This window comes from Chryseobacterium sp. L12 (genome assembly GCF_056133985.1).
The window spans coordinates 1-226,656 of record NZ_JBVYOF010000017.1; the positions used below are offsets into that span (position 1 = coordinate 1).

The following is a 226,656-nucleotide window of genomic DNA, read 5'->3' on the forward strand; positions in this document are numbered from 1 at the left end:
TAATTACGGATATTCAAAAATTAATTCATATAAAACTATATCTATAACTTTTAATACTTATTCATGAAGATATTTTGAACAAAAAAAAGACAGAACCGAATTAACGATCCTGTCTTTAGAAAAATAGAAAATATTAAATTTTTTCTGAAATAGCAGATTATTTTACGATCAGTTTTTTGGTTTCAGTCTGTCCGCCGTAAGTAATTTTTACAAGGTAATTTCCTGCTGTAAGGTGAGATAAGTTTAAATCCTGCTTATAAAACCCTTCCCGATTTGTAAGTTCAGATTGATAAACCCTTTTACCCGAAAGATCAAAAACCTCAACACTGCCTTTATTTTCAGCTTTTTCTTTCACATCAAATAAAACAGTCACTTTTTTATCTGCTGTAGTAGGATTAGGATAAATCCCGAATGCTGCTTTTTTACCAATTTCTTTTACTCCTAAAGTGGAAGTAATATTCTTATATTTAAAATACATATTTCCTGTAGAAGTTCCTTCATTGGTAATAAAATACATTCTGTAATAATCTGATCCCTGCTTCACATAATATACTACATCTGCCAAAGGAGCTCCGGACGTTGGCTTCCACGAATGACCTACTGCTGTAATGGTGCTGGAAAAAGCTGATGAAGCCGGCAGATTTACCGTGGATGTCGCCTGTGTTTCTGGCTGTACTCTTGCAACGGTAACATTCGGATTTTGAATGACACCTGCCATTTTATACATCATAGCGCCTCCAGGATACACATAATTAGTGTAATATCTGGTAAACATCAGATCCCAATTGGCTTTAGGCGGTTCCATATTATTTACTTTTTCGCCTGTTGTGAAAGAAAAATAGTTAAAAAATGCATCATCAGATCCGTTGGTCAAAATTTTAGACTGAGTAGGATTCCAGGAGGTTCCGTTCCATTGAGCATATTTGAAGCTGTAACCTGCAGAAAATTCGTTGATAAAAAATTTATAATAATTATCGTTGCCATAATCAAGAACAAAAACTACCTGCCCCTGTACTTTATGAGTGGCAATATTGTAATTACCCCATCCGAAATTAAACGGACCAGAAGGAAGCAATGTTGCAGAATCGAAGGCTCCGTCCTGAATTCTCGTTGTCTGATCTGGATTATAGATCGGATTTCCCCATGTCGCTTTCTGAGAAGGAAGCACAGCATCAAAATCTGAAGGATTAGCTGAAATCTGGTAAACAGTAATATTTTTAGCATCATTTACCTTGATACCTTTATCCATTGCGCTGTTTCTGTAAAAAGCAATATCCCAAGTATCTGCTGCCTGCGAAATACTGGTATTGGAAGAGAAATCAAAAAAAACTCTGTTCTGATAAGAATTTCCCATCGACATATTTACGGTTGTGTATCCATTAGAATCAACCTGAGCAAAATTCATTTGCTGAATTCCTAAACTGATCATTGAGGCTAAAAGTAGCTTTGCTTTCATAATTTTTTATTGTTTAAAATTTATTATTTAGAATTATTCCACAAAAGTAATAATTAATTTTTATTCATTCTAAATAAAATTATATATTTGCTGAAAATTATTGGAGTAATGAACAAGAAGGTTTTATCTGTCGGTCTTTTATCAGCTGTAATTTGGGCTAATGCACAGACTCAAGACTCTTTACAATTATCAAAAATTGACGAGGTGGTAATTACCGGTCAGTACAAACAGCAGTCGATCAATAAGTCAATCTATAAAGTTGAGGTAATTGATGCACAGCAGATTAAAAACATGGCAGCAACTACAGCTTCGGAAGTTTTGAATCAGGACCTGAACATATTAATTGAGCCAAATAGCGGAAACGGCGATTCTAATGTCAGAATTATGGGATTGGGGGGCGCTTACACCAAAATTCTAATTGATAATATTCCTGTTGTAAGTGATCAGGGAATGGGGAATCAGGTAGATTTAAGCAAAATCAATGTTAATAATATTGAAAGAATAGAAATCGTAAAAGGTGCTATGGGCGTTGAATACGGAAATAATGCGGTTGCGGGTGTCATTAATATCATTACCAAAAAAAATTATGCTAAAAAATTAACGGCATTATTGTCATTACAGGAAGAAACAGTCGGAAAAGATTACGACTGGTACAAAAAAGGAAACGGCCGTCATGTGCAGAACCTGAATCTTGGATATAAAATTTCAGAAAACTGGAGTCTAACAGCTGATTTTAACCGCAATGATTTTCAGGGATATAAAGGCAATCTGGAAGGTTACAAATATTTCAATGAAAATAATGATAAAAAAAGAGGTTACGACTGGCTTCCGAAAGATCAGATCACTGCTAATGCTGCCTTACGATATGCAAAAAACAATACGTCTTTATTCTTTAAATCTAATTTTCTGACCGAAACTGTTAATTTCTACAATCCGGTTATAGAAGATCTTCCTTTAGGAAACGGAAACCGTACCTACATCGGAAACGACAGAAACTATTTTACCACACGATGGATCCATCAGTTTAATATTCAGACAAAAATAGGATCAAGAATCAACTATCTCGGAGATTTTTCTTACCAGACACAGGATAGGAAATCGCAGGATGTTACTTATGATATTCCCAACAGAAAAACGCTTACAGAAAATGAAAAAAAATCTTTTTATGAATCTAAAGTTTTTTATTCAAGAGGGATGTTCAGCAACTTTCTGGATAGTGACAAAATTAACTTTCAGCTAGGATACGAATTAGACCGCACCAGCGGTTTTGCAGGATCAGAAACTTTTGAATTTAATAACAACGGAATCAACATCAGCAGATCAATTTTCAATTATGCCAACTTTCTGTCTGCTGAATGGAAAATCAACCATCAATTATCTTTTCGTCCCGGTGTAAGACTTGCGTTGAGTGACAGGTTTGATTCTCAGTATAATTATTCTTTTACGGCAAGGTTCAATCCTACAGAAAAATCAGATTTCAGAGCCGTTTTTGGATCATCTAACAGATTTCCAACTTACGAAGAGCTTTACACTTTCGTTGTTGATAACAACCATGACATCAGAGGAAACGAAAATCTCAATCCCGAAACAGGTTATTCTTTAGGATTGTCTTATGATTTTACCAACTCGCAGAATAATTTATGGAAAATGAATCTCAGTTTTTCTGCAATGTACCTTGATGTAAAAGACAGAATAGAAAGCATAATTGTAAGCAACAGTCCTTTGAAATACACCTTTCTGAATGTAGACAGCTATAAATCTCTGCTTTTTGGAGGAGGTTTCAGCCTGAAAAAAGAAAATATTTCATTCAACGGCGGTGTTTCGGTGCTGGGAATTTCACAAAATCTAAACACCGGAAATATGACTTCTCCTGACGATTACAATTTCAATGCAGAAGCCAATTTTGCAGCAAACTATACCCTTCCGAAACTGAACACCCTTTTTGCATTATACTATAAATACACCGGACTGCAAAAAAGATTCACACAGAAAGCATCCCAGAATCCGGGTGAAAATCCGCAATATGTTTTAGGAGAAATCAGTGCATTCAATATGATGAATTTTACTGTAAGTCAGCCCTTTTTCAACAATCATCTGGAGATCAGTCTGGGTGTAAAGAATATTTTTGACGTTTCCGATGTAAGAAATACCGTACTATCGGGCGGTGCTCACAATTCAGCTGCAGGTTCTCAGAATTTATTCTACGGAAGAAGCTATTTCGCCAGACTCAATTATCAGTTTTAATATTTGAATAAAAATATCAGCACATGAAAAAAATACTTATCGCTTTCATTTTCAGCAGCGCATTTATTACCCAGTCATGCATTAATGACAATGAAGATCCGGTAGCAGTAGCCCCTATTCAGGGGTCTATTGTAAACCCAAATGTTGGTGGAGCTACACAGCCCAATCAGGTTTGGTTTGATTTAAGCAAAGGAAAAGAAGTGTATACAAAACGTACCAATTGGGATATTGCATTGTATACAGGAAATGAATTTAAGGTTATTTTAAATTCTTCTATCATGATGGCTGCTACAAAAATTCCTAATGCAGTTAATATTGACCTGGTTACCCAATCTGATGTTGCCGGACTGATGAATCTGGTTCAGGTAGGAACTTTTACACCCGATAATGAAGCATTTATTGATGATGTGAACGGAAATTTTCCTTCAGGATATACCGCAATAGAATCGGTAAAAGAAAATGATTCTCAAAATGCTGTCTATCTTGTCAATATGGGAAGAGAAATCTACAGCGGAAATGTTGCTGTAGGTTCGGTTGCAACAGGCGGAGACTTAAGAGGCTGGATGAAAATCCAGATAACCAGAAATTCATCAGGTTATAAAATTAAATATGCGAAGATTAACGAAACTTCCCATAGAGAATTAGTTATAGAAAAAAATACTGCTTACAACTATAATTTCGTCAGCCTTACGCAGGGAAAAGAAGTTTATATACAGCCTGAAAAAAAAGACTGGGATCTGTGTTTCACCGTATTTACCAATACCATTACCGGAGCAGGGAGTTATGTTTTCGCAGATTTTGTCCTCAATAATAATGTAGGAGGTGTTGGCGCTTATGAAGTAAAAGTTCCTGCACAGACTTCGGGAACCGAAGCGTATAATAATTTCAAATCTGAAAATATCGACCCTTCAAAGCTGGTGTATAGTGACCACCGCATTATTGGCGGAAACTGGAGAAATCCTGTGGGAACCAACGGTCTTGAAGTCTATGGTGACCGTTTTTACATCATTAAAGATGCAGACGGATATTACTTCAAACTGAAATTTACCCGTCTTACCAATACTTCCGGAGAACGCGGTTTCCCTCAATTTGAATACAAACCTTTATAAAAATAATATAAAATGAAAAAACTTATTCTTACGGTATCTTTTCTTGCAATGGTATATTCATGCAAAAAAGAAGTTCAGAAACCTGTAGAAAACGAAATTTCTGTTTCTTCTGAAACACCGAAATCCAATCAGAAAATTGTTTCTCTAAGCGGTGGAATTACAGAAATTGTAAGCGCTCTTGGTCATGAAAACGAAATTGTAGGCACAGATGTAACAAGTACATATCCTGAAACGCTTAAATCAACAGCAAAAGATTTAGGTCACGTAAGATCAATGACCATTGAGCCTATAATGGCAGTAAATCCCACTTTGATTTTAGCTTCAGATAAAGATATCAATCCCGAACTTTTAGGAAAAATAAAATCTTCAGGAATAAAAACAGAGCTTTTCAGTCAGGAATATTCTGTAAACGGAACCAAAAAACTGATTGAGCAGGTTGCAAAAGCTTTAGGAAATCCTGACTTTCAGAAACTTAATGATAAAATTGATGCAGACTTACAGCAGATTCAGCCGATTGCCAAAAAACCTAAAGTATTATTCATCTACGCAAGAGGAAATATGATGATGGTTTCCGGTAAAAATACACCAATGGCTTCTTTGATTGAAATTGCAGGCGGAGAAAATGCCGTGAACGATTTTGAAGATTTCAAGCCTCTGACTCCTGAAGGTGTAGTAAAAGCCAATCCAGATGTTTTATTCTTCTTTTCATCCGGTCTGCAGGGAGCAGGTGGAAATGAAGGAGTGCTGAAAATGCCGGGAGTTTCGCAGACCAATGCAGGCAAAAACAAAAAAATTATCGCAATGGAAGGAGGCTTGGTATCTTCTTTCGGACCAAGATTAGGAGAAGCAGCTGTTGCATTAAATAAACTTTTAGTTGAAAACACAAAATAAATTATATATTCACATTTTTATAAGTGCCCTTTTGCTGGTTTTACTGGCAATCGGGTCGCTTCATGTCGGAGTTTATGACTTCGGCGGAAATTCACCATTCATCATTCTGAAAGATATAATTCTTGGCAATTCCGAGGTTTCTCTCAGCGATCGTTATGTGATTTGGGAAGTGAGAAGTGCAAGGATCATAATGGCAATTTTGGTGGGAAGCCTGCTTGCTGTTTCAGGAACGAGTCTTCAGGGAATGTTCAAAAATCCTCTGGCAACAGGCGATCTTATCGGGCTAACGTCAGGCGCAACTTTACTGGCTGCCATTGCGATTGTTTTGGGAGGACATTTTAAAGAATACCTTCCTGAAGCCATTCAGTTTTCATTGGTTGGAATTTTCGCTTTTATCGGAGCTTTATTAGCCATGATTCTGGTTTACAGAATATCCACAAGCAGCGGAAAAACAAATGTCGTGATGATGCTGTTGAGTGGAGTTGCCATAACTGCTATCGGGTTTTCCATCACCGGGTTTTTAATTTATATTTCTAAAGATGAGCAGCTCAGAGATCTCACTTTCTGGAATATGGGGAGTCTTGCCGCAGCAACCTGGACGAAAAATCTGATTCTGACTGTTGTTTTAATCATCTCCTACTCCATTTTGCTACCAAAAGGCAAAGCTCTGAATGCCATGATGCTGGGCGAAAAAGATGCAGAACATTTGGGAATCAATGTAGAAAAGCTGAAGAAGCAAATTGTTATCACCACCGCACTCATGATAGGAACCTGCGTTGCTTTTTCCGGTACAATAGGATTTGTGGGATTAATTGTTCCTTATATATTAAGACTATTATTCAAATCCAATTACGTTTTTATTCTTCCGTTGTCTGCGGTGATGGGAAGCATACTTCTTTTATCCGCAGATACCATCAGCAGAAGCATTGTAGCTCCGTCGGAATTGCCTATCGGGATTTTAACTGCACTGATGGGAGGTCCTGTCTTCATTGCCATTTTAGTTAAATTCAAAAAGACACTCTAATGATTAAAGCACATCACATTAATTATAAATTTAAAGATTTTCATATTCTGGATGCAGTAAATGTGTCTGTAGAATATGGCGAGTTCTTAGCTATAGTGGGACCGAATGGTGCAGGAAAATCAAGCTTGTTGAGCATTCTGGCTAATGAAGTAAAAACTGAAAAGGAAAAAATTCTGTTTAAAAACACACCAATTTCAGATTGGAATGTAAGGGAACTTTCTAAACATAAATCTAAATTTTCACAGCACAATGCCGTAGAGATTCCTTTGCCGGTAAAAGATGTAGTGATGATGGGAAGATATCCTTACTTTGATGCACAGCCACATCAGGAAGATTATGAAGCGACAAAACTATTAATGCAGGAAACAGAAATTTCTCACCTTCAGGAAAGAGATTATAATTCTCTTTCAGGAGGCGAAAAGCAGAGAGTACATATTTCCAGGGTTATGGCACAGCTTAAAAACGAGATTAAGCATAAACTGGTTTTTTTGGATGAGCCACTTAATAATCTGGATATTAAATATCAGTATAAAACTTTGGAAATCATTAAAAAATTTACGCAAAAAGCCAATTCAGCCATTGTTGTTCTTCACGATCTGAATCTTGCCGCTCAGTTTGCTGACAAAATTTTACTGATGAAATCCGGAAAAGTAGCAAAATACGGAACTCCCAAAGAAGTTTTCACCTCGGAAAATATTTCCTATGCCTATAATTTTCCATGTACTATATGTCCGCACCCTGTCAATGCAAACCCGATGATTATTTTTGGATAATGGAAGAGAATGAATTAAAAATATTAGCCCTAAACCTTGCCAATCCGCAAGGAGAAAAAGGAATTGAGATTGGCGAAATGATGAATGCAACCAATATCGGAATGACCCTGGAAAGTATTAAAGCTCTCGTTATAGAAGATCATGATTCGATTTTAGAAATTGGTCATGGAAATGCAGGACATCTTCAAAATATTTTAAATAGAGCTAAGAAAGTAAAATATACCGGAATCGACATTTCTGAAACGATGAATAAAGAAGCCAGAAAAATAAATGCTGAATTTTCGGATCAGACTGAATTTATTTTGTACGAAGGAAAAAAGCTGCCGTTCGAGGATAAGGTTTTTGACAAAATATTTACTGTTAATACGGTTTATTTCTGGGAAAATCCTGTTGATTACCTCAATGAAATCTACAGAGTCCTGAAAGATAACGGAATCTTTGTTCTCACTTTCGGGCAAAAAGAGTTTATGAAAAATCTGCCTTTCACGGCTTATCATTTTACGCTCTACAGCAACGAAGATTTAGCAGAACTGGTTTCTAAAAGCCATTTTAAACGGATGAAAATATCTGAAAAACAAGAAGAAATAAAAAGCAAAACCGGAAACGGATTAATCAAAAGAATATACACAGTTTTAACCATAAAAAAATAAAAATGAATACACTAATCAACGACCTAAAAGAAAAATGGGAAGCTCTGCAGACAGAAAATCCACACATAAGAATACGCAATGCAGCTCATCAGCTTGGAGTAAGTGAGGCAGAATTGCTTTTGACCAATGTTAATGAAGGTGTTACTATTTTAAAACCCGATTTCTCCAACATTCTTTCCGAAGTTGAAAAACTGGGGAAAGTAATGGCTCTTACCAGAAATGATGAGTGCGTACACGAACGAAAAGGTATTTACCATAACGGTGACTTCAGCAGTCCGCATGCACAGCTTTTCGTAGGTGAAGATATTGACCTTAGAATTTTTCTTAATCATTGGAAATTTGCTTTTGCAGTTGTAGAAGGAGATAAAAAGAGCTTTCAGTTCTTCGGAAAAGACGGTTTGGCCTTACACAAAATTTATCTTACAAAAGACAGCAATCCGGAAGCATTTGATCATTTGGTTGAGAAATTTGCTGCCGAAGATCAGGATGCAGCACCTGATTTTGAAAATACTGCTCCAAAAGCAGCCGAAAAACAGGATGAAGATATTGATGTGGAAGGATTCAAAAAAGCATGGACTGATCTGAAAGACACCCACGATTTCTTTATGATGACCAGAAAATTCGGAGTAAGCAGAACACAGGCTTTGAGGCTTGCTCCTGAAGGTTTTGCCAAAAAGATTGATCCATCTAAAGTCGTAAATGTATTGGAAGATGCTTCTGAAAAACAGATTCCGATCATGATTTTTGTCGGAAACAGAGGAATTATTCAGATTCATACAGGAAATGTAAAAAAGACATTGTGGCATCAGCAATGGTTTAATGTAATGGATCCTGACTTCAATCTTCATCTTGACGTTACAAAAATTGCAGAAGCGTGGATTGTAAAAAAGCCTACCGAAGACGGCGAAGTGACTGCCATTGAAATATTCAACAAAGACGGCGAATTTATCGTACAGTTTTTCGGAAAAAGAAAACCCGGAATTCCAGAGCTTCAGGAATGGAAAAATCTTGTAGCAGCATTAGAAAAATAAGATTAAATATTGTGCAAAGACCGTTTTGTAAGTAATGCAAAGCGGTCTTTTATTTTGACTGATTATCCGTAATACCATAATTAAAGTAACGGAGATTCAATTTTAATTTATTTTACAAATTTTAAATGATATTTAGCTTTAATTTTTCAGCTTGCCTGTGATTGGTTACTATTAATTACCCGGCAAACTTCAATTAAATTAACATTAAAAGAATTTCAACTAAAAAATCTTCGGATTGAAAAAAAACTTCACGAACTTTACAACCATTAAACAATCAAAATATTCAATGAAAAATATTCTTGTTGCCGTCTTTGTATTAGGATTTTCTCTTCTAAAATCACAAAATTTCAAGCCGTATCAGTTTTACGACAAAAAAGGAAAAGCCGTAAAGACAGAAAAAATGATCAAAGATCTGGCAGATTATGATGTTGTCTTTTTTGGCGAATTTCACAACAATTCTATCATTCACTGGCTTCAGCTTAAAGTTACTGCAGCCTTGTATGAAAAAAAGAACAAAGAAATTACTTTAGGCGCAGAAATGTTTGAAAGAGACAATCAGCCGCAGCTGAATCAGTATTTAGCCGGAAAAATTGACACCAAAAACCTTAAAGATTCTGTTCGTTTGTGGAATAACTACACAACCGATTACCAGCCATTACTTGATTTTGCGAAAGATAAAAACCTGAATTTCATTGCTACCAATGTTCCGAGAAAATATGCTTCACAAACAGCAAAAGAAGGTATTGAATCTCTCAGTAAAATTTCAGAAAAAGAAAAATCTTATATCGCAGAATTGCCTATAGAAGTTACACTGGACACTCCTGGTTATCCGGAAATAAAAAAAATGATGGGCGACCATGCGGAAGGCACCAAAGTGATGAATTTTATTTCTGCACAGGCAATAAAAGATGCTACAATGGCAGAATCTATTTTAAGAAATCTACAGCCGGGAAAAACATTTATTCACTACAACGGAAATTTTCACACCAAAGAATTTGGCGGAATTTACTGGTATCTGAAAAAGAAAAATCCCAATTTGAAAATGGCGGTCATTTCGGTTTTTGAAACTGAAGATTCCGAATTGAAAATTCCTGAAAAAGATTACTTTCCTACAGATTATAATCTGATTATTCCGAGCGATATGACCAAAACATATTAAAAAAATGAAAAAACTTTCTCTATTTTTAGTTCTGTTCATCGGCATTATCAATGCGCAAAAACTTTCAGAACCTGAAATTGCGCTCATCAATCAGGGTAATATTAATTCAGCTTTGCCAATTTATCAGACAACGGATAAACAGCAGCACAATACTTTACTGGCTGTTTCGCAAGATATTGATCCGCTTGATAAAAATACTGCAACTTTAGTTAAGAGAATGAAAAAATCTCTGCTGTCTACAGATGGCGGTGTAGGAATTGCAGCACCGCAAGTCGGAATCAACAGAAAAATTATCTGGGTACAGCGTTTTGATAAACCAAACGAGCCACTCGAATATTTTATAAACCCAGTCATTACCTGGAAGTCTGAACTTCAGAATCTCGGTCCGGAAGGAGATTTGTCTATTCCTGAATTCAGGGATCAGTTTTATAGAAGTAAAGCCATTCAGCTGGAATATGTGGATTTAAAAGGACAAAAATATACCGAAATTGTTGAAGGTTTCACAGCAGTTATTTTTCAGCATGAAATCGACCATCTTTTCGGGATTTTAATCTCTGATAAAAAGAAAAAAGAATCGGGTGATGAGTACTATAAAGTAGATGCTTTTAAGAAAAGTGATGCAGTAGGAAGATAAGTAATATCGTAAAATCACAAAACATATTCTGTGATAAGTTATTATAGACTTTTAAATCATCTTTGCTGATTTAAATATAATTTTTAGCTACAGTCGATTTCGGTATTTCTTAAAAAAACACGACATTTGTACACGCAAAATTCAGAGGTATGCAGTGTTATAAAAAAGTAATGAATATACCCTCTGAAGATTAAATTTTTAAAATTTTACCAATGAAAATATCAGGTAACTGGCTGAAAGACTACATCAAAACAGATTTAAAAACCGAAAAAATCGGAGAATTTCTTACAGATATAGGTCTTGAAGTAGAAGGAATTGAAGCATTTGAAAGTGTAAAAGGAAGTCTGGAAGGTATTGTTGTAGGAAAAGTTCTGACCTGCGAAAAGCATCCGAATGCAGATAAGCTGAATAAGACTACCGTAGATATCGGAAACGGAAAAATCCTGAACATCGTTTGCGGAGCTCCCAATGTTGCTGCCGGACAAACGGTTCCTGTAGCCGTTGTAGGAACTAAAATATATGCAAAAGACGGAAGTTTTTTTGAAATTAAAGAAGCCAAAATAAGAGGTGAAGTTTCTCAGGGAATGATTTGTGCAGAAGACGAACTGGGATTGAGCGATGATCACGGCGGAATTATGGTTCTGGACGAAACTCAATATGAAATCGGGAAGAATTTTGCCGATTATTTTGAACTGACGAATGACGAAGTTTTCGAAATTGGTTTAACACCCAACAGAACAGATGCGATGTCGCATTACGGCGTAGCAAGAGATCTTCATGCTTACCTGTCTACGAATCAGCAAAAATCTGAATTTGAAAAAATTTCAAGTGTTGCTTTAAATAATGAGGGTTTGCACAGTTTCAAGCTTGAGGTAGAAGACAGCGAGCTTACCCCAAGATACATTGGAGCCGTTATCAGTAATGTAAAAGTTACAGATTCTCCCGACTGGCTGAAAAACAGGCTGAAAGCGATCGGACTAAGCCCCATCAATAATATTGTAGATATTACCAATTATATCCTTCACGGTTACGGACAACCGCTTCACGCTTTTGATGCAGATAAAATTGCAGATCAGAAAGTAAAAGTGGGAACTGTGGCAGAAGGAACAAAATTTACTACTTTAGATGGTGTAGAAAGAACATTAAACGGTTCCGAAATCATCATTAAAGACGGTAAAGACAACCCAATGTGCATTGCAGGAGTTTTTGGAGGGCTTCATTCAGGAGTTTCTGCTGAGACAAAAAATATTTTTCTGGAAAGTGCATATTTTAATCCTGTTGCAGTAAGAAAAGCGGCAAAATTTCATGGTCTGAATACGGATGCTTCTTTCAGATTTGAAAGAGGTGTGGATCCTAATATCACAAGAACCGTCGTTACCCATGCTATTAAAATGATTGAAGATCTTGCAGAAGGGAAGCTTACGGGAGAATTGCTTGAAGAATATCCTAAGAAAATTGAAGATCAGTATATCATTTTAAGATTTTCTAAAATTGAACAGATTTTAGGAACAAAGATTCACAGGGAAAAAGTAAAAGAAATTCTGAAGGCTCTGGAGATTCAGGTATTGAACGAAATTCAGAATGGTTTTGAAATTTCGGTTCCTGCATACAGAGCAGATGTGACAAGAGAAATAGATGTGATTGAGGAAATTCTAAGAATTTACGGATACAATAAAATTGATGCGCCTCAGAAAATATCTTTCACTCCTGTAAAACTGAGCGCCAATGATCAGGACGAACTGGAAAATTCCTGGGCAAGAACATTGCAGAGCTTAGGCTTCAATGAAGTGATGAATAATTCTCTTACTTCCGTAAAAGATGAAACGGATGCAGTAAAACTCCTGAATCCTTTAAGCGGAGATTTGGCTTTTATGAGAAAATCTTTACTGGAAGGTCTTTTGCAGAATGCGGTGTACAACATCAACAGAAAAAATCAGGACATCAAGTTTTTTGAGTTTGGAAAAATTTATCATAAAAAAGAAAAGTACGAAGAAAGAAAGCAGCTTGCTATCTTAGTTTCCGGAAGAAATGTTGCCGAAAACTGGCTGCAGCCAAAATCTGCTACCGATTTTTATAATCTGAAATCTTTTGTAAAAGTTCTTTTGGAGAGACTTGCAATCAATTATCAGGAGGTTGCTTTAGCGGACGACAGATTTTCTGATGCTATTGCTTATGAAGCTGACGGTAAAACGTTGGTAAGAATCGGAAAAGTAGCGCCACAGTTGATGAAAGATGCAGATATTGACCAGGACTGTTTCTACGCAGAAATTGAACTTGAACTGGCTCAAAAGCTGCGTGTTGCCAATCAGCTTAAATTTTATGACATTCCAAAATTCAACAAGATCAGAAGAGATTTGGCATTGCTGATTGATAAGAACATTACATATCAGGAATTGTATCAGTCTGCAAGAAAAAACAAATCTCCTTTCATCAAAAACATCAATCTTTTTGATGTATATGAAGGAAAAAATCTTCCCGAAGGCAAAAAATCATACGCAATGAGCTTTGAACTTTTAAATGAAGAAAAAACTTTGGAAGAAAAAGAAATCACTCAGGTAATGGATTCTCTGATCAAAACATTCAAGAAAGAATTCAATGCTGAATTAAGATAAAACAATACATCTTGATGATACAGAAACGGGCTTTTGTCCGTTTTTTTTCTTTTTTTGAAGAGACAGCAACAGGAATAAATATTGCTATATTTGCTTACTTATGAAAAACGAACAGCTATTTCCGCTCATCCAAAAAGCAATAGATAAGGATCAGAAAGCACAGACACAGCTCATTAATATATTTTGGGTGGATGTTTTTTCTTTTGTAATGAAAAAAGTGCAGGACGAAAATGACGCTGATGAAATCACGGTGAATGTTTTTTCTAAGGTCTTATCAAAACTGGATATGTATGATCCTAATTTTCAGTTTAAAACATGGATATTAACCATCGCACAAAACACGATTATTGATTTCTGGAGAAGAAAATCAAGAGAAAATCAGGATCCTACGGAAAATCTCGAAGAAGTAAAAAATCAGTTTGCAAAATCTCCTGAAGAACTGATGATTTCAGAAGAAGAACAGAAGAAAATCATCAAAACCATAGAATCTCTTGACGCCAATTATCAGGACATCATCCGGCTGAGATTTTTCGAGGAAAAAAGCATTAAAGAAATTGCTGAAGAACTCGGCATTTCGGTTGCCAATACAAAAGTCCGTGTGATGCGCGCCAAAAAAGTACTTGCAGAACTTCTGAAAAATAACGGATTGGGAGATCACAGCTGATCAATCAACCAAATCCAGAAGCGTCTTTTCTTCTAAAATTTTTAGCGAAGCATCTCTTACTTCAATTAAAACATCATGAAGACCGCAGTGATCTTCGGTACAATTTTCACACTTTTCATAAAAATTAAGACTTACACAGGGCAGTAACGCTATAGGTCCGTTCACCAGTCTGATGATTCTTGCGAGATTCACTTTCTCAGGACCTTCCCTGAAGAAATAACCGCCGCCTTTTCCTTTTTTGCTTTCCAGGATATCTGCTTTTTTCAGCTGAAGAAGGATGTTTTCTAAAAACTTAAGCGGAATTTTTTTGGCATCAGCTATTTCAGAAATAAGAATGGGACCTTCATTTCTCTTTTCTACAAGATATGAAAGGGCTTTGAATGCGTATTGTGATTTTTTTGAAAGCATTACAGCAAAAATAATAAAAAGTTGGGATATAAAGGATAGATAATGATGATGGGTGACGTTTTATATCCAATGCTATAAATCAAAAAACTTATCTTTGTATCATGTTTAGCAAACAGGAAGCCCAACAATTAAAAAAAGAATTCTGGATCGCCTTTGGAAAATCATTTCCAAGAAAATGGATTTTGTATGATACGAAAATAAAAGATTTTTCGTTCAAATTTTACGCAGATAAAAAGAAAGCCGAAGTTTCTATAGACATTGAAATGAAGGATGAAATTTTCCGGAATGCGTATTACGAAAAAATCTGGTCTCTGGAAGATATTCTGAAAGATTTTGTGGGTGAATTCTCAAAAGATGAATATTACACGCTCGAAAACGGAAAAATAATAAGTAGAATCTGGGTTGAAAAGCACAATGTCTCTGTCTTTAATAAAAATACATGGCAGGAAATTTTTGAATTTTTTGTTGAAAAAATGGATGGCTTTGAAAGATTTTACTATGAGTATGAGGATTTTATAAAAGATGTATAAATAATATGATTCTCGAAATAATAGCAGAAATTTTATTTGAATTAATTTTTTTTAAACTTCCCGTTTTTATTTATCGGAAAGTAAAAATGCTATTTTTGAAGAAAAATAAAATTCGTCCCTGATGCTTAGCTAAACTCTTAAGTATCAAAATATTTACCGTAAAGCTTGCAACATTCGTGTAAGATTCAAAAGAAACTATTTATAAAATCCAAAATAAAACACAATGAAAAAAATAATTTTGATTTTTTACCTATTCATTTCTCAGTGCATATTTTGTCAAAATGTATTCAAATCTCAAAAGAAAATTTATTTAGCCGAATATTACATTCATCTAAAAAATGATCAAAAAGCCCTTGATTATTATCTTGAAGCAGTACATCTTAATCCTAAGACCAATAGCTACGATTATCTTAAAGCGGCTTCTCTTGCATTTAAACTTAAGAAAAACGAAACTGCCAAAGAGCTTATTACCAAAAGTATCACTAAACAACTGGCTCCTTTAGATTTTATCCGGGATTTTAAAAGTCTTCGGCCTTTCAAAGATTTTAAAGAAATGAAAGATGTATTGTCAGATTACGATTCTTTAGAAAACCAATACTATAGAGAACTTAAAAATCCGGCTGCTTATATGGAAATTCAGAGGCTTATTGCGAAAGACCAGTTAATAAGACAGGAAAATAAAGTTTTCGGTGAATTAGCTAAAAAAATTGATTCTGCAAACATTACAAGATTGATTGAGCTTACCGGAAAATACGGTTGGGAAGATCGGGCATGGCTGTTACTTTGGCATCATAGAGGTCGTTCACAAGACAATGAATTTGTTTGGAATTTTTTTATACCTTTCATCAAAAAAGAGATTGAAAAAGATAATGTAAATAAAGATTTCTTTGTAGAATTTGAAGAATTTGATAATGCAACAGAAAATTTGCCAAATAAATCAAACAAAGGCGCAATTTATACTATCGGTGGGTTGGGAAGTGTTGGATATAATCATTATATAGATATTCAAAATCTTGATAAAAGAAGAAAATTAGTAGGTTTGCCACCACTCTATTTTGAGCATCTCATGTATGGTACGGAATTGCCGAAAGATTATGAGTACGATCTTAGAAATCTGCTTTCAGATCTTGAAAATTTATAACATTTTTACATTTTTTGAATAATGAAAAAGACATCCGCAAAAACGAATGTCTTTTTTATATTTGAAGAAAAAATTTATTTTTTATCAGCTTTTACATCAATATTGATCTCAATATCTTTGCTGATCATCCATTCTGCAGGATCTGTTTCATCCGTTCCGAATTTTATTCCCCAATCTGAACGGTTTACAGTAAACATCGCCTTGATAGCGGCAGAGTTTTCCATTACTTCTACTTTAGCAGGGAAAGTTACATTCATAGTTTTACCCAAAAGTGTAAGATTTCCGCTGATGGTTTTATTAGCTCCTTCAATAGCATTGGTTGCACCTGCAGCCAGTTCTTCGACTTTAGTAATTTTAAAATCTGCGGTAGGGAATTTTTCTACATCAAAGAAATCTGCATTTTTAAGGTGCCCTTCAAGATCCGTATATTTTTTATCTTTTTCCGTTACCGAAGCAGGATCTACTTTCAGAGATTTCATATCAATCACAAATTCCCCTGAAGCAAGATTGTTTTCAGCTACGGTAAGCTCACCTGTACTTACATTAAGAGTTCCCCAACGTGGAGCAAAACCTCCTTTGTGGAAAGCTTTCCAGTTTACTTTTGAAGCCGCTGTATCTACTGCGAAAACATCACCGCTTTTTTCAGCTACGGTTTGCTCCTGAGAAGTTGCTGCATTATCAGCTTTTTTATCACCGCAAGATGCTAAAAGCAATCCTAATCCAGCCAAAGCAATTACACCAAATTTTTTCATTTCTTTAAGTTTTAATTATTGTTGAATCTTTTTTTGTTAATATTTGACTTTGCAAACCTCGTAAAAATTATGATTGAAATCATTAACATAGGATAAGAAAACGTAAATAATTTTATTTGTGAGCTGGTAATTTATTTTATATTTGATTGATGAATAAAAACTTGCTAACATACATAAACTGGAAGACAATGCGTGAATTAAAGGTGTATATATAATAGTAAAACGACAATGAAACAGACAATTTTAATATCAGCTTTTATTATGACTACATCTTTATTTTTTGGACAAGAACAACATTTGGAGCCTGCAAAGGACTTTAAACAATACGAAGGTGTTTTAAAGGAATATTATGATAACATTTTTCTACGATTGTATAAAGGATATTCTGAAAAACCTATTGCGAGATATACATCAATGCCATCTTTCTCCAATGAATACTCCTATTCGGTAGAAACATTAGATGGTAAAAATTATGTAGTAAGTAATAAACTGTCTGAAAGTTATTGGTATTCAAAAAATAAAAATAAGGTTAAACTAATTTCAAACAAGACAGAATTAACAAATGACTTGTATCTTAAAATTGTTGCTTTATTCCAATTATTAGAAGAACAGACAAAAAAGCCAGAACATGAATCAATGGGACTTGACGGAATAACATACTATTTTGCAACAACCGACAAAAACGGTGAGTTAAAAATTGGTGAAACCTGGTCTCCTGCTGAGAAATCTTTACTCGGAAGACTTGTTAAGATTTGTGACAATATCTACTCGTTGGGAATTGGTAATAATTTATCTCAATCAGACATTCTAAAAGAAATTGAAAAATTAGTAATCGACTTAAAACACTAAAGTATTATGCATACCAACAGTTTGTAAATGACGGGTTATAGAAATCCCTACAAAGTTCAACAGCAGCAATCCTATTGATCTTTTTTGCCAGAATAAGCCATATCAAAGCCTTAAAAGAATTTTGTTTAATTAAAAATTGAACTGAATAATAATTTGAAATTTATGAAAATTGAAATCTCCGAATTAAGTAATAAAAATTACATTTTACAAGACAAACTAAAACACTCTGAACTACATAAATTCTTAAATGAAAAACTAAAATTGAATAAAAAATGGTTTTTCAATATTTATATGATTATATTGATAAGTCCTTTATGTATAATTTCATATACAATTACAAAAAATCTAATTACTAAAGAATTAACCATTGTTAATTCTTTAGTATATATTTTTCTGGGCATCATTATTTCTATTCTCTTTATTCCTATACACGAGTTAATACACTACTTTGCTTATAAAATTACTGGAGCTAAATCTGTTTCTTTCTTTTTAAATTTTAAAAAATTCTATTTTGCCACAATAGCAGACAAGTTTGTTACCAATTTATCTGAATTTACATTTATAGCCATTCTACCCTTTACTTTAGTATTAATTGGAACTTTAATATCATTTCCGTTTTTATCGGTAGAATTTCAATTAACAGCAGTGATTTTTTTATTTATTCATAATATTTTTTGCAGTGGTGATTTTACATTATTAAATTATTTAGCCTCGAATAAAGAAATGGTTACCTATGATGACAAAGAAAAAGGTGAAACATATTTTTATAAAAAACAGGATAAGAAGAATGAACAGAACTAAAAATATATTGACAACCATAACTTTTGGAGTCTTAGTTCAACTGCTAACTTCTTGTAATGATAATCCAAAAACAACAATTCAGCAAGATGACAAAAAAACTATCACAGAAAAAACAAATCCTGTTGTATATTTTGAAATTCCGGTGACGGATATTGATCGAGCAATCGGCTTCTATAAGAATGTATTTGGCTTCAAATTCAAGAGAGAAAATATTGACAATAATGAAATGGCATTATTTCCATTGGTGGAAGAAAATTCAGGCATTTCAGGTGCATTAGCAAAAGGGGAAATTTACAAACCTACAATAAACGGAGTTGTGATTTACTTCAATACAAAAAATATTGATGAAACACTTAAATTGGTTACATCAAATGGTGGAAAAATTTTATATCCCAAAACAGATAACGGAATTGGGCTTGTTGCAGAATTTGAAGATACAGAAGGAAACAGAATAGCATTATATCAGTCTAAAAAATGATAAGAATTATTGTAAGCAATATCAGATAAAAACAAGAACATCAATTAGCATCAAAATTTACAACGTTAACACAAAAATGAGTGAAATACTGAAACAGCAAATAGAAAAAAACATATTATTGGCAGACAAAAAATTTGGCTACATAAAGAAATTACTGTAAAATTGAAAAATATAGTATATAGAATCGTACATCTAACTAAATATATGAAGATATGAAATTTATTTTTTTAACTTTATTTTTTGCTTTTCCAACTTCATTTTTTAAATGTCAAGGTTCTTACACACCTTCCAAAATGAATAAAGTTCTACCGACACTCACAAAATCAAATTTTGTTTTGCAAAGTGAAATCCCAGACTTAATTTCATCTGAAAAATGCAAATACATAACCAAAGGAAGAAGTTACGCCGCTCCGGTAGGATTATTTGCAAAAAATGACTTGAAAAATGCTGCAAAAGGTATTGACGAATGGGTTGAACTTGATAAAGGAAATACATTTGTTCTTACAAATTACAAATGGATACCAATGGGTAATACGGGGTCAACACAATTATATGTAGATTTTGACACTTTAATTTGCAAAGAAAAACCTTAATAAATCACTTGCTAATATTTGCTTTACGATAAACATAATGCATTAGCTTAAACCTAAAAAATGGCAGTATATCAATATTATTTAGGAGTAGTTCCAAAACAAGGAATTAAAAAAAAGCATGGCTCTATTCCAGATCAAATTGGTGTTAGTATGGAAACAGAATATTTTGAATCTGATGCTGAAATCTACTGGGAAGAAGTCGAAATGAAAGCGGACGATTTTATTACGAAAATTGATTTAATTGTTAAAAGAGCAAAGTGGGGAAACGACAATACAAGCTATAATTGGAAAACCTACTCAGAGGATGTTGACAATGATGCCTATATGAATTTGGATGAAAAATCTTTAACAATTAGAGAGTTTTCTTTCCGAGCTGATTTAAGAGAAAAAAAACTATTTTTTTTGAAAAATATGATAGAGTTAGCTATAGAAAATGAATGGTTATTCTTTGACAGAAAAGGAAAACTTATGAAACCAGACTTCGAAGAAATCAAAAATAGTATAAAGAACTCAAATGCATACCGTTTTTTGGAAGATCCTATTAAATTTTTAGAAAATATTAAAAAAACAAATTAAGCTTAAGCAGAAAAATGCTTTGTCAAAATGGTTATTAATGATAAATTGAATACTCATAGTTATAACGATACCAAGCAATATACAACTAAATTTCATCTACCAAGATCTGCTATTATGATTACGAAATTTCATAAATATTGAAGAAAATTTGGATAGCATGAAAATATGCTTAAATTATTAATGTGACAAAAAACAATAATAACTAAATGATAGATTACCGAGAATTTGCAGACTTTGAATTAAAAAATCTGATTTCTTTTCAACAAGAATTTAAAGAACAATATAAAATTGATTCCTTTACAAATTGGTTTTATGATAGTGATCTGGAAATTCTGAGATTATATAATGATGCCGGAGATGAAATTTACTTTAAATATATTCCCATCGGAACATTTTCCTTAAACACAAAAATATGGATGTGGAGTTGGTTTAATAACCATCTCAATGAAAAAAGTAAAACTGAAACGCTGAAAATCAAGAATTTTGGATTTGAAAATGAGTACAAAAAATTGTCTGAAGAGACATTTCAAAGTGATGAATATGATGGTTGGGAATTTCTTGCAATCAGTTTTAAACTCTTAAATGGAATTGGTGTTTATAATCTTCAAACTGAAAATCTTAATTATTATTTGCTGTTAACAGAAAAAATTGAACCTCAAAATCATCCTGAAATTAAATTGTTAAAACAACGAACCTTAGACTGTGACAATCACGGATTTCAAAGACCAGCTTTTGTATGTCAGCATTTAAACATAAAAACTGCTCTGGGATTTGAAGAAGCTTTTGAAACTTATCCGGGTATGGAATTAGATAATGATGAAGATTTACAAGCTTGGTGCAATGAATGTGAAAAAGTAAGACAGAAATACGGAGAATGGAACGCAGAATCAGAAAAATTTGCACAGATAAAATTAATTTGTGAAAACTGCTATTTCGAAATTAAAAGGCTAAATCAAAACTAAAAACTACACCTTTAGACAATAGCTTCTGATTCAATTTTACAAATAATGATATCAATAGGAATCATATATCCTGAATTTAAAATTCTCTCCAAAGTAGAGAACGTTTTTGGGCTTGAGCAAAAAATCTCTACATTTAATCGTTCAAAAATTATAGAGCTGGAAAAAGTAGAAAACCCTGAACTCTTAATTTCTGCATTTGAAGAAAGTATTCTCAACGATCAGTCTGACTTTGGAATAATTTTAACAAATAGTTTAAATAATAATAAAGCATATTTTATAAATTTTCTGGAATTAATATCAATCTCTGAGAATAATTTACACATAAGAGTCTTTTCGTTTGGAGCTTCTAAAGGGGTTATTAGGGCATGGAATGATTTTTACTCTAAAGGAGTTGATAGACCTAGATTATGGAAAGAACTAAAACCTTCCGAACGACAAGGATGGCTTGAACTTGCAATATCCTTTCAAAATGTAAAAAAATCAGGTTCAGTAGAAGAAGCGCTGATTGATGGAAAATATATCCATCATATTGACGATTTTTTTTGTGAGCTTGGCGAATCTATCAATGGATATGGCGGATATTTTGGAAGAAATTTTAATGCGCTTATTGATTGTATCATAAGTCCTGAATTCGGAGGAAATAATCTCAAGAGAATAATATGGAAAAATCATAAAAGAAATATATGGAAACTTAAAAAAAATTTTAAAGTAATTCAGGATATTTTTTGGGAGTATAATATTGAATTAATCCTGCAATAAATAATCAGTATTATTAACTAAATTACTTTTCTTCATTCATCTGACATCTTTTACTCAGGTTCTTTTAGACATCTAAATTAAAATAAAAAAGAGAAACCTCAACAGTTTCTCTTTTCTTTTTATCCGAACTTTTTCTTTCTTAACCAGAAGAACAATCCTCCTAATAATGCAATAATCGCTAAAGGTAAAATTAAATTCAGGTATTGCCATTTTGAGCGCTCTTCACTGATTCTGTGACGATCCAAAAGACGTTCTTCAATATTCCGGTTTCTGAGATCCATAATATTGCTGTCATCCAGAAGATAATCTAACGCATTTCTGAGGAATTGTTCGTTTCCAAACTGCTCATCAGTCAGCATATCAACTCCCAAAGGCAAAGGCTGACCTTTAATGACCTTATTTCTTCCCACATCACCGTCTGCAATGACGATCATTTTGTTCTCAGGACTTGTAGCCTTAAAGCCGGGATATGATTTTCTTTCTATTCTTGAAGCATATGCAGAACTGAATTTTCCTTCCAGAGCAACAGCGAAAATTTTTGGTGTACTCGGTTTTTCCATTTGTCCAAGGCTGTCTACACTTGCAATTTCTTTCAGCTCCACATAGTTCGGAACCTGCTTCAGCAAAGTTCTTTCACTAGATTCAAACAGTACATGGGTTTTAAATTTCTTTCCGCCCAAAGTATCAATGGAAGTCGGAAATTCCAGTTTTACCGGATTGATATTTTTGGTGACCGGATGCTCCTGCTCTGCAATTCCCAAAGGAAAATACGGCCATGGAAGACTTGTATATTGTGCATTCCCTCCTACTTCACCGGTTACGAGTTTGAGGAGTGCATATTTCTTTACATCTTTTACCAGCGCAGAATTGATTCTAAGACCATAATTGAAGAAAAAATCGGTCATATTAATATCAATCGGAAACGGCATTACTTTTTTAGATCTTGTTAAAGTATCCATTTCAGCATTCACAGCGTCAATCATCCAAAGTGTTTTCCCACCATTCATGATGTATTGATCCAGAATTACTTTTTCATTGTCAGTAAAAGCTTTTCTGGGTTTTGCGATCACCAGTGCGCTCATTTTTTTCAGCAAAGGAAGATCTGCCATCGTCAGCTCAACATTATTCTGCGGAACTACAGGACCGGCGTCATAATTTTCCAGAGCAAGCTGCATAAATCCTTCAAATTCTCGAGGACCCAGCTCATCCTGATTTACCAGAATACCTACTTTTTTTCTTTTATCTTCCGCAACAGATTTGATATTGGAAACCAAGTTATATTCAAGATTCTCAATAGATTTCCTAAGCTGTTCATCAGCATTGATGTTTGCCTGCTCTACCACCAAAGGAATAGAAACGCCTCTCTGGTTGTATTTTACTACGGCATAAGGAAACAAACGGATCTGAGTCACTTTCCCGTCTTTCACATCCGGAAGAATGGAAGGCTGCATTCCCATTGCCATCAAAGTATCCTGAGACATTTTGGTTTTAATAGGATCAATAAATTTGAAATCTATTTTAGGATTTATTTTTCTGAATTCTTCCAGCATAAATTTGGTTTCGTTCTGCAGCTGCTTGAAGCTTGCAGGGAAATCTCCCTCCAGATATACCTCAACAGTTAAAGGTTTTTTTATAGATTCCAGAACTTTTACGGTGCTTTCAGAAAGCGTGTATCTTTTTTCTTTGGTTAAATCTAAACGGATTCCGGAAAACATCATGATTACTACCAATGGTAAAATAATGATAAGCAAAATTCCGAATGGAGATTTTAGGTTGATCTTCTTCATATTCTTACTTCTTTTTGGTGATAAAATGATTAGATAATGCTAAACTCAAACCGATGACGAAAATAAAATAGGCAACATCTCTGAAGTCTATCAATCCTCTGGTAAATCCTAAGAAATGCTGATAAAAACCTAAATTCTGTAAAATAAAATCTGCTCCTCCCAACAATTTATAACTCGCCAACTGCTCAATTCCGAAATACATGATAAAGCACATAAAAACGCCTAATAAATAAGCCATAATCTGATTTTGTGAAAGCGACGATGCCAAAATACCTACTCCTGCAAATGCCGCAATGAGTATAATGAGACCGAAGTAACTGCCAAAAGTCATTCCCATATCAATATTTCCTTCCGGAACGCCCAGAACAAAAACAGTATAAAAATAGATAAGTGATGGAATAAGACAAAGGATTCCGACAATCCAAACAGAAAAAAACTTACCAAATACCAGATCAGACACTTTCATAGGTTGTGAAAAAAGCCAGTTTAAAGTTCCTGTCTGCTGCTCTTCAGCAAAGGTTTTCATAGACAATGCCGGAATAATAAACATCAAAAGCCACGGAACCAAAACGAAATAGCTTTGCAGTGAAGCAAGTCCGATGTCAAAAATATTAGAGTCATTTTCGAAAAAAAACAAAAACAATGTTGTGATGAGACTGAATGCCGCAATGATTACCCATGCGCTCCAGTTCCCGAAGTAACTCCAAAGTTCTTTTTTAAGTATTGCAATCATAGTTTTTAATTTGCAGTAAGAATATGCTATAAGCAGCAGGCAAAGCTTATTTTTTATTACCTTTAGCCTAAAGCTATTATTATTTTTTCTTTTTCTTGTTCACAAGCTTCACGGTCATCATGATCAAAAATACCAGAACGAAAAAACCGGTAATTAATTGCCACCAATATTCAATAACTGAAGATTTTAATATGACCGTAAAAACAACAAGGAATAAAATAAATGTAGCAATTTCATTCGCCTGTCTTAGTTTCAGATTAGCTGTTTCCAGAGTATTTCCGTTGAGTTTTACCAGCTGCTTTACTTTTTGCCAGCACCAGTAATGATAAGCGGCAAGCCCGATTAAAAAGGTGAGCTTGAGATGGAACCATGGAGTTTTCATCAATCCGATATTGAGAAAAATCAAAATTAATCCGCAGACTGCCATGATAACCCCTGCAGGAACCGTGATAATGTTCCAAAGTCTTCGAGCCATAAAAGTATACTGCTCTCTTAGGATCTGTTTTTTTTCATCATGGAAGGCATCGGTATCTTTATAATACACAAAAATTCTCACGAGGTAAAAAATCCCCGCAAAATAGCTTACCATAAAAATAATGTGCAATGCTTTGATGATGGTATACAGCATCCTTTTAATTTGTCTGCAAAGATAATGATTTTGCAGATGATGTATTCAAAAATTACCGTTTAATAGCGACGCTGTCTGTTTTTTTACCATTATCATATTTCTTAATAGTTTCCAGCTTTCCGTTTTCATCATAACATTTCCAGTCACCGTAGTAATATCAGTTGTTTTCCGTTTTCTTTAACATCCAGCCGGAACTGACTTTTTTTCCATTATTCTGCCATAAGGATGAAATATTTTGGTCTTGGTGACTCCGTTTTTGGTTTTATCCTTCTAATAAAGCTGATTCAAGATTAAGATAACAATATTATTTTTCATCGTAAATATTTAGATAAATATAAATACAATAAACATATTCTACAAATGTAGAACAATAAAGTTTTAAAAAAACAGCAGTTATTTTAAAACTACTGAATATTATGTGTTGCAATATTATTTGATTTCTAAGCTGAAAGTATTAACTAGCTTAGCCTACTTTTCAATAAAAAACTTTACATTTTCTATAGGTCTTCCAAGCATAGCTACAGAACCTTTGATGATTATAGGTCGCTGAATAAGAGACGGGTTTTCACATAAAATCTTCAGCCATTCTTCTTCCGAAATATTTTTACCTGCAAATTTTTCAAGATAAAGCTTCTCTTCTTTTCTGATAATATGGGAGATAGGCTGATTGAGTTTCTTCAAAACTGTTTTGAGTTCCAAAACGCTTAGAGGATCTTCCATAATATTAATGATTTCAAACTGAACACCATTTTCATCCAGATATTCTAAAATAGCGTTGGATTTTGAACAGCTTCCGTTATGCAAGACCTTTATCATGTTAAATTTTTACTGATTAGAATAAACCGTTGAGTTCCGCATCAATTTTTTCAAGAATAAATCCAAAATCCTCAGGTTTTTCTACAAAATCCAGATCATCTACTTCAATTACCAGAAGTTTTCCTTCTGTATAACCGTCGATCCATTTTTCGTATTTCTGATTTAGCTTAGATAAATATTCTATGCTGATGGAGGCTTCGTACTCTCTTCCTCTTTTGTAAATTTTCTTTACGAGATTAGGAACATCAGACTTTAAATAAATAAGCAAATCGGGTGCCGAAACAAAAGTTTTCATCAGATCAAAAAGCGAAGCATAATTTTTGAAATCTCTGTCTGAAAGAAGTTTCATATCATTAAGATTTTCCGCAAAAATGTGAGCATCCTCATAAATCGTACGATCCTGAATAATATTTTTGCCGCTTTCTCTTATTTCTTTTACCTGACGAAATCTGCTTCCAAGAAAATAAATCTGAAGTGCAAAACTCCACTTGCTCATATCGGCATAAAAGTCTTCCAGATAAGGATTATGATCTACATCTTCGAACTGCGCATCCCAGCCGTAATGTTTGGCAAGCATAGTTGTAAGTGTCGTTTTTCCGGCTCCGATGTTTCCTGTGACAGCAATGTGCATATTGTATATGAGAGTTTGTGTTTAAATACCAAAAGATTCTACGTTGGAAATTTCTTCGATGATTTTTAAAATATCACCTTTTTCAGTCTTCTCCTTTTCCAGTTTTTCTATCTCTTCTTCAAGTTCCTGTTTAGTTTTTTCAAGTTCTTCCAAAGATTTCTGAGGCTTTGCTTTACGTAAATTTTCAAGGCTGTAAAGATACAGTTTGTTGCCTTTTATTTCAAAATATGCCAGTGAGTTTTTATCCACAATCTGTGTTTCGGGATCTTCAAATAATTTTAAAAGCTCTTTGTTCTGAATATATTTGAAAACCGCAGTTTTTGTGACAATCAGAATATTTTCATTTTCACGGCGAAATCTCTTGGCATTTTCTACCGGAGCTTCAAAAAGCTTATCAAATTTCAGATTAAAAACCCTGAATGTATTTTTAGATAAAATGTAGAGTCTATTTTCAAAAACAAGCAGATCAATGATCTCATCCATATTTACCGTGTAAGGGTAAGAATTGATGGTAATATCATTCCTGAAATTATACTGAAGCAGCCTTTTACTGCTTTCGTCAATCAGCCAGACCTGCTGCAGATCTTCCGCATAGGCTTGTTTGATAAAGCCAAACTTTTGCTTGAAATCAAGCCTTTGAATCTCATTGAGATTCTGATCTACAAATTTCATTTCCTGAGCATTTTCCGAAAACAAAGCTATACTCAGGGGATTTTGCACTCCCTGAACCTTAAACGGAACGGTGAGCATCATTTTGCCCAGCTGCCTTCCTAAAGAATCATATTTAGTAAAGCTGAAATCTTTGTTTTTGTATAGATACAGATTTCCGTAGTCATCAGCAAACATATCTCTGGTTTCCTTAAGTTTTAAACTGTCAAAAGGAAGTACTTTCTGCGCCGATACGGTACAGAACAGAATAACGAACAAAAATTGTAATAATCTCAAATCTTCTTTACTAAGATAGCGTTCCTAAGGAACGCTACCAATTTACATTATTTTTACTTTATTGCAGAAAAAATTATGATGATGTTTTCAACTATTTAATGATTACTTCATAAATTTTCGACCAGTTTTTCCCGGTAATCAGCATATTATCTCCTTTAAAGGCAATCCCATTCAAAACATGCTCACTATTGCCATCTGTATAAGGCTGTGCAATTTTAGAAAAATCAAATCTTCCGACAACTTCTCCGTTGGCGGGATTGATTTTTAAGATAATCGGTTTGTGCCAAACATTGGCGTAAATATGTCCTTTGTAGTATTCAAGCTCGTTAAGCTGATCATAAACGCTTGTATTTCCTGCTACTGAAATATATCTTACCATTTTGGAAGGATCGTTTACATCAAGAAAATAAAGGTTTTTGGTTCCGTCTGAAGCAATAAGGTTTTTCCCGTCATACGTAAGACCCCAACCCTGATTCATCATACTTGTATAAGGAAATTCGGACTTCAGGCTCAATGAATTTTTATCATATACTAAACCTTTCTTGTTTTCCCAGGTTAACTGAAAGATTTTGTCGCCGGCAATTGTACTTCCTTCCGAAAAAACATCATCCGGCTGTTTTGTTTGTTTTACAGGAATTGTATCGCCCAGTTTATAGGCAATTAATCTGGAAGATCCGTACTGCCCTTCACTTTCATAGATTAAACTTCCGTCATATTGAAATCCCTGAACAAAATTAGCAGGATCATGAGGATACTCAGCAACAATTTCATAATTGATAGCCTTTTCAGGAGTTTTGCTGTAAACATTAATGGTCGCATCCTGATATAAAGTTTCTCCGCCTTTGGTTTTGATGTTAAAAGTTACCGCATTATCACCTAATGTAAAATATTTAGGATCTATGATAAGACTGTTTGATTCTTTTTCGCCAAAACTTATGGTAATGCTTTCTGCATTTTCCAGAACTTCATCAGGAAGATTGAGCTTATCACCAAAATGATAACCTTTCTGTTCCATTCCATTGTTGTAATCTGCAAGAGACGACAGCATTTTATCATTATTATTACATGAAACAATCAGTAATAATGCTGCAAACCCCGCTATTATTTTATTTTTCATTATGATTCCTAAAATTTTTTCAAAAATAGCAAAATTTATAACGCTTTGCTAATTGTTTCTATTGTTTGATCTATACTACACTATAAAACAATACTGTTTTGTGGCGTAATAGGCGGCGGAAGATTGTCTTCATCAAGCATATCTCGCATGTCAATTTCTATAGTTCTGCTGATCTGCGTAATCGGAACATCATTCGGACTTCCTTCAAACGGATTTACAGAAGCCTCTCCTACGCTGTCTAAAGTATGAAAACACCATGTAACCAATAGTGAAAACGGAATATTAAACCAGAGTGTATAATTTTCCAGTAAAGTTCCATCTCCCATTTTATCAAATTCTTTTACCAATCCGTAAGGTACAAATATGATAAAGAGATGCAGAAGATAAGTGGTTATGGATGAGAAATTCCTTGGATAGGGGAAATTTTTTATTCTTTCTGCCTTTCCCTGATTATCCGTAAATTTCACCAGTTGCTGATTGATCTGTGTCCACTGAAAATCATTGATTTCTCCCCTGGAATAAGCCTCGGAAAGCTCTCTGCTCTGAATTGCCATCAACTGTGTTGCACGGTTTTTTTTACTTAAAACGTACTCCAGCTCTTTTTCAGAAAGATATTTCCTAAGCTCATTTTCTACTTTAAACTTTTTTTCCTCAACTTCATATTTTTTTGCATATTCTTCAAACTGTGCCAAATTCACTTTTTCCCAATCCCTATGTTCTCTCAGCTGAAAACGAAGTGCTGTAAGCCATGCATAATGCCGCTCAAACATCATTTTTACTTTAGCCGGATTTTTTCCGGACACTGCGTCTCTTAAGATATAGCCGAAACTTCTGCTATCATTGATGATTGATCCGTAAATCTGCCTTGCTTCCCAGAGCCTGCTGTAGCTTGCATTATTTTTAAAGCCAACGATAAAAGCTACCGCAGTTCCCATAATTGCAATCGGCTGCCACGGAAATGACAGAAAAGTAAGTCCCAAATAATAAAGTATCGTAGGAACTGCCGCCCAAAGCGAAAGAACAAAAATGCTTCTCTTCGTCCAGACAATAAATTCTGTCGCACTAAATTTTTTTCCTGAATGCATATACTATTAATTAATTCTTTGTGAAAGGAATATTGTTGTAAAATCCTATCTGTATCTGTCCCCGGTTTCTATTTTCCTGGATCTGATTCATATATCCTGCCTCAATCCGCATATTTTTGTTGATAACAAATCCTACAGCTCCATAGACACGGTTTCTGTCAAAAACAGGGTTGTCAAAATGAAGAAAAATCTCATTGTAAGCGGAAGCATACCATGTTTTTGGAAGCATTTCTTTATTATTGATCGGAATATTTAATCCTAAAAAATACCGGAAACGCATTCTGAAATCATCCTGTAAAAAACGCTCTTCCAGGCGGTAACGGTGCTGAACGAAAAATCTGCCGAATTTTTGTCTTGTAATATACTGCTGGAAGATTCTGTGTTCAATATTTTCAGATTTCTCACCTCTAATATAAGGCTGACTTAAAATAAAACCATAACCCAGTAAGATATTATTGTTGTTTTCTGTAAGATCATAGCCAATCCCGGTTCTGATGAGCAATTGTTCCAAATCTGCCCCTGCATCAAAATTCCTGTACTGGATTTCGTTATGAAAATTAAACTTTTCACTGATTTTATTGTTTCCGAAATACATATACCAAGCTCCTAAATCACTATTTTGAGCAATAGCAGTAACTCCCAGAGCGCACATCAACACCAATATCGACTTCTTAAAAAATATCATAGTTTATTATTTATATTACCTATCAATCAGCACAAATCTAATTATAATTACCTATCAAACAAAATAATGCTCTGCATTCATTCAATAAAAAAACGGCAGAACAAATCTGCCGGCTTTATTGCTAAGGATGTTGCTGCTTTTCAGGATCGTCATAATTTACCATCCAGTTTATTCCAAATTTATCGGTTAACATTCCGAAATAAGCTCCCCAAAATGTATCTGCCATTGGCATTGTAATATTTCCGCCATTTGAAAGACCATTGAATAACTTATCTGCTTCATCTCTTGTGTCTGCATTTATTGAAATTGCGTAATTATTACCTTCTTTAAACTGAGAAGCCCATTCTCCGCCTGTATCACTTCCCATTAACATTGTTTCATTAGAAATAGGGAGGCAAACATGCATAACTTTATTTTTTTCTTCTTCCGGCATTTCTTTACCTTCCACAGGCGGCATATCGCCAAAGGTCCCCATGTAAGGAATTTTTCCTCCAAAAACTGACTGATAAAATTCGAAAGCCTGTCTGCAATTTCCGTTAAATGTAAGATATACGTTTACTGTTGCCATAATTGTCTGATATAGGTTTTTATTGATGATTATTAATTATTATTACTATTCTTTATCATTTGATTAGCCATTACAAAAAGATTTATCTGTGCTGATCAATAAGAATCATATTTCCGTCCGGATCTTTAAGATAGATATGTTCGGGACCTGATGAATTTTCATCGGCTTCTTTTTCCAGCTCAACATTATGATGCTTTAAATGCTTCTGAATTTCTCTGACATCGTCAAATGATTCCAAGTTCTGAGCGTTATGATCCCATCCCGGGTTGAAAGTCAGCATATTTCCATCAAACATCGCCTGAAATAGACCAATTAAGGTATTTTCATTTTTCATGATAAGATAATTATCCTCCATACTGCCGCCCATAGCATTAAAGCCTAGTTTTTCGTAAAATTCTTTGGATTTAGCCAAATCTTTTACACTTAAACTGATAGAGAAAGCTCCTAATTTCATTGCTTTATTTTTAATTGATTTTCAGTTATTAATTATATTGAAATTTGACAGAAAATACGCAAAGATTTTTACGAATAACAGTTTTGCGGTTTTAAAAAAGGTAATCAAAAATTTTTAAGTTTTGTTTTAAAATCTAAACTTCCGTCATAGCTTCTCCAGTCGCCTGTCAATTCAATAGAATGGTTTTCAATTTTTTCTGTCTTTTTATTCCATTTAAAATGATAAATAAATTTACCCGAAAAAATACCGGAATGTTTCCCTTTACTTTCTTCAGCTAATTCATAATCGCCATATACCGCTCCGTCTTTCTTACCATCTTTGTATTTAATAATGGTAAATTTCCCTTCAAACTTTGTATAATTGTTATCAACAAGAGAATATCCCGAAACAAAATATTCCTGGTCATTTTTCTTATTTTGCTCAGAAACATTTATTTTAAGCTTAATTTTCTCATTCTCATTGCCTATCGTCCCGATATAAGGGTTGGAATTATTGAGCCAGACTTTGGAAATATCCGGCATCTGCGAAAGCAGAAAAAAAGTATAAACGCCAAAACTAAACGCAAAAATTGTCAGAACAAAATGTAAAGAAAAAAAACACGCATACGTGATGTTTAAAGACTTTTTAAATTAGTTTTAAAAGGTCTTTAAAACTAATTATAGAAACTTCATCAGATGAAAATCTGTCGATCTTGTAATAAATTATAAAAATCTTTAATCTTTGATCTAAACTGTCGAAATTCTTCTATTTTTTCCGGAGCAATTGTATTAATTTTTTGCTTTGGATTATAAATATCTAAACCATAAATGTAATCTGAAATATCGGCAACTGTATTTTTACTTAACAAAATATTATCAATTTCGATTATAAATTCGGTTGTTTGCTTAAATAGTTTGTTTTTATAAGTGAAAATAATCCATTCTGTATTATTATCTTTTATTAAACCTAAAATTTTTATTTCTTCGAGATCTAAATCTTGATCTATATAGTTAGCAATATTAATTTGCTTTAAGACAGACTTTGTAATTTTTTGATTATTTAATTTTACAATAGTAATATCTACAGTTGTTCGTTCTGAAAAGAAGTCATTTAAATTCATTATAGTACATTAAAAACGTGATAAATTTATGACTAAATCTATTAACACAAGAAGTATTTTAAAGGCTTTTAAAATGTATGTTTATTATTTTTTCAATTTCCTTTTTATCATCATCTGAAATATCTGACTTATCAATACTTTTAAATTCTATATCAGTGTTATATAATGGCGTGTGAACGGTCAATTTGTAAGTGATTCGTTTACTAATTTCGTAGTTATTAAATATCGTAAAGAAAGTTTTAAAAGTTCCTTTTTTACCTGAAAATTTCATTCTAATTTGTTTAAAGTTTGTTTTTCAAAATTATCAGATAACACTAATTTAAAAAAACGGTTTACCGTAATATTTTAAAAAATTATTTTTTAACAGTGGTTTTCTGACTATCTTAGTTGTATTAAAATTTTTAAATATGCAGCTAAAAATTACAAACGAAAGTAAAGAGATTATTATTGAATTTGAAGACAGTGAAAAAAGAGTAATAGAGGAACAAATAGGGCTTTGTTTAGATGGAAGCTATAATTATGTGAACATGAAAGACAAAGCAGGAAATACACACTTTCTGTCATTAGGTTTTCTAAAAAACAGTTATATAACAGTTATAGAAAAGATTAAAAACCCATACGAAAACGACACTTTATAAAAAAGAATGGCGCAATTAGAAAATTGCGCCATTCTTTTTTATAAGTAATTAGCTTTAACCCGCTGTTATTGCACTAGATGTAACTCTTAATAGTTCGTCTAAAATTTCTTCTCCAGCTTTCTTTGCTGCTTCTAAATTGGATCCACTAAATTGTTTTATACCGTTCATTTCGTGGATGTCAATTTTAATGTAATTATGTTTAGTCCCACCTGTAGCAATACTTTCAGCAGTCTTTTTTCCTTTGCTTTTTGCATTATCAGAAATAGAAGAAGCCCCGTTACTTACACCTGCAGGATTAGTTCCAGGAATGGCAACTGGTGGAGCAATGCCGGATATTGCAGTATTTTTTTTATTTGCTCCTAAGCTTTTAGTGTATGCAGCAGAATTTTTATCTCCCAAAGCCATTGCACCATTCCAACCACTTTTCAAATGATTATATGCTTTTCCTGCCGACTTAGTTCCCATAAGATCCTGTGTTGCTTTCGTTCCAAGTTCCCAAGCTTTTTTCCAATCTCCTCTAAAAAACGCCATTAAAGTTGCGCCTATTCCGGTTATTCCGGAAACCATATCTTTAATTCGATTTACTACAAAATCTTTTATAACAGTTCCAAATAACTTCAATGCTTCCCAACCTTTAAAAACTACTGTTCTAAAGCCTTCAAACTTATTCCAACAAACCGCAATACCAGCTACAAGGGCAGCAATTCCCACTACTACAAGTCCAATTGGATTTGCTGTCATTGCAGCATTCCAAAGCCACTGCGCTCCAGTAACTATCTTTGTCCAAAGTGCCTGCATTTTCTGTGTATTGGTTAAAAATTGTATAGCAGAAGTTACACCGGAAAAAATTGGAGTAAGATTAGCAACATCACGGCTAACATCTCCTATTACAGAAGCATAGCCCATGAGTCCGTTACTCGCATTGAATATGGTTATTTTAAAATCATCTACCTGCGCCTTTAATCTCGCATTTTTTTCAGATGCATTTTCCATGATTATTGCAGCCTGTTCGTATGCTGTTTGCGTTCCTCCGACTGCTTTGGTTAATCTGTCAACTTCTGATATTTGCGAAATTAATGCCATTGCAGCATTAGAATTTTCTTTTCCAAAAGTTGCAGACATTAAAGCAGAATCATTAAGTAAAGGTTTTAGAAGACTGAGACGCTGTGTCAATGATTTTGTAGGATCATTCAGACCATTAATATTTATATGAAGTCTTGCAAATTCTTCCTGAACTGTTTTGGGCAAAAATCTACCCTGTCCTAGTGTTGCAAGAACATTTCGCAACGCTACACCGCCTTCACTTCCTTTTTTTCCTGCTTTATCTAAAACCTGAATAGCTGCATTTGTTTCCTCAAAAGAAACATTTGCCGATTTCGCAGCCATACCCGATTGCTCTAAAGCTTGTTTGATCTGCGGAAGTTCTGCCGAACCTTCTCCAGCCGCTGCTGCCATAACGTTCATCATTGAAGCCATGATCTTCGAAGCCTGTATAGGGTTTTTAAGAGATATTCCGTACTGATTCATCGCTGTTGTAAGAACCTCCGTTGCAGCTGTTGTATTACCGCCCATTAATTTAGAAGTATAACCGACTGTTTCGCCCATACTTCTTAATGCTTTTGGAACTTTTGCAATTTCAGGAGAAAGTTGCCCGAGAATAAGTTTATAGGATTCTACACCTTGAGCTGCTGAACCTCCAAAGGTTTTAGCCGAGTTCCTTGCATATCCCTCAACTTCTTTCAATTTTTGTCCTGTTAATCCTGCCATTGCCTGAAGGTCTGACATGGATGAAGACAAAGCCAATCCCGGAGCATTTACACTGGTAACAGCATCAGCAACCCTGTTAACCTGATCTATTACAGCTGAAAGTCTGATTGTGGATATTTGCCGTTGAATATTATTGACCATACTGGTCGTTTGTTGTTGAACAGAGTTTATAGAACTAAGGACTTGCTGTTGTCCTTGCATTCGCAAAACTATGTTATATAATAAATCGTTTGTCATGGTTATTAGTTAGTTTTTAGTTTTTTTTTCAAATTAATATTAAATCCGAAAAATAGTATTCATCATTATCATTTGCTGTTTCAATTATCGAAATTTTCTTGTTTTGCTCTTCTGCCTTTTCAATCAATTCGTAAAACTTATCTATTTCATTATTACCCGATAGATGAAAAAAAATAGTTATCAGAAGCTGAGCATATATGTCTGTATCTGTTCCAGAGTAGTCTCTTTGACTTAATTTTAAGTATAGATTTTCACCTTTCATCAGTCGAAAATTTTAGTAATTCCCTATCTATTTGAGTATTTAAAATAGTGTTCAAAGTAGTTCGGCTAATTGCAAATATTGGATAGATATATTTGCGTAAAATAACGGTGTCCGGTATATCTTCTGTTTTATGTTGTAAATAAATATCCCGTATATTTTTGTAACGGACAAGTGTGTTTTTTTGAAATTTTGATGCCATCAGTTTTATCAGCTTTTATATTCTTCAATTTAATGTATTTATAAATATGAAAAAAGATAATTATTTGTGTAATTTCAACCTTTCAACCAGTATCCCAAATGATTTGTAAAAAGTAAGAACATAAAAAAAGCAGTAATCTATATAGGATTACTGCTTTATTATTCCATCTTTTCTACAATCGTCAATCAATTTATTTAGAAATAAATAAATCGTTCTTCGTGAGTCATTAATACTTATTTTATTTCTTAATGCAAGATTTTTAAAGCTGGGCATGTAAATTGAAAAATAATCTTTAAAAGCATCTATATTTTGCCAATCTCTGTAGACTTTAAAAAAATCTCTCTGTTCTAAAACGAAACTTAATGACATTCTGTAATTAAATACATCTCTGACATTAATTTTCTCATTCGTACATGTGTAAAACTTAATTATTTCAATTACCAAAGATTCTGAAGGTTTAAAAACATTATCAAGTTTAGTAACATATTCAATATTTTCAATTTTAAAGTTTTGTTCATTTTTATCAATAAAATTTATTCGTCCGGGTTTTATTTTAATTCCCTTAAAAGTTTCAAGCATTAATTTAGGAAGATTGATTGGTTTACCTAAATGCGTAAAATAACCTCTTTTTGAAACTTTTAATATTCTACTTTTTATGGTATTTTTAACAGAACCTGACTTACTTAAACAAATACCTGTTATTGAAGTTTTATAAAAATTAATTTTAGTTTCCACTTAATTTAATGCTTGGTGTTACAGTTCTTTTTCCTCCGTTTTCACTAAAATTTGTAGTTACTGATTCACAATAAAATAAATCATCTTTTTCAGGAAAATCTTCATCATCAATTCCGATTGTATAACCAGGTTCGACATAGGGTATTAACCAGGTGTCAAAAGAACCAACATAACTGGAAGACATTCTATTTTTATATTCTACATCAGCAATCACTTTAATTGCTGATTTTGACATTCTTCCTACTTTCTTTATAATTCTTTCGCCGCCTGTTGTTCCGGTGGTATAATTTATTGTTTTTCCATCAGTTCCAACGCTTTCAACTGTCATTTCTATTTTACGGTCTTCTGCTGTTTTGTATTCTAAAGAACTGGTTTCAATATTTTTTTGTAAACTATAAAATGCTTCTCCTGTCTTATACATGTATGCACCATGAATATGCAATTCTTTTTTTCCTGTATCAAAAAATACATCTGCAGAAGTTTCTTCCTGAATTTTCTGTAATACATCTATCGCATCAGCTTTATGAATTGTGAATTTTTCATATCCGATATTATAGTCACAAACAAGCTTGAAAGACGGATCAATATTTTTTATCAAGTAGTTTGCTATCTCTACAATACTTGTGTTTTTAAAAACTTTATTAGGAACAGGTTTTCTAAAAAGAAATAAGCCGTCTTCACATTCAATAGACATTCCTTCATTATCTGTTTTCACTTCTTTAATGTAACCTGAAAATTCAAGTTTCAATTTATCATTGTAGCCTAAGAAAATTTCGATTTTCTGACCTCTTCTATACAATTTAAAAAGCTTATTTTCACTATTTCCACCATCATCAAAAGAATCTTTTATTATGATATGTCGATTGAAATTAAAGATTACACAATTTAATGAAGCTGTATCAGATAAGTTTTTTGAACTTTTCACAATATTTATTTCAACCACTAAAGGACTTGGTATAAAATTACCGGATGTATCAGTTATTTGAACTGAATGACTCATATTAAAGAACATAATTAGAATTTTTATTTACAGTATCTCCAAACAGTTGTATTGCTAATCTTTAAAATCTCTGAAATTCTTTTAATAGAAAATCCTGACTGCTTTAGATCTTTTGCTTTTAATTTTACATTATCAATTTTTTTACAATCAACCCAATTTCCTTTCCTCTGCCATTTCTGTAAAGTTCGCAAAGGAATATCCATCAGTTTTGATATTTCCGCCAGTGTAAGACCTAAAAGATAATATCTTAATGCATTGTTATGGTCATTATCATTGTATCGTTTCTTTTTCTGCATATTTTAAATGATATTTAAATCTATTTTAAAGGTTGTTTAAGTTAAAAAAGTAACTCTGTTTTTGACAGAGTTACTCAACCTAATAATTATAAAATAAAAATTTAGAAAGCATTTACTACACTTCTTAATATCGGCTCATATATTCTGTCTGCCCCAACTCCTGAAGCTCTAAACAAGTCTTCTAATGGTGTATTTTCGTTTGAAATCTTTAGCGCAAATAAGGCGTTTAATTTTGGTGTTATCTCATTAAGAAGGGTTAAAGCTGCATGTTGATTATCCGTTTCTATATAGAAAGAATACAATTCGATTTGTTCATCTACATAAGATTGTCTTGGTACTATATTGCCATCTAAAAAATCCATGTATTTGATACGTCCTAAATAAATTTCCCTCCAGGACTTACTATTGCTATTTGCATTACTACTTAATGCTTCTAATTCTGAAACAAGTTTATCCAGTCCAGCAGGACGATCCATCATATCGTAGACTTTTTCAGAATTTAAACTGAGTTTACCAATTGTAAAAACTTCGCCTTCTAAAAGTTTTTCAACAAAAAAAGTTCGGGGATTGAAAAATAGGTTTACTAAATCTGCTGTTACCAGTTCCGGCAATAACGGAATGTTTTTGTACTTATCTATAAAAATTTGAGCATTGTCCGCCGTCCATTTTAAATTGGTTGTCATTTGCTCAATTGCCTGATCATTTTTATACGCTAATATTTTTGCCATAATTTTTTAAATTTTTTTTGTAATATTTTGTTAGTTAAAATCGACTGCTTTAAATTCACCTGGAAAATTTTCTTTAAAAAAATCCTGTTGAGATTTGTCAAGATTTTCAAAATCTGTTTTTGTCCTAATATTTAGATATTCGGGATTGTAATTCTTTAAAAATTCATTAAATTTATTTACTGTGCTTTTAAAGTACGGTTCTGATCTTTCATAGTTTACGGTTTCAGCTCCTGTTAAAATTTTATATAGCAATTTATCTTCTGAAACTATTTTGAAACGTGTTTCAGGATGAAACTTTACAAATAGATCTTTAGCATCGGTAAGATCTTTATTTCGTTTTTCTGCTATTCTTCTGAAAGTTTCTGCCTGTTCCTGTTGTTCAGGTGTCATGTATGGTTTTTGCTCCATTTTGATTTAGATATTTAAGTTTGTTTTTGACTTTTGAAAATTTGAATAAAAATGAAAAATTTAGTCTTTTATAATTCCCATAATACGACCATATTCACCTGGGAAATTCTTTTTAAAATCCAATTGAGCATTTAAAGAAAGGGTTTCAAGATCTCTGATTGATTTTATTTCTAAATACTTTGGATCATAATCTTTCAGAAAGGCAGATAGTGCAGAAGTATCTACAAAAACATTTTCTTTGAAAAGCATATTATAGATTTCCGGCTTATCATTTTTGATCATCATCTGAGTATCAATAGATAATTTCTGGAACAGATTATTTGCATCTACTATACTTGCAGGAACCTTACTAAATTTAGTATTTTTAAAACCTTCAGCTATTTCAGCTGATAGATTAACATTTTCTGAGTCGCTGTTAATCGATGATTTATGAGCCTCTATAAATGGTTCTAAGTAGTAAGTGTTGGGAATTGCATCATCACCATATATTGCATGATAAAGATCCGGTTGCTGTCTTTTAATTTCCAGTTGTTTTTCTAATGGCAAAGACTGATAAATATATCTTGCCGTTTCTAATTTTTGTTGTGGTTCGTTCATTGTTAATGATTTAAATTGTTTTTATCTGTGAAAATATCTTGTATAACTTCGAGTATTTTTTTTGTCTCGTAAAAATTGTAAACATCCATTTCATCAATTAAAATTTCACCTTCCTTTGTGCAACTTTGCATAAAAAGGTAAAATATCTTATCTATGGATTTTGAATGTCGATCAAAGTCTGAACCTTGACCACCTTTAAGTTTTTTTAGTTTTTCTAAGTTTTCACTGCTAATATTTAGCCCTTGAAAATTTTCTGTAATTTGACCTTTCATATTTTGGGAAGTATTAAAAAGTTAATTAGATGTTTAAATTGCTTTTAAAAGTTTGTTAACGACCATTTCAAACTGTACCGTAACTTTATTGATTTCCTGCTGTGTGTGGTCGTTCAGTTGTTTGTGATATTTGCCGTATTTAATAAGCCATTCATTTAAATGTTCCGTGTCAACTACATTTTTATTCTTTTCTGCATCAAACTTTTTCCAGCCGTACAAATGGCATAAATGAAAAAGTTTTTTCACATTCAGTTCCGGAGTTTTCTTTTTTGGCTCTTCACCTGCCAAAAGGCTTATAAAGGAAATTATTTCATGTGTCGATAACTCGGAGCTGTTGTTGGTTCGTCCGTTTGTGAAATTAAAAACCAAATCCCGACGGTCTTCTGTTAAACCTTTTTCTTTATAAAGGCTATACAGTTTTTTGTGTAATTGTGCTGAATGCTTCATTTTCAATTTGTTTTAAGGTTGTAGAAAAAGGGCGAAAATCTTTAAAGGATCTTTCTATAATTTTGTTTTGGTTAATACATGATTCGCACAGTTCTGCCATTTCTATTTTAAACCAGTTCCAAAATGTTTTTGAGTAGGAAAAACTTTCCGGATAACCGTTATTCTCAATCCATAACAAACCCTGCTTAAACTCATTTTCACAATATTGTAGATCTGTACAATCAAAATGTTTACAGAATCTTTCTTTTACATCTTTCAAATAGTTTTCCTGCTTTTGAACCTGCGTTAATCTGTTTTTCATCCTGTAAGCTTTTTTTTGTTAAATTCTTTGAATAGAGTTTTGAGTGAGCGGTTTTTTAACTCAAATACAATCCCATCGACTGAATTAAAAACTTCTGTGAAATAATCATCCTTCATCATTCTGAACTCTGCTATTTCCTTTGTCGTCATTGTCCGGGATATTATTCCGTCAGGATTAATCCAAAGTTTTGGCGTTTCGGCTTCATCACTGTTTAATCTGAAATCATCATCCTGTAAGGTTCTGAAATCTTCTGAAAGTGCCAATATTTCATATTCTACATTTTGATAATATTTTGCTTTTGTCAGATAGCTGTAACTTTTCATCACACTGAAACAGATCCCTGTTCTGATTAGTTTTTTTATAATCATTTTACTATGCGCTAATTTTTATTAAGGTGTCTAAATGTCTTAGGGTGGTATTTTTGTCTAAACATTGCTTTACAAGATTTTCTACCGGAACAGTTCCTGAATGATTAGCCTTTGCAACCTGTTTTAACAATTCGTATCTGAAAGCTTTTTTATCAGAAGTTCCAACGGGTGTAAGTCTTATAAATTCATCAGAAAAACGACTGAATATTTCGGCAAAACCAACTTTTTTAGAATTGATTCCCTTTTCAATTTTAGACTGCAAACCATCTGCACCCATCATAAACCAACCGCAAAAACCGTCTGTAGCGTTCCAAAGTTCTTTTAACTCTAAAAATGCTGTATATTCAAGATCTCCGGCTTCATCCAAAATAATTACCGGACTATCCAATTCGTTCAGATAGTATTTTAAATTTGCTTTTACATCTGCATATTTGCCTTTATTGTCAAGACCTATTGTTTTAGCCAAAAGCTTAATAAATAACTGTTTACTTTTAGCCTGCGAGCAATCCACGTAAAAAGCATTTTTAAGCGTTTTTACAACGTTCTTTGCACTGAAAGTTTTTCCTATTCCGCAATCATCAACCAAAACCATAGAAGCCCCGAACCCCTGGCAGAACTTTATACTGTCTTCAATCTCTGTGTAAACTTTTGTTCTTACTACTTTCCAATTTGAAGTTTTAGAACTGATCTGTAATTCACGTCCGATTTGGATCCAAAGACTATCAGATATAATTCTTTCAGTTTCACCGTTTGAAAGTCTGCTGTAAATTGCACCGGACAAACCGTAAATCTTTGCGAATTGTGCGTTTGTTCCGCCAAAGTTTGTGCGACGGCTTAAAAGGGTGGTTCTTACGGTTTCTCTATATTCTGCTGTGATCATAATTGCGGTTTTAATTGGTTGATGAATGGATAATTTATACTGCGGTTTCGGGAATTTGATAGATGCTATATTTTCCTGTTTTCTTCAAAAAGATGATACTGTAATCCTCCATATAATTGTTAGTATAGTGCAATTCTATATTGAAATGAAATTTAATATTCTCAATCATCTTTACAGTCAAAGTCAATTTGCCGTTTTCAATTTTTGCTATTGTAGAACGGCTTACTCCAAGTTTTTCAGCTAATTGAGTTTGAGTAAGTTTATTGTTTATTCTAAGCTTTTGTAATCCCTTATTTGCCATAATAATTATTTAAAAAATGAGTTTTTCCAACTTGGCGATGATGATGGCAGAACCGGAAAGGAATCGCCATCCGGAATATCTACAGTTTCCACAGTTTCCGAATCTGACGGTACAAAAGTTTTGCGATTCATTCCAGGAATAAAAAAGCCGTTTTGAGGTTTCGGTTTTGGTTTGTGAACAATATTGATCTTTTGCAGTGATTTTTCTTGCTGTCTGATAAATCCTTCAACACTTGCAACGTATGAACTCTGAATTTGTCTTGCTTTTCTACAATTTTCAGTCTGTTCAATCGTAGCCCTGTTATATTTGGGCATTTCTTGAACCTCACAGATAAAACGATCCTTGTAAAAAGCCATAGCTTTTAAAACCTGCCCTTGGTTATCATCCAACCAATAAACAGTAATATCTTTTCCTTCAATGGCTTTCATTATATTAATCAGATTTTCGCCTAAAGAAATTTCACCGTTCATTGCTATTGCTCTTTTTTTGCCTTGTAGATTAATATATCCTACATTGCAAGATGTTTCCTGCTTATATCCTAAATAAGGAAGTATTTTCTGCCAGTTGGTGGGTTGTAATTCAGGATTTTGATTTTCTATAAAATATTCCCATCGTGTTTTATCCTCGTTATCCATGTGAGCAGAATTGTTAAGCTCGAAAATATCTTCAATCGCATTATCAATGATCTGATCATAAGGAATTGCCGGAACTTCTTCTGAACCTTTCTGATTGCTTTCAGATTTTGCAGTCGGTCGGGCAATCCATCCAATACGTTTTTTTTCAATTCCGTATCTCAATATCCCGTTATCTCTTTCAATTCGCTTTCCACGTGCGTTATTTGCTTCTATTCTCACTTCCGGAAATAAATATCCTTCCTGTAAAAATGTTTTGGTAAATGGCATGTTCAATGAGCTTTCCGCTTCAAGTTCATAGGGCAGATTAAAGCCCCATTCTGTATAATTTCGGATCATCTGACGGTAAAACTTTAAAATGATTTCTTCTTTAGTTTTTCCGTACACAAAAACGGTAATACATCCGGATGCGACATCTAAACCGTTGTAGAACCAAACTCTTTTGCCTGTAAGATCCTTAAACGGTGGTTGTCTGTCATCAATTGAAAATATAGATCCTGCAAATGTTGGTCGTTCTAATTGATGATGTGGTTTAAATTGTGACATATACTGCTGACGGTCGCCCGATCTTTTTTTGTAAGTAGCTGCTTTGTTTTCCCATTTGGACAAATAGAACTTAACTGTAGATTCCGAAATTTTGGGAAATTCTTTTGGGTTATAGATTTCGCCTGTAACTTCGTTATACACTTCTGCGTATCCACTTAAAAAAGCTTCATAAGAACCGTGTATTTCCGTTGCGGTCGGTTTATGTGACTGAGAGGCAAAAAGACCATTTAAGATATTTAAAACGCTTTCATCAACCTTTAAAGAATTTACTTTTCTTTTTCCGTCAACATCTTTTACGATTGCGAGATAATTGTAAGGGAATAATTTTCCATTATAATTAAATTCAGTTTCAAAGCTGTTTAAAGCTTCTTTAAACCTTGTTGGGTGGGTTGGCAGATTATGTGTAGGCATTTTTCTTCTTTCCAAATACTCGTTAAATGTGTTGCTTTCATTACATAAAAATGACATAAGACCTTTTAATGACAATCCGAGTTTAATCCGTTCAGTAATGTGCTTTTCTCGTAATTGTAAAACTGCAATAAGAACACTGGCGTTTGTAATGTATCGTTGCTGTTCTACTGGCAGTAAGGAATTGCCATCCGGACGGCGAAACATTGTGTAAAAATCAACCGCTACAGAATCTGTTCTGTACCAATTCTGTAAATTGTGGTCAATTTTACGTGGATCTCCTAAAGCTTCTTGAACGTGTAAAGGCAAAGAATCAAAATCAATGATTAGTTTTCTGTTCCTGCATCCACGTTGTAACGCTTTTACACCGTATTGCGAATTTCTGTTTCTGCTAATATCCTTTGAAAGTACGTTTTGACTACTCCAAAACTCCGGAACCAGTTCATTAACCATCACAGCTATTTTATTTGTATTGTTCCAAAATTTTGGCATCGTTATGCAGTTTCGTTTCTGTACACTCTTTTTGTTGTAAATGACAACAAACCCCAAAACAAAAAATGATTTGTTCTTTCTTCTATCAGATCACTATACAATCTGAAATACGTTCCTGTAACTGTTGTGTAAAATGTTTTCATATTATAAGCTTGTTTATTTTGATTTACCTTCAGTAAGTTCTTTATATTCTGAAATAATCTTATTTCCTTCTGTAATAACCTTTTCCATATTTTTCATTCTACAAGGCTTACCTTTGAGAATATTATTGATTGTTATTCCAGATAATTTTGTACGTTCAATAAGTTTATTGATCCCACCTAATGGAAGATTATTTTTAATCTCAATAATTTTGTTATTTTGCATTAGCTTATGTTTTAACTATGCAACAAATTTATAGTAAATAATCTAATAACTTACAATAAAAATAGTAAATAATCTAATTTTAACATATTTATGATAGATAGGATTCTTCAAATAATTGATTATAAAGGCATTACAAAAAGCAAATTTTATAAAGATACTGGTCTTTCTAATGGATTTTTAGACAAAGTAAAAGATATTGGTGTGTCAAAGTTAGATTATATACTCAAAGCCTACCCGGATATTAATATAAAATGGTTAATATCTGGTGATGGAGATATGCTAAATAAAAGTATTCAGGAAATTGATCAAAGAAATTCAAATACAGCAGATTTCACCCAAATAAAGCTTTTCTCTGTAACAACTGCACTTTTGAACAATCTGAAAATCATTAATTTTCTTGTTAGTTTGGCAGATAAAGAAAACTGCTCACTAAATACTAAAGAATTATCAAGCTTAGAATTTTATAGAGGTTTAGAGAAATTTGTTTATGATTTAAAAACAGGTAAAATATTATCAAATGAAGAAAATTTTGAATATTTAAATAGGATTATTTCCGATAGTTACGGTTTTATAAATCATTTGATTTTAAAAAGTTCAAAACATTTAAATATTGAGATTGTCGATGAATATCAATAAATAGTTTTTAGAAATATTCACATTGTTATACAGATATGCAGAACACTAACAGCCGTACAGTAATAACTAACTGACGGCTGTTTTCTTTTGTAGCAAAAACAAGGAATGTAAGCGTAAATACAGCATTACACATATCTTTTCAAATAAATCTTTTCAAAATATAATTATAAAACATTGTTTATCAATGTTTTAAATACACGATTGAATAAAATCTATTTGTAATTAACGATAGTTTGAACGTTGTTTTATGCTGTTTGAGTGTTTTTTTTGATAATCTAATGTCGTTTCAAGGCTTTAAAAAACTGCCTTTTGGTAATCCATTTGGTAATCCATTCAAAAAAAGAGGTATTTTCAGCAGAATATTTTCAGCATTAAAGTTTTAGATTTTTCATCAAAATTAAACCAATAGTAAAGCCTTAAAACATCGTTCTAAGGCTTTTAATAGTATTATTTGGCGTTTCGGTTGTATTATATCTTACAATTGGTTTAAATGGCTTCTTTATCCGCTTTTTAACGGTAGTATAACTGTAGTTAATGGAACAATATTTACATTTTGATTCATCCATTCAAAAAGCTTAAAACATCAAAAACCTTTAATTTTAGGGCTTTTTTGAGCCTTTTTCTATTCTTATATTATTTTACAATTAGCTATCCCCTTAATAAAAGGCATGAATAATAAGAAGAATAAAAAATTTTTCATAGGGTTTTGTTTTATTCAATGAAACCGGATATTAAACTCCGAACTGGCTCAAATGATGGTTAAGATGTTTAGCAAACATATTATTCCATTCCTGGGAAGTAAGTTTTCCGAAAGAAAAAGATTCTTTGCCATCAAAAGCCGAAGCTCCCAATTGCTGAGTTTTCTGAATAAAACCAATCAGTCTCCTTTTTTCTTCATCAAAATTTTTTCTTTCTTTTATCAAAAATTGTGGTGCAGTGGGAGAATCTTTAGGATAAGATTTCTCTCCAACAACTTTGGGTTTCACAAATGTTTTGAGGATAAACTTGGCTATTGCGCCCGGCTTTTTATGTTTTTCAGGCTCATAAACCATTTCGTAGGTTACAGAGCAGTGAGCCAGCATTTGGTCGACCGTCATTCTACCCCACAAACCATGGGTATCTTCTACCAAATTATTGATTCTGTTAATATAATTCTGAGCATCTTTCGGGTCAAATACATTTTCCATAATGGTTTATTCTTTTAAACAAATATATCAGTTTTTTTTGTGGTGTGAAATATCAGCATAAAATACGGCAATCAGTCGAATACAAAAACAGAGCAGAATAATTTCTGCTCTGTTTATTTAAACTATTATTTAAAGATTATTTTTTAATCGCCTTAATGGTTTGCTTAGTACCATCGTTCATATTAAGAACAACAAGATAAACTCCCGCATTCAATTCTCTTAAATGAAGAATATTACTTGGTTTTTCAAATGATTTAACCAGTCTTCCGGCAATATCTATGACAGAAATAGATTTTACATTTTTAATGTCTGAAATATTTAAGACATCAACAAACGGATTCGGATATGCCTGAACTTTATTTCTATCTAATGAATTCTCTACGGTTGATAATGTAGAAGTTATTGAGAAGTTATCAATAAAGAAATCGTTATCTGCGGTATCATTAACAGTTCCAGAGCTACCATAGAATGCAAACTTTGTCTGAGCTGTTGCCCCTGTTATAGTATACGTAAATGTAGTAGAGACATTCGGAATATTGGTAGACTCATTCCAAGACTGAATAGAAGTCCAAGTAGCACCATTGTCTGTTGACATAAGAACCTCAATTTTATCATCAGAACCAAGACTACCTGCATTAGTTGAACTATATTCTGTCATTGCATAATCAAAAGAAATTGTATAAACTCCACCTGCTAAATTGAATGTAGGAGTCATCAACCATCCTGTGATATTGGTACTGTACAAGTTGATTTTTGCTGCCCCAGTACTTCCTACGTTTGCAAACCCATCAGCATACCAGTAAGTTGAGTTTCCTGAAGGTCCTGTTGCAACAGATCCTCCAGATCCTTGATTCCAGCAAGCTGTATTGACTGATGAGAAATTGTTGGTATAAGTTGGAGTAATAGCATCACATTGTGTGGTAAAACTTCTCACTAAACAATTGCTGGAAATTGATCCGGCATTGTATGCATTAATAGTGTAATAATATGTGGTATTATAAGCTAACGGAGTACCAAATGTATAAGTTGTCATATTACCCAAATCTGCATTATTTACAACATCTGATCCTCCTGAAGTAGTTCCTACCGTAATTTTATATCCTGTAGCTCCGCTCATAGCATCCCATGTGATTGTTGGTGTAAGTGATGTTCCGCTTACTCCGTTTGCAGGACTAGTGACTGTAGGACAAAAGTTTTCTGTGGTAAAAGTAGCAATGCTTGACCAAGAACTCTTGTCTGTCGTACTACACAAAGATCTCACCCAAATATAGTATTGTGTAGATGACATTAGTGATGAAAGATTTACAGTTGTTGATGTTGCTGTACCTGTTGCAGTTGTAGCTGCTGTAGGTGCAGTATTGCTGGTGGATAAATAATATTCATATCCGTTTGCAGGAGCTGAAGCAGGAGCAGCCCAAGAAACTGTAGCCGTAAATGGCGTAATGGCACTTGATGTAAGAGCATTAGGCTCAATACAAGTAGGATTTACTTCTACGATAATATCATCTACATATAGATTAAACATATTTGCATCAGAGTAAACATTAAACCCGAAGTAATAAACTCCGGTAGATGCTGGAGTAAATGTATAAAAATCCGTTTGAGGCGTCAGTACATTAACGATACTAGGATAATCATGTATAATGGTGTTTTGTGAAGCCGCATTAGCTGATGTACCATAGGTAACTTTCATTTTTTCTACATATACATCACTATTGTTACCATAAGTATATTTAATTCTGTACACTGTACCTGCCGTAAGATTAATTCCGTTAGTAAAAAACCATGCATCAGCATTATTCTGCCAACTGTATTTATAGGTGAGTGTTTTATTTGTAAATCCGTTCCCCGGATTATTTTGAATAATCCAGTCATTACCAGATCCTACATTTACTGCCGATGTGCAGTTTGGCATTGCAGGAGCTGCTGCACTTTCAAAATCCTGAAGATAAGGTACATTCGCAGCAACACAATTGGTAGCAACACAAACATTCACCCAGTTACTTGCTTCTGTAGCTGTACATTTAGATCGAATCCAAATACAATAATTGCTACCAGGCATAAGTGCAGTAATAGTGATTGTAGTACTTGCAGTATTTAAAAGGGGGGCAGTAGAAGCTGTTGGAACAACACCAGTATTTGAATAAAACACATCATATCCTGATGAAGGAGCTGATGAAGGAGCTGTCCAAGAAACAGTAACACTGGTCGCTGTAATGCCCGATGTAGTAAGCGAAGTAGGAGCAATACAAGAAGGTGGTGCAGTTACGGTAAGTTTATAATCATGTACCTCACCATAACCTGATGTATCGCAAGATGTAGGAGCGGTATTCCATCTGTCTGCTACTCTCATTCGATAATTTCCGGGAGTAACTGTTGAAGGAATATTGATTGTTCCGTTTGTAATCATGGTTGTTCCGCTATTGCCTGAACCAATCAATTCTGAAGTTTCATCAAAAGTTCCGTCATTATTAAAGTCTGCGTAAATTCTGACATACTGCTCCGCATAATCATGCATTACTTCAAAACCGTATGGAATTACTGGCGATAAGGTTATTGTTTGCGTTGCAAAAAAATCACCATACGTCCCTGCTGAACATCCTGTTCCCAAATGACTATAACCTGCGGTAGGAATTTTAAAATCATTAATTTGATCTCCGCCGTCACAGCCACTTGCATAGTTGGGCGTACAATAAGTTTGTGCACTCATCCAGATGGCAGAAAAAAGCACAAACAAAAGATAAGTTTTCTTCATGTTTACAAGTTTTTAATTTAATAGTTAAAAATAAAAAATAAATACAACATCAACAAGCAATATGATATATTTTTAAGTAATAAATAAATAATACAGAATATCTAGAGAGAATACAAAACAAAGAAGGTGGTCAAAAAGACCACCTTCTCAATTGATTTAAAAATTAAAAAATTATTTTTTTATAGCTTTTAAAGTTTGTTTAGTACCATCATTCATATTAAGTACCACTAAATACATTCCTGAATTTAATTCACTTAACTGAAGAGTATTAGAAGGCTTATCAAAAGATTTAACCACTCTACCTGCAAGATCAATAACAGAGATTGATTTCACATTTTTGATATCTGAAATGTTTAATACATCAGAGAAAGGGTTTGGATAAGCTTTGACTTCATTCTTAGTTATTACAGCCTCTGACGTTGATAAACTTGCATCATATGCTGAAACTTGGAAAGCTCCGTTGTTAGTAGAACTATAATTCCAAACACCAATTAATAAAGTCTGTCCTGGAGTAATACCGTTAGCCGAAGTTAGACTTAGCATTGAGAAATTACCATCACCGTCATCATCATTACATCCTACAGAAGTTAAAGCACCACAAGATCCTGTATAAACACCTAAAACTGTATCTGTGACAGCTGAACCAGTTGCTGATTTAGTTTCGATAGTAATGCTTCCACTTGCTGGTACAACTACTGAATACCAAGTATCTGCAAATCTTGTTAACTGACATGCGGTTGTAGCTGTTGTATCATTTGTAAGAGTAGCTCCAATTGTCGTTCCTGTCACAGGGTTTTGTGCAAAAGTCGCCCCTGGTGTTAATAAAACCGCACCAGAACAGTCATCATTTGCAGGCGGTGTAGCAAGCGTAGTAAAACTACCTGAAACCCAAGTGCTCGTAGAACCACCACAATTAGATCTTACCCAATAGTAGTATGTTGTTGACGGGCTTAATGTAGATAAAGGAACTGAAGTTGCTGTTGTCGATGTTCCACTACCTGTAGGAGCAGTATTTGTTGTTGAATACACATACTCATAACCATTTGCAGGTGCTACAGAAGGAGCTGTCCAAGAAATTGTTGCTCCAGTTGAAGCGACAGAAGATGAAGCCAAACCAGACGGAGGTAAACATGATGGCGCAACAGTTACATTTACTGTATAATCTTCAAAAGTACCATAAGTACCGTTATAACAAGGTGTAACAGGTCCAACATCCTGACCTCCAACTCTCATCCTGTAAGTTCCTAGAGGTGTTGAAGCAGGAATTGTGATACTCGCAGCCAAAGTTGTTGGATTAGTGCTTGTTGAAGTACCAGTATAAAGAGCTTCAGCATCTTCAAAAACCAAATTATTATTTAAATCTACCCAAATTTTAGTATCATAAGTATACCCTGTTTCATAAGTAACAGAAACTTGAGAAGTTACACCGGCAGGAAGGTCTCCAATCATTGTTGAATAATTTCCATAATTTCCAGTTTCAGCAACAGTAGTATTGTTAACAACATTAGGCGAATTACCAAAAGTGACATTAGTAATACCATTTCCATCTACACTACTTGGTGCAGGAGTACAATATCCGGTATAAAAATTTAATGATGATGACCATGAGCTTGTAGAACCAGATCCACAATTTGATCTTACCCAAACATAATAAGTAGTATTTGCTGTAAGCCCAGAAATTGTTGCCGTATTAGTAGTACTAGTAACTGAGTTTGTAGCATCCAATACCGTTGTTGCAGTAGGAGCTGTATTTATAGCACTGTAGTACACTTGGTATCCGTTAGAAGGAGCCGTAGAAGGAGCCGTCCATGATATATTTGCTGATGAACTCGTCACAGAAACTATAGTAGGATTTTGCGGAACAAAACATACAGGAGCTTCTTTTACTTCAACATTATCCAATAAAATATCATCATAAAAATATGGATTTGTTCCAACATTTTTATCTACAGTAAATCTTAGTTGAACAGTTGCACCAATGTATGATGATGCAAGGGCAATACCTTCTGTTCTCCATGCTTGAGCATTTGTAGTATTCGTAAAAATTGTTACCCAGCCATTTCCATCATTTATATCTACAGTTAATTTGTTATCATCATAAGTTGAAGGAGAAACAGTTGTTGAAGTTGAAGTTGAATGATTTTTAAACCACTCAAAAGAAACATAAGGAGCAGCCAAACCAGTCAAATTGATTTGTGGAGTTAAAAGTTCTACATTTTTTATTCCTGCATAAGGAGAACTTGCATCAACCCATGCGTAAGTACCACTCGCTCTCCCATTATTTGCTAAATTAGCTCCATAATCCGCATTTCCAGTAAATTTCCAGCGAACATTTGCGCTTGTGTCTGTAGATGTAGGATTTTGACTAACCCAACAAGATGGTAAAACTCCTCCGCTGAAAGTTTCAGAAAACGGAACAGATACCGCTGCGCATGATCCTATCAACACAGAAGTAGTAAAAGAGTCTGTAGAAGAATTAGTACATGTGACTTTACATCTATAATAAATAGCAGTTCCCGTATAAGCTGGAGGTGTATATGTTGTGGTCGTAGCTCCAGTTCCGCCAACGACGTTAGACCAAGTGTTATTATCACTAGATTGCTCCCATTGGAAAGTTAAACCTGCAACACCTGAACTAAAACCAGAAAGTACTAAATTAGCAGGTGTTTGTCCAGGCATTAGCGACTGTGATGCTGGTGAAACAGCACCTGCAATAGGCGCACCAGTACAAGCCATTGGAGGAGTCCAGATAAATTTCAACCCACTTGCCGGAACAATTTCTCCGCCTGTAGCAGCCGTCCCCTGAAAAGCAATTGTCGAGTTATTTGCGGTACCTGAAGTTGACGCTGACCACGCAGTTACTCCTGTACCTAATCTATTATTAAAATCTGTATTAGAAGCACCTTTTAAGCCTACTTGTACTGCTGATGCTGTAGTAACTTGTGTAGAAGCTATAGCATCATATATTACTTCTATAACATTAGTTCCTTCATACAGTTTAATTTGGAAATTTAATTTATCTCCACTACCAGACCATCTTTGAACATTTTTCCATTGTACAGTAAGAACCTGCGACCCTGGGGTTCCCGAAGTTTGGTAAGAAATATTATCTGGTTCTACAAAAAAAGCAGTTGCAAAAGTAGAACTTGAAGTAGCATTTGCAGACATGGTAATATTGTTTCCAGAGATAGCCGTCACAGTAGCTCCTGCAGGTATACCTGACCCAAGAATTCTCATTCCAACAGCAACATTCGGAGCTAAAACAGTACTGGTTCCTGTAAGGGTAAAGGTAGGAGATCCGGAAGTACGTGTTGCAGAAGCAGCTCTTAAACTACCCGATAAATCGGCTCCGAAAGCAGATATCAAATTAATAGCCGTACTCGTTGTAGAACTTATAGGCACAGAAGCTCCTAAAGAACCTATAGCACTTGGTGTAGTAGAAGCCAACCTAAGAGCTCCATCGGTACTCATATAGAAACCATCATATACGATACCGTTGTAATTAAAATTGAAGCCAATTGGAAATGCTGCAAAACTCCCAGCACTTGTTGTTCCATTCGTACCGTTTGCACCGTTGTGAAAAAATTCAGAATCCCAACCGGCAGTAGCAGTAGGTGACAGTACCATATTATTTCCTCCAGTAATTGGAATATAGGTTCCGCTTGATTGCGAAAAACTATAATTAGAAACGAACTGAGCTTTTAAGCTCGTAAAAGAAGCCAACAAAAATCCAGATAAGAATAAAATCCTACTGTTTCTTTTTAGCTTTTCTTTCACAAAAGAAAGTTTTTTCATATTCAGTATAATTAAAATTAGGGAGTAAAATTAATAAATATTAACATTAAATATACATATAACAGAGTATTTTTTTTATTAAATATTTAATATATACTTAATAAAAATAAGAATAATTAAACATACATTTAATTGAATATATTCATACTTAAAATAAAAAACAAATAACATGATTATAATCAGTAAGTTAATTTATTTTTTCACCATTACATTTAACAATAAATTCGACTCACGAAATAAACAAAATAGTCAATTATTGAGTACATAAAAAAATCGCACTTCAGACAAAGTACGATCAAAGAAATCTTAACGCATAAAGATTTAGTTCAGATAAAACTCATATTTATTTAACAGCTGAATTTCCTTTATCAGTTCTCCGTTAAGATTTACTGATTGTTTCATAGACTGCAATTCAATTTGTGAGTCATCTTCAATATTCTTAATGTAAAATCTGATTTTTTGCGATCCCTGATTTTTTTCTAAAACTCTACGGAAAAAATTGAGATCTTCAGGACGGAAATCCATTACATCCATTACCAAAGAAATACTTTTTGCATAACGCTCAAATGCTTCCTGAAGTTCTATCACATCCACCACATTTACAAATACCCTTCCGTCTTTTACCTGAGCAAATTTTATTTTTAAAATCACAAAACGCTGTATTTCGAGTTTTTCTTTCAATTTCATATAATCCCGGTCTCCCAGCCTGAAAGAATATGATCCTGAGTAATCCTCCAAAGTAAGAAATGCTACTTTTTCTCCACTTCGAAAGCCGTCTTTTACAACATATTCTGTAATCAAACCTGCCACAGTATATTCTTTTCCTCCGCCACCATTTTCCCTCTCTTTTTGTATGGTTTTCCAGTCTTTTTTCTTTTCCTCAAACAATTCCTCCTGCTTATTGGCAAAAGCCTGTTCCTTGTATGCATCTACTTCATCAAGATTCAGAAAACCAAACACTCCTTTAGGCTCAGCTTTTTTCACGATTTCTTCAACAATTTCCTCTTCACCTGTCAAGACTTCATCTGAAACTATTTCTATTAGATCAGCTACATCTTCCGGTGCTTCCTGTTCAAGAATCGGCACTTCATCAATGACTGCTTTTACATCATCCCCTTTTTCGAGTACTGCTTTTTTTGAAAGCTCTCCCTGTATAAACTGAAACTGAAATTTAAATTCATCCAGCGGATGTGCAGAAAGATAAAATCCGATAATTTCCTTTTCTTTATTTAGTTTATGCATATTTGGCCATTCAGGGCAAGGCAGCAACTTAGGCTGTTCGATCTGAACTTCTTCAGCAAAATCAGCAAATAGAGAATTTTCCATTTCATTCTTACTCTCCTGAAAGCTCTGTCCATAACGGATCAGTCTTTCAAGATTTGTTCTTCCCGACATATCAATATCAAAATACTGTCCTCGATGATAAGAATCCAATTCATCAAAGGCACCTGCCAAAACCAAACTTTCAGCTACTCTTTTATTCATCTGAGACGGCAGAATTCTTTCAAAAAAATCATAAATATTTTTAAATCTTCCATTTTCTCTTTCTTTCGTAATCGCTTCACTCGGGCCTTCGCCAATTCCCTTAATCGCACCCAGACCAAAACGAATCTGTCCTTTTTCGTTTACTGAAAATTTATACTGAGATTCATTTACATCCGGTCCTAAAACATCTACACCAATACTTTTACAATCTTCCATGAACATGGTAATAGAATCTGTATTGTTGATGTTGTTACTCATCACACTCGCCATATATTCCGCAGGATAATTGGCTTTAAGATATGCTGTCTGATAGGCAATCAATGCATAACAGGTAGAGTGAGATTTATTAAAGGCATATTCGGCAAATGCTTTCCAGTCATTCCAGATTTTTTCTAATCTTTCTTCATTAAGGTTATTTTTTCTTCCGCCTTCTATAAATTTAGGGTACATTTTATTAAGAACGTCAATCTGCTTTTTACCCATTGCTTTTCTAAGCGTATCAGCTTCACCTTTGGTGAAATTTGCCAGTTTTTGGGATAAAAGCATTACCTGCTCCTGATAAACAGTAATTCCGTAAGTTTCCTTTAAATATTCTTCAGTTTCTGGTAAATCATAGACAATCTCCTCAATACCGTGTTTTCTGTTAATAAAATTAGGAATGTATTTAATAGGACCAGGGCGATATAATGCATTCATGGCAATAAGATCGGCAAAAACCGTAGGCTTAAGCTCCCTCATGTATTTTTGCATTCCGGGACTTTCATATTGGAAAATTCCGACTGTTCTTCCTTCTTTGAATAACTGATACGTTTTTGTGTCATCCAACGGGATTTCATCCGGATTAATATCAATCCCATGTCTGGCTTTTACAAGTTTTAATGCATCTTTTATAATGGTTAAAGTTCGCAACCCCAAAAAGTCCATTTTCAGAAGACCGGCACTTTCCGCTACTGAGTTATCAAACTGAGAAACCAGAATATCTGCATCTTTTGCGGCAATTGTGACCGGAACAAGATTACTTACATCTTCCGGTGTGATAATTACTCCACATGCGTGGATTCCGGTATTTCTGATGCAGCCTTCCATTTTTTTCGCACTTGCCAAAACATCATGACGGGGATCGTGAGGACTGTCTAAAACAAGTCTCATTTCATCCACGAGCTGCTGCTCTTCTGGTTTCAGCTTATCATATTTTGATAAAGCCTTGGCGATATTCATTCCCGGACTCGGAGGAATCAGCTTTGCAATATTGTTCGTATCTGGAATTGGTACATCCAGTACTCTTCCTGCATCTTTTATCGCAGACTTTCCTCCCAATACAGAATAAGTTATAATCTGTGCTACCTGACTTTGTCCGTATTTATCAATTACCCATTTGATGATTCTGTCTCTACCTTCGTCATCAAAGTCAATATCAATATCGGGCATGGAAACCCTTTCAGGATTTAGAAATCTCTCGAAAAGGAGATCATATTTAATAGGGTCTACATTGGTAATTCCAATACAGTAAGCTACCGCAGAACCTGCTGCAGAACCACGACCAGGACCAACCCAAACGCCCATATTTCTAGCTTCGTTACAAAAATCCTGAACAATCAGGAAGTAACCCGGATAACCTGTATTGGCAATAACTTCGAGCTCAAAATCCAGACGCTCTTTTATTTCATCTGTAATTCCGGTTTCAACATATCTTTTTCTGGCTCCTTCGTAGGTTAAATGGGTTAAATAAGCCATCTCACCTCGTTTTCCGCCGTCTATCTCATCTTCAGGATGAACAAATTCCTGTGGAATATCAAATTTCGGAAGAAGAACATCTCTTTTTAAAGTATAAGGTTTAAATTTCGATGTAAATTCTTCGTAAGCATCAAATGCATCAGGATAAGCCAGAAAAGCTTCTTTTATTTCATCTGCATTTTTGATATAATATTCTCCTGTTGCCAATCCTCTTCTTTTTCCAAAACCTTTTCCAACAGGTGTTGTCAGTTTTTCACCATCTTTAATGCAGCTTACAATATCCTGAATATTGGCATCGTCTTTATTGGTGTAAAAAGTTTCGTTCTGAGCTAATATTTTAACATTATATTTATCTGCAAAATGCAGCAAAACATCATTCAAATGCTCTTCTTCGGGCAGCTTATGATTCTGGATCTGAACATAAAAATCATCACCAAAAGTATCTTTCCACCATCTGAAAAGCTCCTCCCCTTTCTGTTCACCGGTATTTAAAATCGCATCAGGAATATCTCCGTTAATTCCCGACGTTAATGCGATTATTCCTTCTTTATATTCAGCAATTAATTCACGGCTGATACGCGGAACACCGAAGTAAAAACCCTTTAAAAATCCTATACTGGAAAGTTTTGCCAGATTTTTATATCCGTTAAAATCTTTTGCCAGCAAAACAACCTGTGTTCTGCGGTCAGGATCGTCTTTGGTAAATTGTTTTTGCTCATAACGGTCTGAAATATAGAACTCGCAGCCTACTACCGGAATTAAAGGTTCAGAAACTGGTTCAGGTTCATTAAACTCAATTCCGTTTTCTTCTGCTTCCTGCTTTTTGGCTAAATATTCTTTATGTTTTTTTGCTCTGTCGCCATTTGCGGCTTCTACTGCCGAAACAAATTTAAAAGCTCCCATCATATTTCCCAGATCGACCATTCCGACCGCAGGAAACTGATCATCTGTAGCTTTTTTGATCAAATCATTAATACTAGAAGTCGCCGATAAAGTGGAAAAAACACTGTGATTATCAAAGTTGAAATATTTTCCGAGATCAATCTCATCAATACTTCCGAAATCTTTCTGTTTTTTCTTATTATTAAAATCTGCAACCTGCCTTCTGATAACAATATTAAAAGGCTTGACCGGATCCGGATGAAGTGCTTTAAAATAAGAAAGCTGATCTTCAGAAATCTTTAAAACTTCAGCAGGAATCACGCCGATTCTCATCATTTCAAAGAAAACCTGTGCTGTAGCATTTACGTCGGCTGCTGCATTGTGGGCTTCATCAAATTTATGACCGTATAACTTTTCGTATAATTCTTCCAGTTTTGGAGATTTGTACCTTCCGCCTTTTCCGCCTCCAAGCTTACAATATTCTGTTCCCAGAATCATGGTATCTGCTTTTGGCTTATCCTGAAGATTGTCTTTTATATTCTTGCGGAAAAATTCTGCTCCTACAATATTGTAATCAAACTCCACATTATGTCCGGAGACCACTCTTACTTTCTGAAGAACTTCTGCAAACTCATTCAGAACTTCCTCAAGATCACGACCTTCTTCATTGGCAATTTTCGTGGTAATCCCGTGAATTCTGGCAGCGTTGAAGGGAATATCGTACCCTTCCGGTTTTATAATATAATCCTGATTTTCAACTAAAGTTCCGTCGTCATCATGCAGCTGCCATGCAATCTGAACCATTCTGGGCCAGTTATCTGAATCTGAAAGCGGTGCGTTGAAATTCTTAGGTAATCCTGTTGTTTCGGTATCAAAAACTAAATACATGTAATTTTCTTAGCTTTTTAATTAAAAAAAATTGTAAAGTTAGGGTATTTTTTTAGTTATAACAAGATATGACCTACCAGTTATTAGTTAAAATTAAGGCAAAAAAAATCCTCTTACCAAAAGGAAAGAGGATGATATTTCAATTAAAATAATTCTATGCTTTTTTAGTTGCAAAAGAATATATTTTTTTTCCCGTTGAGATGATCAATAAAGCAATTAAGCCACCCGCTAAACCGAAAATAACTTGCTTCAGCATTTCATTCCAAGTTGGCAATGCATGATGCAGATAATCAATGTTATGGTCAAAGATTCCGCCCGCAACCAAAATCAGCGCAATAGTACCAATTACTCCCAAAGCTTTAATAACCCAAGGAAGTGCTTTTACAAGCAAATGCCCTAATTTTGCAAAAAAGCCTTTATCATTACTTTTTTTAATTAATTTAAAACCTGCATCATCCATCCTCACAATTAATGCTACAATACCATAAACACCTACTGTTGCAATAATTGAAACCACAGAAACAGTAACAATTTCTACCAGCAAAGGATCAAATTGTGATTTCAAAGCATCATATCCATCTTTGGCAGCTGCAAGAGCAATAATCACAATCTCCAGTGAGAGAATAAAATCAGTGGTTACCGCAGATTTTACTTTAGCTTTTTCTGCCACTTCGCCTTCTTCAACAATATCATCAGATTCCTCAATTACCTCATGCCCTTTTTTTTGTCTGTGAAATAAAAATTCCACAATTTTCTCTACACCTTCATAAGCTAGATAAAATCCACCTATGATCAAAATAATATTAATCGCCGGAGAATACAACCACTCCAAAAGAAAAACAAAAGGAACAATAATAAGCTTATTGATGAAGGAGCCTTTCATAATTTTCATCAACACCGGAATTTCTCTGGATGAAAGAAAACCTGTTGCTTTCTCTGCGTTTACAGCCAGATCATCTCCCAATATTCCTGCTGTTTTTTGAGTCGCAATTTTACTTGTAACGGCTACATCATCCATCAAAGCAGCAATATCATCTAAAATCGCAAAAAAACCTGATGCCATATTTTAATAAATTTTTAATCTTTGTTAAGTGATGCAAAAGTATATATTTTTCGGTATATAAATATATGACGGGATAGATTTATTTTCCGGAAAACTATTTTGCAGATCACAATAGATTCATATTTCTCCTTACCTTTACTGTATGAAAAAACTAATCCCGAAATACCCTATTTTTGTTCTTGGATTTATTGGTTTTATTCTTAATTCTTGTAACACTAAATTCCGGGTTTGGGTGGGAAACGATAGTCAGAAAATTTACAATTTGAAATACGGCGAACATAAACGCCAGAAAATGGATGTTTTTTTGCCCGCAGAATATCCGAAGGATTCTCCGGTGGTACTTATGGTGCATGGTGGTGCATGGAAATACGGAAGAAAAGAACACATGATTAAAATTCAGAAGCTCCTTTTTGAAAACAATATCCCAAGTATCAATATAAATTACAGGCTTGTTGCAAAAAGCATTACTTACCGACAGCAGCTCGAAGATATACAGTCAGCCATTGAAAAATTTAATTCGCTATCTGAAAAAGCAGAACTCAATCCTGATAACTACATTATTCTAGGAGAAAGTGCAGGCGGACATCTGGCTTTGCTCTATGGTTATAAAAACCCCGAAAGAATAAAAAAAATCATCTCACTCAGCGGTCCAACAGATTTTTATACAGACGAATATCTCAACTCTTTTTATTCCCGGTACACATCCGGAACTGTACAGAAAATGGTGGGAACAAAATTTAACCGAAAAAATCTTTCTGAAGAATTTAAAACAGCCAGTCCGATTGCAAATGTAAGTAATGTTCCTACATTGCTGTTTCAGGGTAATCGGGATTTTCTGGTTAATTACAGACAAGGTTTAGCATTAGATTCTGTACTTACTGAAAAAAATATTTCGCACCAATTGGTTTTTATGGATAAAACGGGACACGCTCCAAGATTTTTCAACCGTAAAAAGAGAGACAGCATCATTTATCCTGCAATTTTGGAATGGATAAAAAAATAACCTGCAAATGCAGGCTATTAAATTATATTAATCTTCTTTATCAATCAATTCATCCAATCTTTCATCTTCCAGTTTAGGATTTCCTTTTGGTGCTCCAAATACAAATTTAAGAACTACCGGAACAGTAGTAATTAATACGATTACAATAATAATAAATTCAAGTTTATCTTTCAGATCAATTCCAAATTGTGCTCTAAACAGCTCATTCAGGTAGTGCCCTGCAAAAATCAGAATAAAAGACCATAAGATACCTCCAATCACATTATCTCTTACAAATTGCCTTCTGTCCATCTGTACAATTCCCGCAACAATCGGCATAAAAGTTCTTACGACCGGTAAAAATCTTGCCATGATAATTGCTAAAGCTCCGTTTTTCTCAAAGAAATCATGCGCCTGATACAAATATTTTTTCTTGAAAAGCATGGTATCTTTCTTATTATACAAAGCAGGACCTGTTTTGCGCCCAAACCAATATCCTACCTGATTCCCGACAATGGCAGCAATTGCAACGGCTGTTGCCAGTAATGTAGTATCTAAAAAATCACTACCGGTAGAACCGAAAGTCTCTCTGATGATTTCTACCGCATAAATTCCTGAAACAAAAAGCAGTGAATCTCCGGGGAGGAAAAACCCTACAAACAAGCCTGTTTCAGCAAAAACAATAAATAAAATCAGCCAAAACCCACCCATTTTAATGTAGAGTTCCGGGTTTAATAAATCTTTCCAGCTATTGATATCTTCCATATGTAATGATAAGTAGCAAAAATAAGCTTAATCCTTTTGAAAAGGAAATATATTAGCACTTTTTAACGAAAATTCTGACATGAAGTTTATAAGTCTAAATCATTATCTGAAACTGCTGTTCCATCTGCCATTAAAAATGCTTTCAGAAACGGAGTCAGATTACCGTTCATCACTGCATCTACATCTGAAGTTTCATATCCTGAGCGCACATCTTTTACCAATTTATAAGGATGCATTACGTAATTTCTTATCTGGCTTCCCCATTCTATTTTCATTTTGTTGGCTTCTATTTCATTTCGTGCTTTCATTCTTTCTTCCAGTTCCATTTCGTATAATCTGGAGCGAAGCAACTGCATTGCTTTTTCTTTATTCTGAAGCTGAGAACGGGACTCGGAATTTTCAATAATAATTCCTGTTGGGGCATGACGAAGGCGAACCGCTGTTTCCACCTTGTTTACATTCTGTCCTCCTGCTCCGGAACTTCGCATGGTTTCAAAAGAAATATCTGCAGGATTGATATTAATTTCTATCGTATCATCTACCAAAGGATAAACATATACGGAAACAAAACTTGTGTGACGTTTTGCATTAGAATCAAACGGTGAAATTCTTACCAAACGATGTACACCATTTTCACCTCTTAGATATCCGAAAGCAAACTCACCTTCTATTTCGAGTGTCACCGTTTTTACTCCGGCGACATCGCCTTCCTGAAAGTTGAGTTCCCGAATTTTATACCCCTGTTTTTCTGCCCACATTGTATACATTCTCATCAGCATTGAAGCCCAGTCACAGCTTTCGGTTCCTCCGGCTCCTGCTGTAATTTGCAGAACTGCCGAAAGCTCATCGCCTTCATTAGAAAGCATATTTTTAAACTCAAGATCTTCGATTTTTTCCAAAAGTTTTGGAAAAGTTTCGTCAAGCTCTTTTTCAGAATCAGGATCTTCTTTAGCGAATTCCATCAAAACCTGAAGATCCTCAAACTGTGTATTGATTTCTTCATAGTCTTCCACCCACTTTTTCTTAGAGCGAAGCTGTTTTAAGAAAACTTCGGCAGTCTTGGGATTGTCCCAAAATTCCGGAGCAGCAGTTTTTTCATCATCATTTGAGATTTCTATCTTTTTTTTGTCAATCTGCAAATACCTATGAAGGTCTTCAATTCTTGACTGTACTTCTTTTATCTGGTCGTTATTAATCACGATTCTATAATTTTTGCAAAAATACGGATAATTTAAGAGTGAAAACAGATGACTGCAAGGTATTTTACTTAAGTTTTCCGTTTATACTTTTGGAATAAAAAAACATAAAAGACTAATTAACAAATAATAAAACCCATCACAAATGCAATGGGCTTGATTTTGTATAAGATAATTTTAATGCTATTAAGCGACTATTTTAAAAAATTTATCTCAAACATTCGTAAACAATATTTCCTGCAAACGATGCGCCTTCAAATCTAACCGTAAAAGGTCTGTTTGTACCAGAAAGTATAACTCTAAAAATACCATTTCCTAAGTTATACGTCCAAGTACCCGCAGTAGATGTATCAGCAGTAGTTGTACCACCATTAAACCTCAAGTTATGCAACTCCTGAACACCCGTATTGGCTCCCGTTGTAACTAGAAGTTCAAGGTACAATCCATTATTAAGACCATCTAAATTAGAAAACACTCTAATTAAAGTAACATTTTTATTTGCTGCTGAAGTATTACATGGTGTAATAGTAGTGCTTACCCCATTTGCAGAACTTACCCGGCCTGCTCCATTTCCAAGTGTATTAACATCTGGTGACCAAACAGGCGGACTATCTGAACCTGTACTTTTTAGGATCTGAAAATTTGTTCCAGGATCATTATTAGGCATTAAGGCACCAGAAAATTTGATGTTCCCGTTAACATCTAATTTTTCAGAAGGAGAAACAACACCTACACCGAGATTTCCTGTAGATCGAAGCACCAAAGATGGTGTAGTGAGAATACCGCTATTGTAAAATTCATATCCTGTAAGATTAGTAGTTCCGTTTCCTTCATAAGTAGAGAGTATTGTGCTAAGTGTGGCAACAGCTCCATTTCTTCTCCCATTAAAATTAATTCTGCCTATTTCATCATTTGCAGCAAGATTTACTCCTCCATTGCTTCTTGTTAGAACCAATCTAGAAGGTGTAGAATCTGTTGAGTTAACCACCACTCCCGCATTTGCATTTTCTACATTTATATTTCCTCTTACATCTAAAGCTTGCGTAGGAGCAGCAGTCCCTATCCCGATCCTATTTGCATCTGCATCTACAGAAAAAGTAGTGCCGTCAACCGAAAAAGCATTGATACCAGTACCAGTAAATTTCATTGTATTGGTTGCAGAAAGATTAGAAACCGTTGTAGTTCTGGTTAAATCACCACCTAGTTCTACGAAGTTGCTTGGGGTTTTTGTGAGTCCGTTTTGAGCATCAACAATGCTACTGGCTGCCGGATTGGTAATTTTTTTTGCAGTTCCATTTGATGATAGAACCAAAAATTCATCGCCAGTTGCTAAGGCAGTTGCTGTAGGTACGCTTCTGAATCTTACATTACCATTTACGTCTAATAATTCTGAAGGTATAGTAACCCCTATGCCCATTCTGCCATCAGCGCCAATTCTTGCTTTTTCTGTGCCTAATGCACCAGATCCCGAGCTCGTCAAGAAACGAAGTGGAACAGGGTTAGTAGTTGCGTTTGAACCCACATCTAATGTGGAAGCATCCAATCCTGCAAATACTTGTGCATTGGATTCTGGAAAAGACTGCAAACTAAGTCTAGAGACTGTTCCATTACTATTTCTATCGGGAGAAGTAATAATGATGTTAGCCAATCCAGTGGTTGAGCTAGCTAGAGCTTCTTGTGAAATTCCTGCATTAGGAGAAAAAACTGTTCTTTGGTTGGTTCCTGTTATGGCAAGGCTATTTCCATTCTGTGTTACCGTTCTGTTATTAGTAAGAGTGCCATCATCTTTGTAAAGATTAATTTCTGGAGCAGGAGATCCTGCTCCTATTTTCACCCAAACCGATCCATTAAAATAGTAATAACCGGATGTAGTCATGTTAATTCTTTGTCCTGAAGCTGTACCTGCTGTAACATCTGTAATATAAACTAAAGCGCCACTTTGATCTGTTCCGTAGAGCAGTTCTCCTTTGTTGGTTAATTCTTCTCTTGTTAATCTTGGTGCTTGCAGACCCGTAATGTCTGTTGCTAAGGAAACTCCTAAGGCATTTGTTTTGCCTCGTACATCCATTGTAGTTTTGGGATCTGTGGTATTAACACCTACTCTGCCTTCTTGTCCCAAACATAAAGCAGATACTAATGACATAATTGAAAATAAAACTTTTTTCATTTTTCTCAAATTTTTAATTAGACGTATCATTACAATTCAAAATAATTGAATAAGAAATACTATACAGACTAATAAAAATTTTAGAAAAAAGATTAAATTTTTATTTATGCAAACAGCTATATAGGTCATTCTTATTTCTTCTACCGAATAAATTCATATTATTAACCTATTTGTTTATATATATGTCTTAATAATAAAAACATATAATCATTATAATTTAGATGTAAAATTAGCAATATAATTTTTAAAAAACAAAAAATAAATACCACATATTACAAAATATACACTTAAATTAATACAAATAATTAAAATATAAATAAAAATTAATTATACATATTTTCTCAACTGTCCCTACAATACCGACTGCAGGAACAGCGTTATTTAATTTTTGATTTATGGCATTCTATACGTTTGGAAAGTTCCTTTAAAAAATGCTTGATGATTTTTATTAGCTAATCCTGTAGTAGTATTTTTTGCCCAATAATGAACATTGATGGTTCTGGTTATTGGAGAACCGCTTGTATTATTGATTTCGATAACGTGGTTCAATGTAGTAGCATTACCTGTAGACTGCCAATGAGTAGGATTTAACTCGGTTATTTTCTGTGTTGAAAATCCTGTACCTACAGTTGCTACAGTAGACCCATTAACTCTAAGTTGAAATTGCCCACTTCCATAGGTAAAGTTTGGCGCTTGAGGATCATTAACCTTTACTGGGTGTTGCACTACAGCATTTCCTGAAACTACTACTTTATAAGTTGTATTTGCAGGTACTGTTACATTAATTTGTGCGCCATCAATTAGATTGGTTACCCCTTCTGCTACAACTCTTTCTCCTTCTATATTCCCTGCATTGATAAATATAGGTTCACTGTTAAGAATTTCGTTAACAGCTACGCTTTTCACGTTTCCATCGGTAGCTATTGCAAGGACTCTGTCTCCATTATTTACATCACCCTCAATCATATTTTCTATCCTTATATTACCATCAATATGTAATTTTCTAGTAGGGTTATTAGTTCCTATACCGATATTTCCGTTCTCTTGTATCGTAAATCTTTCTGTATTATTAGACGAATAAACTCGCATAATAGCTCTATCAGCATTTTGGTTCACCACCTGTAAACCACCAGAATAATTTGTTAGGTCTCCAATACTTAAAGCACCTCCTTGAATATTGAATTTAGATAATGGATTGTTAGTACCAACCCCAATTTTTCCTTGTGCACCAGTAAAATTTAAGCTCTTATCATTTAGCTCAATAGAAGTATCTTTTAGCAGATTACCACCAAGCTGCACAGTAGTACCATCTTTGCTAAGACCGTTGTTAGCCGGGTTATCTACTCCACTGCTTGCGGCAGGTAAAGTAACTGTACTAGTAACACCATTTACGGTACTGGTAAGTGTAATTCCTGCGATAGTAAGCAAATTGGTAGTAGGACCATTTACTTGCTTCCAAGTACCACCATTGGTTGTTGTAGACTTGTTTTCATAAAACCAAAAACCCGGCTTTAATTCGCCTTCAGTAGCACCTACCCCTGCTTTACCACCGTCTTTAATGTTATAGACAATCAATCCGTCATAACGAGTAGGATAAGAGTTTCCAATTCCTATAGGCGCACCCCCAAAAGAAGTAAATCTAGATAAATCTGTTCTGGGAAAAAGCATACCTTTTCCAATGTTTGGAGTTTCATTTAGAGTAAAATTGGATGAAGCATCAATAAAAGCAGAACTATTAACTGCTTCTTGAAGTGTAGTAGTATTTACAATTCTAACTTGTGCATACGACAAACTTGCTGTGGCAAGAATAAGACCTGAAACTAAAAATTTTATTTTAATATAATTATTTTTCATTTTTTTATGTTGTTAATTGAATGATTATCAATAGAATTAGTAACCTGAAGCACGAATCCAAGAGCCATCTCCCGTACCTCCTATGTAAATATAAGTACCCCCTGAACTACCATCTAAATTTGCATGACTTCCTTCTCTTACAAGCGGCTTAATAGTAACTGTCGCACTGCCTTTTTGTGATATATACACAACTTTACCAACAGCAATACCGTTAGCAGATGTTGGTAAAGTAACTGTTTGAGTTGGGACATTTATATCTAATAATAAAACATCGTAAGTTGCTGAAACAGGTGTTGCACTACCTGCTGTAATTACAGGAGATATATTTAAGCTTGTTGATGGTGATGGCAGTGATAATAACTTAGCTGTGCCGTCAGAAGCCAACACCATCATTTTGTCTCCTGCTGTTTCTGTACCAGAAGGCACTTGTCTAAAACGTACATTTCCACCCACATCTAAAGATTCTGTTGGGCGAGTTGTTCCAGAGGTCTGAATCCAACTGTTTGGCGCAGCAATCCCTACTTTACCATCATCTGTTACCTCAAATTTTCTTAAAGGGAGTCCTGTATTTATTGAAGCATTAGAATTTGTTCCTGTTAGTACCAAAATGGGCTCAGAAGATTTCTCATTTCTGATATGCGCAGCAGCAACTGTAAGAGAGGTAGAACCTCCTACAGTAAGCTTATCAGTTCTGGTCATACCATCTACATCTAATCTTAGCTTTTCGGTTGGTGCACCTACACCTCCCGTTCCTGTAGGTGCAGAAGTTCCGACAAGAATACTTCCGTTGTTTGTGGCTGTTTCAGTAAAATTAAGTTTAAAATTACCTAACGCAACATCTGTATTTTTCAATAGTGTACCTCCTAATTGCGCATTGTTCGTGGTAGACATCGTAAGACCATTATCAGCCGTTACACTAGCTGTTCCAGAACCAGAGCTTATTTTTATCCATTCTGATCCATCAAAGTAGTAATATCCTACAGAGGTTACGTTTTTTCTTGGAGAAGAAGCATCTGCGTTTCCTCCTGTAATATCTGTAATGTATATTAATGCACCTTTTTGGTCGTTACCATATATGTTTGCTTTATTGGTCAATTCTTCTCTGGTTAATCTTGGTGCTTGCAAACCCGTAAGTTCAGTTGAAGCAGATTTACCATCGGAACCCACTTTGCCTCTCACATCAAGTGTAGTTTTAGGGTCAGTGGTATTGATACCCACTCTGCCCTCTTGCGCATAAAAAAGACTTGTAGCAAGAATTGCTACTGTTAATAATTGTTTTTTCATTGTGTTAAATTTTAAAAAGATTATGTTTATTGTTTTTTTGCAATGTTTATACTGTCTTTTCTTAGTTCTAGAGCATTTCCTTTGCCTAGTAATTCGTAACCGTTACCGGTATATCTAATTCCTGAAGCTGTTTGCTGACCTTTAAGCTCAACATGAGCTCCTTCATAAAATATTGAAACCGTATTGGTAGCATTATTGAAAACTATATTCACAAGATACCCTTTGTTGGTGGTTAAAGTATCGTGTTTTAAATCATCAGGAATAATATTTCCAGATGAAATCATATTAGTATTTCTGGAAATTTCTAATGATTTTGATTGCTCGTTACGTTTGCAGGATAACAGCAAGATGCTTATTGCAATTATTGATAACTTCTTCATTTGTGTTCAGTATTTTAGCAATTCTTTAGAGTATAAATTAATAACCCATTTTTGAAATAAAAGCCAAGTCTAACTATTATTGTAGATCTATGAAAAATAATTTAACAATAGACAACAGTTGACTGTGCTTATTTTTTAATAAAAAAGCCTTGCAATGATTTACAAATATGTAAAAAGTGCATTAACTGGGAAGATATATGCACCATAAAAGAAATTATGAAAATGGCGGAGGTCTTACTGAAAAACTCGAGCGATGGTTTACTGAAGCAAAATTATTTTGATACTTCAGATAATGCAATACAGAGTAGCCGGAAAAATGAATAAAAAGCTTGCTATAATTATTTAGAGTACCTGATTGGTATCTCTTTAATTGGTCTGTTACGCATCCTTTTTCTGATAATGAAAGATATACAAACGAAAAGTCACTATTCGTTTTAGACGGTAGTATAGTATAATTGCTTGTTTGCTTTTTGATAGATTGAGAAACCTCGTTTATCTTATCCTTTTTTGTAATATTGGCTAATTTTCTTAGCAATCTTTTCTTTGGATCATTGGTTTTCCAATAAACCTTTTTTATTTGTACTTCAGCATAAGTATCAACTATTGGGCTTTGAATTGAATCAGCATTGATTATTGTGATATTGTTTTCGCCGTGCACCAAAGTATGACCTGTAACATACAAAACTTGCCCAAAAAAATTATTCCCAATTAACAATAATAAAACAGCAATAAGTATCCTATACTTACTGTTACTATTTATTCTTATAACAAAAGCTATTTTATTAATCATTGTTTTATATATCTTCTATGAAGTCTTTTTTAACTCTCTAATTGATCACGGAAATCTTTCATAAACTTTTCCCTGAGCATCAACAATTGTATTTTCGTTGATTTTTTTAAAGTAAAAAGTAAAATCTTCTTGATTCTGAAAGTTTGAGTTTGGCATATTATGAGAGCCAATTGTACCGTTTACAATGTTTCCTCTGAAAGAAAAAGCATATTCAGTATCAGATTTAGTTTTCAGAAAAAATCTACCTCTTGTAAGATAGCTGGAAAAACTATAATCTTTTCCGTTGCTATCTATCGTAATAAAATCGTTATTGGTAAAGCGGTATCTTATAAAACTCTTTTCTGCCAAGTTTCCAAGAATCCAAACAGGCGGATCTATAGTCTGCGTTTCATCTTCTGAGGCGCAAGAAAACGAAAAAATAATGATAAGAATACAAAAAAAACTTTTGATTTTTAAATTATCCATTTTAATTCTAAATATTACACAAGAAACAAATTCTCTCATTATCAAATATTGGCATTGTTTCTTTGTTTTTGTTTTGTATTTGTGAGAAACTAAATCATGCAGCTCACCTTTAAATTATATCGTATTTGGGAACATAAATATTCTGACAGCAAAGAAACAGTAATAGCTGTATAAACAAAAAAAATCAACTACTCAACGAGTACTTGATTTATTAAACAATTGATAATCAAATAATTAATCAGAATCAATATGTTTTCTGATCCATACAGTAAAATCCTCATCTTTGGAAAAGTCTAATTTTTTACGGAGATTGTAACGGTTGTTTTCTATTGTTCTTAAAGATCTGAAAGTATATTCTGCAATCTCTTTATTAGAAAACCCTAAATAGATATAAGCACACAAAACTAGCTCAGAAACTTTTAGTTTAGAATTTAAAACAAGCATTTTATTTAAAAAATTAGGATACAACTCTTGGAATCTTGCCCAAAAAAGAGGATCATTATTTTTTGCATATTCCACAACCTCAGAAAAAGATACATTTGCTTTCACCTGTAACTCTTCTACTTCATTATATTTTTCAGTAAGGTGGTTCTTCAATTTGCTTTGTTTGAGTTTCAATTTTCTAATAAAAAAAGTAACGGCAATCGTAATAATCAAAAGTAAAAATATTGCAGGCCACATGATGTTTTTAAGTAATTGAGTGTCTTTCTTTTTCTGATCATTCAATGTCATTTCTAATACCAAATCAACATTTCTATCCTTAATAGCCTTTTCTCTTTGCTGATAATAAACATATTTTTTGAGATACTGGTTTTGTTTCGCTTTATTTCCAAGTTCTTCATAAAGCTTTGAAACATCATGGTACGGTTCTGAAAAACCAGCCTGAATATTATATTTTTCCATCGCATTTATTGATTTTAAGTAGAAATTCAGGGCTTTTTCTTTATCTATTGAAGCGTAGTATTTGCCCATACCGTGGTAATAGATATATAAAGACTTATCATCATATTTCATGCATATATCATAACTGCTATTTAAGGATTGTAACGCTTCTGATCTTCTATTAAAATTCAAAGCTCTTAGAACCCTTAGATAATGAGAGTTTACATGAAGATCTGCAAACGTATTTATTGGAAGTTTATCAATAAGGCTACGTTCTTTAGAATCATATAGCTTTATAGAATCTATATTATTCATTTTTTCATGAACCACTATAAGATGTTGATAATTTCTAATCTCACTAGACGTTTTCAAATAATCATCTTTAGTATTTCTTAAAATAGCAATTGCTTTGTGTAAACTTTTTAATGATTGATTAAACATTCCTAAATCATAATATGTAGCACCTTCGATATTATATAATAAAGATTTGCGAAAATAATCTTCATCATTACAATTTAGCAATCCAATTTTCGTGTATTTTAGGGTGAGACTGTATAAATTTAAATTTACACTGCTGGAAGCCATATATATACAACTTTCTGCAGTATATTTTTTATTATTTTTCGCCAGATTATAAGCTTCATAAGCTTTAGCAAAGCATTTATAATCATCAAAATTGTCTAAATAGTATTCGGCTTCTGCAAGATTTTTCTTTATAACTGAGTCTTTCTTTGATTGTGAAAACGAAGAAAAACCAGCAAATAATAAAATAAAAAAAAGATATTTCATAATAAAGAAAAGAATTAAAGAAAAGAAAATAATTACGCAAATAAAAATATCAAATTTTAAATTTTATTCATCATAAAATTTATTCAATAAAATTATTTTTAACAAAGCGTAATATTTTATTTAAAGATAAAAAATCCTTTCAAATTACTCTGAAAGGATTCTTTATATGAAAGAGCATAAATTATCTTGCGATATTTACCGCTCTTGTTTCTCTGATAACCGTTACTTTCACCTGTCCCGGATACGTCAGTTCGTTTTGGATCTTTTCTGAAATATCGTAAGACAACTGAGAGGCAACTTCATCGTTTACTTTCCCGCTTTCAACCATTACTCTCAATTCTCTACCTGCCTGAATTGCGTATGCTGAAGAAACACCGTCAAAGCTTAATGCTGCAGATTCCAGATCTTTTAGTCTTTGAATGTAAGATTCTAAAACCTGGCGTCTTGCTCCCGGTCTCGCTCCTGAAATAGCATCAGCAACCTGAATAATTGGTGATAAAAGCGAAGTCATTTCAACCTCATCATGGTGAGCTCCGATTGCATTCACAACTTCTGCATTCTCACCAAATTTCTCAGCCCACTGCATACCCAAAAGAGCGTGAGGAAGTTCAGATTCCTGCTCCGGAACTTTTCCTATATCATGCAAAAGACCTGCTCTTTTAGCTAATTTTACGTTTAAGCCTAATTCTGCAGCCATTGTTGCCGCAATATTTGCAACCTCTCGTGAGTGCTGTAAAAGATTTTGTCCGTAAGATGAACGGTATTTCATTCTACCCACAATTTTAACTAATTCAGGATGCAAACCATGGATTCCTAAATCAATAATCGTTCTTTTACCAACCTCAATAATTTCCTCTTCAATCTGCTTTCTGGTTTTCTCTACAACTTCTTCAATTCTCGCAGGGTGAATCCTTCCGTCCGTTACCAATCTGTGAAGAGAAAGTCTCGCAATCTCCCTTCTTACAGGATCAAAGCATGATAGAAGAATGGCTTCCGGTGTATCATCAACAATTATTTCAACTCCTGTTACAGATTCCAAAGCACGGATGTTTCTACCTTCTCTACCAATGATTCGTCCTTTTACTTCATCAGATTCTATATTAAATACAGAAACCGAATTTTCAATTGCCTGTTCTGTTCCGATTCTCTGAATTGTCTGAATAACGATTTTTCTAGCCTCGCTTTTTGCGTTAAGCTGAGCTTCCTCCATAATGCTCTGAACATGCGCCTGAGCTCTTGTTTTCGCTTCAGCTCTCATTGTCTCTACCAATTCTGCTTTGGCTTCTTCTGCAGTATAGTTGGAGATTTTCTCCAGCATTTCAACCTTTTTGGCAGTTGCAGAATCCAGATCCTGCTGTTTTTTATCTAAAATCTCATTCTTCTTTGCATAATCTGCAATTTGTCTGTCAAGATCTTTTTCAAGTTTTCCGGTTTTGCTTAGCTCATCATTAAGCTTATTTTCCTTGTCTTTGATTCTCTTTTCTGCCTCCTGCATTTTCTTTTCCCTAACCTGAATATCTGCATCATGCTGAGACTTAAGCTCCAAAAACTTCTCTTTTGCCTGAAGATGCTTTTCTTTCTTTATGGATTCTGCCTGTACTGTGGCTTTTTCCAATAAGTTATCTGCATTTTTCTTTGCATCATCTATGATAAATTTTGCCTTGGTATTGAGCGAGCTTTTAGAGAAAAACATCCCTACTGCAGCTCCTATTACCAGACAAATAACGCCTATAATAATAGCGGTTGCTGTCATAATATATATTGAGTTTTAATTGTCTAACTATCTTTTCATACTATTAAAAAAATGATACTGGAAAAATATTAATCATTATAAACCTGTTAATAAATTCCGCTATTTCTTTTAACAATAATCCATAAAAAAACCTACAGCAATCCAATGATTTAGAGTAAACTCCTAATCAACACGATTTGAACTGATTTCCACTGTCTGTAATCCGGACGAACCGGCACGCCATTCAATGGACATTTGTTCGGTAATTGTTTAGCGTTGAGTTTACCTTTAATGTGTTAGAATTACTGTAGGCAGATTTTCCCGGAAATTATTTTCCGAATTCTTCCAGCGACTGATTAATCTTTATTAGCCTTTCGGTGGAAGATTTTATATTTCTTTCATGATTCAGAGCAACAACTTCAGCATTGGTTCCCAGTTTAAGGGCGCACATTGCCAGAGCATCCTGTTTATCTCTTACATCAAAATTCTGTTCAAAATCTTTAATCATATTTTCGATTTGCTTCCCCACTTTACGCAAAGTTTCTTCCTCAGCTGCGGGTACATTCAGAGGATATATTCTTCCTGCAATATTGATGGTTATTCTCCTTACCTCCATTATAATCCGCTGTTTTGAAGCTGTGCAATACAAAAGTCTACTTCTTTTACCAATCTGTTGATATGGTTTTTCATGAGTCTGTTGTGCTCAGGATTCCCTGATATTGCTGAATACAATTTTATATTTTTCTGTTCTTCTGCTAAAACCTGATTTTTCTTTCTTTCCTCTTCATATTTCTTCTTCAGCGCTTGATGCTCCGTGCTAAGATCAGAGAATTTATCAGACAGACTTTGATAACTTTTTTGAAGATTCAAAATCTTTTTTTCCAGTTCTGAAAATTGAGTTTCTAATTCTTGAAGCATTTCAGGCTTTTATTCTAACTAATAGCAAAAATAGGAAAATATTACCATCAACAAAAATAAATGTCTCTATATTTTGACAAAAACAAAAAACGGAGATGCCATGCAACCCCGTTTTATATTATTTTTCTGTTATTTTTATTCAAACTTAAGTACAAACATGATTGCTCTTGTCTGTAAAGTAGAAATTGCTGCAGACCAATAAGGAGGTGTTGTGGGATTATCTGCCACCATTTCGTTATTCATAAAAAATGTACCTCTGATTGCAGGAGTCAGCTTAAATTTATTAAAATAAAACTGAATACCCATTTCTGCAGACCAGGCAAAATTGTGAGTTGTAGACCTGAAAGTCTGCTGCAAATTATCATCCTGAGAATCTGAGTTTGACTGTAAATTCACAATATAATTTACACCCGCCGCCACGTAAGGTCTGGAATTGTACCATCTGTCACCATGAAACTCCAGAAGAACAGGAACATCTACCAATGTAGATTTTATGTCTCTTATTCTGTCTTTATCCTGAAGTGCAATAGGAATAAACGGAGCATTAGTCAAACTTCCGTCTCTATAAATATCATTGGTCTGAGTATTAAAAGTCAATTGTCTCTGAGCAAACTGCAAACCTGGCTCCAGTCTTACATCCAGATAATCGTTTAATCTGAATTTTGCAATTAAACCGGCTCCGAAACTGTAGCTTTCTGTAGATTTTACCAAATTATGATTCTCAAACATTCCGTATCTGGGATCAAGAACAATGCGGTAATCCAGCCTGTTTCCGTTCAAATAAAAACCCCAGCTGAATGTCTGCTGGTCAAAATCTTCCAGCTTATCCATCCTGTTACGGGTTCTAAATTGAGCATCTGCAAAAATTGCAATATTTACTGAGGCTAAAACCAGAGCTTTTAATAGAAATTTATTCATAGGTTATTTTGTTGCTTTATAAATTGTGGCTATACCTAAACTTAGCTTTTTATATTCTACATTTTTAAATCCTGTGTCTATAAGAATTTGTTTCATTTTTTCTCCATACGGAAAAACATTTACAGAATCAGGAAGATAAGTATACGCCCTGTTATCTTTAGAGACCAATCTGCCGATTGCCGGCAATATATTTTTAAAATAAAACATATAAAAAGGCGCTAAAAAACCTTCTACTTTAGAAAACTCAAGAATATAAACACTTTTATTTTCTTTTACCACTCTTCTTAACTCTGCCAAACCTTTGGTAAGGTTTTCAAAATTTCTTACACCGAAAGCTACGGAAACTGCATCAAATCTGTTATCTTCAAAAGGTAAATTTTCCGCATCTCCTTTTTGCATGGAAATTTTGCCGTCTAAATTAAGTTTTTTTATTTTAATAACGCCAACATTTAACATTTGTTGCGATAAATCTAATCCTACAACTTTTGCATCAGTACCTTTTTCTACGGCAATAGCTAAATCTCCGGTTCCGGTAGCCACATCCAAAACTTCTTTCGGGTTGTCTTGCTTCATCCATTTTACCAGAATATTTCTCCACAACACGTCTACTTTCATAGACAGAACGTGGTTGAGCAAATCATATTTGGGTGCAATATTGTCGAACATATCCTCTACCTGACTTTTTTTACTGGAGTCAGAATTGTAGGGCGTAACTTGTGTAGTATCTTTTGTCAAAACTTAAAACTTATAATATTCTTTGTAATAATTGAGATAATCCTGCTTACGGAAAATCTTGGATCTGGACTCTACTTTCTGAATATTTTTGATCAGCTGATCATAATCTTCATCAATATTGTAATAAAAATCTTCTGTATACAGCTTATTAAAATGCTTTGCCCCGCCAAAATAAGGTTTTCCGTCTATCATGGTTTTATCCAATGCCAAAAGTAATGAATCTTTTTTAAGATTGTAGCCATAATATTGATCATTGATGTAATAATCTTTATGAGCAATATTGATAAGCCCGCGAATCTTGTTTACATCAAAGGCAGAATCGTAAAGCATTTTTTTGTTCTGATCAAAAACTTTAATGGAGTTTTTGCCTTTCTGTAAATCTACCTGAACGTACTGACCACCTGAGATAATGTTTTCTTTCCCGTTATTTATCCTGAAATAATACGTATCAGGAGTAGGATTATCTACAAGGTAATAATTTTTTTTTGCCAAAAAGAAATAATAGATCGCAAAAGCACCTATAAATACCAGAATTGCAACAAGTAAGCCTTTTAATGAAGGGTTGTTTTTCATAGATTGTCTGAAACAATTTTTGCAAATTTAATAATATTTTTAATTCTTTCTTATTAATATTAATTATTAACTTTGCATCTTTAAAAAATTATACAAACGAATGCCGAATACAATCATTATAGGTTCCGGATCTTATCTTCCGAACAGAGTTATCGGAAGAGATTTTTTCTTAGATTCAGAGTTCTATACAGAAGATGGGCTGAAGATTGACAAGCCTGCTGAAGAAACCATTTCGAAATTTGTAGAAATTACGGAAATAGAAAACAGAAGATTTATTGAAGATGATCTTTCTAACTCAAAAATCGGATATGAAGCAGCTAAAATAGCTTTGGAAGATGCGAATATTGATGGTGAAGATTTGGATTATATCATTTATGCAAGCAACTTTGGAGAAGTAAGCATAAGCGGGGCAACTAACTTTATGCCTAATATGGCAGCAAGAGTAAAAAATCATTTAGGAATAAAAAACAGAAAATGCATCACTTATGATATGATTTTCGGTTGTCCGGGATGGGTTGAATCTATGATACTGGCTGATCAGCTAATCAAAGCAAAAGCGGCAAAAACAATTTTGGTAGTTGGCTCGGAAACATTAAGCCGTGTGACAGATCCTTACGACCGAAATAAAATGATTTTTGCAGACGGAGCAGGCGCTGTTGTTGTACAGGCTACAGAACAGGAAAATGTAGGAATCATTGCCCATAATACGATTTGCGACAATGGTCCTGAGCTTGAATATCTCAGAAACGGCTGCTCTCTGAATAAGGAGTTCAATGATGGAAGTGTATATATCAGAATGATGGGAAGAAAAATTTATGAGTACGCTCTGAAAAATGTTCCTCCTGCAATAAAGGAAACCATTGATGATGCGCAGCTTTCTATTACTGATATTGATAAAATTCTTATTCATCAGGCTAATGCAAAAATGGATTATGCGATGATCGAAAGACTTCACAAGCTTTATGATATAAAAAATTACGATCACTCTATTTCTCCAATGACGATTCAGGAGTTTGGCAATTCTTCGGTTGCGACTATTCCTACCATGTTTGATTTGATAATTAAAGGAAAAATGGATGGTCATTCGTTTAAAGATAAAGGCAACATCGTGATGGCTTCTGTTGGTGCAGGAATGAACATCAATGCGATTGTTTACAAATTTCCTTAGAATATTTATTAATTAAAGATAAAGCAGCACAAAGGAAGTTATTCTTTTGTGCTTTTTTATAGAATTTATTGTATGCAAAGAAACTTTTTGATTATTACCGGAATTTTTATTCTTCTGGAAATCTACGTTTATCAGGCAATCAGAACATTAACCGATAATTCATGGATCCGATGGAGTTATATACTCCTCTACCTTATCATTTATGGACTTTTCACTTATGAAATTCTGAATTTCCAGAGAAGCGACCGCGATGCAACGAGAGCGCACATCATCAGTATTTTGTTTCTGGTGTTTATAATTCCTAAGTTATTTGTTATTTTATTTCTTCTGGTAGATGATATTTTCAGAATCGGAAGCTATCTTGTAGGATTTACCCGTGAATCAGAAAATTTCTTCCCTGAAAGAAGAAAGTTTTTAAGTTTAATGGGACTCGGATTAGGAGGAGTGCTTTCTGCATTATTTATTGATGGAGCAGCTTTTGGTAAATACCGCCACAAAGTGCGAAAAGTAAGAGTAAAGATTGCCAATCTTCCGAAAAGCTTTAAAGGATATAAAATCATCCAGATTTCGGATATTCACAGCGGAAGTTTTAATGACCCAAATAAATTAGCTCATGCTATTGATTTAATCAACGAACAGAAACCCGATTTGGTCTTATTCACCGGAGATATGGTGAATAATGTTGCAGATGAGTTTAAACCATTTATTCAACTTTTTTCAAAAATTTCGGCAAAAGACGGTAAGTTTTCTGTTTTGGGAAATCACGATTACGGTGATTATGTTACCTGGAAATCTCTTGATGAAAAGAAAAATAATCTTCAGACACTTATTGATTACCAAAAAGAGGCAGGATTTGATATGCTTCGTAATGAGCATAGAATCATTGATAAGAACGGCGAAAAACTTTATATATTAGGAGTTGAAAATTGGGGATTAAAGCCCTTTCCGCAATTTGGCAGGCTTGATGATGCTTTGGAAAATGTTCCTGTAGAAGCTGCAAAAATATTGATGAGCCACGACCCTACCCATTTTGATTTTGTTGTGAAAAAGCATCCTTCCAATATTCACTTAACTTTATCCGGACACACACACGGAATGCAGTTTGGATTAGATTTAAAAAATATAAAATGGTCACCTGTACAGTATCGGTATCCGAAATGGGCAGATTTGTACGAAAGTGAAGGAAAATTACTGTATGTTAACAGAGGTTTCGGAGTCCTTGGCTATCCTGGACGAGTAGGTGTTCTACCAGAAATTACCCTTCTGGAACTTGCGTAATATTCAGCAAAAATCCGAATCATAAAAATTAGATTCGGATTTTTTTATTTGGAGCTAAGAAGCGTTAAAATGATTTTTAACCGTTTCTAAAACCTGCTCATCTGACATTTGCTGTGCTGTATCCAGCGTAACATTAAGGTCTTTAAATTGTGCCGTGTCATGCAGATAATGCTTAAACTCTTCCTGAATGTTTCCCGGTCCTGTAATATAAACTTCTTCGGAATTAATCAGAAGATGTTCAATTTCTTTAAAAAATTTGGCTTTATTGGTCTGTTCGGCATTATTTCCTGCGTTTTCACTCGAATTACCGTGCTGTACAACTGCTTCTACAGGACTGCACAAAAAGAACTTAAAAGCATTTTGCGCATCATGATTTTTAACAACAACAGCTTTGCGGCTATCCATCCAGATTCCTGCTAATCTTTTTTCTGACATAATATTTTGATTTTGGTTATGCCGTGATAAGACAAGAATAATGCAAAATGAATGTTAATAGTTGTTAAAATTATTTTCCCAATACAAATACAGCCGGGATTTTGTGAAGTTCAGGCCTTTGTTTCTGCCATTCCTTTATCGTTTTTGTTTTAATCATTTCCTGTTCAGGATCATTAATATTGGCTGCTATACAAAGCTTGGTATTCGGTGATAAAAATTTAACCAAATCTTCCAAAAGCTGATTATTACGATACGGGGTTTCCATGAAAATCTGTGAATATCCTGTTTTCTGAATTAAACTTTCCAATTGGAGGATCTGTTTCTTCTTTTCTGATTTATCAATAGGGAGATATCCGTTAAAAGTAAATTCCTGCCCATTAAAACCACTGGAAATTAAGGCCAAAATAATAGACGAAGGTCCTGAAATAGGAATCACCCTGATATTTTTCTCGTGACACCATTTCACCATCAAATTTCCCGGATCTGCAATACACGGAAGCCCGGCTTCTGATAGCAGCCCGAAATCCTGTCCCTGAAGCATCAGTTGCTGCGCTTCTTTTATGTCTGAATTCTCTGTGTATTTATCTAAAAGAAAAAGCTTGAGATCTGCCTGCTTTTTTTCGGGAGCAAAAAATTTAACTACTTTTCTTGCTGTTTTTTCATTTTCCACGAAAAAATAATTGGTCTGCATGATATAATCTTTGATGACCGGTGCAAAATGATTGACAGAAGTATTTTCTGAAAGATATGCGGGAATTAAAAATAACATAATTATGGCTTATAACAAGATTAAAATTAACGCTGAGATCGGATAAGTTTTTTTGAAATAATTTCACAGGCATCATTGATCTGACGAAAAACTTTCTCAAAACCTTCTGCCTCGCTCCAATAAGGATCCGGCACTTCATCAGGATATTGTTCAAGATTTAAGCCATGCATTAATAAACTTATCTTGTTTCTTTGCTGTTCATTTTTAGCCAGAGAAAGTACGTCCTGCAGATTTTTTTTATCCATGCAGTAAATTTTATCATAATAATCCAAATCTTCCGGATTAATAGGTCTTGAGCATTGGTCTGAAATATTAATTCCGTTTTTAGACGCAATTTCAACAGATCTTTTATCTGGATTGCTTCCTTCATGCATATTGATTGTTCCTGCGGAGTGTACTTCAAAATTATCAGGAAGTTTAGACTTTAAAATTCCTTCGGCAAGCGGACTTCTGCATATATTCCCAAGGCAGACCATTAAAATTTTCATTGAAAAAAATTTATTAAAACTAATTGAACACAAAACTAAATAAAAAATGGAGAATAATCTTATCCTCCATTTTTATATATCTGCAAAAAAGCAATCAGCTTTTTATCTTTTCAGTAAGTTCTTTCACATACTTCTTTACTTCCTTATCAATTTTAGAAACATCTTTAATAGTTTCACAGGCATACATCACAGTAGAATGGTCTTTACCGCCCATTTCTTCACCAATCTTGGTGAATGTTGCATTGGTAAACTCTTTTGCAAAATACATTGCCAATTGTCTTGGAAGAGCGATTTCTCTTTTTCTGGTTTTAGATAAAAGCTGTTCTCTTTTAATTCCGAAATAATCACAAACCACTTCCTGAATGTAAGGAATATTGATAATTTTCTTCTGATTGGCTGCAATTTTATTGATTGTTTCTTTCAACAACTCCAAGCTTAGATCAGATTTGTAAATCGTAGAATACGCAATTACAGAATTAATGACCCCAATAAGCTCTCTTACATTGGTTTTGGCTTCCGAAGCAAGAAAATCCAGCATATCTTCTGTGAGTACAATTCCGTCACGGCTCAGTTTATCTTCAATAATTTTCTTTCTTGTTTCAAGATCCGGAGATTTAATTTCCGCAGAAAGTCCCCATTTGAATCGAGAAACAATTCTGTCCTGAATATCCATAATGTCAACAGGAGCCTTATCTGATGTAAGAATTATCTGTTTTCCGTTTTGGTGCAGATAATCAAAAATGTGGAAGAAGCTGTCCTGTGTTGCAGATTTCCCCGAAAGGAACTGAATATCATCAATAATCAGAACATCCACCATTTGGTAAAAATTAGCAAACTCTGTCTGTTTATGGGCTTTTGCTGCTGAAATAAACTGCTGTATAAATTTTTCTGAAGAAAGATAAAGCACCACCTTATCCGGAAACTGACTTTTTACTTCCAATCCTACAGCCTGACCCAAGTGCGTCTTCCCTACTCCATAACCTCCGTATAAAAATAATGGATTGAAAGCTGTTGCTCCGGGTCTTTTAGCAATAGATTTTGCTACAGTTGCCGCAAATTTATTACTTTCACCTTCTACATAGTTGTCAAACGAAAAATCAGCCTTAAGATTAGAATCAATATTTACTTTTTTAATTCCAGGCACAACAAAAGGATTGACAATATTGGATGAAAAACCCTGTGGCATAGTTTCCTGAACCTTTGGCGTAGGAACAGATTTCCCCTTCATATTCATCGTAACAGGTTTTTCAAGACCTGCCGGTTTGTTTTCCATCACAGAATACCAAAGTTTCACTCCTTTGCCAATGTTTTTCTTCAGGGCAGCAGAAAGCAATGACAGATAATTATCTTCAATATATTCTTTATAGAAATCGCTCGGAACCATCAACGTAAGATTATTCTCAACCAATGAAATCGGCTGAACTTTATCAAACAGTAAATCAAACGATTTTTCAAGCTTTTTAAGATCAGAATTGTCTTCGGCTGCGTTAAGATTATCCCGCATAAACTGAAGGCATTTCTGCCAAACCATCATTAAATTTTCATCCATATTTTATGCCCTGATTTATACTATGATTATTCGTTTTTAGAAGGAAGACAAAGGTCTAATTTTTTATTTTCAAAAAAAAATATTTCTCATATTGATTATTTAAAAATATATTTGTATGAATAATTTACCACTTCGAATGATACACTCAACACACTCATTAAGAGTACGTTACGCAGAAACAGACCCCATGAAATATGTATATTACGGAAATTACGCAACCTACTTCGAACTCGGGAGGGTAGAGCTTTTCCGGAGCATAGGAATCTCGTATGATGAAATTGAAAAACAGGGAATCTGGCTTCCTGTTTCAGATTATAAAATTAAGTATTTAAAACCAGCATTATACGATCAGAAATTGGAAATCCATACTTACCTTAAAAAAATTCCTGGAGTGAGAATTGAGTTTGAATATGAAATCTACAATGAGGAAAAAATAAAAATTACAGAGGCTTCTACTACTCTTTTTTTTCTGAATGCAGAAAACAGCAAAATCATCAAATGTCCCGACTTTCTTATGAAATTGATTGAAAAGAACTGGAAAGAGTGATTAAAAAATACAATGCCGGAATTGTATAACTTCAAAGAACAAATTTGCCTATATTTGGTTTTAAATCCAGTTCATGAATAATCTTTGGTTCATCATTTTAGTCATTCTAATGATCGTCTTTTATCTGAATCTCTACAGAAAAATCGGGATTCTGGAAAAGAAGGTATCTGAACTGAATGATGAATTACATGAAAAGAAAAAACGCATAACACCAGATAAAGATGATGTTCCGGAAGAAATTTCTCTTTCAGACCAAGCTGCACAAGATCATTTATACCAAAATACTGCACATAAGGAAACCGATATACCTGTTACTGAAAAAGACTGGATAAATCCTGTTTTTGATTTTATAAAACAGAATATCCTCACCATAATCGGAATTTTCACATTGGTTTTAGGTATAGGATATTTCGTAAAATATGCCATTGATAAAAACTGGGTTGGCGAAAACAGCAGAACGGCAATAGGTTTTGTTTCCGGAGTGGTTTTGATGATTGCCGCGCATTTTATCAGAAAGAAATACACAATTTTTGCTTCAATCATAACCGGAGGAGGCATTGCTGTTCTTTATTTTACAACTACCATTGCATTCAGAGAGTACCATCTGTTTTTACAGAATACAGCATTTATTATTACCTGCTTTATTACTATACTTTCCATAGTTCTGTCCTACCGTTATCACAGTGAAACTTTAATTATATTTTCATTATTTGGCGGCTTTTTAGCTCCACTGATGATCAGTACCGGACAAAGCAATTATATTTTTCTGTTTACCTATCTTACACTTCTGAATGCAGGAATGCTGATAATGGTTTATTTGAAAAACTGGAAAAGCGTCGGCTGGATAGCTTTTTTCTTTACTGCAGTTTATCTATATTTCTGGACGGCAAATCAACCTGATATTAAAAGTATTATCTTCTACATCATAACCTACATTATTTTTTATGCGTTTGCTTTACAGAATTACTTCAAGTCTAAAAAACTTACCGTGTCTGATATTGCTATGCTTATTTTCATCAATTTTTCGAGTATTATCGGACTCGTTTATTTATTTAATACTTTAAATTACAGCCCTTTAAGCATATTTCCTTTCAGCTTTGCAGTAATAAACTTTTATTTTGTCTTTAAAGAATTTAAAAATAACAAACCCGACCGAAACTATTCCATATTTTCAGGTATTGCGATAAGTCTTTTTACCATTGCCATTGCTTTAGAATTTAAAACCCACATTATTACCAGCGTTTGGGCTGTAGAAGCCTCTCTTCTGCTATTCATCTGGAGAAAAACTGATCACCGCATTTTTAAGCTGTTTTTTTACGTGCTATTTCCAATGGTCATTATTTCACAAATGATTACGTGGACAAAATATTTAGATCATAAAACCTTTATAGTTGTTTTTAACTCTGTATTTCTGACCAGTTTTGTAGTTATTGCAAGCTGTTTTTTTAATCTGATAATGTTTAAAAACAATTCACCAAAAAAACATCCTGTTTCTTTGTTTGAAAGGTTTTTTAAAATTCTGTTTTTTGCAGTAATTTATTTTGCCATTCTCTTTGAAATCATTTTCCAGATCTCTGCTCAGCCTTTAACAGCAGTTTACACTTATAGTTTTTTGTACAGTTTTGTCTTTTTTACCTTGCTGTTAATATTTAGAAAAAAACTTGATACAGATAAAAATATTGAGAGAATTTTGATTTATCTTCTTTTGTTTCTCTATATTATTTTTGCGGTCACATCACAACTCTTGAATTCAGTCTACAGAAAGGAAATAGATTCAGATTTTTATTTCATACATTTACTATACATCATACCTTTTGTTGTTTTATTAAGAAGCATTATTCCAAAATCATCTTTCCTTAGAGAGGAATTTTCATCCTGGATTGTATTTTTAACCATCGTTACAACGATAAGCTTTGAGTTATACAGATCTTACATTCTTCTGAATGCGGTAAATTTTGCGGAAATATCTCCTCTTGAAAAGCATTTTGGAATACTTTACCTGACCATTATCTGGGGAATAATTTCCTGTATTGCTATTTATGTAAGCTTAAAAAAGGACCAAAAAGAATGGCTTAAAATAGGTTTTGTATTGCTTGGAATTACCATTATAAAACTTTACATTTATGATGTATGGCAAATGGATCACCTGTCAAGAATTATTGCTTTTACAATATTAGGAATCATTTTACTGATAAGTTCATTTCTATTTCAGTATTTTAAAAACCTGGTAAAGACGTTCATAGAGAAAGACAAAAGAGAACAAATATAAATATGATTAAATATCAATAAAACCAACTATTTGTTTATTATTTTTAAATTATTCATTTTTTTAAATGAAATTTTATAAAAAATAAGTATATTTATCAAGTTTTTAACAGTTATTTTATTTACTATGAAAAAAATTCTATATTCTATCCTTATTTGTGCATCTGCAACAGTTTTTGCACAAAAAAATTCTAATGTAAAATTTGCCATTTCCAATAATGCTGTAGGTACGGTTGCCATGTTTGACGCTCACAAGGAATTTGTGCAAAGTGTAAATGTTTTCAAAACAAAGGCAAACATCCCTCAAAACCTTAAAAAATTTGATTATCTGGCAGACAATGGTTTGGCTGAAGTAAAATTTAAAAAAGATGTAGGAACTCTGGATATCATGTCTCTTGCTATGTATAATTCTCAGCACGGTCTTCCGAAAGAAACTCCGGTAATAATTGAAGGTTACGAATTTAAAGATACCGAAACCATGATTTATGCCGATATGATTGCTTCTACGAAAGTAGATGTAGTAAACGGGACAAAAACTCTAGTAATTACTACTGTTAGAAAATAATCCAAAAAAAGTTACAATAAAAAAGAATCGGTTAGAAAACTAACCGATTCTTTTCTTTATAAATATTTCGTAAGCCAAATAGATCAGCGGAAGAGACATGATACCTGTAAATAAGGAATTCTGAATTGCGCTTTCTGGCTGAATAATAATCGCATACACCAATCCGAAAAATGCTCCGCCCAAATGGGCTGCATGACCTATATTATCATTCATTCGAGGATTGAGCATCATATAAACAGAATAACTGAAATATAATAATCCAAAGATAAAACCGGGAATAGGAATTGGTATAAAAAAGAAATAAATTCCAATTTGAGGAGCTAATGCAATTGCTGCAAACAAGATCCCTGAAACACCGCCGCTCGCTCCGATTGCAGAATACCAGGATTGCTTCTGATAAATAAATAAAGAGAAAATATTACCCAGAAGTATCGCCCCAAAATAGATTAAAAGAAATCCTAAATTTCCAAACCCCTGCAGGATGACAGGTCCGAAAAAATACAACGTCATCATATTAAACAGAAGATGCATAAAATCTGCATGCAAAAAGCCCGATGAAAGCAATCTTACATACTCTTTTCTATACATAATCGCCCCTACATTAAACTTGTATTTCTCAAAATTACTGCTCCCATTAGGAACCATGAATGTTACAATAGCTGTAATTGCAATAATTAATATAATAATATTCATTTCTTAATTTTCTTGATTAGCTCCACTCTCAAACAAGTCTCCGATTGTTCCTCCTTCATCATCAGCTGAAGATCCGAAATCAGGTTCTTCATATACTTCCGGTTCCTCTTCTACAGGTTCAGGAATGGTAATATTAATATTCTTAACCTTAAATTTGGTAAACTGATTTCCAATGGCTTTTATTCCTTTTACAGAAATAAATTCGTCAATATTCACCGTTTCCGGCTCACGCTCTTTTCCTTTATCTTTTGCAAAAATAATTTCTGCCGTTGCATTATCAGATACAATAATACGTTCTATAAAAGATTTCGGATGTTCAGATGGCATAAAGGTCTGAATATTTGTTGTGTTTTCCAGTAAAAACCGTTTTATAAAATAAATATCTTTTTCACCATCATAATAGATACAGGTGACAGCCTGTTGCGGTTTCCATTTTTCCAGGACAATATATTCGTCATCAAAACGATTGCCAAGATCGAAACTTACCAGTTTGGCTTCTCCCTGAGAATTAATGGTCAAAATTTTATCATCACCTTTGAAGTTCCCCAGAAAACTTCCTCTTGCATCGGCATTCAGCCTTCGTACTGTGTCATCAAACCAAATCTTTCTTGGAGCCAAAGTAGAAACACCCTCTTCTTTCAGATCCACTTTTTTTATGGAATATTTGGTTACAAGATTTCCTTTAGAATCACGACCTTTAATTGCCAATTCAGAAAAATCTATTTCCATTTTATTTTTTCTGATTCTTGGATTAGGTTTCAGAAGAACAGTTACCACCTCAGCTTCACCATTCGGATTTGCCGAAAAATAAAGCATTTCAGAACCTTTTTTGTCTGATGCCAAAGGGTAATCTGTATTTCTGGTAACACCTGTTACAGAAAATCTTTTCATATAGTATGGTCCTTCTCTGCCTTCGCGATAGATCATATTATATACCGTTCTTTTATCATTTTTCTTCCAGATTGCTACATGCTGTATATCTTTTCCGATAAATGTTTTGGCTTCTACCTTTACTACTTTCATACTTCCGTCTTTTCGGAAAGTAATAATATCGTCAATATCTGAACAGTCAAAAAGATATTTGTCTTTTTTAAGTGAAGTTCCGATAAAACCTTCCTCGAAATTGGCGTAGAATTTCTCATTGGCAACCGCTACTTTTGTAGCATCAATCGTATCAAAAATCCTTAATTCGGTTTTTCTCTCTTTTCCTTTACCGTATTTTTTCTGAATATTGGTATAATAATCTATTGCATAAGCAATTAAATTTGCCAGATTAAATCTTACCTGCTCTATTTTTCCTTCTAAAGCTGCAATATTTTCTTTAAATTTATCCAGATCGAATCTGGAAATTCTTTTAATTCTGATTTCCGTCAATCGCAGAATATCTTCCTGTGTTACTTCTCTTAAAAGATGTGCAGTGTGTGGTTTCAGACCTTCTTCAATAGTTTTCAGAACCTCTTCCCAGCTTTTTACTTCTTCAATGTCATGATAAATTCTGTTTTCTATAAAGATTCTTTCCAAAGACGAAAAATGCCAGCTTTCCTGAAGCTCGTGAAGTTCTATTTCAAGCTCTTTTTTAAGTAAGGAAACAGTATGATCTGTATTCATTTTAAGAATTTCAGATACACTCATAAACATAGGTTTATCACCTACAATGACACATGCATTCGGAGAAATAGTAACCTGACAATCTGTAAATGCATACAAAGCATCAATCGTTTTGTCTGGCGAGACATCATTATGAAGATGAATGAGGATTTCTACCTTATCTGAAGTATTATCTTCAATTTTTTTGATTTTAATTTTACCTTTTTCATTGGCTTTCAGAATAGAATCTATGAGATCGCCGGTATTCTTGGAAAAAGGAAGCTCAGTGATCATCAAAGTATGCTTGTCAACCTGAGAAATTCTGGCTCTTGCTCTTACTTTACCACCTCTTGCACCGTCGTTATATTCAGAAACATCAAGATAACCCGCTGTAAGAAAATCCGGGAAAATCTCAAACCTTTTCCCTTTCAGATAAGCAACGGATGCATTGATCAGTTCGTTGAAGTTATGCGGTAAAATTTTTGTGGAAAGACCAACTCCGATTCCCTCAACACCTTGTGCCAACAGCAAAGGGAACTTTACAGGTAAATCTACGGGTTCGTTGTTTCTTCCGTCATAAGATTTAGACCAAATGGTTGTTTTAGGATTAAAAACCACTTCCAACGCAAAAGGAGTAAGCCTGGCTTCAATATATCTTGCAGCTGCGGCAGAATCTCCTGTATATATATTTCCCCAGTTTCCCTGCGTATCAATCAGAAGTTCTCTCTGTCCGATTCCTACCATTGCATCGGTAATAGAAGCATCACCGTGAGGATGATACTTCATTGTATTTCCTACAATATTGGCAACTTTGTTGTAACGTCCGTCTTCCAGTTCACGCATAGAATGCATGATTCTTCGCTGAACTGGCTTAAAACCATCATACACAGACGGAATTGCTCTGTCTAAAATTACATAAGATGCATAATCCAGAAACCAGTCTTTATACAGTCCTGAAACTTTTTTTAAGCTTTCGCCTTCGTGAGCGTTTTCTTCTATCATTGTCTATTTTTGATGTCTTTTCTCCTGATTGGCTTTCACCACTTTATTGAGAGAAACTTTTAAATCACTTATTTCTTTTCTGGTCAAATATGAAATTTCATATTTCAGAAGTGTGGCACCATTATTTTTACTTGATACCGTAATATACAGCCGTTTAATAAAAAATATAGCAACAATTTCAAATCTTATCAGTTTATATTTAGGAAACTCATCACTCAGCTCTTTATGTATAAACGGAATGATGTTTCTGTTTTTAAAGTTTAAAGCTTCACCATCACTGTCATACTCAAAAATCTGGCGTCCTACGAGGTGAAAAATAACCAGTAATAACATCGGCGCCGCAATAAGTACATAGCTTATATTTCCTAAAATATCAAATTTAAGCTCATTAAAAATAAAGCCGATAATTCCTGCCGAAAACAACATTAATAATAATGTATTGAAAAAGTTATAAACAGGAATTTTATTTTTGTTGCTAAGTCTCATTCTATTTGTGTTTTTGTTTTAAATCTTTCTAAATTTCTATTTCATCCAAAATTTCCTTCTTATCAATATCGGGATCTTCCACCACAAGGTTTTCGAGAATAAAAACCTGTCTGTCCGGAGTATTTTTACCCATATAAAATTCAAGAAGCTGCTCAATCGTCTGATCTTTCCCAATTACTACTGGCTCCAGACGAATATCTTTCCCGATAAAATGCTTAAACTCATCAGGAGAAATCTCTCCCAAACCTTTGAATCGCGTAATTTCAGGGTTTTTGCCCAATTCGTTTAAAGCTTTTATTCTTTCCTGCTCTGTATAGCAGTACCTTGTTTCCTTTTTGTTTCTTACTCTGAAAAGCGGAGTCTGAAGAATATATAAATGCCCGTTTTTGATTACATCAGGGAAAAACTGAAGGAAAAATGTAATCATCAAAAGTCTGATGTGCATTCCGTCAACATCGGCATCCGTAGCTATAATGACCTGATTGTAGCGCAGGTCTTCAAGACTTTCTTCAATATTCAAAGCTGCCTGAAGAAGGTTGAATTCTTCGTTTTCGTATACCACTTTTTTGGTTAAGCCATAACAGTTTAGCGGCTTACCCTTTAGTGAAAATACAGCCTGAGTTTCTACATCTCTGGATTTTGTAATAGATCCGGAAGCAGAATCCCCCTCAGTGATAAATATTTGTGTCTCCGCTTTTCTTTCTGCTTTCTGGTCATTGTAATGCTGTCTGCAGTCACGGAGTTTTTTATTGTGCAACGAAACCTTTTTGGCTCTTTCTCTCGCTAATTTCTGAATTCCGGAAAGCTCTTTTCTTTCTCTTTCAGAAATCAAAATTTTTCTCTGAATTGCTTCTGCAATTTCAGGATTTTTATGTAGAAAATTATCTAATTTGCTTTTAAGAAAATCAATAATGAAAGTACGCACAGTCGGACCATTCGGTCCGATATCATTTGAACCAAGTTTGGTCTTGGTCTGAGATTCAAAAACAGGCTCTTCAACATTAATAGAGACAGCAGCAACAATTGACTTCCGTACATCCGAAGCATCAAAATTTTTGTTGAAAAACTCCCGTATTGTCTTTACAAAAGCTTCACGAAATGCATTCAGGTGAGTTCCGCCCTGTGTTGTATTCTGTCCGTTTACAAAAGAAAAATAAGTTTCCGTCTGAGATTTATCGGTGTGGGTAATGGCTACCTCAATATCATTGTCTTTCAAATGAATGATCGGATAAAGCGTCTCATTTTCAAGCTCTTCATCAAGCAAATCTTTAAGACCGTTTTCCGAGAAAAAAGTTTCACCGTTAAAAATAATTTTCAATCCAGGATTCAAATATGCATAATTGCGGAGCATTCTTTCGATATACTCTTTTCTGAATTTGTAGTGAAGAAAAATTTCCGCATCCGGAGTAAAAGAGATTTCAGTTCCGTTTCTGTCTGAAGTTTCTTTTTCCGGAAATTCTTCTGTAATTAAACCTCGGGAAAATTCTGCAATTTTCATTTTTCCGTCACGGAAAGAACGTACCCGAAAATAATCTGATAAGGCATTTACAGCTTTTGTACCTACCCCATTCAGACCGACTGATTTTTTGAAAGCCTTACTGTCATATTTACCTCCGGTATTCATCTTTGAAACCGCATCTACAACTTTTCCCAACGGAATACCGCGACCGAAATCACGAATCTGGACTTTCCCTTCATCAACTTTGATCTCAATCCTTTTTCCTGCTTTCATTCTGAATTCGTCAATTGAATTATCCAGAATTTCTTTCAGCAAAATATAAATTCCATCATCGGCAGAAGAGCCGTCACCAAGCTTCCCAATATACATACCGGGACGCAGACGGATGTGTTCCTGCCAATCGAGGGTTCTGATATTTTCTTCGGAATAGTTGGGCTGTAAATCTTGTGACATATATAAATTCAGTAAACAGACAAAAATACGAATTAGAACAAAAAAAGACGAATTTTAAGAGATGTTTTTTCTCAGAGTATCACAATTAAAAGCTTTATAAATAATGAGGTACAAAAAAAGACACAACCAAAAGTTATGTCTTTTTGTATTAAAAACGGTCACCGTCAAGAATATTGCCTAAACCTCCGAGAATCCCGCCTTCTTCTTTCCGCTGTCCGGTTCCGAACTGAAGAATTCTGCCGGCAAGACGTGAAATAGGGAGTGTCTGAATCCATACTTTTCCCGGTCCGCAAAGCTGGGCAAAAAACACACCTTCTCCGCCAAAAAGAGTATTTTTAATTCCGCCAACCATCTGAATATCATAATCAACGGTTTTTGTAAATGCGACAATACAGCCTGTGTCTATTTTAAGAATTTCTCCTGGCTGCAAATCTTTTTCAATAACATGACCACCACTGTGTACGAATGTCATCCCGTCTCCTTCAAGCTTTTGCATAATAAATCCTTCGCCACCAAAAAGCCCGGTTCCCAATTTTCTCTGAAATTCAATTCCCACAGAAACGCCTTTTGCTGCACAAAGAAATGAGTCTTTCTGGCAGATTACTTTCCCGCCCAGCTGGCTTAAATCCAAAGGAATAATTTTACCTGTATAAGGAGCTGCAAAAGTAACATGCTTTTTACCATGAGCAATATTGGTAAAAACAGTCATAAAAAGATTTTCACCTGTAAGCAGCCTTTTTCCGGCGGAGAAGAGTTTACCCATCAATCCTTTTTCGTTGCCGTCACCAAAAAGGGTTTCCATTTTTATACCTTCTGTCATCATCATAAAACTTCCCGGTTCAGCAATCACACTTTCCTGTGGATCAAGTTCAATCTCAACACACTGCATTTCCTCGCCGTGAATCTTGTAATCAATTTCGTGATTATTCATAATTTTATTTTTTTAATTTATTCAATTTTAATCCTAAAAATAACCTATTTTAGTTATATAAATCCATATTGATCTATGATACAACTTCCTTTATCTAAGCTTTCTAATGTAGGAACCACAATTTTCAGCCTGATGACCCAGCTTGCCAATGAAAACCAAGCCATTAACTTATCTCAGGGATTCCCTGACTTTCCTGCAGATCCTGAACTTTTGAGTCTTGCAGATCATTATATCAAAAATGGATTTAATCAGTATGCACCACTAGGCGGAATGTTACCGCTGAAAGAGCAAATTGCACAAAAAATTGAAAATTCTCACGGTGCTGTTTATCACCCCGATACAGAAATCACCATTACCGCAGGCGGAACACAGGCAATTTTCACAGCTATTGCCACAATCATAAAAGATGGTGATGAAGCAATTATTTTCGAACCCGCTTATGATTGCTATGAACCTACCGTAGAGCTTTTCGGAGGAATTGTTAAAAGATTCAGGATGACGGCACCAGATTATACCATCAATTGGAATGAAATTAAAAATCTGATTTCAGACAAAACAAAACTCATCATTCTGAATAATCCCAACAATCCTTCCGGAAAGATTTTAAAGGAAGATGACATTCAGGAATTAATAAAAATTGTAAAAGACACAAACATTTTAATCCTCAGTGATGAAGTATATGAAAACATGGTTTTTGACGGAAATCAGCACCTGAGCATCTGCCAATATCCCGAACTGAAAGAAAGAAGCTTTCTCATTGCATCTTTCGGAAAACTTTTTCATATTACCGGCTGGAAAATAGGCTACTGCGCAGCACCAAAATCACTGACTGATGAATTCAGAAAAATACATCAATTCAATGTCTTTTGTGTGAACACACCTTTACAATTGGCATTAGCAGATTACATGAAAAATGAAAACAATTACCTTCAACTCAGTCAATTCTTCCAGGAAAAACGTGACTTTCTGAGAGAAGGTCTTAAAAACACGTCTTTTGAGCTTCTGGATTGTGAAGGAACCTACTTTCAGGCAGTGAAATACGATAAAATTTCTGATAAAACAGACTTTGATTTTGCCCATGAACTTACCATTAATTATAAAGTGGCAACCGTACCGTTCTCTTCTTTCTACAAAGACAAGATGAATGAAAATGTGATCAGATTATGCTTTGCAAAGAAGAATGAAACGCTCGAAAAAGCGATTGAGAATTTACAAAAGCTTTAAGAAAACGATCTTACAGGTTTAATCTAAATAATTATTAAGTTTTACATCATTGATTTGCAAAACATTATTAATAATGGGCTTATAAGCAGGTTTTTGATTGTTAGATTTTCTATAAAAAGAGTTCAACAGAACTTTTAATTTAACCTTTGAAATTGGTAAATAATTAAATTCAAAAGCAAAATCTTCATTTTTACATTTTAAAAAAATTCTCAAAATTGAATTTTTATGCTGTAGATGATAGAATTCAATCTCATTCCAAAAAATTGTTCGACTGTCTGAGAAAGTTATTCCCTTTTTGTTTAAAACAATTTCGGGATTTTTTCTGAATTTTCTTGTTAGAAAAATATTCAATCCAAAACTAAATAAACCACCAAGCAGAATCAAAAACAAAAAAGTAGGATTATAATCACTTTGTTTAAAATATTGTAAACCTACAAAAGTAGAAATTGATGGAATAATGAAATATTGTGCGTACGAAATTTTACTTTTTTCAATCACAACTTTATCCGGAATTTGCTCCTTAAAAAAATGGTTTTTGATTCTAGACATTCGCCGCTTCTTAATATGGAAGTTTATTACCATTTCATCACATCCTTCACAACTCCATAGTTTTGAGTATGCTGCAGCAATTCAGACTCAATAAATGTTTTAATTTGCTCTTCGGAACCATCATTCGGGAACAATAAATGAACATTCGCTCCTGCATCCAAAGTAAAAAATAATGGCAAACTTGTTTCTTTTCTAAAATCCCAAATTTTATTGATAACTTCTAAAGTTCCGGTTTTCATTAAAATAAAAGCCGGATCGCTCATCATCATCATCGCATGAAGGGTCAATGCTTCATGCTCCACAAGTTTAATGAAATCCTCCATATTTCCTGATTTCAGTATTTTTTTCATCGGAACAAAATTCTCACGGGCTTCCTGAAATCTCCTTTCAGCATAAGGATTAGTATTCATCAAACCATGACCCACAGTGGAAGAAACACTTTTTACACCTTCATGAATTAATAAAACCCAATCATTAAAATCTTTGAAAACAGGATGAATTTCAGCATCAGAATATTTAACTGCAAACAGATCTGAACTATCTTTCACCTCATCAGTTGCTCCCCAAACAACCAATCCGTCATACAAACTTCTGCATGCACTTCCGCTTCCTAATCTTGCCAAAAATGAAGCTTTTCTTGTTATAAATGATGGATCCTGAATGTCGGAAGAAAAACACTCATCCAATTTCATGAGACATTTTGCAATAGCTCCAAAACCGGAAGCTGAACTTGCAATTCCCGAACTGTGAGGAAATGTATTTTCTGTTCTGATGATATATTTTCCTTTTAAAACCCAAGGCAAATACTGCTCTATATTCTTAAAATATTTTTCTATTTTTTCAGCAAATTTAATTTCTTCATTCCCTGCTAAAAAAGTCTGAACAGAGAATGGTTCATTAGCAAAAAAATCTATTTCAGTATTGGTTTTACAATGGTTCAAAGTAAAACTGATACTCGGATTTGCCGGAATCTGGTCTTTATATTTGCCCCAGTATTTTATTAAAGCAATATTTGACGGACAGCTCTCCGAAACTGATATATTTTTTACCGTGAAATTTTCTTTTCCTAAAAATTCGTTTGTTGTCATAATTTTTATTTGCCTTGTCAGGGCTTCATCGTTTTGCTTATTTTCTAAATCAGATTAACCTGTTCTTGGTAATTTTTGTCCTTTTGGAGCTTTCTTATAAAAATATCAATACATTTTTTCAATCACATCAGCATACTTTTTCAAGACAACATTTCTTTTTACTTTTAAAGTAGGAGTAATCTCTCCACTGCCAATTTCAAATTCAGCCGGCATTAAAGTAAACTTTTTCACCTTTTCAAAATCTGAAAGATGAGATTGAAGTTCATTTATTTTCTTTTTATAAAAATCTATAATTTCTTTTTTGTTGACAATTTCTTCCCAATTGGTAAAACTTATGCCGTTTTTCTGTAAAAACTCTGTTAAAAACTCAAAATTCGGAACAATCAGAGCAGAAACAAACTGGCGTCCTTCAGCAATTAAAGTAATCTGCTGAATAAAATTATTGTTGGTAAGAAGATTTTCTATCTGCTGCGGAGCAATGTATTTTCCGTTGGAAGTTTTCATAAGATCTTTGATGCGATCTGTAATGAAAAGATTTCCATGGTCATCAAATCTTCCTGCATCACCGGTTTTAAACCAGCCGTCCTCAGTAAAAACTTTCTCGGTTTCTTCAGCTTTATTGTAGTAACCTTTCATAATACCGTTACCTTTTGCCTGAATTTCGTTTTGCTCTCCAATTCTTATTTCAACTCCGGGCAAAGGCTTTCCACAACTGCCGTGTTCAAAACGAGTAAAAGGCAGAGCCGTTAATGTTGCGGTTGTCTCTGTTAAGCCGTAACCAACCGTTACATGAATACCGATAGATTCAAAAAATCGGGTTACTTCAGGTGACAAAGATGCTCCTCCGCATGGAAGAAACCAAAGTCTGCCACCCATCTTTTCCTTTACTTTACTAAAGACCAGAAGATCGGCAAAAGTTTCTTTTATCTTTAATCCAAAAGGGATAGCTTTTTCATTTCTTCTTAATTCTGCAGTTTGCCATCCTGTTTCCAGTGCCCAACTGAAAATTTTCTTTTTCAAAGAGCCTTCCTCTGCTTTTTCTAAAACGCCTGCATAAATTTTCTGAAAAAATCTTGGAACAGCGCACATCATCGTCGGTTTTACCTCTTCCAGAGTTTTGGCAATATCTTTCGGGTCTTCCAGAAAATAAACTCTTGCACCGCCGTAAAGGCAAAGTAAACTCCAGCTTCTTTCAAAGACGTGGGTTAAAGGTAAAAATGCCAGCGACAATTCTTCCTCAAAATTCCTGAATTTAAAATAATCAAAATGTGCATCAAAAGCTTTGATAAAGTTACCATGCGAGAGCATCACCCCTTTTGGTGTTCCCGTTGTACCTGATGTATAGATCAATGTTGCAGTGTCCTCATCTTCTTTATTGATAAAATCAAATTTTGGAGACGATTTAGCAATAAAGTCTTCAAGATAAAAACTGCTGAACTCTTTTTTAATCCAGACTGCTTTTTTAGAAACAATAATGGTTGCAAGCTGAGTATTTTGTTTCTGTAAAATTTCCAGACAAGCATCATACTGAGACTGATTTCCCACCAAAATCATTTTCGAACCCGAATCATTAAGGATAAATTCTGTCTGTTCACCATTATTGGTTGAATATATAGGAACGGTAATGGCTCCTACAGATAATACAGCAAGATCAAAAATCATCCATTCTGCTGAATTGTCTGCATAGATCGCAACTTTATCATTTTCTCCAATTCCTGAATTTTTCAGTGCATTGGCGGTTTTGTAAACAATTTCACTGAATTTGTTCCAGCTCAGTTCCTTCCATCCCGAATCTTTTTTCTTAAAGCCGACTGCTGATTTTAAAGGATGTTTTTCTACATTTTTTCTGATGATAGCCTCTGCAAGATTCATTACTTTTTATTCAGCTTTTTGTCGTTAATATAGTTATTAAGATGAAAGTCTATGCTTTCTGAAACAGGAATAAACTGATATCCCAGTCTTTCTTTTATTTTTTTATTTGAAATAAAATTGAGGTTTGAAACAGCTTCTATATTAGTTTTAGTTGCCATTCTCAGCTGAGGAATAAGCCAGCTGAACAATACATTGGCAACTCTGCCGATCTGAAGAATGTTCTTTGAAAGAATTTTAGCTTCTTTCAGACCTAATTTTTTTCTTATCTGCTCTCCTATTTCAGCATATTTTTTAGTCTCTGATACAATCACAAAACGCTCACCGAACTTTTCTTTCTCCATAAGGTGTACAGCAATTTCTGCAACATCTCTCACATCTACATAGCTTGTGCCTCCGGAAAATGTAAAGTTGTTGTTTTCAAAAGTAGGAAAAACATCTCCGCTGCTTTTCCCCCAGTTTCCGGTTCCTATAATCATTCCGGGGTTGATGATGATGGCATTCAATCCTTCCGCAGAAGCGCGCCAGACTTCCATTTCTGAAATATGTTTTGAAATCGCATATGCAGAATGATCTTCTTTAGGATTAAAATCTGAGCTCTCGTCAAGCTCTCCGTTTTCGTTGAATAAATCTAAGACTGCAGTAGAACTTACATGAAGAAATTTTTTAACAGTGGAATTTTCACATGCATATAAAAGATTTTCAGTGCTTTTTGTGTTGGTACGATAAATTTCTTTACTGTCTTTTGGGTTATACCCTACTTTGGCGGCACAATGATAAACTTCCGTAACATCGTTTAATGCAGCTTCAACAGAAAGAATATCTTCAAAATCAATATCTACCCATTGAATTTTGCTGAAAAAATCATCAGAATTTTCAGTATAATAACGGTAAGAATTTTTTACCTCAATTAAATTACTGGTAGGTCTTTTGGCTGCCCGTACCTTTTTCCCTTTTTTCAAAAGTTCCAGAACGATTACCCTGCCTAAAATCCCTGTAGCACCTGTTACGAAAACCATTAATTATATTCCTACTTGATTACTTACTAAATTAAAATAAAAATTTTTCTTTTCCAACAGTTCGGCATGAGTTCCTTTTTCAATAAAAGTTCCGTCATTGAGAACAAGAATCTGGTCTGCATTTTTTACCGTACTAAGGCGATGTGCAATGATAATCACCGTTTTTCCTTTAAAAAAATCAAAAAGATTGCTCATGATTTCCTTTTCATTCTGCGCATCCAAAGCACTCGTTGCTTCATCCAAAAGAAAAACAGACGGATTTTTGTAGATGGCTCTTGCAATCAAAATACGCTGTTTTTGCCCTGTACTCAGACCTATTCCGTCGTTTCCGACAATGGTATCCATACCTTGCGGAAGCTGCTGAATCAGTTTTTGCAAATTTGCAACTTTTACAGCATAATCCAGCAGATTTTCATCAATATTATCCTGCTTCAAAGTTATATTTCTCCGAATACTTTCAGAAAAAACAAAACCTTCTTGCAGAACAGTTCCCATGATCTTACGCCATTCATTAAGTGAAATGTCCGATAATGAAGTTCCGCCAAAATCAATTTGTCCTGAATCTGGCTCGTAAAAACGAAGAAGAAGCTTGAAAAGTGTAGTTTTCCCGCTTCCGCTTTCTCCTACAATTGCCGTTACTTTACCATGCGGAATGACGGCATTCAAGTTTTTCAAAATATCAAAATCCCCAAAACCGAAGCTTACATTATTGAGTACAATATCATTATTGTTCTTTATTTCTTTAAAATGCTGAGCTGTATTTTCTACCGGTTTGGTATGAACCTCAGCAATTCTTTCCAGGCTTAATTTTGCATCCTGAGAAATCTCTATAAAATACAGAAGCTGATCGAAAGGCGAATTCATCTGACCAACAATAAAACTGATGGCAAGCATCATCCCCAAAGTAAGATCGCCATCAATAACCGAAAAGGCTGCAAATCCTGTAATAAGAATATTTTTAAGCTGAGAGATGAAACCCGCCCCAATCATCTGATATTGCGAAAGCTTCAGCGCTTTTTTATTTCTTTCAAATACATCATGTTGCAGATTTTCCCATTTAGTTCTCTGGAAATTTTCTGATTGATTGATTTTGATTTCAGACATTCCCAAAACCATTTCGTTCAGAATATTCTGATTTTTACTGTTAAGTACAAATTCTTTCTGATCTAAAATTTTTCTCCGGTTTAAAAAAACAGAAATCCAGATAACCGAAAGCGCACTCAAAACAAAGAATATCAGTAAAATAATGAGATTATAAATTCCCAAAACCACTGAAAATACAATAAGGTTTAAAAATGAAAAAAGAATTGAAAGCGTATTGGTTGAAAGAAAAGAATTGATTCTCTGATGATCTAATATCCTCTGCTGAATATCACCCAGCTTTTTGGATTCAAAATAAGAAACGGGAAGCTTTATCAGTTTCTCTATAAAATCGCTGATCAGTTTGATATTTACCCGGGTATTGACTTTCAGCATAATCCAGCTCCTTATCAATTCCATAAAACTGTTTCCGGAAAAAAGAAAAATCTGCGCAGCAATGATCATCAGAACCAGATTTTTATCCTTAGAATTAATTCCTTTATCTACGAGATTCTGTGTAAGAAAAGGAAAAGCAAGCGTGATTATACTTGTCAAAAGCAAAGTAAAAACCAACATAGCCAAAGATTGTCTGTGAGGCCTGAGGTATGAGAAGAGAAAACCAAAGCCTTCCTGAATTTTCTCTTCTTTTTTATCATAAAATTTCTGAGCAGGCTGCAGCAAAAGAGCTTTCCCTGTTTCAGTGTTCTGAAGCCAACCGCTTTTAAACTCATCTTCAGAGAGCAATATTTTCCCATATTCAGGATCAGCAATCAGAATTTTATCCGTTTTTTGCTGTGGAGGCAAAACCACAAAATGCTCATTCTTCCAGTGTAAAATGCAGGGTTTAGGAGCTTCAGACATCAGCTTTTCAAAATCAGTTTCAACCGCAAGAGTTTCAAAACCAAGTTCATGAGAAGCAGAAATGAGATCATGAAAGCTCACCCCTGTTCTGGACTGAAGCGTAATCAGGCGAAGATATTCCGCTGAAAAATTCTTTCCGAAATATTTTGTAATTATCCTAAGACATGTCGGTCCGCAATCCATCGAATCGAGCTGCCTGTAAAAGGTAATTTTTGCCACGAAAAATTTATTTTAAAACCATATTGTTTCTTCTGGGTACTTTTCCGCAGAGAACATCGGCAATGCTTTTTGAAATTGCATGATCATCCAAAAGATTATCTAACCAGAAAAATTCTCCTGCGGCGTTGATTTCGATAAAATAATATTCATCTTCGGGCGAAACAATCATATCAACGGCACCATAATCTACATGATAAACATCAAGTAAATTCAGAAGTTTCTGTTCAATATCTGCCGGAATTTTTGTTTTTTTCCATTTGTCAATTAAATTGATGCCATCTTTTCTCCAGTCTATTTTTGCATCTTCAGATTGCTGCGAATCAATTTCAAACGCATAGACGTCCTGCCCGACTATCGTAATCCGCAGTTCTTTTTTCTTTTCAATCTTCTTCTGAAACTGCATCGGACAATATACCAGTGAATCTAATCTTTCCTGGCTTTCTTCATCAATAACATTGGTGAAAACTACATTTTCAACGCCATCTTCGTAGATTGCAAAACCTGTTTGCATTTTCCCAACAACATTCTGATGCTGCATAATGAATCTTTTAGCTTCTTCCGGATCATTCGTAATGCAGGTTTCAGGAATTTTAAATTCTAATTTATGTGCTATTTTAAGCTGTTCTTCTTTGCTGTCGATTCTGCGGTACACACTTGGCTTTCCTAATGAATAGCAATCCAGAGATTCTATAAAACCAAAAAGTGTATGTCTGATTTCGCCCATAGCAGGACCAAAAAATTTAGCTTCCAGCTCTTCTTTTAAGCCAGTCCCTATATTGTAAGCTCTTCTGTACCAAACTGCAGAAAGATCATCTAATTTGATTCTGGTGTCTTGTGTTTTTAAATATGATATCCATTTTCCATTCTCAAAAACAGTAGAAAGTTGATTTTTTAAAGGATATAGATCTACATCAAAACGGATAACCTCGAAATTATTCTGAGCGATAAATTCTGTAACTTTTTCTAAGGAAAAACTGTCTTGTGTATGTGTAATGATTAATATTTTATTGTTCATTGGTGTATATTCTGTTTATAAGATAATCTGCGATTCTCTCTGCAATAGGAAAATTTAATTCTTTCTGAAGCATTCCCCATTCTCCCTGCGGATTTACTTCCAGAAAATAGTAATTTCCATCAGTACTTTTAATCATATCAATCGCTCCAAAAATCAAACCCATTTCTTTCATCATTAAGTTTAAACTGTTTTCTACAGCTTCCGGCAAATCATATTTTTCCCAGAAAAAGTCTGACCGGGAAACCCGCCAGTCAGCGTAAATGCTGTTATTGATCTTTCCGGTAAAAAAATCACCATTTACATACACAATTCTCAGCTCATACTGCTTGTGAATATAGGGCTGAAAAATCATTGGGCAAGAAGCAATATCAGACAGATGCTCAAGACTATTTTCATCAAAAACTATAGTCGAAATCATTTCCTGACCATCCATAGACGCAGAAATCGTTCCGTGAAGTTTTGCAATTGCTTTACCATTACAGAAATTACGGAAAAAATCTTTTACCGCATCTTCATTGTTTGAAAAAAGTGTTTCAGGAATTATTAAGCCGTTCTTTTTGGCGATTTTCAGCTGCAAAATCTTGTTGGACTCAATGTTTCTTTCAGGCTGCAAAGGATTGATCCATGGAAGATGTTCGAGTGTCGTGAAAACATTTAATCTTAAGCTTTGATATTCATTTAAAAAAATAGACCGGTAATGATCATCAAGATCTTCGGGGAATTTAACACTCCAGGTTTTGCGGTGCCAGACCGCTTTTATATCTTCAGAACTGATTTGATTGCCCGATTCATCCGTTATTGTAAACGAACTAGTATTAAGACTTAATTTCATCTGATGGTTGAAACAGTCAGAATTTAACCGAAAAAAAGGAATATTTTTCGATGTAAGATATTCAAAAAAAAGATCAATATTGTAAAAGTCCTGAGAATGAGTGATACAGAGAATCATCTTTAATCATAATAAAAAAGGAAACTTGACGTCTAAGTTTCCTTTCAATATAAAGTTGTTAATATGCTTTTCTAAGAGAAAATTTAAATATCACTTCCTTCATCTCCGTCTGACGGATACTTCATTGTTTGATGGGTATCATAAACAGGCTTAGTAACCGTATCTTTCAAAGGAGTTGTAAGTCCTGTTCCCGATGCACCTCCTTTTACCGCTTTAGTATCTTTTATTTGATTTTCTAAAAACGAAGCAAAAAACGGTTTTTTTAATTTTTTCTTTTCCATAATGAAATATTTTTATTGATTTGACCTTACTAAGGTAATAATTATTAGTGATCAATAAAAGCAAAATACGTTATTTAAGAAAATTTTAACATTATAATTCACCGCCATTTAATCTTTTGCTAAATCTAAAAAATCTTTTACTATAAACGCAAAATCAACAGGATTATCTGCCTGAACCCAATGCGCCGCATTTTTAATTTTCACAAACTGCGCCTTAGGAAACTGCTGTCTGATGGAAAACTCATCCTGCGGTAAAATATAGTTTGATTTTTCCCCGGCAATAAATAAAGTTTCACCTTGAAAAACACCAAATTTAATGGCATTAGATACAAACTGACTGTATTTTTCTGCTAAAGTTTTAAGATTAAATCTCCAGTTCAGCTTTTTAGAATCGCCGTTTTCTTCCCAATATAGATTTTTAGCCAAAAACTGAATAGTAGACTTTTCAGGAATATACTGACTCAAAACTTCTTCTACTTCACTTCTAGATTTCATCTCATCAAAATTTACCGTTTCCAGAGCCTTTATAATTCCCTGATGGTGTGGTGGATAGGATTTTGGAGAAATATCTACAACAATAAGTTTTTCAACTTTTTCGGGATAATTGACAGCAAACTGCATGACCGCCTTTCCGCCTAATGAGTGTCCTAAAACGTGCGCTTTTTGTATACCGTAATGGCTCATGTAATTAGCGATATCGTCTGCAAGATCATCATGTGACATATTTTCGGAATGAAAACTTCTGCCATGATTTCTCAGATCTATTAAATGAACAGGCATAATTTCGCCTATTTCTTTCCCAAAGCTTCCCCAGTTATCAAGCATTCCGAATAATCCGTGAAACACTAAGAGCGGTGTTGACGATAAATTTTCGCCAAATATTTTTGAATGTAAAATTTCCATTTTTATTAAGATTTTAGAGGTTAGAAATTATAGGTTAGTAAACAATACACAAAACTAACTTCTAATTTCTAACATCTAGTTTCTAATTCTACCATTTTGCCAATCTTTTCAGATATGCCTGAACCGTGTTTTCCATTCCCATATACAAAGCTTCAGAAACCAAAGCATGTCCGATAGAAACTTCCAGGAGCTTTGGAATATGGTCTGAAAAATATTTTAAATTTTCTAAACTCAAATCATGTCCTGCATTGATTCCCAAACCAAATTCAGCCGCTTTTTCAGCAGTTTCAACATAAGGCTTGATCGCTTGTTCTTTATTCACAGAGTAATTTTTAGCGTAGGCTTCTGTATACAATTCAATTCTGTCAGTGCCTGTTTCTGCGGCAAATTTCACCATTTCCGGATTCGGATCAAGGAAAATAGAAGTTCTGATTCCCGCGTTTTTAAATTCAGCAATAACCGATTTCAGAAAATCCAGGTTTTTCTCGCAGTCCCAACCTGCATTTGAGGTAATAGCATCATCAGCATCAGGAACCAATGTTACCTGTTCCGGCTTTATTTCTAAAACCATATTGATGAATTTACGATGCGGGTTTCCTTCAATATTAAATTCGGTATGAACCAAAGGTTTCAGATCATAGACATCCTTTCTCGTAATATGCCTTTCATCAGGTCTGGGATGAATGGTAATTCCGTGCGCTCCAAATTCCTGAATTTTAACTGCTGCCTCTGTTACACTGGGCGTTTCTCCGCCTCTTGCGTTTCTTAAGGTAGCTATTTTATTAATATTTACACTTAGTTTTGTCATTTTTACTTAAAATTTGAGGATTATGATCACTACCTCTTTTTATTAGTATACAAAAATAAAGAAACCTCTTCAAAGTCTCTTTATAAAGTTCTTTTTATCTCAGAATGAATGAAAATTATTATCACAAAAATGATGATTATTTTGGCAAACCAATCTGCATAATCTGCAAATCAAACTCTTTGGAAGCTACCAGTAAATGATCAAAAATATCAGCCTGGATTTCTTCAAAATGCTCCCATTTTGAGTCATTGGCAAAACAGTAGACCTCCATTGGAAGACCTTGTGTAGTAATTTCTAGCTGACGTACCATAATTGGGCTGTTTTTATCTACCTGCGGATCCTGCTCAAGATATTTTTGTGTGTAATATCTGAAAACACCAATATTGGTAAGCTGCCTTCCGTTAATAATTTTATCTTTATGTTTAATATTTTCTTTTTCGAAATTAATTTCAGAAGTTTTATGGTTTAGGTAGTCTGAAAGCAGGTTGATTTCTTTTAATTTTTCAACTTCATCATTGCTTAGAAATTTAAACGAATTAATATTAAAGAATATTGATTTTTTTATTCTTCTGGTATTGGATTCTGACATTACCTGGAGATTTTTAATCTCAGTTGTAAGCAGATCGTAAGTAGGAATAGAAGAAATCGTTTTATCAAAATTGGCAATTTTTGTTGTTAAAAGACTTATATCTAAAATATTTCCTTCAATATTATATTTCGGAATTCCGATCCAGTCGCCAACTTTCAGACTTTTGGATGTTGCTACGTGAATACCGGTAACAAATCCTAAAATTGTATCTCTGAATACCAAAACCAACACTGCAGTAATCGCTCCTAAGCTTCCGACAATAGTTGTCCCCTTGATTCCGAAAATTACACAGATACCAACCACAGAAAACACAAAAATCCCAAGAATTTTAATAGTCTCGGAAACTGCGTTAATTGCCATTACTTTATAATAATCCTGTTTTATAGTGAAATAATACCTAAATCCGGTAAGCGCTCTGTACAGCATTCCTGCCAGAATAAATACCAACCCGAGATTCACTGATCTGATAATAAAAATAGTAGTTTGCCGCAAAGCACCAGCAAAGATAGACTCATGTATGCTTCCTATGAATGCCAAAGCTATAAAATGTGCTACCGAATTGGTAATTTTTGACTGATAAACCGATTTAATAATCGGATATTTATTTTCATTTCTGAAAAACCTGAAAATATAGTTAATGATAATCTTAAAAAGAAAGTCCAGAAAAAGAAAAATGGCAAGAAGAAGCCCAAGTTTTACAATTATATGAAATATCCACGAAGCACCATCCGGAGTTACTTTAATAATATATACATAAAGCTGCTCGCTCATCTCCTGAAAAAAACTTTTGGTGTCTTTTATTTCATCTTTCATCCTAAAAAATTATTTATCAAGATAAAACACCCATAATCATACCTTTCATAACAAATGAAAAAATATTTCTGAATATTTTACTGTACAAAATTACTAAATTATCAGCCGCTAAGCTTCCATCAAACCCTCATTATTATTAATAAAAATTAAAAATAATTAATTTAATAATAAAAATAACATAATAAAATTAACAACTTAATAAAAAATTAACTAATTTAGTAATCCTAACCTAAAAAACTTATATTTATGAGAAAGCTTAATCTTCTTTTTCTATTAATCTTTCTATTGACGGTATTTTCCTGCCGTTCGGAAACCGAAACAGCTGTAGAAACCGTTGTAGAAAACACAGTAAAAACCGGAAAAATATCCGGAAGAGTCATGTCACAAAACGGAAACAAACCAATTGGTGGTGCTTCTGTTTTTACTTTCGACGATAAATATAAAATTTATCATACCACTTCTGATGCCAGCGGAAACTTTACAATGGACGCCCCTGCAGGAAATCATACCATCTACATTCAGACCGGTAACGGAAGTAATTTCCGCACAGAGATCTCTGCAACAATTAAAGAAAATGAAACTTTAAGTCTCAATTCTGCCCAGACCAAACTCAATCAGGTTGCTAAAATTGCTTATGTAAAGGGAAGTTTCGATAAAATTGAAGATATTATTCAAAATCTTGGTTATACCGCTACTGAAATTACAAATGCAGATCTTGCCAATATGCTTACTATTGCACAGTACGACATTATTTTCCTTAACTGCGGATCCAGAAAATACAGCACCAATGCTTCTCTTTATCCGATTATAGACAATAATTTAGCTATTTTTGTGGCAAACGGAGGAAGTATTTATGCTTCAGACTGGGATGTCTCTTATCTTGTAGGAGGTAATGACAATACCAACAACTGTGCGCTTCCTGGAGGTTTTGTTCCAGACTCAAAACTTTGTTCTAAAAACACCGGCTCATCGGGAATGGTTGCTGCATCCGTTAATAATACGGGTTTATCAACCGCTTTAGGCTTCAATACTCTGAATATTGATTATGACATGGGAGCATGGCAGAAAATCATCAATTATGATGCAAATTACTGGGAAGTTCTGGTAAAAGATGCAGGAAGCAATGATGCATTAATGCTGAGAACCAATCAATTTACAGCAACAGGACTTCCCAATACACCTATCGGGAATGCCTCCAACTCGACCTTTACCACAGTTTGTATAACGCTTCCCGGCAATATTCAAATCAGTGTTTCTGTTCCACAAATTGCAGTACCTTATCTTGTGGCTTTAGGAGCTACTGTAGGCTCTTGCACCGGAACTACCAACAGCGGATATATCTATTATACCACTTTTCACAATCATGCTACCGGAAACATCGGAAATGCAGGGGTAATTTTACAGTATGTGATTTTGAACCTTTAGAAAATTGAAAACTTCAGACTGATTACTAATAACCAAGACCCGGGAGAAATTATCTTCCGGTTTTTTTCTGAATTAAAGTTTGTGTTCTTCAGACTGAGCAAGAAAATCTATATTTCTTTTCAATCCTGAAAACTTGGTTCTTTTCACCGGTGATTTTCTGAATATTTCCGAAAACAGATCTTGTGTAAGCTCTCTCCACTCTCCTTTTCTGAAATTTCTGAGCTGATCATTCGGTTTAAACTTATTCTGAAAATTCGGAACTGAAAAACGGTTCCACGGACAAACATCCTGGCAAATGTCGCAGCCAAACATCCAGTCTTCCATTTTATTTTTAAAATGATCCGGTATTTCACTTTTCAGCTCAATGGTTGCATAAGAAATACATTTGCTTCCATCTATAATTTTATCTGAGACAATTGCATCTGTTGGACACGCATCAATACATTTTCTGCACGTTCCGCAGTGATCTGTTGTTTCATGATCTGCCATTAATTCCAGATCACAAATAATTTCAGCCAGAAAATAAAATGATCCGCTTTGTTTAGTAATCAGGTTCGCATTTTTTCCTACCCATCCTATTCCCGATTTTTTTGCCCAGCTTCTTTCCATTACCGGAGCAGAATCTACAAAAACTCTGAACGAAAACTCACCGATTTCTTTCTGAAGCTCGGCGACCATTTCTCTCAGAATATCCTTAATGACCTCATGATAATCTTCTGCATACGCGTATTTAGATATTTTAAAATTGTCCAGAGACGGAATTTTTTCTTCGGGAAAATAATTGTAAGAAAGAGAAATAACTGATCTGGAACCTTCTAAGAGCAATCTCGGATCAAGTCTTTTGTCGAAATGATTTTCCATGTATTTCATTTCGCCTTGGTAATTGCTTTTGAGCCAGTTTTCCAGATGTTTTGCATCTTCTTCCAAAAAATCAGCTTTCGAAATTCCACAATTCTGAAATCCAAAACTTCTGGCTTTGGTTTTAATGAGCTGGGAATATTGTTCGGCTTTTGAATTCATAGATTTCGCATTGCAAAACTAAGATTATTTTATAAATTTGTTTGAATTTGAATGTCATGAATAATCAGTCATTTTAAATCGTTAATTTTAATAAAAAAATAAACATTATGTCATTAGCAGATGTATTACAATCAGGAAACTATGAATTAATCGACGTTCGTGAACCCATGGAACTGGAAATGGACGGAAATATAGAAGGTGCGAAAAATATTCCGCTCGGAGAAGTGGAAGACAGAAAAGATGAGATTTTATCTATCGAAAAGCCTGTAATTCTATTTTGCAGAAGCGGAAACAGAAGCGGAAAAGCTTTGGAATATCTGAACTCGCAAGGTCTGAAAGAAGGATATAACGGCGGAGGCTGGGCAGAATTGAAATCTCAACTGTAAATATTAAAGGAACTTCAGGTTCCTTTTTTTTCAATAAAATATGATTTTAGAACAAACATTTAAAAATCTCTGTTTTCATTACTCTGATGATCAGAAATTAATAGAAAAACTATGGACAGAGATCAGTAAAAGTTATGCTGAAAAGTCAAGACACTATCATAATCTCCTGCATATTGAAAATATTTTTGAAGAAATTGAGCAGGTAGAACAAGACATAAAAAGAATTGAAATTATTTCTTTTTCAATTTTTTATCATGATGTGGTCTATAGTGCAACTTCAAAATCCAATGAAGAAAAAAGTGCAGATTATGCTGCAAAAAGACTGACTGATTTAGACCTGAATACAAACGATGTTGAAGTCATCTGCCGCCAGATTTTAGCAACAAAATCTCATCAAAAATCAGATGATTCAGATACCAATTATCTTCTGGATGCTGATTTATGTGTTCTTGGCAAGAATTCTGAAATTTACAGTCAATATATACAACAGATAAGAAAAGAATATTCAATCTATCCCGACTTCGTTTACAAACCGGGCAGAAAGAAAGTTTTACAGCATTTTCTCGATTTGGAAAACATTTACAAAACAGAATTTTTCCGTGAAAAATACGAAGCAACTGCAAGGAAAAATATAATGGACGAGCTAAAAAACTTAAACTAAAAACCCTGTTTACAAAACAGGATTTTTAATTTCATTAAACTCTTTCAGAAGATTTTCAAAAACTTTCTCAACGGGTAATATTTCATTTATCAAAGCGGAGACCTGACCAATTTCCAGTTCACCATCTTCCATATCACCCTCAAACATTCCTTTTTTAGCCCGCGCTCTTCCTAAAGAAGCTATTAATGCTTCTGTATTTCTTCCGGTATTGTAAATTTCTTCCAGTTCATTGAAAAATTTATTTTTTACCATTCTTACAGGTGCTAATTCTTTGAGCGTAAGATGAGTATCTCCTTCGTTAAGCTCAGTAATTTTCTTTTTCCAGTTATCATGGGAACTCGCTTCTACAGTGGCTGCAAAACGGCTTCCGATCTGTACACCGTCTGCCCCGAGAATCATGGCAGCTTTCATTTGAGAACCTAATGCAATTCCACCCGCTGCAATCAATGGTTTAGAAATATGTTTCTTTACATTGGGAATGAGGCAAAGCGTTGTGGTTTCATCTCTACCATTATGTCCGCCGGCTTCAAATCCTTCTGCAACAATAGCATCCACACCTGCATCTTCACATTTTACAGCAAATTTTGTAGAAGAAACCACATGAGCTACTTTTATTCCTTCTTTCTGCAATGTTTCAGTATAAGTTTTTGGATTTCCGGCAGATGTAAAAACAATTTTTATTTTTTCTTCCAAAATAATATTGATGATTTCTTCAAGATTAGGATAAAGCATCGGAACATTGATGGCAAAAGGTCGATCTGTAGCTTTTTTGCACTTCTGAATATTCTCACGCAAAATATCGGGATACATACTTCCCGCACCAATCATTCCCAATCCTCCGCAATTGGAAACTGCAGAAGCCAAACGCCATCCGGAATGCCAGATCATTCCGCCCTGAATGATAGGATATTGTATTTTAAAAAGCTCGGTAAGTCTGTTTTTATTTTCCTGCTTATCGTGGAGCTTCTTAGCTGCATTAAAATCTATAAAATTACTCATAGCGTAAAAATATTAAATTTTATTGATGTCAAAAAACAAAAAACTTTTTTTGGCGGAGTTTATTTTTTTTAAATTTAAATAATGAAATGGTCATGATCGAAAAATTTAAGCTTCAAAGAAGGCATAACTTCCATGACAAATAAAACATAAACAGTTATATGAAAATAAGCATTATTGGCGTAGGATTAATTGGCGGTTCGATTGCATTAAAATTAAAACAGAAAAACAGCGTAGATTATATTTACGGAATAGACAACAATACAGACAATCTCAACGAAGCTCTATCTTTAAACATTATCAGCGAAAAAGCTGACTTTGAAACAGGAATAAAAAATTCAGATCTGATTATCATTGCAATTCCTGTAGACTCTGCAAGAAAGATTCTGCCGGAAGTTTTAAATTTAATTTCAGATCAACAAACAGTAATGGATGTTGGCTCTACCAAATCAGGAATCGTAAATTCTGTAAAAGATCATCCAAAAAGATCAAGATTTGTAGCTTTTCATCCGATGTGGGGAACGGAAAATCACGGTCCGAAATCAGCTATTGCAGACAGTTTTTCAGGAAAAGCCGGCGTAATCTGTAACCGTGAAGAGTCTGCGGATGACGCATTGCAGCTTGTAGAAAATATTGTAAACGATCTTGATATGCATCCCATTTATATGAATGCAGAAGATCATGATATACACACTGCCTATATTTCGCATATTTCACATATCACTTCTTATGCTTTAGCCAATACGGTTCTGGAAAAGGAAAAAGAAGAAGACACCATCTTTCAGCTGGCAAGTTCGGGTTTTTCCAGCACTGTTCGTCTGGCAAAATCCCATCCTGAAATGTGGGTTCCGATTTTTAAGCAAAACAAAGACAATGTTTTGGATGTTTTAAACGAACATATATCCCAGCTTCGAAAATTCAAATCGGCTTTGGAAAAAGATAATTTTGAATATCTGGAAGAACTGATCGTCAATGCTAACAGAATAAGGGAAATTCTGAATCAATAAAATATCACCTTAATTTTCTTCGCAAATTTATATTAAAGCTTAAACTTTAAGGAGCCAATTTAAATCAAAATGTTGATGAAACTTTATTCTCAAAGTTGACGAAGCAAGTTTTTTTTGTATTGCTTTTTAAAATGTGTGCAGAAAAAATCTTTGCTCTTTAAGAATATCATCGTTTTACGTATATAATTTAATTAATCAAAATTCCTTTTTGGATTTTTACCCTAAACTCATATTATTCAATTTTATTAAACCAAATTTTAATTTTATTAAAATAAATATTACATTTGTAAAAATAAATTTTGATGAAACTCCCAATATTTTGCCCCAGTTGTGATCATACTCTCAACGTAAGTCAGATGAAATGTCCTGACTGCGGCACGAATGTAAACGGCGATTATGAACTTCCGGTTCTCTTGAAGCTCAACAGAGACGAGCAGGATTTTATCCTAAATTTCTTTCTTTCCAGCGGAAGCATCAAGGAAATGGCAAAACAGGCTGCACTTTCTTATCCCACTATGAGAAATAAAATGGACGATCTTATTCAGAAAATTAGTCAACTAAAAAAATAAAATTCATGAACTGGAAAATTCTTTTGAATCCTTTCTCAAAATTCAGTGAAGTACAGCTGTTTACTGTCGGTCTTATTTTTATGCTGATAAATTTTACTGTAACCTATTTATTCGGATTTCAGCTGGATAGTATTTTTCATTACGGATATATCGGGGAGAATGATCCTCTATTGAAAACGGTGCTTATCACTTTGAAAAGCTATCTAATCGCTATTGCTGTTCTTTTCGTGCTGGGAAAAATTTTCAACAGGAAAACAAGACTTATTGATATCATCAATACCGTAATTATTGCACAAATTCCGGTTTTACTGCTTATTTTAATAGGAGAAATTCCGTTTGTAGAGCAAGCGATCATGACAACTGCAGAACTTTCAAAAAGTAAAACACCTGAGATTCCTGCTTCAGATCTTATTATTCTCTGCTTTTTTGCATTTTTTGCATTAATCACCGTTGCCCACGGATTCACTTTACTTTATAACGGCTTTAAAACTGCAACGAATACAAAAGATGTGAAAAAAATTATATTATTCGCTTTTACAGTTATCATAACGATTATGATTTCGCAATTTTTAGTCTGAATTATAGTATTTTGAAAAACAGGAATTAAATTACCTGATTAGCAAATAAAATTGATCAACCTTATAATATGAAACAAACCAATGAAAATTGTCGATTCTCGTAAAAAACCAATAAAAACATCCATATGAAAACAAAACTTTCAATATTTCTGATGCTGATCTGTTTCACGTCATTTTTTTCACAGGAAATTACTGGTACGTGGAAAGGCGAGCTCAACTTTCAGGGTTCAAAACTACCACTGATTTTTAATATCAAAAAAGATAAAGAAGGTTATACTTCTACTGCAGACAGCCCGTTACAGCAAGTAAAAGATATTCCTGTCGACAAAACTGTTTTTGAAAAAAATAAGTTAACACTTGAGATTTCAGCTATCGGAGGAATTTACACAGGTATGCTGGAAGGAAAAAAAATTACAGGAACATTCAGTCAAAATGGTATCTCGCTTCCGCTAATATTAGAACCTTCAAGTGAAAAAGGCAATTATGCTGCGAAAAATGAAACTTTGCAGCTGCCTCAAAATCTGAATGAGAGCATTAAAAGAATTGATGATTTCATTTCTTACCTTGAAAAAAACAATGCAGAAGCCGGAGAAATTTCTTTATTCAAAAACGGTAAAGAAATTTACAAAAGAAATTTCGGGCAGCAGAATCTTCCTTCCAGCTCAGAAAAACATTCTGCTTTTCAGATTGGTTCTGTTACCAAAACCATGACGGCTTCCATGATTTTTAAACTGATTGAAAAAAAACAGCTGAATCTGAATGATAAACTCTCAAAGTTTTTCCCGGAGGTTCCCAATGCAGAAAAAATTACCATCAGCCAGATGCTGAACCACACTTCAGGTTTGGGAGATTACGTGCAGGGAAAAGATGATATGATGTGGCTCATCAATAAATCTGATGATACAAAAATAATGGCTCATATCAAAGAACAGGGTTCTGTTTTTGAGCCGGGTACAGACAAAAGGTATTCAAACACAGGATATTATCTTCTGACTAAAATTTTAGAAAAAGTCACTAAAAAAACGTATGCCGAAAATCTGAAAGAAACATTTACAACCCCTTTACAATTAAATAATTTTTATACTGCAAGCCAAAATCCTGCTAATGTTTATCTGCCTTATGATTTTACCGGAAAATGGATAAGCAAAAAAGATTTCGATTTTAATAATGTAGTAGGTGTTGGAGATATTGCAACCGACCCTACAACGCTGAATATCATCATTAATCATATTTTTGAAGGTAAAATTGTTTCCCAAGTCTCACTTTCTGAAATGATGCCTAAAGGAAATGACAATTTTGGAAAAGGAATTATAACTGTTCCTTTTTTCTCCAAAAAATACTACGGGCACAGTGGCGGTACTTACGGAACCAATTCCCTGATGGTTTATAATCCCGAAGACAAAATTTCTTTTTCGTATTCTCTGAATGCAGACCGGATTGGTGCCAATAATTTTGCCATTGGTGTTCTGAGTCTTTTATACAATAAAGAATATGAATATCCCAAATTGAACAATGAAAAAATACCTGCTTCAGATTTGCAAAAATATACAGGTGAGTACAGTTCTAAAGAAATTCCATTAGGTTTAAAAATATTTATTGAAGATGACAGTCTTTTTGCGCAGGGTACAAATCAACCTGAATTCCCTTTGGAATATGTTGAAAAAGATCAGTTTAAATCTGATAATGCCGGTGCGAAAATAATCTTTACGCCGGAAAAGAAACAGCTTACTCTCATTCAAAACGGAAATAGCCTTATTTTTGATAAGAAATAATCTATGTAGAAAAGATACGGACGTTTCATCTAAAACGCCCGTATCTTTTACTCAAAACGTGCGCATCTTTTGCTTGAAAGATGCGCACGTTTTTTAGTATGCTGTTGACTTTTATTTTTAACACTCCGGAACATTAACTGCAATAGCCAGCCCACCTTCCGAAGTTTCTTTGAAACGGTCATTCATCGACAAAGCAGTTTCCCACATTGTTTGGATTACCTGATCTAAACTTACTTTTGCTTTCGCAGGATCACTTTCCAGAGCAATATTTGCAGCGGTAATCGCTTTTATAGCTCCCATTGTATTCCTTTCAATACAAGGAATCTGTACCAACCCTTTTATCGGATCGCAAGTAAGTCCTAAATGGTGTTCCATGGCAATTTCTGCCGCCATTAAAACCTGACCGACGCTGCCTCCCAAAATCTCCGTTAACCCCGCTGCAGCCATTGCGGAAGAAACTCCTACTTCTGCCTGACAGCCGCCCATTGCTGCTGAAATTGTAGCATTCTTTTTAAATAAAGTTCCGATCTCTCCCGCAACCAAAATAAACCGTGCAATATCGTCTTCAGTAGTTGCATGGGTAAAAGCCTGAGAATACATCAAAACTGCCGGAATCACCCCACTTGCTCCATTGGTTGGCGCAGTAATAATTCTCCCAAAACTAGCGTTCTCTTCGTTCACAGCCAATGCGAAACAGGAAATCCATTTGTTGATATTGGTGAAATTTTCTTCTGCATCAACCACAAGCTGAAACCATTCATCTTTATTTTTATAAATTTTATCGCCTAAAAGTTTTCTGTTGATTCCTGCGGCACGACGGGTTACATTGAGCCCGCCCGGTAAAATTCCTTCTTTATTTACGCCTTTGTAAATACATTCTTTGATCTGCTCCCAAATATAAAGAGCCTCTTTTTTGGTTTCTTCCTGCGTTCTCCAGCTTTCTTCATTAATTAGTATTAAATCTGAAATCTTTTCAAATCCTAATTTGTCACAGTATTTTACAATATCCGAAGATTTATGACACGGATATAAAGTGCGCACACAGTGCTTATCAATAGATTTTTTTTCCTGGCTCATAATGAAACCTCCGCCGACAGAATAAAAATCCTGCACAAGTTCGGTTCCATCTTCAAAAACCGCTTTGAAAATCATTCCGTTGGGATGATAATCAAGCGTCTGAGACATATTGAAAACTAAATGATGTCCATAAATAAAATGAATTTCTTTTTCGCCTCCCAAATTGATGATCTGAGATTTTTTTATCCTGTCAACAATTTCATCAATTTTCGTAGTATCAATAGTTTTAAAATCTTCACCATTCAGACCAAGCATTCCGGCAATATCGGTTCCGTGACCGATTCCCGTTTTTGCCAGCGAGCCAAAAAATTCCAGAAAAACTTCTTTTACCTCCGCAACAGATCTTTCACGATTGATAATTCTGACAAATGCCGCAGCAGCATTCCACGGTCCCATTGTGTGAGAACTTGAAGGACCTATTCCTACTTTTATAATCTCAAATACAGATATTGACTCCATATATATTTTCCATTTTCGCTAAAAGCAAATATACACGGAAAATATTTTAGAATGGGAAGAATAATTTATCATAATAATTTCATTATTTCTTTTCATTCATGAAGACCTCAAGAAACATTAAGTTTAAGGTATTATTCAAAAATTTTGTTTAAAATAAGCGAAACCTCTTTATGTTTAGTAGCAGGAAAAAGATGAGTTCCGCCTTTAATAATATAATCCGGTCTGCAGTTTTTGATCGGAAAAACAATATCACGATCTCCCAAGATCTGAATAACATTGGGATCTTCTTCAAACTTCCACTCCGAAATCCTTTCTACAGACCATTTTAAATAGTACGGATCCCGAACCTGAAAATACTGGATGACTTTAGGATTTTTCGGATCTATCATTTTTCGGAGCCGGGTGTAAAGAAGAGAAGTTTTCTCACCGAAAAAACCTACCGGAAGAAATTTAGGAATCTTGGTAATTTCTCCCATTTTTATTAGGCGTGATTTTTCTTTGTCGGATTTTATACTACCTAAAATAACTACTTTCTGAGCCGGCTTGATACGATTGATTTCCTGCACCATAATACCCCCGAAAGAATAGCCTAAAAGATAAAAAGGTTCAGACTCATCAATTACTGCACTCATACGTTCTACATAGGCAGAAAAGCTTTCCCCGGCTTCGGGAATCAGCCAGTTGATAAAAACAACTTCATGATGTTTTGGAAACTGAAGCCTTTCTAAAACTTTGAAGTCTGCGCCAAGACCGCTTACTACATAAATTTTCATTTAAAAACCATTTTTTAATCAGCTAAAATAAAAAAAGGACCGCTCAATGAAAAGCAGTCCTTTGATTTTTATCATAAGTTTAACCTTATCTTGGTCTTTCGTTATCCACTTTCTCTGTAGAAAGCTTAAACTGAATCTCCATTTCATCTTTAATAAAATAATCTTTTACAGAGCTTTGGTAAAATACTTTGAAATCTCTTCTGTTTAAAGAAAATCTCGAAGATTCTATCTCTACCGTAAATTGGGTAATATATGCATTGGCCGGGAAAGAAATTGTTTTTCTTACTCCTTTTATCGTAATATCACCTACGATTGTTGAATTATACTCTTCATTCGCCAGCGGAATGATTCTTTTTAAATGAAATTTAGCTGTTGGAAATTTTTTAACATCAAAAAAAGTAGGTCCTTTCAGATCATTGGTAAGCTTTGTCTGGTCATCACCAGATAAATCGGCAACCATCAGACTCCTCATATCAATAATAAATTCACCATCAACAAGCACAGTTTTATCAAAATTAAACTTACCGCTTTTCAGCTTTACAGTACCGTAATGTGATGTAGCCTTAGTTTTTACCACTTTGTGTCCCCACCATTTTATCTCAGAAGTTATTACCTTAGAAACTTTATCTCCCTTCTTTTGGGCAAAAACCAATGATATGCATGAACACATCATAACAAACAATAGTAATCTTTTCATTATATTTTATTTACAATTCAACAAAAATAAAAAAAAGTGTAGAACTTCTACACTTTTAACAATCTTTTTTTAAATAAATTATTTCGCAGTAAGCTTTACAGTCATATCTACTTCATCTTTCACAAATACATCTTTCATGGAAGATTTGTATGCCACATCAAATTTTTGTCTGTCAAATGAAAATTTGTCTGATGTGAGAGAGACCAAACCATCTTTCACCGTGATATTTGCAGGAAAAGAAACAGAGCTTGTTTTACCCTTTACAGTAAGATCTCCCGTAACAGTTCGGTTGTAATTCTTATCTTTATTTTTCTTTACAGAAGTAATTTTAAAATTTGCTGTAGGAAACTTTTCAACCTCAAAAAAATCACCGTTTTTAAGATGTCCGTTTAGTTTACCCTGCATCTCGCCTGAAAGATCAGTAGCATTAATGGAAGTCATATCCAGCACAAAAGAACCGCCCACAACTTCATTTCCTTTCATTACAAGATTTCCGGATTTAACATTCACGGTACCATCGTGCGAACTTGCCGCAGATTTAGCTACTTTATAGCCCCACCAGTGTACATCTGAGCTTACTACTTTTTTAGTCTGTCCAAAAGCAAGTCCGGTCGCCAAAACAGCCAATAATATTAATTTTTTCATGTTTTAAATAAATTTTAACGAAGCAAAGATAATCATCTTTGTCTGCTGTTGATATTGATCTACATCAATAAATTAAAAAAAGCTCCGGTATCTTCGGAGCTTGATTTTATTCTGTAAAGTAAGCAGTGTAAAGTGCAGCACCATTAATGCTTATATTATCGGTATTAATCAGATAAATAGGAATATTTTTGAGCATATTTTCCATCTTGTCGCTGATTTTGAATTTCTCGTAAAACTTATCTTTATTAATGTAATTTCTCACAATCTGCGTAATATCTCCAGCAATCAAAAGTCCGCCGGTAGCTTTTAGCTTTAGGGTAAGATTATTTGCTTCCCTTGCTAAAAATTCCAGAAATGTGTCTAATGCAATTTTACAGATCATTACATCTTCCTCCATGGCAGCTTTAAAGATTTCTTCAGTAAAATTTCCGTTAGCAAGACGTTCAGAAAGCCATTCCGGTTCAGGATGTCTCTTCACGTCTCTCAAAAACCTGTAAATATTGAATAATCCTGCTTTTGAAAGTACAGTTTCCCAACTTACAATTCCATAAATATTATTAAGGAACTGATAAAATTCTACCTCAACATTAGTTCTTGGAGAAAACTCAGAATGTCCGCCTTCAGTAGCAAAAGGTCTGAGGTATTTTCCGTCAAAGAAATATCCTGCCTCTCCCAATCCATTTCCGGGTGCTATAATGGCAACATTTCCTTTCTCAAGATGTCCGCTGGTATAAATTGCATCCAGTTCAGAATCTTCCAAAAGACCGATTCCATATGCAGCTGCCTCCTGATCATTCAGCATATAAACTTTTTCAAAACCAAATCTTTCCTGATATTCGGCAATATCCAGATTCCAGTTAAGTCTTACAGGATAACTCTTACCATCAATGACCGGACCCGGAACAGAAATTCCCAGTCTTTTAATGTTTTCAAGCTGTGATTCCTGCATGAACTGAGCAAGAACATCCGAAAAAGATGAATATTCTTTTGTAATATATGTTTTTTTAAGCTGAAGTTCTATTCCTGCATTTCCCGAAAGATAATATCCAATAGTTGTGGTGTCTTCTCTGAGGTTTGCTCCGATAATAGAAACATGGTCGTTATTACTGTTCTTTACCCCTGGTAAATAGAGAGGAAATTTTGGATTTAAGTTCATAATCGCAAATTTTATCAAATATAATAATTGTTTTGGTATTTTTTGTATCCTAACAAAAAACCTTTTCAAAAAGTCGAAAAGGTTTGGTTAATAATTGGTTGTATCTTTAATAATTATTTCCCTAGAGGAATATTGTAAGAAAATCCTGCTCCGATGCTTCCCACATTATAGTCTTGTGAAGCCGAACCGGCAATATCACCATTACTTCCTGCAAATACTTTCTGATACTGAAGAAAGAAATTCCAGTCTCTGTTGTGATACCCGATTTCAGGTTTCAGGTAAAAGCCGCCATCCGGTCTGCTTACGGTAGAATTGCTTGCTACCATGTCATTTCCTACCAAAAATCCGTACCCGAGATCTGCTCCGAAATAAAATCCTGTCTGTTTCGGATACACTCTGATAAGCGCTGCTACAGGAACTACTCCAACATCATTGTTTTTGTAGCCATTATTGTCTTTGCCAAAATAGTGTGTATATCCTGTAGCGATACCAAGACCAAACCCCGGAGTGATAAGGTTCTGATAAGCTACATCTACTCCTATTGCCGCAGAGAGATTATCTGCCGGAACTGCCAAACCTGCTGTAGCTCCTACTTTAATCATGTTATTCATACTTGCATCCTGCGCACTTACTAACCCTGCAGTTAAAATTCCTGTTGCTATAATGGTTTGTTTAATCATTTTCATAACTCTGATTTTAAATTTTACATTTTGCTGGATGTAAAAATCATGCCAATAGCAAATACTGCGATCAGTATTGTGTTCTGAATACGTATTAAAGCTTTATTAGACAACAAATTAGCAAAAGATAAATATTTTCAGCCTAATTCCATTTAATAGTAAACGCATTAGATTGTAAAGATGATTTATTGTTCCTCTAAAAAAGAAAGACTGCAATGGATTCACTATCATAGAATAAGCACTGATCAGGCAGATTACATTGATGAACAGACTCTTAAAAAACAGTGAAGTGTTATTTCGGGAGTACTCTTTACTGAAATTTTATATCAAAATCCTGATTTATAAAAGCAGAATCTAATGACCCCAAAATTAAATGCAGAACAGAGGAGACTGAAGCACAAACAATACATAAAAAAACCTTACCGAAGTAAGGTTTTATAAGTAAGGAAAAGTTTTTAATGAGGCGACGGAATCTGTTTATTGGCATTTTTCACCTCTTTTTTTCCTGTAATTTTCTTAATGAAAAATTCTATCACAATTGGTGCTAAAAGCGTAAGCGCTGTTCTTAATATTCTTGATCTCATAATTTTAAATTTAAAAAAACATTACAAGAAGCAAGCCAATCTTTCAATAAACTCACCTGTAAAAGATACATTATTCCGTTTACAACATAATAGATAAAACAAATAATTTTAATCAATAATACTTTATTACAAAAACGATTTTTGCAATAATATTCTTTTTTTTCGCAATTACAAATAAAATTTTGTAGTTAAATTTGTAATATGAAAACTGTTCCTATCTGAAAAATAATTATTATGAATTCCCAGCAAGAAGTCGTTTATTTCAAAAACATATATGATGTTTGTGATTATCTTAATGTGTCGCCACCAAAATGTTCAGACATATGGTTGGACAAAGTAAAGCAGGTTTGGGTAGCTCCCAATCTCACTATATCTCCTTTAAAATCAGATTTATTTGCTGTCAATTTATTTATTGAAGGTACCGGTACAATAAAAATTGCACACTGGGAAAAACAAATGGAGTTTCCAAGCGTGTATCTCTGTCCCCCGAGACAAACTGTGTCTTGTGAATTAGAAGAGTCTATACTGATAAAGTATGGTGTGTTTTTTTCTGAAAATTTTATAGAAGAATTTCCTTTTTTGAATAAACTAATTAGCAACTATCAGTACTTTCAATTAGATAAATCAATTCCCATTAAAATCCTTCCTGAAGAAATAGATGACCTAATTATACTTTTTGAATTTTTCAATAAAGAATATAATAAATACAGCATAAAAAACAGGACAGTTCTTGCTTCATGCCTTCATATTATTTTGTTAAAGGTGAAGGAATTATATGACCAATACTATGATTCACAATTTGTAGGAAAAATAACTCACTCTGATGAAAATATTGTTGTCTCATTTTTAAAACTTCTTAATAAAGAAAAGAAAAACAAAGACTTCAAATACGAAAAAACTGTCAATTTTTACGCTAATTCACTTAAAATAAATGCCAACTATTTAAGTAGAAGACTAAAAACAGAAACAGGTAAAACAATTAAAGAGCATATTCATAATCTTATTATCCACGATGCAAAATCCCTTCTAAGGCAGACCAATCTATCAATAAAAGAAATATCCTATGTTTTGGATTTTAATGAGCCCTCACATTTTGTAAATTTTTTCAAAAAAAACGTAGATATAACCCCGAACCAATTTAGAAAAAAAGCATTACTGTAAAAATTAAAAAACATATTACCTGAAAGCTTTATTATATAATTAGTAAACTTTAAAATTATGAAAAAAAATCTATTTACTGCCCAACTTCTGCTTGCGGCATCACTCTTCATTGCTCAAACCGGGCGGGTTGGCATAAATACAGAATCCCCTAAAACATCATTAGATGTTAACGGAAGATCTGACAGCAATGGTGTATCTTTAACAAATGATATCACAGGTTTGCAGGCTCCAAGACTTACGAGACTTGAACTTACAAATAAAGGCAATACTTTATATACTCAGGATCAAAGAGGAGCATTGATATACATTACTGACATTTCTGGCGGAGACATACTTTCACAAAGAGTAAACATTACATCTGTAGGTTATTATTATTTTAACGGAACGGAGTGGATTAAAATTAGTCCGGACATTAACATCTATAAAGATGATGGAACTCTTACCTCAAACAGAACAATGACAATGGATGGTAAAACTTTAACCTTTCTAGGAAATAACCAAAGAACCATCATTAATTCAGGATCAGGTATTCGTCAGGAATCATTAGCTTCATCTTCAACAGGTCTTTCAAATATTTTGATAGTGTCACCGGATAGAAATAGCAACAATGTAGAGACTAGATTGAGCCTGCAGGCTTTCCCAGAGTCAAACACACAGGTTTTTGCAGGATTAGATGCCATATCTTTAGATATAGGCTCTAATGCAACTACTAATTCCGTACCTATCAGATTTATAACAAGCGCGGGAAGCAGTGCTCTAGGCACTGAAAAAGCAAGGATAACAGGTGACGGTAAAATGGGCATAGGTGCAATATCTCCATCAAATAAGTTTCATGTGGTAGATACATCAGATCCGGTACGCTTTGAAGGTGTACAAAATACAAATGCTACAAATGTTAGCAGCTTAGTAATTGATCCCAGCGGTGTAGTAAAAACCAGTTTCCTTCAAAGAATAAAATTTGGAGGCTACATTACAACAAACTTCTCCATGTCACAGCCGTCAACTGGAAATTCAATTGCTAAAGTAATTATAGACAATGAGCAGATTGACCTTGAAAATGAATATGATACATCTACAGGACTATTTACACCATTAGAAACGGGTGTATATATATGGGAATTTGCAACATCATATTTTGGTACCAATGCTGTTGACAATGACTTTGGAGTAAGCGCAGAGAGAGCTGTAATAGGCGTTGCAAGTAATTCAACTAACTTATGGGTAGCCAGAGCTAATATAGAAAACTCCACAGACACAAGATACTTTTTAGCCAAAGGTATAGTTACACTAACAGCTGGTACAAGTTACTATTTTGGATTAGCAGCACCGGTAAATAAATCTATGACATTAGTTGCTAGTCCTACAGGAGCTACAGGAAGCGGGATTGGTACTTATTTCAGTTTCACAAGACTAAAGTAAAATACATCAAAAAGCTTACTCTGATTTTTGCGGTGTAAGCTTTTTAATTAAATTCAACTGTCATTATCTTCGGAATAATTCTGCACAGCTTCTGTAAGACTTTTGTAAATCCTCTTTTTAAGCTTATCCGGTTTGAGAACGGTGATGCACTCTCCCATTCCCAAAATCAGCCGTTCCAGCTCAAAATTAAGCTGTACACATATTTTAAATACCGTTCCGTCCTCATCTTCCTTTAGAATCTCCTGAGAATGATGAAAAGGTTTGGTTTTCACATAAGGAGCGTGTTTTGGAGTGATGCAGAATATTACATTTTGAGGTCTTTGTGTTTCAGAAACCGTAGCGCCGATCACTTCACCGAAATAACGATCTGCATCGAAATCTTTATCAATATATTCGGTTTGCTCTTCCATCGAAATTTCTTCTATTCTGTCCAGAGCCAGGTTCATTATTTTGCTTTTATGCCAGCAAATCAAAAACCAGCGGTTATTATATTCTTTCAGCAATTGCGGATGAACGATATAATAATTGGATTCCCTCGCTTTGAAGCTTTTATATAAAATTTTCAAAACCTTTTTATGCAGAACGCTTTCGTACAGAATATCAATATGTTCAAGACCTTTCAGCTGCTCGTTTTTATCCAGATGAATAATTGATTTCTGATTCGTTGAATGGATCGAATCTTCAAGCTTCTGAATCACCCCGTTCATTTCCTTGAACATCGAAAAATCTTTGAACTGCTTCAAAATCTGCACCGCATTGTTCATCGCTTTCAGATCGCTTTCGTTCACCGAAATATTGTGGATACTGTAATACGGATCGCTGTATCGGTAATATTTTCTTTCATAAACTTCAATCGGTGCTTCATACCCGAATTTTTCACTTCGCATATTCTGCAGATCGAGTTGAACCGTTCTTTTGCTTACGAAAGATTCTTTTCCTTCAAATTCAAACAAAGCTTCGGAACATTCGTCCATCAAATCTTCCAGCGTATATTTTTTATACTTGTTTTTCAGACATTTGTCCAGTGTTTTGTACCGGATGAGAGCGTTTTTGTTGGATGACATACGATGAGGTTAAGTTTTAGGTTAACACTTAAATTTAGATTGATGTTGAATCTAATATAAGGCAGTGAAATTCCCCTCCTCTGGAGGGGTGGCGAAAAATCTTGGATTTTTTGACGGGGTGGTAAAAGTTGCCATTTTTCATGACCTCTTTCTTACTAAGGAAGCACTCAAATCAATCTCTTCCAAATTATTTGAGATTGCTTCCTTATTTCTGAACTGGGTTCGCAGACCTCCCGTCTGTTTGCAATGACAGTTTACTTTCTCACCAAAGCTGTCCCTTCAAAAGAAATCCCATCCCAACCGAACTTCATAAAGTTTCTGATATTCTGATGATCTGTTCCTTCAGGATTTTTCATTACATCATTTCTGTAAAAATCTCCGAAAAGATAAAGAGTTTCCTGTTTGGATAAATCATTCAGCGTTGCAAAACTGAAAACTTTACACGAACCGTTATTCTGATTGGCTTCATTTACCGTATTTCCGTTGGCAAATTTCGTTGGCGTGAAATCGTAATGCTCATCTATAAAATCAATTACGTCTTTAAAATCAATACTTTCTGGTGAATTTTTAAGCTGTTCTAAAATCATTATATTATTTTCTTTTTAATTTTTTCTAATTCTGCATCCAGATTCTGCCAAGAGTTCTGGCTCCAGATTCTTATGTAGTCAAATCCTGAATTTACAACGACTTTTTCCTTGTGCAAATCTTCCAGATACCCAAGATTTCCGGCATATTTTTCTTTGCTCATACATTCGGCGACCAGTGACTTTCCATTTTTATTTTCGATCAGAATATCAAATTCGTAGCCTCCGAAATGATGGTTTTTAAAAATCTTTACATCCGTAAAACTGTTGGTCAGTCGGCTGTAAATTTCATCAATAAAAAGATCAGCTGCCTTTTCATTTTTATGACTATTTTGATGTCCAAAAACATTCACAGTATTCAGAATTTCCTGCCTTTGAGATTCATTTTCTTCGCTCACCGCTTTGCAATACGCAAGATAAGCATAGAAAACTGCTTTTCTGTTGTTGGCTCCTTCAAGTTCCAGAGCTTCTTTATAACGGGTAAAAATTTCTTCAGGAACCGAGTTGCAGATATAAATTTTCTCCTTGGCTCTAGTAATGATCACGTTCAGAAGCTTATATCCTTTCGTATGATTGACCGGTCCAAAACTTTGAACAAATTTACCACCCGGCTTTTTTCCGTAAGTAGTTGATATGATGATAATATCCCGTTCATCTCCCTGAATGTTTTCAAGATTTTTTATAAAAAATCCGGCGGTTTCCAATGCTTGAATTTTATTTCGGAAAGCTTCATTTTCAGGCAGAGCAGCCTTTTGCAGAATCATTCTCCTGATATAATTTCGCTGTGTAATATTGAAGGTTGCGATACCGATTGAAGGATACGTTCCGTCTTTTTTCGGCTGAATATTTTCAAGAATTTCAATAACTTTTTCTGCTTCTTTTTTGTTGATATGCTCATCAAAAACACCGTCTGTCTGGAAAAACTCAATGGGTTTGTCTTCAGATTTTGAAGGCAGAGGTTTCAGTCTGGAATGATAAAATGCGTGGTTGGAAAAATCTATCAGATAAGGATGTCTGGAACGGTAATGAAAATCAAGATGATTTTTCTCAAACTGGTTTTCTGTTGCAAAATCCAGCAAAGACTCAATGTTCAGCAATGCATTTTTGTAAGTAATCACTTCATTTTCAGATTCCATATCTTCTTCATCTTCAATTGTTCCGTCAAAAACTTTACTGAAGTAACTGGAAGGTGGCATCTGGTGTTCATCTCCGGCAATGATAATATTTTTAGCTTTCAGCATCGCCGGAAGATTATCTTCCAGTTTCAGCTGACTTGCCTCATCAAAAACCACATTATCAAAATAAAAATTTCTGCCTTGGAAAAGATTACTGCACGCATCCGGTGTGGTAAAAATCACCGGAAAAAAACTGGTAAACAGATCAATATCTTTCTGCACTATTTGTCTCAGCGTCAGTTTTTTATAGTTAGTACTGCTTCTCTTGTTATAAAGATTGGCAACCGTAATATCCTTATTGATTTTTTCAAAATTTTTCACGGCTTCCTGCTGAGAAGTATTCCAAAAATATTCTATGAATGATTTTTGAAATGTTCCGAACTGTTTTATTTTCTTAGCAAGCTCTTCATAATTTTTTTCATTAAAGTGAAGTCCGGGAGCTGAATAATGGTTCAAAACCAAAGGAAAATATGCCGCAAAGAATGATGGCGACCAATTCTCAACTGCAAATAATTTCTCAGTAATTTTTTTCTGGAATACTGTAAGCGGAAGATGAAAAGAATACCAGTTATAGGTCTTCAGCAAAGGGTTTTCAGGATGATTTCTGTAAATTTTAAATAATTCAAAAGTCTCCGTTAAAAATTGCTCAAAAGTCTGGTAAGAATTTCCGAAATCGGTGTTTTTTAACCAGTTTTCGTTGCTGATATTTTGTTTTAATTGTTGAATTTTCTGCAAAATAAGTTCAGTTTCTTTTCCTGAAATCACAGAATCAAAAACATTCTGAAAATCAATTTGCCCAAACTGCTCTTCCAGATCTGATTCGATTGAAAACGATATATTTTGAATTTTCTGACGGTAACTGATGATCTCGTTTCTATTGTTCCAAAGATTATCAGACAATTCAACTGGTGGGAAAAATTCGGTAAGGCTGATCTGCTTTATCAATCCGCTGATCTCCTTCAAACGCTTCTGCGTACTGATCTTATTTTTCTTTGATATTGAAAAAAACGCTGTTAACCGATAGAAAAAACCACTCGTAATTTCCGGATGAAATTCTTCTGAATTTTGATTTAAAACAGCGGTGGCTACTTCCGTTTCGTCAATCAACGAATAGAGTTTGCTGATGTTTTCCGAGAATTTTTTTTTCTTTTTTGATTCGAAGACAGGTTTAAATTCCGCAATCAGTTTTTGAATCTCGTGCAGATCTTTTTCATAATTCTGAAATGATAAATCAAGATTTTGCAGACTGCTGTAAAAATCTTTCTGAACCAATTTTTCGGGATTGAGAAAAAAATTCCCCTTAAAAGGCTGGAACTCCTGATACAGCTCTTCACCGTTTTTCAGAATATTTTCAATGGCACTGAACTCCTCTTCCGAAAACGAGAACTGAATATCATTCAAATCAATACTTTCTTTCAGATTCTGATAAGAAAGTAGATTTGCCACAATTTCCGTACGGTTTTTACCGGATAAAATATCCTGATTTAAAAGTTCATGAACCGAGTTGATCACATTTTTATGAGCAGAAATTTCCGTAAGCTGAGCTTGCAGAGACTGCACCGAATATGGCTGAACGGTCTTTTTGAAATCTGCCGAATCTATCGTATTCCGAACTGCATCTACAACCAGTCTGCGGTCTGCCGCCGAATCTTTTATCATAATACAATAGCGTTCCAGTCCTAGTTTGTGAAGCGCATTGTAGAGCACTTCCAATGCGGTTTGCTTTTCGCACACCACAATGGTTTTCTGTTTATTTTCCAGCGAATTGAGCAAAACAGCAGTCAGAGTCTGGCTTTTCCCTGTTCCGGGCGGACCCTGGATCAGAATTTTGGACTGTGACTGAAGCGATTCTAAGATTTCCTGCTGCGAAGGATCTGTTTCTACGGAAGTTATCGTCTGAAATTCTTTTTTCTCGAAATTCTCTATCGGTTTGTACTCCTGTTTCAGAGTTTCATAATCATTGATAATATTCTGTTTCTGAACCTCAAACAATGAAAAAAGACCGGATTTTACAATAACCGCATCGCCTTTTTCAGGAAGCTGATTTTCAAAGGTCGATTTTGATTTAATGAATGGTATTTCCTCATAATTATTCAGAATAAAATCCAGATTCTGCGAAATTTTGAGCTGATCAAGAAGTTTCTGGCAGATCTGAAGCAGTTCAGGCTTGTCGATTTTACCATCCAGCAACATTTCCTCAGGAATCTGTTCTAATGTAATTCCGGAATCATTCTGCAGATGATTGACCAGAACTTCGTTCATATAAATCGGATCATCTTCTGTCCTGCTGATTTCCCAGGTGTTAAGTTCATTAACCGGTTTTATTTTTACAGACCAGATGAGAACCGGTGCCGAAGTAATCTGTCCGTCCAGATCTCTCCTGATAAGCAGGGGAAAACCAAAACCCAAAGAATTGATCCCTTTTTCCGATTGAATGACATCGTTCTGAAATACCAGATTTTCCAAACCTGTCGAAAGTTTCTCCAGAATTTTGGAACGGGATTCTATAGGATTATCAGAACTTTCAACAGTTTTTTCCTGAAGATTTTCCTTTTCATCTGCGTAAAGATAAATGCTGTCTTTCTTTTCAGTTTTAGGAGCAGGTTCTTGCTTTTTATCCAGAACTGAAAACCTGAAACTGATGTTTTTCTGCGTAAGAAGATCAATAATGAAATGTTCGGGAAGACTTTTCTGAATTTCAGACAACCTTGCCAAATCAAATTTGTATCGGGAATTTCCCGGAATAGCATTGAGGTGAACGCCTCTTCTGTTACCGGTTTTCAGCTTGGTCTGAAAGGCTTGGAATATTTCTGAATTCAAATTATTCATTCTGCGTTTTTAAAAAATTTTCATTAAATGTATAAAAATTTTCTACAATGCAAAAACATTGCGCACTTGTATCATTACTTTGCATCATCAAACAATGAAACTGGAACAGCGAATGGCTCGCAGCCCGACTTGAACGGAGCTCTTTTTATAAGGAGGAACGACGAATAAAAAAGCGGGAGTGGAAGGCGGAATAGCTGCCCAAATAATTAAAAATAAATTTTGAAATGAAAACAATTACAGGAAATGACTTAATCGCTTTGGGATACAGACCGGGAAAATGGTTTGCTGAAGCTTTGGAATATATTAACGAAAATCAATTAGACGAAAATCAAATGAAAGATTATCTGGAACAATTCAAATCTCCGGAACCGATTCCGCTGCATTCTGCCCCAAAAGATTTTGTCATCAACATCCGCGCAGAACACGAAAGTGAAAATGATAATGTGGAAAAAGTAATCAATACGATGAATGTCCTGATGAAAACGCCGACATTAACCAATGGCGCAATTATGCCCGATGCCTGTCCTACTGGTCCGGAAGGTCATATTCCGGTGGGCGGTGTTGTGGTGGCGAAAAATGCCATTCACCCGGGATTTCACTCAGCAGATATTTGCTGCTCGGTTATGCTCACAGATTTTGGAAAAATGGAGCCGAAAGATGTTTTGGATGCTGCCCATTCTATCACGCATTTCGGTTACGGCGGAAGACCAAGAGGTGAACAAATGCCGATGTCACAAGAGCTGATGGACGCTTTCAGGGAAAACGAATTTCTGAAAGATGAAGATTTAATCAGCATCGCCCGTTCACATATGGGAACTCAGGGTGACGGAAACCATTTTCTGTTTGTCGGAATTTCTAAAAATACCGGAAATACAATGCTGGTAACCCATCACGGTTCGAGAGCGCCGGGTGCGAAACTGTATGATAAAGGTATGAAAGTAGCCAACCGTTTCAGAATGGAACTTTCGCCGGAAACGTTGAAAGAAAATGCCTGGATCCCGTTTGAGACTGAAGAAGGAGAACAATATTGGGAAGCTTTGCAACTCATCAGAAAATGGACGAAAGAAAACCACGAATCTATTCACAATGCGACGTTGGAAAAATTAAACACCGAAAAGCTAAACCGATACTGGAACGAACATAATTTTGTATTCCGGGACGGAGATTTATTCTATCATGCGAAAGGTGCAACCCCGCTGGATGACAAATTTTTACCGGATATTACAGGTCCAAGACTGATTCCTCTGAATATGGCAGAACCTGTACTGATTGTACAGGGAACAACCAACGAAAGAAATCTGGGTTTCGCCCCTCACGGTGCAGGAAGAAATTTCAGCAGAAGCTTTCATAAAAAGTCTCTTGCCCATAAAACCATTGATGAAGTTTTTGCTGAAGAAACAAAAGGTCTGGATGTGAGATTTTTTACCAATGAAATTGATATTTCTGAACTTCCTACCGCTTATAAAAGTGCCAAAAACGTAAGAGCGCAGATTGAAGAATACGGATTGTGCGAAGTTTTGGATGAAGTGATGCCGTACGGATGTATTATGGCGGGTGATGTGGGGAAGAATGCGCCTTGGAAGAGGAAGAAGAAGTTTAGGAAATAATGAGAAGATTACGGGTTACCGTAATCTTTTTTTGTATTGACTTAAATTATATTTGCTAAATTTAAAATTAAAACTATACACCTAGTTTGACCGCTGCGCAAAGTCTCCCGACTTTGAGCAATTTCAGCCTAAAAAAGTTTTCTTAAATTTATCACGTTTCTGAAAGTCTCCTGACTTTGCGTAAAATTTAAAAACAATAATAATGAAAGAAGGCTATACTATAAAAGACCAGGAAAAACCACACTTTATTACTTGTACAGTAGTAGATTGGATAGATATTTTCGCAAGAAAAGTTTATAAAGACATCGAAGTTTCCTCTTTAGATTGTTGTATAAAAGAAAAAGGAATGATATTGTATGGGTACGTCATCATGAGCAATCTGATACTGCAATCAAAAGATGGCAAATTATCAGATTTGATAAGAGATTTTAAAAAATTTACGAGCAAAAATATTTTGGAAATATAATAATTATGATGAATAATAGCTCAAAGTCGGGAGACTTTGCGTAGCAGTTTATTCTAAAAATCCGTATAATTACGGATTTCAGCATTTTTTATAAAATTTATATTTGTACATTTCTGATCAAAAATAATAATAAATGAGACATAGATCTAAAGTTTGTAAAGTTGACGTAGTGTCAGTATCTTTAAGATTCCCCCCTGGAAGTAATCAAACTACATTTGATGAAATTTTAAAACATTCTGATATTAATGACAGAGAGAAAACTGTAAATCAAAAAACAGTTCATTTTTCAGTGGTAGAAGATAATAACGACTACTTGATTGGTTTCATCAGAAGTACAATTGATAAAGATTTACCTGCAAAAATTAACAGAAGAACAAAAATTGTTTCAGCTTTAAATGTGAACAATGACGAAGGTATAGCATACGGAAATGTTTTACTTTATTCTAAAAAATTGAAAGTTTTATTTTATGAAATAAATAAAAACAGTATTTATCTAGACGTGTTTCATAAGTATATTTATAAGTGTTTTCATGATTCAGAAACTCTAAAAGATGAATTTATTTTTGATACTAACTTTGGAACAATATTTCGTAAAAATGAATACGAAAGAGCTCTTCAAATGGGATTATATAAAAGTTTTAAAATGAAAGTTCATCAACCTAAAAGTTTACTTAGAGAGATAACACAGATTAATGCATCTTTAGATGATAGGGTAGATTTAGATTTTCTTCCTGAAATTCAAAGTGCTGCAGAACTTAACAGTGATTTTGCAGAAATTGAATTTACTGTTCGTAATCCTAAAAAAACAGGTGGACTATATAAAAATAAAGTGGAACCAATTATCAGAAACTTTGGAAAACTATTAGGATTTAGTCAAGTACGTCAAAATATTGATTCAATAGAAGTATGTGGTTATAATAGTAATGCTGGAAAACAAATTCCAATTAATTTAGTGGGAGATGTTTACTACACTAAATTTAAAATTGATGTACCAAGATTAGACTCTAATCTTCAAAAAGAAGAAAGACTAAATCAAATAAAAGTAACATTTGAAAGAGAATTTCCTATATTAGAAAACTATTTGTAGAATATGATTAGTGAAAGAAATATGAATATTATGAATAGATATCGTACGAGAGCTTTTGTAAAAAAGCTCCTACCTTACTCTATTTTTCTGCTATTCTTTTTAATATCATATTTATTAGGTTTTAAATATTCCAATGAAACAAATTTATTTAACGATAAGCTCATTGATGTTTGTTCAATTTTTTTCGGAGTATTCATAGGGTGTTTGTATCTATTTGAAAAATTCAGGTCTGGCTCGACTTATAGAGAATTTTTGAAGTTCTGCAAAATTTTATTGTATCAAAATTTGATAATTATTGTTTTCTCATTTATCATAATACTTATAAACGAAGAACTTCCAAATAATAAAAAATTACTGTTTAATTTTTTCTATATTGATTTCAAATCTTTAATATTTTCTATATATGTCGCCTTATTTTCTAGTACAATTTACAATATTTTTGTTTTCATAAATATTATGCTCAAATTGTTGAAATCTGATAGGGAATAAATGCGCCAACCGCCTCCCCCCGCTGATGAAAGCGTCACGCTCGTACCCATTACCAATTAATACAACAGTCACAAGCGAGCCGCTTGCTCCAAAAGACCACAAAATTAAAAAAGACCAGAAGCAATTCCGGTCTTTTTCATTACCCTAAATTTAACATAACATCCTAAAAATCAAAATATTTTAAAAACCCTCCCCCACATTCAAAATAATTTCTATATTTGAATTACTAATTTAAAAACACAAATATTATGTCAAGCACCTCAGAAGTAGGTCACGCTAAAAATGTAGCGAACCTTCAGAAAATTACCCAACAAGTTTCTACGTACAGCCTTTACAATCCCCCTGTTGCCGACATTACAGTGGCAAGTCTCCAGACTTTATACACCGATGCCAATGCAAAACTGGCAGAAGTGGGAGACAAACGAAACGCTAATAAAAACGCCATCGTTGCCCGCCAGACCGCTTTCAAAAATCTGAATTCTACCTGTACCAGCATCATCAATCTGTTGGAAATTGTGGGCTTACCGCAGGGAACTTTAAACCAGGCAAGGTCTTTAGTTAAGACCATTCAGGGCAGTTCTAAGAAAAGTAATGCACCGGTTGAAGAGGGCAAAGAAGCGCCTAAAACCTCATCTGCTTCCCGACAGTCTTTCACCTCAAAGGCAGAAAATTTCGGCCTCCTTTTGCAGATGCTGTCCACCCTACCCGCTTACACACCCAATGAAGACAGCATCAAATTACAAAACCTCAGCACCTACCACGATTCACTGGAAGCAGCGACCCTCGCGGTAGACCAGACAGAGTCTGAACTGAACACCAAAATCATAGAACGCGACAGAATTCTTTATGCAGAAGAAACCGGAGTCTATGACATTGCTGTAAAAATTAAAAAATACGTAAAAAGCCTATACGGAGCCACTTCCCCGGAATACACCACCGTCTCCGCAATAGAATTTACGAGCAGAAAATAATCAGCGTTTACCTCTGAACACTATTGAAGCGTAGTAGTTCAATATTTAATCAAAGTAAAGTTCCATTTTCAGGATGCAACTTTACTTTTTTACGATGTATTTTCACTTTTTCCCCATGTAGTTTTACATTGGCACGATGTAACTTTACTTTCTTGCATTGTAACTTTACTTTTTCGCATTGTAACTTTGCTTTTTTCCGATGTGGTTTTACATTGTTGACTTGTAAGTTTACATTGTTGTGATGTGATTCAACATTCCTGCTTAGTAAACTTCCATTCTCGTATCACAAAACCTTCTGAAGATTTTTCCTTTTCTAAAACCGATGAATATTTTGAAACTTCTTTGGAAAAAAGCTGAAAAAATAACTTTATTAAACATGATGCGTAAAAAGATTGCGCAGGTAACCAATTATTTTGTATCAAATTAAAAAACAATGACACCCAAAATAGTAGAAAAACTAAAAGAAGTCGAGGAAAAACGTGGCGTAGAAATACTTCTTGCCGTAGAATCAGGAAGCCGGGCGTGGGGTTTTGCCTCACCTGACAGCGATTACGATATACGTTTCATATATCGACACGAAAAAGACTGGTATCTGTCGCCGTGGGATAAGGATGAAACGATAGAATTTATGACCGAAGACGATCTGGACGGCTCCGGATGGGATCTAAGAAAGACATTTCATTTGCTTTTAAAATCGAATGCCGCTTTGCTGAGCTGGTTCTACTCTCCTATCGTTTATGTGAAAAATGAGAGATTTTATGAACTCTTCAAACCTTTGGCAGATCAATGCTTTTCTCCGATAGCCGTTTCTTACCATTATCTGAGCATGAGCAAAAAATATCTGGAAGCCTGCAGAACCGATGAAGTCAAACTAAAATCTTATTTTTATTGTCTCAGAACAACTTTAACGGGAAAATGGATCATAGAAAAAGGTACGGTTCCGCCCGTTTTGTTCAGTGAATTGCTGGTTTTGGTCGATGATTTTACAAAAACGAAAATAGAAAACCTCATCGCCCTAAAAGCTACAAAAGGAGAATCTTACCATCATCCGAATGACTGGGAATTGTTTGAATTTTTGGAGAACATGATATTGGATAATGAGGGAAAATCTAAAACGCTTTCTTCTGGAAATTCGGATAAAAATGAGATGGAAAGGGTTTTTCAGAAGATACTAAATTTGTAATTATGAAAACAAAAAGGAATAAACATCAAGTATTGACAAAATTTGGAGAAATATTATTTGAAGAATATGAATTTCAAAATGAATGGATTGCTAAAATACCTGATGATAATTACGAAATTTCATTTATCATCGAAAATAAGATTGATTGGGATTTGATAAAGCAAATTGTAGAAGAACTTATAGACAAGAAAAAGAACTTGACAGAAATAGCAGAATCTGTATTGATTCCTTTTTATAAAAGCATTTTCAATAATGAATATCAAGAAAGAGAAGGTTATTTTGAACTCATCTGTATAGAAATCAAAAAATATGATGGGAATTATGAAAATTTTAAATGCGAAATAAATCTATGCTTTGCAATTCATTCAAAAACTAATTTCGTGATGGATCCTTATGCAACCTATTCTTGTACATTTTTAAAAGAGTATTATAACTACGTACTTGCTAAAGTAGAAAGAGAAATATAAGAAATATATTATTTTTTAAGGAACTAACCTTTTATAAACTACATAATAATTTAATATTGCCACGATGAAAAATATAATCGCCCTCTCCCCCATGTACACGGAGGACAGTAATAATCTGAAAAAAGCATCACTTAATTCACCTTACGAATTGAGTCGTTTCAATGCCAAATGGAATGTTCCCGAAGAATTTCGTAGTGATGTGATTGCGGTTTATGGCGAAGATATTTATGCAGAAATTGTTGCCGAACAATGTAATCTCACTTTAACAAAACCCGATGACAATTGGCTTTCAAAGATTTCGGAAGAATTTACAAAACGTAAAATTGCTTACGGAAAGTTAAAAGAGTTTATACATGAAGAAAATATTTTTATTAAATGTTCTGATTTTAAAAGTTTTAAAGCAGGCGTTTTTGATAAAGTTACCAATATCAAAGGTTTTGACACACTAGATTTGGAAAGTCCTGTTTTCACTTCAGAAGTTGTGGAATGGGAGCTTGAAGTACGATGTTTTATTTTAAATAATGAAATAAAAACGCATTCTTCTTATTGGCGAAACGATGCTTTTGACACCAATCCGCTTTCTGAAACTGAGGAAAAAGAGATGTTCGATTTTTTCAAAAACTTCATACAACAATATTCTGAAACGCTGCCAAAATCGATTGTATTAGATTTTGGAATTATCAAAGGAAAAGGCTGGGCTTTGATTGAAGCCAATCCTGCTTGGTGTTCGGGTTTATATGCTTGTGATGCGGAGAAAGCTTTGGAAGTAATTGTGGAGAGTTGTATCAAAAAAACAGATTATTAAGAAGAATAAAATGGATAACTCTTTTAAATATAAATTATTAAAAATTCAGGACAAAAATGTCTTTGATTTAGTAAAGGATTTTGAGAAAAAAGGAGAAACATCTTTAAAAATAATTCTTAGCATTAGAAAACTTTTTCCAAAATTATCATTAGTAGAAGCAAAAGAAATAATGATTATCGGAACTACAAAATATAAAAGTCTTCATGATTTTCAAGGTGATTTGTTTAATTTTTCGGAAGAAGAATTTGAAATAGCTTTTAAGAATGATAATTATGCCCTTTATGACAAAATAAGCAATTTACAATATCATAAAAAAGATCCGTTCGACATCATTTATTATGCTTTGTCCAAAGGAAAAAGATCAATTGTTGCGATTGGATTATTAAGAAAAGTTTTTCCAGAAATAACGCTTCAGGAAGCATCAGAAATAGCTAGTTGTGTAGAAATCAACCATTTTGAACAGTATGAAGATGATAAAGATCTTGACAACCTACTCAAAGACATTGGAAACTAATAAGAGCATTTTTTTAGAAAGAAAAATTCTAATTTAATCTTAAAATTACTTATGATACAATTCAGAATATATGAAAATGATAAACTAAGACTTCAGAAAGAATATATTCTTGCCTATTCTTTTAGTGATGGCTTTACAGAGCATCTCTTTGGATTTGAGTTAATTATTAAAAATTTTAGAAAAGCATCCTTGTATTATTCAGGTTTTCAATTAGAAGAAATGGAGGAAATTTTAGAGGAAATCCCAAAACAGATTTGGGATTTCATCGAATATGTGGATAAAAACGAACTCACTTTCTCCGAATATTCTTTTGATACAGGACTTTGTATCAGTGATATTTCTTCCCAACAAATTTTCTTAAACTGGAACGGAAAATCATATTTTATTTCTGTGGAAGGAACTTCAGAATTGCACTTCACTGAAAAAGAAGCGGAGGAATGGAAACATCAATTTAAAATAATGTTGATTTTTCTTGAAAATTTAGCTTTAAAGAAAAGGAAAAAATTAATAACCAAAAAGACTCATTAATGAGAATAATTAAGCCTAAAATACTTGGAACTTTGAAAATTCAAATGATGATGGCAGGAAATTATGCTGTATTAAATGGAATTAAAAATGCACCCAATAAATTAATAATCCTATGTGAGAGTTATGAACATGGATTAGAAATAATTGAAAGACTAAAAAATGCTAAAGTTGGCGAAGTAATTTATAAATAGAATGGATATTTCATATTTAAAAAATAAAAACCTCCTCCTCTTTGAAGTCATTTCCGGAAGCCGCTCTTTCGGTTTGGCAACAGAAAACTCAGATACCGATATAAAAGGAGTGTATTATTTATCGAAAGAAGATTTTTTCGGACTCAATTATATTCCGCAGATTTCCAATGAAACGAATGATATTACGTATTACGAAATCGGACGGTTCACCGAACTTTTGCTGAAAAACAATCCCAATATTCTGGAAATTCTCGCCACTCCCGAAGATTGTATTTTGTATAAAAATCCTTTGATGGATCTTTATCAGCAGGAACATTTTCTTTCAAAATTGTGTAAAGATACTTTTGGCGGATATGCTTCTGTCCAAATTCAAAAAGCGAGAGGGCTGAATAAAAAAATTGTCAATCCGGTTGAAAAAGAACGAAAAGGAATTTTGGATTTCTGTGTGATTCTGGAAAATTCAAATTCCATTCCTGCAAAAAACTGGCTGGAAAAAAGGAATTTCTTACAAGAGCTTTGTGGTCTGGTAAAAATGCCTCACTCTAAAGGTCTTTTTGCGTTGTTTTATGACAAAACAGGAAACAAAAACTACAAAGGAATTTTCAAAAGTGAAGATTCTAATGAGGTGAGTTTATCTTCTATTGCAAAAGGTGAAAAATCAGATGCTTATTTGTTTTTCAACCAGGATGCCTATTCTACATATTGCAAAAATTATAAAGAATACTGGGATTGGGTTGCCAAACGAAACGAAGACCGATACAACACCAATAAACAGCACGGAAAGAACTACGACAGCAAAAACATGATGCATACGATTCGCCTGTTACAGTCTGCAGTTAATATTTTCAGGAATAATCAGCTCGAAATCCGGGTAAAAAACCGGGAAGAATTGCTCGACATCAAAGCCGGAAAATGGGATTATAATGATTTGCTGCTGTTTTCAGACCAACTGATCGAAGAATTAAACTTTCTGTCTGAAAATTCTTCTCTGCCTGATTATCCTGATCAGAAAAAAGCAGCAAAGCTTTTAATTGAAATCAGAACGCAGCTATACAAATAACCCCATCAAAAAGCTTGATGGAGTTTTTGCTTAATTTTCACGCAAAGAGCGCAAAAGTTTTTTCCAATTATGATAAATTATGGAAATCATTAAAAAATTATTCGATGTTGATAATTGTATGGTTTACATTGTTCAAAGTAAAAATATCATTGACTGATTTACCATTCATTGCTTTAGCCAAAGGAGATTCGGGAGAAATACACATGATTTTATAATCATTGAGGGTAATTTCACCCAAAGAAACAGAAATAAAAAACACTCCTCTTTCTGTACTTACTACCGCTCCTTTTTCTACTTTTTGGGAAGATTTTGCAACGATACTTTTAAGAAAAGCCTGCTGCTTCATCACTTCATTCAGCTGAATCTGAAGATTATTGATCTGCTGTTGCAGCATCTCTCTTCCTGTTTCATACTTGTCTCCCATTGAACTTTTGGTATCGTTGTTGGAAGCACGGGTTTCATCAATGAGCTTTTCCAGACCCTGTATTTTCTCTGTTGTTTTTTGATGCAAAACATCAATAATCTCCTGTTTATTCATTCTTCAATTTCACTCCGTTACTTCTCAAAAACAGCATAATCAGAAACTTTAAAGCTGAAGTTTTTACCGTTGCTGAAATCTCTTTTGCTTCCGTCAAATACATTTTTGAAGGTTCCTGAAACCTGATCATCTTCAATGCTGAATTCTACCGGCTGTTTTGAGAAATTTAATACTGTAAGAACTTCATTTTTACCATTTTTTCTGATGTAGGCGAAAATCTTATCGTTGGCTGTAGTGTTGAGCAGATATGTGGAAACATTAGGATCTCCTCCACGCAAAGCCGGATTGGAAGATTTCAGCTCAAGCAGTGTTCTGTAGAAATCTGCCATTTTATAATTGTTGGTCCATGCAATAGGATCTTTTTCAAAAAACTCGAGTCTCTTGAGATTCGGAAGCTCCTGACCGGAATATAAAAGCGGAATACCATTCCATGTTACCGAGAAAACTGCCATTGGCAAAGCAATATCCCCATATTTTTCATATTCCGTCCCGTTCCACGAGTTTTCATCATGATTAGTTGTAAACCAGGCTCTCATGGATGAATCTCCTATCTGCGAATATTGTCTCAGCAAATCTGTAAGCTCGTGAATAGGCTGATTGTTTTTATAATAATCGGCTGATTTGTGCATCCATTTCCAGGAATAGCTTGCATCGAATACTTTTCCATAATCAGGATTTTCCAGTTCATCAAATTCCCCGATCCAGAAAAGAGGCTTTATTTTTTCCACTTCGGGTCTTGCTTCCTGCCAGAAATCTACTTCCACCCAGGATGCCAAGTCACATCTGAATCCGTCAATATCTGTTTCTCTGATCCAGAATTTCATGGCTTCAATCATTTCTTTCCGCATTTCGGGATTTTGATAATCCAGCTCAATAATATCATCCATTCCGGATGCTATTTTAAAATTACCTGTTTCGTCTTTCAGGTAAAATTCAGGATGCGTTTTTGTCCAGACATGATCCCAGCCTGTATGATTGGCAACCCAGTCTATGATAACTTTCAAGCCAAGACGGTGGGCTTTTTTTACCAGTCTTTTAAAATCATCCATTGTTCCGAATTCAGGGTTAATGGAGACATAATCTGCCGCCGCATACTGGCTTCCCAGAGTTCCTTTTTCATTTTTCTGGGCAATTGGGGTAACCGGCATAAACCATAAAGTTTCTATCCCCATATTTTTAAGGCGCGGCATTTCTTTTTCAAAAGCCTGAAAGGTTCCTTCCTGAGTATATTGTCTTACATTGACTTCGTAAATATTGGTGGTGTGTTTCCAGTTTTGTGGTAAATTCATCTTTTTTACATTTGTTTTTGTAGCGCAGGATATCAGTCCCAAACTAATTATTCCGGCAAAAATAACTCTTCGCATAATCGTATTTTAAAACAAAAATACTAATAAAGATTTTTACGGCTTAGTTTTTTGAAATAAAAAAACCCTGAGAATTTCAGGGTTGTATATTTACTGCTTATCTTTCGTTATCATCATCGTCTTCATCGTCAAAAACATCATCATCGAAGTCGTCTTCATCATCATTGAAATCATCATCTTCATCTATAAAGTTAGCACCTCCGCTAAAGTCATCATCAAAACTAAAATCATCGTCCAGCAAAGGCATCGCAGATTTTTTGTTTTTTGAACCGGAAGAATTTCCGCTTTTTACAGGAGCTTTCAGAGGAGCATTCCCGAATCTGTACGTTGTGATAGGATAATTTACTCCTTTTGTCTCATCGCTGATCTCAATAAGCTCACAGAAAAACTCCCAGAGATCTAAAAGACCATACTGAAACTGAGCCTTGTTGCCAACAGATTCAAATGCTTCATCAATGTAAACGTCTGACATAATTTCGCCATCGCCATCATCACTCATGTCTTCAAGAGGTACGCTTTTTATCACAGTACCGTCTTCTTCCAGAAGATTAAAAGTAGATAACTCATCTCCGCTGAGATTGAACGCACTTTTAATTCCCAAATGTAAGTTCCAGAGTGTTTGTTTTCCTTTGATTTCTACATCGCGGAAAATGTCTTCTTTCGTATCTAATATTACCCGGATTTTGTAAACCATATCAGTATTTCAATTACTTTTTTGCCTTATTTATTATGATAAATTCTTGTTGCAAATATATAATAATTGATATTTCGTCAAAAATATTTACGCTTTTTTTTAGAAAGTTTTTTTTCTTACATTTCGCAGAAATCATTTACTTTTTTCGAGCATAAAACTGAATTTTGTACCCTCAAGATAGACGCTTTCTACGGTAATATTTTCGTTGTGTGCTTCCAGAATATGCTTTACAATTGCCAGTCCCAGACCAGAACCGCCCTGTCTCCTGCTGCGGCTGCTTTCCACCCTGTAGAATCTTTCAAAAATCCTTGGCAGAAGCTCAGCCTTTATACCCATTCCGTTATCAATGACTTCAATGAGTACTTTATTTCGCAAAACACTGGTTTTTACAATCACTTTGGCTTCCTGTCTGTTGGCATAGTGAATGGCATTTGAAATTAAATTGATAAAAACCTGAGATATTTTCTGCTTGTCTGCTTCTACAAAAATCTGCGGCTGCAAGGTCTGAATCTGAAGCATGGTATTGTTTTTCTCGGCTTCAAGATCAAGAAGGTCAAAAATTTCTTTGATTAAAATATTGACATCAAATTTTGAAATATTGAGATTGATTTCCCCGGCTTCAAGCCTGTTGATCATATCCAGATCATTGACAATGGCAATAAGTCTCTCTACCGAAGTGCCGATTCTTTCCAGATATTTGTCTCTGATTTTCAGATTTTCAACTCCTCCGTCCATTAATGTTTCCACATATCCCTGAATTGAAAAAAGAGGTGTTTTCAGCTCGTGGGAAACATTTCCGATGTATTCTTTACGATAGCTTTCCATCTCCTTCATCATGTCCATTTCTGTGACTTTCTGCTGGTTGAAATCAGAAAATCTTTCTCCCAGTTCTTTCAGGGTAATATTATTCTGGTCGCTGTAGACGATCTCTTCGGGAAGGATTTTGGATATTTTTCTGACCTGTTTTTTGGCATAGTAATTAAATAAAAGCTCTAAAACCACATAATTGATAAAAAACATCAGAATAACCCCCAAAATAAGTCCTATCGTAAACTTGGAAGTTGGATAGTAAATGTCTTTTAGTGTATCGAAAGTGATGACCAATATAAACATTGCCATCGTTAAAAGACATGAAGAAACAAAAGTAAGCCTGTAAAACTTCAATTTTACAATATTTTTGGATTAGGTGTAAATGTAGGAATTTAAAACTTAAACAATAAGTTTATATCCTATTCCTTTTAAAGTCTGAATGGTATTGATGCCTAATTTCTCGCGCAGCCTTCTGATGTGTACATCAATAGTTCTTTCACCTACAATGACATCATTGCCCCAAACTTTTTCAAGTATTTCTTCTCTTTTGAATACTTTTTCGGTATTTGATGCTAAAAGATACAATAGATCGAACTCTTTTTTTGGCAATAAAAACTGCTGTCCGCTTTTAGAAACTCTGAAATTGTCTTTATCAATTACCAAATCTCCTATTTCTATTAATTTGGAATTGTCTGAAACCTGTGAAGTGAGCTGAAGTAAGGCATTTACTTTGGAAATAAGAATTTTCGGTTTGATTAGTTTCACTACATAATCATTAGCACCTGCCTGAAAGCCAGCCAACTGCGAAAACTCCTCGCTTCTTGCAGAAAGAAACACAATAAGTGTTTTCTGAAGTTCTTTTACTTTCCGAAGTTCCTGACAGGTTTCTATTCCGTCTTTCTCCGGCATCATGACATCCAGCAAAATAAGATCTGGAATGATCTCTTTGGCTTTTTCAATTCCTTCATTCCCGTTTGTAGCGGTGTAGATGTCATAGCCTTCTTTCTCCAGATTATAAGACAAAATTTCCAGAATATCCAGTTCGTCGTCTATCAGAAGTATTTTCTTTTGATTCATTTTTAATTTTTACGTTTCAAAGTTAACAAATTTTGAATGATGAATTAACTCAATATTTATCGTTCATATAAAGTTAACAATAATAGCGTTTTCGTAATGTTTAGTTAAAAAAAAATTAAATTTTACTAAACCATTTAAATAACGAAACTTTTATTTCTTTGCACCGAAAGTAATCTAGTAAAAAAGAAAATGAATTATAGAAAACTGAGTATCGCTGCACTATTCCTTACTACATCAGGAACATTGTTTTACGCTCAACAAAAAAACGACACTTTAAAAAACGAAAGAAGTATTGAAGGTGTTGTTATAAAAGGAAGCACAAACAAAAAAACAGAAACAGCCGTATTATTCGATCAAAAGAAGGCTATCATTCAGAAACAAGCAGTAAGTGCAGAGGAAATTTCAAGAAAAGGTATATCTAATGTGGAGCAAGGACTTACTAAAGTAACGGGTATTACAACTGTAGATGGACGAGGCTTATTTGTAAGAGGCTTAGAAGAGAGATATAATTACCTGCTAATAAATGGGTTGGGATCACCATCGAATAATCCTTTCCAAAAAATCATTGCGCTGAAGCAGTTCCCTACTGATGTAGTTGGAAAATTAAATATCTATAAAACATTCAACTCTAATCTTTACGGAGATTTTGCAGGAGCTACATTTGATATTGAAACGCTGACGATGGATCGCTCTTTTTCTAAGATTGAATTCAGTGTTGGAGTAAATACAATCAGTAACTTTAAAGACAATTTTTTTGTATCTGAAAATGCTGATGGCATGAAAGGATATTTAGGATTAAACAGCAAAGATAGACAGCTCCCTGATAATCTTGATGGTGTAAGACCCTCTAACTATCGTTTTAATTCCGAAGAATCAAAAAGGTATTTTAAAGATTCTTGGAATGTAGATGAGGTAAAATCTATGCCTAATACGAGTATTGGATTTACTACTGCACAAAAAATAAAAACTGGAGAAAACGGCAACATTGGGATTTTATTTTCATTAAATCAAAGCTCAAAATTTGCTTTTAGAGAAGGTGCAAAAAACCAATTTTTGGATAACGGAGGACAGAGTATAGTCCTTAATAATAAGCTTAACAGAAAGCAATACAATTTCGAGTCGGAATCTTCAGCCTTGATGGGTTTTGGTTATAAAAACAGAAAAACTCAAATTAACCTCAATGCTATTTATTTGCAAAGTGCAAATAATATCATAGAAGACTACTTTGGATATAAAAATCAACAGGTACAAAATGAAGATATTGGTTTTTTCAGAGTAAATCAGCTTGATATATCAAGATTTTTGGATCTTCAGCTTACTGGATCGCACAAAATAAATGACAGACAAAGCATAAAAGCTGGTGGAAGTTACGTGCTGAATAATTATCAGCAGCCAGACCGTAAAATCATGGAAGGCTCTCGACAAGACAATCAAGGCAATATGCTTAATGATGATCAATTATTAATCACTTACGGTGGTAATAATATCATCAGACAATACCTGGATGTAAATTCCAGATTCTATGGTTCAGCATTTGGCGAGTATAATATTGCATTTGGTGAAAAAGGCGACAGAAAAGATTACCCAGTCCAGTTAAGCATTGGATATAATGGTTTCGCTGATCTTAGAAGAACTTCTTACCGATTTATTTTTGGAAAACCAAATGGAACAGCAGGACAAAATTTTATTATTGATAGAAATAAGCCACAACAAGGTTTTGATCAGGATATGGCAAACAATTTATTTTTCTTTCAAGAAGAATCTGATGCATATCAATCATTCACATCTATTTATCAGTTTGTAAATGCTGGCTATGCAAATATTAACTATAAACCAAACGATTCTTGGGATATTTTATTAGGAGCAAGATATGAAAATGATTTAAGTCTCATTCGTTTTAATCCTCAGGGTCAACAGAAAACTGAAAATATAGAGAAGGACAGAAATATGTTCCTTCCTTCATTAGCCATCAAAAAAGCTATCAATGATAGAAATAATCTGAGACTTGCATTCAGTAAGACGATAACAAGACCTGTATTGATAGAGACTATGGCAATTCCTTACATAAATCCAGATAATGAAACAATTTTAGGTAATCCTAATATCCTAAACAGCGAAAATTACAACATTGATTTGAAATGGGAATATTTTCCTACAAGAAAAGAAATGTTTTCAGTCAATCTTTTTGCAAAAAGAATTGACAATGCTATTGAAAGATCTTTCACTACTTCAGGAAATTCAAACGGTGTTACAGTAACCTTCTTTAATGCCAAAAAAGCAGATCTTTATGGATTTGAGTTAGAAGGAATTATTGATTTAGCAAGAATTTCAGAATCTTTAAACAATTTTACATTTGGGGCTAATGCAACGATAATGCATACCCATGTAGAGAGAAGCACAGATCAATTGGCGCTTGAAAAGCCAAACGGATTTACAGATGACCAATTACGAAAAAGAGGACTACAGGGTGCTGCTCCTTATACAATAAATGCAGATTTAAAGTACGAATTTAAAAAACAAAATTCTTTGCCGAGGACATTGTCTCTTGTTTACAATGTTTCAGGATCCAAAATATTTGCAGTAGGTACTTCAGGAACAGATAATTTCTACGAAAGACCATTTCATCAATTAGATTTTGTTTACCAAGAACAGTTGACTAAAAACTGGAATATCAAATTTGGTGTTCAAAATATTTTAAATACTCAATATAGAATTGAGCTTGGAGACAGCAGCTACTATAATGTAAACACTAACAACAACTTTCAATACACTAACTACTACAGAGGTACAACCTTCAATTTTACTGTAGGCTATACATTCTAAAAAAATAAATAAAAATAAAATGAAAAGAATACTTTTACCATTAGCAATTGCAATGATCACAGGATTGAGCATGACTTCTTGTACAATTGAAGTGAATGACGGCATCGAAGATACAAATACAAATGTCCCAGGTACATCAGAAAGCGTATTAAGCGGAACCGGAACTCTAAAAGGAACAATATCAAAAGATCTACTTATTAAAAAAGGAAACTATACATTAGATGGTATTGTAAAAATTACAAATGGAGCAACCTTAACAATAGAACCGGGTGCAATATTTAATGTTGTAACGAATAAAACTAGTGCATTGGTAATTTTAAATGATGGATTGATTGATGCACAAGGAACCGCCAATGAACCCATTGTGTTTACAACATCTACAAAAACTCCGGGAGATTGGGGTGGAATTACCATTTATGGTGAAGCTCCTATCAAAGCTCTTAATGGAAATACATCAGCTATTTCAGAAGATGGAAATGCTCTTTCATATGGAGGCAATAATCCAAATGACTTTTCTGGAATCATGAAATTCGTACGTGTAGAATATGCTGGTAAGAAAATTGGAGATGGTACTTCCGAAACCAACACGTTCACGTTTTACTCTGTAGGAGCTGGAACCGTTTTAGAAAACCTTGTAGCTTATAAAGGTACAGATGATGGTTTTGAATGGTTCGGTGGAACTGTAAGTGCTAAAAATTTAGTTTCTTATGGAAATTTTGATGATTCTTTCGACTGGCAGGATGCATGGAGCGGACAAAACAATTCAAATTGGTTTGCTTATCAAGTAGGAACAGGAAATTTCGGAATGGAAATCGAAGCTTCTAGTAATGCAGATAACGTTGCTCCAAAAATTACCAACCTTACCTTGATGAGAGCAACAGGAACAAATCCTGAATCAGCAAATTCTCCAGAAATTTCTGCTATTCAGTTTAAAAAACAGGGTTCAGGGATTTTCAGTAATGTTTATATCAGCGGATATAAAAATATTGGCGCTCAAAAAGCTTATTCAGTATTAATTCAGGATGCAGCAACAGAAAACAATCAAGTAAACAATAATAAAATTTCTGTTTCACCTCTTTCTTATCTTGACTCTGACAATGCCGGTGTTTGGGGGTATGCTTTCACACCAAATGGAGGAAAGACTTTCACCAATTCTACAACCGTAACCAAAGTATCACTTCCAGCAGGAGCATGGGCAACTGTTGATGGTGTCAATCTTTTGTCTGCATTATAAGATAATAATTAGTTTCTTCATATTAACAAAAAACACGTCTGGAATTTCAGACGTGTTTTTTGTTATTTTTTCAAATAAAAAAAAGGACTGCTTATTGAAAGCAATCCTCATTATATATGACTAAAAATTTATTTATTTTTCAGTTCCTCTTTGATTTTACCTTCTATTTCCTCTGCCAGTTCAGGATTGTCTTTCAGAACATCTTTTACAGAATCTCTTCCCTGTCCAAGCTTAGAATCTTCGTAGCTGAACCATGATCCGCTTTTCTTTACAACACCCAAGTCAACTGCGGTATCAAGAATCTCTCCTACTTTAGAAACTCCTTCGCCGTACATAATATCAAATTCAGCTTGCTTGAAAGGAGGAGCGACTTTATTTTTCACAATCTTCACCTTTACGCGGCTTCCGATAGCTTCATCTCCGTTTTTAATAGGAGCACTTGCCTTTCTGATATCAACCCTTACAGAAGCATAGAACTTAAGGGCATTTCCACCTGTTGTTGTTTCAGGGTTTCCAAACATCACCCCGATTTTTTCTCTCAATTGGTTAATGAAAATCACAGTACATTTAGTTCTGGAAATAGTAGCCGTTAACTTTCTTAAAGCCTGAGACATCAATCTCGCATGAAGACCCATCTTAGAATCCCCCATTTCGCCTTCAATTTCAGCTTTAGGAGTCAATGCAGCCACAGAGTCAATTACTACAATATCAATAGCTCCGGAACGGATAAGGTTGTCCGCAATTTCCAAAGCCTGCTCTCCGTTATCCGGCTGGGAAATGATCAGATTCTCAAGATCAATACCCAGCTTTGAAGCATAAGATCTGTCAAAAGCGTGTTCAGCATCAATAAAAGCAGCAATTCCGCCGGCTTTCTGAGCTTCTGCAATAGCATGAAGCGTTAAAGTTGTTTTACCAGAAGATTCCGGACCATAAATTTCAATAATCCTTCCTCTTGGGTAACCTCCCACTCCTAGTGCGATGTCTAATCCCAATGAGCCTGAAGGTATTACTTCAATAGTATTATCAACAGAATCATCCCCCAATGTCATTACCGTACCTTTTCCGTACGTTTTATCTAATTTATCAAGCACCAATGCAAGTGCTTTTTTCTTATCATCAATATTACTCATTCGATTAAATATAATTTATCAAAAATACGAAATTTTACTATTAAAATCTAATTTTATTTGGGTCTGAAAATGTTTTTTTGATGTTAAAAAAATTATAATTTTTCACCAATCCGTTGATTAAAACATTTATTTTTTTCAGCATTCAAATTAATAAAATCCAAATCATAAACCATCCTAATGAAAGTTGGAATTCTGTGTTATGCTCAGATAATCTTCAAGAACTTTCATCTGATCTTTGTTTCCTCTTTTAATTCTTGCTTCACGACTTACCACATTATTGTACACCTTGTTAAGAATTTTTTTAGTTACTGGAAACCCTCTCTTAAAAGGCACATCCGGAATTTTCAATCGTTTGCAGACCTCATCGCCAAGCAGATACCAGGTACAGCAAATATGCAGATAACGGAGATTTCTGCGCTGGAACTGATATTTCAATATCGGATTTTCTAATGACTCATTCAGCAGGTAATGAGCAAGCAATATAGAATCATTGTCTGAAGATGGCTGAACGGAAGTCCACAAATAAAAATATTCTGTTGCCTGTTTTTTATTGTCTGGAAGGATTTTTTCGGGAATTCCCAACAGATATCCTACATATTTCCAAAGGTGAAAAAGCCCTTTCTCTTCATCATCAGAAACCACATTTCCAAGTTTTTTCAGACTGTGCATAAAGACCAGACTAAAACCAATATAGGTTGCCATCATATCCCATGAATTAATCGGCTCTCCCCAGTTTTCAGTATCCCATTCTTTGTAATTTTTTTTAATAGAAAGTCTTGCGTAAGAATGAATCAGTCTTGTTTTAATCGCAAATTCGTATCCTTTATGATGAACTTCCAGTGCATTGTAACGGGTAACATTCACCCAAAAATCAAGTGTTTCAGAAAGTCTTTTCACCGCACCTTTTTTTAAGGCTTCCGTAGCCATAAGAGGCTTGTTGAGATAAGCATAGTCGTAGCCCCCGATCAGACAATAATCTCTTAAGGAAATAAGCGAATCCAGATTGCTTCTCATACAAAGTTCTGCTCCGCTTTTCAGAAGGTCATAATTGAGCCAGTCGGGTATTTTCTGTGTTTGCTCAAACAATTCTTTTACGCTTTCAGGTACGTTTTCATTTATAGAAACTCCATTTCTGATATATTGTTCTATTTCTCTGGATGCTTCATGAAAGTTTTTTGTGAAATAAATATCCTTTACGACTTCATCACCCACTGTGTCGATATGATAATAAAATTCAGAAAATTGGTCAAAGTCTTTCAAACTCACTTCAGCACCGGACAACTCAATCAGCTGTTTACCATTTCCTTCTTCCCAAAAATTTTTAAAATGAGATGAATCTTTAAATCTTGGCTGTAATTTGCATTCTTTCATTAAAACAAAATTACAACATTAATATTACCTTTCTGACCAAAAAAAACAAAAACCACTCTGAGAAGAGTGGTTTTGAGTGGTTTCTCCAGGAATCGAACCAGGGACACACGGATTTTCAGTCCGTTGCTCTACCAACTGAGCTAAGAAACCTTACCATTTAAAACTTTTGAAATTAAAACCGCCTTTTTACAGGCGGTTTTTGTGGTTTCTCCAGGAATCGAACCAGGGACACACGGATTTTCAGTCCGTTGCTCTACCAACTGAGCTAAGAAACCTTACTTCGTTGTTTTAAAGTGATGCAAAAGTAGGAAGTTTTGGTATATGAAGCAAGTATTACGCAACATTTTTTCAATGAAAATAAAAACTTACTGATTTTCAGTCTGATTATTTTCCTGTTCTTTCCTTATCTGCTCACTCATTTCCTCCAAAACCGGCTTTATTGTGCTTTCCGGAAGATCACTTATTCTAATGTACATGAGACCATCAATCGCATCATTGAAATTCGGATCAACATTGAAAGCAATTACCTTTGCATTCTGCTTAATATATTTTTTAATTAAAACCGGCATTCTGAGTTCAGGTTCCAGATCATCAATAAACTTATCCAGCTTGTTAAGATCTGCATTCATTTCATTCAGAAAAAGATGCTTATCACGTTCTCTCAGTTTTACTTTAAAATCGTTTTTCGGAGTGATGTATTGAGCGACTGCAGAATCGTAATAATTAGAACGCATAAACTCGATCATCAATGATTTGGAAAACTCAGAAAATTTATTAGATATGCTTACTCCGCCCATCAGAAATTTGTGGTCGGGATTTCGTAAACACACATGCACAATTCCGCGCCAAAGCAAAAATAACGGAAGCGGCTTCTGCTGATATTCTTCGCAGATATAGGCTCTACCCATTTCTATCACCTTCTTGAAAAATGGGTGAATATCCTGCTCAAATTCAAATAAAGAGCTGGTATAAAATCCTTTTATTCCAAATTTCTTCATTACATCCTTACCTAATGCCATACGGTAGGCTCCCGCAAGTTTTTCGGCGGCACTATCCCATAAAAAAAGATGATGATAATGCTGGTCATATTCGTCCAGATCAAAAGGCAGATTACTTCCTTCACCCACTGCGCGGAAAGTAAGCTCTCTCTGTCTTCCTATTTCCCTCATTACCGAAGGAATTTCTTCGTAAGGAGTAAAATAAATTTCATAATTCCCGTTACTGAAAAGCATTCTGTCTGTTCCTTTCAGTTTGGAAATATCTTTCAGGATGTCTTCTTTTGGCGTTTCGTCTATGATATTCTGTACAATATTTTCTTCTTTCAGCAAAGGAAACTTTACATATAGATTTTTGAGATTGATAGACTGTGCAATAGATTTTCTTTTTTCGTAGTAAGATTTCATCATATAAACCTTACGTTTCAAAAATTCACCCAGTTCCTCAATACTTTCCATTTCATCCATTACTTTTACGGTAATCGGACGCCCTATTCTTATCCTTATTGGCTTCTCACGGTCGTTCATCATCTCTGTCGGAAGCATAAGTGTCTGCAAATTGGGATGAATTTTAGCAACCTGATAAAATAAAGTGCTGTTTTTAGCATGAAAATACATTGGCACTACAGGTACTTTCGCCATCCTGATCAATTTCAAAGCAGGTTTTTCCCACTCACGGTCTAAAATCTCTCCGTAAGGATTATTTTTATTGGAAACCTCTCCTGCCGGAAAAATTCCTACACAGCCTCCGTTTTCAAGATGCTTAAGCGTTTCACGCATTCCGGTGGCACTGTTTCTGATTTCTTTTCTTCCTTCAAAAGGATTGACAGGAATCACGTAAGGCTCCATAGGCTTTATTTTCTCTAACAAGAAATTTCCCATTACTTTAAAATCCGGACGGATTTCTGACAGAATTTTGCACATCAAAATACCGTCTATTGCGCCAAGCGGATGATTGGAAACCAAAATAAACGGTCCTGTTTTCGGAATTTTGGCGAGATCTTCTTCAAATGCGATGTAGCTTAAATTTCTTTCCCGAACAAACGAATCAAAAAAATCTTTACCATCTTTATCTTTTAGTTTATCATAAAGCCTGTTGACTTCATTTATTTTTGTAATATTCATCACAGCAAAAGCGACAGGATTCTTTAGAAAACCTATTTTATTCAGACCGGCAGCTTGTATTAAATCGTTTTTCGAGATTAAGCTCATGTGTTTTTTAGTCGAAATTAGTTTTATTGTGTTACCATTTGCAGTGTATTGTTTGCAATCTGCTCCAATAATACACTTTTTCCCTGGTAAAATTTATCGATATTTTCTTTTTTTACATTTCTTACCGTAAATAAAGATACATTTTTTATAACATCTGTCTTGAAAACTTTCTGAAGCTCATCATTCAGATCATCTACAGTATTAAATTTATCTTCAAGGCACAGTTCGAGAGAAATTGCCGAGTTCTGCATCAAAGAAACCTTAATTTTATATTTAGCTAAATTATTAAATATCAAACTCATGTGATCTTCAGCAATGAAAGAAAAGTCCCTGGTTGAAATTTTCAGCAATGTTTGATTTTCCTTTAAAATATAAGATTCCTCACTCTGATTTTTATCTGAAATACCTACTTTGGTTCCTGCTTTTGAAGGATCTACAAAAGACTTCACAAAGAAAGGAATATTTTTCTGTTTCAGCGGCTGCAGTGTTTTCGGGTGGATAACACTTGCTCCGTAATAAGCCATCTCAATAGCCTCTTCATAGGAAATATTAGAAAGCAGACTTACATCATCAAATTTTCTGGGATCTCCTGTCATCACACCGGGAACATCTTTCCAGATCGTCATAGCTTCTGCGCTCATACAATAAGCAAAAATAGCAGCAGAATAATCTGATCCTTCTCTTCCTAAGGTTACGGTAAAGTTATTCTCATCAGACCCTATAAAACCCTGTGTTACATAACAGATTTCCTTACTAAGGTGTGAAATAAATTCTTCCGTTTTTTCCCAATTAACAACCCCTTCACGGTAAGAATTGTCTGTTTTGATGAAATCTCTCGCATCCAGCCATTGGTTTTTAAACTGAATTTCATTCAGATATTCGCTCACGATTTTTGTAGAAATCATTTCTCCGCAGCTCACTACCTGATCGTAGACAAAATTATAATTAGGAGATTTATTTCTTCTTAAAAATGAATCTATATCATCAAAAAACAAGTTAATTTCTGCAAATACTGCATGATTTTCAGGAAATAAACCTTCCGCAATTTCGATGTGTTTTCGTTTTATCTTTTCAATTTCAGTTTGGTAATTTTCTTTATTAAAGTAGTGCTCCACCACTTTTTCCAGCTCATTGGTTGTTTTACCCATAGCCGAAATCACCAGAAGACATTTTTCAAAGCCTTGGCTTTCAAGAACCATAGATACATTTTTTACACTTGCGGCATCTTTTACCGACGCTCCACCAAACTTAAAAATTTTCATTAAATAGTTAGAAATAAAATTGTTAGATAAAAATTGAAGATCGTTTTTTACGGGTCACAAAATTATAAATTTACACCGAGATATGAAATACCCTAGTATTGTAATAGGATTAAGATTTTATTAAAATTCCGGATATCCTCCAAATAATCAATATTAATCAATAAATTAGTTTTTTCTAATTCATGCAAATTTGGCAACAACAGAAAGAATAAAACAATAAAACACTGAATTTCATAACATTACACTTCTATGTATTTTATTTTTTATTTGCAATAAATTTTCCGAAATTTGGGCAAATCGTAAAAAGATAAAATATGTCAGATCAGCCATTACAGACTTTAGGAGAATTTCTTATTGACAAACAGGATGACTTCCAATATTCCACAGGAGAGTTTTCGCGTCTTCTGAGCGCCATAAGATTAGCATCCAAAGTTGTAAACAGGGAAGTTAATAAAGCAGGTATTGCAGATATCATCGGAAAAGCAGGAAATGAAAATGTACAGGGTGAAGAGCAGCAGAAACTGGATGTAATTGCCAACGAAATTTTCATCACAGCATTATCACAAAGAGAAGTAGTCTGCGGAATTGCCTCTGAAGAAAATGATGATTTTATTGATATCAAATGCGGAGAAAACGGGCATCTTAGCAAATATGTTGTGCTAATTGATCCTCTTGACGGCTCATCAAACATTGATGTAAATGTTTCTGTAGGTACAATTTTTTCCATTTACAGAAGAGTTACAGAACCCGGAACTCCTGTACAGCTTGAAGATTTTTTACAAAAAGGAATCAATCAGATTGCAGCCGGTTATGTGATTTACGGCTCATCAACCATGATTGTTTACACAACAGGAAATGGTGTAAATGGCTTTACACTTGATCCTTCTCTGGGAACTTATTATCTCTCTCATCCCAACATGATGTTTCCAAAAACAGGAAAAATTTATTCTATCAACGAAGGAAATTATATAAAATTTCCTCAGGGAGTGAAAAACTACCTCAAATATTGTCAGATGGAAGAAGGCGACAGACCTTATACATCAAGATATATCGGTTCTTTAGTAGCAGACTTTCACAGAAATATGCTGAAAGGAGGAATCTACATCTACCCTTCTTATTCTCAGGCTCCGAATGGAAAACTAAGGTTGCTGTATGAATGCAATCCGATGGCTTTTCTGGCAGAACAGGCAGGCGCAAAAGCCTCAGATGGTTTTAGAAGAATCCTCGAAATTGAACCAACGGAACTTCACCAAAGAATACCATTTTTCTGTGGAAGTGTTGACATGGTAGAAAAAGCAGAAGAATTCATGCGAATTGACAGTGTAAAATAATGACAGCAAAATATTTCAGATATTTATTAAACTTCAAACGCCCGAGTGGAACATCTCGCGGCGTTTTGCTTGATAAGGAGACCTACATTCTTGAAGTTTTTGACAACGATAAGAAAGGAATTGGTGAATGTGCAATTTTCCGTGGATTAAGCTTTGATGACCGACCCGATTACGAAGAAAAACTGCAATGGCTCTGTAACAACATCAACCAAAAAACAGAGTTTTTAAAGGATGAATTGAAAGAGTTTCCTTCAATCTGGTTTGGCTACGAACAGGCATTGCTCAATCTGAAACATGGGAAAAACATTTATTTTCCGAGTGAGTTTACCGAAGGAAAATCAGCAATAACAATCAACGGGCTGATCTGGATGGGTGATATTGAATACATGCAGGAACAAATAACAGATAAGCTGGAAAAAGGATTTTATTGTATTAAACTGAAAATTGGTGTAGACTGGCAATCAGAACATACAATTCTTCAAAAGTTAAGAAAAAAATTCACAAAAGATCAGCTTGAAATTCGGGTAGATGCTAATGGAGGTTTTACTAAAGATGAAGCAAAGATTGTTTTGAAACAATTAGCAGACTTACAAATCCACTCCATAGAACAGCCGATAAAAGCAGGAAAATGGGATGACATGACTGAATTATGCTCCCATACTCCAACTCCAATTGCATTAGATGAAGAGTTAATTGGTATAATTGATTATCCTGAAAAGAAAAAGCTTTTAGAAACAGTAAAACCTCAGTACATCATTCTAAAACCTGCATTAGTGGGAGGATTTTCAGGTTCGAATGAGTGGATATCCCTTGCTGAACAATTAAATATTAAATGGTGGATCACCTCTGCGTTGGAAAGCAACATAGGGTTGAATGCTATTTCTCAATATACCTTCACAAAAAAAAGCAATATGCCACAAGGATTAGGGACAGGAAATTTATTTACAAATAACTTTCACAGTCCCTTACATTTAGATGCGGATAAACTTTTTTTTGAACCGTACATTCTTGAAAATAGTTAGACTACACCATCAATAAAGATTGATTTTTTGATGTAATTTAAAAATTCAGAAAGTTTCTTTTTGAACTTATTCATAGCGACAGGTAATATTTAGTTTTTTGGTTTAGCAAATATCGTGAAAAAGTTCCATTAGTTGTGAATTTCATTAAAAAAATCTTTGCTTTTTTTAGACATCTAAATTTACTAAATTTGCAAACTGTCGTTTGGTACGACTTTAAAGCGAAATTAATGGAAGAAGAAAAAAAATCACTCAATTTTATTGAGCAAATTATAGAAGAAGATCTGGCAAACGGTTTGGAAAAAAACCAGCTCCGTTTCCGTTTTCCGCCTGAACCCAACGGTTATCTGCATGTAGGACACACAAAAGCTATCTGCATCAACTTTGGTTTGGGCGAAAAATACAATGCTCCTGTAAACCTTCGTTTCGACGATACAAACCCTGAGAAAGAAGAACAGGAATTTGTAGATTCAATAAAAAAAGACGTTGAATGGCTGGGCTTTAAATGGGATAAAGAATTGTACGCTTCCGATTATTTCCAGCAGCTTTACGATTGGGCAGTTCAGCTCATTAAGGAAGGAAAAGCTTATGTAGATGAGCAGCCTTCTGAAGTGATTACCGAACAGAGAAAAAATCCCGCAGAACCCGGAATAGAATCACCGTACAGAAACCGTCCTGTGGAAGAATCTTTAGATTTGTTCGAAAGGATGAAAAACGGAGAATTTGAAAGCGGCTCTATGTCTCTTCGTGCAAAAATTGACATGATCTCACCCAATATGAATATGCGCGATCCTGTGATGTACAGAATTTTGAATAAACCTCATCACAGAACAGGAACGGCATGGAAAATCTATCCAATGTACGATTGGGCACATGGCGAGTCTGATTATATCGAACAAATTTCTCATTCACTGTGTTCTCTGGAGTTTGAAAACCACAGACCTTTATACAACTGGTATCTGGATCAGGTGTACGAAGAAGGAAAAGTAAAAAACAAACAGAGGGAATTTGCTAGAATGAACGTTTCTTACATGATCACTTCCAAAAGAAAGCTACAGAGGCTTATTGCCGAAAATGTAGTGAACGGTTGGGATGATCCGAGAATGCCTACGATTTCCGGAATGAGAAGAAAGGGCTTTACCCCAACTTCCATTAGAAATTTCATTGAAAAAGTAGGTGTTGCCAAAAGAGAAAACTTAATTGAACTTCAGCTATTGGAATTCTGCGTTCGTGAAGACCTGAATAAAGTCGCAAAACGTGTAATGACGGTAGTTGATCCTGTGAAATTAATCATTGAAAACTACCCTGAAGGACAGGAAGAATGGCTGGAAACAGAAAATAATCCTGAACAGGAAAATGCTGGAACAAGAGAAATTCCGTTCTCCAGAGAATTGTATATTGAGCATGAAGATTTTAAGGAAGAAGCAAACAACAAATTCTTCAGACTAAAGTTAGGCGGAGAAGTTCGTCTGAAATCTGCTTATATCATTAAAGGTGAAAGAGTAGAAAAAGATGAAAACGGAAACATCACGACCATATATGCTACTTATGATGAAAAATCTAAGTCTGGAAGCGGAACTGAAGAAAGTTTAAGAAAAGTAAAAGGAACAATTCACTGGGTTTCTGCGAAGCATGCCATTCCTGTGGAAGTAAGAAATTATGATAAACTATTTACTGTGGAACAGCCTGATGCTGAGAAAGATGTGGATTTCTTAAATTTCATCAATCCTGAGTCTGTAACTACAGTTCAGGGGTTTGCTGAGCCAAGTCTAAAAGATGTGGCAGTTGGAGAACCTCTTCAATTCCAGAGAATTGGATATTTTACAAAGGATCAGGATTCTACGGATACCAATTTTGTATTCAACAGAACTGTGACATTAAAGGACTCTTATAAGCCGGAGTAAAATTTGTTTGTTTCAAATAAATAAAACAGGGCTTATTTTTTAAGTCCTGTTTTTTGTTTTATAAATCCAGACTATAAACTATTAAATTTTAGAAATTGTGAAAATTATACATTTATATACCAACTCCTTCAAAGGACTGTCTAAAGAAAGCTGGATGTTGGCACTGGTTATGCTTATCAACCGTTCCGGCTCCATGGTACTTCCCTTTTTGGGTGTGTACATGACTGCTCATTTAAAATTCAGTATCGAAAATACAGGAATTGTACTTAGCTTTTTCGGAATCGGTTCGGTAATCGGTTCGTGGTTTGGAGGTTTTATTACCGACAAATTTGGGGAATACAGAGTTCAATATCTTAGCTTATTGTTGAGTGTTCCGTTATTTTGTTTAATTCCATTATTCAAAACAGAAATCGGAGTGGCAGCAATTATTTTGCTGCAGAGTATTGTAAGCGATTCTTTTCGTCCTGCCAACTCAGTTGCCATTACCAAATATGCAAAACCCGAAAATATAACACGGGCTTTTTCCCTGAACCGGATGGCAATTAATCTGGGGTTTTCAATCGGTCCGGCTTTAGGTGGAATTTTGTCGGCAATATCTTACGAGTTTTTATTTTACTCTAATGCTTTTGCTGCTCTCTCGGCAGGTATTTTATACATTATCTTTTTCAATAAACGCAATAAATTAGCAAAACTGAAAGCTAGAAAAGTAAAAGAAGCTATTGAGATAAAAAAAGAGAACTCGCCTTATAAAGACGGTAAATTTTTGATTTACTGCTTTCTGTGTATGCTTTTTTCAATATGTTTTTTTCAGCTTTTCAGTACTTTAACGATTTTCTACAAAGAAACAGCGCATCTAAGCCAGCAGAACATTGGTTATCTTTTGGGTTACAGTGGTTTTATTGTAGTTTTGCTTGAAATGGGATTGGTACAGGCTGCAGAAAAATACCTCAACTTAGCAAGAACGATGTTTCTCGGAACTTTTATTTGCGGACTTTCTTACGCCATGCTTGGTTTTGACTACAGCATAATAACGCTGATTATTTCGATGACTTTGCTCTCGGTTGGAGAAATCTGGGCATTGCCGTTCATGTCAACAATTACAGCCTTGAGATCCGGACAAAACAATAAGGGAGCTTATATGGGACTGAATGGAATTGCTTTTTCTATCGCCTTCATTATCACACCTTATCTGGGAACTTTAATCGCTGAAAAATTTGGTTTTACAATTTTATGGATCGGAACCGGTATTCTGCTTACAGCAACCGCCACAGCATTCTATTTTCTTATCCCATGGATGATTAAACCTAAAAATTTATAAGCAAAAGCATATTAGCTTACGATCTGCATTATGACGAATTTAGAGATAAAGGTTTAATAGATTAATGATTTCAAATCTTGTAAAGGTTTCCAATCGAAATACCCTTATCTCATTTTGAAAAAAATCTATTTTGTTGCAGTTTTTATTTTAGTTGTAGCTCCACCGTACTTTTTTGGTGCTTTTCTAAATTTGCAGCTTGTTTGGCAATTTCAGGATAATAGTTTAGGCGATGAACATATTTTTCAATATACGCTTCGTTTACTTTTTGCATTATTGTGTCTAAATCTTCAGGAATTTTACCTGCAATTTCCACAATATTTCCATCTACTTTTAAGTAGGCTTTTTCGTTTTCTAACAAAGCATTTCGCCAACTGTTTTTGCTGAACGAATATTGTCTGCAAAACAGTCTGTTTTCTGCTACAACAACCCAAATATCTCTGAAACCATGCGTCTCTCCTACTTTTATTTGGCAAACTTTCGAATTGTTTATTTTTTGAATAATTCCTTTTTTCGTCATTAGAACTTTATTTTTTAATAAAAAAATCCCAAATGTTTTCTTCACATTCAGGATTTTAATTGAGTTTATATTTCTATCGTCCATTGATTTTGCTGATACGTTTTGCAATGCTCTGCGATTGCTTCGGGAACCATCGTGCGGAACAAATGTTTTTCGGCAGGAATTACCTCAATCATTTTATCAATCATTTCTTGCGGATCAAATTGTGCTTCATCTGAAGCAACTCCTGCTTGAATTTGTTTCAATGGTTCTATTGATGTAAAGTTTTTGTCAGCATCAAACCATTGTTCAAAAGTGTCAAACATTCTATCGTTAAAGCCTGTTCTGAACGGTCCAGGATTGATGGTAGCCACAGTAACGCCCAAATCTTTTAATTCATCTCGTAAACATTGTGCCACGGCTTCCAAAGCGTGTTTGGAGGCATTGTAAGGTCCAAGAAAAGGATACGTGGAAAGTCCAGCCATTGAGGAAACAAAGAATACTTTTCCTTGTTTTTTCTCCACCATTTTTTTGATGAATGGTTGCGAAAATTCTAACGTTGAAAATACATTGGTTTCCATTACTTTTCGCATCAGTTTTACAGGAATTTCGGCCAAAGGTCCAGTTTCGCCAATGCCGGCATTGTTTACCAAAATATCGATGTCGTATTTTTGAGCGTTGGCACAATCTATTTCATCGGTAATATCGAGTTTGATGACTTTTAAATTTTCTACAATGTTTTCTTTTTCGGCTTCGGCTCTTAAAGCAGTTACTTGTTCCCATTGCAAAACTCCTGCAATTACTTGATGACCTTTTTTGGCTAAACCAATAGCCGTTCCTTTTCCTAAACCAGAGCCTGCTCCGGTGATTAATATTTTTTTGCTCATTTTCTTGGATTTTAAATTCTGTTCCATTTGTTGATTTCGGGTTCGGTTTCCAGCATTTCAGGAAGCTGTTTTAGGGCTTCGGCAATGTGTGATGTTGTCCAATGATTGGCTTCTGCATCTGCATCTTTCCAAATTTCAAAAGAGGTAAATTCGTTTTCTACATTGTTGTTTTTCAGATAGGTATAACTGATGCAGTTTTCTTCGTTTTGAAGGGTTTTTGTGATTAGATTTTGCATTAAAGCATTGGCTTCGCTCAGTTTTTCTGTTTTGATGCGAAATTTTGCGGTTACGTATATGGGTTGACTCATTTTTTTGTTTGTTTAAAAATTAATGAGGCAAAAGTAGAGCAGATTTTTAGGCGGAACGGATACAAAAAAGGGCGAAAACGGAAACTTTTTACGGATGGGTTTTGCCGCATCGTTTTTCATAAAAAAACAGAAAGGCTATTTACCTTTCTGCTTTTACCAATACAGTGTTTTAGTTTTTTTATTTCTTTTCAATTGTCCGCATTGCCTTTTTTATAATGTACATAGTCTCTTTAGTCGGACTTTCTTTTTTCCATTTTTCACAAAGATTTTTCACAAATTCAGGTTGCGTTTTACTGGCATCATTCAGCCAATTCCCAACGCTGTCTTGCACATATTTTGTTTTGTCCGATTTCATAGGTTCTAAAATGGTTAAGCCCAATGCAGGATTTTGTTTTAATGCTTCAATATGTTCGCACCAAACGCCTCTTGGTCGTGTAGCTTCACTGGCAAAACGCCTGATATTTTCGTCTTCGTTGCTTGTCCATTTTGATAAAAGTTCTAAGCTTTCTGTTAGGTTTTTGGAAATAGTTGGTCTAACGGCTAACCAAGAAATTTCTCTGACACCAAAATGATTGTCTGCCGCAAATGGTTGTATTTTTTCGAGCATTTGTTGCACATTCAATTTCGGATTTTTTCCGATGGTGTAAGTCGCCCAACAACGAACTAAGTCAGATTGATGGGTTGAGATAATGTTAAGAATTTCGATGTCATTATTTTTAGTTGCCTGTTCAAAAATCCCTGTTCCAATGGTTTCGTTGATGGTGTTTACGGTTTGCTTTTTTAAGGCTTCAATATTCGACAAAATTGGTTTCAGGTATTTTGTTCTATTCGTTTGTTTGAGTAAATTTTCAAGCAAAATTCTTTGATTTACAGCTAACCATTCTACCAAATTTGCGGTTTCAATTTCTCCATTGTTGAGTTGCTCCAAAATTTCTTTCGGAATATCTTTTGTGGAGCGAGCACCTTTACGTTTTATTTCTGTCATAATGTGTTTAATAATTCATCAATATCAATTCTATTCATATAGTTTGCATCTGCAAATTTATACATTATTTTACCGTCTTGGTTTACTACAAAAACAGCGGGAATAGGCAACGTATTGTCGTTGTTTTTATTGAAATGGGTTATATCAATTCCTAAAGTGTTGTAATACGGTAAAACAAAATCTTGCAATTCAAATACAATTCCCAATTGTTTTGCAAACGTATTGTCTTTGTCTGTAAGCACTTCAAAAGTTAGTTTATGTTTTTCGATTATGGTTAAACTATTATCAGGACTTTGGGGAGAAATTGCAACAAGCGAAGCTTTTTTATCATTGATTTTTGATAAATTATCTTGTAATGCTTTCAGTTCTAAATTGCAATACGGACACCAACTACCCCGATAAAAAGCAACAATCATTTTTCCGTTTTTTAAAATTTCTTTTGAATGGACGATTTCATTTCTGGCATTGGGCAATGAAAATTCGGGCATTGTTGTTCCTAATTTTAAACTTTTTTCTTCAATATTTTTTGTTTGTAAATCTTCGATAGATTTTCCAAACGCTTCTAAAACTTCCTTCGGAACTTGTGTTGCCAATTCGTTGTTGAATTGTTCGATTTGTTTTGCTAATTCGTTCATATCCTTATAAATTGATTAATTTTGCAAATGTCTGGAAGCCTTTTAGAATGAACAATACCGCATATTTTCAGCACATAGGGATAAAAAAGTCAATTTTATGAAAACAAAGGAACGAGCGACCGAAAATAAAATTTGTCCGTTGGAAATTGCAGTAAATTCCATTTCGGGAAAATGGAAAATTCCAATTGTTTGGCAAATCAATGAAGGTAAAAAACGCCCCAGTGAATTTTTACGAGGCATTGCCAATGTTGATCGTCGGGTTTTAAATCAACAGCTCAACGAAATGGTGGAAGACGGTATTTTAACCAAAGAAAATTTCAACGAATTACCGCCAAGAGTAGAATATTCACTTACAGAAATTGGAGAAAAGTTGGTCGAAATTCTTTGGCAATTGAACGATTGGGGTAAATTGTTGGTTGTGGAAGAAGGCTGATTTTAAATACAAATTAGGATTTAGAGAATATTGCCTGACGTGGAAAATTGGCTAATTTGTCATAAAGTCAATAGAAATTGAGATTCGCCGAATGCAAATATCTCAGTTTAGATATAGTAAAAATGGATTGAAATTCCTTAAGACCTGACTTTGATAAAAACCTTTATTGACCAATCTTTTTTTCAATCAGGTTTTTGTTGCTCCACTTCATTATTCCTTCCAAAAGCTCTGATAAACTGCTTCCTTTTTCTGTTAAGCTATATTCTACTTTGGGAGGAATTACAGGATAAGAAATACGTTTGATGATGTTTTCTTCCTCTAAACTTTTTAATTGTTGGGATAGCATTTTTTGTGTAATTCCATTGATTGCTTTGTCTAATTCATTAAAACGCATTGTCCCGTTTTTTAATAAAAGCCAAACGATTACAGGTTTCCATTTTCCACCAATTTTATCCATAAAAATGGTTATAGGACACTCTGTAGCATTTTTATATTTTTTTTCAATAATTTCCATTATTTAATCTATTGATAATCAACAATTCCACCTTTTTAGTAAGTACATTACTTCTAAGTAAGTACTTGTTACAAATATAGTTAAGTTTTACTTTTACCAAGAATATAATGATCAGATAATGGATAAAAAAGTAATTGTCATTACAGGTGGCACAACAGGAATTGGCTTTGCTTGTGCAGAGCATCTTTTAGAAAAAGGCTATGAAGTGGTACTAACAGGGCGTTCTGAAAAGAATTTAATTGAAGCCTTGAAAAGATTAAACAATAGAGCAACTGGTTATTTATCAGATACTTCAAAATTGTCTGAAATTGACCGTCTTGTGAATTTAGTTCGTGAAAGATATACGAAGATTGATGGTTTGTTTGTGAATGCTGGTATTTTTAAAGCATCAAGTTTTGAAGCTACAACAGAAGATATTTTTGATGAAACAATGAATGTTAATTTCAAAGGTGCCTATTTTACGACCCAAAAATTTGTTCCTATTTTGAAAAATCCTTCAAGTGTGGTTTTGAATACTTCGATTGTTGTTTTTAAAGCATTTGCAGATACAAGTGTTTACACTGCAAGCAAAGCCGCTCTTGAAAGTATTGCAAAAGTTTTAAATGTAGAACTTGCATCAAAAGGAATTCGTGTAAATATTATTAGTCCAGGAGTTACAGAAAGCCCTATTCAACAAAAGTCGGGAATGAGTGATGAGGCAATATTAAATTTGTTAGACCATTTTTCAAATACTTCTCCAATTGGTAGAATTGTTAAACCGAATGACATCGCTCCCATTTTAGAGTTTTTGGTGTCTGACAATTCTTTGGTTTTGCGTAATGAGAAAATCATTATTGATGGTGGAACTACAATGTAGTCTGATATTGGTTAATAATTTTTGTCATTTATTTTGGGCATAAAACCAATTCCACAATATGCTGAATCATCATACCAAAAAAGGATGTAAATTTCTATCTTTAAAAGAGTAGCTTACTTTCGATAAACATCTGTATAAGTTGTGATTGACAAAAAGACTGAAACGATATGAGTTTGCTTTTGTGATTTTTAGCTTCTAAACTCCTTTGGACTTTTCCCTAAGTGCTTTTTAAAAAACTTGGCAAAATAATTAGGGTATTCAAAACCGAGTTGATATGCAATTTCGGAGTTGGAAGAGGTGGTTTCCAACAATAATTTTTTGGCGGTTTCGGCTATATGATTTTGAATAAAATCTTTGGCATTGGTACCCGTAAAATGCTTGACGACATCGCCCAAATAATTGGAAGATAAATTCAGCTTTTCGGCAAAATAAGCCACATTGGGCGTTTGCGAAACTGGGTTGTTGTAATAGTCATACAGCAATTCCTGAAATTTTTTCACAATCCAATTGTATTCTTTTTGATGAACAGAAAATTGCCGTTTATAAAATTTTTCCACCAACGAAATAAGGATATTGGTGTAAGAAAGCACAAAATCGAAATCGTAATTTTGATCGTTGTAATGCGAATGAAGCAAGCTGAAAATCTGCTGCATTTCTTTGGTTTCGTTCTCCTCTAAAATGAGGGCTTCGTGCATTCCGTATTCCAAACAATTTCGGAACAAAAAATGATGATTTTCAATTACGTCTTTAGCAATCTGCACATAAAAACCCTGCCATTTTTCTTGCAAATTCCATTCAAAATTTTGATTAGGACTGTTGAAAAACAGCACGGTTTTGTGTTGCAGTTCTTTTTGATGAACATCCGTAAAATTGATGTTTTCCTTCAACGAAATTCTATAAAAATCAACGTTTACCGCATCTGACTTCACTTTCAATGGCAAATGGCTTTCGTATTTCCCAAAATCAATTTTTTCGGAAACAGGAGCATTTACACCCAAATATTGGTTGAAAAGTTGGAAGGTTTTGAAGGTCATCTTTGTGTACGATTTGTGGTAAAATTGCTATATGAAATTGATATACTCTTATACTTTACTTGTAGATTAAAAGAATTTAATTTTCAGAATAATGTATTTTATATTTTTTCATAAATAAATAATAAAATAATACAAACAGTACAATTCCAATAATTAAAATCATCCATTCTTCCAAACGGAAAGCCTCAGCAAAACTTTCTTTCTGAGTGTAAAAAATCAGAATTGATGAGGTTAAATTATTAAAACCGTGTAAAAGAATGGGTAAAAGCAAAGATTTAGTCTTATAATAAACCAATCCTAAAACAGTCCCCAATAAAAACGCTCCTACAAATTGCCAAGGATTTCCATGAATAAGACCGAACAATAAAGATGCAATAAAAATTGCTTTCCAGGGCTTTACACCATTATTGATCATTCCTTTTTGGATGATTCCCCTGAAAATGATTTCCTCAAAAACAGGTGCCATAATCACCGCTGCTATAATCATGACAGCCGGATCATCGATTAAACTCTTCATTATATTTTCAAAAAAGCGATAAATATCACCAAAAAAAGATCCTGTTGTAGGAATAAGCGAAGTCGTGAATTCTCCTATCAGCATCATTCCGAACATCATGGGGAAAATAAGAAGATAAGTGGAGAAATTTGTGGGAGAAAAATTAAAATTTAATTTCATTTTTGTAGAAGGACGAACTACAAAAAAATCGAAAAACGCAATAATTAAAGGGAAAACCAAAGCATTTGCCATCATTAAAAACCACGGTTTCTGAGCTACATCAATCTGAAAAAGAACTTTTATCATCAATACAAAAAAACCGACCAACATAGTCCCTGCAATATAACCCGCAAAGAGAATTAAACCTCCAACCCAGTCAAAAATAAATTTCGGATATCTGCTTTTTTCCATGTCTAAAAATTACAGTAACAAAGATAATTTTTTTGTCGTTTAAAACACTTTAATCTTGATTTTAATTAACAAGAGGTGCATGTTGCCTTCTTCTGAAATATTTGATTTTCACAATCCATTAAAATTCACGATTTTTGCAACTTCAAAATACGATATGTCAGACTTAATCAAAGAAATACAAAAAAGAAAAACATTTGGGATCATTTCTCACCCCGATGCCGGAAAAACCACCCTTACTGAAAAATTGCTTCTATTTGGAGGTGCAATTCAGGAAGCTGGTGCCGTAAAATCCAACAAAATAAAAAAGGGAGCGACTTCCGATTTCATGGAAATTGAAAGACAGAGAGGAATTTCTGTAGCAACATCCGTTTTGGCATTTGAGTACAGAGATCACAAAATTAATATTCTTGATACTCCCGGTCACAAAGACTTTGCTGAAGATACTTACCGAACTTTAACTGCAGTAGATTCTGTGATTGTTGTTATTGATGTAGCTAAAGGGGTTGAGGAACAGACTGAAAAACTTGTTCAGGTTTGTCGTATGAGAAATATTCCGATGCTGGTTTTCATCAATAAACTGGATCGTGAAGGTAAAGATGCATTTGATCTTCTGGATGAAGTAGAGCAGAAACTTGGATTAACCGTTTGTCCGCTTTCATTACCGATTGGTATGGGAAGCGATTTTCAAGGGATTTACAACATCTGGGAAAATAATATACAGCTGTTTTTGGAAGAGAAAAAACAGAAAGTTGGTGAGGCAATCAAGTTTGATGATATTAATGATGCTTCTATTGACGAAGTAATCGGTGAAAAAGCAGCCGCTACTTTAAGAGAAGAATTAGATCTGGTACAGTCTGTTTATCCTGAATTTAGCCGCGAAGATTACATGAAAGGAGATCTTCAGCCTGTATTTTTTGGTTCTGCTTTAAATAATTTTGGAGTTCGTGAGCTACTGGATGCATTTATTGATATCGCACCAATGCCACAACCCAAAGAAAGTGATTTGCGCTTAGTAAAACCGGAAGAAAATCAGTTTACAGGTTTTGTATTTAAGATCCACGCAAATATGGATCCTAAGCACAGAGACCGTCTGGCTTTCGTGAAAATTGTTTCGGGAACATTTAAAAGAAATGAAAACTATCTGTTGGTAAGAGAAGGAAAAAAAATGAAGTTTTCTTCTCCCAATGCGTTCTTTGCAGATAAAAAAGAAGTGGTAGACGAAAGTTTTCCTGGTGATATTGTAGGTTTGCATGATACCGGAAACTTCAGAATTGGTGATACCTTGACAGGCGGTGAAAAATTGAGTTTCAAGGGAATTCCGAATTTCTCTCCGGAACACTTCAGATACATCAATAATAATGATCCTTTAAAAGCAAAACAGCTTGCTAAAGGAATTGACCAATTGATGGATGAAGGCGTAGCTCAGCTTTTTACCCTCGAAATGAACAACAGAAAAATCATTGGAACCGTTGGTGCGCTTCAGTACGAGGTAATACAATACCGTTTAGAGCATGAATACGGTGCAAAATGTACTTACGAACCTCTTTCTATGCATAAAGCATGTTGGGTGGAAGCTGATGAAAAATCTGATGAATTCAAGGAATTTGCCAGATTGAAACAGAGATTTTTGGCTAGAGACAAATACAATCAGCTTGTATTTTTAGCAGATTCTTCCTTTACCATCCACATGACGCAGGAAAAATTTCCTAATGTGAAACTGCATTTTATCAGTGAGTTTCAAAATTCATAAAAGCAGAATACACTATTGTTGAGAAACAATAAACAATCTAAAAATAAAAAACCGTTCAGCTTAAGTTGCTGAACGGTTTTCATGTTAATGATATTAAATATTATTTATTAAACATTACTAGTTTCTTAACGATCTGCTCACCTTCCAGTTCAACTTCTATCATATACGTTTCAGTAGGAAGATGTCTTAAATCAATTTTTTCTAAATGATCAGAGAAGAATAATCTTGATTTTTTAGGAATTACCAATTTACCATCCATTGCATAAATGGTATAGTTAAATGCATACGGACGAAGCGGAGCCTTTCTAGGGAAGTCTAATTTAATATATACATATCCGTCATAAGATGGAACTGGATAAATCATCATCCCTTCAAAGAAGGTAGATGGAGTTGTTCCAGGATTCCCAGGTGTTCCTGGTACACTCGGCGTTCCTGGTGTTCCTGGTGTTCCCGGTGTCCCAGGCGTTCCCGGATTAGGGATCGGAGGTACAACAACAGCAGAAGAATTGACCGTAAAATTTTGTGAATTTACGTTTAGGAAAACATTATCAATTGCTTTTACCATAATTCTTGCATTCGTACTGTTTCCTAAATTACCCGGCACTGTAAATGTATGAGTCCCATCATTCGGCGTACTTGCCACCAATACGAAAGGAAAAGTTACTCCACCGTCTGTTGACAATAATATAGTAACATTAGGTGTACTTACCGGTGCAGCTGTAGTGTTTGCAACATCCCAAGTAACGGTTTGTGACTGACCTTCTGTCCATACGATACCTGGAGTATTTTGCGAAGTAACAACAAAAGGACCAGCAGAGTTTACTACTGTGAGTTTAACATCATCGCGTCCTGTCTGACCGCCCAATGAATTATTGTCTCTTACCAGAACAGAAAAATTAAGTTCTCTTGCTCCAGACGGCAGCTTTTCCCATGCTCTGTAATCCGTAGGAGTTACAATTGCAGGGTCGTATCCGGAAACAATGGTTGATAGTCTTGGAAAATATCTTGACGGCGATGCTGAAGGCATTACAGATCTGAAAAGCGGACCAACAGTACTTGCCGGCTGAGGCGGCATTGGTGCTACACCTGCATCAATCTGCTCCCAAGTATACGTAAGCGGATCATTATTGGCATCCGTGGCTGTTGCCGTAAGCATAAATGGTGTACTCTTAGGAATACTTCTGTCTAAACCTGCATTTACCACAGGCTCTGCGTTGGCAATTGGCGTTTTGGTACCGCAAGTTGATGTATTTCCTGTTGTAAGTCTGGTATACATTTCATTAATGCTTACTGCATGAAAATAAGCATCAGAATTTTGCTGTACGTTTGGTGGACAGATACCTGCATATCCCATAATAGAACTTGCACTTCCCGGTTCTATGGTTGTAGGAGGGTTTCTGTTACAGTTGTTATTTTGTGTATGCATTGCCCCAAACTGATGACCCATTTCGTGTGCAACAAAATCAATAACAAAAGGATCTCCTACCGGAACTGCAGAACCTGTTACTGCACCCGCTTTACTATTCCCGCAAATAGCAGGAGTAGCCGCTAATCCGTTATCATTACCTGCTGTTGCTCTAAAAAACAAATGTCCAATATCATAATTAGCAGAACCAATAATATTGTTGGTAACTGTTATATTTTCGTTAAGCATCTGTGGTGCACTTAAAGTGTCGAAAGTATCACTACTAATGAAAAACAAAGCATCAGTATTCGGGATAAGCTGCAGTCTTACTGCGATATCTCTTTCAAAAACACTGTTGAGACGGGTAACAACCAAATTTACCGCTGCTAAAACTGCCGCTTTCTTCTGTGCATCAGTTCCGCTTCCTACACCAGCCTGCCCGGCAATATAAGCAGTATATTCTATCGTTGTTGAAATAGCAAGTCTGTATTTCCTGTTGAGTCCGTCAATAACCGTTTTCTGAACAAGTGATGAAGGATTTGTCATATCACTGTTTCCATCGAAAAGGCAATTAAACTGACCAAGCGGAGACGCATCATTTCTTTTATACAATCTGTACACCTTATTGTCATTGGTATAAGAGTCTATGTAATAAGTTCCCTCGTTACTGCCGATCATACCGTTAAAACCAAAATAAGGATCAATCGTAAATCTTAAAGTTACAGATTCATCACCTTTTTTAAAACCTATATAAGATTTTATATCAGAATACCTGTTCTGCAAATCACGATGCATGGTTGAAGATTCATAAACTTCAAAAGTTTCAAATGTTCCTGCAGGAGTTGGAAAACTAAGCAAAACCCCTTTTCTGTAGTTTTTATAGTCTCTGTCTGCAGCATCTTTCAGCTTATTCTGAATCTCATCAACATTAAGCGTAAAGAGAGATGAATCTGAAATTCTTACATTACTCTCACGAACTTCCCCAATGGGATTTGAGCCAAGCTTTTTCCATTGGTTTTGCTGGGCAAATCCCGCTGCCGAAAAGGCAAGTACTGTACCCAGAATCAATAGTTTTTTCTTCATATAATTTTCTTTTAATTTTTCAATTGATTGCTAACAGTTTTATATTTCCCGGAGTTTCACCTGTTAGCTTTATTATTAAAACCGGATTTTTTAGTTTATCAGATTTGTATTCTTCACTTTCTACTTCTCTGTATTTGATTATGAGATCCTGATTTTTACTTTCTATTTCTTTAACTTCAATATCTCCGTAGAGAATTTTATTGAGTTTTGGTTTAAGCACAAGCAAATATTCACCTTCTTCAAAAGTCGGAATGGGTTCTGATCTTGAAAAATTCTTATTACTCAGTTTGCCATAAATTTCAACCGTTTTTTTAAATGTAGTAATAAGGGTTACTTCCGGAAGAGAAACATCTTTATTAAATCTTTTAACTTCGGAAAACTCAATTTTATTCTGCTGATAATTCACTATTGACTTGTTGTTTACATTATTATATACACCAGAATTACTGCAGCTTACGAATGCAGCCATCAGTAAAAACGATACTGTTAACAAAAAAGAGTTTTTCATTTAAATGTCTCAAAAAGCAAAGGTAATTATTATTGTATTTACAAAAAAAGTTTTTTTTAGATATAATGTGGTATTAACATAATTTTTTGTAAAATAAAAAAATAAATTTTACAAAATACTCATTTACAAACACATAAGAATTTACCAGAATCATACATTTCTTTTACAAATTTCCCGAAAAATCTGAGAGTAGATTTACACCAGTAAACAACAAAATTACAATTACCGTCATCTATAGATTTTGATTGGTAATCGTACAATATCCATAAAAATAATTATTATGAAAAAGAACATTATTACCATCATGGTATGCAGCACTTTTATTATGTGTAAAAAAGGAGAATCTGTAAATCTATCATCTGAACGTATAACACAACAGGTAGACAGCACTGTTGCTGATGTCAACAGCAAAGTTAATGAGACACAGCAAGAATCGAAAACTGATTTTGATTCTGCAAATATCAAAATTAAAGAATTGGATAAAACTAAAAGTAAGGCAATGCAGACGATTGAAGAAACTGCAAAAAGTATAGATTCTTTGTCCGAAAAAATTTCTTCTTTAAATCTGGAATCGTTATCAAAAAAAGATTCTTCAGAAAAGAAAAATGATAAAATTACGAGCAATGTTCCGGCGCCAAAGGTTATAAAAGAAACTAGAATTGTTTATAAAACAGAATCAAAGCCTAAAAATATTCCTGTAAAAGATATCATTACTAAAAATGGAGTGATTGAAATCAATGCGGAAAATACAGAAGCATCAAAAGAAAAGGTAAAACAGTTTATCAGTAAATATGATGGAATTTTGAAAAGTGAAAATACTTCACTCAATAACAACGAAAACAAAATTGCTTATCTGAAAGCGAAGGTTCCTATCCGGACATTTGATTTTCTGATGGATGATCTCAGCTACAATATCGGAATTGTTGAAAACAAAACTGTAGAAACAAATGGCAGCACTTACAAAAACGATATTTTATGTGATGTAGAAATTACCATTTACGGCAAAACAGAAAGCACTATAAAACCAGAAGAATCTCAAAGCTTTGGAGGAAAATCTTTAGCAGCAGTGTCATCCGGATGGAATGTAATTACTTCTGTTTTTCTCTTCCTGCTGCCGTTTTGGCCGTTATTCCTAATCTTAGGAACAGCCTATCATTTTTATAAAAAAAGACTGCGAAACAGCTCTGATAAAAAAAACAATTAAATTATAGTTAATTTTAATCAGATTTTAATGATAAGAATTATGAAATTATAAAAAAACATATTATTTTTGTTGCATAATATTTATTAAATATTTGGTTGGTAAAGTAAAAGGCTCTCAGATTGAGAGCCTTTACTGTTTATTTCATATTCACTACTTTATCTACAACATACCTTGTATTTCCTCTCCACGGAAGAGCACCGTTGTACTCTTTGTAATGAAGATCAAAAACTTTCCCGCTGTTGAGTTCCAACTGCTTGAAAACTTCAGGATCAGAAACGGAAAACTCAAACTCATAACTGGTAATTGTTCCTGTCTTTCCTTTTCCGAAACCTTCCTGGATCAGCTTGCCTTCATAGGTTTTAAAAACGTATCCTTTTTTGATGGCATAGTTCAGATAACCAGATTTCACCCCCTCTCCGAAGACGAAGAAAAATTTATACCAGAAGAAAACTCCTAATAAAAGCAGAATGACTCCGACAGTAATCCACAAAGGTTTTTTCATAGTAGTGTTTTTGAGTTTTTGTTTAATTATTTTGAAATACTTCTTGAGATCACAATTTTCTGGATTTCAGAAGTTCCTTCATATATCTGAGTAATTTTTGCATCTCTCATCATTCTTTCTACGTGATATTCTTTTACATATCCGTATCCGCCGTGAATCTGTACCGCTTCGATGGTAGTATCCATTGCAACCTGAGAAGCATATAATTTTGCCATCGCTCCACTTTCAGAAATATCTTTACCCTGATCTTTTTCGGAAGCAGCTTTAAAGCACAGCATTCTTGCAGCAGTAATCTGCGTTGCCATATCTGCAAGTTTGAAAGCAATTGCCTGATGATTGATGATCTCAGTTCTGAAAGCCTTTCTGGTTTTAGCATACTTAAGAGCCAACTCGTAAGCTCCTGAAGCAATTCCCAAAGCCTGAGAAGCAATTCCAATCCTTCCTCCGTTTAATACAGCCATTGCAAAGTTGAAACCAAATCCGTCTTCACCAATTCTATTTTCTTTCGGAACTTTTACATTATTAAAAATCAAAGAATGAGTATCACTTCCTCTGATTCCCAATTTATCTTCTTTTAAACCAATTTCAAAACCTTCCCAGCCTTTTTCTACGATAAAAGCATTGATTCCTTTATGTTTTTTCTCAGGATCAGTCTGTGCAATAACGATGTAGTAAGTTGCTGTTCCACCGTTGGTAATCCAGTTTTTGATACCATTCAACAAGTAGTAATCTCCTTTATCTTCTGCTGTTGTTTTCTGAGAAGTAGCATCAGAACCTGCTTCCGGCTCAGATAAAGCAAACGCTCCGATCACTTCACCACTTGCAAGAGGAGTAAGGTATTTTACTTTTTGCTCTTCAGAAGCAAATTTTTCAAGACCGGCACACACCAATGAGTTGTTTACAGACATTACTACGGCAGCAGAAGCATCTACTTTTGCGATTTCTTCTATTGCAAGAACGTAAGAAACGCTATCCATTCCTGCACCACCGTATTTAGGATCCACCATCATCCCCATAAGTCCCATTTCTCCCATTTTTTTAACCTGCTCTGTCGGGAACTTTTGATCACGGTCTCTTTCAATAACTCCCGGTAATAGTTCGTTTTGTGCAAAATCTCTTGCTGCCTGCTGAATCATCAGCTGTTCTTCTGATAAATTAAAGTCCATAAAATGTAAGAATTATATGTCTGTAAATTTACACTTTTTAGGCTAATGTTAAAAAAAATTAATGATTGCAGATAAAACATATATCATCAATAATTTTTAAATATTCAACAAAAATAAAAATCAATTCAATTATCTTCGGTATTATGGCACGCATTTTAAATATTTATAATTAATACGAAACAATTCCACAATTAAAAAAAATTCTTATATTTAAGTTTCAAACTATTATAAAAAAAATCATGACTATAAAAAGATTATTCGATATCCCTTATTATGCGCTGCAAAACCTTCCTAAAAATGATATGTTTGTTACAAAATATCAGGGTGAATGGAAAAAAACATCCACACAGGAGTTTATTAATCAGGGAAATAAAATTTCGCGCGGACTTCTGAAACTTGGCATAAAACCCGGAGACAAAATCGCTTTGATCACCACCAATTCCCGTACGGAATGGGCAGTAATGGATCTTGGACTTTCACAGATCGGTGTTGTCTCGGTACCTGTGTATCCTAGTATTTCTCCGGAAGATTACGATTTTATCTTTAATAACGCTGAAGTAAAATATTGTTTTGTATCTGATAAAGAATTGCTGGATAAAGTGATGAAAATAAAACATAATGTAGCGAGTTTACAGGGTGTCTTTACTTTTGACAACATCAACGGCGCAGCCAACTGGAAAGAAGTACTTGATCTGGGCGAAGATGATTCTACCCAAATAGAAGTTGAAGACCTTTCTAAAGCAATTAATACTGAAGAACTTGCAACCATCATCTACACTTCAGGAACTACAGGAAAACCAAAAGGAGTAATGCTTACTCACGAAAATATTGTGTCGAATGTTTTGGGTTCTGTTCCCAGAATTCCTAAAAATAAAAGTCTGGACTATAAAGACACCCGGATTTTAAGCTTTTTACCCATCTGTCATATTTTCGAAAGAATGCTTTTCTACTTGTTTCAATACAATGGGTTTTCTATTTACTTTGCGGAGAGCATCGAAAAAATGGGCGAAAACGTAAAAGAGGTAAAACCTCACTATATGAGCGTAGTTCCCAGACTTGTAGAAAAAGTGTATGATAAAATTTACAATACTGGCTCTAATGCAGGCGGATTGAAACAAAAAATATTCTTTTGGGCACTGAATTTAATTCAGAAGAAAAAAGTGATTTCAAAACCTTCCGGACTACAGGAAATCATTGCCGATAAATTGGTCTTCAAAAAATGGAGAGAAGGACTTGGCGGCGAAATCATTACTCTAGTTTCAGGATCTGCAGCACTGTCAACAAGACTGAATCTGATGTTTCAGAACGCAGGAATTCCCATTCTGGAAGGATATGGGCTTACCGAAACTTCGCCTGTAATATCCGTTAACTCTTTCGGAAAAATGAAAGTGGGAACAGTGGGTCATCCGTTGGATAATTTGACGGTAAAAATTCAGGAAGATGGCGAAATTACAGTAAAAGGACCTTCTGTTTTCAAAGGTTATTTTAAAAATGAAGAAATGACCAGAGAAACATTCACCGAAGATGGTTTCTTTAAAACCGGAGACATCGGTCATATCGACAGCGAAGGCTTCCTTCAGATTACAGATCGTAAGAAGGAAATGTTCAAAACGTCAGGCGGAAAATATATTGCTCCCCAAACAATTGAAAATCTGGCGAAAGCATCAAAATTTATTGAGCAGATTATGGTTGTAGGTGATGGCGAAAAAATGCCGACAGCTTTTGTACAGCCCGATTTTGAGTTTGCTAAAAACTGGGCATTGAGAAATAATTTGAATCTGGGAACAACGCCACAGGAAATTGCCAAAAGTCCTGAACTGAAGGCAAGAATTGAAAAAGAGATTGATAAGATAAACGAACATCTTGGCAATTGGGAAAGAATTAAAAAAATTGAACTCACCCCTGAAGTATGGAGTATTGAAAGCGGGCTTCTCACTCCTACTTTAAAACTAAAACGTAAAGCAATTAAAGAGAAATTTATAGATCTTTATAATAAGATGTACGGACATCAGGAATAAATATAAAACCGCTTCAAAAGAAGCGGTTTTATATTTTTATCTTTTAATTAAAAACAAGATGGGAATTTTGATGCTTTTCAGCTTGTTTTGATGTACATTACAGTTATATAAAAAAGCTGCCTTTTTAAATTAAGGCAGCTTTTTATATTTTAAAACGAAGTATTATTAGAATTTAATCACAGATTTCATTTTCTCTGTTTCTTCGATTACCAATTCGTCATCCACAAGAATTTTTCCTGAATGCTCATCAATGATGATTTTCTTTCTCTGAGCGATTTCCATTTGCTTTTGCGGCGGAATCGTGAAGAATGAACCTTTCGGAGCTCCTCTTTCCAAGCCTACAACTGCTAAACCTGTAGAAGAGTTACTTCTGATTCTGTTATAGGAAGCCAGCAATCTTTCGTCAATTTTAGAAGCAAATTCTTTAGATTTTTCTATTAAATATTCTTCTTCTTTCTGCGTTTCTGAAATAAGACCGTTCAATTCTTCCTTCTTGAATTTAAGGTGATTTTTAAGATCATTAATCTTGTTATTCAGCTCTGCTAAAGTTTCTTCTTTATGACCAATTTTAGCGCCAAATTCACGGATTCTTTTTTCGGCAAGCTGAATTTCCAGTTCCTGATATTCTATTTCTTTTCCTAACGCTTCAAATTCTTTATTGTTTCTTACGTTATCCTGCTGAGATTTGTATTTTTCAATAAGCGTTTTGGCGTGATTGATCACTTCATTTTTTGTATTGATCTGATCGTTCTGATCTTTTATTTCTGCATGAAATTTCTCAGCTCTCGTTTCAAGACCTTCAATCTCAATTTCAAGATCTTCTACTTCAATTGGCAATTCTCCTCTTGTGTTACGGATTTCATCCAATCTTGAATCGATGATTTGAAGATCATACAAAGCTCTTAATTTTTCTTCGACTGAAATTTCGGTGGTTTTTGCCATATCTAAAGGAAATAATTTACTGGGTTTGTTTTTTCACTAGATTTTAAGATTGCAAATGTACTAATTTTTTGTGATAAAATTTCAAATATTTGTTGAGCAACCCATTGTTCAGATTCATAATGTCCCACATCGCAAATCAGCATCCGGGATTCTGCCAGAAAATAGTCATGATATTTAAGATCTCCTGTAATGTAAGCATCACACTGGTTTGCCAAAGCAGATTTTATTCCGCTGGCTCCGGAACCACCCAAAACCCCTACTCTTTTAATTTTTTTATCTATGAAATCTGAATGTTTGATAACGTCTACATTGAGTTTACCTTTAATAAATCTCAGAAAATCTTTTTCGTCTATTTCATCATCAAATTCGCCAAACATTCCCAAACCTGAATATTGATTATGATTGTCCAGACTGTAAATCTGATGCGCAACTTCTTCATAAGGATGCGCTTTTATCATGGCTGACGTAACTGCTTTTTCTTTATAAGCTTCAAAAATTACAGAAATCATGCTTTCATCCGCATTTTCACGTACATTCTGATGTCCTGAAAAGGGATTAGAACCTTCATTGGGTCTGAATGTTCCTTTACCTTCGATAGTAAAACTGCATTCATCATAAAAACCAATATTCCCGGCTCCCGCTTCAAATAATGCTTCCTTTACAGCTTCTGCATAGTCATTCGGAACTAAAACTGTCAACTGTTTCAGGTTATTTTTCTTAGGCTGAAGAATTTTTAAGTTTTTAAGACCTAGATGGTTGCATATTCCTGCATTCACTCCAAAAAAATCATTATCGAAGGCTGTATGTATGGCATAAATCGCAATTTTGTTTTCTATGGCTTTTAAAACCGCTCTTTCGACATAATTTTTTCCGGTAATTGATTTTAATCCTGAAAAAATAATAGGATGAAAACAAACAATAAGGTTACAGTTTTTAGAGACAGCTTCATCAACCACATTTTCCAGAGCATCATGACAAACAAGGATTCCGCTGACGTTTCTTGCCGGAACTCCGCATAATAATCCGACGTTATCAAAATCTTCTGCCTGCGGAATGGCAATCTGCTTTTCTATGATAGAAATTACTTCTTTTATTGTCATTTTATTCTGTAAGTTTGTTACGAAATTAGTTATTATTTAGTTAAAACAAAAAACATTCATGGAAAGAGAACACGATCTGGCTGCCGGAGACAAGCTTTGGAAAAAAATCTGGTTTCGCATTATTTACCGGGCAGATACCAGAATGGGAAAACTTTTTGATGTGGGTTTGCTGATTCTTATTTTGCTGAGTACTTCTATCATCATGATGGAAAGTATTCCGAAGCTCAATAAGGAGTTTAATCTTTATTTTATAATAATTGAATGGATTATTTCTATCATTTTTACCATTGAATACGGAATGAGAATAGCCGTTGTTAAAAATAAAAAAAATTATATTTTCAGCTTTTTCGGAATTATAGATTTTCTTTCACTTGTTCCCTTTTATCTTAGTTTTTTCTTCCCTTTCACCAAATATTTCCTGATTTTCAGAATGCTGAGAATGCTGAGAGTTTTCAGGATTTTTAATCTTCTGGATTTTATGAATGATGGGTTTGTGATCGTAAGAGCATTGCGAAACAGCTCAAGAAAAATTTATATTTTTCTTCTGTTTCTGGTTATCTTTTCTGTTATCGTAGGCTCTTTAATGTTTATGGTGGAAGGTGGAAGACAAGGATTTGAATCGATCCCTCAATCTATATATTGGGCAGTGGTGACAGTAACTACTGTAGGATATGGCGATGTCTCACCGATTACTCCTGCCGGAAAAATTTTCGCAGTTATTCTGATGCTTGCTGGTTATTCTATCATTGCTGTTCCTACGGGAATTGTAACTGCAGAAATGAGAAATAAAAGACAGAATCTGGAAAAGGTGTGTGAACGCTGCGGAAATGAAGATATTGATGATGATGCAAGATATTGCAAACAGTGTGGCAAGAAATTGGCTTAGTAGTTTTTATAAAAATTCTATTAATTCAATACCACCAAAATCATGGAACCACAAAAAAGAAACAGACCCAACAATTTAGTTCTTGTTTTAATTGCTTTGACAGCATTAATGATTATTATATACGGCGTACTCGTTATGTTTTTCCCAGCCGTTTTTGAAAATATGAATACTGGCGAAATACAACCTGTAAGACCTAATGAATAATTCTTAAATCTGAATGTCTTAAAGTTTTGTTATTTGTAATATAACTTACTTTTAAGTTAGTTATTGTAGATATTAACATAAAAAAACTCCCTTTTCGGGAGTTTTTCATTTGATTATGTTGGTTTCTAATTGCTTTCCTTCACTTTTCTATTCATTTTAGCTCGTACAGCAATGGCAGCAGCTAAAACAAACAATGCAGGAATATAATCATCAATAGGAGCAGGATTTGGATCTCCGGGATTTCCGGGATAAGTATCTTCGTCTGCTACCTCGTTCTGAGTTTCATATACATAAGGATTATCTGATGTTTCCTGTTCCTGCGCTAATACAAAACCGGAAACAGCAAATAAAGCAGTTATTAATATCTTTTTCATATCTTAATTTTCATTTTTCAAGTTATATGTATCGCCTGTCTGTTGTTTTTAATCAAATCAGTCAGGCGATTCCATTATTCTTATTTAATTATTTTTTTCGTGTATTCTTTACCTTCAGATACTGCTTTTACAACATACACTCCTTTTGCATCCAGAGTGATTCTGATTTCCTTAGAACCTCCCTCAACAGTCTGAATCTGTCTTCCTGAAGCATCATAAACGATTACACTATCAATATTTTTGTTGTTTCTTACCACAAAGTGATCTCCGTTTCTGTACACTTCAAAAGAGTCTTTAGAAACCTCTGAAGTTGATAATACGCCCAGTTTGTAAACAATCTCGAATCTGCTGGAAACATCTCCCGAGTTGGCTGCAAATGAGTAAGTATTATTCTGAAGATCAGTATAAGTTCCCGTTACTTTATCATGAAGATAAATCGACTGTCCGTTATTGAAAATTCCTTCTTTCTGTACCAATGAAATGGTGAAGTTCCCGTTTTGGAAATGTTTTGCACCTACAGGAACCACATCATTGATATTGAAGCTTTCTCTCCCCTGAATCACAAGTTTCTGAGTGCCTGCCAATGTATAAAACGCATCAGAACCTGTTCCGATTGCTTTTGAATCGTACTGATCAAATGAGTTGGACGCTCCGTTGATATAAGCTACTGCAAATGTATTGTTCGTATTATAAGAAGAGTTTAATCTCAACCAGAATTTTCCTTCCGCAGATGAATTGTTCTTGTTGTAAAAAGTCGCCGGAGCTGCAGTTCTCATATCATTGTTAAAACTTAGAGAAGTATCTGCTGTATTAGTCGCTTTGACGATGAATCCTTGTCCTATTTTTACGCTGTTTTCCGTAGGGATAACCGAAATATTCGGAGCCGGAGTCCAGATTTGAGAAACCGGGTTATAGGTTGCATATCCTACGTTTGTAGTGGTAGCTCCACCCTGTACCGTTACGCTGTTGCTGGTGTTGTCCCAGAAATAGAAAGTATTTAAGATTCTTGTTAAGTTGGCATTGTAGAACGCTACTAAATCAAGATTTGACGGATAAGGATTTCCTACAAGGTTGTATCCGTTCCCTGCCGTTGACAAAGTAAAAGTCTGGGTGCCGTTGTTGGGTGTTCCAACAAATTTTAAAGATGTCTCAAAATAATTAGACATAGGTGTTTTAATAGAATATCCTTTTGCAAAAGCAGAAGTTGTAGAAGCTGCGTTCACAAAATAATCAGTCGCTGTATTATATTCTGTGATGAATTGCGGAGTACCTCCGCTTTCGTAAATGTTACTTAGATTTTGAGACATAACAGGAGATGACCAGAATGCGTATTGATCAACGTAGCTTGTTCCCTTTTTTCTTACGGTAAACACTCCTGAATAATTTAAAACAGATCCATCTCTCTGAATAAGATTTCCATCATTTTTTATTGTAACATCACCTGCATTGATTGTGTTTCCAGAAGTTATTTCCAGTACGGCATCCTTATTAACAATGATGTTTTTAGCGGTGAATGCAGGATTTGAAACAGTGGAATAAGGTGCATCAATGATGGCCGTTATATTTGCTGTAGGTGCTCCATTACTCCATGATGTTCCGTTCCAGACTGTAGTAATTAAATTACTGCAGTCTGTAGAGAAATATATATCTGGATATTCCGCTTGTGCATCCGCTAATTGTACATCGTCTATGCATACAGATAAGTTATTGTTTAAGGAACCTGAAAAGTAAGGACCTTCATATGCTCCATTTCTAAGATTCAGTTTTACTAAACCTGACATATTTATAACACTGATTCCGTATAAATTTGAAGCATTGGAAACGTCAAACTGGGTGATTAATGGGCAATATACTAATGTTACTGTTGATAATGCTAATGAATTATTAGGCATAATAGCATTAATAAGTGTTGAGCAATATTCAATGCTTAAATTTTCTAAAGAACTACATTGCGAAAGATCTAAAGTGTTAAGTTGTGTACCCTGAATGATAAAATCTTTAAGAGCAGTGCAACCTAGAAGATTTAAAGTGTTTAAATTCCCCCCAAAGCTAATCTCCAAATTATTATTGTATCCTATAAAAAAATTAACTAAGCTAGAGCAGTTATTTAAGTTTAATTCTTTCAACTCTGCATTACCGCCTAATTTTAAATTAACCAACGATGTGCAGTTTTGCGCATTTACCAATTCAAGATTTTGAGGTAAACCATCATTATTCTCATGCGGTTTAAATGCTTTTAAAGTGTGTAGATGAGATAAATTGCTAATATTAACATTCGGCATAAAACGAGCCGTATTTACAATATCAATCTCTTCTAGTAATGGTGTAGGAGAAAAATTAACAGTACTGATAGGCTGATTAAAAGCCACAAGTTTTTTTAAACTAGGAAGCCCTGCAAGATTTAATGTAGTTGCGGTTCCTAAAGTAACAGAACCCATTGAGGATGACGTGTAAATATATCTGTTATAAAATCCGCAGTCTAATTCTTCAAGATTCACTAAACCTGCAGATGATAAATCAATATTCGGAGCATTAAGACCTTTTATTTTCTTTAAAGAAGAACATCCGTTTACGTTGAGTAATGATATATATGGCAAGATATCTTGTGTTGTAATTTGCTGTAAGTTGACACAGTCATTTGCCACCACTTCTACAGGAATGGATGCAAAATTTCCATAAGCTAAAGAAGATAATTTTATATTAACTAAAGATGACAAGTTTGGGACATTGAGTTTTTCAAAACCACCATCAACTATTATGGTTAAATCACTTACAGGACTGTTTTCAATGGTAAGTTCTTTAAGTATTCCTTCAATAATCTGATTGGGGATAAGTTGAGAACAATTTTTGATGCTCAGTTTTTCAGCAGTAATAGTGGCATATTGGCTATTTACAGGTGAGGTTATTACATCATTCAATGTTTGTAAAGAGGAACAGTTATCAAAAGTAAATGCAACAATACTTGGATTAACGTCTATTGATGGCATATACTTTACTTTTCTGATGTAATTATTATTTAAATAATTCAGAATTACAGAATGTGCATGATAAATGTAAAGTTCTTCAACATTGGCAAATAATGTTGCATCAGAAACACTATCCGGGACTAAGTTACTTGCAAATGTGGGAAGCTGTACTTTTAATATTTTTACTTGTTGAGCTTCCGAGAGCTGAATTTCTCCATCGCCGTTTGCATCAATAGCAATAGAATTTCCGTTAACGTCTTTTGCAATACTGTTGCCCGGATTGGAACTTAAGATTAAACTTTTGAATTTGGAATCTGTGAAATTCAGATTTTGAGAGTAAGCCGATGAAAATAAGCTTACACAAAGAGCAATGAGAGTTTTTTTCATTTGTGTTTTTTTAGATTGAAATTAGAGATAAAATCAACAAGGCAAAAGTACAAATATTTTTTCTCTGCTACAAAAAAAATCACATTACGGTGTTATTATTTTGATTTTAAAATACCTCAATATGAATCTATTGAGGAAAGTTTAAATTAAAATTTTTGTTTGACTAAATTCTCAGCAGATTGAAGGAATCTGGCTTTTACAGTGTTTTTATTAACGTATTCAAAGAACTTAGGAGGATAAAATGCCTCTACAATATGCTTTTCTTTCTTAAACTCAGGAATAATGGTCTTTGCAGCTTTTCTGCTATTTTTTATCCGTAATTTATGTGGTTTTATCGGTAAATAATTTTCAGTTCTTTTTTCATTTATTTCAAATCCGTACCATTTTCCGTTTCTTTTAAAACAATTGGTGTAAAATAGGTTCTTTTATGAACAATCTCTCCTTTATCATTTTTTACTACATAAATAATTGCATAATCGTAAATAGAATAATTAATCTGATTCATGTGAGTAAAAGAATTGAAAACAATCGTATCTGCTTTTATTTCGTCATTGAAACTTTGCTCAACCTTATAAATGTTTTTATATTTCAAATAAAAGCTGTCATCAGATTTTACTCTTTCCACAGAAATTTTCTTTCCAACAAAAGCATAAATTTTATACTGTGAATAAACAATATTCGCCGCCAAAATCAGTAAAACAAGTATGACTTTTTTCATTTTTTATAATTTATTATTCTCCGTAGTCACTTATTTAATTGCATTCAAATCAAAATCATCATTCATAACGAACGATTAATAAATTTTTTGCTGCTTAAACTAATCATTCTCTTCAAGCTCAAAAATTTCCTCAACCTTTTTACCAAAATATTTGGCGATTTTTAAAGCCAAAACGGTTGAAGGAACGTACTTTCCGGCTTCCATAGCATTAATAGTCTGTCTAGAAACTCCTATCTCTTTAGCTAAATCTTCCTGAGTAATATTTTTAAAGGCTCGTGCGATTTTAATTGTATTTTTCATTTTTTCATCAGTAAATAATTAAACCTGAAAACATAAAGAACCAACGGCAAAAACATAATGAAAATCATAAAGGTAAAAAATAACATTCCAAAAACGGTTAAAAATAATAGAAGAACTATTGTATAAGTAACGATCAGACTCCAAAAAACTGATTTTAGGCGTAAACTCGATATATATTCGTCTTCAATTTTTTCTTTCGAAAATCCAACAAGAATTCCGCCAATAATGATTAAAATACCAAATAAATTGGGGAATAAATCAACTTCTGTGGTTTTCATAAAACCTGTTTCTCCGTGATTAAAAAAACCTGAATTATAGATAACGGGAAATGAAATCTGAAAATCAAAGAACCTTGAAAGAGAGATTAATCCAAAAATAAGTGACGGAATAAAAATAAACCAGCCAATCGTTTTGAAGCGGTTAGGTAAAAGTGGTAATGTATTCATATTGTAAAATTTTAATGACACAAATGTAAAAAATATTTTACAATTTGTAAAGTTTTTTTTACTTTCTATTTAAACAAAAACCGCAGAAAAAATTCTGCGGTTTAAATATGTTTATAGCTAAACTTGCTTGTTTCTTTTGACTTTTTACTTGATCTTATATTAAGCCTCACAAGCCGAACAAGTTACAAAATTTACCATCATTTCCTTAGAAACTGATGAGCTTCTTTGGTAATATAGTGTTTTCACTCCTTTCTTCCAGGCTTCAATATAGAGATAATTTACATCTTTTACAGGCATCGTAGACGGAATCTGTAAATTCAGAGACTGAGCCTGATCGATGTATTGTTGTCTTTGTGCAGCCTGAGAAATAATCTCCATCGGAGAAATCTCTTTAAACGTTTTGAATACTGCTTTTTCTTCGTCTGTTAATTCATTTAAATGCTGAACAGAACCATGATTTAGCATAATTGTTCTCCATGTATCTTCATTGTCAAGACCTTTTTCTTCTAATAATTTAGCAAGATATTTATTCTTACGCATGAAGTTTCCTTTTGCCAAACCTGCTTTGTAATAATTCGATGCGAAAGGCTCAATTCCCGGAGAAGTCTGTCCCAAAATTGCTGAACTCGAAGTAGTAGGAGCGATTGCCATTAAAGTGGTATTTCTCATTCCGTATCCTTTCAGAAGTTCCGGCTCGCCGTAAATATTTGCCAATTCTTTCGACGCAATATCAGCCTGCTCTCTGATGTGTCTGAACGCTCTTGCATTAAACTGAGTCGCTTCAAAACTTTCAAACGGAATCATATTTTTCTGCAGATAAGAATGATAACCCAAAACTCCCAAACCAAGCGCTCTGTGACGCATGGCGAAGTTTCTTGCACCCTGCAGATAATAATTCCCTTCCGTTTTTTCAATAAATTCTGATAAAACCGCATCAAGGAAATAAATAGCAAGCTTCACAGCGTTGGTATCTTTCCATTCGTCATACAATTCCAAATTCATAGAAGAAAGACAGCAGATAAAAGACTCCTCTCTGGTTGACGGAAGCATGATTTCCGAGCACAGATTACTTGCATTAACAGTCAGTCCTAGATCTTTGTAAACCTGAGGTTTGTTTCTGTTAACGTTATCGGTAAAGAAAATATACGGAAGACCTTTTTGCTGACGGCTTTCCAAAACTCTTGCCCAGACTTTACGCTTATCCATATCACCGTCAATCATATCCTGCATCCAGTAATCCGGAACGCAAATTCCCGTAAACAAATTCTGAATCGGGCTTCCAATGTCTTTGATGGATAAAAATTCTTCGATATCACCGTGGTCAATATCAAGATATGCTGCAAAAGCACCTCTTCTTACGCCACCCTGAGAAACCACATCCATTGCAGTATCAAAAAGCTTCATAAACGAAACTGCTCCTGAAGATTTTCCGTTGTCGGTAACTGCTGTTCCTCTGTTTCTGAGTTCCCCGAAATATCCCGAAGTTCCGCCCCCGATTTTTGTCTGCATGATGACTTCACCCATTTTGTGGGTAATTCCTTCGATGCTGTCCGGAATATGAACATTGAAACAAGAGATTGGAAGACCTCTCTGCGTTCCCATGTTTGCCCAAACAGGAGAAGAAAAACTAATCCATCCTTTCGTGATCATTTCCTTGAAAGCTGGCTGCAGTTCGGGTTTGTATAATTTTTTTGCTGCTGCGGTGGTAATTCTTTCAATGGCACCGTCTACCGTTTCGCCTTTCAGAAGATAGCCTCTGTTCAGCATTTGCTCAGATTCTTCGTTGAGCCACCAGATATTGTTGTTTTGTTCTTCCATTTTTTATATTGTAAAATGCAAAATGCATTGTTTTTTATTTTTAGGAGCAGAAATGTCTGTTTTCTCCTCACTTTTCTGCCTGCTTTCCGCTGTATCTTTTTTGTTTAAAACAAAAAAAGGATGTCGCTGCAACATCAGGGCTAAAACTACGTTTTGTTTTTCCTTACTTCTGAACCTCGTTATTGACTATTTAAAGTAAAACAATCTTTTTTAAGTTCTTTCTTTTTCTTTATCAACCTTGTCAGGGTTTAAAACCCTGACAAGGTTCTTTGTACAAAAAATTCTTTTAAGTTTTGGCTAAAGCCAAACGAATTTCTATTCTTTTGAAAACAGGCTAAAGCTCGTTTCTATTGGTTTTTTTATCAAACCTCATAATTTTTGAAAACATATGAGGTTTTTTTTATTAACCCTGTTAAGGTTGAAAGCAATCTTACTACTTAAGATTTTTTACTTCGCTTCGACTCCGCTCAGCATGACATCTCTAATACTAACTGTTTCGGTGCTCGCTTCGCTCAGATTTTATTTTTTATAAAATTCTCAATTTCGTCAAATCTCATTATTTGATATATAAGTTCTTTTGCTAATAAAGCTGAACTTGATTTTGAATCCATAATTTCTAATGAAAGAATTTTAGTTTCAGCTTTTAAACCGAAGATATTATCTGAGTAAAATATTAATCTTGGACTGTAGCCTATAACTTTATCATTTTTATTTAGTACGGACATATTTGAAAATCCTAATCCTAATTTAGTGATGAAAGAGTCAAGAATAAAATAATAACTATTATTAAGATTATATTTATCCTTTATTAAGGCGATGACTTTTAAAATGTTATTCCCAGAATTATTTCCTAGTTCAGAAATTTTATTGTTGAAAATTTTTTCATTAATCATTTCCTAAAACAAATCATTCGCCGTAATGCTCTTATCATGCTTTGTATAATCTACCGGTCTTTTGGCGAAGAAATCATCCATAGAATTGGCAAAAACTTCCTCTTCAAACCACATCAACGGACGGTATTCTTCAGGAGAAATTTTATATCTCGGTTCCATACCGATTTTCTTCAAACTATCGTCAACTCGGTATTTCATGAAGTTGATCAAATCTTCTTTCGAAAATTTATCCAGTTCACCCAGCTCAAAAATCCAGCTTAGAATTTCGCCTTCCAGTTCTACCGATTGATCAACTAAAGTATAAATATCTTCGATATCAGAATCCGTTAATAGATCAGGCTGTTCCTCACGTATTTTATTAATCAGATAAATTCCGCCGTTGGCGTGAATCTGCTCATCCACCGAAGTCCATGCAATAATGTTGGAAACATTTTTCATGTATCCTTTAAATCTCGTGAACGAAAGAATAATCGCAAACTGAGAAAATAAAGACACATTTTCAATCAGAATACTAAATAATAAAAGCGATGAAACATACTCTTTCGGTGTTGCAGAATTGGCATGCTTCAGAACATTAGATAAAAATTCAATTCTTTTTTTCAGGGCAGGAACTTCTACCACATGAAGGAATTCTTCATTATAACCCAAAACTTCCAGCAATCTTGAGTAGGCTTCCGAATGACGGAATTCACATTCTGCAAATGTAGCTCCCAAACCATTCAGTTCAGGCTTTGGAAGGTGGTTGTAAAGGTTTCCCCAGAAAGATTTTACGGAAACTTCGATCTGAGCAATTGCCAAAAGTGCATTTTTTACTGCATTTTTTTCGTGTGGCTCCAGCTGAGAATGAAAATCCTGAACATCAGCGGTAAAATCTACTTCCGAATGTACCCAGAAAGATTTGTTAATCGCTTCTACAAACTGCAGAACTTCAGGGTATTCAAATGGCTTATAACTAACTCTTTTATCGAAAATTCCCATATTAAAAATTTAATTTTTTATTTACTAAAACCGGCGGTCATTATGCTTAGAAAATTGCACTTTTGAATAACTTATTGTTTATCTGAATGTTAGCTTTCGGCTTTACATTCCTTCCGAATTTGTTATTCATATCACAAACTACGTACAAAGTTAGAAAACCAACCTCTATTTTGAAAGAGCTAAAGACTAATTGGCTGACTTTTAACCCTAAAAGTTTTCCACATTTACATGAAACTCCCTTTGGTATTGGATCAGAGCGATTTAACATATTAAAATAATTGTCTAGGTATGATTTCAGTTAAACAATTTAATTTAAATTAATGATTATCAAAGTTTTAAATATTAAACAAGCCAAAAACAAAAGAAATTTGAAATATTGTAACAAATTCTCTTGTGAAGCTACTTATTAAAAATTAAAACAGCTTAGCTTAATGTTAGTAATTCAGGATTTACATAAGTCATACGATACAGGAAAGAGTAAACTGCACGTTCTCAAAGGGATAAATCTTAATATTTCCGAGGGTGAGTTTGTCTCTATCATGGGAAGCTCGGGTTCGGGAAAATCTACTTTGCTGAATATTATCGGAATTTTGGACGAAAAAGATTCCGGAATTTATGAACTGGACGGAATTCCTATTGAGCATCTCAACGAGGTAAAAGCCGCAGAGTACAGATCCAAATTTTTAGGATTTGTTTTCCAGTCTTTTAACCTGATCGGGTATAAAACAGCCGTGGAAAATGTTGCACTTCCTTTGTATTATCAGAATGTTCCCAGAAAAGAGCGAAACCAGAAAGCTTTAGAATATCTTGAAAAAGTAGGATTGGGACAATGGGCAAATCATCTTCCCAATGAGCTTTCGGGTGGACAAAAACAAAGGGTTGCCATTGCAAGAGCATTAATTACAGATCCGAAAGTCATTCTTGCTGATGAGCCAACCGGAGCGTTAGATTCCAAAACGACGCATGATATCATGAAGCTCCTTCAGGATATTAATAATGAAGGAAAAACAATTATTGTTGTTACACACGAGCCGGATGTAGCTGCACAAACCAAAAGAAATGTAATACTCCGCGACGGAATCATTGAGAGTGATGAGTTTATTGAGCAGATTGTGCTTTAATGTGAATTGTGAATCATCAATTTTGCTTCGTAAATGAATTGATGAAAAGATGAACACAAATGAAATAAACGAAAAAATGTTTTTAAATCTTAATCATTATAGACTAGATGTTTATAAAACAGCAAGAGAGTTGAGACTCGAATGTTATAAAATATTAAAAAAACTTCCGAATGAGGAAAAATTCAATTTAATAGATCAGATAAGAAGAGCTTCCACGTCAGTAATTTTAAATATTACAGAAGGCTGTTCCAGAAAATCAGAAATTGAAAGGAAAAGATATTTTGAAATCTCACGAGGTTCTGTAATGAACTAGATACATATTTTGATATTATTATAGAATCAGAATATGTTGCTTTAGAAGATTTGGAAAAAAGCAGGAAGCAAATTAAAAACAACATTTATTCTGCTAAGTGGAATGTTGAAATAATCAATTGTGTATAGTCAACTGTGAATTTTAACAAGGTAAAGATTGACATTGAAATAATTGACTTGCGAAGCAAAATTTACTGCAAAGCAAATTGACTTTTTACAAAGTAAAAAAAACAAAAATATGTTTGACTTAGATCGTTGGCAGGAAATCTTTAGTTCTATCCGTAGCAATATTTTGCGGACGGTACTTTCTGGTTTTACTGTAGCATTGGGACTGTATATTTTCATTGTGCTTTTCGGGATCGGAAATGGTCTTCAGAATGCTTTTCAGGAAGGATTTACAAGAGATGCACAAAATCTGATCTCAATTTTTACAGGACGTACCAATATTGCTTACGGTGGTTTGCAGGCAAATAGAGATATAACCCTGAATAATTCTGATTATGAAGCCATCATCGGTTCTCAGCCTGATAAGGTACAGTATTCCACACCGAGATATTCTACTAATTTTTTGGTGAAATATGGGAAAGAAAGCGGTAATTATCAGATATCGGGAGCAAACGATGAAGAATCATTTATTGAAAACCGAAAACTGGTAAACGGAAGATTTATTTCAAAAAGAGATATCGCCAATAATCAATATGTGGCGGTAATCGGAAGAATGGTTCAGCGGGATTTGATAAAAAATGGTGATCCTATAGGAAAAGAAGTCGAAATCAATGGCAGTATCTTCAAAGTAATAGGGGTTTTTGCAGACGACGGAGGAGACTGGGATGAGCGGATGATCAGCTTACCGGTTTCCACTTTACAGCAGATCAAAAAAGGTTCTGATACGATAAGCAGTATTTACATTGCGTATGATGAAAATATGAAACCTGAACAGGCTATCGAATACGGTAAAAATCTGGAAAAAGAGCTGAAAGCAAGAAAAAAAGTATCTCCGGATGACGAAAACGCAATTTTTGTCAACAACCGTGCAGAAGGACTTAAAGATTCTTTCACTTTCCTTTTTGTGATTACGATGATTGTCGGTTTTATCGGAATGGGAACTTTGCTGGCGGGAATTATTGGGATCAGCAATATCATGGTATATATCGTAAAAGAACGAACCAAAGAAATTGGAGTAAGAAAAGCAATAGGAGCCAAACCGAGAAGTATTGTAGGGCTCATTATGCAGGAAAGTATTGTCATAACAGTTATTTCAGGTTTTATTGGAGTAGGAATTGGAGTTTTGACACTGGAACTGATAGGCGACGGTCTTGAGAAATATTTCATTAAAGATCCTAGTGTAGGATGGGGGTTGATTTTTGCAGCGTTTATCTGTCTCGTTATTTCGGGATTGATTGCAGGGTTTATTCCGGCTTACAGGGCTTCTAAAATCAGACCGATTGAAGCATTGAGAACGGAATGACAATAGTGAATGGTAAATAGTGAATTTTAAGTTTGAAATGATAATTTTGAATATCCGCTATACTCAAAGAATCTATACATGATTAGAAGTGGGCAGTAGTAATTATAAATCAGGAAAAAATCAAATTCACGTTGTAAATAAAAATTGATATTTAGAAAATGAACATCATATTCAGAAAAGATACATGGCAGGAAATTTATTATTCACTTAAGAATAATAAGCTTCGTACCTTTCTCACCATGATTGGGGTGGGTTGGGGAATGTTTTTGTATGTAAGTCTTTTGGGTGCTGCAAAAGGAATGGAAAATGGTTTCGATAAACTTTTTTCAGGTTTTGCGACCAATTCTATATTTCTTTGGGCGCAAAATACATCAATTCCTTACAACGGTTTTCCAAAAGGCAGACAAATGTCGCTTCATTTGCCGGATATGGATTTGCTGGAAAGAAAAATTCCGCAGATAGATTATATATCTCCTCAGAATTCCAGAGGAAGTTTCGGAAATCCGGGCGAGCAGATGAGCAGAAACGGAAAAACTGCAGTTTATACCTTGACCGGAGATTATCCTGTAGGAAATAAAATTTCAGAAAAGAAACTGATTTTCGGACGTTACCTCAACGATGCCGATATTTCAGGAAACAAAAACGTGACAGTTATTGGAGAAGGTATTTACAAAAACTTTTTCGATGCCAAGAAAAATGAAAATCCTATCGGAAAATCAATCAATATTAAAGGAATATTTTTCAACGTCATAGGAGTTTATAAAGTAGCCAAAGCCGGAGGTCCGAATAACAATGATACCACCGCTTTCATCCCGCTTTCAACTTTTACCAAAATGTTTAATGATGGTGACCGCGTAGACTTTTTTGCGATCGTAAGTAAGCCCGATGCAGATTTGGCAATTGTGGAAGAGCAGGCAAAAGATGAGCTTAAAAGTAAAAACAGTGTCTCTCCGGAAGATACCAATGCATTCGGAACATTCAATTTAGGGAAAATGTTTGAGAAAATGACCGGTTTTCTTACAGGAATGCAGCTGTTAACAATCATTGTAGGAACATTAACGATCATTGCCGGAGTTATTGCGATCTCTAATATCTTACTTATCACCGTGAAAGAACGCACCAAAGAAATTGGAATCCGCCGTGCTTTGGGAGCCAAACCTTCTGAAGTAAGAAATCAGATTCTGCTGGAAAGTGTTGTGATCACTCTCGTCTCAGGTTTGATTGGGTTTATGTTCGGAATTATTTTACTGATGATTATAGATATATCCACAAAAAATCAGGATGCGTTTCCTTTTTACAATCCCACAGTAAATTACGGTGATGTATTTTCAGCAATGGGTGTGATGATTTTGCTGGGACTCATTATCGGAATGATTCCCGCACAGAGAGCAGTAAAGATCCGACCGATTGAAGCGTTAAGAAGTGAATAAGTATTAAATAAGATTATATAAATCTCTAAATTGTAAATAAAAATAGACTATTAAACATATGAAAAAGAAGTTTACCTGGAAAAAAGCAATTTACATTCTGCTCGGGCTTATTTTTGCTGTTGCATTATTTGCCGGAATCAGCTACCTCGTAAAATCCAACTCAAAAGAAAGTGTAACTTTTCTTACCCGAAAGCCAACCGTCCAGAATATGGAAGATAAAGTAATGGCAACCGGAAAGATTATTCCTAAGGAAGAAATTGAGATCAAACCCAATATAGCAGGAATTATTGATAAAATTCTTGTAGATGAAGGTGATCGTGTAGAAGCAGGACAGCTTATCGCAACCGTAAGAATTGTTCCGAATATCGCAGAGGTAAATAATGCGCAGCAAAATGTGCAGAATGCGCAGCTTCAGATTAATAATGCCAAAATGAATGTTTCTAATATGCAGACGCAGTTTACTATGTCTGAAAAACTTTTTAAGCAGGGAGTTATTTCAAAACAGGAATATTTAACAGCACAGCAGCAGTTATACACACAACAGCAGGCTTTGAAAAACGCCAATCAACAGTTGATAACGGCACAAAAAGCCTTGCAAATCGCTAAAACGGGTGCTATTCCGGAATTGCAGGGTTTAGCAACCACTCAGATCCGCTCAAAAGCTTCAGGAACTGTTTTAGAAGTTCCGGTGAAAGTCGGAAGCCAGGTAATTGAGGCAAACTCTTTCAATGCGGGAACAACCATTTGCTCTATTGCAGATCTTAACTCTTTGATTTTTCAGGGAGAGATTGATGAAGCTCAGGCAGGAAAACTAAAACAGGGAATGGATATGAACATAGTGATCGGAGCGTTGCAGAATAAATCTTTTCCCGGAAAGCTTACGATGATAGCTCCAAAAGGGAAAGACAACAACGGAACCATTAAATTTCCTGTGGAGGGTGACGTATTTAATCCTAATAATGAATACATCAGAGCAGGATTTTCTGCCAACGGAGAAATTGTTTTAAGCTCTCAGAATAATGCTCTTCTTTTGGATGAATCTCTTATCCAGTACGAAAAAAGCAACGGAAAAGACAAACCTTTTGTAGAAGTAAAGCAAGCTGATGGAAAATTTAAAAAAGTATATGTAAAACTCGGAGCCAGTGACGGTATCAATGTGCAGGTTCTCTCAGGAATTGATAAAAATGCAGAGGTAAAAGTGTGGAATCCTTCCGATAAAGACAAAGAAGAACTGAAAGAAAAATCTGGTAAGTAATTATAATTTTAAAAAAAATCCTGAATTGATCAGGATTTTTTTTTGATATGAGTTTGATGGTTACTTTACTTCTTGTTTAAATTTTTTATATTAGTTCAATAATAATTTTTATGAAGCCAATCTTAGGGATTTTAATTTCAGCATTTATTTTGTTAAGCTGTCATTCGCAAAAATCCAGCTTTCAGGGAAACAAGATTGTTTATCAATCTGAGAATTTAAAAATCATTCAGTTATCAAATCATGTTTACCAGCATATTTCCTATCTCAACACCGAGTCATTCGGAAGAGTTGAATGCAACGGAATGATTGTGCAAGACAAGAAAGAAACCATAGTTTTTGATACTCCGGTAGATGATAAGAGCTCCTCTGAACTTATTTTTTGGATTAAAGATAAGCTTCATTGTAAAATAAACGCCGTGATCGCTACCCACTTTCATGATGATTGTGTGGGCGGTCTGAAAGAGTTTGATAAAAACAAAATTCCTTCTTATGCTAATAATAAAACCATTGAATTAACCAAAAAAAATGACTTTAAGATACCTCAAAATGGCTTCTACGGACAACTGGTATTAAATGTTGGAAATCAAAATGTGTATGCTGAATTTTTGGGAGAGGGTCATACCAAAGATAATATCATAGGATATTTTCCGAAAGAAAAGGTAATGTTTGGCGGTTGTCTTATTAAAGAAATAAATGCTACTAAAGGATATCTTGGAGATGCCAATGTAAAAAACTGGTCTGAAACTGTAGAAAAAATTAAAACAAAGTTTTCTGATGCGAAGATTATTATTCCCGGTCACGGATATGCTGGAGGAACAGAATTATTAGATTATACCATTCAACTATTTAAGAATAATCAGTAACAGATTATGTTGATTAAAAATTAAAAGTCCCAAATATGGGACTTTATTATTATTATAATTTAAGTTCTGAATCAGCTTAAAAACTTAATCTCTTTATCTTTAAATTTATTTTTATTAACCAGCTTATTCATCGTTTTGAGCATTTTTCTGCGAAGTTTTGCCAGTTTTCTGATGTTTTTATCTTCACTGTAATCAAAGATATTGTCTTTGAAACTAAAAGTGTCTCCGTTTTTAAATTCAATCTTGCTTTTCTTCAATTCCCCAAACAGCATCAGATTGGTCATACTTTCCAAAATGTAATGTTCCGTATTTTCCAGTGACTTCAGGGTACTGATTAATTGTTTTTTATATTTTTTCTTTCCCATAATTTCAGATTAACTATTTTCTGATGATACAAATTTACATTTTTCAATATAGGGATTTTTTTTAATCTTAAACAAGAAAATTTTGAGATTTGATCGATTACTATATAAAGTCTTTAAATATCATTTTTACTCTGGCGCGACAAGTTTTCTCTATTTATTAAAAATTTGTAGCTTTGCAGCTCTATGAAAAATACGGTACAAACATCTTCTCAGGTTACACCGCCTTGATCTAAGGTCAAACTGTTATTTTACCAATTACTTATTGGCTATCAATCGTGCCTGATTATTTCGATCAGGAATATTTCAAATTCTACAATTTATACATTATGCAAAAAATAATCAACTTGTTTGATTTCAAACAGAAGATTAATTACAAAAATGAAATTTTAGCAGGATTAACCGTCGCTATGACCATGATTCCTGAAAGTTTGTCATTTGCTATATTGGCAGGACTTTCCCCTTTAACCGGACTTTATGCGGCTTTTTTAATGGGATTAATTACCGCCGTTCTGGGCGGACGACCGGGAATGGTTTCGGGAGGAGCAGGAGCGACTGTTGTTGTGCTGATTGCATTGGCTGCTGCACACGGAGTTGAATATCTTTTTGCTGCAGTCATTTTAGCAGGGTTATTCCAGTTGCTTGTTGGTATATTTAAGTTAGGCAAGTTTGTAAGATTAATTCCACAACCGGTAATGTATGGCTTTCTCAATGGTCTTGCGGTAATTATTTTTATGGCTCAGATTGCGCAGTTCAAAATTTTTCAAAATGGTACCGAAGTCTGGATGCAGGGAAATGCACTGTACCTCATGGCTGGATTAACGATGCTTACAATTGCCATTGTATTTATTCTTCCTAAATTTACTAAAGCTGTTCCGGCTTCTTTGGTTGCTATCATTGTAGTTTCCGGAATTGTTTATTTTTTGAATATAAATACAAAAAAAGTGATTGATATTGCATCTGTAAGCGGATCTTTACCTTCTTTTCATATTCCTCAAATCCCTTTTAATCTGGAAACTTTCAAAATTATTTTCCCTTACGCTTTAGTAATGGCAGGAGTTGGATTGATAGAAAGTCTTCTCACGCTTAATATGGTTGATGAAATTACCAATACCAAAGGTCAGTCTAATCGTGAAGCTGCAGCACAAGGTATGGCTAACATTGCCAACGGTTTTTTCGGAGGAATGGGAGGCTGTGCAATGGTTGCCCAGACGTTGGTAAATATTGGAGCAGGAGCAAGAGCCAGGCTTTCTGCAATCATAGGTGCACTAACTATATTGCTTGTTATTTTAATAGGAGGCTCTGTTATTGAGCAGATTCCTATGGCGGCTTTGGTAGGTGTCATGATGATGGTTTCTATCGGAACTTTTGAGTGGGTTAGTTTTAGAATCATAAACAAGATGCCTCGTCACGATATTTTTGTAGGAATTCTGGTAGCACTTATTACCATCGTTCTGCACAATTTAGCTTTGGCTGTGCTGATTGGTGTTGTAATTTCCGCCTTGGTGTTTGCTTGGGAAAGTGCTAAACGTATTCGTGCCAGAAAATTTACAGATGAAAAAGGTGTAAAGCATTATGAAATTTATGGACCATTATTCTTTGGTTCTGCTTCAGCGTTTGCAGATAAGTTTGATGTAGCGGGTGATCCGCAGGAAGTTATTATAGATTTCAAAGAAAGTAAAGTGGCAGATATGTCTGCCATTGAAATACTGAATAAAGTCACCGAGAAATACCATAAAGCAGGAAAAACAGTCCATTTAAAACATTTGAGTCCGGATTGCAGACAATTGCTCAAAAATGCAGAGAATGTAATTGATGTCAATATCATTGAAGATCCAACCTATAAAGTAATGACGAATAATTAAGAAAATTGCTAAATTTTCACGCTTTGCGAAGCAATTTATTTGCCTTTGCATCTAAAAATAAAACGTTTTGAAAATAAAGCTTTGCGTTATATATAAAGAGCAAAGGATGAATCAACCGTTTGAAAAAAGAAGCAATGTTTTCACGCCTTGCGAAGCAATTTATTTGCCTTTGAATCTTAAAATAAATGGTTTGAAAAATAAAACTTTGCGTTATATATAAAGAGTAAGGATAAATCAACAATTTGAAAAAAAAGTAATGTTTTCACGCTTTGCGAAGCAATTTATTTGCCTTTGCATCTTAAAAATAAAATGGTTTGAAAAATAAAACTTTGCGTTATATATAAAGAGTAAAGGATGAATCATCAATTTAAAAAAAATAATGTTTTCACGCCTGAAAAGCAATTTATTAGCCTTTACATCTAAAAATAAAATGGTTTGAAAAATAAAACTTTGCGTTATATATAAAGAGCAAAGGATAAATCAACAGTTTGAAAAAAGAAGCAATGTTTTCACGCTTTTAAAAGCAATTTATTTGCCTTTGCATCTAAAAATAAAATGATTTTAAAATAAAGTTTTGCGTAAAAAATCAAACCAATAATACACTAAATATCAATAAAATACAAAGAATAATAAAAACTTTTGTTTGATATTTTGGAAAAAACTATAAAATACTTTTTTCTCAAAATTTAATATCGTAATATTGCAATATTAAGTTAAGATAATGGGCGCTACAAAAACAGAGCATTTCACGGAGCAGCAAAATAAAATGGCAAATATTGCAAAAGCCTTAGGTCATCCCGCAAGAATAGCTATTATTGAATATCTACTGAAAGTAAATGAATGCATTTGTGGAGATATTGTAAATGAACTCCCTCTGGCTCAGCCGACAGTTTCTCAGCATTTGAAAGAACTCAAAAATGCCGGAATCATCAAAGGAAATATTGAAGGAAATTCTGTCTGCTACTGTATTGATGAAAAAACAATTGAAATTCTCAATGCATATTTCTCAAAAATTATTGAGACGGTTTCCAAATCAAAATGTTGTTAGACTTTTTTTGACTACATCAATCGTAATATTGCAATATTAAATTATAAAACATTATAAAAATATGAATCTTACAGAAATTAAAGAAATTCTTCCTACATTAAAAAATGTGGAATTTCAGCTGGAAAATGGGACAAAGGTTCCTGAACATTTCCACGTTACGGAAGTGGGACAAATTACCAAAAACTTTATTGATTGCGGTGGTGTGATCCGTACAGAAAAAACAGTGAATTTCCAGCTTTGGAATGCCGATGATTTTGAACATCGCTTAAAACCTGCAAAATTCCTGAACATCATCCAGCTTTCTGAAGAGAAATTGTGCATCGAAGATGCTGAAATCGAAGTAGAATATCAATCGGATACTATTGGAAAATATGATTTAGAATTTAATGGAAAACATTTTGTTCTGAAAAATAAAACCACCGCTTGTCTCGCTCAGGATGCGTGCGGAATTCCTGCGGAAAAACCAAAAAGAAATTTATCTGAACTTACAGTAAATGCCGCTAATTCCTGCACACCCGGTGGCGGATGTTGTTAATTTAAAAAGTATACGAAAATGCTTCAGAAAATAGAAGACCGCTGCGAAATTCTCAGTAAAAATTTTAAAGAAATCAATCCGGAAAGAAAAGCTTTGCTTGAAAAATTAGCTGATCATATTCAGAGGAAAATTAATGAAAAAAAGGAGATTAATTTAGTCTATGTTTGTACGCACAACTCCCGCAGAAGTCATCTGGGGCAGGTTTGGGCAAAAGTTGCGGCTGATTTTTTTGGTTTTAATGTTAATACTTTTTCCGCAGGAACAGAAGCGACAGCTTTCAATCAGAATGCAATCAATGCTTTAATTTCTTCAGGTTTTGATGTAAAAAAAACAGACGAAACCAACAATCCGAAATCCGAAGTACATTTTGGTGACGGAAAATTCAATCTTTGTTTTTCCAAAACCATTGATGATGAAAGTCTTCCTAAAGAAAATTTTGTTGCGGTAATGACTTGTGGCGATGCCGATGAAAACTGTCCGTTTATTCCGGGATGTGATTTGCGAATTGGAACAACATATTTCGACCCGAAATCTTACGACAATTCCATTCTTCAGGACGAAAAATACACTGAACGAAGCAACCAGATTGCAATGGAATGTTTGTATGTTTTTTCTTTAGTAACGATGAATGTTGAACTATAAACGATGAATGTTGAAGATTTTACACAAATGGATAAAAAGGATATTTTAAAGGACAAATCATTTTCGTTTGCAATTCGAATTGTAAAGGTTTATCAATATTTGACATATGAAAAAAAAGAATTTGTGATAAGTAAACAATTGTTGAGAAGCGGCACTTCAATTGGCGCAAATATTAGAGAGGCAAAAAATGCAGAATCGGCAAAAGGATTTTGTACATAAGCTTCACATTGCACAAAAAGAATGTGATGAGAGTTTATACTGGGCAGAACTTTTATTTGCTACTCAATATCTAACAGAACTTGAATTTCAATCTATTTCAAATGATACAATTGAAATACTTAAAATACTTAAAAGCAGCATACTTACTGTTAAGCAAAGAATAAAATAACAATGAACGAGTAACTATGAGTCATTCAACATTCATAATTCATAACTCATAACTCATAACTCATAACTCATAACTCATAATTAAATGAAACTAAAATTCCTCGACCGATATTTAACACTCTGGATTTTCCTTGCAATGGCGATTGGCGTAGCTTTAGGTTATTTTATTCCTAATATTTCGGTGATAACAAATTCACTTTCAGTTGGAAGTACCAATATTCCTTTGGCGATTGGTTTGATTTTAATGATGTATCCTCCACTCGCAAAAGTAGATTATTCGTTGCTGCCAAAAGCATTTAAGGATAAAAAAGTACTTTCAATTTCTTTGATCCTCAACTGGATTATTGGTCCGGTTTTAATGTTCATTCTTGCCCTAATTTTCCTGCGGAACGAACCGGATTATATGGTTGGACTGATTTTAATCGGATTGGCAAGATGCATTGCAATGGTGATTGTCTGGAATGATTTGGCAAAAGGAAACCGTGAATATGCTGCACTTCTGGTCGCCCTGAACAGCATTTTCCAGATTTTTTCTTACAGTTTTTTCGTTTGGTTGTTCATTAATGTACTGCCGCAAAAATTAGGCTTTGGAAACTTCAGTGTTTCGGTGCCGATGCGGGATGTTACAGAAAGCGTTTTGATTTATTTGGGAATTCCCTTTTTAGCAGGATTTCTCAGCCGATATTTTTTAGTAAAGTCAAAAGGTATCGAATGGTTTAACCGTAGATTTATTCCGAAAATTTCACCCATTACTTTATATGCTTTATTATTTACGATTGTGTTAATGTTCAGTCTGAAAGGCGAAAAAATTATAGAATTACCGATGGATGTGGTAAAAGTGGCTATTCCGTTAATTATTTATTTCGTCCTGATGTTTTTTGTGAGTTTTTTCATCAACAAATCAATGAAAGTGCCTTACGATAAAAACGCTGCAATTTCTTTTACGGCAACCGGAAACAATTTTGAGCTGGCAATTGCAGTAGCGATTTCAGTTTTTGGGATCAATTCAGCCCAGGCTTTTGTGGGCGTCATTGGTCCCTTGGTAGAGGTTCCTGTGTTGATTCTTCTGGTAAAGTTCAGCTTATTTCTGAAGAAAAAATTTTATTAAATAACAGTATTTATCATCCCTGTCATTGTTGAAATCGTGTAGGAAATTCCGTATATTTGGACTTGAAATTTTAAATCTAAAAATAAATGGACATTATTTTTGACCTTATCGAAAAAGAAAGAGCGAGACAGTCTCACGGATTAGAACTTATTGCTTCGGAAAATTTTGTTTCTGAAAATGTAATGAAAGCGATGGGAAGTGTTTTGACCAACAAATATGCAGAAGGCTATCCCGGAAAAAGATATTACGGAGGTTGCGAAGTGGTAGATGAGGTTGAAACTTTAGCAATCGAAAGAGCAAAACAGCTTTTCGGTGTTGATTATGTGAATGTTCAGCCGCATTCCGGCTCTCAGGCAAACGCAGCAATTTATCTTGCTGTTTTGAAGCCGGGAGACAAAATCATGGGAATGGATCTTTCAATGGGAGGTCACCTTACTCATGGTTCTGCGGTTAATTTTTCCGGAATTCAATATGATGTAGTTTCTTACGGCGTTCAGCAGGAAACAGGTCTTATTGATTATGATCAGATGAGAGAAACTGCTTTAAGAGAAAAGCCCAAAATGATGATTGCAGGTTTCTCGGCGTATTCCAGAGATTTAGATTATGCTAAATTCAGAGAAGTGGCAGATGAAATCGGGGCAACTCTTTGGGCAGATATTGCACATCCTGCGGGTTTAATTGCTAAAGGGCTTCTGAATAATCCTTTTGAGCACTGCCATATTGTAAGTACTACAACTCACAAAACATTGAGAGGACCAAGAGGCGGAATGATCATGATGGGGAAAGATTTTGAAAATACTTACGGACATAAAACGCCAAAAGGTGAAGTAAAAATGATGAGCCAGGTTTTAGATGGCGCTGTTTTCCCGGGAATTCAGGGTGGTCCGCTGGAACATGTAATCGGAGCAAAAGCAGTTGCTTTTGGTGAAGCCATTGATGATAAATTCTTAACATACGCAAAACAGGTGAAATCTAACGCACAGGCTTTGGCTAAAGCAATGATTTCTAACGGATTTGACATTGTGAGTGGCGGGACAGACAATCACTTGATGTTGGTTGACCTTAGAAATAAAGGGGTTAACGGAAAAGAAACTGAAAAAGCTCTGGTAAAAGCAGACATTACGTGCAACAAAAATATGGTTCCTTTTGATGATAAATCTCCATTCACAACTTCCGGCATCAGGTTGGGAACTGCTGCAATTACAACACGGGGTCTTAAAGAAAATGATATGGAGACTATTGCTGCATTGATCTCTGAAGTGGTAAATAATATCAAAAATGAAGAAGTAATTGCTGATGTCAGAAAAAAAGTAAATAACCTGATGGAAGGTAAGGCTTTGTTCAATTATTAAATATGCTTTTAATAAATAAATTAAAAAAAGAGGTGCAAAGTATTTTGTACCTCTTTTTGCAAATTGTAATTTTAACTATCAACTAAAAAATGAATCCTGAGAAAAAATTATTCACTTTTGAAGAGATCAAACAGAAGCTGGTAAACTACTGCGTTTATCAGGATCGTTGCCATTATGAAGTTGAGCAGAAGATGCGTGAATTTGTTTTAATTCCCGAAGCAAAAGATGAAATTCTTCTGTACCTGATGAAAGAAAATTATCTTAATGAAGAAAGATTTACGCGAAGTTATATCCGCGGAAAATTTTACATGAAAAATTGGGGGAAGACAAAAATTAAGATCCATTTAAAACAAAAAGGCATTACGGATAAACTAATCTCTACCTGTTTTGATGAAATTGATGAAAATGATTACATAAACATAATAAATAAGATCTACGAAAAGTATGCAGGTAAACTAAAAGGATTGAAAGATTATCAAAAAAAATCAAAAATTATTAAACATCTTTTAAGTAAAGGCTTTGAATACGACCTTATTTTGCAGGTAATTGAAAATTAATATATATGTAATTTTAAGTTTCATTAACAAATAAAAATATTTTTTTAGCTTTGCTGAAAAATAAATTAGTTATATATGAAATTAAAATTACACACGAAATCAAAGACGCTGTATGCATTTTTGATGGCTCTTTTCTCGGTTTTGGGATGGGGGCAGATTAATGAGAGTTTCGAAACTGGTCTTCCAAGTTCCTATAATACCAATTTGACGACAGTAAACTTGTCAAGTGGTGCTTGGCAGGTTGCTAACGTAATTAGCGGAACCACAGGAGCTACTGTTGGCACTACATCTGCCCAGTTAAGAAGTGCAACAGGATCTCAAATCATTACACCTACTTTTTCCGGAGGTGTAAGTACGGTTTCTTTTGATATTGTTTCATCTGTTTCATCTGGAGCTTATCAGGTAAATGTTTCACAAGATGGAGGACAAAATTGGTCTCCTGCATCAGGTTCTCCATTTACAATCAATCAAACCCAAAGTACAAGAACAATTACTATCAATAACGCTAATATAAATAAAATTCAAATTTATAGAACAGCGGGAACTCTTTATATTGATAATTTTAATGTAAATAGTGCTTGTACTACACCAATATTTTCTTTTGCTTCTGCAACTCTAAGCAAGACAACTGCTGATTCTCCTTTTACAAATGTATTTACAACTAACAATACTTCTACACAAACATGGTCAAGTAGCAATACTTCTGTAGCAACTGTAGATTCTAATGGACAAGTGACAATAGTTGGTATTGGTAATACAAACATAGCAGTGGCTCAAATTGCAGATGGAACTCGTTGTGCAGTAAATGCAAGTTACCAATTAACTGTAACAGCACCAACTTTTCCTGTTTCTGCAACATCAAATAATACAAATTTTGGAACTGTGTCTGTTTCTAGTAACATAATTACAGCTACACCAACTGCTGGATATACATATGCTATACCTGCTTATACAATTATTAGTGGATCAGCAACAGTAACACAAAATGGAAATCAATTCACAGTTACTCCAAGCGCTGCAACTGAAGTTCAGATTAATTTTGAAGCGAAGCCGAATTATACATTATCATTGATGAACGATGGGGCGGCTTTCACAAATGCTAATTTTCCTTTCGTAACTTATGAAGGAAATACAATCACATTGCCAACATTGGCTAATTGTGGAAATTATACATTTGCTGGCTGGGATACTAACAGTAATACCACCGCTGCACCTACTTATTCCGGAGGTGATATATATAATACTACTGCGGGAAATGTTACTCTTTATGCAGTATATCAAACAACTTCCGGTACACCAGCTATTACTTATTCTTATGGATTTGAAAATAATGATACAGGATGGACATCAGATGCGACACAATCAGATATTGAAGCTAAATTAGGAACATATTCTGGAAGAATAAATACAAACAATGTGCATGTTACCTATGATAATATTGTAGCATCTCCATCTTCAATAACATTCTCTTTGAAAAAAACATCTACCAATAATAATTATAATATTACGGTAGAAACATCTCCAGATAATCTAACTTGGACATCTGTAGTTACCTATCCAATGAGTGATTTTACGAATGGTAGTTGGACTGAAAAAACAACAGACTTATCAAATTATCAAAATGTTTATGTACGTTTATATTATTCTGGTACAACTGCAATAAGATATATTGATGATATTAGACTCGTAAATGGTGGGTTTACTACAATTTATACCACTGCTCCAAATTGTACTGCTACCACCACATGGAACGGCACAGCATGGTCAAATGGTATTCCTTTAACAAATATTGATGCAATAATTGAAGGAGCTTACACAACAACATCAAACCCTGCCTTCGCTGCAAACAACATAACTATTAAAAACGGAGGAGTTTTAGAAATCAATGGAACAAACACCATTAATGCAGCAGATGTAACGATAGAAGATGGAGGAAATTTAGTGATCAAAGGTTCTGGAGTTTTGAGTCATACAGGAACTTTCAAGGTTTTGAAAAACGGAGCAAGTTTACAGGATAAATATGCATTCTGGTCTTCACCGGTTGCTTCACAGAATTTAACGGCTATGTATCCGGGCGCCACTCCTTCATTCATTACAGAATACAACACAGCGACTGATTATTTTGTGAACGCAGCTTCTACAACTTCTGCTTTTGCAAAAGGATATTCTATTAAAACTCCTGCAGTTTCTAATGCGGAATTCACGGGAACACCCAACAACGGAACGCAGACTTTTACTTTGTCAACGGCAGGGAACGGATACAACCTTGTAGGAAATCCTTATCCGTCAAATCTTGATTTAGTAGCGTTCTACAATGCCAACTTAACAAAAATCTTAAATACTTTCTATTTCTGGGACAACACAAGCAACAGCGTAACGGTACAGGGTGGAGCTACCACTACAAACGTAGGATATGCAACCTATAACCCTGCATCTCAAATCTGGACTCCTGCTCCGAATATTTCGGTTATTCCTACGCAAAACAGCGTAAAAATAGGACAAGGATTCATCGTCAAAGCGACTAATACAGCAGATACTTCTCTAAGTTTTAACAATGATATGAGAACTGCAGCTCCGGCGACTTTTTACAACAAGAATAATTCATCTACAGAAGGAAAGTTCTGGTTGAGATTAAACTCTTCTTATAATACGAACAATACATTTGCAGTAGCTTATATCAACGGAGCATCCAACTCATTTGATCAGTACGATTCAAAAGCAATCGGAACAGGTTCTGATGCGTTTTATACATTAACAGGCACTCAGAAACTTGTGATTCAGGGGAGAGAAAGCTTCAATATCAATGATGTGGTTCCGGTAGGTGCAAAACATTTTCAAAACGGGAACTTTACCATTTCATTGGTACAGAAAGAAGGAATTTTCAATAACGGACAGTCGATTTATCTTCATGATAAAGTAACGGGAACTTATACCGATCTTCAGAATAACACTTACTCATTTGCAGCCAATTCGGGAGATGTTTCCAGCAGATTCGAGATCGTTTACAAACTGGGCGTATTATCAACTTCAGAGGTTTCTAAAGACTCTTTTGAGGTGTACAGAAACGGAGATCATTTTGTGGTAAGAAACAACAAAAATATTGATAGTGTAATCGTTTACGATGCTTCAGGAAGACAGATTCAGACTGTTGAGGGCGGTTCTAAGGAAATCAGAATCACTCTGGATGCAAAAGGAGTGTATGTTGTAAAAGCAGTATCTGAAGGCAAAGAATACACGAAAAAAATAATTAAATAAGAATGATGGAATCGCCTGACTGATTTGATTAAAAACAACAGACAGGCGATACCCTATAACTTGAAAAATGAAAATTAAGATATGAAAAAGATATTAATAACCGCTTTATTTGCTGTTTCCGGTTTTGTATTAGCGCAGGAACAGGAAACATCAGATAATCCTTATGTATATGAAACTCAGGATGAGGTAGCAGAAGAGGACACTTATCCCGGAAATCCTGCGGATCCTGCTCCTATTGATGATTATATTCCTGCATTGTTTGTTTTAGCTGCTGCCATTGCTGTACGAGCTAAAATGAAAAGAAAAGTGAAGGAAAGCAATTAGAAACCAACATAATCAAAATGAAAAAACTCCCGAAAAGGGAGTTTTTTATTGTGCATTATTAGAGAAATTTAAAAGCTTATTTTTATATTTGTTTTAGACTAATCATCAAAATTTATACAATGAAATTCGGACAAGTTGAAGATCCTTCTCAAATAGATTTTACCCTGCCAAAAGATCATTCACGAACCAAAGCAATTCTTAAGCAAAATAAAAAAGGGCTTGAAAACATATCAATTGGCTGCGCAAAGTGGAATAAAACTGACCTCAAAGGCTTTTATCCGAAAGGAACAAAAGATGAACTTACTTACTATGCAAAGCAATTCAATTCTATCGAATTAAATGCTACATTCTACGGAATGCCGACTCCTGAACAGGTGCAGACATGGAAAGAAAAAACGCCTCCGAATTTTAAGTTTTTTCCTAAAATTACCAATACCGTTTCGCACTTTAGAAGACTTCTGAATGTTGATGATGTAGTAACACAATTTGCAACTGCTGTTTTAAATTTTGATGAAAAACTGGGAATGGTTTTTCTACAGCTGCATGATAATTTTAAACCAAAAGATTATGAAAGACTGGAGCAATTTGTCAACAAATGGCCAAAAGAAGTTCCTTTAGCCATCGAACTCAGAAATACAGAATGGTTTACAGATGAAGAAATTTTAGGCAAAACCTGTCAGCTTTTTGAAGAAAACCAAATTACCAATATCATTGTAGATACAGCAGGAAGACGGGATATGCTTCATATGAGACTGACTACGCCCAATGCTTTTGTAAGATACGTTGGAGCCAATCACGAAAGTGATTACGAAAGATTAGATGACTGGCTGAATCATCTTACACAATGGAAAAAAGAAGGATTGCAGAATTTATATTTTTTTGTACATCAAAATGTAGAAAAAGCATCACCGCTTTTATCGGCATATTTTATCGAAAAAATCAACAAAGAATGGAAAACTGATCTTCCTATTCCTAGGATGGCACAAGATAATCCACCATCTTTATTTTAGGTTAGCTTCTTTTCATTAATAATCCCAGATTCAAAAAAATCAGAAGAAAACAGAGGGTTACCCAAATTCCAAGCTGCATATTTTCATAATTATGGGCTTCAACTTCTTTCCTGGCTATAGTTGATAGCTTTTCACTCTGATTTATGTAGTTCTGAACCTCAACAATCTGATCCATGTTCTTATTGGGTAAGGCATGCTGTGAAAAATAAACAAGATTTTTTCTTCCCAGAAAACCTGCAACCCAGTATTCATCAGATTTATTCATTTTCAGATACTCAATTCTATAAAATTCGGGACGGATTTTTCCAATATGCTTGGTTTCTATAGGCAAATTCTGATCAAGATTATTAAGGTTGATAACATAAAAATCCAATGTCTGAGGAAGTTTATTGATCACCTGCAAAGAAACAGAACCATTTACAATACTGACAGCTGATTTTTTCACAAACCAATAACTAAAAATTGATATGGAAAAAATAACAGACGCAAATCTGAAAATTTTTGCATACTGACCTAAAGCCCCCTTTTTAACTTTAGCTAAAAAAAGTGAAAAAATCAGTGACAGAAAAATGACAAAAATAATAAATCCCATTTCGCAAAGATACTTAATTGTGTATATTTGTCGCGAAATTAAAAAAATAACTATGAAAAGAATTATTTTAGGACTGACAGTGCTTGTTACATCTTTTATTAATGCTCAGATAAAATTTGAAAAGGGATATTTTATTGATAAAAATGGAGAAAAAAAGGAAGTATACATAAAGAATGTCGATTGGGTAAATTATCCGGAAGAATTAATTTATAAATCAGATATCAATTCTGTTACTGAAGATAAAACTAACACTATTCATCTGAAGGAATTTGGAATTGATAATTATGGAAAATATATTTCGTATTACGGACCTATTGATATATCTTCTGATAATATAAATGATCTTTCCAATCAATCTGAACCAAAATTTGTTAATGAATCTACATTTTTGAAAGTAATAGCGTCAGGTTCTTATAATTTGTATGAATATAAAGGTAAGAACGTTACTCGCTATTACTATTCATCTGACAATAATACAGAGATAAAACCATTAATATATAAAAAATATAATCCTAATGGGGATTTTAACAAGGTAGCTACGAATAATGAATATATTAACCAATTAAAAAAAATAATACCAAACAAAATTTCTGTTTCAACAATAAATTATAATGAAAGTAGCTTAAAAAAAGTTTTTCATATTATAAATAATGCAAACGGAAATTTCGAGAATAATGATAAATTATTTGAGAAGAAAAATGATCTAAAATTCAATCTATCAATAAGACCAGGAATCAGTATTTATACAATGGAAACGTATAGTATTTTAGGGAATTACGCTTTATCTACTACTCCTAATTTCCGAGTAGGAATCGAAGGAGAATTGATTTTGCCATTCAACAGAAATAAATGGAGTATTATTGCCGAACCCACATATAATGCACTTACAAGCAAAAAATTATCTGCAGTATCCGGTAATTATATATTAACTGTTGATAAATTTTCATTTATTGATCTAAATTTGGGAATAAGACATTATATGTATCTGAATGATGAATCGAAACTGTATATTAATGCCCAAATTAACTCAGCTCGCTTTAAATTAGGCAATACTAAAACATTTGATATAATTTATGAGGATGAATATCGAAGTGCTTTTGCTAATAGAAATGAGTTAAGCAATGTACAAATACTAAGTAATTATAGTTTAGGAGCAGGATATACTTATAGAAATAAATATTCGGTAGAAATCCAATATAACTCAAAAGGTACTTTAACAAATAGATCAGGTGCTGAAGATCTAAAAGTACATTTTTTTTCTATAATTTTAGGCTATAACTTATTTTAATCAACATTCCATTCCTTCAAAAACTGGCCGAGGAAAGTCAGCATAAACTGATGCCTTTCTTCGGCTATTTTTTTTCCTTTTTCCGTATTCATAAGGTCTTTCAGCAGCAATAGTTTTTCATAAAAATGATTAATGGTAGTTCCGTTGGATTTTTTGTATTCTTCTTTTGTCATATTCAGTTTTGGATGAATATCAGGATGATACATCAGATTATTTTTAAAACCTCCGAAATTGAATGTTCTTCCGATTCCAATGGCACCAATTGCATCCAGCCTGTCAGCATCCTGTACAATTTTCAATTCAATTGGTAAGTTTTCAGGAGCTTCTCTCCTATTCTTGAATGAAATATTTTGAATGATAAAAAGAACCTGTTGAATAGTTCCTTCACTCACATTCTGAATCTCTAAAAATTCCCTGGAAATTTTTAAGGCTAAAGTTTCATCACCGTCATGAAATTTAGGATCAGCAATATCATGCAGTAAAGCCGAAAGTTCCACAACCTCAAGATTGCATTGTTCGGTTTCAGCAATTTTTCGGGAAAGCTTCCACACTCTTTCAATATGAAACCAGTCGTGACCCGCTTCTGCTCCTTCCAGTTTTTCTTTTACGAATTTTATTGTGTTTTGTATGATGTTATTCATTATGAAGTTAAATTTAATCTAATTATTAAAGACTTGTCTGATTTGAATTTCAGATTTTATTTAAAACAATATTCCAAAGTTTCTTATTATAGCTTCTGAAAAAATTCACATGTCCTATTGCACCTTTATCAGATTCCGAAACTTTTAATAGTCTATATTCGGGCTTTAAATTGGGATAAGTATCCCGTAACAGACTTTTTACTCCTTTTTCGGTAACCCAGTCATCATCTTCAGCATATAAAACCAAAACTTTTTGTGATAATCTGTGAGAATAATTTTCTGTTTTTTCAAGCAGTTTATTGGTAGATTTCCGGTTCAAAATTAAGGTTCTCCAGTCATAAGCACAATTTTTAGGCAAACTTTCTCCCAAACCAAACCAATGGGCAGGAAAATATCCCAACACAAAACTTGTAATTGGCTGTACAACTCCAAATCCAAGATAAGCCTCTATTCTTGTCTTAAACCTTAAATTTCCTACAAAAGCATTTTGAGTTCCCACAAAAATAAATTGTTTGAATATATCAGAATTTTTATTCATGCCGAGTAAAAGAGCTCCCACAGAATGCCCAAGACAGTATTTTATGTAATTATTAAATTCTTTTATTATATAATCCGTTACTGCTTTGAAATCAGAATTTCCCCACGATTTCATAGAAGCATTACAGTTTTTTATGCGATCCGGTTTAGACATCCCTATTCCGAAATAGTCATAAGTCATTACCGTAAAGCCATTATCTTTCAAAAAATGAGCAAATGCGAAATAAACCTGCTGCTTTACTCCTGTTCCTGAATTGATGACAAGAAACTTCCCGTTAGACTTTTCCGGCAGAAACAGATGTGCAGTAAGATGATTTTGCTGATCTGTAACAATCTTAATTTTTTGCATGATTCAGAAATAAAAAAATCCACATCAAATGTGGAAATTTTAGTTTAAAATTCTTTAAAATAATACGGTTTTCAATATGTACCAAATAAAGTTTACTTTACATCTTTAAGATAAGGTAAAGCTGTTTGAGCGCCTTTGCCTAAAGAAACTTTCGATGAGACAAGGTTTCCGAATTTCACACAGTCTTCAATGGTGTTTTTATGACACATTGCGATAGAAAAACCTGTAGTAAAAGCATCACCCATTCCCATTTTATAAATCATATTTTCATTTTCATTACGGAAGTATTTCATTTCGGTTCCGTTAAAATAAAGCGTGGAATTGGTTTCGTCTCTTACAAACAGTTTATTGAAATATTTTTCGAGAATCTTTTCTCTTTCATCTTCTCCAAAGATTACAGACAGCTCATTTGATTTAGCGATAATAAAATCAACAGAATTTAAAATTTCGTCATTAAGCCTTTTTCCGGGTGATGCGTAAAGACCTACCATTTTGCCATAAGACTTTGCCTTTTTTACGGTAAATTCTACTACTTCCATAGAAATTTCAAGCTGCAGTAAAACCAAATCAGATGCTGCAATATATTTTTCTGCGTTCTTTACGTTTTCAGTAGCGAGATATTTATTGGCAGCAGGATCAACTACAATAGAGAAATCCCCGTTGCAACTGGTTACATAAGCAATTCCTGTGGGTGCCTGATCTGTTTCACAAACATAGCCTACATTTACATTTTCATTCACAAGATTACGCATAATCTGCTGTCCTAAAGGATCTATTCCCACACAGCCCACAAAATAAACATTAGCGCCCAATCTTGCGGTTCCAACAGCCTGATTGGCACCTTTACCTCCAAAAAAATTTTCGGAGTGGTGAGCCATTACGGTTTCATTACCGCCCGGAATTTTATCTGTATACAAGACTAAATCAAGTGAACAGCTTCCTATGACTACGATTTTTGGTTGTTGTGATGAGAATTTCATTTATAAAAATCTTAGCTTGTTAAAATATAAAGTTTAAATGTAAGTAATTTTAATTTACCAATATCTCTATAAATTCTGTAATTACCTTTACAGGCTCATTTTTTTCGTTAAAACCAATATAGCTCGCATAGAAGCCTTCTCCGTAACCTGTTTCAAAAGCAAAAATATTTCCGGGGGTTTCTTCATTTGGTTTTAAAAATGCAAACTGATCAATCGCTCCGTTTTCATCGAAAAAATGTCCGTGAAAAAATTCTTCATAGATCCCCATAAAATCATCTCCCTTTCTGCGAAAAAGCTTCTGCTCCAAAAAGTTAAGCTGTTCCTGTGTCTCAAAATCCATAAAACATCCCATTCCACTTTCTACAGGATATCCAAAAACCTCTCCTTCGGCTAAATCTTCCGTATGCTGATTTTCGGTTGTTGCCATTTTCCATGACGATATTTTTTCGTCACTGAAAACGATTTCAACATACGCAACACAATTGCTTTCCCGCTCTTTGTGAAGTATGACCTGAAAATCTCCTTTTGGAAATTCAGTAGAAAATGGCTGCATATCATTCGTAATCAAAGGATCACAAGCCACCAGTTTTCCGGTCGAAAGATATATTTTTCCGACTTCAAAACTCTCCAATAACGGACTTTCCACAAAGTCTTTGGAAAAAAGTTTTTGTATATTTTCTAAGTGTGTCATTCCTAATTTTAGGCTAGATTAAAATTATTCTATCTGGTTTTAAAGACTGTCAGGCTGAGCGGAGTCGAAGCCTTTTTCTGATTGGAAATTATCCGAATGACTTCTGTTTTGACAAACGGATAATTCTTTCAATTTCTCCCAATTATTATTTATAATTGCTTCTTTTTTCTTTCTGCTCCATCCTTTAACCTGTTTTTCAAATGCAATTGCTTGATTAACATCATTAAATCCCCAATAAAAAACCAATTTTACAGGTCTTCTTTTATGAGTATAACTTTCAGGATATTTACCAGATTGATGCTGAATAAATCTTTCTTCAAGATTATTGGTAATTCCTGTATAATAAGAATCGTCAGAACATTTTAATATGTATACAAAATATTGTTTCACTTTATCTCAAAAGGCTTCGACTCCGCTCAGCCTGACATTCCGACAACTTTACGTTATATTATTTATGATAATTATAAACTTTTCAACTTCTCTTCCAAAATTGCAATCTTCTCAAGTGCATCTTTTTGTTTTTTGCGCTCTACTTCTACAATTTCTGGTTTTGCATTGACAACAAACTTTTCGTTTGAAAGTTTTTTGTCTACAGAAATCAAAAATCCTTTCAGATACTTTAGTTCTTCTTCTGTTTTTGCTTTCTCTTCTGCTAAATCTAAGTTTTCACTTAGAGGAATGGAAATTTCCGTTGCACCTACCAAAAATGTAAAGCTTGGCTTATCTGTTTTTGTCCCGAAATGAATATCATAAACATTTGCCAGTTTTTTAATAACATCTTCATTCTTAAATTCTGCAGCATTTGTATAAATTTCGGCTCCTTCTCTTGGAGAAATTCCTTTTGTCTGGCGATAATTTCTAATGCCCGAAATGACTTCGGATGCTATTTCAAAGTTTTTAATAATTGTTTCGTCAAACGATTCTGCTTTTTTCTGCTGAGCGATAACTAAAGCCTCATCAATATTTCTTTCAGAAATAGCCTGCCACAATTCTTCAGTTAAGAACGGCATAAACGGATGAAGCAATTTCATTAATTCTTCAAAGAGCTCAATTGTTTTATTGTAGACCTCTTTAGAAATACCTTCACCATAATTTGGTTTTATTGCTTCAAGATACCATCCGCAGAAATCATCTTTAATTAGTTTTTGAATTAAATTTAAAGCATCAGATATTCTGAATTTGCTGAATTGGTCATTAATTTCAACGATTGATTTATTCAGTTGATTTTCAAACCATTCAATTGTCTGAATTTCAGTAGAATTTGCAGGCTTATCTTCATGATTCCACAAATTGATTAATCTAAAAGCATTCCAGATTTTAGTTCCGAAATTCCTTCCCAAATCGCAAAGAGGCGAAGTATAAATTGGATCTCTACCTTCATCCATTCTTTGTTTTATCTGTTTTTCTGTAAGAACATTCCCCTGTTCATCAATTTGTTCGGAATCAAATTTCAGATCATTTCCAGCAGCAGAACTCATCATAATTCCTACTCTTACAGCATCAGCTCCATAACGTTCCATTAAATCCAGCGGATCCGGAGAATTACCAAGAGACTTAGACATTTTTCTGCCAATTTTATCCCTTACAATCCCCGTAAAATAAACATTTTTGAAAGGAACTTCTTTTCTGTATTCCAATCCTGCCATAATCATTCTGGCAACCCAGAAGAAAATAATATCCGGACCTGTCACTAAGTCTGAAGTCGGGTAATAATAATTAATATCTTTATTTTCAGAATCAAGCAATCCATCGAAAACCGACATTGGCCACAACCATGATGAGAACCAGGTATCAAGAGCGTCTTCGTCTTGTTTTAAGTTCTCAGTTGTTAGTTGATCGTTGTTGGTTTTTTGCTTTGCAAGTTCTAATGCCTCTTCGATGCTTTCAGCAACGACAAAATCATTTTCTCCGTCACCATAATAATACGCAGGAATTTGCTGTCCCCACCAAAGCTGTCGGGAAATATTCCAGTCGCGGATATTTTCCATCCAGTGTTTATAGGTATTTTTAAACTTTTCAGGATAAAATTTAACCTCATCATCCATTACAACATCCAAGGCTGGTTTTGCAATTTCAGACATTTTCAGGAACCACTGAACAGAAACTTTAGGTTCAATGACCGCACCAGTTCGTTCTGAAGTTCCTACTTTATTCATGTAATCTTCTGCTTTCAGCAAAAGATCTTTTTCTTCTAATTCCTTAGCAATCTGCTTTCTTACCTCGAATCTGTTTTTTCCGGCATAATGTAACCCGTGATCATTCAGATTTCCGTTATCATCCAAAGCATCAATCATGTGAAGATTGTGTTTCTGCCCGATTTCGTAGTCGTTGATGTCGTGTGCAGGCGTGATTTTCAAAGCCCCTGTTCCGAATTCAATATCTACATATTCGTCTTCAATGATAGGAATTACTCTGTCAACAATCGGTACGATAACGTTTTTACCTTTTAAATGAGCATATCTTTCATCATTAGGATTGATGCAAACCGCAGTATCCCCGAAAATGGTTTCAGGACGCGTTGTAGCCACCGAAAGAAATTCCTCAGATCCTTCGATTTTGTATTTTAGAAAGTATAATTTTCCGTTTTGTTCTTTAAAGATTACTTCTTCGTCAGAAATATTGGTTTTAGCTTCAGGATCCCAATTGACCATTCTGTACCCACGATAGATCAGTCCTTTATTGTATAAATCAACAAAAGATTTGATTACCTGCTGAGAAAGTTTAGGTTCCATTGTGAAACGGGTTCTATCCCAATCGCAAGAACAGCCCAGTTTTTTCAATTGCTCAAGAATTGTTCCTCCATATTTGTCAGTCCAGTCCCAAGCGTGTTTTAAGAATTCTTCACGAGTAATATCAGATTTATTGACTCCTTCAGACTTCAGTTTAGCAACAACTTTAGCTTCTGTAGCAATAGAAGCATGATCTGTTCCCGGAACCCAACAGGCATTAAAGCCCTGCATTCTTGCACGACGAACCAGAACATCCTGAATGGTATTATTCAACATATGCCCCATGTGCAAAATCCCCGTTACGTTTGGCGGAGGAATTACAACAGTGTAAGGCGGCTTGTCATTCGGTTCTGAATGGAAATATTTGTTTTCCAACCAGTAATTGTACCACTTTTGTTCTGTTTCCTTTGGATTGTACTTTTCTGAAATCTGCATAAATTCTTAATTTCTTTTCTTTACGATTTGCAAAAATAGTTTAAAGTAAAAAAATGTAAGCACTAATTAAAATAATTTTTAACTTTGTTCCTCAAAATTTATCTAACAAACATATTAACATTCAAGAATATGAAAAAATTAATCGCAGGAATTGCATTATTCGGAACTTTTGCATTAGCATCTGCACAAACCATTACTTTTGACAGAACAACGTACGAATATGGTCAAATAAAGCCAAATTCTGACGGAAATAGATTTTTTACAGTAACTAATACAGGTGATAAGCCTTTAATTATTTCCAATGTAAAACCTTCTTGCGGATGCACAACTCCGGAATTCAGCCAGGATCCTATTTTACCCGGAAAATCTGCAAAGATAAAAGTGGGTTACAACACTGCGTCTCCAGGTGCTTTCAATAAAATGATTGAAGTTTTTTCTAATGATCCTGTAAACAGCAGAAGTGTAATTTACATCAAAGGTGATGTAAATCCTAATGCTCCTGACCCTAAACCATTAACTCCCGCCGAGCTAAAAGCTAAAGCTAAGGCTGATAAAAAAGCAGCTAAAATAGCAAAGAAAGCAGCTAAATAGTGTTCAGATTAAAAAAATAGTAGAAACCGTCTCAATTGAGGCGGTTTTTTGTTATTTTAGATAAAAAAGATTAGTAAAAAGCAAAAATAAGCAAAACGGTTAAAACCTTTGCTATACAAGGCTTTATAAAAAGAGTAGTCTTAGTTCGGAAGTCGGTGTCTGATAGGTTTGGGGCTTAAATTGACAAGGTTAGGTTACTAATTCGTTACCGATTGACAAAGGTAACAGTATAGTTTAACTGATTATATTTCAGTTTTTTGCGCTCTTTTCTACGTTCCCTTGTAACTCAATGTAATTTAATTTTAAACGTTAAACATTTGAGTTATGGAGCAGACAAAAAAATCGACGTTCAAACTGCTTTTCTATTTGAAAAAGAACGAACTGAAAAAGAACGGTAATGCCCCGATTATGGCACGTATTACCATTGACGGAACCCCGAAAACTTTCGGAACAAAGTTAGAAATTGACCCCAATAATTGGGATTTAAAACACGGAAGAGTTCAGGGCAAAAGTGCGCAAGCATTAAGCATCAATAAAAAACTGGATAACATACGTGGGCGTATCGACAAGATTTATGAAGATATGCTGAAGCACGAGGGCTTTGCGACTGCCCAAAAGGTAAAGCTATCATTTTTGGGTGTAGGCGTAATGGATGATGCTATCCTAAAGGTTTTCAACGACCAAAATGAGGATTTTAAAAAATTGGTCGAAAAAGAAGAACGCTCAAAAAGCACCTACAACAAGTATATCACAGTTTACAATCATCTTACCACATTTATAAAGGAACGCTATCATAGTGATGATATGGCTTTTCGGGAATTGACTTCCGATTTTATCCGGGAGTTTGATTTTTACCTCCGGTACGATTTACAGTCCTCCCACAATACAGTTTGGGTGTACACGATGCCTTTATTAGCCCTTGTGGAACTGGCTATTAAAAAGGGCTTGATACGTGATAATCCTTTTCAGGATTACGAAATCAATATGGAAGAAACCGACCGGGGTTATATCCTTAAAGAAGACGTAGAAAAGCTGATGATGTGCGTACCATCGCACCCACGATATGAACTGGTAAAAGACCTCTTTATTTTCAGTTGCTTTACCGGACTTGCTTATGCGGATATTAAGAAACTGACAAGGAACAATATTCAATCATTCTTTGACGGTCATCAGTGGATTATAAGCAGGAGAAAGAAATCAGATATTGCTTCTAATGTTCGGTTAATGGAAATCCCTAAGCGTATCATTGAGAAGTATCAGGGTACGACAAGGAATGAATTTATCTTTCCGGTTCCGACTAATGCAACCTGCAATACACACATAGGCAAACTGGTTGAAAAGGCGGAGATTATTACGGAGCAAAAAGTAACCTTTCACACGGCAAGGCATACTTTCGGAACAATGTTTTTGACCGAGGGCGTACCGCTTGAAAGTCTTAGCAAAATGATGGGGCATAAAAATATTTCCACCACACAGATTTACGCTAAAATCACAAGCCAAAAAATCAGTAAGGATATGGATTTAGTTACCCCCAAATTCAAAGCAATGGAAGAAGCGTTTATGATGGCAATCTAATTAGCTTTTATCTAATCACAGCGAGCAGAACTTAACGGTTCTGCTTTTTTTTATGCCTATACTTTTTGTGTGGGTAAAGCACATTTACTTTTCTCTACCAGTCCAACGCTGTAAAAGAGCTTATTACCTACTTCCGAAATAGAAAATTGAAAAACGCTCCCTTGTCTAACGCTCCCTGCTATTCCGTTTTTCAAATCTCTATTACAGGCTATGATAGCCTGGTCATTAATGCCATAAAAATTTAGAGTAGAAAATTTCCACAATCAACCGGTAAAAAGGCAGCTAAGTTATAGCGGGCAGCCACCCCACACGCCCAACCAAAAGACTACGGCATAATGGCAAGGCAAAATGTTGGCTTCGCCGAATTGCTGTGTGTTGCCTTGCCACCCTCCGGGACTTATTCCGTTTCCTTTCGGTTTTACGCTGTTGCCCGCTTGGATTATCTGCTTTCTTTTTTCCGGTTTTTCTTTTGGAAAAATTTATGCGAAGCGAAGCGGAACAGACCACAATGGGAAGCGGGAAACGAGAAAAGCGAGTGAGTAAATAACATTTTTCAAACATTAAAATTTTAGCATTATGGCACACAACATCAATTTCAACGAGCAAACAGGACGTCATTCATTTTTCAGCGTTCAACAAAAAGCGTGGCACGATTTGGGGCAAATCGTAGAGCAATACCCAACAAGCGAGGAAGCAATAGTACACGCAGGTTTAGACTACGAGGTTATCAAATCCCCACTGTTTACACAGGGCAGAACAATGAGCATAGGCGATAGCGGAGAGCTGATTGAAGCCAACGACATCTTAGTACCTAACAGTTTTGCCACACTCCGCACCGACACCAACACACCGTTAGGCGTGGTAGGAAAAGACTACCATATCGTACAGAACCGTGAGGCGTTCAATTTCTTTGATGATATTGTAGGCGGAGGCGATGGGATATTGTACGAAACCGCAGGAGCATTGGGTAACGGAGAACGCATTTTTATCACTGCCAAGCTGCCCGACTATATCCGAGTAGGTAATGGCGACGATGTTACAGAAAAGTACATCTTCCTAACCACAAGCCACGACGGTAGCGGAAGTATTACCGCAGCATTTACCCCTATCCGTATCGTATGCCAAAACACCCTTAACGCATCATTGAGGAGTATGACCAACGTTGTGCGTATCAAACACACGTCAGGAGCAAAACAACGCCTCGAAAACGCTCACAAGGTCATGGGGCTTGCCAACATCCTAAGCACACAATTAGAGAACATTTTTAACGACTGGGCTAAAGTAAGGGTAACAGACCGAGAAGTAAGAAAGCTAATCCAGTTGGCACTTTGCCCGAACAAAGAAACGTTTAACCTGCTCAAAAAAGGTGCGGAAGATGAAGTTTCCACCGTGTTCAAAAACACCGTAGATGATGCCTTTGAATACGCTATGATAAGCGACACCCAACAAATGGCAACTACCAAAGGCACATTATTCGGGACTTACAATGCCGTTACAGGTTACTTTCAGAATGTACGCAATTACAGGGATGGCGAAGCCAAACTACAATCCATTGTAATGGGCGGTACAGCACAGCTAAAGACACAAAAAGCCTTTGAACTGTGTACAGACTTTGCCTATTCAGGAGCAGAGATTTTCAACTTCAATTAATCATCAAAGGCGACTGCCTGCAAAGGTGGTCGCCTACTAAAAATAAAAGATATGAAAGCATTAGATAAAATGGACAACCTCGATAAAGCGGGCTTGTTGTGCAAACTTTTTCCCGCAGAACTGGAGAACCTGCAAAACGCTATAAAAACGCAATGCGACTACTTCCTGCAAAATGAAACAGCATTCCGTGAGGGTTGGTATCAAAAGGGATTTTTCACCGCTGAATTTTGGTACAGGCTTGTGCAGAATGCACAAAAAGGAACAGCCCAAAATGAACCTCTTTGGAAACGCCCGAACTGGTTTACAGACCATTTTTTTGACGGACACAATTCAATTTTCGCTATTCACTGCCTGATTGAATATACAGAAGATGCACAATGCGACCCGCAATTAAAACAGGCGATACACCTGCTTTTCGGGAGCGACAAATTTTTACAGATAACCTTAAACGATAAATAATTATGGCTAATTGGTGCAACAATTGGGTTATTTTTGAGGGAACACCCGAAGCAATCGAACAGATAACACAGCTATTCAAATCAATGGCTGAACAGGAACATAAAGACGACTGCGGGCAATTACCCGATTTCGTACAGGACACGCACGGAGATTATTTCTACAATATCAGTCAGGATAATGAAAGTGCGGGCGTGTTTCAGTATGAAACAAAATGGTCGCCAAACACGGAAGCGGTAAAGCAGATAGCCGAACATTTCAAAGTGAATTTCACACAGGACTATGAGGAATTAGGATGCTTAGTATATGGTCAGGCAATATTTGAAAACGGCATACTAAACGACACCTGCTTAGATAGCCAGGACTTTGACAGTTACGAATTAGACGAGGAAACAGATACCTACCATTTTGAGGGCAAGGAGTATGACAGCGAGTGGGAAATTCTCGACACATTGTTAGAGCGTAAAATGGCTAATGCTAAAATTCAGCACAATGAAAATTAGAGATAAAAACGGGAACTGGATTGAGGTTACTGACCTTAAAAAAGCTATTCAACAAACTGGGTGGTATAAAGAATATACGCATAATCCACCTGTGAAAAGCGACAAGGAAAGGCAGGCATATTGGACAGATATGCACAAGAAATTAATAGCTTTAAGAGAACAGTTAAACAAGCCGAAAAATTAAAACACAGTACGACCCAAAAAGTCGGGCGGCAAAAAGACAGATCCTCCCGATGGTCGGGCAGTCTTTTTGCTTTAAATGGGAGCAATCCCCTTTAGTAAAATGCACCACTACACAATTCCTTTTTCTTCTCCATTTTACCAAACAGGTTGCAGCGTTATTGTTTGGGATATTCATTATCCCAATGATTGGTTAATAATAATAATAATAATAACTTCCTTTCTTAATCAGCGAACAAAGAAAAGACACTGACTAATTGATTTTGAATTTTCATAAATCTGGGTTAATGCACTTTTTTAAATTTGCTAAATTTGTTTTATAGCAAAAACTGCAAATTAATATATGGGAGGAGTTAAACAGAGATGGCTTGAATTAGAAAGTAGAAATTTAAGCAATATTCCAGATAAGAATATTTGTATCAAACATTTTGATGATAAAAGCATTAATCGCTTTATTAGGCAAAACTATCACGATGGTTATTGTGATTATTGCGCTAAGGAACTAAAAGTAGTTTCTCTTGAAGATTTAATGGAATTTATTATGGATGGTATTTCAAATTTCTATGAAGATGCCGCCAACTTTATGAGTTACAATTCAAGAGAGGGAGGTTATCTTGGAGAAATCTATACCCCTGACGAACTTATACAAGAACACATAGAGTTAAATGCTGAACCTTTTGAGGTTATTGAAGATATTGTTAATTCAATTGAAGATATTGCTTGGGCTCAACCTGACCTGTATTACGACAATATTAAAGATGATTTAGAATTTCAGTGGAATTACTTTAAAGAAATCATCAAACATAAATCCCGCTACCTTTTTTCATCAGCAGACAGCAGCCTTCCTAAAGCCTTGCAAATACTACAAGAGGTTGGTAAACTTATATCAAAATTAAATATAATCAGGATTATCCCGGCAGGAACAAAACTTTATCGTTGTAGACAACACGACTTCAAAACAAAAATTATAGATTTTAACGAAATCACTGCTCCCCCTAACAAAAAAGCAATTTATCCAAATAGGTTTAGCCCTTCAGGAATATCAATGTTTTATTCCGCTTTTGATGATGATACAGCAATTTTAGAAACAATAAGCAGGACAGATAAATACAAAAGGTATATAACAATTGCGGAATTTGAAACCTTAGAAAATCAGGTTGTTGTTGATTTTAATAAGCTCCCAAAAATTCCAAGTATTTTCGGCATTAAGGACAAGAAACGATATTACCTTATTTTATTTCTATACTCATTTGTAAGGGATATAACGCAACAAATTATTAAGGATGGTAAAGAACATACCGAATACGTTCCAACTCAAGTTGTGACTGAATTTTTAAGGTATCCATTCAATAAAAATAGGAAGAATAAAATATCGGGGATTATTTATCCCTCATCGCAAAATAGAAATCATCAATCGGCAGTGTTTTTTTGGGATGACGAACTAAGTAGAGAAAAAGTAAAATTGAACACCTTAAAAAGAAAGAAAATTATTTAATGAAAATTGACAGTGAACATATTGTAAAGCAATCTGAAGAGTTTGCATTGAATATAGCCAAGCAAATTTCAAAAATAACAGTTAGACCGTTCTGTGAAATTTCCTTTCATTCATCGGAATATAGGGATAGGAAAACGCTCTCAAATTATCTGCATAAAATTCCTAAAAGCGACAATCCACTCATTTATATTATTCAGATTAAATCCCCGAAAATTTTAAGCACGCTGATTGATTATTTTGAAGATTATCAATCAGCAAATAAGCTAAAAGTAAAGAATAAAGACCGTGTTAACCTTTCCCGGTACAACAAGACTTCATCAGATATATTATATGTTGGAAGCTCAACGACTGATTTCAAGACAAGAATTAAGAACCATCTTGGCACAGAAGGAAATCGGGTTTATAGTTTGCATTTATGCAAGTGGGACAATTGTTTAGAATACGATTTGAATATTTTTGCATACGAAGTCATTTCAGAAAGCAATGAAATTATTGAACGTTTCATTGTCGAAATTCTTGAACAGCAATTTTGGGATAAGTTAAGCCCGATATTTGGAAAACGAAGTGGTTTATAACCCAAAAAATAGATTAAACAACTGAATTAATGAAAACATTATACGTTATTGGTAATGGATTTGACATCCATCATAAATTAGACACAAGGTATCAAAGTTTTGCAAACTACTTGGCTGAAAATGATAGTGAGGTTTATGAACTCTTATTAAATTATTATGGACTTCCTGATATTACAAATCCTGAATTGACAGATGAAGAGTATGCGTTATGGTCAAGATTTGAGCAAGCCTTAGCTGAATTGGATTATTTATCGGTATTGGACGATAATTCCGACTTAATTGCTCGCCCTGGTGCTGAAGATTTTCGAGATAGAGATTGGCATAGTTATCAGATAGAGATGGAAGAAATCATTAAGGATTTAACGACCACTCTAATTAGCGACTTTAATAAGTTTATTCTTGAAGTCAAATACGAAAGTATTTCTGATGATGTGCTAATTGACTTAGAAGACGATAGCCATTTTTTAAATTTCAATTATACTAAAACACTACAGGAAAGCTACGGCATTCCCGAAGAACGAATAACCTATATTCATAACAGAGCAGATATAGACAATTGTACTCTTATTTTAGGACACGGAACTGACCCTGCAAATTTTGATGAGAAAGAAGAAGAACCGCCACAAGGATTAAGCGAAGAAGAATTATACGAATGGCGTGAGCAAAAGGCTGATGAATATGACTATTCTTATGAAAGTGCCAAACAAGAAATACTATCTTATTATACAAAGGCATTTAAAAATACGGCTTCAATTATCGAAAACAATATTGTTTTTTTTACCAATCTTACTGAAGTTGAAAAAGTTATTGTCTTAGGGCATTCTATTTCAGAAGTAGATTTAAAATATTTTGAGGTATTAAAAGCCAAACTAAATGAAAATGTAATTTGGAATGTTTCGTATTACAGTGAGCTTGAGAAGCAAGCACATAAAGAAACACTATTGCAACTTGGAATAAATAACAACAATATTGTCCAAATAAAAATTACAGATTTAAAAAAGCAATCTTAGTTATTAGTAAAGTATTCCTGTGCAAATTTTGCTATTCCCACACTAAAATATTTACCACCATTAGTAACAACCTCAATGGCTTTCTTAAAATCATACACATCGCTACCAATAAGCAAATAGCCCATAAAACCCATTTCCAAAAGAGATTTTACGACTTTTTCAGCATCAATATCACTATGCCCAATCAGTTTAATGATTGGGTATAGTGTCCTTAGTTCTTGAAGCTGTGCCAGCACATTCTTATCGTAAAAATCAAGGTCAATAATACAAATTTGGGGAAGTTCCTTTAATGCAGACAGTTGAGATATTCCGTCTTTAATGTCTTCCGAACGGAACAATACGTCAATTCCTGAAGTGACAAGGTCGTTATAGGCTAAATCAACTATTAGGCGTTTATCATTGATAAATGCAATGCCGATTGCTTTTGGGGTATTTACAGTTTCCATACTACCAGTTTTAATGTTAGTGTAGCCCTGCACAAAAAAGAAAGCGCAGGCAACCACACTTACCGACATTGAGGCACTGGTATACCCGACAACGAATAAGCGAGCGCCCACGCCTATAACGTGAGCGTTCCTACTTATCTGTCCCGTTGTCTTAAAAATTACCAGTTTTCAATGTGGGACTTAAAGCAAAAACACTTTAAGTATTTCTATATTTTCAAAAGCAAAGATACTAAACTCGTTCTGATACGAAAGTATTAATCTGTACTAAAATTGGCTATTTGTTATTTGTATTATTGGAGATATAGTTCCGTTCCAGGATTGTCAGAATATCACTCTCCTTATAAATTATTTTGCCCCCTATCTGTATATAAGGCAGGATATTATCATCACGGTATTGCTGTAAAGTCCGTTTGCTGATATGGAGCAGTTTGCATATATCTTCGCCAGAAAGATAAATTTCTCCATTCATTACAGGACGATAGTTTTTCAATATACTTTCGATACGGCTTCTTAGCTGCGTTATCATCTCTTGATTAGCAACGATTTCTTCATTATCATTCGTGAATAAATCCATTTTCAACAGTATTGTATGGATGTCCGGCTTCGAGTAAAACCTGTACATCCGAGCGTTTATAATAATTCTTGCGGTTCAGTCTGGAAGAAGGCAATAACCCTTTATCTTTATAAGTCTGCAAAGTCCGCTTGGTAATATTCATCATTAGGCACACTTCTTGATTATCGAGCCATTTTTCTTTTTTGAAAATTGGCGTGTATTTTTTCGTAGCATTTTCGGTTAATTCCAAAAGTGCTTTTAGCTCATTTTTCATTCCCTCCAGTACGGACTTTTGTATTGCGATTACTTCCATTTTTTGCTCAATTTTGCTGTGGAAGTCGAATTTAAATAAGCTTGTCGCTGTGTTGAAAAATGTTGTAGTGTTTGGCTTTGAAAGGAAGTGTTTGACGGTTTACCGCCCTGTGCAAATAAAAAATCGTATAGCTTTTTGAACTATCCGATTTTCTTAATTATTTAAGTCCTGTTTTATAAGTGTTATCAAGTTTGTTGTGGATTATTGTTGCTACAACCAAAACTTCTGTCATTTGTGAAAGTTGGGTATCCTCCAATATTTTTGGATTATGCGCTTTTGGATTTCTGTACATAGAAAAAAATCCTTTACAGAAATTTCCAAAGCCTTTATGTTCACTTTCCTCACTTGGATTATTCAGAGTATTAAAAGCAAGCATAGGTCTTTTGTCTTTTCCCAATGCAAAACAATCATCAACTAAATCTGCTCCGTCTGAAGTATAGCCACTTTTTTGCCTAAGCCTTTCTGCGACACTTTTTGTAATTTCAAGTATAGCGTGAAAATAGTTTTCCTTCAGCCATTCAGCTTCACAGTAAGGCAAAATTTCTGAATGAACTCCAATACCGTGTACTTTTTCTTTGATTTTAAGTGACCTGCTTTTAGCTTCGGAAATGGTTTTAGCCCTATCAACTTGTCGGGGCTGTCCACTTTTATCTATTTCTATACCTTCATAAACGAGTTTTTCATTGAGAGTTGTTCTGTCTTTTTCAAATTCATCTTCGGAATTATACCTTTTGGGATTTAATAATCTAACAACAAATGCCAATACATTATTTCCACATCTGTCTTGTATTTGCCTTTCTTTTAAAGCATAGAACAATCTGTCTGTTTTGTTTGTACCATTTTGAGATTGGGAAATGCCAGCACCAGATAAATGTTCTGTAATTTTTGTATGTGTTAGCATATTTGAAATAATATCTGATATATTTCGTAGTGTTATGTCATCGAAGGATTTTGTCATTTTATAATTTTTCTCTTTTAAAACTACCTATATAGGCTTTTGTATCTCCACATTTTGTTGTTCTTTATCTTCTTTCTTCTCACGGGAATAAACCCAAAGCGACAATAACCCGAATATCATTAGTGCATAAGATATCCATTTACCAATCTTTTCAATCAATTTGATAAAAACCGAACTCTCATAAGATGAGAAACCCTCTGCTCCCATAGGGTTGCGTCTGTAAAACTTTCTCCGGTTAATCCAGTAACGAAGTCCCAAGCCTGCAACCAAAAATATTATTCCGCTAACCAATGATGCAACCATAACAAAAACACTTTATTTCTACTGTTTGAATTTACAAAAATATTTGTTTCAATCTGTAACGATGTGTATTAAATACGAAAACGGCTTACCTGTCAGATAAGCCGTTTTTTTTTATGAAATGACCTGTAATTTTTAATCACTACTATTAAACTGGAAAGTTATCTGTTTTTCATTTCCAAAACCATCCGAAATCCAAACATCAAAAGATTGTGATACGGTAGATGTTGAAGTGTAATACAACCGGAACTGCTCCGTTGGCAATTGATATAGGTCATTGGGCTGATACGGCGGTTCATTGTAGTATTGCAACGTTCCCTGCCCATCAAACTGGAAATAGCGAAGGAAATACTGCGTATTGCTGTAATTGCCTGTACGCTGTATGGTAATGCGTATTTCTACGGTCTGCCCGTTGGCAACATCTTTAGGCACTGGCATTACATTGACCTCAAAAGGAAAATTGTTCTGTATTTCGAGTTCATCATCTTTGTTGCAAGATACCAACGTAACCGAAGCTGTTAGGATTGTCAGGAATACATACAACGGCAGTAGCCCTGTTCTGAATTTATTGAATATTGCTATCATTGTTTTACGTTTTAAAAGTTAAACTTTAATCCCACACCTGCGGATGGACGGAACTGTTCCAGATCCGTCCCCCACAAAACTTTTGTACGCCCTTGTAGGACTAATACAAAACGGTCGGACAGGTAGGTTTCAAAAATGAGGCGACCGCCTGCTCCGTAGATAAAATTATCTTCGCTCAATATTTTCGCACCGTCGTACAGCATCGCTTCGCCCCGGTTGATGGCTTCGTAACCGACCACGCCCGTTACGGCGAAATTCAGCGTAATGTTCTTACGGGCATCTCCCAACAAAAAGAAGCTGTAACCGCCCTCTGTGGAATAGGTTTCCTGCGGTATGCGCAGGTCTTTGTAATCGTGGTACTGGTGGGTATATTCCAACGCCCAAAGCTGGTAATTACCATTTTTACCGTTTATGGTCATTGCTGCGCTGATGTAGTAATCATTGCCAATCTTATCATTGGACAATACACCTGCACTTATTTCCAATCCCTTCTGCTTCGGCAGCATCCTTTGTGCCTGTGCAGCCGTGATGCCTATCAGGACAAACAGCACGGTATAGATACACTTTTTCATATTCTTGCTTTAAAGGGTTATTAAAATTTTAGGTGCATATCGTCAATCAAACGGGCTTTGATTAGGTCGGAATTTTCGACCTGCAATGTTTGATGCCTGCCGCCGTTTTTCTCGAAAATCTCAATCAGCAACACCTTATCATCGGCAATGGTAAACTGGTCTAACAGGAAAACATTTTGTTCGGTCGATTTTCCGGCAATACCGTCCAATGGCTTGTAAGTTCTCAACGGAGTTAAAGGGCGTTCCTGGACTACGGTGCGTTTGGCTACCTTTTTATCCACGACTTTGAAATTGATAAAATCAATCTCGAAAGGCACATTGGTACGGTTTCTCAATTCCGTATGGAAATAGTATTTGCCGTTGTGTATGTAAATCCCTTTCAGGATAAACTGAATGCCGAAACTCTTAGCCCCGATATGCTTTACAATGCGCTTATCTTTCTTGTAAATGGTTTCCAAAAGCAAGCCTGCCAGTGAGGGAGAATTGTTGCCCAGTTCCTCAAAAAGCACATCGTTACCTTTGGCTTTATCCACCGCTTTTTGCATTGTGAGCAGGTCGTAGCTCAAAGCCTCCGGGTAGGAACTGTAATACACGTTGAAGCTGTAAAAACGCCCGTCATTCGTGATAACGGAAAAATTCGTTTCCGGCTCAAAGTCCCTTACCGATGCTTTTACACGCAATACGTTTTCGGCATCTTCAGCCTTACCTGCAATCAGGTATTCGCTGCCCAAATCCACGTAACGAATGGCGGTCGGGAAAATCAGGTGCGAAGTTTTATCGTAGGTCACTTCCATACGGTACGGTTCTATCTTGCCCAATGCAAGCGGTGTTTTTGCAGTTGCACTGTCCTGTGCATAAGTTGTTACGGCAAAGCCGAGTATCAGAGCAATAGCCCAAAAGGTTTTTAAATGATTTTTCATTGTTTTATTTATTTGAGTTCAACATTATTTTTTAGATACAAGGAAGACCTGATAGCCTGCTTTCAGCGTAACCTTTGGCGTTCTTACTTTCTTGGCGAAATAGCCCGAAATACCCTGTACCACGCCACGGCTAAGGTCAGCCGCCACCTGCTGTCCGGCATTCTGCGTGAGCATTACGCTTGTTCCTCCGGTCTGGCTCATATTGCCCGCCATTTCAGTAAGGGCATTCATTTCCGGCGAATACGGAACGTACAAACCTTGTTGCCCGTCCAAATCGTAAATGGTAATATCTACCGGGATGATGTTGCCCTCCAGTTCTACGGAGGTAACTTTTAATTGCAACCTGCCATTCTGAAATTTTGCATTAGCCGTTACAATCGTTCCTTTGGGGATGGTACGCTGCGGAGTTTTAGCAGGCTCTAACAGGCGTAAACGCACACCTGTTTCGCCAACTACCGTTTGGGCTTCGTGTACACAGGCTTTGATGCTGTTTTTAGGCTGTACCGCCTGTTCAATTGAACCTGCGGTATAAAACCCACGGTTTTTTGTTTGGCTCCAATCGGCTGCAAAGGCACTGTCCGACGGTTCACGGTACAAGGCTGATACAATGTTCTTTCTTGTTGGTGTGAACGATACAAATTGCTCTTTTTGGTTAGCACCCGCAGCCCCAGTAGTTGCACCATTGGCAGGAGCAGCATTTCCGGTATTGGCATTTTGCGGAAGATACTTTGCTGCCATTTCATAGGATTTCTCCATTAATTTGAGTTGGTCGTCAACGGTGGCCACAGGTGGCACATCTTTTTCCGACAACTTTGCTTTTAGTTCGTCCACTTGCTTACGCAATTCCATCGTTTCCGAATTGTTGTCCTGATAAAATGAACCCAACGTGCTTTGTGCATTACGGTAACTGTTCAATACAGAATTTCCGTTTCGTCCCGATTTTCTGCCACCACCCCCAAAGCCGTTGCTTTCTTCATCTTCTTCAGGTAAACTTTCTTCATTGTCAGCAGATGCAGTATCTTCAGTATTCCAATAATCAGAAAGCGTGGTCAGTGCATTGCGCTTTTCCTGCTCTTTGCGTTCGAGCATTTCCTGCTCATACGCCTTGCTTTTATCATCGGGCATCCCTGCTCCGGTAGCCTGCGGTACAGCATCATTCAGCCCGATATTTTCAACTGCCTTTTTATCTTTAGACGGTTTAAATATGAGGTACATACAGCCGAGAAATACCACGCCCATCAAAAGGAAAATGATTGGCTTTTTGAGCTTATCCTTATTGCTCTTTTTATTATCCGGCAGATTTGATGCTCCGTTTTGGTCTTCTCCCTCAACGAGAAAGCTGACCCTTTTTTCATTTTCTTTCATAAATCTGATTTTTTAAAATTGTTGATACACTATCCTGCAACCTTGCAGGGTTTTTACTTTTAAGGACAGGGTTTTCGATATGCTCTATGACCATACCGTTACCGGACTTTGAGGTATCGTACATCACTTTGCCAATGACCGCTACGGTAAGCAGCAGATAACCCACAAAGAAGTACAGCGTATATTGGTGCTGTTTGCGCAAGGGCAACGCCCGCCAACGTTCGTCCAGCTTGTCAAAGTACCTGTCCATATTTGCTCTTAATTTTTTCATAACCTTACTAT

General features: G+C 34.6%; 224 protein-coding genes, 2 tRNA genes and 1 pseudogene. 90 read left to right on the forward strand and 137 right to left on the reverse strand.

Going from position 1 to position 226,656, the window contains the following annotated elements:
- Positions 1–157: 157 nt before the first annotated feature.
- Positions 158–1,456 (reverse strand): T9SS type A sorting domain-containing protein, encoded by a 1,299-nt coding sequence (locus AC0NBN_RS10060; RefSeq protein ID WP_160813099.1) that lies wholly within the window; start codon positions 1,454–1,456, stop codon positions 158–160.
- A gap of 108 nt (positions 1,457–1,564) precedes the next feature.
- Here AC0NBN_RS10060 and AC0NBN_RS10065 point away from each other — a divergent pair, with 108 nt between their 5' ends.
- From AC0NBN_RS10065 to AC0NBN_RS10115, 11 genes are all read left to right on the forward strand, one after another.
- Entirely contained in the window at positions 1,565–3,700 is a 2,136-nt protein-coding gene (locus AC0NBN_RS10065; protein WP_160813098.1) for a TonB-dependent receptor domain-containing protein, read from the forward strand.
- Positions 3,701–3,723: 23 nt separating this feature from the next.
- Entirely contained in the window at positions 3,724–4,809 is a 1,086-nt protein-coding gene (locus AC0NBN_RS10070; protein ID WP_160813097.1) for an HmuY family protein, read from the forward strand.
- Between the two features lie 12 nt (positions 4,810–4,821).
- Positions 4,822–5,700: an ABC transporter substrate-binding protein gene (locus tag AC0NBN_RS10075; protein WP_160813096.1), complete on the forward strand. Its 879-nt coding sequence runs from the start codon at positions 4,822–4,824 to the stop codon at positions 5,698–5,700.
- Positions 5,684–6,724, forward strand: coding sequence for an iron ABC transporter permease (locus tag AC0NBN_RS10080; protein WP_160813095.1), 1,041 nt, complete (start codon positions 5,684–5,686; stop codon positions 6,722–6,724). Before AC0NBN_RS10075 ends, AC0NBN_RS10080 begins: the two co-directional genes overlap by 17 nt.
- Complete coding sequence (locus AC0NBN_RS10085) at positions 6,724–7,497, forward strand: heme ABC transporter ATP-binding protein (RefSeq protein ID WP_160813094.1); 774 nt, start codon at positions 6,724–6,726, stop codon at positions 7,495–7,497. The genes AC0NBN_RS10080 and AC0NBN_RS10085 overlap by 1 nt, the downstream gene beginning before the upstream one ends.
- Positions 7,497–8,147, forward strand: a complete 651-nt coding sequence (locus tag AC0NBN_RS10090; protein ID WP_160813093.1) for a class I SAM-dependent methyltransferase — start codon at positions 7,497–7,499, stop codon at positions 8,145–8,147. The genes AC0NBN_RS10085 and AC0NBN_RS10090 overlap by 1 nt, the downstream gene beginning before the upstream one ends.
- Positions 8,148–8,149: 2 nt before the next feature.
- A complete protein-coding gene (locus AC0NBN_RS10095; protein WP_160813092.1) occupies positions 8,150–9,178 on the forward strand; it encodes a ChuX/HutX family heme-like substrate-binding protein in 1,029 nt (342 codons plus the stop codon).
- Positions 9,179–9,464: 286 nt separating this feature from the next.
- Entirely contained in the window at positions 9,465–10,337 is an 873-nt protein-coding gene (locus AC0NBN_RS10100; RefSeq protein ID WP_160813091.1) for a ChaN family lipoprotein, read from the forward strand.
- A 4-nt stretch (positions 10,338–10,341) separates the two neighbouring features.
- Positions 10,342–10,971: a peptide deformylase gene (locus tag AC0NBN_RS10105; protein WP_160813090.1), complete on the forward strand. Its 630-nt coding sequence runs from the start codon at positions 10,342–10,344 to the stop codon at positions 10,969–10,971.
- Between the two features lie 212 nt (positions 10,972–11,183).
- Positions 11,184–13,583 carry a phenylalanine--tRNA ligase subunit beta gene (gene pheT, locus AC0NBN_RS10110; RefSeq protein WP_160813089.1) on the forward strand — a complete coding sequence of 800 codons (2,400 nt, stop codon included), beginning with the start codon at positions 11,184–11,186 and terminating at the stop codon, positions 13,581–13,583.
- A 100-nt stretch (positions 13,584–13,683) separates the two neighbouring features.
- Positions 13,684–14,247 (forward strand): RNA polymerase sigma factor, encoded by a 564-nt coding sequence (locus AC0NBN_RS10115; protein ID WP_089742114.1) that lies wholly within the window; start codon positions 13,684–13,686, stop codon positions 14,245–14,247.
- On the opposite strand, the gene AC0NBN_RS10120 is transcribed toward AC0NBN_RS10115, so the two are convergent.
- Entirely contained in the window at positions 14,248–14,655 is a 408-nt protein-coding gene (locus AC0NBN_RS10120; protein ID WP_160813088.1) for an Rrf2 family transcriptional regulator, read from the reverse strand.
- 101 nt (positions 14,656–14,756) lie between these two features.
- Between AC0NBN_RS10120 and AC0NBN_RS10125 the strand changes: the two genes are divergently transcribed.
- On the forward strand, positions 14,757–15,185 hold the full coding sequence (locus AC0NBN_RS10125; RefSeq protein ID WP_160813087.1) for a DUF4268 domain-containing protein: 429 nt from the start codon (positions 14,757–14,759) through the stop codon (positions 15,183–15,185).
- Positions 15,186–15,408: 223 nt separating this feature from the next.
- Positions 15,409–16,326 (forward strand): tetratricopeptide repeat protein, encoded by a 918-nt coding sequence (locus AC0NBN_RS10130; protein WP_160813086.1) that lies wholly within the window; start codon positions 15,409–15,411, stop codon positions 16,324–16,326.
- A gap of 74 nt (positions 16,327–16,400) precedes the next feature.
- Here the strand turns inward: AC0NBN_RS10130 and AC0NBN_RS10135 are convergent, their stop codons facing one another.
- Complete coding sequence (locus AC0NBN_RS10135) at positions 16,401–17,078, reverse strand: YceI family protein (RefSeq protein ID WP_160813085.1); 678 nt, start codon at positions 17,076–17,078, stop codon at positions 16,401–16,403.
- A gap of 228 nt (positions 17,079–17,306) precedes the next feature.
- Here AC0NBN_RS10135 and AC0NBN_RS10140 point away from each other — a divergent pair, with 228 nt between their 5' ends.
- The 7 genes from AC0NBN_RS10140 (at position 17,307) to AC0NBN_RS10170 (ending at position 22,096) form a co-directional block, all read left to right on the forward strand.
- On the forward strand, positions 17,307–17,927 hold the full coding sequence (locus AC0NBN_RS10140; protein WP_160813084.1) for a hypothetical protein: 621 nt from the start codon (positions 17,307–17,309) through the stop codon (positions 17,925–17,927).
- Between the two features lie 162 nt (positions 17,928–18,089).
- Positions 18,090–18,728 (forward strand): DUF3267 domain-containing protein, encoded by a 639-nt coding sequence (locus AC0NBN_RS10145; RefSeq protein WP_160813083.1) that lies wholly within the window; start codon positions 18,090–18,092, stop codon positions 18,726–18,728.
- Positions 18,715–19,206: a VOC family protein gene (locus tag AC0NBN_RS10150; protein WP_160813082.1), complete on the forward strand. Its 492-nt coding sequence runs from the start codon at positions 18,715–18,717 to the stop codon at positions 19,204–19,206. Before AC0NBN_RS10145 ends, AC0NBN_RS10150 begins: the two co-directional genes overlap by 14 nt.
- Positions 19,207–19,418: 212 nt before the next feature.
- Complete coding sequence (locus tag AC0NBN_RS10155) at positions 19,419–19,799, forward strand: hypothetical protein (protein WP_474468316.1); 381 nt, start codon at positions 19,419–19,421, stop codon at positions 19,797–19,799.
- 60 nt (positions 19,800–19,859) lie between these two features.
- Positions 19,860–20,375 (forward strand): hypothetical protein, encoded by a 516-nt coding sequence (locus AC0NBN_RS10160; protein WP_160813081.1) that lies wholly within the window; start codon positions 19,860–19,862, stop codon positions 20,373–20,375.
- Positions 20,376–20,581: 206 nt separating this feature from the next.
- Complete coding sequence (locus AC0NBN_RS10165; protein WP_474468319.1) at positions 20,582–21,337, forward strand: DUF6882 domain-containing protein; 756 nt, start codon at positions 20,582–20,584, stop codon at positions 21,335–21,337.
- A gap of 45 nt (positions 21,338–21,382) precedes the next feature.
- A complete protein-coding gene (locus AC0NBN_RS10170) occupies positions 21,383–22,096 on the forward strand; it encodes a barstar family protein (RefSeq protein WP_160813080.1) in 714 nt (237 codons plus the stop codon).
- 119 nt (positions 22,097–22,215) lie between these two features.
- Here AC0NBN_RS10170 and gldG read toward each other — a convergent pair whose 3' ends face one another.
- The 14 genes from gldG to AC0NBN_RS10240 all read right to left on the reverse strand — a co-directional run bounded on the left by gldG (position 22,216) and on the right by AC0NBN_RS10240 (position 32,915).
- Positions 22,216–23,883, reverse strand: a complete 1,668-nt coding sequence (gene gldG, locus AC0NBN_RS10175; protein ID WP_160813079.1) for a gliding motility-associated ABC transporter substrate-binding protein GldG — start codon at positions 23,881–23,883, stop codon at positions 22,216–22,218.
- 4 nt (positions 23,884–23,887) lie between these two features.
- Positions 23,888–24,616 (reverse strand): ABC transporter permease subunit, encoded by a 729-nt coding sequence (locus tag AC0NBN_RS10180; RefSeq protein WP_160813078.1) that lies wholly within the window; start codon positions 24,614–24,616, stop codon positions 23,888–23,890.
- Between the two features lie 79 nt (positions 24,617–24,695).
- Positions 24,696–25,244: a CopD family protein gene (locus tag AC0NBN_RS10185; protein ID WP_160813077.1), complete on the reverse strand. Its 549-nt coding sequence runs from the start codon at positions 25,242–25,244 to the stop codon at positions 24,696–24,698.
- Positions 25,245–25,712: 468 nt separating this feature from the next.
- Positions 25,713–26,060: an arsenate reductase family protein gene (locus AC0NBN_RS10190; RefSeq protein ID WP_089742082.1), complete on the reverse strand. Its 348-nt coding sequence runs from the start codon at positions 26,058–26,060 to the stop codon at positions 25,713–25,715.
- Between the two features lie 16 nt (positions 26,061–26,076).
- Entirely contained in the window at positions 26,077–26,691 is a 615-nt protein-coding gene (locus AC0NBN_RS10195) for a deoxynucleoside kinase (RefSeq protein ID WP_089742080.1), read from the reverse strand.
- 21 nt (positions 26,692–26,712) lie between these two features.
- The gene (locus AC0NBN_RS10200) at positions 26,713–27,636 is read right to left on the reverse strand and encodes a hypothetical protein (protein ID WP_160813076.1); all 924 of its coding nucleotides are present in this window, start codon (positions 27,634–27,636) and stop codon (positions 26,713–26,715) included.
- Between the two features lie 91 nt (positions 27,637–27,727).
- A complete protein-coding gene (locus AC0NBN_RS10205; RefSeq protein WP_160813075.1) occupies positions 27,728–28,753 on the reverse strand; it encodes a glutaminyl-peptide cyclotransferase in 1,026 nt (341 codons plus the stop codon).
- Positions 28,754–28,833: 80 nt separating this feature from the next.
- Complete coding sequence (locus AC0NBN_RS10210; RefSeq protein ID WP_160813074.1) at positions 28,834–29,838, reverse strand: bestrophin family protein; 1,005 nt, start codon at positions 29,836–29,838, stop codon at positions 28,834–28,836.
- A 10-nt stretch (positions 29,839–29,848) separates the two neighbouring features.
- Positions 29,849–30,523 carry a DUF2490 domain-containing protein gene (locus tag AC0NBN_RS10215; RefSeq protein WP_160813073.1) on the reverse strand — a complete coding sequence of 225 codons (675 nt, stop codon included), beginning with the start codon at positions 30,521–30,523 and terminating at the stop codon, positions 29,849–29,851.
- 121 nt (positions 30,524–30,644) lie between these two features.
- The gene (locus tag AC0NBN_RS10220; RefSeq protein ID WP_160813072.1) at positions 30,645–31,091 is read right to left on the reverse strand and encodes a VOC family protein; all 447 of its coding nucleotides are present in this window, start codon (positions 31,089–31,091) and stop codon (positions 30,645–30,647) included.
- Positions 31,092–31,173: 82 nt separating this feature from the next.
- A complete protein-coding gene (locus AC0NBN_RS10225; protein WP_160813071.1) occupies positions 31,174–31,545 on the reverse strand; it encodes a VOC family protein in 372 nt (123 codons plus the stop codon).
- 104 nt (positions 31,546–31,649) lie between these two features.
- On the reverse strand, positions 31,650–32,066 hold the full coding sequence (locus AC0NBN_RS10230; protein WP_160813070.1) for a hypothetical protein: 417 nt from the start codon (positions 32,064–32,066) through the stop codon (positions 31,650–31,652).
- Positions 32,067–32,215: 149 nt separating this feature from the next.
- Positions 32,216–32,644, reverse strand: coding sequence for a hypothetical protein (locus AC0NBN_RS10235; protein WP_160813069.1), 429 nt, complete (start codon positions 32,642–32,644; stop codon positions 32,216–32,218).
- Positions 32,645–32,702: 58 nt separating this feature from the next.
- Positions 32,703–32,915 carry a hypothetical protein gene (locus tag AC0NBN_RS10240; RefSeq protein WP_160813068.1) on the reverse strand — a complete coding sequence of 71 codons (213 nt, stop codon included), beginning with the start codon at positions 32,913–32,915 and terminating at the stop codon, positions 32,703–32,705.
- Positions 32,916–33,051: 136 nt separating this feature from the next.
- On the opposite strand from AC0NBN_RS10240, the gene AC0NBN_RS10245 reads away from it, so the two are divergent.
- Positions 33,052–33,282 (forward strand): hypothetical protein, encoded by a 231-nt coding sequence (locus AC0NBN_RS10245; RefSeq protein WP_160813067.1) that lies wholly within the window; start codon positions 33,052–33,054, stop codon positions 33,280–33,282.
- Positions 33,283–33,336: 54 nt separating this feature from the next.
- On the opposite strand, the gene AC0NBN_RS10250 is transcribed toward AC0NBN_RS10245, so the two are convergent.
- The 17 genes from AC0NBN_RS10250 to AC0NBN_RS10330 form a co-directional block, all read right to left on the reverse strand.
- Positions 33,337–35,190: a phage tail tape measure protein gene (locus tag AC0NBN_RS10250; protein WP_474468328.1), complete on the reverse strand. Its 1,854-nt coding sequence runs from the start codon at positions 35,188–35,190 to the stop codon at positions 33,337–33,339.
- 124 nt (positions 35,191–35,314) lie between these two features.
- Complete coding sequence (locus AC0NBN_RS10255) at positions 35,315–35,548, reverse strand: hypothetical protein (RefSeq protein WP_160811941.1); 234 nt, start codon at positions 35,546–35,548, stop codon at positions 35,315–35,317.
- A gap of 346 nt (positions 35,549–35,894) precedes the next feature.
- Positions 35,895–36,482, reverse strand: coding sequence for an HNH endonuclease family protein (locus AC0NBN_RS10260; RefSeq protein ID WP_160811940.1), 588 nt, complete (start codon positions 36,480–36,482; stop codon positions 35,895–35,897).
- Positions 36,472–37,407, reverse strand: a complete 936-nt coding sequence (locus AC0NBN_RS10265) for a hypothetical protein (protein WP_474468330.1) — start codon at positions 37,405–37,407, stop codon at positions 36,472–36,474. The genes AC0NBN_RS10260 and AC0NBN_RS10265 overlap by 11 nt, the downstream gene beginning before the upstream one ends.
- 98 nt (positions 37,408–37,505) lie before the next feature.
- Entirely contained in the window at positions 37,506–37,778 is a 273-nt protein-coding gene (locus AC0NBN_RS10270) for a terminase gpP N-terminus-related DNA-binding protein (RefSeq protein WP_160811938.1), read from the reverse strand.
- 101 nt (positions 37,779–37,879) lie between these two features.
- A complete protein-coding gene (locus tag AC0NBN_RS10275) occupies positions 37,880–38,506 on the reverse strand; it encodes a hypothetical protein (protein ID WP_160811937.1) in 627 nt (208 codons plus the stop codon).
- A gap of 30 nt (positions 38,507–38,536) precedes the next feature.
- Positions 38,537–38,914: a hypothetical protein gene (locus tag AC0NBN_RS10280; RefSeq protein ID WP_160811936.1), complete on the reverse strand. Its 378-nt coding sequence runs from the start codon at positions 38,912–38,914 to the stop codon at positions 38,537–38,539.
- A gap of 60 nt (positions 38,915–38,974) precedes the next feature.
- On the reverse strand, positions 38,975–39,511 hold the full coding sequence (locus AC0NBN_RS10285) for a hypothetical protein (protein ID WP_160811935.1): 537 nt from the start codon (positions 39,509–39,511) through the stop codon (positions 38,975–38,977).
- Positions 39,512–39,513: 2 nt separating this feature from the next.
- Positions 39,514–39,783: a hypothetical protein gene (locus AC0NBN_RS10290; protein ID WP_160811934.1), complete on the reverse strand. Its 270-nt coding sequence runs from the start codon at positions 39,781–39,783 to the stop codon at positions 39,514–39,516.
- A 33-nt stretch (positions 39,784–39,816) separates the two neighbouring features.
- A complete protein-coding gene (locus tag AC0NBN_RS10295; RefSeq protein WP_160811933.1) occupies positions 39,817–40,230 on the reverse strand; it encodes a hypothetical protein in 414 nt (137 codons plus the stop codon).
- Positions 40,193–40,531 carry a hypothetical protein gene (locus tag AC0NBN_RS10300; RefSeq protein WP_115951638.1) on the reverse strand — a complete coding sequence of 113 codons (339 nt, stop codon included), beginning with the start codon at positions 40,529–40,531 and terminating at the stop codon, positions 40,193–40,195. The genes AC0NBN_RS10295 and AC0NBN_RS10300 overlap by 38 nt, the downstream gene beginning before the upstream one ends.
- Positions 40,528–40,899 (reverse strand): hypothetical protein, encoded by a 372-nt coding sequence (locus tag AC0NBN_RS10305; RefSeq protein WP_160811932.1) that lies wholly within the window; start codon positions 40,897–40,899, stop codon positions 40,528–40,530. Before AC0NBN_RS10305 ends, AC0NBN_RS10300 begins: the two co-directional genes overlap by 4 nt.
- Positions 40,900–40,903: 4 nt before the next feature.
- Positions 40,904–41,779, reverse strand: a complete 876-nt coding sequence (locus AC0NBN_RS10310) for an ATP-binding protein (protein ID WP_160811931.1) — start codon at positions 41,777–41,779, stop codon at positions 40,904–40,906.
- A 34-nt stretch (positions 41,780–41,813) separates the two neighbouring features.
- Positions 41,814–42,080, reverse strand: coding sequence for a helix-turn-helix domain-containing protein (locus AC0NBN_RS10315; RefSeq protein ID WP_160811930.1), 267 nt, complete (start codon positions 42,078–42,080; stop codon positions 41,814–41,816).
- Positions 42,081–42,085: 5 nt separating this feature from the next.
- Positions 42,086–44,158 (reverse strand): hypothetical protein, encoded by a 2,073-nt coding sequence (locus tag AC0NBN_RS10320; protein WP_160811929.1) that lies wholly within the window; start codon positions 44,156–44,158, stop codon positions 42,086–42,088.
- Between the two features lie 2 nt (positions 44,159–44,160).
- Positions 44,161–44,301, reverse strand: coding sequence for a hypothetical protein (locus tag AC0NBN_RS10325; protein ID WP_160811928.1), 141 nt, complete (start codon positions 44,299–44,301; stop codon positions 44,161–44,163).
- A gap of 13 nt (positions 44,302–44,314) precedes the next feature.
- A complete protein-coding gene (locus tag AC0NBN_RS10330; protein WP_160811927.1) occupies positions 44,315–44,524 on the reverse strand; it encodes a hypothetical protein in 210 nt (69 codons plus the stop codon).
- 90 nt (positions 44,525–44,614) lie between these two features.
- Here AC0NBN_RS10330 and AC0NBN_RS10335 point away from each other — a divergent pair, with 90 nt between their 5' ends.
- A complete protein-coding gene (locus AC0NBN_RS10335; RefSeq protein WP_160811926.1) occupies positions 44,615–45,160 on the forward strand; it encodes a hypothetical protein in 546 nt (181 codons plus the stop codon).
- A gap of 731 nt (positions 45,161–45,891) precedes the next feature.
- Here AC0NBN_RS10335 and AC0NBN_RS10340 read toward each other — a convergent pair.
- The 5 genes from AC0NBN_RS10340 to AC0NBN_RS10360 all read right to left on the reverse strand — a co-directional run bounded on the left by AC0NBN_RS10340 (position 45,892) and on the right by AC0NBN_RS10360 (position 58,949).
- Positions 45,892–46,347 (reverse strand): DUF1569 domain-containing protein, encoded by a 456-nt coding sequence (locus AC0NBN_RS10340; RefSeq protein WP_143883392.1) that lies wholly within the window; start codon positions 46,345–46,347, stop codon positions 45,892–45,894.
- A 136-nt stretch (positions 46,348–46,483) separates the two neighbouring features.
- Complete coding sequence (locus tag AC0NBN_RS10345; protein WP_160811925.1) at positions 46,484–49,102, reverse strand: fibronectin type III domain-containing protein; 2,619 nt, start codon at positions 49,100–49,102, stop codon at positions 46,484–46,486.
- Between the two features lie 171 nt (positions 49,103–49,273).
- Positions 49,274–52,897, reverse strand: a complete 3,624-nt coding sequence (locus AC0NBN_RS10350; RefSeq protein WP_160811924.1) for a T9SS type A sorting domain-containing protein — start codon at positions 52,895–52,897, stop codon at positions 49,274–49,276.
- Positions 52,898–53,218: 321 nt separating this feature from the next.
- Complete coding sequence (dnaE, locus tag AC0NBN_RS10355; RefSeq protein WP_160811923.1) at positions 53,219–57,886, reverse strand: DNA polymerase III subunit alpha; 4,668 nt, start codon at positions 57,884–57,886, stop codon at positions 53,219–53,221.
- A gap of 154 nt (positions 57,887–58,040) precedes the next feature.
- A complete protein-coding gene (locus AC0NBN_RS10360; RefSeq protein WP_160811922.1) occupies positions 58,041–58,949 on the reverse strand; it encodes a DUF808 family protein in 909 nt (302 codons plus the stop codon).
- A gap of 142 nt (positions 58,950–59,091) precedes the next feature.
- Between AC0NBN_RS10360 and AC0NBN_RS10365 the strand changes: the two genes are divergently transcribed.
- Positions 59,092–59,952, forward strand: coding sequence for an alpha/beta hydrolase (locus AC0NBN_RS10365; protein ID WP_160811921.1), 861 nt, complete (start codon positions 59,092–59,094; stop codon positions 59,950–59,952).
- A 27-nt stretch (positions 59,953–59,979) separates the two neighbouring features.
- On the opposite strand, the gene AC0NBN_RS10370 is transcribed toward AC0NBN_RS10365, so the two are convergent.
- From AC0NBN_RS10370 to AC0NBN_RS10440, 15 genes are all read right to left on the reverse strand, one after another.
- A complete protein-coding gene (locus AC0NBN_RS10370; RefSeq protein ID WP_143883386.1) occupies positions 59,980–60,696 on the reverse strand; it encodes a DedA family protein in 717 nt (238 codons plus the stop codon).
- 86 nt (positions 60,697–60,782) lie between these two features.
- The gene (gene prfB / locus AC0NBN_RS10375; RefSeq protein WP_160811920.1) at positions 60,783–61,895 is read right to left on the reverse strand and encodes a peptide chain release factor 2; all 1,113 of its coding nucleotides are present in this window, start codon (positions 61,893–61,895) and stop codon (positions 60,783–60,785) included.
- Between the two features lie 205 nt (positions 61,896–62,100).
- Positions 62,101–64,035 carry a hypothetical protein gene (locus tag AC0NBN_RS10380; protein ID WP_474468338.1) on the reverse strand — a complete coding sequence of 645 codons (1,935 nt, stop codon included), beginning with the start codon at positions 64,033–64,035 and terminating at the stop codon, positions 62,101–62,103.
- A 417-nt stretch (positions 64,036–64,452) separates the two neighbouring features.
- Positions 64,453–65,913: a hypothetical protein gene (locus tag AC0NBN_RS10385; RefSeq protein WP_160811918.1), complete on the reverse strand. Its 1,461-nt coding sequence runs from the start codon at positions 65,911–65,913 to the stop codon at positions 64,453–64,455.
- Positions 65,914–65,949: 36 nt separating this feature from the next.
- Positions 65,950–67,197 (reverse strand): hypothetical protein, encoded by a 1,248-nt coding sequence (locus AC0NBN_RS10390; protein ID WP_160811917.1) that lies wholly within the window; start codon positions 67,195–67,197, stop codon positions 65,950–65,952.
- A gap of 26 nt (positions 67,198–67,223) precedes the next feature.
- Positions 67,224–67,577, reverse strand: a complete 354-nt coding sequence (locus AC0NBN_RS10395; RefSeq protein ID WP_160811916.1) for an MliC family protein — start codon at positions 67,575–67,577, stop codon at positions 67,224–67,226.
- Positions 67,578–67,791: 214 nt separating this feature from the next.
- Positions 67,792–68,367, reverse strand: a complete 576-nt coding sequence (locus AC0NBN_RS10400; protein ID WP_143883378.1) for a hypothetical protein — start codon at positions 68,365–68,367, stop codon at positions 67,792–67,794.
- A gap of 45 nt (positions 68,368–68,412) precedes the next feature.
- A complete protein-coding gene (locus AC0NBN_RS10405; RefSeq protein ID WP_160811915.1) occupies positions 68,413–68,832 on the reverse strand; it encodes a hypothetical protein in 420 nt (139 codons plus the stop codon).
- Between the two features lie 234 nt (positions 68,833–69,066).
- Complete coding sequence (locus AC0NBN_RS10410) at positions 69,067–70,503, reverse strand: helix-turn-helix transcriptional regulator (RefSeq protein ID WP_160811914.1); 1,437 nt, start codon at positions 70,501–70,503, stop codon at positions 69,067–69,069.
- A gap of 181 nt (positions 70,504–70,684) precedes the next feature.
- Positions 70,685–72,256 (reverse strand): ribonuclease Y, encoded by a 1,572-nt coding sequence (gene rny, locus AC0NBN_RS10415; RefSeq protein ID WP_143883375.1) that lies wholly within the window; start codon positions 72,254–72,256, stop codon positions 70,685–70,687.
- Positions 72,257–72,563: 307 nt separating this feature from the next.
- Complete coding sequence (locus AC0NBN_RS10420; protein ID WP_143883374.1) at positions 72,564–72,851, reverse strand: cell division protein ZapA; 288 nt, start codon at positions 72,849–72,851, stop codon at positions 72,564–72,566.
- On the reverse strand, positions 72,851–73,153 hold the full coding sequence (locus AC0NBN_RS10425; RefSeq protein WP_130912961.1) for a hypothetical protein: 303 nt from the start codon (positions 73,151–73,153) through the stop codon (positions 72,851–72,853). The genes AC0NBN_RS10420 and AC0NBN_RS10425 overlap by 1 nt, the downstream gene beginning before the upstream one ends.
- Before the next feature lie 135 nt (positions 73,154–73,288).
- Positions 73,289–74,071 (reverse strand): type IX secretion/gliding motility protein PorT/SprT, encoded by a 783-nt coding sequence (gene porT, locus AC0NBN_RS10430; RefSeq protein WP_143883373.1) that lies wholly within the window; start codon positions 74,069–74,071, stop codon positions 73,289–73,291.
- Positions 74,072–74,074: 3 nt separating this feature from the next.
- The gene (gene ubiE / locus AC0NBN_RS10435; protein WP_089742038.1) at positions 74,075–74,806 is read right to left on the reverse strand and encodes a bifunctional demethylmenaquinone methyltransferase/2-methoxy-6-polyprenyl-1,4-benzoquinol methylase UbiE; all 732 of its coding nucleotides are present in this window, start codon (positions 74,804–74,806) and stop codon (positions 74,075–74,077) included.
- A 3-nt stretch (positions 74,807–74,809) separates the two neighbouring features.
- On the reverse strand, positions 74,810–75,379 hold the full coding sequence (locus AC0NBN_RS10440) for a hypothetical protein (RefSeq protein ID WP_160811913.1): 570 nt from the start codon (positions 75,377–75,379) through the stop codon (positions 74,810–74,812).
- A gap of 100 nt (positions 75,380–75,479) precedes the next feature.
- On the opposite strand from AC0NBN_RS10440, the gene AC0NBN_RS10445 reads away from it, so the two are divergent.
- Both AC0NBN_RS10445 and AC0NBN_RS10450 read left to right on the forward strand, forming a co-directional pair.
- On the forward strand, positions 75,480–76,547 hold the full coding sequence (locus AC0NBN_RS10445) for a 3-oxoacyl-ACP synthase III family protein (RefSeq protein ID WP_143883371.1): 1,068 nt from the start codon (positions 75,480–75,482) through the stop codon (positions 76,545–76,547).
- Between the two features lie 72 nt (positions 76,548–76,619).
- A complete protein-coding gene (locus tag AC0NBN_RS10450) occupies positions 76,620–77,825 on the forward strand; it encodes a metallophosphoesterase (RefSeq protein WP_160811912.1) in 1,206 nt (401 codons plus the stop codon).
- Positions 77,826–77,879: 54 nt separating this feature from the next.
- Here the strand turns inward: AC0NBN_RS10450 and AC0NBN_RS10455 are convergent, their stop codons facing one another.
- From AC0NBN_RS10455 to dnaA, 4 genes are all read right to left on the reverse strand, one after another.
- Positions 77,880–78,260 (reverse strand): hypothetical protein, encoded by a 381-nt coding sequence (locus AC0NBN_RS10455; RefSeq protein ID WP_143883369.1) that lies wholly within the window; start codon positions 78,258–78,260, stop codon positions 77,880–77,882.
- A 70-nt stretch (positions 78,261–78,330) separates the two neighbouring features.
- A complete protein-coding gene (locus AC0NBN_RS10460) occupies positions 78,331–79,029 on the reverse strand; it encodes an SAM-dependent methyltransferase (RefSeq protein WP_160811911.1) in 699 nt (232 codons plus the stop codon).
- 26 nt (positions 79,030–79,055) lie between these two features.
- Complete coding sequence (locus tag AC0NBN_RS10465; RefSeq protein WP_160811910.1) at positions 79,056–79,517, reverse strand: low molecular weight protein-tyrosine-phosphatase; 462 nt, start codon at positions 79,515–79,517, stop codon at positions 79,056–79,058.
- A 94-nt stretch (positions 79,518–79,611) separates the two neighbouring features.
- Positions 79,612–81,066, reverse strand: a complete 1,455-nt coding sequence (gene dnaA / locus AC0NBN_RS10470; protein WP_143883366.1) for a chromosomal replication initiator protein DnaA — start codon at positions 81,064–81,066, stop codon at positions 79,612–79,614.
- A gap of 136 nt (positions 81,067–81,202) precedes the next feature.
- Between dnaA and AC0NBN_RS10475 the strand changes: the two genes are divergently transcribed.
- From AC0NBN_RS10475 to AC0NBN_RS10485, 3 genes are all read left to right on the forward strand, one after another.
- Positions 81,203–81,613 (forward strand): acyl-CoA thioesterase, encoded by a 411-nt coding sequence (locus AC0NBN_RS10475; RefSeq protein ID WP_160811947.1) that lies wholly within the window; start codon positions 81,203–81,205, stop codon positions 81,611–81,613.
- Positions 81,614–81,686: 73 nt separating this feature from the next.
- Positions 81,687–83,882, forward strand: a complete 2,196-nt coding sequence (locus tag AC0NBN_RS10480) for a DUF2339 domain-containing protein (protein WP_160811909.1) — start codon at positions 81,687–81,689, stop codon at positions 83,880–83,882.
- Between the two features lie 123 nt (positions 83,883–84,005).
- Positions 84,006–84,443 carry a hypothetical protein gene (locus tag AC0NBN_RS10485; RefSeq protein WP_160811908.1) on the forward strand — a complete coding sequence of 146 codons (438 nt, stop codon included), beginning with the start codon at positions 84,006–84,008 and terminating at the stop codon, positions 84,441–84,443.
- Positions 84,444–84,482: 39 nt separating this feature from the next.
- Here the strand turns inward: AC0NBN_RS10485 and AC0NBN_RS10490 are convergent, their stop codons facing one another.
- From AC0NBN_RS10490 to AC0NBN_RS10510, 5 genes are all read right to left on the reverse strand, one after another.
- Positions 84,483–85,136 (reverse strand): rhomboid family intramembrane serine protease, encoded by a 654-nt coding sequence (locus AC0NBN_RS10490; protein WP_143883363.1) that lies wholly within the window; start codon positions 85,134–85,136, stop codon positions 84,483–84,485.
- 3 nt (positions 85,137–85,139) lie between these two features.
- Positions 85,140–87,725 carry a DNA gyrase/topoisomerase IV subunit A gene (locus AC0NBN_RS10495; protein WP_474468345.1) on the reverse strand — a complete coding sequence of 862 codons (2,586 nt, stop codon included), beginning with the start codon at positions 87,723–87,725 and terminating at the stop codon, positions 85,140–85,142.
- 3 nt (positions 87,726–87,728) lie between these two features.
- Entirely contained in the window at positions 87,729–88,211 is a 483-nt protein-coding gene (locus AC0NBN_RS10500; protein WP_160811907.1) for a hypothetical protein, read from the reverse strand.
- A gap of 28 nt (positions 88,212–88,239) precedes the next feature.
- Positions 88,240–90,123, reverse strand: a complete 1,884-nt coding sequence (locus AC0NBN_RS10505; RefSeq protein WP_143883361.1) for a DNA topoisomerase IV subunit B — start codon at positions 90,121–90,123, stop codon at positions 88,240–88,242.
- Positions 90,124–90,271: 148 nt separating this feature from the next.
- A complete protein-coding gene (locus AC0NBN_RS10510; RefSeq protein ID WP_160811906.1) occupies positions 90,272–91,054 on the reverse strand; it encodes a TIGR00266 family protein in 783 nt (260 codons plus the stop codon).
- A 75-nt stretch (positions 91,055–91,129) separates the two neighbouring features.
- On the opposite strand from AC0NBN_RS10510, the gene AC0NBN_RS10515 reads away from it, so the two are divergent.
- Entirely contained in the window at positions 91,130–92,278 is a 1,149-nt protein-coding gene (locus AC0NBN_RS10515; protein ID WP_160811905.1) for a methionine aminotransferase, read from the forward strand.
- An 18-nt stretch (positions 92,279–92,296) separates the two neighbouring features.
- Here AC0NBN_RS10515 and AC0NBN_RS10520 read toward each other — a convergent pair whose 3' ends face one another.
- The 11 genes from AC0NBN_RS10520 to AC0NBN_RS10570 all read right to left on the reverse strand — a co-directional run bounded on the left by AC0NBN_RS10520 (position 92,297) and on the right by AC0NBN_RS10570 (position 104,321).
- Positions 92,297–92,668 carry a hypothetical protein gene (locus AC0NBN_RS10520; protein ID WP_474468347.1) on the reverse strand — a complete coding sequence of 124 codons (372 nt, stop codon included), beginning with the start codon at positions 92,666–92,668 and terminating at the stop codon, positions 92,297–92,299.
- A 185-nt stretch (positions 92,669–92,853) separates the two neighbouring features.
- Positions 92,854–93,915 carry a diphosphomevalonate/mevalonate 3,5-bisphosphate decarboxylase family protein gene (locus AC0NBN_RS10525; RefSeq protein WP_160811903.1) on the reverse strand — a complete coding sequence of 354 codons (1,062 nt, stop codon included), beginning with the start codon at positions 93,913–93,915 and terminating at the stop codon, positions 92,854–92,856.
- Between the two features lie 105 nt (positions 93,916–94,020).
- On the reverse strand, positions 94,021–95,787 hold the full coding sequence (locus AC0NBN_RS10530) for an AMP-dependent synthetase/ligase (RefSeq protein WP_160811902.1): 1,767 nt from the start codon (positions 95,785–95,787) through the stop codon (positions 94,021–94,023).
- Positions 95,787–96,803 (reverse strand): NAD-dependent epimerase/dehydratase family protein, encoded by a 1,017-nt coding sequence (locus AC0NBN_RS10535; RefSeq protein ID WP_160811901.1) that lies wholly within the window; start codon positions 96,801–96,803, stop codon positions 95,787–95,789. The genes AC0NBN_RS10530 and AC0NBN_RS10535 overlap by 1 nt, the downstream gene beginning before the upstream one ends.
- Positions 96,804–96,806: 3 nt before the next feature.
- Complete coding sequence (locus tag AC0NBN_RS10540; protein WP_474468349.1) at positions 96,807–98,963, reverse strand: peptidase domain-containing ABC transporter; 2,157 nt, start codon at positions 98,961–98,963, stop codon at positions 96,807–96,809.
- A gap of 7 nt (positions 98,964–98,970) precedes the next feature.
- Positions 98,971–99,978: an MvdC/MvdD family ATP grasp protein gene (locus AC0NBN_RS10545; protein WP_160811900.1), complete on the reverse strand. Its 1,008-nt coding sequence runs from the start codon at positions 99,976–99,978 to the stop codon at positions 98,971–98,973.
- Positions 99,968–100,927 carry an MvdC/MvdD family ATP grasp protein gene (locus AC0NBN_RS10550; protein ID WP_160811899.1) on the reverse strand — a complete coding sequence of 320 codons (960 nt, stop codon included), beginning with the start codon at positions 100,925–100,927 and terminating at the stop codon, positions 99,968–99,970. The genes AC0NBN_RS10545 and AC0NBN_RS10550 overlap by 11 nt, the downstream gene beginning before the upstream one ends.
- A gap of 83 nt (positions 100,928–101,010) precedes the next feature.
- Positions 101,011–101,208 carry a microviridin/marinostatin family tricyclic proteinase inhibitor gene (locus AC0NBN_RS10555; RefSeq protein WP_130915351.1) on the reverse strand — a complete coding sequence of 66 codons (198 nt, stop codon included), beginning with the start codon at positions 101,206–101,208 and terminating at the stop codon, positions 101,011–101,013.
- Positions 101,209–101,316: 108 nt separating this feature from the next.
- Positions 101,317–102,111: an alpha/beta fold hydrolase gene (locus tag AC0NBN_RS10560; RefSeq protein ID WP_160811898.1), complete on the reverse strand. Its 795-nt coding sequence runs from the start codon at positions 102,109–102,111 to the stop codon at positions 101,317–101,319.
- A gap of 88 nt (positions 102,112–102,199) precedes the next feature.
- Complete coding sequence (locus tag AC0NBN_RS10565) at positions 102,200–102,919, reverse strand: pyridoxine 5'-phosphate synthase (RefSeq protein WP_160811897.1); 720 nt, start codon at positions 102,917–102,919, stop codon at positions 102,200–102,202.
- Positions 102,920–103,055: 136 nt separating this feature from the next.
- Positions 103,056–104,321, reverse strand: coding sequence for a mechanosensitive ion channel domain-containing protein (locus AC0NBN_RS10570; RefSeq protein WP_160811896.1), 1,266 nt, complete (start codon positions 104,319–104,321; stop codon positions 103,056–103,058).
- Between the two features lie 246 nt (positions 104,322–104,567).
- On the opposite strand from AC0NBN_RS10570, the gene AC0NBN_RS10575 reads away from it, so the two are divergent.
- Positions 104,568–105,746 carry a carboxypeptidase-like regulatory domain-containing protein gene (locus tag AC0NBN_RS10575; protein ID WP_160811895.1) on the forward strand — a complete coding sequence of 393 codons (1,179 nt, stop codon included), beginning with the start codon at positions 104,568–104,570 and terminating at the stop codon, positions 105,744–105,746.
- 72 nt (positions 105,747–105,818) lie between these two features.
- Here AC0NBN_RS10575 and queG read toward each other — a convergent pair whose 3' ends face one another.
- A complete protein-coding gene (queG, locus tag AC0NBN_RS10580; RefSeq protein ID WP_160811894.1) occupies positions 105,819–106,766 on the reverse strand; it encodes a tRNA epoxyqueuosine(34) reductase QueG in 948 nt (315 codons plus the stop codon).
- Positions 106,767–106,873: 107 nt separating this feature from the next.
- Here queG and AC0NBN_RS10585 point away from each other — a divergent pair, with 107 nt between their 5' ends.
- Complete coding sequence (locus tag AC0NBN_RS10585) at positions 106,874–107,152, forward strand: rhodanese-like domain-containing protein (protein ID WP_089741980.1); 279 nt, start codon at positions 106,874–106,876, stop codon at positions 107,150–107,152.
- A 40-nt stretch (positions 107,153–107,192) separates the two neighbouring features.
- On the forward strand, positions 107,193–107,813 hold the full coding sequence (locus tag AC0NBN_RS10590) for an HD domain-containing protein (protein ID WP_160811893.1): 621 nt from the start codon (positions 107,193–107,195) through the stop codon (positions 107,811–107,813).
- 9 nt (positions 107,814–107,822) lie between these two features.
- Here AC0NBN_RS10590 and AC0NBN_RS10595 read toward each other — a convergent pair whose 3' ends face one another.
- On the reverse strand, positions 107,823–108,812 hold the full coding sequence (locus tag AC0NBN_RS10595; protein ID WP_160811892.1) for a nitronate monooxygenase: 990 nt from the start codon (positions 108,810–108,812) through the stop codon (positions 107,823–107,825).
- Positions 108,813–108,970: 158 nt separating this feature from the next.
- Between AC0NBN_RS10595 and AC0NBN_RS10600 the strand changes: the two genes are divergently transcribed.
- From AC0NBN_RS10600 to AC0NBN_RS10615, 4 genes are all read left to right on the forward strand, one after another.
- On the forward strand, positions 108,971–109,816 hold the full coding sequence (locus tag AC0NBN_RS10600; RefSeq protein WP_160811891.1) for a prephenate dehydrogenase: 846 nt from the start codon (positions 108,971–108,973) through the stop codon (positions 109,814–109,816).
- 302 nt (positions 109,817–110,118) lie between these two features.
- Positions 110,119–110,385, forward strand: a complete 267-nt coding sequence (locus AC0NBN_RS10605) for a DUF2089 family protein (RefSeq protein WP_474468353.1) — start codon at positions 110,119–110,121, stop codon at positions 110,383–110,385.
- Positions 110,386–110,390: 5 nt separating this feature from the next.
- Positions 110,391–110,963, forward strand: coding sequence for a YIP1 family protein (locus tag AC0NBN_RS10610; RefSeq protein ID WP_089741972.1), 573 nt, complete (start codon positions 110,391–110,393; stop codon positions 110,961–110,963).
- A 125-nt stretch (positions 110,964–111,088) separates the two neighbouring features.
- Complete coding sequence (locus AC0NBN_RS10615; protein WP_160811890.1) at positions 111,089–112,735, forward strand: serine hydrolase domain-containing protein; 1,647 nt, start codon at positions 111,089–111,091, stop codon at positions 112,733–112,735.
- A gap of 117 nt (positions 112,736–112,852) precedes the next feature.
- On the opposite strand, the gene AC0NBN_RS10620 is transcribed toward AC0NBN_RS10615, so the two are convergent.
- The 7 genes from AC0NBN_RS10620 to AC0NBN_RS10650 form a co-directional block, all read right to left on the reverse strand.
- Positions 112,853–114,271 (reverse strand): L-serine ammonia-lyase, encoded by a 1,419-nt coding sequence (locus tag AC0NBN_RS10620; protein WP_160811889.1) that lies wholly within the window; start codon positions 114,269–114,271, stop codon positions 112,853–112,855.
- A gap of 131 nt (positions 114,272–114,402) precedes the next feature.
- Positions 114,403–115,044 carry an alpha/beta hydrolase gene (locus AC0NBN_RS10625; RefSeq protein WP_160811888.1) on the reverse strand — a complete coding sequence of 214 codons (642 nt, stop codon included), beginning with the start codon at positions 115,042–115,044 and terminating at the stop codon, positions 114,403–114,405.
- An 85-nt stretch (positions 115,045–115,129) separates the two neighbouring features.
- Positions 115,130–115,741, reverse strand: a complete 612-nt coding sequence (locus AC0NBN_RS10630; RefSeq protein WP_143883340.1) for a YceI family protein — start codon at positions 115,739–115,741, stop codon at positions 115,130–115,132.
- Positions 115,742–115,819: 78 nt separating this feature from the next.
- Positions 115,820–116,386, reverse strand: coding sequence for a YceI family protein (locus AC0NBN_RS10635; RefSeq protein WP_160811887.1), 567 nt, complete (start codon positions 116,384–116,386; stop codon positions 115,820–115,822).
- Positions 116,387–116,492: 106 nt separating this feature from the next.
- Positions 116,493–117,542, reverse strand: coding sequence for a glucokinase (locus AC0NBN_RS10640; protein ID WP_143883338.1), 1,050 nt, complete (start codon positions 117,540–117,542; stop codon positions 116,493–116,495).
- A gap of 113 nt (positions 117,543–117,655) precedes the next feature.
- Positions 117,656–118,228, reverse strand: a complete 573-nt coding sequence (locus tag AC0NBN_RS10645; protein WP_160811886.1) for a hypothetical protein — start codon at positions 118,226–118,228, stop codon at positions 117,656–117,658.
- Between the two features lie 449 nt (positions 118,229–118,677).
- Positions 118,678–118,806, reverse strand: a complete 129-nt coding sequence (locus AC0NBN_RS10650) for a hypothetical protein (protein WP_262711329.1) — start codon at positions 118,804–118,806, stop codon at positions 118,678–118,680.
- A 234-nt stretch (positions 118,807–119,040) separates the two neighbouring features.
- Here AC0NBN_RS10650 and AC0NBN_RS10655 point away from each other — a divergent pair, with 234 nt between their 5' ends.
- Positions 119,041–119,967 carry a helix-turn-helix domain-containing protein gene (locus tag AC0NBN_RS10655; RefSeq protein WP_160811885.1) on the forward strand — a complete coding sequence of 309 codons (927 nt, stop codon included), beginning with the start codon at positions 119,041–119,043 and terminating at the stop codon, positions 119,965–119,967.
- A 57-nt stretch (positions 119,968–120,024) separates the two neighbouring features.
- On the forward strand, positions 120,025–121,386 hold the full coding sequence (locus AC0NBN_RS10660; protein WP_143883335.1) for a hypothetical protein: 1,362 nt from the start codon (positions 120,025–120,027) through the stop codon (positions 121,384–121,386).
- A 53-nt stretch (positions 121,387–121,439) separates the two neighbouring features.
- Here AC0NBN_RS10660 and AC0NBN_RS10665 read toward each other — a convergent pair whose 3' ends face one another.
- The 3 genes from AC0NBN_RS10665 to AC0NBN_RS10675 all read right to left on the reverse strand — a co-directional run bounded on the left by AC0NBN_RS10665 (position 121,440) and on the right by AC0NBN_RS10675 (position 127,038).
- The gene (locus tag AC0NBN_RS10665; RefSeq protein ID WP_160811884.1) at positions 121,440–122,450 is read right to left on the reverse strand and encodes a WYL domain-containing protein; all 1,011 of its coding nucleotides are present in this window, start codon (positions 122,448–122,450) and stop codon (positions 121,440–121,442) included.
- 254 nt (positions 122,451–122,704) lie between these two features.
- Positions 122,705–123,037 carry a HopJ type III effector protein gene (locus tag AC0NBN_RS10670; protein WP_160811883.1) on the reverse strand — a complete coding sequence of 111 codons (333 nt, stop codon included), beginning with the start codon at positions 123,035–123,037 and terminating at the stop codon, positions 122,705–122,707.
- Entirely contained in the window at positions 123,037–127,038 is a 4,002-nt protein-coding gene (locus AC0NBN_RS10675; RefSeq protein ID WP_474468359.1) for an AAA domain-containing protein, read from the reverse strand. The genes AC0NBN_RS10670 and AC0NBN_RS10675 overlap by 1 nt, the downstream gene beginning before the upstream one ends.
- Before the next feature lie 224 nt (positions 127,039–127,262).
- Here AC0NBN_RS10675 and AC0NBN_RS10680 point away from each other — a divergent pair, with 224 nt between their 5' ends.
- The 11 genes from AC0NBN_RS10680 (at position 127,263) to AC0NBN_RS10730 (ending at position 136,406) form a co-directional block, all read left to right on the forward strand.
- The gene (locus tag AC0NBN_RS10680; protein ID WP_160811882.1) at positions 127,263–128,645 is read left to right on the forward strand and encodes an RtcB family protein; all 1,383 of its coding nucleotides are present in this window, start codon (positions 127,263–127,265) and stop codon (positions 128,643–128,645) included.
- Positions 128,646–128,847: 202 nt separating this feature from the next.
- Positions 128,848–129,111, forward strand: a complete 264-nt coding sequence (locus AC0NBN_RS10685; protein ID WP_474468361.1) for a transposase — start codon at positions 128,848–128,850, stop codon at positions 129,109–129,111.
- Positions 129,112–129,244: 133 nt separating this feature from the next.
- Positions 129,245–130,198 carry a hypothetical protein gene (locus AC0NBN_RS10690; RefSeq protein ID WP_160811881.1) on the forward strand — a complete coding sequence of 318 codons (954 nt, stop codon included), beginning with the start codon at positions 129,245–129,247 and terminating at the stop codon, positions 130,196–130,198.
- Between the two features lie 737 nt (positions 130,199–130,935).
- Positions 130,936–131,658, forward strand: coding sequence for a hypothetical protein (locus tag AC0NBN_RS10695; protein WP_160811880.1), 723 nt, complete (start codon positions 130,936–130,938; stop codon positions 131,656–131,658).
- 433 nt (positions 131,659–132,091) lie between these two features.
- Complete coding sequence (locus AC0NBN_RS10700) at positions 132,092–132,841, forward strand: nucleotidyltransferase domain-containing protein (protein ID WP_160811879.1); 750 nt, start codon at positions 132,092–132,094, stop codon at positions 132,839–132,841.
- Between the two features lie 2 nt (positions 132,842–132,843).
- On the forward strand, positions 132,844–133,308 hold the full coding sequence (locus AC0NBN_RS10705) for a hypothetical protein (protein WP_160811878.1): 465 nt from the start codon (positions 132,844–132,846) through the stop codon (positions 133,306–133,308).
- Between the two features lie 64 nt (positions 133,309–133,372).
- A complete protein-coding gene (locus AC0NBN_RS10710; RefSeq protein WP_160811877.1) occupies positions 133,373–134,113 on the forward strand; it encodes an ATP-grasp domain-containing protein in 741 nt (246 codons plus the stop codon).
- Between the two features lie 10 nt (positions 134,114–134,123).
- A complete protein-coding gene (locus AC0NBN_RS10715; RefSeq protein ID WP_160811876.1) occupies positions 134,124–134,627 on the forward strand; it encodes a hypothetical protein in 504 nt (167 codons plus the stop codon).
- A gap of 51 nt (positions 134,628–134,678) precedes the next feature.
- The gene (locus AC0NBN_RS10720) at positions 134,679–135,155 is read left to right on the forward strand and encodes a hypothetical protein (protein WP_160811875.1); all 477 of its coding nucleotides are present in this window, start codon (positions 134,679–134,681) and stop codon (positions 135,153–135,155) included.
- Positions 135,155–135,346, forward strand: coding sequence for a hypothetical protein (locus AC0NBN_RS10725; protein WP_160811874.1), 192 nt, complete (start codon positions 135,155–135,157; stop codon positions 135,344–135,346). Before AC0NBN_RS10720 ends, AC0NBN_RS10725 begins: the two co-directional genes overlap by 1 nt.
- A gap of 1 nt (position 135,347) precedes the next feature.
- Entirely contained in the window at positions 135,348–136,406 is a 1,059-nt protein-coding gene (locus AC0NBN_RS10730; protein ID WP_160811873.1) for a DNA polymerase beta superfamily protein, read from the forward strand.
- 97 nt (positions 136,407–136,503) lie between these two features.
- Here the strand turns inward: AC0NBN_RS10730 and AC0NBN_RS10735 are convergent, their stop codons facing one another.
- The 5 genes from AC0NBN_RS10735 to AC0NBN_RS10755 form a co-directional block, all read right to left on the reverse strand.
- Complete coding sequence (locus AC0NBN_RS10735; RefSeq protein WP_143883329.1) at positions 136,504–136,944, reverse strand: GreA/GreB family elongation factor; 441 nt, start codon at positions 136,942–136,944, stop codon at positions 136,504–136,506.
- Between the two features lie 17 nt (positions 136,945–136,961).
- A complete protein-coding gene (locus tag AC0NBN_RS10740) occupies positions 136,962–138,308 on the reverse strand; it encodes an alpha-amylase family glycosyl hydrolase (protein WP_160811872.1) in 1,347 nt (448 codons plus the stop codon).
- Positions 138,309–138,405: 97 nt separating this feature from the next.
- Complete coding sequence (locus AC0NBN_RS10745) at positions 138,406–139,002, reverse strand: IS1096 element passenger TnpR family protein (RefSeq protein WP_143883327.1); 597 nt, start codon at positions 139,000–139,002, stop codon at positions 138,406–138,408.
- Between the two features lie 132 nt (positions 139,003–139,134).
- A complete protein-coding gene (locus tag AC0NBN_RS10750) occupies positions 139,135–140,166 on the reverse strand; it encodes a sensor histidine kinase (protein WP_160811871.1) in 1,032 nt (343 codons plus the stop codon).
- Positions 140,167–140,211: 45 nt separating this feature from the next.
- On the reverse strand, positions 140,212–140,889 hold the full coding sequence (locus tag AC0NBN_RS10755) for a response regulator transcription factor (protein ID WP_089741930.1): 678 nt from the start codon (positions 140,887–140,889) through the stop codon (positions 140,212–140,214).
- Positions 140,890–141,078: 189 nt separating this feature from the next.
- On the opposite strand from AC0NBN_RS10755, the gene AC0NBN_RS10760 reads away from it, so the two are divergent.
- Together AC0NBN_RS10760 and AC0NBN_RS10765 are read left to right on the forward strand one after the other, a co-directional pair.
- On the forward strand, positions 141,079–143,712 hold the full coding sequence (locus tag AC0NBN_RS10760; protein WP_160811870.1) for an outer membrane beta-barrel protein: 2,634 nt from the start codon (positions 141,079–141,081) through the stop codon (positions 143,710–143,712).
- A 19-nt stretch (positions 143,713–143,731) separates the two neighbouring features.
- Positions 143,732–144,946 carry a hypothetical protein gene (locus AC0NBN_RS10765; protein ID WP_143883324.1) on the forward strand — a complete coding sequence of 405 codons (1,215 nt, stop codon included), beginning with the start codon at positions 143,732–143,734 and terminating at the stop codon, positions 144,944–144,946.
- A gap of 128 nt (positions 144,947–145,074) precedes the next feature.
- Here the strand turns inward: AC0NBN_RS10765 and recA are convergent, their stop codons facing one another.
- The 6 genes from recA to AC0NBN_RS10795 all read right to left on the reverse strand — a co-directional run bounded on the left by recA (position 145,075) and on the right by AC0NBN_RS10795 (position 150,916).
- The gene (recA, locus tag AC0NBN_RS10770) at positions 145,075–146,076 is read right to left on the reverse strand and encodes a recombinase RecA (RefSeq protein ID WP_130915321.1); all 1,002 of its coding nucleotides are present in this window, start codon (positions 146,074–146,076) and stop codon (positions 145,075–145,077) included.
- A 174-nt stretch (positions 146,077–146,250) separates the two neighbouring features.
- Positions 146,251–147,447 carry an oxygenase MpaB family protein gene (locus AC0NBN_RS10775; protein WP_160811869.1) on the reverse strand — a complete coding sequence of 399 codons (1,197 nt, stop codon included), beginning with the start codon at positions 147,445–147,447 and terminating at the stop codon, positions 146,251–146,253.
- Positions 147,448–147,524: 77 nt separating this feature from the next.
- Positions 147,525–147,597, reverse strand: a tRNA-Phe gene (locus AC0NBN_RS10780).
- Positions 147,598–147,649: 52 nt separating this feature from the next.
- Positions 147,650–147,722: transfer RNA gene (locus AC0NBN_RS10785), tRNA-Phe, on the reverse strand.
- Between the two features lie 90 nt (positions 147,723–147,812).
- Positions 147,813–149,654 (reverse strand): lysophospholipid acyltransferase family protein, encoded by a 1,842-nt coding sequence (locus AC0NBN_RS10790; protein WP_160811868.1) that lies wholly within the window; start codon positions 149,652–149,654, stop codon positions 147,813–147,815.
- Between the two features lie 23 nt (positions 149,655–149,677).
- Positions 149,678–150,916, reverse strand: a complete 1,239-nt coding sequence (locus AC0NBN_RS10795) for an aspartate kinase (RefSeq protein WP_160811867.1) — start codon at positions 150,914–150,916, stop codon at positions 149,678–149,680.
- 314 nt (positions 150,917–151,230) lie between these two features.
- Here AC0NBN_RS10795 and fbp point away from each other — a divergent pair, with 314 nt between their 5' ends.
- The 4 genes from fbp (at position 151,231) to AC0NBN_RS10815 (ending at position 156,488) form a co-directional block, all read left to right on the forward strand.
- A complete protein-coding gene (gene fbp, locus AC0NBN_RS10800; RefSeq protein WP_089741916.1) occupies positions 151,231–152,247 on the forward strand; it encodes a class 1 fructose-bisphosphatase in 1,017 nt (338 codons plus the stop codon).
- Positions 152,247–153,269, forward strand: coding sequence for an o-succinylbenzoate synthase (gene menC, locus AC0NBN_RS10805; RefSeq protein ID WP_160811866.1), 1,023 nt, complete (start codon positions 152,247–152,249; stop codon positions 153,267–153,269). The genes fbp and menC overlap by 1 nt, the downstream gene beginning before the upstream one ends.
- A gap of 227 nt (positions 153,270–153,496) precedes the next feature.
- Positions 153,497–155,170 (forward strand): glutamine--tRNA ligase/YqeY domain fusion protein, encoded by a 1,674-nt coding sequence (locus AC0NBN_RS10810; RefSeq protein ID WP_160811865.1) that lies wholly within the window; start codon positions 153,497–153,499, stop codon positions 155,168–155,170.
- A 154-nt stretch (positions 155,171–155,324) separates the two neighbouring features.
- On the forward strand, positions 155,325–156,488 hold the full coding sequence (locus AC0NBN_RS10815) for an MFS transporter (RefSeq protein ID WP_143883808.1): 1,164 nt from the start codon (positions 155,325–155,327) through the stop codon (positions 156,486–156,488).
- Positions 156,489–156,630: 142 nt separating this feature from the next.
- On the opposite strand, the gene AC0NBN_RS10820 is transcribed toward AC0NBN_RS10815, so the two are convergent.
- From AC0NBN_RS10820 to AC0NBN_RS10840, 5 genes are all read right to left on the reverse strand, one after another.
- A complete protein-coding gene (locus tag AC0NBN_RS10820; protein ID WP_160811864.1) occupies positions 156,631–157,005 on the reverse strand; it encodes a DUF2255 family protein in 375 nt (124 codons plus the stop codon).
- A gap of 65 nt (positions 157,006–157,070) precedes the next feature.
- A complete protein-coding gene (locus tag AC0NBN_RS10825; protein WP_160811863.1) occupies positions 157,071–157,871 on the reverse strand; it encodes an SDR family oxidoreductase in 801 nt (266 codons plus the stop codon).
- An 11-nt stretch (positions 157,872–157,882) separates the two neighbouring features.
- The gene (locus AC0NBN_RS10830; RefSeq protein ID WP_160811862.1) at positions 157,883–158,179 is read right to left on the reverse strand and encodes a putative quinol monooxygenase; all 297 of its coding nucleotides are present in this window, start codon (positions 158,177–158,179) and stop codon (positions 157,883–157,885) included.
- Positions 158,180–158,357: 178 nt separating this feature from the next.
- Positions 158,358–159,164, reverse strand: a complete 807-nt coding sequence (locus AC0NBN_RS10835) for a DNA alkylation repair protein (RefSeq protein WP_160811861.1) — start codon at positions 159,162–159,164, stop codon at positions 158,358–158,360.
- Positions 159,161–159,799, reverse strand: a complete 639-nt coding sequence (locus AC0NBN_RS10840) for a redoxin domain-containing protein (protein WP_160811860.1) — start codon at positions 159,797–159,799, stop codon at positions 159,161–159,163. The genes AC0NBN_RS10835 and AC0NBN_RS10840 overlap by 4 nt, the downstream gene beginning before the upstream one ends.
- 97 nt (positions 159,800–159,896) lie before the next feature.
- Between AC0NBN_RS10840 and AC0NBN_RS10845 the strand changes: the two genes are divergently transcribed.
- Positions 159,897–160,232 (forward strand): winged helix-turn-helix transcriptional regulator, encoded by a 336-nt coding sequence (locus tag AC0NBN_RS10845; RefSeq protein WP_160811859.1) that lies wholly within the window; start codon positions 159,897–159,899, stop codon positions 160,230–160,232.
- A 163-nt stretch (positions 160,233–160,395) separates the two neighbouring features.
- Here AC0NBN_RS10845 and AC0NBN_RS10850 read toward each other — a convergent pair whose 3' ends face one another.
- Complete coding sequence (locus AC0NBN_RS10850; protein WP_160811858.1) at positions 160,396–160,746, reverse strand: winged helix-turn-helix transcriptional regulator; 351 nt, start codon at positions 160,744–160,746, stop codon at positions 160,396–160,398.
- 118 nt (positions 160,747–160,864) lie between these two features.
- Here AC0NBN_RS10850 and AC0NBN_RS10855 point away from each other — a divergent pair, with 118 nt between their 5' ends.
- Positions 160,865–161,602, forward strand: a complete 738-nt coding sequence (locus AC0NBN_RS10855) for an SDR family oxidoreductase (RefSeq protein ID WP_160811857.1) — start codon at positions 160,865–160,867, stop codon at positions 161,600–161,602.
- Positions 161,603–161,790: 188 nt separating this feature from the next.
- Here the strand turns inward: AC0NBN_RS10855 and AC0NBN_RS10860 are convergent, their stop codons facing one another.
- Both AC0NBN_RS10860 and AC0NBN_RS10865 read right to left on the reverse strand, forming a co-directional pair.
- Positions 161,791–162,636 (reverse strand): helix-turn-helix domain-containing protein, encoded by an 846-nt coding sequence (locus AC0NBN_RS10860; RefSeq protein ID WP_160811856.1) that lies wholly within the window; start codon positions 162,634–162,636, stop codon positions 161,791–161,793.
- Positions 162,637–162,712: 76 nt separating this feature from the next.
- Positions 162,713–163,543 carry a type II CAAX endopeptidase family protein gene (locus AC0NBN_RS10865; RefSeq protein ID WP_160811855.1) on the reverse strand — a complete coding sequence of 277 codons (831 nt, stop codon included), beginning with the start codon at positions 163,541–163,543 and terminating at the stop codon, positions 162,713–162,715.
- A 154-nt stretch (positions 163,544–163,697) separates the two neighbouring features.
- Here AC0NBN_RS10865 and AC0NBN_RS10870 point away from each other — a divergent pair, with 154 nt between their 5' ends.
- Positions 163,698–165,293, forward strand: coding sequence for a peptide chain release factor 3 (locus tag AC0NBN_RS10870; RefSeq protein WP_160811854.1), 1,596 nt, complete (start codon positions 163,698–163,700; stop codon positions 165,291–165,293).
- A 100-nt stretch (positions 165,294–165,393) separates the two neighbouring features.
- On the opposite strand, the gene AC0NBN_RS10875 is transcribed toward AC0NBN_RS10870, so the two are convergent.
- Together AC0NBN_RS10875 and AC0NBN_RS10880 are read right to left on the reverse strand one after the other, a co-directional pair.
- Positions 165,394–167,781, reverse strand: coding sequence for a reprolysin-like metallopeptidase (locus AC0NBN_RS10875; RefSeq protein ID WP_160811853.1), 2,388 nt, complete (start codon positions 167,779–167,781; stop codon positions 165,394–165,396).
- 19 nt (positions 167,782–167,800) lie between these two features.
- Positions 167,801–168,289 (reverse strand): hypothetical protein, encoded by a 489-nt coding sequence (locus AC0NBN_RS10880; protein ID WP_312343426.1) that lies wholly within the window; start codon positions 168,287–168,289, stop codon positions 167,801–167,803.
- 280 nt (positions 168,290–168,569) lie between these two features.
- On the opposite strand from AC0NBN_RS10880, the gene AC0NBN_RS10885 reads away from it, so the two are divergent.
- Positions 168,570–169,493, forward strand: coding sequence for a DUF4349 domain-containing protein (locus AC0NBN_RS10885; RefSeq protein WP_160811851.1), 924 nt, complete (start codon positions 168,570–168,572; stop codon positions 169,491–169,493).
- Positions 169,494–169,629: 136 nt separating this feature from the next.
- Here AC0NBN_RS10885 and AC0NBN_RS10890 read toward each other — a convergent pair whose 3' ends face one another.
- Both AC0NBN_RS10890 and AC0NBN_RS10895 read right to left on the reverse strand, forming a co-directional pair.
- Complete coding sequence (locus AC0NBN_RS10890) at positions 169,630–169,995, reverse strand: hypothetical protein (protein ID WP_143883313.1); 366 nt, start codon at positions 169,993–169,995, stop codon at positions 169,630–169,632.
- Positions 169,996–170,021: 26 nt separating this feature from the next.
- Entirely contained in the window at positions 170,022–171,161 is a 1,140-nt protein-coding gene (locus AC0NBN_RS10895) for an acyl-CoA dehydrogenase family protein (protein WP_143883312.1), read from the reverse strand.
- 239 nt (positions 171,162–171,400) lie between these two features.
- Here AC0NBN_RS10895 and AC0NBN_RS10900 point away from each other — a divergent pair, with 239 nt between their 5' ends.
- The gene (locus AC0NBN_RS10900; RefSeq protein ID WP_160811850.1) at positions 171,401–173,179 is read left to right on the forward strand and encodes an AMP-dependent synthetase/ligase; all 1,779 of its coding nucleotides are present in this window, start codon (positions 171,401–171,403) and stop codon (positions 173,177–173,179) included.
- A gap of 165 nt (positions 173,180–173,344) precedes the next feature.
- On the opposite strand, the gene AC0NBN_RS10905 is transcribed toward AC0NBN_RS10900, so the two are convergent.
- Together AC0NBN_RS10905 and AC0NBN_RS10910 are read right to left on the reverse strand one after the other, a co-directional pair.
- Entirely contained in the window at positions 173,345–174,121 is a 777-nt protein-coding gene (locus AC0NBN_RS10905) for a zinc ribbon domain-containing protein (RefSeq protein ID WP_143883310.1), read from the reverse strand.
- A gap of 2 nt (positions 174,122–174,123) precedes the next feature.
- A complete protein-coding gene (locus AC0NBN_RS10910) occupies positions 174,124–175,221 on the reverse strand; it encodes a Nif3-like dinuclear metal center hexameric protein (protein ID WP_160811849.1) in 1,098 nt (365 codons plus the stop codon).
- A gap of 58 nt (positions 175,222–175,279) precedes the next feature.
- On the opposite strand from AC0NBN_RS10910, the gene AC0NBN_RS10915 reads away from it, so the two are divergent.
- Positions 175,280–176,107 carry an ion transporter gene (locus AC0NBN_RS10915; RefSeq protein ID WP_143883308.1) on the forward strand — a complete coding sequence of 276 codons (828 nt, stop codon included), beginning with the start codon at positions 175,280–175,282 and terminating at the stop codon, positions 176,105–176,107.
- A gap of 42 nt (positions 176,108–176,149) precedes the next feature.
- Positions 176,150–176,311: a hypothetical protein gene (locus tag AC0NBN_RS10920; RefSeq protein WP_160811848.1), complete on the forward strand. Its 162-nt coding sequence runs from the start codon at positions 176,150–176,152 to the stop codon at positions 176,309–176,311.
- A gap of 125 nt (positions 176,312–176,436) precedes the next feature.
- On the opposite strand, the gene AC0NBN_RS10925 is transcribed toward AC0NBN_RS10920, so the two are convergent.
- The 8 genes from AC0NBN_RS10925 to AC0NBN_RS10960 form a co-directional block, all read right to left on the reverse strand.
- Positions 176,437–176,685, reverse strand: a complete 249-nt coding sequence (locus AC0NBN_RS10925; protein WP_160811847.1) for a hypothetical protein — start codon at positions 176,683–176,685, stop codon at positions 176,437–176,439.
- An 80-nt stretch (positions 176,686–176,765) separates the two neighbouring features.
- The gene (locus tag AC0NBN_RS10930) at positions 176,766–180,038 is read right to left on the reverse strand and encodes a T9SS type A sorting domain-containing protein (protein ID WP_160811846.1); all 3,273 of its coding nucleotides are present in this window, start codon (positions 180,036–180,038) and stop codon (positions 176,766–176,768) included.
- A gap of 364 nt (positions 180,039–180,402) precedes the next feature.
- Entirely contained in the window at positions 180,403–180,756 is a 354-nt protein-coding gene (locus AC0NBN_RS10935; protein ID WP_160811845.1) for a hypothetical protein, read from the reverse strand.
- Between the two features lie 99 nt (positions 180,757–180,855).
- Complete coding sequence (locus AC0NBN_RS10940; protein WP_143885599.1) at positions 180,856–181,056, reverse strand: helix-turn-helix transcriptional regulator; 201 nt, start codon at positions 181,054–181,056, stop codon at positions 180,856–180,858.
- Positions 181,053–181,502 (reverse strand): hypothetical protein, encoded by a 450-nt coding sequence (locus AC0NBN_RS10945; protein WP_143885598.1) that lies wholly within the window; start codon positions 181,500–181,502, stop codon positions 181,053–181,055. The genes AC0NBN_RS10940 and AC0NBN_RS10945 overlap by 4 nt, the downstream gene beginning before the upstream one ends.
- Positions 181,503–181,661: 159 nt before the next feature.
- Positions 181,662–183,320, reverse strand: coding sequence for a ribonucleoside-diphosphate reductase subunit alpha (locus AC0NBN_RS10950; RefSeq protein WP_143885597.1), 1,659 nt, complete (start codon positions 183,318–183,320; stop codon positions 181,662–181,664).
- Positions 183,321–183,832: 512 nt separating this feature from the next.
- The gene (locus AC0NBN_RS10955; protein ID WP_160811844.1) at positions 183,833–184,213 is read right to left on the reverse strand and encodes a hypothetical protein; all 381 of its coding nucleotides are present in this window, start codon (positions 184,211–184,213) and stop codon (positions 183,833–183,835) included.
- Positions 184,214–184,216: 3 nt separating this feature from the next.
- On the reverse strand, positions 184,217–185,191 hold the full coding sequence (locus AC0NBN_RS10960; RefSeq protein ID WP_089745735.1) for a ribonucleotide-diphosphate reductase subunit beta: 975 nt from the start codon (positions 185,189–185,191) through the stop codon (positions 184,217–184,219).
- 431 nt (positions 185,192–185,622) lie between these two features.
- Between AC0NBN_RS10960 and AC0NBN_RS10965 the strand changes: the two genes are divergently transcribed.
- The 6 genes from AC0NBN_RS10965 to bla all read left to right on the forward strand — a co-directional run bounded on the left by AC0NBN_RS10965 (position 185,623) and on the right by bla (position 191,640).
- Entirely contained in the window at positions 185,623–186,312 is a 690-nt protein-coding gene (locus AC0NBN_RS10965; protein ID WP_143885595.1) for an ABC transporter ATP-binding protein, read from the forward strand.
- A 49-nt stretch (positions 186,313–186,361) separates the two neighbouring features.
- The gene (locus AC0NBN_RS10970; protein ID WP_474468376.1) at positions 186,362–186,625 is read left to right on the forward strand and encodes a four helix bundle protein; all 264 of its coding nucleotides are present in this window, start codon (positions 186,362–186,364) and stop codon (positions 186,623–186,625) included.
- Between the two features lie 237 nt (positions 186,626–186,862).
- Positions 186,863–188,092: an ABC transporter permease gene (locus tag AC0NBN_RS10975; protein ID WP_143885594.1), complete on the forward strand. Its 1,230-nt coding sequence runs from the start codon at positions 186,863–186,865 to the stop codon at positions 188,090–188,092.
- Positions 188,093–188,250: 158 nt separating this feature from the next.
- Positions 188,251–189,522 (forward strand): ABC transporter permease, encoded by a 1,272-nt coding sequence (locus AC0NBN_RS10980; protein WP_160811843.1) that lies wholly within the window; start codon positions 188,251–188,253, stop codon positions 189,520–189,522.
- Positions 189,523–189,580: 58 nt separating this feature from the next.
- Positions 189,581–190,777 carry an efflux RND transporter periplasmic adaptor subunit gene (locus tag AC0NBN_RS10985; RefSeq protein ID WP_160811842.1) on the forward strand — a complete coding sequence of 399 codons (1,197 nt, stop codon included), beginning with the start codon at positions 189,581–189,583 and terminating at the stop codon, positions 190,775–190,777.
- A 110-nt stretch (positions 190,778–190,887) separates the two neighbouring features.
- Entirely contained in the window at positions 190,888–191,640 is a 753-nt protein-coding gene (bla, locus tag AC0NBN_RS10990; protein ID WP_160811841.1) for a subclass B1 metallo-beta-lactamase, read from the forward strand.
- Positions 191,641–191,711: 71 nt separating this feature from the next.
- Here bla and AC0NBN_RS10995 read toward each other — a convergent pair whose 3' ends face one another.
- On the reverse strand, positions 191,712–192,005 hold the full coding sequence (locus tag AC0NBN_RS10995) for a hypothetical protein (RefSeq protein ID WP_089745721.1): 294 nt from the start codon (positions 192,003–192,005) through the stop codon (positions 191,712–191,714).
- A 326-nt stretch (positions 192,006–192,331) separates the two neighbouring features.
- Here AC0NBN_RS10995 and AC0NBN_RS11000 point away from each other — a divergent pair, with 326 nt between their 5' ends.
- The 11 genes and pseudogenes from AC0NBN_RS11000 (at position 192,332) to AC0NBN_RS11050 (ending at position 204,085) form a co-directional block, all read left to right on the forward strand.
- Positions 192,332–193,867: a SulP family inorganic anion transporter gene (locus AC0NBN_RS11000; RefSeq protein WP_160811840.1), complete on the forward strand. Its 1,536-nt coding sequence runs from the start codon at positions 192,332–192,334 to the stop codon at positions 193,865–193,867.
- A gap of 721 nt (positions 193,868–194,588) precedes the next feature.
- Entirely contained in the window at positions 194,589–194,915 is a 327-nt protein-coding gene (locus AC0NBN_RS11005) for an ArsR/SmtB family transcription factor (RefSeq protein WP_143885591.1), read from the forward strand.
- 61 nt (positions 194,916–194,976) lie between these two features.
- Positions 194,977–195,450 carry a DUF6428 family protein gene (locus AC0NBN_RS11010; RefSeq protein WP_160811839.1) on the forward strand — a complete coding sequence of 158 codons (474 nt, stop codon included), beginning with the start codon at positions 194,977–194,979 and terminating at the stop codon, positions 195,448–195,450.
- 18 nt (positions 195,451–195,468) lie between these two features.
- Positions 195,469–196,092: a low molecular weight phosphatase family protein gene (locus AC0NBN_RS11015; RefSeq protein ID WP_160811838.1), complete on the forward strand. Its 624-nt coding sequence runs from the start codon at positions 195,469–195,471 to the stop codon at positions 196,090–196,092.
- Between the two features lie 27 nt (positions 196,093–196,119).
- A pseudogene (locus AC0NBN_RS11020) lies at positions 196,120–196,480 on the forward strand (four helix bundle protein).
- A gap of 84 nt (positions 196,481–196,564) precedes the next feature.
- Positions 196,565–197,587: an ACR3 family arsenite efflux transporter gene (arsB, locus tag AC0NBN_RS11025; protein ID WP_160811837.1), complete on the forward strand. Its 1,023-nt coding sequence runs from the start codon at positions 196,565–196,567 to the stop codon at positions 197,585–197,587.
- Between the two features lie 86 nt (positions 197,588–197,673).
- Positions 197,674–198,939 carry a serine hydroxymethyltransferase gene (gene glyA / locus AC0NBN_RS11030; protein ID WP_160811836.1) on the forward strand — a complete coding sequence of 422 codons (1,266 nt, stop codon included), beginning with the start codon at positions 197,674–197,676 and terminating at the stop codon, positions 198,937–198,939.
- A gap of 89 nt (positions 198,940–199,028) precedes the next feature.
- On the forward strand, positions 199,029–199,496 hold the full coding sequence (locus AC0NBN_RS11035) for a regulatory protein RecX (protein WP_160811835.1): 468 nt from the start codon (positions 199,029–199,031) through the stop codon (positions 199,494–199,496).
- 75 nt (positions 199,497–199,571) lie between these two features.
- Positions 199,572–202,751, forward strand: a complete 3,180-nt coding sequence (locus AC0NBN_RS11040) for a T9SS type A sorting domain-containing protein (RefSeq protein WP_160811834.1) — start codon at positions 199,572–199,574, stop codon at positions 202,749–202,751.
- A gap of 81 nt (positions 202,752–202,832) precedes the next feature.
- A complete protein-coding gene (locus AC0NBN_RS11045; RefSeq protein ID WP_160811833.1) occupies positions 202,833–203,075 on the forward strand; it encodes a hypothetical protein in 243 nt (80 codons plus the stop codon).
- Between the two features lie 119 nt (positions 203,076–203,194).
- The gene (locus AC0NBN_RS11050) at positions 203,195–204,085 is read left to right on the forward strand and encodes a DUF72 domain-containing protein (protein WP_160811832.1); all 891 of its coding nucleotides are present in this window, start codon (positions 203,195–203,197) and stop codon (positions 204,083–204,085) included.
- Between the two features lies 1 nt (position 204,086).
- Here AC0NBN_RS11050 and AC0NBN_RS11055 read toward each other — a convergent pair whose 3' ends face one another.
- Entirely contained in the window at positions 204,087–204,530 is a 444-nt protein-coding gene (locus AC0NBN_RS11055; RefSeq protein ID WP_474468386.1) for a hypothetical protein, read from the reverse strand.
- A gap of 199 nt (positions 204,531–204,729) precedes the next feature.
- Here AC0NBN_RS11055 and AC0NBN_RS11060 point away from each other — a divergent pair, with 199 nt between their 5' ends.
- Positions 204,730–205,965 carry a hypothetical protein gene (locus AC0NBN_RS11060; RefSeq protein ID WP_160811830.1) on the forward strand — a complete coding sequence of 412 codons (1,236 nt, stop codon included), beginning with the start codon at positions 204,730–204,732 and terminating at the stop codon, positions 205,963–205,965.
- On the opposite strand, the gene AC0NBN_RS11065 is transcribed toward AC0NBN_RS11060, so the two are convergent.
- From AC0NBN_RS11065 to AC0NBN_RS11090, 6 genes are all read right to left on the reverse strand, one after another.
- Positions 205,962–206,606: an HD domain-containing protein gene (locus AC0NBN_RS11065; RefSeq protein WP_160811829.1), complete on the reverse strand. Its 645-nt coding sequence runs from the start codon at positions 206,604–206,606 to the stop codon at positions 205,962–205,964. The genes AC0NBN_RS11060 and AC0NBN_RS11065 overlap by 4 nt on opposite strands.
- 49 nt (positions 206,607–206,655) lie before the next feature.
- Positions 206,656–207,492: a serine aminopeptidase domain-containing protein gene (locus AC0NBN_RS11070; protein ID WP_160811828.1), complete on the reverse strand. Its 837-nt coding sequence runs from the start codon at positions 207,490–207,492 to the stop codon at positions 206,656–206,658.
- 92 nt (positions 207,493–207,584) lie between these two features.
- Entirely contained in the window at positions 207,585–208,472 is an 888-nt protein-coding gene (locus AC0NBN_RS11075; RefSeq protein WP_160811827.1) for a ribokinase, read from the reverse strand.
- A 49-nt stretch (positions 208,473–208,521) separates the two neighbouring features.
- Positions 208,522–209,163 (reverse strand): DUF4241 domain-containing protein, encoded by a 642-nt coding sequence (locus AC0NBN_RS11080; protein ID WP_160811826.1) that lies wholly within the window; start codon positions 209,161–209,163, stop codon positions 208,522–208,524.
- 39 nt (positions 209,164–209,202) lie between these two features.
- Positions 209,203–209,553, reverse strand: coding sequence for a GIY-YIG nuclease family protein (locus AC0NBN_RS11085; RefSeq protein WP_160811825.1), 351 nt, complete (start codon positions 209,551–209,553; stop codon positions 209,203–209,205).
- A 71-nt stretch (positions 209,554–209,624) separates the two neighbouring features.
- The gene (locus AC0NBN_RS11090; RefSeq protein ID WP_160811824.1) at positions 209,625–212,327 is read right to left on the reverse strand and encodes a valine--tRNA ligase; all 2,703 of its coding nucleotides are present in this window, start codon (positions 212,325–212,327) and stop codon (positions 209,625–209,627) included.
- Between the two features lie 129 nt (positions 212,328–212,456).
- Between AC0NBN_RS11090 and AC0NBN_RS11095 the strand changes: the two genes are divergently transcribed.
- The 10 genes from AC0NBN_RS11095 to AC0NBN_RS11140 all read left to right on the forward strand — a co-directional run bounded on the left by AC0NBN_RS11095 (position 212,457) and on the right by AC0NBN_RS11140 (position 220,362).
- Positions 212,457–212,918, forward strand: a complete 462-nt coding sequence (locus AC0NBN_RS11095; protein WP_143885611.1) for a DUF1573 domain-containing protein — start codon at positions 212,457–212,459, stop codon at positions 212,916–212,918.
- 324 nt (positions 212,919–213,242) lie between these two features.
- Positions 213,243–214,493 (forward strand): site-specific integrase, encoded by a 1,251-nt coding sequence (locus AC0NBN_RS11100; RefSeq protein WP_047095539.1) that lies wholly within the window; start codon positions 213,243–213,245, stop codon positions 214,491–214,493.
- 348 nt (positions 214,494–214,841) lie between these two features.
- Positions 214,842–215,036 (forward strand): hypothetical protein, encoded by a 195-nt coding sequence (locus AC0NBN_RS11105; RefSeq protein WP_160811823.1) that lies wholly within the window; start codon positions 214,842–214,844, stop codon positions 215,034–215,036.
- Between the two features lie 33 nt (positions 215,037–215,069).
- Positions 215,070–216,143, forward strand: a complete 1,074-nt coding sequence (locus tag AC0NBN_RS11110; protein WP_047095541.1) for a DUF932 domain-containing protein — start codon at positions 215,070–215,072, stop codon at positions 216,141–216,143.
- A 51-nt stretch (positions 216,144–216,194) separates the two neighbouring features.
- Positions 216,195–216,602 (forward strand): hypothetical protein, encoded by a 408-nt coding sequence (locus AC0NBN_RS11115; protein WP_047095542.1) that lies wholly within the window; start codon positions 216,195–216,197, stop codon positions 216,600–216,602.
- 2 nt (positions 216,603–216,604) lie between these two features.
- Complete coding sequence (locus tag AC0NBN_RS11120; RefSeq protein WP_002978538.1) at positions 216,605–217,102, forward strand: DUF1281 family ferredoxin-like fold protein; 498 nt, start codon at positions 216,605–216,607, stop codon at positions 217,100–217,102.
- Positions 217,092–217,286 (forward strand): hypothetical protein, encoded by a 195-nt coding sequence (locus AC0NBN_RS11125; protein WP_047095570.1) that lies wholly within the window; start codon positions 217,092–217,094, stop codon positions 217,284–217,286. The genes AC0NBN_RS11120 and AC0NBN_RS11125 overlap by 11 nt, the downstream gene beginning before the upstream one ends.
- A gap of 339 nt (positions 217,287–217,625) precedes the next feature.
- A complete protein-coding gene (locus AC0NBN_RS11130; protein WP_047095543.1) occupies positions 217,626–218,777 on the forward strand; it encodes a HEPN-associated N-terminal domain-containing protein in 1,152 nt (383 codons plus the stop codon).
- On the forward strand, positions 218,777–219,352 hold the full coding sequence (locus AC0NBN_RS11135) for a hypothetical protein (protein WP_002978531.1): 576 nt from the start codon (positions 218,777–218,779) through the stop codon (positions 219,350–219,352). The genes AC0NBN_RS11130 and AC0NBN_RS11135 overlap by 1 nt, the downstream gene beginning before the upstream one ends.
- Before the next feature lie 29 nt (positions 219,353–219,381).
- The gene (locus AC0NBN_RS11140; RefSeq protein ID WP_047095544.1) at positions 219,382–220,362 is read left to right on the forward strand and encodes a bacteriophage abortive infection AbiH family protein; all 981 of its coding nucleotides are present in this window, start codon (positions 219,382–219,384) and stop codon (positions 220,360–220,362) included.
- Here AC0NBN_RS11140 and AC0NBN_RS11145 read toward each other — a convergent pair.
- From AC0NBN_RS11145 to AC0NBN_RS11190, 10 genes are all read right to left on the reverse strand, one after another.
- Positions 220,359–220,808: an ANTAR domain-containing protein gene (locus AC0NBN_RS11145; RefSeq protein WP_034722103.1), complete on the reverse strand. Its 450-nt coding sequence runs from the start codon at positions 220,806–220,808 to the stop codon at positions 220,359–220,361. The two genes, AC0NBN_RS11140 and AC0NBN_RS11145, sit on opposite strands and share 4 nt — an antisense overlap.
- A 274-nt stretch (positions 220,809–221,082) precedes the next feature.
- A complete protein-coding gene (locus AC0NBN_RS11150; RefSeq protein ID WP_431355984.1) occupies positions 221,083–221,334 on the reverse strand; it encodes a helix-turn-helix domain-containing protein in 252 nt (83 codons plus the stop codon).
- Positions 221,335–221,362: 28 nt separating this feature from the next.
- Positions 221,363–221,674, reverse strand: a complete 312-nt coding sequence (locus AC0NBN_RS11155; RefSeq protein ID WP_113636603.1) for a helix-turn-helix domain-containing protein — start codon at positions 221,672–221,674, stop codon at positions 221,363–221,365.
- A gap of 157 nt (positions 221,675–221,831) precedes the next feature.
- The gene (locus AC0NBN_RS11160) at positions 221,832–222,632 is read right to left on the reverse strand and encodes a TIGR02391 family protein (protein WP_047095547.1); all 801 of its coding nucleotides are present in this window, start codon (positions 222,630–222,632) and stop codon (positions 221,832–221,834) included.
- A gap of 27 nt (positions 222,633–222,659) precedes the next feature.
- The gene (locus AC0NBN_RS11165; RefSeq protein WP_047095548.1) at positions 222,660–222,935 is read right to left on the reverse strand and encodes a hypothetical protein; all 276 of its coding nucleotides are present in this window, start codon (positions 222,933–222,935) and stop codon (positions 222,660–222,662) included.
- Positions 222,936–223,067: 132 nt separating this feature from the next.
- On the reverse strand, positions 223,068–223,517 hold the full coding sequence (locus AC0NBN_RS11170) for a DUF3872 domain-containing protein (protein WP_047095549.1): 450 nt from the start codon (positions 223,515–223,517) through the stop codon (positions 223,068–223,070).
- A gap of 11 nt (positions 223,518–223,528) precedes the next feature.
- Positions 223,529–224,089, reverse strand: a complete 561-nt coding sequence (locus tag AC0NBN_RS11175) for a conjugal transfer protein TraO (RefSeq protein ID WP_024566589.1) — start codon at positions 224,087–224,089, stop codon at positions 223,529–223,531.
- Positions 224,090–224,109: 20 nt separating this feature from the next.
- Positions 224,110–225,009 carry a conjugative transposon protein TraN gene (gene traN, locus AC0NBN_RS11180; RefSeq protein WP_047095550.1) on the reverse strand — a complete coding sequence of 300 codons (900 nt, stop codon included), beginning with the start codon at positions 225,007–225,009 and terminating at the stop codon, positions 224,110–224,112.
- 24 nt (positions 225,010–225,033) lie between these two features.
- The gene (traM, locus tag AC0NBN_RS11185; RefSeq protein ID WP_024566591.1) at positions 225,034–226,374 is read right to left on the reverse strand and encodes a conjugative transposon protein TraM; all 1,341 of its coding nucleotides are present in this window, start codon (positions 226,372–226,374) and stop codon (positions 225,034–225,036) included.
- The coding region (locus AC0NBN_RS11190; protein WP_474468395.1) for a hypothetical protein at positions 226,361–226,656 on the reverse strand (296 nt) is incomplete at its 5' end. The genes traM and AC0NBN_RS11190, both read right to left, overlap by 14 nt.

Excerpts from the sequence above, each read along its gene's own strand:
- AC0NBN_RS10610 (WP_089741972.1), top strand. The coding sequence starts at position 110,391 with ATGAACTGGAAAATTCTTTTGAATCCTTTCTCAAAATTCAGTGAAGTA.
- AC0NBN_RS10405 (WP_160811915.1), bottom strand. The coding sequence starts at position 68,832 with ATGGATAATTTAAAAATCAAAAGTTTTTTTTGTATTCTTATCATTATT.
- AC0NBN_RS10725 (WP_160811874.1), top strand. The coding sequence starts at position 135,155 with ATGAGAATAATTAAGCCTAAAATACTTGGAACTTTGAAAATTCAAATG.
- AC0NBN_RS10480 (WP_160811909.1), top strand. The coding sequence starts at position 81,687 with ATGAATAATCTTTGGTTCATCATTTTAGTCATTCTAATGATCGTCTTT.
- fbp (WP_089741916.1), top strand. The coding sequence starts at position 151,231 with ATGTCAGATCAGCCATTACAGACTTTAGGAGAATTTCTTATTGACAAA.
- AC0NBN_RS10420 (WP_143883374.1), bottom strand. The coding sequence starts at position 72,851 with ATGGAGGTAAGGAGAATAACCATCAATATTGCAGGAAGAATATATCCT.
- AC0NBN_RS10860 (WP_160811856.1), bottom strand. The coding sequence starts at position 162,636 with ATGACCTTCAAAACCTTCCAACTTTTCAACCAATATTTGGGTGTAAAT.
- AC0NBN_RS10225 (WP_160813071.1), bottom strand. The coding sequence starts at position 31,545 with ATGAAATTAGGAGCTTTCTCTATCAGTTTAAGTGTAAAAGATTTGGCT.
- AC0NBN_RS11130 (WP_047095543.1), top strand. The coding sequence starts at position 217,626 with ATGGGAGGAGTTAAACAGAGATGGCTTGAATTAGAAAGTAGAAATTTA.
- AC0NBN_RS10720 (WP_160811875.1), top strand. The coding sequence starts at position 134,679 with ATGATACAATTCAGAATATATGAAAATGATAAACTAAGACTTCAGAAA.
- AC0NBN_RS11155 (WP_113636603.1), bottom strand. The coding sequence starts at position 221,674 with ATGGAAGTAATCGCAATACAAAAGTCCGTACTGGAGGGAATGAAAAAT.
- AC0NBN_RS10595 (WP_160811892.1), bottom strand. The coding sequence starts at position 108,812 with ATGAGTAATTTTATAGATTTTAATGCAGCTAAGAAGCTCCACGATAAG.
- dnaE (WP_160811923.1), bottom strand. The coding sequence starts at position 57,886 with ATGTATTTAGTTTTTGATACCGAAACAACAGGATTACCTAAGAATTTC.
- AC0NBN_RS10675 (WP_474468359.1), bottom strand. The coding sequence starts at position 127,038 with ATGAATAATTTGAATTCAGAAATATTCCAAGCCTTTCAGACCAAGCTG.
- AC0NBN_RS10695 (WP_160811880.1), top strand. The coding sequence starts at position 130,936 with ATGTCAAGCACCTCAGAAGTAGGTCACGCTAAAAATGTAGCGAACCTT.
- AC0NBN_RS10620 (WP_160811889.1), bottom strand. The coding sequence starts at position 114,271 with ATGGAGTCAATATCTGTATTTGAGATTATAAAAGTAGGAATAGGTCCT.
- AC0NBN_RS10710 (WP_160811877.1), top strand. The coding sequence starts at position 133,373 with ATGAAAAATATAATCGCCCTCTCCCCCATGTACACGGAGGACAGTAAT.
- AC0NBN_RS10305 (WP_160811932.1), bottom strand. The coding sequence starts at position 40,899 with ATGATTATAAAAAAACTAATCAGAACAGGGATCTGTTTCAGTGTGATG.
- AC0NBN_RS10890 (WP_143883313.1), bottom strand. The coding sequence starts at position 169,995 with ATGAAAAAACCTTTGTGGATTACTGTCGGAGTCATTCTGCTTTTATTA.
- AC0NBN_RS10365 (WP_160811921.1), top strand. The coding sequence starts at position 59,092 with ATGAAAAAACTAATCCCGAAATACCCTATTTTTGTTCTTGGATTTATT.
- AC0NBN_RS11065 (WP_160811829.1), bottom strand. The coding sequence starts at position 206,606 with ATGAATAACATCATACAAAACACAATAAAATTCGTAAAAGAAAAACTG.
- AC0NBN_RS10120 (WP_160813088.1), bottom strand. The coding sequence starts at position 14,655 with ATGCTTTCAAAAAAATCACAATACGCATTCAAAGCCCTTTCATATCTT.
- AC0NBN_RS10965 (WP_143885595.1), top strand. The coding sequence starts at position 185,623 with ATGTTAGTAATTCAGGATTTACATAAGTCATACGATACAGGAAAGAGT.
- AC0NBN_RS10255 (WP_160811941.1), bottom strand. The coding sequence starts at position 35,548 with ATGAAAGGTGAAAATCTATACTTAAAATTAAGTCAAAGAGACTACTCT.
- AC0NBN_RS11070 (WP_160811828.1), bottom strand. The coding sequence starts at position 207,492 with ATGCAAAAAATTAAGATTGTTACAGATCAGCAAAATCATCTTACTGCA.
- AC0NBN_RS10590 (WP_160811893.1), top strand. The coding sequence starts at position 107,193 with ATGATTTTAGAACAAACATTTAAAAATCTCTGTTTTCATTACTCTGAT.
- AC0NBN_RS11060 (WP_160811830.1), top strand. The coding sequence starts at position 204,730 with ATGAAAAGAATTATTTTAGGACTGACAGTGCTTGTTACATCTTTTATT.
- AC0NBN_RS10140 (WP_160813084.1), top strand. The coding sequence starts at position 17,307 with ATGAAACAGACAATTTTAATATCAGCTTTTATTATGACTACATCTTTA.
- AC0NBN_RS10835 (WP_160811861.1), bottom strand. The coding sequence starts at position 159,164 with ATGACAGAAATAAAACGTAAAGGTGCTCGCTCCACAAAAGATATTCCG.
- AC0NBN_RS11160 (WP_047095547.1), bottom strand. The coding sequence starts at position 222,632 with ATGACAAAATCCTTCGATGACATAACACTACGAAATATATCAGATATT.
- AC0NBN_RS11170 (WP_047095549.1), bottom strand. The coding sequence starts at position 223,517 with ATGATAGCAATATTCAATAAATTCAGAACAGGGCTACTGCCGTTGTAT.
- AC0NBN_RS10155 (WP_474468316.1), top strand. The coding sequence starts at position 19,419 with ATGAAATTTATTTTTTTAACTTTATTTTTTGCTTTTCCAACTTCATTT.
- glyA (WP_160811836.1), top strand. The coding sequence starts at position 197,674 with ATGGACATTATTTTTGACCTTATCGAAAAAGAAAGAGCGAGACAGTCT.
- AC0NBN_RS10210 (WP_160813074.1), bottom strand. The coding sequence starts at position 29,838 with ATGCATTCAGGAAAAAAATTTAGTGCGACAGAATTTATTGTCTGGACG.
- AC0NBN_RS11175 (WP_024566589.1), bottom strand. The coding sequence starts at position 224,089 with ATGAAAAAGTGTATCTATACCGTGCTGTTTGTCCTGATAGGCATCACG.
- AC0NBN_RS10425 (WP_130912961.1), bottom strand. The coding sequence starts at position 73,153 with ATGCTTCAAGAATTAGAAACTCAATTTTCAGAACTGGAAAAAAAGATT.
- AC0NBN_RS10635 (WP_160811887.1), bottom strand. The coding sequence starts at position 116,386 with ATGAAAAAATTAATATTATTGGCTGTTTTGGCGACCGGACTTGCTTTT.
- AC0NBN_RS10570 (WP_160811896.1), bottom strand. The coding sequence starts at position 104,321 with ATGAAAGATGAAATAAAAGACACCAAAAGTTTTTTTCAGGAGATGAGC.
- AC0NBN_RS10440 (WP_160811913.1), bottom strand. The coding sequence starts at position 75,379 with ATGAAAAACAACCCTTCATTAAAAGGCTTACTTGTTGCAATTCTGGTA.
- AC0NBN_RS10510 (WP_160811906.1), bottom strand. The coding sequence starts at position 91,054 with ATGAATAATCACGAAATTGATTACAAGATTCACGGCGAGGAAATGCAG.
- AC0NBN_RS10845 (WP_160811859.1), top strand. The coding sequence starts at position 159,897 with ATGAAAACAAAGGAACGAGCGACCGAAAATAAAATTTGTCCGTTGGAA.
- AC0NBN_RS10615 (WP_160811890.1), top strand. The coding sequence starts at position 111,089 with ATGAAAACAAAACTTTCAATATTTCTGATGCTGATCTGTTTCACGTCA.
- AC0NBN_RS10445 (WP_143883371.1), top strand. The coding sequence starts at position 75,480 with ATGCCGAATACAATCATTATAGGTTCCGGATCTTATCTTCCGAACAGA.
- AC0NBN_RS10670 (WP_160811883.1), bottom strand. The coding sequence starts at position 123,037 with ATGATTTTAGAACAGCTTAAAAATTCACCAGAAAGTATTGATTTTAAA.
- AC0NBN_RS10190 (WP_089742082.1), bottom strand. The coding sequence starts at position 26,060 with ATGATAAAGGTCTTGCATAACGGAAGCTGTTCAAAATCCAACGCTATT.
- AC0NBN_RS10875 (WP_160811853.1), bottom strand. The coding sequence starts at position 167,781 with ATGAAGAAAAAACTATTGATTCTGGGTACAGTACTTGCCTTTTCGGCA.
- AC0NBN_RS10535 (WP_160811901.1), bottom strand. The coding sequence starts at position 96,803 with ATGGTTTTCGTAACAGGTGCTACAGGGATTTTAGGCAGGGTAATCGTT.
- AC0NBN_RS10235 (WP_160813069.1), bottom strand. The coding sequence starts at position 32,644 with ATGAATTTAAATGACTTCTTTTCAGAACGAACAACTGTAGATATTACT.
- AC0NBN_RS10740 (WP_160811872.1), bottom strand. The coding sequence starts at position 138,308 with ATGCGAAGAGTTATTTTTGCCGGAATAATTAGTTTGGGACTGATATCC.
- AC0NBN_RS11105 (WP_160811823.1), top strand. The coding sequence starts at position 214,842 with ATGTTGGCTTCGCCGAATTGCTGTGTGTTGCCTTGCCACCCTCCGGGA.
- AC0NBN_RS10475 (WP_160811947.1), top strand. The coding sequence starts at position 81,203 with ATGATACACTCAACACACTCATTAAGAGTACGTTACGCAGAAACAGAC.
- AC0NBN_RS10980 (WP_160811843.1), top strand. The coding sequence starts at position 188,251 with ATGAACATCATATTCAGAAAAGATACATGGCAGGAAATTTATTATTCA.
- AC0NBN_RS11050 (WP_160811832.1), top strand. The coding sequence starts at position 203,195 with ATGAAATTCGGACAAGTTGAAGATCCTTCTCAAATAGATTTTACCCTG.
- AC0NBN_RS10385 (WP_160811918.1), bottom strand. The coding sequence starts at position 65,913 with ATGAAAAATAATTATATTAAAATAAAATTTTTAGTTTCAGGTCTTATT.
- AC0NBN_RS10680 (WP_160811882.1), top strand. The coding sequence starts at position 127,263 with ATGAAAACAATTACAGGAAATGACTTAATCGCTTTGGGATACAGACCG.
- AC0NBN_RS10275 (WP_160811937.1), bottom strand. The coding sequence starts at position 38,506 with ATGGCAAAAATATTAGCGTATAAAAATGATCAGGCAATTGAGCAAATG.
- AC0NBN_RS10700 (WP_160811879.1), top strand. The coding sequence starts at position 132,092 with ATGACACCCAAAATAGTAGAAAAACTAAAAGAAGTCGAGGAAAAACGT.
- AC0NBN_RS10300 (WP_115951638.1), bottom strand. The coding sequence starts at position 40,531 with ATGAAAAACAGATTAACGCAGGTTCAAAAGCAGGAAAACTATTTGAAA.
- AC0NBN_RS10205 (WP_160813075.1), bottom strand. The coding sequence starts at position 28,753 with ATGAAAAATAAAATAATAGCGGGGTTTGCAGCATTATTACTGATTGTT.
- AC0NBN_RS10685 (WP_474468361.1), top strand. The coding sequence starts at position 128,848 with ATGAAAGAAGGCTATACTATAAAAGACCAGGAAAAACCACACTTTATT.
- AC0NBN_RS10565 (WP_160811897.1), bottom strand. The coding sequence starts at position 102,919 with ATGACAAAACTAAGTGTAAATATTAATAAAATAGCTACCTTAAGAAAC.
- AC0NBN_RS10215 (WP_160813073.1), bottom strand. The coding sequence starts at position 30,523 with ATGATATTTTTTAAGAAGTCGATATTGGTGTTGATGTGCGCTCTGGGA.
- AC0NBN_RS10975 (WP_143885594.1), top strand. The coding sequence starts at position 186,863 with ATGTTTGACTTAGATCGTTGGCAGGAAATCTTTAGTTCTATCCGTAGC.
- AC0NBN_RS10095 (WP_160813092.1), top strand. The coding sequence starts at position 8,150 with ATGAATACACTAATCAACGACCTAAAAGAAAAATGGGAAGCTCTGCAG.
- AC0NBN_RS10660 (WP_143883335.1), top strand. The coding sequence starts at position 120,025 with ATGAAAAAAAATCTATTTACTGCCCAACTTCTGCTTGCGGCATCACTC.
- AC0NBN_RS10410 (WP_160811914.1), bottom strand. The coding sequence starts at position 70,503 with ATGAAATATCTTTTTTTTATTTTATTATTTGCTGGTTTTTCTTCGTTT.
- AC0NBN_RS11115 (WP_047095542.1), top strand. The coding sequence starts at position 216,195 with ATGAAAGCATTAGATAAAATGGACAACCTCGATAAAGCGGGCTTGTTG.
- AC0NBN_RS10730 (WP_160811873.1), top strand. The coding sequence starts at position 135,348 with ATGGATATTTCATATTTAAAAAATAAAAACCTCCTCCTCTTTGAAGTC.
- AC0NBN_RS10755 (WP_089741930.1), bottom strand. The coding sequence starts at position 140,889 with ATGAATCAAAAGAAAATACTTCTGATAGACGACGAACTGGATATTCTG.
- AC0NBN_RS10600 (WP_160811891.1), top strand. The coding sequence starts at position 108,971 with ATGAAAATAAGCATTATTGGCGTAGGATTAATTGGCGGTTCGATTGCA.
- AC0NBN_RS11010 (WP_160811839.1), top strand. The coding sequence starts at position 194,977 with ATGAATCTTACAGAAATTAAAGAAATTCTTCCTACATTAAAAAATGTG.
- AC0NBN_RS10310 (WP_160811931.1), bottom strand. The coding sequence starts at position 41,779 with ATGATCACAGCAGAATATAGAGAAACCGTAAGAACCACCCTTTTAAGC.
- AC0NBN_RS10325 (WP_160811928.1), bottom strand. The coding sequence starts at position 44,301 with ATGAAAACATTTTACACAACAGTTACAGGAACGTATTTCAGATTGTAT.
- AC0NBN_RS10485 (WP_160811908.1), top strand. The coding sequence starts at position 84,006 with ATGAAAAAAATTCTATATTCTATCCTTATTTGTGCATCTGCAACAGTT.
- arsB (WP_160811837.1), top strand. The coding sequence starts at position 196,565 with ATGAAACTAAAATTCCTCGACCGATATTTAACACTCTGGATTTTCCTT.
- AC0NBN_RS11035 (WP_160811835.1), top strand. The coding sequence starts at position 199,029 with ATGAATCCTGAGAAAAAATTATTCACTTTTGAAGAGATCAAACAGAAG.
- AC0NBN_RS10170 (WP_160813080.1), top strand. The coding sequence starts at position 21,383 with ATGATATCAATAGGAATCATATATCCTGAATTTAAAATTCTCTCCAAA.
- AC0NBN_RS10280 (WP_160811936.1), bottom strand. The coding sequence starts at position 38,914 with ATGGAGCAAAAACCATACATGACACCTGAACAACAGGAACAGGCAGAA.
- AC0NBN_RS10815 (WP_143883808.1), top strand. The coding sequence starts at position 155,325 with ATGTTGGCACTGGTTATGCTTATCAACCGTTCCGGCTCCATGGTACTT.
- recA (WP_130915321.1), bottom strand. The coding sequence starts at position 146,076 with ATGAGTAATATTGATGATAAGAAAAAAGCACTTGCATTGGTGCTTGAT.
- AC0NBN_RS10585 (WP_089741980.1), top strand. The coding sequence starts at position 106,874 with ATGTCATTAGCAGATGTATTACAATCAGGAAACTATGAATTAATCGAC.
- AC0NBN_RS10705 (WP_160811878.1), top strand. The coding sequence starts at position 132,844 with ATGAAAACAAAAAGGAATAAACATCAAGTATTGACAAAATTTGGAGAA.
- AC0NBN_RS10655 (WP_160811885.1), top strand. The coding sequence starts at position 119,041 with ATGAATTCCCAGCAAGAAGTCGTTTATTTCAAAAACATATATGATGTT.
- AC0NBN_RS10320 (WP_160811929.1), bottom strand. The coding sequence starts at position 44,158 with ATGCCAAAATTTTGGAACAATACAAATAAAATAGCTGTGATGGTTAAT.
- AC0NBN_RS10145 (WP_160813083.1), top strand. The coding sequence starts at position 18,090 with ATGAAAATTGAAATCTCCGAATTAAGTAATAAAAATTACATTTTACAA.
- AC0NBN_RS10085 (WP_160813094.1), top strand. The coding sequence starts at position 6,724 with ATGATTAAAGCACATCACATTAATTATAAATTTAAAGATTTTCATATT.
- AC0NBN_RS10905 (WP_143883310.1), bottom strand. The coding sequence starts at position 174,121 with ATGGCAAAAACCACCGAAATTTCAGTCGAAGAAAAATTAAGAGCTTTG.
- AC0NBN_RS10315 (WP_160811930.1), bottom strand. The coding sequence starts at position 42,080 with ATGGCAAATAAGGGATTACAAAAGCTTAGAATAAACAATAAACTTACT.
- queG (WP_160811894.1), bottom strand. The coding sequence starts at position 106,766 with ATGAATTCAAAAGCCGAACAATATTCCCAGCTCATTAAAACCAAAGCC.
- AC0NBN_RS10895 (WP_143883312.1), bottom strand. The coding sequence starts at position 171,161 with ATGGACTTTAATTTATCAGAAGAACAGCTGATGATTCAGCAGGCAGCA.
- AC0NBN_RS10970 (WP_474468376.1), top strand. The coding sequence starts at position 186,362 with ATGAACACAAATGAAATAAACGAAAAAATGTTTTTAAATCTTAATCAT.
- AC0NBN_RS10950 (WP_143885597.1), bottom strand. The coding sequence starts at position 183,320 with ATGGAAGAACAAAACAACAATATCTGGTGGCTCAACGAAGAATCTGAG.
- AC0NBN_RS10925 (WP_160811847.1), bottom strand. The coding sequence starts at position 176,685 with ATGAAAAAGATATTAATAACTGCTTTATTTGCTGTTTCCGGTTTTGTA.
- AC0NBN_RS11150 (WP_431355984.1), bottom strand. The coding sequence starts at position 221,334 with ATGATAACGCAGCTAAGAAGCCGTATCGAAAGTATATTGAAAAACTAT.
- AC0NBN_RS10850 (WP_160811858.1), bottom strand. The coding sequence starts at position 160,746 with ATGGAAATTATTGAAAAAAAATATAAAAATGCTACAGAGTGTCCTATA.
- AC0NBN_RS10545 (WP_160811900.1), bottom strand. The coding sequence starts at position 99,978 with ATGAACAATAAAATATTAATCATTACACATACACAAGACAGTTTTTCC.
- AC0NBN_RS10575 (WP_160811895.1), top strand. The coding sequence starts at position 104,568 with ATGAGAAAGCTTAATCTTCTTTTTCTATTAATCTTTCTATTGACGGTA.
- AC0NBN_RS10125 (WP_160813087.1), top strand. The coding sequence starts at position 14,757 with ATGTTTAGCAAACAGGAAGCCCAACAATTAAAAAAAGAATTCTGGATC.
- AC0NBN_RS10830 (WP_160811862.1), bottom strand. The coding sequence starts at position 158,179 with ATGAGTCAACCCATATACGTAACCGCAAAATTTCGCATCAAAACAGAA.
- AC0NBN_RS10070 (WP_160813097.1), top strand. The coding sequence starts at position 3,724 with ATGAAAAAAATACTTATCGCTTTCATTTTCAGCAGCGCATTTATTACC.
- AC0NBN_RS10090 (WP_160813093.1), top strand. The coding sequence starts at position 7,497 with ATGGAAGAGAATGAATTAAAAATATTAGCCCTAAACCTTGCCAATCCG.
- AC0NBN_RS10380 (WP_474468338.1), bottom strand. The coding sequence starts at position 64,035 with ATGTCATTAGTATCTGCTTTATGTTTGGGACAAGAAGGCAGAGTAGGT.
- AC0NBN_RS11140 (WP_047095544.1), top strand. The coding sequence starts at position 219,382 with ATGAAAACATTATACGTTATTGGTAATGGATTTGACATCCATCATAAA.
- AC0NBN_RS11135 (WP_002978531.1), top strand. The coding sequence starts at position 218,777 with ATGAAAATTGACAGTGAACATATTGTAAAGCAATCTGAAGAGTTTGCA.
- AC0NBN_RS10840 (WP_160811860.1), bottom strand. The coding sequence starts at position 159,799 with ATGAACGAATTAGCAAAACAAATCGAACAATTCAACAACGAATTGGCA.
- AC0NBN_RS10350 (WP_160811924.1), bottom strand. The coding sequence starts at position 52,897 with ATGAAAAAACTTTCTTTTGTGAAAGAAAAGCTAAAAAGAAACAGTAGG.
- AC0NBN_RS11045 (WP_160811833.1), top strand. The coding sequence starts at position 202,833 with ATGAAAAAGATATTAATAACCGCTTTATTTGCTGTTTCCGGTTTTGTA.
- AC0NBN_RS10395 (WP_160811916.1), bottom strand. The coding sequence starts at position 67,577 with ATGAAGAAGTTATCAATAATTGCAATAAGCATCTTGCTGTTATCCTGC.
- AC0NBN_RS10515 (WP_160811905.1), top strand. The coding sequence starts at position 91,130 with ATGATACAACTTCCTTTATCTAAGCTTTCTAATGTAGGAACCACAATT.
- AC0NBN_RS10230 (WP_160813070.1), bottom strand. The coding sequence starts at position 32,066 with ATGCCGGATATTTCCAAAGTCTGGCTCAATAATTCCAACCCTTATATC.
- AC0NBN_RS10250 (WP_474468328.1), bottom strand. The coding sequence starts at position 35,190 with ATGGTCAATAATATTCAACGGCAAATATCCACAATCAGACTTTCAGCT.
- AC0NBN_RS10790 (WP_160811868.1), bottom strand. The coding sequence starts at position 149,654 with ATGAGCTTAATCTCGAAAAACGATTTAATACAAGCTGCCGGTCTGAAT.
- AC0NBN_RS10935 (WP_160811845.1), bottom strand. The coding sequence starts at position 180,756 with ATGAAAAAAGTCATACTTGTTTTACTGATTTTGGCGGCGAATATTGTT.
- AC0NBN_RS10885 (WP_160811851.1), top strand. The coding sequence starts at position 168,570 with ATGAAAAAGAACATTATTACCATCATGGTATGCAGCACTTTTATTATG.
- AC0NBN_RS10335 (WP_160811926.1), top strand. The coding sequence starts at position 44,615 with ATGATAGATAGGATTCTTCAAATAATTGATTATAAAGGCATTACAAAA.
- AC0NBN_RS10650 (WP_262711329.1), bottom strand. The coding sequence starts at position 118,806 with ATGAGATCAAGAATATTAAGAACAGCGCTTACGCTTTTAGCACCAATT.
- AC0NBN_RS11075 (WP_160811827.1), bottom strand. The coding sequence starts at position 208,472 with ATGAAATTCTCATCACAACAACCAAAAATCGTAGTCATAGGAAGCTGT.
- AC0NBN_RS10955 (WP_160811844.1), bottom strand. The coding sequence starts at position 184,213 with ATGATTAATGAAAAAATTTTCAACAATAAAATTTCTGAACTAGGAAAT.
- AC0NBN_RS10920 (WP_160811848.1), top strand. The coding sequence starts at position 176,150 with ATGGAACCACAAAAAAGAAACAGACCCAACAATTTAGTTCTTGTTTTA.
- AC0NBN_RS10135 (WP_160813085.1), bottom strand. The coding sequence starts at position 17,078 with ATGAAAAAATTTGGTGTAATTGCTTTGGCTGGATTAGGATTGCTTTTA.
- AC0NBN_RS10115 (WP_089742114.1), top strand. The coding sequence starts at position 13,684 with ATGAAAAACGAACAGCTATTTCCGCTCATCCAAAAAGCAATAGATAAG.
- AC0NBN_RS10625 (WP_160811888.1), bottom strand. The coding sequence starts at position 115,044 with ATGAAAATTTATGTAGTAAGCGGTCTTGGCGCAGACTTCAAAGTTTTA.
- AC0NBN_RS10855 (WP_160811857.1), top strand. The coding sequence starts at position 160,865 with ATGGATAAAAAAGTAATTGTCATTACAGGTGGCACAACAGGAATTGGC.
- AC0NBN_RS10130 (WP_160813086.1), top strand. The coding sequence starts at position 15,409 with ATGAAAAAAATAATTTTGATTTTTTACCTATTCATTTCTCAGTGCATA.
- AC0NBN_RS10715 (WP_160811876.1), top strand. The coding sequence starts at position 134,124 with ATGGATAACTCTTTTAAATATAAATTATTAAAAATTCAGGACAAAAAT.
- AC0NBN_RS10880 (WP_312343426.1), bottom strand. The coding sequence starts at position 168,289 with ATGAAAAACTCTTTTTTGTTAACAGTATCGTTTTTACTGATGGCTGCA.
- AC0NBN_RS10605 (WP_474468353.1), top strand. The coding sequence starts at position 110,119 with ATGAAACTCCCAATATTTTGCCCCAGTTGTGATCATACTCTCAACGTA.
- AC0NBN_RS10645 (WP_160811886.1), bottom strand. The coding sequence starts at position 118,228 with ATGAAAATGATTAAACAAACCATTATAGCAACAGGAATTTTAACTGCA.
- AC0NBN_RS10505 (WP_143883361.1), bottom strand. The coding sequence starts at position 90,123 with ATGTCACAAGATTTACAGCCCAACTATTCCGAAGAAAATATCAGAACC.
- AC0NBN_RS11110 (WP_047095541.1), top strand. The coding sequence starts at position 215,070 with ATGGCACACAACATCAATTTCAACGAGCAAACAGGACGTCATTCATTT.
- AC0NBN_RS10465 (WP_160811910.1), bottom strand. The coding sequence starts at position 79,517 with ATGAAAATTTTAATGGTCTGCCTTGGGAATATATGCAGAAGTCCGCTT.
- AC0NBN_RS11100 (WP_047095539.1), top strand. The coding sequence starts at position 213,243 with ATGGAGCAGACAAAAAAATCGACGTTCAAACTGCTTTTCTATTTGAAA.
- AC0NBN_RS10270 (WP_160811938.1), bottom strand. The coding sequence starts at position 37,778 with ATGCAGAAAAAGAAACGATACAATGATAATGACCATAACAATGCATTA.
- AC0NBN_RS10290 (WP_160811934.1), bottom strand. The coding sequence starts at position 39,783 with ATGAAAGGTCAAATTACAGAAAATTTTCAAGGGCTAAATATTAGCAGT.
- AC0NBN_RS10450 (WP_160811912.1), top strand. The coding sequence starts at position 76,620 with ATGCAAAGAAACTTTTTGATTATTACCGGAATTTTTATTCTTCTGGAA.
- AC0NBN_RS10530 (WP_160811902.1), bottom strand. The coding sequence starts at position 95,787 with ATGAATCTTGCAGAGGCTATCATCAGAAAAAATGTAGAAAAACATCCT.
- AC0NBN_RS10400 (WP_143883378.1), bottom strand. The coding sequence starts at position 68,367 with ATGATTAATAAAATAGCTTTTGTTATAAGAATAAATAGTAACAGTAAG.
- AC0NBN_RS10945 (WP_143885598.1), bottom strand. The coding sequence starts at position 181,502 with ATGAATACATTACCACTTTTACCTAACCGCTTCAAAACGATTGGCTGG.
- AC0NBN_RS10640 (WP_143883338.1), bottom strand. The coding sequence starts at position 117,542 with ATGAACTTAAATCCAAAATTTCCTCTCTATTTACCAGGGGTAAAGAAC.
- AC0NBN_RS10915 (WP_143883308.1), top strand. The coding sequence starts at position 175,280 with ATGGAAAGAGAACACGATCTGGCTGCCGGAGACAAGCTTTGGAAAAAA.
- AC0NBN_RS10370 (WP_143883386.1), bottom strand. The coding sequence starts at position 60,696 with ATGGAAGATATCAATAGCTGGAAAGATTTATTAAACCCGGAACTCTAC.
- AC0NBN_RS10765 (WP_143883324.1), top strand. The coding sequence starts at position 143,732 with ATGAAAAGAATACTTTTACCATTAGCAATTGCAATGATCACAGGATTG.
- AC0NBN_RS10100 (WP_160813091.1), top strand. The coding sequence starts at position 9,465 with ATGAAAAATATTCTTGTTGCCGTCTTTGTATTAGGATTTTCTCTTCTA.
- AC0NBN_RS11145 (WP_034722103.1), bottom strand. The coding sequence starts at position 220,808 with ATGGAAACTGTAAATACCCCAAAAGCAATCGGCATTGCATTTATCAAT.
- AC0NBN_RS10555 (WP_130915351.1), bottom strand. The coding sequence starts at position 101,208 with ATGGAAAAGAAAAAATTAAAAAAACCGTTTTTTGCTTCGTTTTTAGAA.
- AC0NBN_RS10900 (WP_160811850.1), top strand. The coding sequence starts at position 171,401 with ATGACTATAAAAAGATTATTCGATATCCCTTATTATGCGCTGCAAAAC.
- AC0NBN_RS10345 (WP_160811925.1), bottom strand. The coding sequence starts at position 49,102 with ATGAAGAAAACTTATCTTTTGTTTGTGCTTTTTTCTGCCATCTGGATG.
- AC0NBN_RS10285 (WP_160811935.1), bottom strand. The coding sequence starts at position 39,511 with ATGAACGAACCACAACAAAAATTAGAAACGGCAAGATATATTTATCAG.
- gldG (WP_160813079.1), bottom strand. The coding sequence starts at position 23,883 with ATGAAGAAGATCAACCTAAAATCTCCATTCGGAATTTTGCTTATCATT.
- AC0NBN_RS10690 (WP_160811881.1), top strand. The coding sequence starts at position 129,245 with ATGAGACATAGATCTAAAGTTTGTAAAGTTGACGTAGTGTCAGTATCT.
- AC0NBN_RS10185 (WP_160813077.1), bottom strand. The coding sequence starts at position 25,244 with ATGCTGTATACCATCATCAAAGCATTGCACATTATTTTTATGGTAAGC.
- AC0NBN_RS10795 (WP_160811867.1), bottom strand. The coding sequence starts at position 150,916 with ATGAAAATTTTTAAGTTTGGTGGAGCGTCGGTAAAAGATGCCGCAAGT.
- AC0NBN_RS10820 (WP_160811864.1), bottom strand. The coding sequence starts at position 157,005 with ATGACGAAAAAAGGAATTATTCAAAAAATAAACAATTCGAAAGTTTGC.
- AC0NBN_RS10105 (WP_160813090.1), top strand. The coding sequence starts at position 10,342 with ATGAAAAAACTTTCTCTATTTTTAGTTCTGTTCATCGGCATTATCAAT.
- AC0NBN_RS10500 (WP_160811907.1), bottom strand. The coding sequence starts at position 88,211 with ATGAGACTTAGCAACAAAAATAAAATTCCTGTTTATAACTTTTTCAAT.
- AC0NBN_RS11090 (WP_160811824.1), bottom strand. The coding sequence starts at position 212,327 with ATGCAGATTTCAGAAAAGTACAATCCAAAGGAAACAGAACAAAAGTGG.
- AC0NBN_RS10245 (WP_160813067.1), top strand. The coding sequence starts at position 33,052 with ATGCAGCTAAAAATTACAAACGAAAGTAAAGAGATTATTATTGAATTT.
- AC0NBN_RS10745 (WP_143883327.1), bottom strand. The coding sequence starts at position 139,002 with ATGGTTTACAAAATCCGGGTAATATTAGATACGAAAGAAGACATTTTC.
- AC0NBN_RS10220 (WP_160813072.1), bottom strand. The coding sequence starts at position 31,091 with ATGGCAACAGTAAACGTATATCTTACATTTAACGGAAATTGCAGACAG.
- pheT (WP_160813089.1), top strand. The coding sequence starts at position 11,184 with ATGAAAATATCAGGTAACTGGCTGAAAGACTACATCAAAACAGATTTA.
- AC0NBN_RS10490 (WP_143883363.1), bottom strand. The coding sequence starts at position 85,136 with ATGAATATTATTATATTAATTATTGCAATTACAGCTATTGTAACATTC.
- menC (WP_160811866.1), top strand. The coding sequence starts at position 152,247 with ATGACAGCAAAATATTTCAGATATTTATTAAACTTCAAACGCCCGAGT.
- AC0NBN_RS10735 (WP_143883329.1), bottom strand. The coding sequence starts at position 136,944 with ATGAATAAACAGGAGATTATTGATGTTTTGCATCAAAAAACAACAGAG.
- AC0NBN_RS10940 (WP_143885599.1), bottom strand. The coding sequence starts at position 181,056 with ATGAAAAATACAATTAAAATCGCACGAGCCTTTAAAAATATTACTCAG.
- porT (WP_143883373.1), bottom strand. The coding sequence starts at position 74,071 with ATGAATAAATTTCTATTAAAAGCTCTGGTTTTAGCCTCAGTAAATATT.
- AC0NBN_RS10340 (WP_143883392.1), bottom strand. The coding sequence starts at position 46,347 with ATGGAAAATGTATTTGACCCGAAAGATGCTCAGAATTATATTAACAGA.
- bla (WP_160811841.1), top strand. The coding sequence starts at position 190,888 with ATGAAGCCAATCTTAGGGATTTTAATTTCAGCATTTATTTTGTTAAGC.
- AC0NBN_RS10865 (WP_160811855.1), bottom strand. The coding sequence starts at position 163,543 with ATGGAAAAAAGCAGATATCCGAAATTTATTTTTGACTGGGTTGGAGGT.
- AC0NBN_RS10775 (WP_160811869.1), bottom strand. The coding sequence starts at position 147,447 with ATGAAAGAATGCAAATTACAGCCAAGATTTAAAGATTCATCTCATTTT.
- AC0NBN_RS10630 (WP_143883340.1), bottom strand. The coding sequence starts at position 115,741 with ATGAAAAGATTACTATTGTTTGTTATGATGTGTTCATGCATATCATTG.
- AC0NBN_RS10460 (WP_160811911.1), bottom strand. The coding sequence starts at position 79,029 with ATGTTATTTTTAATTCCCGCATATCTTTCAGAAAATACTTCTGTCAAT.
- traM (WP_024566591.1), bottom strand. The coding sequence starts at position 226,374 with ATGAAAGAAAATGAAAAAAGGGTCAGCTTTCTCGTTGAGGGAGAAGAC.
- AC0NBN_RS11095 (WP_143885611.1), top strand. The coding sequence starts at position 212,457 with ATGAAAAAATTAATCGCAGGAATTGCATTATTCGGAACTTTTGCATTA.
- AC0NBN_RS10930 (WP_160811846.1), bottom strand. The coding sequence starts at position 180,038 with ATGAAAAAAACTCTCATTGCTCTTTGTGTAAGCTTATTTTCATCGGCT.
- AC0NBN_RS10995 (WP_089745721.1), bottom strand. The coding sequence starts at position 192,005 with ATGGGAAAGAAAAAATATAAAAAACAATTAATCAGTACCCTGAAGTCA.
- AC0NBN_RS10330 (WP_160811927.1), bottom strand. The coding sequence starts at position 44,524 with ATGCAAAATAACAAAATTATTGAGATTAAAAATAATCTTCCATTAGGT.
- AC0NBN_RS10560 (WP_160811898.1), bottom strand. The coding sequence starts at position 102,111 with ATGGAAATTTTACATTCAAAAATATTTGGCGAAAATTTATCGTCAACA.
- AC0NBN_RS10665 (WP_160811884.1), bottom strand. The coding sequence starts at position 122,450 with ATGTCATCCAACAAAAACGCTCTCATCCGGTACAAAACACTGGACAAA.
- AC0NBN_RS10550 (WP_160811899.1), bottom strand. The coding sequence starts at position 100,927 with ATGATTCTCTGTATCACTCATTCTCAGGACTTTTACAATATTGATCTT.
- dnaA (WP_143883366.1), bottom strand. The coding sequence starts at position 81,066 with ATGGATGAAAATTTAATGATGGTTTGGCAGAAATGCCTTCAGTTTATG.
- AC0NBN_RS11165 (WP_047095548.1), bottom strand. The coding sequence starts at position 222,935 with ATGGTTGCATCATTGGTTAGCGGAATAATATTTTTGGTTGCAGGCTTG.
- AC0NBN_RS11000 (WP_160811840.1), top strand. The coding sequence starts at position 192,332 with ATGCAAAAAATAATCAACTTGTTTGATTTCAAACAGAAGATTAATTAC.
- AC0NBN_RS11015 (WP_160811838.1), top strand. The coding sequence starts at position 195,469 with ATGCTTCAGAAAATAGAAGACCGCTGCGAAATTCTCAGTAAAAATTTT.
- AC0NBN_RS10195 (WP_089742080.1), bottom strand. The coding sequence starts at position 26,691 with ATGCACATTGCTGTCACAGGAAACATCGGAGCCGGAAAAACGACACTT.
- traN (WP_047095550.1), bottom strand. The coding sequence starts at position 225,009 with ATGAAAAATCATTTAAAAACCTTTTGGGCTATTGCTCTGATACTCGGC.
- rny (WP_143883375.1), bottom strand. The coding sequence starts at position 72,256 with ATGACAGCAACCGCTATTATTATAGGCGTTATTTGTCTGGTAATAGGA.
- AC0NBN_RS10910 (WP_160811849.1), bottom strand. The coding sequence starts at position 175,221 with ATGACAATAAAAGAAGTAATTTCTATCATAGAAAAGCAGATTGCCATT.
- AC0NBN_RS11125 (WP_047095570.1), top strand. The coding sequence starts at position 217,092 with ATGAAAATTAGAGATAAAAACGGGAACTGGATTGAGGTTACTGACCTT.
- AC0NBN_RS10150 (WP_160813082.1), top strand. The coding sequence starts at position 18,715 with ATGAACAGAACTAAAAATATATTGACAACCATAACTTTTGGAGTCTTA.
- AC0NBN_RS10165 (WP_474468319.1), top strand. The coding sequence starts at position 20,582 with ATGATAGATTACCGAGAATTTGCAGACTTTGAATTAAAAAATCTGATT.
- AC0NBN_RS11005 (WP_143885591.1), top strand. The coding sequence starts at position 194,589 with ATGGGCGCTACAAAAACAGAGCATTTCACGGAGCAGCAAAATAAAATG.
- AC0NBN_RS11040 (WP_160811834.1), top strand. The coding sequence starts at position 199,572 with ATGAAATTAAAATTACACACGAAATCAAAGACGCTGTATGCATTTTTG.
- AC0NBN_RS10960 (WP_089745735.1), bottom strand. The coding sequence starts at position 185,191 with ATGGGAATTTTCGATAAAAGAGTTAGTTATAAGCCATTTGAATACCCT.
- AC0NBN_RS10525 (WP_160811903.1), bottom strand. The coding sequence starts at position 93,915 with ATGACAACAAACGAATTTTTAGGAAAAGAAAATTTCACGGTAAAAAAT.
- AC0NBN_RS10390 (WP_160811917.1), bottom strand. The coding sequence starts at position 67,197 with ATGAAAAAACAATTATTAACAGTAGCAATTCTTGCTACAAGTCTTTTT.
- AC0NBN_RS10075 (WP_160813096.1), top strand. The coding sequence starts at position 4,822 with ATGAAAAAACTTATTCTTACGGTATCTTTTCTTGCAATGGTATATTCA.
- AC0NBN_RS10810 (WP_160811865.1), top strand. The coding sequence starts at position 153,497 with ATGGAAGAAGAAAAAAAATCACTCAATTTTATTGAGCAAATTATAGAA.
- AC0NBN_RS10360 (WP_160811922.1), bottom strand. The coding sequence starts at position 58,949 with ATGGCATCAGGTTTTTTTGCGATTTTAGATGATATTGCTGCTTTGATG.
- AC0NBN_RS10825 (WP_160811863.1), bottom strand. The coding sequence starts at position 157,871 with ATGAGCAAAAAAATATTAATCACCGGAGCAGGCTCTGGTTTAGGAAAA.
- AC0NBN_RS10455 (WP_143883369.1), bottom strand. The coding sequence starts at position 78,260 with ATGTCAGAAAAAAGATTAGCAGGAATCTGGATGGATAGCCGCAAAGCT.
- AC0NBN_RS10160 (WP_160813081.1), top strand. The coding sequence starts at position 19,860 with ATGGCAGTATATCAATATTATTTAGGAGTAGTTCCAAAACAAGGAATT.
- AC0NBN_RS11080 (WP_160811826.1), bottom strand. The coding sequence starts at position 209,163 with ATGACACACTTAGAAAATATACAAAAACTTTTTTCCAAAGACTTTGTG.
- AC0NBN_RS10180 (WP_160813078.1), bottom strand. The coding sequence starts at position 24,616 with ATGATTGCAATACTTAAAAAAGAACTTTGGAGTTACTTCGGGAACTGG.
- AC0NBN_RS10985 (WP_160811842.1), top strand. The coding sequence starts at position 189,581 with ATGAAAAAGAAGTTTACCTGGAAAAAAGCAATTTACATTCTGCTCGGG.
- AC0NBN_RS10295 (WP_160811933.1), bottom strand. The coding sequence starts at position 40,230 with ATGAAGCATTCAGCACAATTACACAAAAAACTGTATAGCCTTTATAAA.
- AC0NBN_RS10060 (WP_160813099.1), bottom strand. The coding sequence starts at position 1,456 with ATGAAAGCAAAGCTACTTTTAGCCTCAATGATCAGTTTAGGAATTCAG.
- AC0NBN_RS10495 (WP_474468345.1), bottom strand. The coding sequence starts at position 87,725 with ATGATAGAAGAAAACGCTCACGAAGGCGAAAGCTTAAAAAAAGTTTCA.
- AC0NBN_RS10760 (WP_160811870.1), top strand. The coding sequence starts at position 141,079 with ATGAATTATAGAAAACTGAGTATCGCTGCACTATTCCTTACTACATCA.
- AC0NBN_RS11120 (WP_002978538.1), top strand. The coding sequence starts at position 216,605 with ATGGCTAATTGGTGCAACAATTGGGTTATTTTTGAGGGAACACCCGAA.
- AC0NBN_RS10870 (WP_160811854.1), top strand. The coding sequence starts at position 163,698 with ATGTCAGACTTAATCAAAGAAATACAAAAAAGAAAAACATTTGGGATC.
- AC0NBN_RS10240 (WP_160813068.1), bottom strand. The coding sequence starts at position 32,915 with ATGAAATTTTCAGGTAAAAAAGGAACTTTTAAAACTTTCTTTACGATA.
- AC0NBN_RS10065 (WP_160813098.1), top strand. The coding sequence starts at position 1,565 with ATGAACAAGAAGGTTTTATCTGTCGGTCTTTTATCAGCTGTAATTTGG.